The organism is Sorangium sp. So ce124 (assembly GCF_051525235.1).
GTDB classification, from domain to species: Bacteria; Myxococcota_A; Polyangia; order Polyangiales; family Polyangiaceae; genus Sorangium; species Sorangium atrum.
This window is the reverse complement of record NZ_CP150312.1, coordinates 3,415,001-3,645,686: the sequence shown is the minus strand read 5'-3', so window position 1 is coordinate 3,645,686 and position 230,686 is coordinate 3,415,001. Positions and strand designations below refer to the sequence as shown.

171 protein-coding genes and 3 pseudogenes (2 of these 174 cut by a window edge) are annotated in these 230,686 nt (G+C 70.6%); 97 read left to right on the top strand and 77 right to left on the bottom strand.

What is annotated here, in order from left to right; all coding sequences use genetic code 11:
• The 3 genes from rarD to WMF19_RS13875 all read left to right on the top strand — a co-directional run.
• On the top strand, window positions 1–719 hold the 3' portion of the coding sequence (gene rarD / locus WMF19_RS13885) for an EamA family transporter RarD (protein WP_437899556.1). The gene continues 292 nt to the left of window position 1, outside the view; only the last 719 of its 1,011 coding nucleotides appear in the window; the start codon falls outside the window, past its left edge; its stop codon occupies window positions 717–719.
• A complete protein-coding gene (locus tag WMF19_RS13880) occupies window positions 716–1,807 on the top strand; it encodes a TauD/TfdA family dioxygenase (protein ID WP_437899555.1) in 1,092 nt (363 codons plus the stop codon). The genes rarD and WMF19_RS13880 overlap by 4 nt, the downstream gene beginning before the upstream one ends.
• Window positions 1,808–2,114: 307 nt before the next feature.
• Window positions 2,115–3,182, top strand: a complete 1,068-nt coding sequence (locus tag WMF19_RS13875) for a lysylphosphatidylglycerol synthase domain-containing protein (RefSeq protein WP_437899554.1) — start codon at window positions 2,115–2,117, stop codon at window positions 3,180–3,182.
• A gap of 49 nt (window positions 3,183–3,231) precedes the next feature.
• Here the strand turns inward: WMF19_RS13875 and WMF19_RS13870 are convergent, their stop codons facing one another.
• A complete protein-coding gene (locus tag WMF19_RS13870; RefSeq protein WP_437899553.1) occupies window positions 3,232–3,531 on the bottom strand; it encodes a hypothetical protein in 300 nt (99 codons plus the stop codon).
• 826 nt (window positions 3,532–4,357) lie between these two features.
• Between WMF19_RS13870 and pepN the strand changes: the two genes are divergently transcribed.
• Entirely contained in the window at window positions 4,358–6,973 is a 2,616-nt protein-coding gene (gene pepN, locus WMF19_RS13865) for an aminopeptidase N (protein ID WP_437899552.1), read from the top strand.
• Between the two features lie 35 nt (window positions 6,974–7,008).
• On the top strand, window positions 7,009–7,656 hold the full coding sequence (locus WMF19_RS13860) for a class I SAM-dependent methyltransferase (RefSeq protein ID WP_437899551.1): 648 nt from the start codon (window positions 7,009–7,011) through the stop codon (window positions 7,654–7,656).
• Window positions 7,657–7,930: 274 nt separating this feature from the next.
• Here WMF19_RS13860 and WMF19_RS13855 read toward each other — a convergent pair whose 3' ends face one another.
• Window positions 7,931–8,530: a hypothetical protein gene (locus tag WMF19_RS13855; protein ID WP_437899550.1), complete on the bottom strand. Its 600-nt coding sequence runs from the start codon at window positions 8,528–8,530 to the stop codon at window positions 7,931–7,933.
• 788 nt (window positions 8,531–9,318) lie between these two features.
• On the opposite strand from WMF19_RS13855, the gene WMF19_RS13850 reads away from it, so the two are divergent.
• From WMF19_RS13850 to WMF19_RS13830, 5 genes are all read left to right on the top strand, one after another.
• A complete protein-coding gene (locus tag WMF19_RS13850) occupies window positions 9,319–11,124 on the top strand; it encodes a hypothetical protein (protein WP_437899549.1) in 1,806 nt (601 codons plus the stop codon).
• A 34-nt stretch (window positions 11,125–11,158) separates the two neighbouring features.
• Window positions 11,159–12,358, top strand: coding sequence for a phosphatidylserine decarboxylase (locus WMF19_RS13845; RefSeq protein ID WP_437899548.1), 1,200 nt, complete (start codon window positions 11,159–11,161; stop codon window positions 12,356–12,358).
• A gap of 238 nt (window positions 12,359–12,596) precedes the next feature.
• Window positions 12,597–13,127, top strand: a complete 531-nt coding sequence (locus WMF19_RS13840; RefSeq protein ID WP_437899547.1) for a hypothetical protein — start codon at window positions 12,597–12,599, stop codon at window positions 13,125–13,127.
• Window positions 13,128–13,208: 81 nt separating this feature from the next.
• Window positions 13,209–14,837, top strand: coding sequence for a tyrosinase family protein (locus WMF19_RS13835; RefSeq protein WP_437899546.1), 1,629 nt, complete (start codon window positions 13,209–13,211; stop codon window positions 14,835–14,837).
• A 224-nt stretch (window positions 14,838–15,061) separates the two neighbouring features.
• On the top strand, window positions 15,062–15,643 hold the full coding sequence (locus WMF19_RS13830) for an AidA/PixA family protein (RefSeq protein WP_437899545.1): 582 nt from the start codon (window positions 15,062–15,064) through the stop codon (window positions 15,641–15,643).
• Between the two features lie 475 nt (window positions 15,644–16,118).
• Here the strand turns inward: WMF19_RS13830 and WMF19_RS13825 are convergent, their stop codons facing one another.
• On the bottom strand, window positions 16,119–16,559 hold the full coding sequence (locus WMF19_RS13825) for a CBS domain-containing protein (protein WP_437899544.1): 441 nt from the start codon (window positions 16,557–16,559) through the stop codon (window positions 16,119–16,121).
• A gap of 204 nt (window positions 16,560–16,763) precedes the next feature.
• Between WMF19_RS13825 and WMF19_RS13820 the strand changes: the two genes are divergently transcribed.
• Window positions 16,764–17,297, top strand: coding sequence for an N-acetyltransferase family protein (locus WMF19_RS13820; RefSeq protein ID WP_437899543.1), 534 nt, complete (start codon window positions 16,764–16,766; stop codon window positions 17,295–17,297).
• Between the two features lie 88 nt (window positions 17,298–17,385).
• Here WMF19_RS13820 and WMF19_RS13815 read toward each other — a convergent pair whose 3' ends face one another.
• The gene (locus WMF19_RS13815; RefSeq protein ID WP_437329064.1) at window positions 17,386–17,805 is read right to left on the bottom strand and encodes a hypothetical protein; all 420 of its coding nucleotides are present in this window, start codon (window positions 17,803–17,805) and stop codon (window positions 17,386–17,388) included.
• Window positions 17,806–18,274: 469 nt separating this feature from the next.
• On the opposite strand from WMF19_RS13815, the gene WMF19_RS13810 reads away from it, so the two are divergent.
• Window positions 18,275–22,309 carry a serine/threonine-protein kinase gene (locus WMF19_RS13810; RefSeq protein WP_437899542.1) on the top strand — a complete coding sequence of 1,345 codons (4,035 nt, stop codon included), beginning with the start codon at window positions 18,275–18,277 and terminating at the stop codon, window positions 22,307–22,309.
• Window positions 22,310–22,330: 21 nt separating this feature from the next.
• On the opposite strand, the gene WMF19_RS13805 is transcribed toward WMF19_RS13810, so the two are convergent.
• Window positions 22,331–25,495 (bottom strand): PQQ-dependent sugar dehydrogenase, encoded by a 3,165-nt coding sequence (locus WMF19_RS13805; protein WP_437899541.1) that lies wholly within the window; start codon window positions 25,493–25,495, stop codon window positions 22,331–22,333.
• Window positions 25,496–26,020: 525 nt separating this feature from the next.
• Between WMF19_RS13805 and WMF19_RS13800 the strand changes: the two genes are divergently transcribed.
• Genes WMF19_RS13800 through WMF19_RS13790 form a run of 3 tightly spaced genes read left to right on the top strand, consistent with a single transcriptional unit; the run spans window position 26,021 to window position 29,380 of the window.
• On the top strand, window positions 26,021–26,545 hold the full coding sequence (locus WMF19_RS13800) for a hypothetical protein (RefSeq protein ID WP_044964684.1): 525 nt from the start codon (window positions 26,021–26,023) through the stop codon (window positions 26,543–26,545).
• Entirely contained in the window at window positions 26,526–26,903 is a 378-nt protein-coding gene (locus WMF19_RS13795) for a hypothetical protein (protein WP_437329061.1), read from the top strand. The genes WMF19_RS13800 and WMF19_RS13795 overlap by 20 nt, the downstream gene beginning before the upstream one ends.
• A 17-nt stretch (window positions 26,904–26,920) precedes the next feature.
• On the top strand, window positions 26,921–29,380 hold the full coding sequence (locus WMF19_RS13790) for a SpoIIE family protein phosphatase (RefSeq protein ID WP_437899540.1): 2,460 nt from the start codon (window positions 26,921–26,923) through the stop codon (window positions 29,378–29,380).
• 19 nt (window positions 29,381–29,399) lie between these two features.
• On the opposite strand, the gene WMF19_RS13785 is transcribed toward WMF19_RS13790, so the two are convergent.
• Window positions 29,400–31,568 (bottom strand): serine/threonine protein kinase, encoded by a 2,169-nt coding sequence (locus tag WMF19_RS13785; protein ID WP_437899539.1) that lies wholly within the window; start codon window positions 31,566–31,568, stop codon window positions 29,400–29,402.
• Between the two features lie 186 nt (window positions 31,569–31,754).
• On the opposite strand from WMF19_RS13785, the gene WMF19_RS13780 reads away from it, so the two are divergent.
• The 3 genes from WMF19_RS13780 to WMF19_RS13770 all read left to right on the top strand — a co-directional run bounded on the left by WMF19_RS13780 (window position 31,755) and on the right by WMF19_RS13770 (window position 34,497).
• Entirely contained in the window at window positions 31,755–32,675 is a 921-nt protein-coding gene (locus WMF19_RS13780) for an SIMPL domain-containing protein (RefSeq protein ID WP_437899538.1), read from the top strand.
• A gap of 148 nt (window positions 32,676–32,823) precedes the next feature.
• Window positions 32,824–33,522: a hypothetical protein gene (locus WMF19_RS13775; protein ID WP_437899537.1), complete on the top strand. Its 699-nt coding sequence runs from the start codon at window positions 32,824–32,826 to the stop codon at window positions 33,520–33,522.
• 93 nt (window positions 33,523–33,615) lie between these two features.
• Window positions 33,616–34,497 carry a tRNA1(Val) (adenine(37)-N6)-methyltransferase gene (locus WMF19_RS13770; RefSeq protein ID WP_437899536.1) on the top strand — a complete coding sequence of 294 codons (882 nt, stop codon included), beginning with the start codon at window positions 33,616–33,618 and terminating at the stop codon, window positions 34,495–34,497.
• Window positions 34,498–34,598: 101 nt separating this feature from the next.
• Here the strand turns inward: WMF19_RS13770 and WMF19_RS13765 are convergent, their stop codons facing one another.
• Complete coding sequence (locus WMF19_RS13765) at window positions 34,599–35,321, bottom strand: hypothetical protein (RefSeq protein ID WP_437899535.1); 723 nt, start codon at window positions 35,319–35,321, stop codon at window positions 34,599–34,601.
• A 184-nt stretch (window positions 35,322–35,505) separates the two neighbouring features.
• Here WMF19_RS13765 and WMF19_RS13760 point away from each other — a divergent pair, with 184 nt between their 5' ends.
• Window positions 35,506–35,943: a nucleotide triphosphate diphosphatase NUDT15 gene (locus WMF19_RS13760; protein WP_437899534.1), complete on the top strand. Its 438-nt coding sequence runs from the start codon at window positions 35,506–35,508 to the stop codon at window positions 35,941–35,943.
• Between the two features lie 111 nt (window positions 35,944–36,054).
• Here WMF19_RS13760 and WMF19_RS13755 read toward each other — a convergent pair whose 3' ends face one another.
• The 6 genes from WMF19_RS13755 to WMF19_RS13730 form a co-directional block, all read right to left on the bottom strand.
• A complete protein-coding gene (locus WMF19_RS13755) occupies window positions 36,055–37,050 on the bottom strand; it encodes a type VI immunity family protein (RefSeq protein WP_437899532.1) in 996 nt (331 codons plus the stop codon).
• On the bottom strand, window positions 37,047–39,716 hold the full coding sequence (tssI, locus tag WMF19_RS13750; protein WP_437899531.1) for a type VI secretion system tip protein TssI/VgrG: 2,670 nt from the start codon (window positions 39,714–39,716) through the stop codon (window positions 37,047–37,049). Before tssI ends, WMF19_RS13755 begins: the two co-directional genes overlap by 4 nt.
• A gap of 1 nt (window position 39,717) precedes the next feature.
• The gene (locus tag WMF19_RS13745) at window positions 39,718–40,494 is read right to left on the bottom strand and encodes a PP2C family protein-serine/threonine phosphatase (protein WP_437899530.1); all 777 of its coding nucleotides are present in this window, start codon (window positions 40,492–40,494) and stop codon (window positions 39,718–39,720) included.
• A 204-nt stretch (window positions 40,495–40,698) separates the two neighbouring features.
• The gene (locus WMF19_RS13740; RefSeq protein WP_437899529.1) at window positions 40,699–40,974 is read right to left on the bottom strand and encodes a hypothetical protein; all 276 of its coding nucleotides are present in this window, start codon (window positions 40,972–40,974) and stop codon (window positions 40,699–40,701) included.
• A 4-nt stretch (window positions 40,975–40,978) separates the two neighbouring features.
• A complete protein-coding gene (locus WMF19_RS13735; protein ID WP_437899527.1) occupies window positions 40,979–42,544 on the bottom strand; it encodes a hypothetical protein in 1,566 nt (521 codons plus the stop codon).
• 58 nt (window positions 42,545–42,602) lie between these two features.
• On the bottom strand, window positions 42,603–43,733 hold the full coding sequence (locus tag WMF19_RS13730; RefSeq protein ID WP_437899526.1) for a PEGA domain-containing protein: 1,131 nt from the start codon (window positions 43,731–43,733) through the stop codon (window positions 42,603–42,605).
• A gap of 83 nt (window positions 43,734–43,816) precedes the next feature.
• On the opposite strand from WMF19_RS13730, the gene WMF19_RS13725 reads away from it, so the two are divergent.
• On the top strand, window positions 43,817–44,425 hold the full coding sequence (locus WMF19_RS13725; RefSeq protein ID WP_437899525.1) for a hypothetical protein: 609 nt from the start codon (window positions 43,817–43,819) through the stop codon (window positions 44,423–44,425).
• A 126-nt stretch (window positions 44,426–44,551) separates the two neighbouring features.
• Here the strand turns inward: WMF19_RS13725 and WMF19_RS13720 are convergent, their stop codons facing one another.
• The 3 genes from WMF19_RS13720 to WMF19_RS13710 form a co-directional block, all read right to left on the bottom strand.
• Window positions 44,552–45,250, bottom strand: coding sequence for a sigma-70 family RNA polymerase sigma factor (locus tag WMF19_RS13720; protein ID WP_437899524.1), 699 nt, complete (start codon window positions 45,248–45,250; stop codon window positions 44,552–44,554).
• Window positions 45,247–45,540, bottom strand: a complete 294-nt coding sequence (locus WMF19_RS13715; RefSeq protein WP_437899523.1) for a hypothetical protein — start codon at window positions 45,538–45,540, stop codon at window positions 45,247–45,249. Before WMF19_RS13715 ends, WMF19_RS13720 begins: the two co-directional genes overlap by 4 nt.
• A 168-nt stretch (window positions 45,541–45,708) precedes the next feature.
• On the bottom strand, window positions 45,709–47,682 hold the full coding sequence (locus tag WMF19_RS13710) for a protein kinase domain-containing protein (protein ID WP_437899522.1): 1,974 nt from the start codon (window positions 47,680–47,682) through the stop codon (window positions 45,709–45,711).
• Between the two features lie 762 nt (window positions 47,683–48,444).
• On the opposite strand from WMF19_RS13710, the gene WMF19_RS13705 reads away from it, so the two are divergent.
• From WMF19_RS13705 to WMF19_RS13685, 5 genes are all read left to right on the top strand, one after another.
• A complete protein-coding gene (locus WMF19_RS13705) occupies window positions 48,445–49,329 on the top strand; it encodes a hypothetical protein (RefSeq protein ID WP_437899521.1) in 885 nt (294 codons plus the stop codon).
• Between the two features lie 187 nt (window positions 49,330–49,516).
• On the top strand, window positions 49,517–53,278 hold the full coding sequence (locus tag WMF19_RS13700) for an RHS repeat-associated core domain-containing protein (protein ID WP_437899520.1): 3,762 nt from the start codon (window positions 49,517–49,519) through the stop codon (window positions 53,276–53,278).
• A gap of 23 nt (window positions 53,279–53,301) precedes the next feature.
• On the top strand, window positions 53,302–53,709 hold the full coding sequence (locus tag WMF19_RS13695) for a hypothetical protein (protein ID WP_437899519.1): 408 nt from the start codon (window positions 53,302–53,304) through the stop codon (window positions 53,707–53,709).
• Between the two features lie 217 nt (window positions 53,710–53,926).
• On the top strand, window positions 53,927–54,529 hold the full coding sequence (locus WMF19_RS13690) for a hypothetical protein (RefSeq protein WP_437899518.1): 603 nt from the start codon (window positions 53,927–53,929) through the stop codon (window positions 54,527–54,529).
• A 198-nt stretch (window positions 54,530–54,727) separates the two neighbouring features.
• A complete protein-coding gene (locus tag WMF19_RS13685; RefSeq protein WP_437899517.1) occupies window positions 54,728–55,552 on the top strand; it encodes a metal-dependent hydrolase in 825 nt (274 codons plus the stop codon).
• Between the two features lie 337 nt (window positions 55,553–55,889).
• Here WMF19_RS13685 and WMF19_RS13680 read toward each other — a convergent pair whose 3' ends face one another.
• Window positions 55,890–57,158, bottom strand: a complete 1,269-nt coding sequence (locus WMF19_RS13680; protein ID WP_437899516.1) for a type II toxin-antitoxin system HipA family toxin — start codon at window positions 57,156–57,158, stop codon at window positions 55,890–55,892.
• A complete protein-coding gene (locus WMF19_RS13675; RefSeq protein ID WP_437899515.1) occupies window positions 57,155–58,759 on the bottom strand; it encodes a DUF262 domain-containing protein in 1,605 nt (534 codons plus the stop codon). Before WMF19_RS13675 ends, WMF19_RS13680 begins: the two co-directional genes overlap by 4 nt.
• Before the next feature lie 751 nt (window positions 58,760–59,510).
• On the opposite strand from WMF19_RS13675, the gene WMF19_RS13670 reads away from it, so the two are divergent.
• The 6 genes from WMF19_RS13670 to WMF19_RS13645 all read left to right on the top strand — a co-directional run bounded on the left by WMF19_RS13670 (window position 59,511) and on the right by WMF19_RS13645 (window position 70,109).
• Window positions 59,511–61,004 (top strand): protein kinase domain-containing protein, encoded by a 1,494-nt coding sequence (locus WMF19_RS13670; RefSeq protein ID WP_437899513.1) that lies wholly within the window; start codon window positions 59,511–59,513, stop codon window positions 61,002–61,004.
• Between the two features lie 124 nt (window positions 61,005–61,128).
• A complete protein-coding gene (locus WMF19_RS13665) occupies window positions 61,129–62,358 on the top strand; it encodes an ATP-binding protein (protein ID WP_437899511.1) in 1,230 nt (409 codons plus the stop codon).
• A gap of 464 nt (window positions 62,359–62,822) precedes the next feature.
• The gene (locus WMF19_RS13660; protein ID WP_437899509.1) at window positions 62,823–66,134 is read left to right on the top strand and encodes a beta-propeller domain-containing protein; all 3,312 of its coding nucleotides are present in this window, start codon (window positions 62,823–62,825) and stop codon (window positions 66,132–66,134) included.
• A gap of 418 nt (window positions 66,135–66,552) precedes the next feature.
• Entirely contained in the window at window positions 66,553–67,650 is a 1,098-nt protein-coding gene (locus tag WMF19_RS13655; RefSeq protein WP_437899508.1) for a hypothetical protein, read from the top strand.
• A gap of 329 nt (window positions 67,651–67,979) precedes the next feature.
• Complete coding sequence (locus WMF19_RS13650) at window positions 67,980–69,890, top strand: ATP-binding protein (RefSeq protein ID WP_437899506.1); 1,911 nt, start codon at window positions 67,980–67,982, stop codon at window positions 69,888–69,890.
• 81 nt (window positions 69,891–69,971) lie between these two features.
• Window positions 69,972–70,109, top strand: a complete 138-nt coding sequence (locus WMF19_RS13645) for a hypothetical protein (RefSeq protein ID WP_437899504.1) — start codon at window positions 69,972–69,974, stop codon at window positions 70,107–70,109.
• A 108-nt stretch (window positions 70,110–70,217) separates the two neighbouring features.
• Here the strand turns inward: WMF19_RS13645 and WMF19_RS13640 are convergent, their stop codons facing one another.
• The 3 genes from WMF19_RS13640 to WMF19_RS13630 form a co-directional block, all read right to left on the bottom strand.
• Window positions 70,218–71,696 carry an FAD-dependent monooxygenase gene (locus WMF19_RS13640; protein WP_437901626.1) on the bottom strand — a complete coding sequence of 493 codons (1,479 nt, stop codon included), beginning with the start codon at window positions 71,694–71,696 and terminating at the stop codon, window positions 70,218–70,220.
• A gap of 204 nt (window positions 71,697–71,900) precedes the next feature.
• Complete coding sequence (locus WMF19_RS13635; protein ID WP_437899502.1) at window positions 71,901–72,890, bottom strand: RNA polymerase subunit sigma-70; 990 nt, start codon at window positions 72,888–72,890, stop codon at window positions 71,901–71,903.
• The gene (locus WMF19_RS13630) at window positions 72,880–73,521 is read right to left on the bottom strand and encodes a glutathione S-transferase family protein (protein WP_437899500.1); all 642 of its coding nucleotides are present in this window, start codon (window positions 73,519–73,521) and stop codon (window positions 72,880–72,882) included. The genes WMF19_RS13635 and WMF19_RS13630 overlap by 11 nt, the downstream gene beginning before the upstream one ends.
• A 333-nt stretch (window positions 73,522–73,854) precedes the next feature.
• On the opposite strand from WMF19_RS13630, the gene WMF19_RS13625 reads away from it, so the two are divergent.
• From WMF19_RS13625 to WMF19_RS13610, 4 genes are all read left to right on the top strand, one after another.
• On the top strand, window positions 73,855–74,226 hold the full coding sequence (locus WMF19_RS13625) for a cupredoxin domain-containing protein (protein ID WP_437899498.1): 372 nt from the start codon (window positions 73,855–73,857) through the stop codon (window positions 74,224–74,226).
• A gap of 434 nt (window positions 74,227–74,660) precedes the next feature.
• A complete protein-coding gene (locus WMF19_RS13620; protein ID WP_437899496.1) occupies window positions 74,661–76,031 on the top strand; it encodes a sigma 54-interacting transcriptional regulator in 1,371 nt (456 codons plus the stop codon).
• 301 nt (window positions 76,032–76,332) lie between these two features.
• Entirely contained in the window at window positions 76,333–78,078 is a 1,746-nt protein-coding gene (locus tag WMF19_RS13615) for a hypothetical protein (RefSeq protein WP_437899494.1), read from the top strand.
• 288 nt (window positions 78,079–78,366) lie between these two features.
• Window positions 78,367–79,410 (top strand): hypothetical protein, encoded by a 1,044-nt coding sequence (locus tag WMF19_RS13610; protein ID WP_437899492.1) that lies wholly within the window; start codon window positions 78,367–78,369, stop codon window positions 79,408–79,410.
• On the opposite strand, the gene WMF19_RS13605 is transcribed toward WMF19_RS13610, so the two are convergent.
• On the bottom strand, window positions 79,394–80,857 hold the full coding sequence (locus WMF19_RS13605; protein WP_437899491.1) for a serine/threonine-protein kinase: 1,464 nt from the start codon (window positions 80,855–80,857) through the stop codon (window positions 79,394–79,396). The two genes, WMF19_RS13610 and WMF19_RS13605, sit on opposite strands and share 17 nt — an antisense overlap.
• Before the next feature lie 131 nt (window positions 80,858–80,988).
• Between WMF19_RS13605 and WMF19_RS13600 the strand changes: the two genes are divergently transcribed.
• The 4 genes from WMF19_RS13600 to WMF19_RS13585 all read left to right on the top strand — a co-directional run bounded on the left by WMF19_RS13600 (window position 80,989) and on the right by WMF19_RS13585 (window position 88,152).
• On the top strand, window positions 80,989–84,942 hold the full coding sequence (locus tag WMF19_RS13600) for a protein kinase domain-containing protein (RefSeq protein WP_437899490.1): 3,954 nt from the start codon (window positions 80,989–80,991) through the stop codon (window positions 84,940–84,942).
• Between the two features lie 9 nt (window positions 84,943–84,951).
• Window positions 84,952–85,440, top strand: a complete 489-nt coding sequence (smpB, locus tag WMF19_RS13595) for an SsrA-binding protein SmpB (RefSeq protein ID WP_012234932.1) — start codon at window positions 84,952–84,954, stop codon at window positions 85,438–85,440.
• Between the two features lie 163 nt (window positions 85,441–85,603).
• Window positions 85,604–87,115 (top strand): pyridoxal phosphate-dependent decarboxylase family protein, encoded by a 1,512-nt coding sequence (locus WMF19_RS13590; protein ID WP_437899489.1) that lies wholly within the window; start codon window positions 85,604–85,606, stop codon window positions 87,113–87,115.
• 161 nt (window positions 87,116–87,276) lie between these two features.
• Window positions 87,277–88,152 carry a hypothetical protein gene (locus WMF19_RS13585; protein WP_437899487.1) on the top strand — a complete coding sequence of 292 codons (876 nt, stop codon included), beginning with the start codon at window positions 87,277–87,279 and terminating at the stop codon, window positions 88,150–88,152.
• Between the two features lie 43 nt (window positions 88,153–88,195).
• Here the strand turns inward: WMF19_RS13585 and WMF19_RS13580 are convergent, their stop codons facing one another.
• The gene (locus tag WMF19_RS13580) at window positions 88,196–90,238 is read right to left on the bottom strand and encodes an amylo-alpha-1,6-glucosidase (protein ID WP_437899486.1); all 2,043 of its coding nucleotides are present in this window, start codon (window positions 90,236–90,238) and stop codon (window positions 88,196–88,198) included.
• Between the two features lie 308 nt (window positions 90,239–90,546).
• Here WMF19_RS13580 and WMF19_RS13575 point away from each other — a divergent pair, with 308 nt between their 5' ends.
• Complete coding sequence (locus tag WMF19_RS13575; protein WP_437899485.1) at window positions 90,547–91,041, top strand: SRPBCC family protein; 495 nt, start codon at window positions 90,547–90,549, stop codon at window positions 91,039–91,041.
• Entirely contained in the window at window positions 91,038–92,042 is a 1,005-nt protein-coding gene (locus WMF19_RS13570) for a zinc-dependent alcohol dehydrogenase family protein (RefSeq protein ID WP_437899484.1), read from the top strand. Before WMF19_RS13575 ends, WMF19_RS13570 begins: the two co-directional genes overlap by 4 nt.
• Window positions 92,043–92,070: 28 nt before the next feature.
• On the opposite strand, the gene WMF19_RS13565 is transcribed toward WMF19_RS13570, so the two are convergent.
• Together WMF19_RS13565 and WMF19_RS13560 are read right to left on the bottom strand one after the other, a co-directional pair.
• Window positions 92,071–93,870 (bottom strand): hypothetical protein, encoded by a 1,800-nt coding sequence (locus WMF19_RS13565; protein WP_437899483.1) that lies wholly within the window; start codon window positions 93,868–93,870, stop codon window positions 92,071–92,073.
• Window positions 93,871–94,098: 228 nt separating this feature from the next.
• The gene (locus WMF19_RS13560; protein ID WP_437899482.1) at window positions 94,099–94,683 is read right to left on the bottom strand and encodes a hypothetical protein; all 585 of its coding nucleotides are present in this window, start codon (window positions 94,681–94,683) and stop codon (window positions 94,099–94,101) included.
• 171 nt (window positions 94,684–94,854) lie between these two features.
• Here WMF19_RS13560 and WMF19_RS13555 point away from each other — a divergent pair, with 171 nt between their 5' ends.
• Window positions 94,855–95,988 (top strand): amidohydrolase family protein, encoded by a 1,134-nt coding sequence (locus WMF19_RS13555; RefSeq protein WP_437899481.1) that lies wholly within the window; start codon window positions 94,855–94,857, stop codon window positions 95,986–95,988.
• Window positions 95,989–96,105: 117 nt separating this feature from the next.
• On the opposite strand, the gene WMF19_RS13550 is transcribed toward WMF19_RS13555, so the two are convergent.
• Entirely contained in the window at window positions 96,106–96,597 is a 492-nt protein-coding gene (locus WMF19_RS13550) for a DUF6691 family protein (protein WP_437899480.1), read from the bottom strand.
• A complete protein-coding gene (locus WMF19_RS13545; RefSeq protein ID WP_437899479.1) occupies window positions 96,594–97,037 on the bottom strand; it encodes a YeeE/YedE family protein in 444 nt (147 codons plus the stop codon). Before WMF19_RS13545 ends, WMF19_RS13550 begins: the two co-directional genes overlap by 4 nt.
• 313 nt (window positions 97,038–97,350) lie before the next feature.
• Between WMF19_RS13545 and WMF19_RS13540 the strand changes: the two genes are divergently transcribed.
• Window positions 97,351–99,156: a protein kinase domain-containing protein gene (locus WMF19_RS13540; RefSeq protein ID WP_437899478.1), complete on the top strand. Its 1,806-nt coding sequence runs from the start codon at window positions 97,351–97,353 to the stop codon at window positions 99,154–99,156.
• A 55-nt stretch (window positions 99,157–99,211) separates the two neighbouring features.
• On the top strand, window positions 99,212–102,070 hold the full coding sequence (locus WMF19_RS13535; RefSeq protein WP_437899477.1) for a TonB-dependent receptor domain-containing protein: 2,859 nt from the start codon (window positions 99,212–99,214) through the stop codon (window positions 102,068–102,070).
• 13 nt (window positions 102,071–102,083) lie between these two features.
• On the opposite strand, the gene WMF19_RS13530 is transcribed toward WMF19_RS13535, so the two are convergent.
• From WMF19_RS13530 to WMF19_RS13515, 4 genes are all read right to left on the bottom strand, one after another.
• The gene (locus WMF19_RS13530; RefSeq protein ID WP_437901625.1) at window positions 102,084–102,752 is read right to left on the bottom strand and encodes a sensor histidine kinase; all 669 of its coding nucleotides are present in this window, start codon (window positions 102,750–102,752) and stop codon (window positions 102,084–102,086) included.
• A gap of 308 nt (window positions 102,753–103,060) precedes the next feature.
• Window positions 103,061–103,783 carry a response regulator gene (locus tag WMF19_RS13525; protein WP_437899476.1) on the bottom strand — a complete coding sequence of 241 codons (723 nt, stop codon included), beginning with the start codon at window positions 103,781–103,783 and terminating at the stop codon, window positions 103,061–103,063.
• Between the two features lie 122 nt (window positions 103,784–103,905).
• Complete coding sequence (locus WMF19_RS13520; protein WP_437899475.1) at window positions 103,906–104,802, bottom strand: response regulator; 897 nt, start codon at window positions 104,800–104,802, stop codon at window positions 103,906–103,908.
• Between the two features lie 131 nt (window positions 104,803–104,933).
• The gene (locus WMF19_RS13515; RefSeq protein WP_437899474.1) at window positions 104,934–105,923 is read right to left on the bottom strand and encodes a terpene synthase family protein; all 990 of its coding nucleotides are present in this window, start codon (window positions 105,921–105,923) and stop codon (window positions 104,934–104,936) included.
• A gap of 561 nt (window positions 105,924–106,484) precedes the next feature.
• On the opposite strand from WMF19_RS13515, the gene WMF19_RS13510 reads away from it, so the two are divergent.
• A complete protein-coding gene (locus tag WMF19_RS13510; protein WP_437899473.1) occupies window positions 106,485–107,672 on the top strand; it encodes a cytochrome P450 in 1,188 nt (395 codons plus the stop codon).
• A gap of 348 nt (window positions 107,673–108,020) precedes the next feature.
• Here the strand turns inward: WMF19_RS13510 and WMF19_RS13505 are convergent, their stop codons facing one another.
• From WMF19_RS13505 to WMF19_RS13485, 5 genes are all read right to left on the bottom strand, one after another.
• Window positions 108,021–108,446: a bleomycin resistance protein gene (locus WMF19_RS13505; RefSeq protein WP_437899472.1), complete on the bottom strand. Its 426-nt coding sequence runs from the start codon at window positions 108,444–108,446 to the stop codon at window positions 108,021–108,023.
• Between the two features lie 212 nt (window positions 108,447–108,658).
• Window positions 108,659–109,801, bottom strand: coding sequence for a 3,4-dihydroxy-2-butanone-4-phosphate synthase (gene ribB, locus WMF19_RS13500; RefSeq protein WP_437899471.1), 1,143 nt, complete (start codon window positions 109,799–109,801; stop codon window positions 108,659–108,661).
• Window positions 109,802–109,815: 14 nt separating this feature from the next.
• Window positions 109,816–110,754: an aldo/keto reductase gene (locus tag WMF19_RS13495; RefSeq protein WP_437899470.1), complete on the bottom strand. Its 939-nt coding sequence runs from the start codon at window positions 110,752–110,754 to the stop codon at window positions 109,816–109,818.
• 88 nt (window positions 110,755–110,842) lie between these two features.
• Window positions 110,843–111,871: an ABC transporter substrate-binding protein gene (locus tag WMF19_RS13490; protein WP_437899469.1), complete on the bottom strand. Its 1,029-nt coding sequence runs from the start codon at window positions 111,869–111,871 to the stop codon at window positions 110,843–110,845.
• Window positions 111,872–112,324: 453 nt separating this feature from the next.
• Window positions 112,325–113,566: a methyltransferase gene (locus WMF19_RS13485; protein WP_437899468.1), complete on the bottom strand. Its 1,242-nt coding sequence runs from the start codon at window positions 113,564–113,566 to the stop codon at window positions 112,325–112,327.
• A gap of 294 nt (window positions 113,567–113,860) precedes the next feature.
• Here WMF19_RS13485 and WMF19_RS13480 point away from each other — a divergent pair, with 294 nt between their 5' ends.
• The gene (locus tag WMF19_RS13480) at window positions 113,861–114,421 is read left to right on the top strand and encodes a pyridoxamine 5'-phosphate oxidase family protein (protein WP_437899467.1); all 561 of its coding nucleotides are present in this window, start codon (window positions 113,861–113,863) and stop codon (window positions 114,419–114,421) included.
• A 2-nt stretch (window positions 114,422–114,423) separates the two neighbouring features.
• On the opposite strand, the gene WMF19_RS13475 is transcribed toward WMF19_RS13480, so the two are convergent.
• Both WMF19_RS13475 and WMF19_RS13470 read right to left on the bottom strand, forming a co-directional pair.
• Window positions 114,424–115,377, bottom strand: coding sequence for an MBL fold metallo-hydrolase (locus WMF19_RS13475; protein WP_437899466.1), 954 nt, complete (start codon window positions 115,375–115,377; stop codon window positions 114,424–114,426).
• A gap of 117 nt (window positions 115,378–115,494) precedes the next feature.
• Complete coding sequence (locus tag WMF19_RS13470) at window positions 115,495–116,148, bottom strand: MEDS domain-containing protein (RefSeq protein WP_437899465.1); 654 nt, start codon at window positions 116,146–116,148, stop codon at window positions 115,495–115,497.
• Between the two features lie 512 nt (window positions 116,149–116,660).
• On the opposite strand from WMF19_RS13470, the gene WMF19_RS13465 reads away from it, so the two are divergent.
• The 6 genes from WMF19_RS13465 to WMF19_RS13440 all read left to right on the top strand — a co-directional run bounded on the left by WMF19_RS13465 (window position 116,661) and on the right by WMF19_RS13440 (window position 124,190).
• Window positions 116,661–118,112 (top strand): amidase, encoded by a 1,452-nt coding sequence (locus WMF19_RS13465; RefSeq protein WP_437899464.1) that lies wholly within the window; start codon window positions 116,661–116,663, stop codon window positions 118,110–118,112.
• A 395-nt stretch (window positions 118,113–118,507) separates the two neighbouring features.
• Complete coding sequence (locus WMF19_RS13460) at window positions 118,508–118,885, top strand: hypothetical protein (RefSeq protein WP_437328989.1); 378 nt, start codon at window positions 118,508–118,510, stop codon at window positions 118,883–118,885.
• A gap of 313 nt (window positions 118,886–119,198) precedes the next feature.
• Window positions 119,199–120,407, top strand: a complete 1,209-nt coding sequence (locus WMF19_RS13455) for a pyridoxal phosphate-dependent aminotransferase (RefSeq protein ID WP_437899463.1) — start codon at window positions 119,199–119,201, stop codon at window positions 120,405–120,407.
• 130 nt (window positions 120,408–120,537) lie between these two features.
• The gene (locus tag WMF19_RS13450; protein ID WP_437899462.1) at window positions 120,538–121,665 is read left to right on the top strand and encodes an aromatic ring-hydroxylating oxygenase subunit alpha; all 1,128 of its coding nucleotides are present in this window, start codon (window positions 120,538–120,540) and stop codon (window positions 121,663–121,665) included.
• Between the two features lie 75 nt (window positions 121,666–121,740).
• Entirely contained in the window at window positions 121,741–122,976 is a 1,236-nt protein-coding gene (locus tag WMF19_RS13445; protein ID WP_437899461.1) for a cytochrome P450, read from the top strand.
• Window positions 122,973–124,190 (top strand): cytochrome P450, encoded by a 1,218-nt coding sequence (locus WMF19_RS13440; RefSeq protein ID WP_437899460.1) that lies wholly within the window; start codon window positions 122,973–122,975, stop codon window positions 124,188–124,190. The genes WMF19_RS13445 and WMF19_RS13440 overlap by 4 nt, the downstream gene beginning before the upstream one ends.
• A 9-nt stretch (window positions 124,191–124,199) precedes the next feature.
• Here WMF19_RS13440 and WMF19_RS13435 read toward each other — a convergent pair whose 3' ends face one another.
• Entirely contained in the window at window positions 124,200–125,822 is a 1,623-nt protein-coding gene (locus WMF19_RS13435; protein WP_437899459.1) for a tyrosine-type recombinase/integrase, read from the bottom strand.
• A 1,147-nt stretch (window positions 125,823–126,969) separates the two neighbouring features.
• Between WMF19_RS13435 and WMF19_RS13430 the strand changes: the two genes are divergently transcribed.
• A complete protein-coding gene (locus tag WMF19_RS13430) occupies window positions 126,970–127,833 on the top strand; it encodes a tyrosine-type recombinase/integrase (RefSeq protein WP_437893382.1) in 864 nt (287 codons plus the stop codon).
• Between the two features lie 6 nt (window positions 127,834–127,839).
• Window positions 127,840–129,114, top strand: a complete 1,275-nt coding sequence (locus WMF19_RS13425; protein WP_437893383.1) for an IS91 family transposase — start codon at window positions 127,840–127,842, stop codon at window positions 129,112–129,114.
• A 385-nt stretch (window positions 129,115–129,499) separates the two neighbouring features.
• Here WMF19_RS13425 and WMF19_RS13420 read toward each other — a convergent pair whose 3' ends face one another.
• The 9 genes from WMF19_RS13420 to WMF19_RS13380 all read right to left on the bottom strand — a co-directional run bounded on the left by WMF19_RS13420 (window position 129,500) and on the right by WMF19_RS13380 (window position 141,107).
• Window positions 129,500–130,102: a hypothetical protein gene (locus tag WMF19_RS13420; RefSeq protein WP_437899458.1), complete on the bottom strand. Its 603-nt coding sequence runs from the start codon at window positions 130,100–130,102 to the stop codon at window positions 129,500–129,502.
• Window positions 130,008–130,376, bottom strand: coding sequence for a hypothetical protein (locus WMF19_RS13415; protein ID WP_437899457.1), 369 nt, complete (start codon window positions 130,374–130,376; stop codon window positions 130,008–130,010). The genes WMF19_RS13420 and WMF19_RS13415 overlap by 95 nt, the downstream gene beginning before the upstream one ends.
• Window positions 130,377–130,652: 276 nt before the next feature.
• A complete protein-coding gene (locus tag WMF19_RS13410; protein WP_437899456.1) occupies window positions 130,653–131,723 on the bottom strand; it encodes a hypothetical protein in 1,071 nt (356 codons plus the stop codon).
• Between the two features lie 30 nt (window positions 131,724–131,753).
• The gene (locus WMF19_RS13405) at window positions 131,754–132,812 is read right to left on the bottom strand and encodes a hypothetical protein (RefSeq protein WP_437899454.1); all 1,059 of its coding nucleotides are present in this window, start codon (window positions 132,810–132,812) and stop codon (window positions 131,754–131,756) included.
• On the bottom strand, window positions 132,809–135,016 hold the full coding sequence (locus tag WMF19_RS13400) for a hypothetical protein (protein WP_437899453.1): 2,208 nt from the start codon (window positions 135,014–135,016) through the stop codon (window positions 132,809–132,811). The genes WMF19_RS13405 and WMF19_RS13400 overlap by 4 nt, the downstream gene beginning before the upstream one ends.
• A complete protein-coding gene (locus WMF19_RS13395; RefSeq protein ID WP_437899452.1) occupies window positions 135,013–136,422 on the bottom strand; it encodes a hypothetical protein in 1,410 nt (469 codons plus the stop codon). The genes WMF19_RS13400 and WMF19_RS13395 overlap by 4 nt, the downstream gene beginning before the upstream one ends.
• Before the next feature lie 457 nt (window positions 136,423–136,879).
• Window positions 136,880–138,421, bottom strand: coding sequence for a hypothetical protein (locus WMF19_RS13390; protein ID WP_437899451.1), 1,542 nt, complete (start codon window positions 138,419–138,421; stop codon window positions 136,880–136,882).
• 38 nt (window positions 138,422–138,459) lie between these two features.
• On the bottom strand, window positions 138,460–140,085 hold the full coding sequence (locus WMF19_RS13385) for a hypothetical protein (RefSeq protein ID WP_437901624.1): 1,626 nt from the start codon (window positions 140,083–140,085) through the stop codon (window positions 138,460–138,462).
• Between the two features lie 20 nt (window positions 140,086–140,105).
• Window positions 140,106–141,107, bottom strand: a complete 1,002-nt coding sequence (locus tag WMF19_RS13380; protein WP_437899450.1) for a hypothetical protein — start codon at window positions 141,105–141,107, stop codon at window positions 140,106–140,108.
• A gap of 346 nt (window positions 141,108–141,453) precedes the next feature.
• Between WMF19_RS13380 and WMF19_RS13375 the strand changes: the two genes are divergently transcribed.
• From WMF19_RS13375 to WMF19_RS13365, 3 genes are all read left to right on the top strand, one after another.
• Window positions 141,454–142,584 carry an RNA polymerase sigma factor gene (locus WMF19_RS13375; RefSeq protein WP_437899449.1) on the top strand — a complete coding sequence of 377 codons (1,131 nt, stop codon included), beginning with the start codon at window positions 141,454–141,456 and terminating at the stop codon, window positions 142,582–142,584.
• Window positions 142,585–142,703: 119 nt separating this feature from the next.
• Window positions 142,704–143,600 (top strand): helix-turn-helix transcriptional regulator, encoded by an 897-nt coding sequence (locus tag WMF19_RS13370; RefSeq protein WP_437899448.1) that lies wholly within the window; start codon window positions 142,704–142,706, stop codon window positions 143,598–143,600.
• Window positions 143,601–143,795: 195 nt separating this feature from the next.
• On the top strand, window positions 143,796–144,380 hold the full coding sequence (locus WMF19_RS13365; RefSeq protein ID WP_437899447.1) for a sigma-70 family RNA polymerase sigma factor: 585 nt from the start codon (window positions 143,796–143,798) through the stop codon (window positions 144,378–144,380).
• A 235-nt stretch (window positions 144,381–144,615) separates the two neighbouring features.
• Here the strand turns inward: WMF19_RS13365 and WMF19_RS13360 are convergent, their stop codons facing one another.
• Window positions 144,616–145,506 (bottom strand): sigma 54-interacting transcriptional regulator, encoded by an 891-nt coding sequence (locus WMF19_RS13360; protein ID WP_437899446.1) that lies wholly within the window; start codon window positions 145,504–145,506, stop codon window positions 144,616–144,618.
• A gap of 332 nt (window positions 145,507–145,838) precedes the next feature.
• On the opposite strand from WMF19_RS13360, the gene WMF19_RS13355 reads away from it, so the two are divergent.
• The 10 genes and pseudogenes from WMF19_RS13355 (at window position 145,839) to WMF19_RS13310 (ending at window position 156,075) form a co-directional block, all read left to right on the top strand.
• Window positions 145,839–146,282: a helix-turn-helix domain-containing protein gene (locus WMF19_RS13355; protein WP_437895630.1), complete on the top strand. Its 444-nt coding sequence runs from the start codon at window positions 145,839–145,841 to the stop codon at window positions 146,280–146,282.
• A 32-nt stretch (window positions 146,283–146,314) separates the two neighbouring features.
• Window positions 146,315–146,614 (top strand): annotated as a pseudogene (locus tag WMF19_RS13350) (transposase); the annotation flags it as partial.
• Between the two features lie 331 nt (window positions 146,615–146,945).
• Window positions 146,946–147,737: a hypothetical protein gene (locus WMF19_RS13345; RefSeq protein ID WP_437901804.1), complete on the top strand. Its 792-nt coding sequence runs from the start codon at window positions 146,946–146,948 to the stop codon at window positions 147,735–147,737.
• Window positions 147,734–148,387, top strand: a complete 654-nt coding sequence (locus WMF19_RS13340; RefSeq protein WP_437899445.1) for a hypothetical protein — start codon at window positions 147,734–147,736, stop codon at window positions 148,385–148,387. The genes WMF19_RS13345 and WMF19_RS13340 overlap by 4 nt, the downstream gene beginning before the upstream one ends.
• Entirely contained in the window at window positions 148,384–151,779 is a 3,396-nt protein-coding gene (locus tag WMF19_RS13335; RefSeq protein WP_437899444.1) for a UvrD-helicase domain-containing protein, read from the top strand. The genes WMF19_RS13340 and WMF19_RS13335 overlap by 4 nt, the downstream gene beginning before the upstream one ends.
• A gap of 431 nt (window positions 151,780–152,210) precedes the next feature.
• Window positions 152,211–152,384: a hypothetical protein gene (locus tag WMF19_RS13330; protein WP_437899443.1), complete on the top strand. Its 174-nt coding sequence runs from the start codon at window positions 152,211–152,213 to the stop codon at window positions 152,382–152,384.
• 388 nt (window positions 152,385–152,772) lie between these two features.
• Entirely contained in the window at window positions 152,773–153,126 is a 354-nt protein-coding gene (locus WMF19_RS13325) for a DUF3892 domain-containing protein (protein ID WP_437899441.1), read from the top strand.
• 19 nt (window positions 153,127–153,145) lie between these two features.
• Window positions 153,146–153,376 (top strand): DUF2188 domain-containing protein, encoded by a 231-nt coding sequence (locus tag WMF19_RS13320; protein WP_437795472.1) that lies wholly within the window; start codon window positions 153,146–153,148, stop codon window positions 153,374–153,376.
• Window positions 153,377–154,020: 644 nt separating this feature from the next.
• Window positions 154,021–154,620, top strand: a complete 600-nt coding sequence (locus WMF19_RS13315) for a Pycsar system effector family protein (RefSeq protein ID WP_437899440.1) — start codon at window positions 154,021–154,023, stop codon at window positions 154,618–154,620.
• 141 nt (window positions 154,621–154,761) lie between these two features.
• On the top strand, window positions 154,762–156,075 hold the full coding sequence (locus WMF19_RS13310; protein WP_437899439.1) for a nucleotide-binding domain-containing protein: 1,314 nt from the start codon (window positions 154,762–154,764) through the stop codon (window positions 156,073–156,075).
• Between the two features lie 1,171 nt (window positions 156,076–157,246).
• Here the strand turns inward: WMF19_RS13310 and WMF19_RS13305 are convergent.
• The 3 genes from WMF19_RS13305 to WMF19_RS13295 form a co-directional block, all read right to left on the bottom strand.
• Window positions 157,247–158,284, bottom strand: a complete 1,038-nt coding sequence (locus WMF19_RS13305) for an IS3 family transposase (protein ID WP_437894351.1) — start codon at window positions 158,282–158,284, stop codon at window positions 157,247–157,249.
• Window positions 158,281–158,772, bottom strand: a complete 492-nt coding sequence (locus WMF19_RS13300) for a hypothetical protein (protein WP_437894350.1) — start codon at window positions 158,770–158,772, stop codon at window positions 158,281–158,283. Before WMF19_RS13300 ends, WMF19_RS13305 begins: the two co-directional genes overlap by 4 nt.
• A gap of 267 nt (window positions 158,773–159,039) precedes the next feature.
• Complete coding sequence (locus WMF19_RS13295; protein WP_437899438.1) at window positions 159,040–159,381, bottom strand: hypothetical protein; 342 nt, start codon at window positions 159,379–159,381, stop codon at window positions 159,040–159,042.
• Between the two features lie 108 nt (window positions 159,382–159,489).
• Between WMF19_RS13295 and WMF19_RS13290 the strand changes: the two genes are divergently transcribed.
• Window positions 159,490–160,977: a DUF4041 domain-containing protein gene (locus WMF19_RS13290; RefSeq protein WP_437899437.1), complete on the top strand. Its 1,488-nt coding sequence runs from the start codon at window positions 159,490–159,492 to the stop codon at window positions 160,975–160,977.
• A gap of 251 nt (window positions 160,978–161,228) precedes the next feature.
• Here WMF19_RS13290 and WMF19_RS13285 read toward each other — a convergent pair whose 3' ends face one another.
• Both WMF19_RS13285 and ltrA read right to left on the bottom strand, forming a co-directional pair.
• Window positions 161,229–161,408, bottom strand: coding sequence for a hypothetical protein (locus tag WMF19_RS13285; protein WP_437899436.1), 180 nt, complete (start codon window positions 161,406–161,408; stop codon window positions 161,229–161,231).
• A gap of 116 nt (window positions 161,409–161,524) precedes the next feature.
• Window positions 161,525–163,014: pseudogene (ltrA, locus tag WMF19_RS13280) on the bottom strand (group II intron reverse transcriptase/maturase); the annotation flags it as partial.
• 974 nt (window positions 163,015–163,988) lie between these two features.
• Between ltrA and WMF19_RS13275 the strand changes: the two are divergent.
• The 4 genes from WMF19_RS13275 (at window position 163,989) to WMF19_RS13260 (ending at window position 169,047) form a co-directional block, all read left to right on the top strand.
• A complete protein-coding gene (locus WMF19_RS13275; RefSeq protein WP_437899435.1) occupies window positions 163,989–164,645 on the top strand; it encodes a hypothetical protein in 657 nt (218 codons plus the stop codon).
• A gap of 3 nt (window positions 164,646–164,648) precedes the next feature.
• Window positions 164,649–165,353, top strand: a complete 705-nt coding sequence (locus WMF19_RS13270; RefSeq protein ID WP_437899433.1) for an iron-containing redox enzyme family protein — start codon at window positions 164,649–164,651, stop codon at window positions 165,351–165,353.
• A gap of 274 nt (window positions 165,354–165,627) precedes the next feature.
• Entirely contained in the window at window positions 165,628–166,860 is a 1,233-nt protein-coding gene (locus tag WMF19_RS13265) for a UbiA family prenyltransferase (protein WP_437899431.1), read from the top strand.
• A 24-nt stretch (window positions 166,861–166,884) separates the two neighbouring features.
• Window positions 166,885–169,047 (top strand): FAD-dependent oxidoreductase, encoded by a 2,163-nt coding sequence (locus tag WMF19_RS13260; RefSeq protein ID WP_437899430.1) that lies wholly within the window; start codon window positions 166,885–166,887, stop codon window positions 169,045–169,047.
• Between the two features lie 383 nt (window positions 169,048–169,430).
• Here the strand turns inward: WMF19_RS13260 and WMF19_RS13255 are convergent, their stop codons facing one another.
• Both WMF19_RS13255 and WMF19_RS13250 read right to left on the bottom strand, forming a co-directional pair.
• Window positions 169,431–169,925, bottom strand: a complete 495-nt coding sequence (locus tag WMF19_RS13255) for a hypothetical protein (RefSeq protein ID WP_437899429.1) — start codon at window positions 169,923–169,925, stop codon at window positions 169,431–169,433.
• 837 nt (window positions 169,926–170,762) lie between these two features.
• Window positions 170,763–170,939 (bottom strand): hypothetical protein, encoded by a 177-nt coding sequence (locus WMF19_RS13250; protein ID WP_437899428.1) that lies wholly within the window; start codon window positions 170,937–170,939, stop codon window positions 170,763–170,765.
• Between the two features lie 282 nt (window positions 170,940–171,221).
• Here WMF19_RS13250 and WMF19_RS13245 point away from each other — a divergent pair, with 282 nt between their 5' ends.
• From WMF19_RS13245 to WMF19_RS13225, 5 genes are all read left to right on the top strand, one after another.
• Window positions 171,222–171,377: a hypothetical protein gene (locus WMF19_RS13245; RefSeq protein ID WP_437899427.1), complete on the top strand. Its 156-nt coding sequence runs from the start codon at window positions 171,222–171,224 to the stop codon at window positions 171,375–171,377.
• Window positions 171,378–171,702: 325 nt separating this feature from the next.
• Complete coding sequence (locus tag WMF19_RS13240) at window positions 171,703–173,601, top strand: recombinase family protein (protein ID WP_437899425.1); 1,899 nt, start codon at window positions 171,703–171,705, stop codon at window positions 173,599–173,601.
• A gap of 297 nt (window positions 173,602–173,898) precedes the next feature.
• Complete coding sequence (locus WMF19_RS13235; RefSeq protein ID WP_437331109.1) at window positions 173,899–175,173, top strand: MFS transporter; 1,275 nt, start codon at window positions 173,899–173,901, stop codon at window positions 175,171–175,173.
• 279 nt (window positions 175,174–175,452) lie between these two features.
• Window positions 175,453–175,893, top strand: coding sequence for a hypothetical protein (locus WMF19_RS13230; protein ID WP_437899424.1), 441 nt, complete (start codon window positions 175,453–175,455; stop codon window positions 175,891–175,893).
• Window positions 175,894–176,204: 311 nt separating this feature from the next.
• Entirely contained in the window at window positions 176,205–176,828 is a 624-nt protein-coding gene (locus WMF19_RS13225) for a protein-glutamine glutaminase family protein (RefSeq protein ID WP_437899423.1), read from the top strand.
• Between the two features lie 1,060 nt (window positions 176,829–177,888).
• Here the strand turns inward: WMF19_RS13225 and WMF19_RS13220 are convergent.
• Window positions 177,889–178,407 (bottom strand): N-acetyltransferase family protein, encoded by a 519-nt coding sequence (locus WMF19_RS13220; protein ID WP_437899421.1) that lies wholly within the window; start codon window positions 178,405–178,407, stop codon window positions 177,889–177,891.
• A gap of 214 nt (window positions 178,408–178,621) precedes the next feature.
• On the opposite strand from WMF19_RS13220, the gene WMF19_RS13215 reads away from it, so the two are divergent.
• From WMF19_RS13215 to WMF19_RS13195, 5 genes are all read left to right on the top strand, one after another.
• The gene (locus tag WMF19_RS13215) at window positions 178,622–179,077 is read left to right on the top strand and encodes a GNAT family N-acetyltransferase (protein WP_437328983.1); all 456 of its coding nucleotides are present in this window, start codon (window positions 178,622–178,624) and stop codon (window positions 179,075–179,077) included.
• 875 nt (window positions 179,078–179,952) lie between these two features.
• Window positions 179,953–180,816, top strand: a complete 864-nt coding sequence (locus WMF19_RS13210; RefSeq protein WP_437899420.1) for a tyrosine-type recombinase/integrase — start codon at window positions 179,953–179,955, stop codon at window positions 180,814–180,816.
• A gap of 6 nt (window positions 180,817–180,822) precedes the next feature.
• A complete protein-coding gene (locus WMF19_RS13205) occupies window positions 180,823–182,097 on the top strand; it encodes an IS91 family transposase (protein ID WP_437899419.1) in 1,275 nt (424 codons plus the stop codon).
• Between the two features lie 717 nt (window positions 182,098–182,814).
• Complete coding sequence (locus WMF19_RS13200) at window positions 182,815–183,609, top strand: hypothetical protein (protein WP_437899418.1); 795 nt, start codon at window positions 182,815–182,817, stop codon at window positions 183,607–183,609.
• Window positions 183,528–183,944 carry a nuclear transport factor 2 family protein gene (locus tag WMF19_RS13195; protein ID WP_061614382.1) on the top strand — a complete coding sequence of 139 codons (417 nt, stop codon included), beginning with the start codon at window positions 183,528–183,530 and terminating at the stop codon, window positions 183,942–183,944. Before WMF19_RS13200 ends, WMF19_RS13195 begins: the two co-directional genes overlap by 82 nt.
• Window positions 183,945–184,000: 56 nt before the next feature.
• Here WMF19_RS13195 and WMF19_RS13190 read toward each other — a convergent pair whose 3' ends face one another.
• The 5 genes from WMF19_RS13190 to WMF19_RS13170 form a co-directional block, all read right to left on the bottom strand.
• Window positions 184,001–188,191 carry an ATP-binding protein gene (locus WMF19_RS13190; protein WP_437899417.1) on the bottom strand — a complete coding sequence of 1,397 codons (4,191 nt, stop codon included), beginning with the start codon at window positions 188,189–188,191 and terminating at the stop codon, window positions 184,001–184,003.
• 137 nt (window positions 188,192–188,328) lie between these two features.
• Window positions 188,329–188,727 carry a YybH family protein gene (locus WMF19_RS13185; RefSeq protein ID WP_148313982.1) on the bottom strand — a complete coding sequence of 133 codons (399 nt, stop codon included), beginning with the start codon at window positions 188,725–188,727 and terminating at the stop codon, window positions 188,329–188,331.
• Between the two features lie 112 nt (window positions 188,728–188,839).
• Window positions 188,840–194,269, bottom strand: coding sequence for a type I polyketide synthase (locus tag WMF19_RS13180; protein WP_437899416.1), 5,430 nt, complete (start codon window positions 194,267–194,269; stop codon window positions 188,840–188,842).
• The gene (locus tag WMF19_RS13175; protein ID WP_437899414.1) at window positions 194,256–199,478 is read right to left on the bottom strand and encodes an amino acid adenylation domain-containing protein; all 5,223 of its coding nucleotides are present in this window, start codon (window positions 199,476–199,478) and stop codon (window positions 194,256–194,258) included. Before WMF19_RS13175 ends, WMF19_RS13180 begins: the two co-directional genes overlap by 14 nt.
• Window positions 199,479–200,209: 731 nt before the next feature.
• The gene (locus WMF19_RS13170) at window positions 200,210–200,500 is read right to left on the bottom strand and encodes a hypothetical protein (RefSeq protein ID WP_437899412.1); all 291 of its coding nucleotides are present in this window, start codon (window positions 200,498–200,500) and stop codon (window positions 200,210–200,212) included.
• Window positions 200,501–200,547: 47 nt separating this feature from the next.
• Between WMF19_RS13170 and WMF19_RS13165 the strand changes: the two genes are divergently transcribed.
• The 3 genes and pseudogenes from WMF19_RS13165 to WMF19_RS13155 all read left to right on the top strand — a co-directional run bounded on the left by WMF19_RS13165 (window position 200,548) and on the right by WMF19_RS13155 (window position 201,449).
• Window positions 200,548–200,748, top strand: a complete 201-nt coding sequence (locus WMF19_RS13165; protein WP_437328969.1) for a hypothetical protein — start codon at window positions 200,548–200,550, stop codon at window positions 200,746–200,748.
• Window positions 200,681–200,983: pseudogene (locus WMF19_RS13160) on the top strand (transposase); the annotation flags it as partial. The gene WMF19_RS13165 and the pseudogene WMF19_RS13160, both read left to right, overlap by 68 nt.
• Before the next feature lie 109 nt (window positions 200,984–201,092).
• A complete protein-coding gene (locus WMF19_RS13155) occupies window positions 201,093–201,449 on the top strand; it encodes a hypothetical protein (protein WP_437901803.1) in 357 nt (118 codons plus the stop codon).
• Window positions 201,450–201,452: 3 nt separating this feature from the next.
• Here WMF19_RS13155 and WMF19_RS13150 read toward each other — a convergent pair whose 3' ends face one another.
• The 7 genes from WMF19_RS13150 to WMF19_RS13120 form a co-directional block, all read right to left on the bottom strand.
• On the bottom strand, window positions 201,453–201,740 hold the full coding sequence (locus WMF19_RS13150) for a hypothetical protein (protein WP_437899410.1): 288 nt from the start codon (window positions 201,738–201,740) through the stop codon (window positions 201,453–201,455).
• A 149-nt stretch (window positions 201,741–201,889) separates the two neighbouring features.
• The gene (locus WMF19_RS13145) at window positions 201,890–202,747 is read right to left on the bottom strand and encodes a class I SAM-dependent methyltransferase (protein WP_437899408.1); all 858 of its coding nucleotides are present in this window, start codon (window positions 202,745–202,747) and stop codon (window positions 201,890–201,892) included.
• On the bottom strand, window positions 202,744–204,327 hold the full coding sequence (locus WMF19_RS13140) for an aldehyde dehydrogenase family protein (protein ID WP_437899406.1): 1,584 nt from the start codon (window positions 204,325–204,327) through the stop codon (window positions 202,744–202,746). The genes WMF19_RS13145 and WMF19_RS13140 overlap by 4 nt, the downstream gene beginning before the upstream one ends.
• A 4-nt stretch (window positions 204,328–204,331) precedes the next feature.
• Entirely contained in the window at window positions 204,332–205,087 is a 756-nt protein-coding gene (locus WMF19_RS13135; protein WP_437601721.1) for a hypothetical protein, read from the bottom strand.
• Between the two features lie 130 nt (window positions 205,088–205,217).
• Window positions 205,218–205,349, bottom strand: a complete 132-nt coding sequence (locus WMF19_RS13130) for a hypothetical protein (protein WP_437899404.1) — start codon at window positions 205,347–205,349, stop codon at window positions 205,218–205,220.
• Between the two features lie 101 nt (window positions 205,350–205,450).
• Window positions 205,451–205,738, bottom strand: a complete 288-nt coding sequence (locus WMF19_RS13125) for a hypothetical protein (protein ID WP_437899402.1) — start codon at window positions 205,736–205,738, stop codon at window positions 205,451–205,453.
• A gap of 26 nt (window positions 205,739–205,764) precedes the next feature.
• On the bottom strand, window positions 205,765–205,923 hold the full coding sequence (locus WMF19_RS13120) for a hypothetical protein (protein WP_437899401.1): 159 nt from the start codon (window positions 205,921–205,923) through the stop codon (window positions 205,765–205,767).
• A gap of 126 nt (window positions 205,924–206,049) precedes the next feature.
• On the opposite strand from WMF19_RS13120, the gene WMF19_RS13115 reads away from it, so the two are divergent.
• From WMF19_RS13115 to WMF19_RS13100, 4 genes are all read left to right on the top strand, one after another.
• Complete coding sequence (locus WMF19_RS13115) at window positions 206,050–206,613, top strand: hypothetical protein (RefSeq protein ID WP_437899399.1); 564 nt, start codon at window positions 206,050–206,052, stop codon at window positions 206,611–206,613.
• 9 nt (window positions 206,614–206,622) lie between these two features.
• Complete coding sequence (locus WMF19_RS13110; RefSeq protein WP_272103074.1) at window positions 206,623–207,042, top strand: hypothetical protein; 420 nt, start codon at window positions 206,623–206,625, stop codon at window positions 207,040–207,042.
• A 410-nt stretch (window positions 207,043–207,452) separates the two neighbouring features.
• A complete protein-coding gene (locus tag WMF19_RS13105; RefSeq protein ID WP_437899398.1) occupies window positions 207,453–207,623 on the top strand; it encodes a hypothetical protein in 171 nt (56 codons plus the stop codon).
• A gap of 421 nt (window positions 207,624–208,044) precedes the next feature.
• Window positions 208,045–208,560, top strand: a complete 516-nt coding sequence (locus tag WMF19_RS13100; RefSeq protein ID WP_437328964.1) for a hypothetical protein — start codon at window positions 208,045–208,047, stop codon at window positions 208,558–208,560.
• A gap of 165 nt (window positions 208,561–208,725) precedes the next feature.
• Here the strand turns inward: WMF19_RS13100 and WMF19_RS13095 are convergent, their stop codons facing one another.
• A complete protein-coding gene (locus WMF19_RS13095; protein WP_437328963.1) occupies window positions 208,726–208,977 on the bottom strand; it encodes a MoaD/ThiS family protein in 252 nt (83 codons plus the stop codon).
• Between the two features lie 341 nt (window positions 208,978–209,318).
• On the opposite strand from WMF19_RS13095, the gene moaA reads away from it, so the two are divergent.
• Complete coding sequence (moaA, locus tag WMF19_RS13090) at window positions 209,319–210,398, top strand: GTP 3',8-cyclase MoaA (protein WP_437899396.1); 1,080 nt, start codon at window positions 209,319–209,321, stop codon at window positions 210,396–210,398.
• Window positions 210,399–210,451: 53 nt separating this feature from the next.
• Here moaA and WMF19_RS13085 read toward each other — a convergent pair whose 3' ends face one another.
• Window positions 210,452–214,438, bottom strand: coding sequence for a protein kinase domain-containing protein (locus WMF19_RS13085; protein WP_437899394.1), 3,987 nt, complete (start codon window positions 214,436–214,438; stop codon window positions 210,452–210,454).
• Window positions 214,439–214,831: 393 nt separating this feature from the next.
• On the opposite strand from WMF19_RS13085, the gene WMF19_RS13080 reads away from it, so the two are divergent.
• On the top strand, window positions 214,832–215,974 hold the full coding sequence (locus WMF19_RS13080; RefSeq protein WP_437899393.1) for an ATP-binding protein: 1,143 nt from the start codon (window positions 214,832–214,834) through the stop codon (window positions 215,972–215,974).
• 40 nt (window positions 215,975–216,014) lie between these two features.
• Here WMF19_RS13080 and WMF19_RS13075 read toward each other — a convergent pair whose 3' ends face one another.
• Entirely contained in the window at window positions 216,015–217,583 is a 1,569-nt protein-coding gene (locus tag WMF19_RS13075) for an FAD-dependent oxidoreductase (RefSeq protein WP_437899391.1), read from the bottom strand.
• A gap of 16 nt (window positions 217,584–217,599) precedes the next feature.
• The gene (locus WMF19_RS13070) at window positions 217,600–218,748 is read right to left on the bottom strand and encodes a polysaccharide pyruvyl transferase family protein (protein ID WP_437899390.1); all 1,149 of its coding nucleotides are present in this window, start codon (window positions 218,746–218,748) and stop codon (window positions 217,600–217,602) included.
• A gap of 543 nt (window positions 218,749–219,291) precedes the next feature.
• On the opposite strand from WMF19_RS13070, the gene WMF19_RS13065 reads away from it, so the two are divergent.
• From WMF19_RS13065 to WMF19_RS13040, 6 genes are all read left to right on the top strand, one after another.
• A complete protein-coding gene (locus WMF19_RS13065; protein WP_437899389.1) occupies window positions 219,292–220,128 on the top strand; it encodes a hypothetical protein in 837 nt (278 codons plus the stop codon).
• Between the two features lie 342 nt (window positions 220,129–220,470).
• Window positions 220,471–221,790: an ATP-dependent 6-phosphofructokinase gene (locus WMF19_RS13060; protein WP_437899388.1), complete on the top strand. Its 1,320-nt coding sequence runs from the start codon at window positions 220,471–220,473 to the stop codon at window positions 221,788–221,790.
• Window positions 221,791–221,926: 136 nt separating this feature from the next.
• Window positions 221,927–222,394: a hypothetical protein gene (locus WMF19_RS13055; RefSeq protein WP_437899387.1), complete on the top strand. Its 468-nt coding sequence runs from the start codon at window positions 221,927–221,929 to the stop codon at window positions 222,392–222,394.
• A gap of 299 nt (window positions 222,395–222,693) precedes the next feature.
• Window positions 222,694–224,199, top strand: a complete 1,506-nt coding sequence (locus tag WMF19_RS13050; RefSeq protein WP_437899386.1) for a hypothetical protein — start codon at window positions 222,694–222,696, stop codon at window positions 224,197–224,199.
• 7 nt (window positions 224,200–224,206) lie between these two features.
• Entirely contained in the window at window positions 224,207–225,625 is a 1,419-nt protein-coding gene (locus WMF19_RS13045) for a hypothetical protein (protein WP_437899385.1), read from the top strand.
• Window positions 225,618–226,451: a class II glutamine amidotransferase gene (locus WMF19_RS13040; protein WP_437899384.1), complete on the top strand. Its 834-nt coding sequence runs from the start codon at window positions 225,618–225,620 to the stop codon at window positions 226,449–226,451. The genes WMF19_RS13045 and WMF19_RS13040 overlap by 8 nt, the downstream gene beginning before the upstream one ends.
• A gap of 100 nt (window positions 226,452–226,551) precedes the next feature.
• Here the strand turns inward: WMF19_RS13040 and WMF19_RS13035 are convergent, their stop codons facing one another.
• The 4 genes from WMF19_RS13035 to WMF19_RS13020 all read right to left on the bottom strand — a co-directional run.
• Window positions 226,552–226,926 (bottom strand): zf-TFIIB domain-containing protein, encoded by a 375-nt coding sequence (locus tag WMF19_RS13035; protein ID WP_272103056.1) that lies wholly within the window; start codon window positions 226,924–226,926, stop codon window positions 226,552–226,554.
• Window positions 226,927–227,024: 98 nt separating this feature from the next.
• The gene (locus WMF19_RS13030) at window positions 227,025–228,956 is read right to left on the bottom strand and encodes a hypothetical protein (RefSeq protein ID WP_437899383.1); all 1,932 of its coding nucleotides are present in this window, start codon (window positions 228,954–228,956) and stop codon (window positions 227,025–227,027) included.
• 5 nt (window positions 228,957–228,961) lie between these two features.
• Window positions 228,962–230,059 carry a lysylphosphatidylglycerol synthase transmembrane domain-containing protein gene (locus WMF19_RS13025; RefSeq protein WP_437899382.1) on the bottom strand — a complete coding sequence of 366 codons (1,098 nt, stop codon included), beginning with the start codon at window positions 230,057–230,059 and terminating at the stop codon, window positions 228,962–228,964.
• On the bottom strand, window positions 230,008–230,686 hold the 3' portion of the coding sequence (locus tag WMF19_RS13020; protein WP_437899381.1) for an NAD-dependent epimerase/dehydratase family protein. Its footprint extends 359 nt past the window's final position; only the last 679 of its 1,038 coding nucleotides appear in the window; the start codon falls outside the window, past its right edge; the stop codon is at window positions 230,008–230,010. The genes WMF19_RS13025 and WMF19_RS13020 overlap by 52 nt, the downstream gene beginning before the upstream one ends.

The following is a 230,686-nucleotide window of genomic DNA, read 5'->3' as shown; positions in this document are numbered from 1 at the left end:
TCATCTACGCCGTCGCGGTGGGGCGCGTGCTCGACGCCAGCCTCGGCTACTTCATCAACCCGCTGCTCAGCGTGCTCCTCGGCATGCTCTTCCTGCGCGAGCGGCTGCGGCCCGCCCAGTGGCTCGCGCTCGGCCTCGCCGCCTCGGGCGTCGTGTACCTGGCGGTGCGCGCCGGCTCGATCCCCTGGATCGCCCTGGGCCTGGCCGGCTCGTTCGCGGTGTACGGCCTGCTGCGGAAGGTCGTCGCCGTCGGCTCGCTCCCCGGCTCCACCCTGGAGACGTCGTTCATCGCCCCGCTCGGCGCGGCCTACCTGGCCGCCCTCCACGCCGAGGGCGCCGGCGCCGCGGGCCACGCCGATCTGCGGACCCACGTCCTCCTCGCCGCGACGGGCATCATCACGGCCCTGCCGCTCGTCTGGTTCACGAACGCGGCGCGCCGCCTGTCGCTGACCACCGTCGGCTTCCTCCAGTACCTCGCGCCGAGCGGCCAGTTCCTGCTGGCCGTGCTCGTCTATGGCGAGCCGTTCACCGCGGCCCAGGCCGTGAGCTTCGCCTGCATCTGGACCGGGCTCGCGGTGTTCAGCGCCGACGCCGTGCTGCGCGCGCGCAGCGCACGAAGGGACGAGCGCCCCCTGAGCGCACGGCAGACGAGACAGGAAGAATCTGAGCCACCGAAATGCCAGGGGCGTCAGGCGAGAGGAGCCGAGGCCAGACGATGAGCTCCGAAGAGACCGCACCGAGCACCGACCTCTCGCAGATCCCGGCGCAGATCCCCGGCCCCGCGGCCTGGTACGGGCCCGCGATGGCGCAGAGCGACGGCTGGATCGAGAACATCACCCAGGCGGAGCTCGAGGAGGTCGAGGCCGCGGTCCGCCGCTTCGCCGAGGCGGGCGAAGACCCGGCGCACCTCGGCAGCGAGGCCTTCCCGCTGCCATCGCTCGCGGCGCGCCTCCGCCGCGTGCTCGCGGAGGTGCTCGACGGCCGCGGCTTCGTTCTGCTCCGCGGGCTGCGCGGCCCGTGGCTCGACCGCGGCGACCTCCGCGCGGCAGCGATCGCGTTCCTCGGCATCGGCAGCCACCTTGGGAGCGCGCGCTCGCAGAACGCGCGAGGGCACGTCCTCGGTCACGTGAAGGACCTCGGCCTGTCGAGCCAGGATCCGAGCGTGCGCATCTACCAGACGCGCGAGCGGCAGACCTTCCACACCGACTCGTGCGACGTCGTGGCGCTGCTCTGCCTCCGGACCGCGAGGGCAGGCGGGCTCTCGGCGCTCGTCAGCTCGGTCACGCTGTACAACGAGATGCGGCGGGCGCGCCCGGACCTGGCGGAGGCGCTGTTCGCGCCGATCGAGACCGATCGCCGGAGCGAGGTGCCGGCGGGCGAGCGGCCCTACTTCCGCATCCCGGTGCTGAGCTGGCACGCGGGGCTCCTGTCCGCCATCTACCAGCGGCAGTACATCGAGTCGGCCCGGCGCTTTCCCGACGTCCCGCCGCTCACCGCGCGGCAGATCGAGGCGCTCGACCTGTTCGACGCCCTCGCCAACGACCCCGCGCTCCACATGACCATGGAGCTCCGCCCGGGCGACATCCAGCTCGTGCACAACCACGCGCTGCTCCACGATCGCACGGCCTTCGAGGACTGGCCCGAGCCGGATCGCAAGCGGCACCTGCTCCGCCTCTGGCTCGCTCCGCCCGGGGCGCGGCCGCTGCCGCCGGTGTTCCGCGAGCGCTACGGCTCGCTGACCCCCGGCGACCGCGGGGGCATCGTCGTGCCCGGCACGCGGCTCCACGTCCCGCTCGATCCGGCGTGAGCGGCCGCGCCCGCGAGCGCCAGGCGCTCACCGCGGCTCGTCCGGCGGTCCCCACTGAGCTCCTGCTCGCCGAGGAGCTCGACACTCACCGCCGCGTGCGCGCGCTGCATGCCCATGGCGCGCGCTCCGCGAGGCAGCCCACCGCCGCGTGCGCGCGCTGCATGCCATGGCGCGCGCTCCGCGAGGCAGCTCACCGCCGCGTGCGCGCGCTGCATGCCATGGCGCGCGCTCCGCGAGGCAGCTCACCGCCGCGTGCGCGCGCTGCACCCACACGGCACCGGCACGCTCCTCGCAGCACCCCCTTCCCATGGCTCCCTTGCCTCCGGCCCGAGCGGCAGAGGAATGCGCCGGCGGCGATCCCGGGCCCGCGCCCAGCGGCGGGGCGCGCGTCCATGCCCCTCCGCCCGCCGCCCCGGACGCGCCCGCCGCCCGCCGCGCGCGGCGAAAGGCGCTGCTCCACGCGGCGCTCGGCGGCCTCGGCCTGGCCGCCCTGGCCGCGCTCATCCGCCACGTCGGCGCGGCGGAGATGCTCGCCGCGGTGACCCGCGCCGCGCCGTTCGTGCCTTTCCTGATCGCGCTGGAGGCGGCGCGCATCGGCTGCGAAACGCTCGCGACCGGCGTGCTCTGCGCGCCGCGGCGCGTCCCGATTGCAGAGCTCCTTCGCATCCACGTCGTCACCTACCCCGTCATCACGCTGATGCCGGCCGGCCGCCCCGCGGGCGAGGCGGTCAAGGCCGCGCTGCTCTCCCCCCACGTCGGCGCCGCGCACGCAGCCGCGATCGCCACGACGAACCAATCGCTCACGCTCCTGTGCTCGGCCCCGCTGTCGCTCCTCGCGGCCATCGCCCTCTTCCACATCGGCGGCGGCACCTCCCCGCTCGCCCTCGGCGTGCTCGCGCACGCCGCCCTCCTGGTCGCGAGCGGCCTCGGCATCGCCTTCGCCGCGCGGCAGCGCGCCGCCTCGGCGTGGATCACCCGGCGGTTCGCCCGGGCCGGCCAGCTCGCCGCCGCCTTCCAGGAGGCCGTCCACGAGCGGCCGCCGGTCCCGGCCTGGCCGTTCGTCGCCTGCCTCGCGGGCCGCGCGCTCCAGGCAGTGCAGTACGGCGTGCTGCTCGCCGTCGTCGGCGCCGAGAGCGGCCCCCTCCGCGCGCTCGCCGCGTACGGCGTGGGCGCCGCCGGCACGGCGGCCGGCGACCTCATCCCGGGCCAGGTCGGCGCCACGGATGGGGCCTTCGCGCTCGCCGCCTCGCTGCTCGGCCTCACCGAGAGCTCCGCCATCGCGATCTCGCTGCTCGTCCACCTCCTCCAGGCGGCCTTCGCGCTCGCAGGGATCGCCGCCGCGCTCGTGTGGCGCCGCAGCCCTCCGGCGCCCTGAGCCGAGCTCGGCTGGGGCCGGGGGAGTCGCGCGTGCCTTCGGCGTGCGCTCAGCCGCGCTCGCGCTTCAGGCGCTCCAGCTCAGCCAGGGCCTCGGCCAGCCGCCGCTCGGCCTCGTCGGCGCGCTGCCGCTCCGCATCGAGGCGGCGTCGCTCTTCATCGAAGCGGCGCCGCTCTTCGTCGAGGCTCATCTCGGTCTCCGAGATGCGCGCCTTGGAGATCTCGAACTTCGACGGGAGCGTGTCGAGGACGCGCTGCCGTTCCTCCGGCGTCATGCGGTCCCAGAGCTCCTGCGGAGGGGCCCGCGGATCGTCGGGATCGATCACCCAGGACGTCGGCGCGCGCTGCATGGCCTGAGCATAGCGAGCCCGCGCACGCGCCACCACGGCACGCGCCCGGCCCGGCACCCGCTCCGGCTCGGCCCGTCGGGGGCGTTCCTGGACCGCGCCGAGCAGCGCCGCCTCTCCCGCTCGCGCTGCTGGCGCCTCAGGCCGTGCCGAGCAGCGCCGCGCTCCCTGCGCGCGGCCTTGCGCCCGGCGGGGTCCGCACCCCCGCTTGCGCTCTGCACTGCGTCCCGGGAGGGGTCCGGCGCCCCGGCCAGCGCTCTGCGCTGCGGTCTGGAGGGGTCCGGCGTCCCGGCCAGCGCTCTGCATTGCGGTCTGGAGGGGTCCGGACCCCCCTTCTGGCACAAAAAGGAGAGTGATCAAGGACTCTTTGGCACAGAATTTCGTCGAAGAATGCGTTTTCTGGCACAATTTTGCCCTAAAAATCGCTCCACCGAGCGTTATCGAGGGGTCCGGACCCCGGTGTGTCGCAATGCATTGCGTTGGTGCCAGTGCCAGACCCCCTTCAACTGGCACAGAAAAGCGCCATGCTGGCACAGAACCAGGACGCGCCGCTCCCTCCGGAAGCCGCCCGCGGCGTCGGCTCCCCAACCTGGGTCGGCTCCCCAACCTGGGTCGGCTCCCCAACCTGGGTCGGCTCCCCAACCTGGGTCGGCTCCCCAACCTGGGTCGGCTCCCCAACCTGGGTCGGCTCCCTCGGTTTCCTCGCCCCCCGTCCCCTCGCCTGGCCGCCCGGCAACCGCCTCTCTCCCGCGCCTCGCGGCGGGGCGGCGCTCGCGACAGCGGCAGATCGCTGGCCACCCTCCGGCGGTTCGTCCTACGGTGTGCAGTCATGACGGAGACGACCGGCGGCCCTGGACGGGACGTGCTCACCCAGACAGAGGCCGAGGAGCGCGCCGCGCGCATCGGCAATGCGCGCTACGAGCTCTCCCTCGACCTCTCGCGCGACGCCCGCGGTTACCGCGGCGAGGCGATCGCCTACTTCGACGTCCGCGGCCACGGCGACACGTTCATCGACTTCCGCGGCCGGCGCATCGAGCGGCTCGAGATCAACGGCGTCGAGGTCGAGCCCGCGTGGTCCGACTGCCGCATCGTCCTCCCGGGGCGGCTGCTCGCCCCGGAGACGCGCGTGCGCGTCGTCTACGAGAACGACTACGATCACACCGGAGACGGCTTCCATCACTTCCGCGACCCGGAGGACGGCGAGGACTACGTCTACTCGGACCTCGAGCCGTTCAGCGCGCACCGCGTGTTCCCCTGCTTCGATCAGCCGGACATCAAGGCGAGCTACAGGCTCTCCGTCACCGCGCCCGAGGACTGGGAGGTCATCGGCAACGCCCGCGTAAGCCGCACGTTCGGCGCGGGCCTCGGCCGCATGACGCGGGTGTTCGAGGAGACGACCCGGTTCAGCACCTACGTCTTCGCGCTGATCGCCGGCCCGTACAGCGGCGTCCGCGACGAGCACCGCGGGATCCCCCTCGGGCTCTACTGCCGCAGGTCGCTCGCGAGGCACCTCGACGCCGAGGAGCTCTTCACGATCACGAAGCAGGGCTTCGACTTCTACCCGGAGTTCTTCGACTACCCCTACCCCTTCAGCAAGTACGACCAGGTCTTCGTCCCGGAGTTCAACGCCGGGGCCATGGAGAACGTCGGCGCCGTGACCCACAGCGAGCGCATGATCTTCCGGGACCCGCCGACGGACCACCAGCGCCTCACGCGCGCGGAGGTGCTCCTCCACGAGATGGCCCACATGTGGTTCGGCAACCTCGTGACCATGCGGTGGTGGAACGATCTCTGGCTGAACGAGAGCTTCGCCACGTACATGGCCTTCCTCGCGATGGACCAGGCGACCCGGTTCAAGCCGGCCGCGTGGAAGGCGTTCAACGTCATGAAGAGCTGGGCCTACCGGCAGGACCAGCTCGTGACGACGCACCCCATCGCCGGGGAGCTCGCCGACACGGAGCAGACGTTCCTCAACTTCGACGGCATCACGTACGGCAAGGGCGCCGCCGCGATGAAGCAGCTCGTCGCGGCGATCGGCCTCCCGGCCTTCCGCGAGGGGATGCGCCGGTACTTCAAGCGCTACCAGTACGGCAACGCGACGCTGCGCGAGTTCCTGTCCGCGCTGGAGGAGGGCTCCGGCCGCGACCTCGGCGCGTGGTCGCGCCTCTGGCTCGAGCGGGCGTCCCTCAACACGCTGACGGCCGAGTGGGAGCCCGAGGGCGACCGCATCGGCCGGCTCCGCGTGCTGCAGACGGCGCCGGCCGACTACCCGACCCTCCGGCCGCACCGCATCGACGTCGCGCTCGCGCGCGAGGAGGACGGCGCGCTCGTCGTCGACTCCGTCCCCGCGGAGATCGACGGCGCGGCGACCGAGGTCGCCGCCGCGCGGGGGCAGCGGGCGCCGCTCCTCGTGTTCCCCAACCACAACGATCTCACGTTCGCGAAGATCGCGCTCGACCCGGCCTCGCTCGCGTTCGTGCGCGAGCACATGGGCCGCGTGGAGGATCCGCTCCTGCGCCAGCTGCTCTGGTCGTCGCTCTGGAGCATGGTGCGCGACCAGAAGCTCGCCTCCCCCGCGTACCTCGCGCTGGTGAGGGACAAGCTGCCCGCCGAGCCGGACCTCTCGCTCGTCGACCCGGTGCTCACGAACGCGGCGACGGCGCTCGCGCGCTACGTGCCGGATCCGCTGCGCGAGGCCGAGGCGAGCGCGTTCACGGGCCTCGCCCTCGCGGCCCTGCGGGCGGCCCCCCGCGGCGACGCGCAGATCGTGTGGGCGCGGGCGCTCTTCAACGCGGCGTACTCCGCGCCGGATCTCGCGCTGGCCGCGCGCCTCGCGGACGGCGAGATCGAGGTGGATGGCCTCGAGATCGACCAGGAGATGCGCTGGACGGTCGCCGTGAAGTGGATCGCGCGCGGCATGAAGGGCGCGGAGGAGCGGCTCGCGGCCGAGCGCGAGCGCGACCCGTCCGATCGCGGGCAGCGCGCCGCGCTGCGCGCCGAGACGGCGCGGCCGGATCCGGCGGCGAAGGCCGCGGCGTGGGCGCGCTTCCACGAGGACGGGTACGGCTCGCTGCACCTCACCGGCGCGGCCATGTCGGGCTTCAACTGGTCGTTCCAGCGCGCGCTGCTCGAGCCGTACGCGCAGGCGTTCTTCGAGCGGGTGCAGCAGGTCTTCGAGGCGCGGACGCACGAGTTCGCGTCCGCGTACTTCACCCATCTGTTCCCCTCGTACCGCGTCGATCGGGACCTCCTCGCCCGCGCGGAGGCGCGGACCGCGGCGCTCGGGCGGGCCCCGGACGGCGCGCCGGCGACGCCGCGGCTGCCGATGCTGGTCCGGATGCTCCGCGAGGCGAGCGACGACCTCGTGCGGGCGCTCGCCTGCCGGGAGCTCGCGGCGGCGAGCGCCGAGGGGCACCGCCCGGGGGGCGGGGGCGCCCCCGGCTGAGCGAGGAACCCAGGAGAGCGGCGCTCGAGGCGACGATGATCGTGCAGCTCGGCAAGACGTCCCTCCCGTGGACGCGCGCGGACCTCGAGGCGAAGCTCGCCGGCCACGCGCGCGTCCTCATCGACGTCGGCACGGGCGACGGCCGCTTCGTGTACCGCTCGGCCGGCGCCCACCCCGACACGTACTGCATCGGCGTCGATCCCGCGGGGGAGCGGATGCGCGAGGTGTCGTGGCGCGCCAGCCGCAAGGTCGCCCGAGGCGGCCGGCCGAACGCGCTCTTCGTGGTCGCGTCCGTGCAAGCGCTGCCCGAGGAGCTCACCGGGCTCGCCCACACCCTCACGCTCAATTTCCCCTGGGCCTCACTGCTCTCAGCCCTCGTGCTGCCCGAGGCGCCGGTGATCGAGGCGCTGCGCCGGCTCGTCCGGCCGGGCGGGGAGCTCATCGCGCTGCTCAACCAGAGCGTCTTCGACGACCGGCCCTACGCGGCGCGCCTCGGGCTCCCCGAGCTCTCCGAAGCGTGGGTCGACGACGCGCTGCGCCCCGCCTACCGCGCCGCGGGCTTCGAGATCCGGGCGAACGAGATCGTCGAGGGGGACATGCCGCACCAGACCAGCTGGGGACAGCACCTCACGCTGGCGTCGGGCCGGAGGACGCGCCTGCTCACGGCCGAGGCGATAGGCTGAGCACCGGCAGCCGTTCACCAGCTCGAACTCGCGGAGCAGCCGCCTGCGCTCGATGAACGAGCTGGTGCGGATCTGCCCCATCGAGTCGCCGTACCCGCCGGAGCTCAGGTTGGTGCCTTGGCGGTCGATGTGGACCACCGGCCCGAGCTCCGGTGGTCCATCGAAGTAGAACGCGCGCAGCAGCTTCGCGCCTCGCCTCGTCGTCGATCGTGGTCAGGTCCGACAAGAAGCAAGGGGCGTCCTCGGGCGGCCCGGCTGACGCCGGCGCCCGTGGTCACTGCGGTGCTGCGATCGTGATCGAGGGATCGAACCAGTAGTTACCGATATACTCTCCGCCGATCGAGCAATAGAACTCGAGGCCGTACTGCAGCACGCCCGCGGTGGCGAGCGCCGGAACGAGGATGTACGGGTTGCGCTTCACAGGCGAAGTCAGGTTCGCGTCGTGGCGGGTGACCAGGTAATTGGTGTTGTCATTCTCCGGCGCCCACGGAGAGTTCGAACCGGTGACATAGTCATAACCATACGAGTTGACGCGAGTGTCCCGGAAGCTGACGTCTCCGATGACCGCATCCCCGCCGGTGAGGTCACCGAGGGTAATCGGATTGGACTGCCAGGTCATCGCGACGAAACCCACCGGGGCGCAAGCCACGCCGATGTTGGAGTTCGAGTCCTGGACGGAGATGAGGACCTCCTCATTGAAGTACACAGTCACGGGAGTGTCCCCGCTCTGGTTGGTGTAGGTATTGGGGTCGTTTCCTCTCCCGTACTTGAGAGGGGGGTGCGGCCCCGGATAATTCTGGGGATTGCCAAACTGGCCTCCAGGATTCTGCTTGAGAGCATTGCTATCGATCAGAAAAATGATGTGCATTGTCATGTTGTTCTCTTCTGTTCCTGGGGGTTTACCGCGCAGACCTGGTACGTAGGCGCGGCAGCAGCGCTCCCCTGAGCCAGGTAGCATCGCCTGCGCGCCTCGCCTCGCTGGCGCAGCGTCGAGAGCAAGACGAGCAAGCGACGTGCCACCTGGACCGGCCCTTCGGGCCCCCAGCGCAAGGGCGCTTCTTCCGCAGGAGCCACCCGCAGGCGCCTGGTCGTCCGACCTTCCGGGCACGCCTCGCCGCCGTCGTCGCGCTGCCGGCCTTACCTCCCGTAGGGAAGCGCCGCTTCATTTCGGGACGCAAGGGCTCGTCGCCCCCGCGCCGGTCCCGCCCGACGCGCCTGCCGCATGTCCACCTGGATCCATGGCGGCGTTCCACCGGTCGGATCGACCCGAGATCGCCATGAAGCCTCCCAGAGGGCCGCGTCGAGCCGTCCAACGGCGGCTGGCATCGTCATTGCAACATTCACATCACGGTGGTTGCCCTTGGCCAGGAACCGAACCTCGGCCAATCCGAACCCGAAACTTCAAATCCTCGATATGCAGGAAGCGCAGCGATCATGACAAGATTCTCTCGAATGCTCAGAGCGGCGACGGCCTTTCCATTCATCGCGGGTGGAGCGATGGCCACGATGGATTGCTCTTCGAGCGGCCTGACGAAAGACCCCCAGCAACCGCCGACGTCGGATGCAGCAGCGCAGCCGGGCGCTCACGCAGATCTGGCGAAGAACGTCCTGGCGGCGGCTCAAAATGGCCTGCCTCAGTCGCTGCCGCGGCCAAGCAGCCTGGTGTACAGCGCCCAGTTTGCCTGGCAGCAGTTCCTCGCTTTGAACCGCGTCGCTGCGCAGCCGGACGGCCAGACAATCCAGCGAGGGACCGCCCAGAGCGATGCTCTCGGACAATCGAATGATCTCCTGGTCTGGCAGACCTATGCCCACAAGACCGAGCTACGGCCCAATGGACCGCTCACGCTCCCCTGGGACAAGCTGGGCATGCCCACGTACACGAATGCTTACCAGGTGACGCTCTCGAAGGGGACCGCCGATGCACAACTGGGCCTCTGGAATAACCTCGACGAGGATAGCGAGATCGCCTCCTGCCAGATCTTCGGCCAGTACGCGCAGCAGCCGCGCCCCCGGAGGCAAGATTCGCTGATCTTGTTCGAGGCGAAGGTGAACCGGGACGAGTACGAGCACATCCGCCAGAACTACCCTGATCAGAACACGGGCAACGTCGGCGATCCCGCCAATTGCGGTGGGACCGGAGCCCACGGGAGCCTGTGCGAAGCCCAGCTCAACGCGCGGAACGACATACGGAACGGGAAGTACGACCATGCGGCTCAATGCAGCTGCCCGCCAGGTCAAGCGATCTGCCTCCCCTGCGCCGACGGCACGAACGAGGGGGCGATCGAGATCAAGGCCGCATGGCGAAAGCTGCTGCCGTCCGAGAAGGCCACCCAGTATTACACCTCCAAGGCCGTCTACTATCAAGACGAATACGATCCGGCGTCGCAGACCTACAAATACAAGTACTACAACGACACGTTCGCGCTGATAGGGCTTCATATCATCAGAAAGCTGCAGAATTACCCGGACTTCGTCTTCACCTCCTTCGAGCACGTCGGAGAGGCGAATGCAGGCGACGAGTACGTCACGCTCGACGGCGACGGAGCGGAGACGTCGGCGCCGACGCCCGCGACCCGGCAGAGCCCTGATCCCAATACGGATCGCACCAGGAACCACGCGATCCCCGCGGACATCCAGAAGGTGAACGACCTCATGCGCCAGCAGCTGCAAGGCTTCAGCTCGGTCTGGGCGAACTACCAGCTCGTCGGCGTGCAGGCCGACGTGACCGACTGCGAGATCACCGGCGCTCCTCCCCCGAAGGCGAACCCCACCGACTCGGATGCCACCAAGATGGCCGCAGGGCTGGCCTGCATCAGCGCGCAGGACGGCAGCGCGGCCAAGTGCCTGCAGGATAATGCCAATTACTACATGGCCAACCTGTTCGTCGAGACGGACCCGTTCCTCAACAACTTCAGCGGCCCAGGCTTCGGCGGCAACACGTTCGGGAACTGCGACAACACCGTGTACAACAAAACAACGTACGACATGGGAGGCTGCAAGGGATGCCACGGCGTCGCGCAGACCGCGTTCGGGACTGACTTCAGCTTCCTGCTCGACTTCGGCAACGGCAAGCCGGGTGTGGCGCCGGATACGCTCCAGCCGCCGTATGCCGAGCTCCAAGGGTTGAGGGTCTCGTCGAGCAAGGCCAGCGCCACGCCCGTACCAGGCTCCGGGCAGGTGTGTGCGTCCTTGACCGACTCCTTGACCGACCCCTCGACCGACAAGTGCCTCGACTACTGTAGACACCAGTGCGAGACGAAGGCTTGCATCGCTTATAACGCCAGCAAGGCGGGTTGCGAGCTCTTCACCCCGGACGTGCCGATGTCGTCGCTGTCGCTGGCTGACGCTCAGGGGTACTTCGCCCTCCTCGCGCCGGGGACGATCCGCCCTCCCACGATCAAGACCGGACAGCCGCAGAAGGCGGTCTTCCCCGGTGGGTATCTCCATCGCTCCAGTCGCAAACACTGAGTCTAACCTCGACAACGTTCCCAAGGAGCCAGCCATGGCGATCCAGCAGACCAATCAGCAGATTCCGCTCACGCCCGCGATGCGTGAATTGATCGACGAGCTCAAGCGCCTCATGGCCAACCCCGTGATCGAGGCGGCGTTCAACGAGGCCGTCGCGCACGTGCAGCCCTTCGTGGAGGACGGGTCGAAGAACCCGTGGGTCGGAGCGACCGCCGAGTACTTCGTGCGCTACTTCGAGCAGTGGTTCACGTTTCTGCCCGAGCCCACGGGAGGCCTGGGGAAGATCGTACCCTTCACCTACTTCTACCTCAACAACAAGTCCGCGTTCGCCTTCCTGAACACGTTCAAGAGCCGCACGACGAGCAGGGAGTACACGACCGAGATCTTCAACTGGACCGTCAAATTCATCAAGGAGCGGGGGCGGTTCATGGACTCTCGGGAGTCGCTCAAGTTCATCGAGGCCTGGCTGAAGGATCCCGGGACTCACATCGAGGACTTCATCGTCCCCGAGGGTGGCTTCAAGTCCTTCAACGAGTTCTTCACGCGCAGGCTCAACCCCGCGAGGAATCCCCGGCCCATCGCGGCGCCTGACGACGGCTCGGTGCTCGTGGCGTCCGCCGACTCGGAGATCAACTTCATCCTCTCGGACCTCACGCTGACGAAGAAGCTCGACGTGAAGTCACGTCAGCTCAACATCACGCAGCTCCTGAACGGGTCGAAGTACGCAGCGAAGTTCGAGGGCGGCACGGCCGTCTCCTGCGTCCTCATGCCCCCCAACTACCATCGCTACCACGCTCCTGCCTCCGGCCGGATCGTCGAGGGGGTGGAGGTGCCTGGAATCTACAACGGCATCATGGACGGGGATCACTGGTTCAACACCATCTTCAACGTCGGCGAGAGCACGACGGACTTCAGCATCTTCGAGGACTTTCATCGCTCCTACTTCGTCATCAAGACCGAAAAACACGGGTACATCGCCGTCATTCCGGTCGGTCTGAACACGATCAGCGCGATGTACCCGTCGCTCGTCAACAACCGGTCGACCCTGGTCCCGGTCGGAGGCGAGCCGGTCCCGGTCAAGAAGGGCGACGAGCTCGGGCACTTCGCGTACGGCGGCTCTCTGAACATCCTGCTCTTCCAGAAGGGCGTGTTCAACGCCGTTTCGGTCCTGATGGGGAGCCGCCTTGGCTCGCTGGGCACGCCGTCCACCCCGGAGGCATTCCCGAGGACCTGAGGAGTCGAGCAGGGCCGCGCTCTCACGACGGCACACGTGAGACAAACGAGCTCCAGCGCGGCCCCAGGGCGGCTTCGGGGCGGTCGATCAGGACCTCGAAGGTCGAGGGCGTCTGAGCACGTTCTTTGCGCTTTGCGGGACGCGCCGCAGCGCGCGGCGAGGCCGTTGCGCTCGACTCGCACCGGAAGGCCGCCTCGCCGCGCCGGACCATCCGCGAAGCACCACCGGGAGACCCACGATGGCGATCAAGGAGAGACCGAGCCTCACGGATTCCTCGCCCCCGGGGTGCACCTGCGGGCGCGCTGCTCCTTCGCCGCGCTCGTCCGGCGCCTCCACGCTGGCCAGGCGCGCCGGCCGGCACCTCCCGCTCTTACCGGCCATCGCGCTGGTGCTGCTCCCGAAGTGCCCTTTGTGCGTGGCGGCCTACCTCGGGATCGTGGGCTCGCTCGGCGCCAGCGCCTGGCTGCGCGACGCATGGGGGCTGCCGCTCGGCGCCGGGCTGCTGGCCTTCGCGCTCGGCGCGCTCGTGCTGCGCGCGCTGGCGAGCCAGGACTACCGCCCCATGCTCGCAGGCCTCGCGGGCGCGTCGGCCGTGCTCGGGGGCAAGTTCTGGCTCGACGCGCCGCCTCTCCTCTACGCGGGCGCTCTGCTCCTCATCGGCGCCTCGCTCTGGAGCGTACACCTCGCCTCCCGGACGACGGGGCCGTCCCCCTCACAAGACGGTGCGGCGGAGGGAGCGCAGGGCTCGTCGCTGCCTTCGCCGCCGTGAAGCACGGAGCGCGCGGAGAGCCCCGCGCCGCTCCGATACCGTACAGATTAGGCTCGCTCTGACAGAAGAAAAGGCGCTGACATGACCACAGGGATACGGCAGTCCATCTATGTCCTCCAGCAAGAGTACGCCAAGGGAAACACGAAGCCCCTTGAAGACGTGCTCTATGCCTGGAGGGGCATCCAGCAGCTCGGCCCGCGTGAATGGAACTCGTTCTTCGCCTTGGGGGGCCTCCACGGAGAGCCTTTCTTGCTGCGACGCGCGGTCGATCGACTGCCGCCGGAGGACACATACGCCTACTGGGGAGGGTACTGCAACCACGGCAACATCCTGTTCCCGACCTGGCACAGAGCATACCTTTACTGCATGGAGAAGGCGCTGCAAAGCATCGTACCGGGCGTGATGCTGCCCTTCTGGGACGAGACGGACGACTACTCTCTCCATCAGGGCGTCCCGTCCATTTTTACCCAGCCGACGGTCGACCTCCCGAGCTACGGCCTGATGGGTATCCCCAACCCGCTGCGATCGTTCACCCTGCCCATCTCGGTCTCCGACAACTACTGGGGGGACCAGAACGCAAATGCCGACGAGGCGCACCCGTACTACAAGCGGGCCGGCTACACGACCGTGCGGTACCCGCTCTCGGGGCTGGTGGGCAACTTCGGGGACTCCGAGCTGACGTACGCCCACAACCAGAAGTATCCCGACCAGAACACGAACGACACGCTGCTCAACAACAACATCATGGCCTGGCTGAACGGCCCCGAGCCCACGGTTCCACCTCCTCCCGAGGGCGCCAACCTCTACGCATCGTACAGGGCGTGTCTATTCGCGCCGAACTACGTGGTCTTCTCCAACACGACCTCGGCGGCGGCCTGGAACGCGGATATCCCCCCCCATCAGCCCATGGTGGTGCCCCTGGAGGACCCCCACAACGACCTCCACCTGGCCGTCGGCGGGTTCGACGCGCCGCAGATAGCTGCTGGTGGCACGGGGCTGGTCACCGGCTCGAACGGGGACATGGGAGAGAACAACACGTCCTCCTTCGATCCGATCTTCTTTTTTCACCACTGCAACATCGACCGCATGTTCTGGCTCTGGCAGAAGCTGCATGGCCAAACCACGGCGCTCGAAATCTCCGACGACATGACAGACTACCCGGGCACCAGCTCGAACGACCTGCAAGGGCCGACCCCCGGCGTCCCGCCCGGCACTCAGCTGACCCTCGGTGGAACCGCGCTCAAGCCGTTTAAGAGCCCGCTCACGAGCAAGCCCTACGTCAGCACGGACTGCGTGGACATCGAGAACCAGCTCGGCTACACCTATGGGCCAGGCTCATTCGACGATCTATCGCTCAATGACCAGGCCCGCGAGGCAGCGGTAAAGCCCGGGTTCAGCGCCAAGAAGCTCATGGTCAGGGGCATCGATCGCGCCCTGTTCCAGGGGTCGTTCCTGCTGACGGCGCACGCGACCGTGGCGGGCGACGGCGGCAAGACCAAGGAATACTACCTGGGCTACCACTCTGTCTTGAGCCGTTACAGCGTGAGCAACTGCGCGAACTGCCGCACTCACCTCGAGATCATCGCCCACTTCTCCCTGAAGAACATGCCGGAGGACGAGGTCGATCGCGCGATCTTCACCGTGAAGGTTCACCATCGCGGGTCGGTGCTCCCTGCCGGCTTGAAGACCGTTCTCAAGATCCGCGGCTGACGGTCGGCGCCGGCGCTCATGGTGAGGATGGGCGCCCGCGCCTGCGTCAATCCGCGGCGCCCCCGCGTCGGCGATGGCCCGCCCGCGGCGCGACGGCGAGGGCGCGCTCACGGCTCGACGATGGCGCTGTCCTGACCGCCCGCCGGGAGTCTCGACCCGGGGCGGGCAGGCAGAGGGGCGCGGGATCTCGGGTTCGCGAGGATCGAACAAGCATGGAGGACCCAGTGCGCAATCATTCTGATGACATCAACAAGGATGCTACCGAGACGGTCGATCTCACGATCGTCGTCGACACAATCTCGCTCTCCAGCGAGCCAAGCTCGACGCCAGATAACCCGGCGGGGTGCGACCATCGTTACGCGTTCATGATCACTGACACGAAGCACGCTGTGGGCGGCAACGGGACCGCCGATCTGAACCTGCAGGCAGCGACCGGCGACACGCTCCGGATCTGGGCGAGCTCCGTGAGCCACCAGGTCGAGGAGGAGGTCTTCATCTACGACTTCGTGCACTGGGATCCGGAGGGCAAGACCAGCACAGTCGGCGTCCTGAGCACGGACGGGATGAGATACCGGTCGTTCCCCAAGATCGTGAATGTGCCGCAGGATGGGCAGGACAACCACGAGCCGCCCAAGGTTTCGGCCAGATCGATAGACGTCAACTGCGCCGAGATCGACGTCAACAACTACGGCACGGAGTGGTTCATGGTGAGGTTCGTGGTGTACGGCCCGCTGCCGGACGGGGAAGGTGCTCGGCCGGTGAAAGGATACTACCAATGGGATCCTTCGATCACGGTCAATCATTGACGGTCCCCTCCAGCGAATACACCGGCTGATGGCAGGCGACGGGTGCAGCGGGCTGTGCTCGCTCGAAATGCAGGGCAGCAGCGGCCAGGGCGACTCGGGCGTCGGGGGCGCTCGCGGCAGCCATCGACGGCCAGCCGGGCAAACATCGCCCCGCAGGCGCGATCCACGCGCCGACATGAGGCTGCCGTTCTAGACGACCCTGGACGACCGGAGCGGCCCCGAGGATGAGCGGGAACGAGGCGGGCCTCGCCGCTCTCGGCGCTCGTGCTGCCCGAGGCGCCGGGGCTCGAGGCGCTGCGCCGGATCGAGGCGCGATCGGCCGCGCAGCGCCGGGGTGAAGGCACCGCGAAGCGCGCCGGCGGCGCCGCGGCACGCGCGGCCGCCGCGGCGGGCGATGCGCGGGGCGAGGGCGAGCGTCGCAGGTTCGTCGCCCGCGCCGCGCGCCGCCGCGAAGCTCGGGCTATCGCCCGGCGAGCTATCGCATGCTTCCGTGCTGCACGGCCTCGCGCTCGGTCACCCGGCGGACGGTCTGCGCGGTGTGCCTGTCGTCCTCGCTCTGCGCGATATCCGACAGGCTGATGATGCCGACCAGGCGGCCGTCCGCCTCGGTGCACAGGACGCGCGACTTGTGGTGCTGCCCCATCAGCTGCTCCGCGCGCTGCACGTCGTCGTCGGGCCGGCACGCGACCACCCCGCTCGTCATGACGTCGCCCGCCTTCGTGCTCAGCGGCCGGTTGTGGGCCAGCACCCGGATGGCGAGGTCACGGTCCGTCAGCGCCCCCAGCACCCTCCCGGCGCTGTCGCAGACAGGAAGGAAGCCGACGTTCGCGTCGCGCATCTTGCACGCGGCCGTCTGGATGGTGTCGTCGGCCAGGACGCTCTGGATGTCTTGCTTCATGATCTCCTTGCACAGCATGGTTCCCTCCTTCGGTTCCTTTTGCAGCGCCCGGTAGCGTCACAGCGCACAAAAGGACCTTAGGGGACCGTCGCGGGCGAGGGATGGAGCATCATGATGAATGCGGCGTCGGGCACCGCTTGATCGCGCCTCCGGCCGGCGAGCGCGCCGGGCGGCGCCCTGGCGGAGCGCCGCGGCGCCAGCCAAGCTGAGGTGCGAGACACCATGTCAGAGCGGATCACAGGGGCGGTCATCCGCCGGGCGCAGCCGGCAGACGCGGCCGTCATCGCGCGCATCGAGGTCGACTCCTGGCAGGCGGCCTACCTGGGCCTGATCCCGGCGGCCGATCTCAACGCCCTCTCCGTGCCGGCGCGCGAGGCGAGCTGGCGGCGCATCCTCAGCCGCGACCCCGCGACCGGGACGCGGACCTGGATGCTCTGCGCCGAGGGCGCCGGGCTCGGCTTCGCGAGCGCCGGGCCGACGCGCGACGACGACGGCCCAGGTGACGTCGGCGAGCTCTACACGATCTACCTCCTGCCCGCCGCGTGGGGGCGCGGGCTCGGCGCCGCGCTGCTCGACACGGCGCAGGCCGACCTGGCCCGGCGCCGCCACAGGACCATGACGATCTGGGTCCTCGAGGGGAACACCCGCGCGCGCCGCTTCTACGAGCTCTCCGGCTTCACCCGCGACGGCGCGCGGCGGTGGGCGCGGGTCGGCGCCGGCAGCCTCCCGGAGATCCGCTACCGGCGAGCGCTGTAGCGCGCCCCGGATGCCGGATGCCACGCCGAGGGCGGCGCCGGCGCGTGGGCCAGCGACCAGCGACGCCCTGGGCCCCAGCGCGCCGGCGCTAGCCGAAGCGCACGACGATGCTGCTGTAGCCGCCCCGCGGGTCGTACTGGGAGGTGATCTTTCCCCAGGGATACTCGTACGGCGGCGCGCCGAGGATCGACGCCAGCCAGGCGTCGTGGCTGGCCTTGCGCTCCGCCTCCTCCTTCTCGGACCAGTCGTTCCAGAACGCCTTCGACTCGGCGCCGACCTCGAACAGCTCGACCCACGCGATCTTGCCGCTGCAGAAGTGCAGCGTGATGCGGAAGGTCCGGAAGCCGATGCGCTGGCGCGACGTCCGGTATCCGCTCCACGGCTGCGTCTCGCTCAGGGCGTTGGCCATCCGCGCGAGCGGCGACGACAAGAACTGCGCTTCCGAGTACGAGGGTCCGATGCGAAGCCCGGATGTGAGCTCGATCTCGCCCGTCTGTCGATGGATCATCCAGCCCTCCGACCGCTCGGAGCAGCATACACCACGGCTCGCGGATCGGCGCGGCTCAGCCGAGCCCCGCCGACGTCCGCGCGTGACAGTCACGCGAAGACCCGATTCCACGTCTCCGAAGGTGGGTGTTCGACGGAGGTTCACCCCCCGCCGTTCGCGCGCCCGGCTTCTCGGAGGACAAGAGCCGCGGTCCCTCCCACGGAGCGCGACGGGGGCCGCCGCTGTCCTCCTGTGTCGACACGACGCCCACGATGTCGCGGGTGACCGAGAAGACCGAGAAGACCGAGAAGACCGAGAAGACCGAGCACGCACTTTCGCTATGGGCATAAGGCGGTGTGGCGCAATGCGGTTTTCCTGCTCGTGACAACCCCGATAACCGGTAATATCGGTCACGGATCGCGCCGGGCCCCACCCGAGGTCATCCGAGGTCTTCTTGCCGCGTTGCCCTTCCTGCCATCGCCGACTCGCAGTGCTCACCTCCTGCCCGACGGACGGAGCCACGGCGCCGTCCCGCCCAGCGCCGGTCGATCTCGGCGCCGAGACGCCGCCGTCCGTCGCGGGTTTCCTCGTCGGCCCGCCGCTCGCGGCGGGCGCCTTCTCGGTCATCTGGGCCGCGACGCGCGCGGAGGACGGCGCCCCCGCCGTGCTCAAGGTCAGCAGGGCCCACTCGCTGCTCGCGCGCGAGCGGTTCCGCAGCGAGGCGTGGGCGCTCGAGCAGCTCGGTCCCCCGGCCTCGCCTCGCCTCCTCCAGAACGGCGTGCTCGAGGACGGCCGCGCGTACATCGCGATGGAGCGGCTCCGCGGCGAGACGCTGGCGGCCCGCCTCGAGGGCCTGCCCGCCGCGCCCGACCTGCGCTCCGCCCTCGACGTCGCGCTCGGCGTGCTGAGCTGCCTCCAGGTGGTGCACGAGCGCGGCCTGGTCCACCTGGATCTCGCGCCCGAGAACGTCTTCCTCGATCCCGACGGCGGCGTGCGGCTCCTCGACTTCGGCCTCACGCAGCGCGAGCGCGGCGTCGTCTGCCACCCGGCGGACAGCGCGCTCACCACGCTGGGCGCCATGCTCGGGGCGCCCGAGGCCGCGTCGCCCGAGGGGCTCCGGGGCGAGCCGCTCGACGCGCGCGCGGACCTCTACGCCTTCGGCGCGCTCCTCTTCGAGCTGCTCACGCTGCACCCTCCGTTCGCGGGCGATCGCGCGAACGTCGCGCAGGGGCACCTCGGCCGGCTCCCCCCGAGGCCGAGCGAGATCGCCCCGGTCCCTCCTTCCATCGAGGCCCTCGTCCTCGCCTGCCTCGCCAAGGAGCGCGCGCTCCGCCCGGCCGACGCCGCGGGCCTGCGGGCCGCGCTCGCGTCGGCGGGCGCCGAGGCGCTCGCCCTGGCCGGCGGCGCCGCCGGGGCCGCGGCGACCGCGGGAGACGACGTCGCCACGGGCTCCACGGACCGGCACGACACGGTGGTGCTCGCCCTGGAGGCCCGCGGCGCCGAGGCCGAGGTCCGCGCCGCCGTGGCCCGCCACGACGGGCACCTCGCGCGGCAGCGCGGCTACCGCTTCGTCGCGATCTTCCCCGGCCCGAAAGAGGCGGCCGCGGAGCGCGCGCTCCTCGCGGGGCGGGAGATCGTCGCTTCGGTCGGCGCGCCCCTCGCGATCCACATCGCGCCGTTGAAGCTCCGCCGCGACGCCGAGAGCGTGCACGCCGCCGGGATCGCCGTGGAGCGGCCCGAGTCGTGGCTCCCCGCGGATTCGTGGCGGGGCATCGCGCTCAGCGCCGAGCTCGTCACAGCGCATCCCGGGTTCGACGTCGTCGCGGCGAGCGAGGACGGCCGCTACTTCTTCGCCCCGGACGGGCCCCCGCCCTCGGGCCATCGCGGCGCCGCGCGCGCCGCGCCGCCGCTCGTCGGGCGCGGCGACGCCCAGGGCGCCGTCGAGGAGAGCCGCGAGCGCGCGCTCGCGGGCCTGGGGCCCGGCCTCTGCGCGCTGATCGGCGAGCGCGGCGTCGGCAAGTCGCGGCTCGCCGAGGAGATCGCCGAGAGCAGCCGCCGCGCGCACCCGGGCGCGCTCGTGATCTCGCTGCGCGCCGAGCCGGAGCTCGGCGCGCGCCCCGGGGGCGGCTTCGGCCGGACCGCGGCCGCCTTGCTCGCCGAGGTGCTCGGCGCGAGGGACGGCGCCCCCGCGGCGCCCGACGACGCGCGCGCGTTCTGCGTCGAGCGGCTGGGAGAGCCGCTCGGCGGCGAGGTGTGGCCCGCCGTGGCCGCGATCCTCGGCTGGACGGGCGGCTCCGCAGGCCGGCCGCCGCCGCGCCGCGGGAGCGTGATCCGGGCGCTCGCGGAGGCGCTCCGCCGCCGGGCGATGGAGCGGCCCGTCGTCGTGATCGTCGACGACGCGCACCTCGCCGACGGCGCCACGCTCGACGCGCTCGACCTCGCGGCGCGGCGCGAGGCGTCGGTCGCGCTCTGGGTGCTGCTCGCCGGCGCGCCGGCGCGCTGCTCGCCGACGCCGCGGCGCCACGCGCTGAGCGCCCGCGGCCACGCGCGCGATCACGTCGCGCTCCCGCCGCTCGACGACGCCGCCGGGCTCCTGCTCTGCGCGGAGCTCCTCCGGCCCGCGGAGCCTCCGCCGAGCGCGACGCTCCGGCGCATCTGCGCGTGGGCCGGCTACAACCCCCGCGGCCTCGTGGAGCTCACGCGGGCGATCAAGCGGGCGGGCCTCGTGCGGCTGCGGGCGAGATCGAGCGGCCACCAGCTCGCGACCGCCGAGCTGGAGAGGCTCCCGCCGTCGCCCGCGTGGCAGTGGTTCGCCGCGCGGCAGATCGAGGCGCTCCCGCCGGAGCTCGCCGCCTGCGCGAGGCTCTGCGCGGTGCTCGGCTTCGAGGTCTCGGAGGACGTGGCGGCGAGCGTGCAACGCGCGTTCGAACGCGAGGGCGAGCGCGAGGGCGCGGCGGCGTACGTCGACCACGTCGACGTCCCGAGCGCCCTGCGCGCGCTGGTGGCGCGGGGGCTCCTCGTGCCCCGCGGCGCGCACGACGCCGCGCCGCGCGAGGGCGCCCTGTGCGGCGACGCCAGCTACGCCTTCCGGAGCGCGCTCTTGCAGGAGGCCATCTACGCGCTGCTCCCGGAGGAGGAGCGCGCGGCGATGCACCGGCACGCGCTCGCCGTCTGGGAGCTCAGGGCCGAGGCCCGGCCGAGGGCGCCGGAGCTGCTCGAGCCGATCGCGCGCCACGCCGCGGCCGCCGGGGCGCGCGCGCGCGCGGCGCACGCGTACCTGCTCCTCGGCGATCTCCAGCGCGACCGGCACAACAACGCGGTGGCAGAGGGCCACTACGCGTCCGCGCTCCTCTGGGCCGACGGCGACGATCAGCGCCAGCGGTACCTCGCGCTCCTCGGCCGCGCGCGCGTGCGCTACCGCGTCCTGCGCACCGGCGAGGCGCTCGACGATCTCCGCTCCGCGGGGGCGCTGGCCCGGACGATGAAGGACCCGCGGATGATCGCGGAGGCGCTGCTCGAGGAGGCGACCGCGCTCGACTGGGCCGGCTCCTGGGAGGAGTCGGCGGCGCGCGTCGAGGAGGTGATCCCGCTGCTCGACGTCCGCGAGGGCCGCGCCGACGCCGCGCTCGCCGCGCGCTTCGAGGTCGCGGCAGGCCGCTCGGCGTTCCGCAAGGGCAACCTGGACGACGCGCTCGAGCGGCTCACGCAGGGCGTTGAGCGCGTCCGCGAGGCCGAGCACGACACGCACGTGACGGGGCTCACGCTGCTGGCCTGCGTGCTCGCGCGGTCCGGCCAGCTCGAGGAGGCGGAGCGGCGCTTCGAAGACGCCGTGCGCAGCTGCGAGGAGCGCGGCGACCGGGGCCACCTCTGCGCGGCGCTCGTCCGCCGCGCGGAGCTCTGGCCGGCGCTCGACGCCCCGGATCGCGCGATGGCGGATCTCCGGCGCGCGGTCCAGCTGGCCCGCGAGGAGGCGAGCGCCCTGGCGGAGCGCGACGCGACGATCAAGCTCGCGGAGCTGCTCTACCTCTGGGGGCACGAGGACGAGGCGCTGCCCCTGGTGCGGCATGCGCGCTCGCTCGACGAGCAGCTCAAGGACAAGCCGGCTTACAGGAGCGCGCTCCTGCTCGCGCGGATCCATGCGATGCGCGACGAGCACGCGGACGCGAGCCGGCAGCTCCGGTGGCTGAGGGCGCAGGGGACGGTCGCGGATCTGCCGCCGTACGCCCAGGCCCTCCTCGGCGTCATGCAGCTCGCCGTGAAGGACCCGAGGTCCGGCATGGAGAGCCCGCGCACGCGGGCGACGGTGCGCGAGGAGGGGGAGCCGCCCGGCGAGCTGGGCGGCGGCCTCAGCGCCGATCAGCGGGTCGAGCTCCTCTACTGGCGGGCGCGCGCCCTGCTCGACGCCGGCCGCCCCGAGGATCTGGCACTGCTCCTCGCGCGCACCGCGCCGCTCCTCGCCGAGAGCCGGGCCTGGCGCCCGCGCTTCGCGAAGCTCCGGGCGGGCGACGGGCAGCTCGCGGGGTAGCGCCGCTGGGGCGCGGGGCCTTCACCTCGGATCGACGCGGAACACCTCGCCGGTCAGCATGACGACATAGAGCTCGCCGGCGGCGTCCTCGCCGAACGAGGCCGCGGGCAGGCGCGACTCGAGGTCCGCCGTGATCTCGACGTGATCCCGCACCCGCGAGCCGTCCCACCGCAGCGTCCAGAAGCGGTGCGTCCCGTAGTCGCCGTAAACGTACCTTCCCCGGAGGCACGGAATCGCCGAGCCGCGGTAGACGTAGCCGCCCGTGATCGAGCCGCCCTCCCCGCTCGAGTGGCTGTGCTCCACGGCGGGCGCGACGCCGACGCGGGAGCACCCGGCGGCGACGCAGTGGTCGCCCTCCATCGCCGGCCACCCGTAATTGCGCCGCCCGGTGCGCGCGGGCTCGATGTCGAGCTCTTCCCAGGCGTTCTGTCCCACGTCGGCGATGTAGAGATCCCCGGTGCTCCTGTCGAAGCTGATGCGCCATGGATTGCGCAGGCCATAGTCCCAGACGAGCGGGTTCACGGCCGCGCCCGAGAGGTTACCTGACGGGCCGAGCCCGGTGTCCACGTCGATCCGCAGGATCTTGCCGAGCGGAGACGAGAGATCCTTGGCCGGAGAGGCCGAATACGGCGTGACAGCCGAGTCGCCCACGGACGCGTAGAGGTAGCCGTCGGGGCCGAACGCGAGCGTGCCGCCCACGTGGTTCCAGCCGCCGTGATTCGCGTCAAGGAGCTTCCGGACAGGCACGCTCCCCGCCGACGTGTCCGCGACATCGGGGTTCGAGGCCGAGCGGCGAAACTCGGCGATCGTGACGTTGCCCCTGGGCGCGGCGGTGTAGAAGAGCCAGAACCTGCCGTTGCTCGCGTAGCCCGGGTGAAACGCCATCCCGAGCAGCCCGCCTTCCGCGGTCGGGCTGGGCGCGCACACGAGCGGGTTCGCGCTCGCCGGCCGCGCCGGCGGGCACGAGGCGCCGCCCCGGAGTTCGAGGAACGGGGTGGACCGGAGGACACCGTCCTTGATCAGGCGGACGATGCCGTCCTTTTCGAGGACGAACATCCTCGATCGGTCGCCCGGCGGGCTGGCGAGGAAGACGGGTGTCGCCAGGCCGGCCGCGACCTGCGTGAGCTTCAGGCGCGGCACCCCGGCGCACGCGGCGCCGGAGCCGCTGCTGGCGCCGGCGCCGCTGCTGGCACCGGAGCCGCTGCCGGCGCCGGAGCCGCTGCTGGCGCCGGAGCCGCTGCCGGCGCCGGAGCCGCCGCTGCTGGCGCCCGAGCCGCCGCCAGAGCCGCTGCCGGAGCTCGCGCTCGTGCTGCTGACGCCGACGCTCGCGCCGCCGGAGCCGCCGCCGCTCCCTGCCCCGGGCGGCGGCCCGAGGCCCTCGATCCAGGAGCGGACAGCCGCGAGGCCCGCCGCGTCGGCGGCGTCCGACGCGATCGGGGGCATCTGGGCCCTGGAGCCGCGGTTCTCCATCCGGCGCACGACGGCGCTCGACTCGGGATCTCCCGGCGTGATCCGGTAGAGCGCGCCGGGCTCCCAGAAGCTGGGCGTCACGCGCACGCCGGTCGTGTATGTATCGGTGCTCTCCACCGTGGTGTTCGCCGCGAGGAGGCGTGTCCGCAGGGTCGCGACGCCCGTGCTGTTGTGGCAATTGCCGCAGTTCGCATGGAGATAGCCGAGCGCGGCGGCCGCCCGGGCGTCGCCCGGCGGGCGCACCCCTCTCCGCATCGGGACGGTGAGCCACCCGGCGTCGCTCAGGGACGCGATCGTCTCGCCCGGTCCATCGTGGCTCAGCTGCAGCGCGCTGAAGCCGAGGACGCGCTCCGGGAGCTTGCCGTGGCACTCCCAGCAGTCCGCGGTCCGGGGGATGTCGTGCGCGGTCCCGCGCGCGTCCTCGACGCCCTCCTCGACGAGGAACGCGTCGTTCCTCGCAGGCTCCCACGCGTACGCGGCGAACAGCCAGTCATCGATGCCCGGCCCGAACCGGTGGATGAACCGCGTCTCCACGGCCACGCCCTCCGCGCGGAACTCCTTCCAGAAGCGCGCGCCGATCGGCAGCGACCAGTGATCCATGTCGCTCGTGTCGACGGTGGAGCAGGGCGGCAGGTACACGAAGCGCCGCTTCGCCGCCCCGTCCGACCAGAGCTCGTAAGCAGGACGAAACTCGCGCGTGCCCGCCGCCCGCGATCGCGTCGTGATGTCGGCGTAGAGCCCGGTCTCGGAGAGCCGCGCGGGCGGCAGCGGATCGGGCGGCAGCGCGGCCCCGTCGGCGCACGGATCATCCCCCGCCGCGCTCGACGCGCCGGTCGAGGTCGACGCGGCGGTCGAGGTCGACGCGGCGGCGCTCGACACGGCGGCGCTCAACGCGGCGGCGCTCGACACGGCGGCGCTCGACGTGCCGACCGTCGCGCCCGTGCAGGGAGCGCAGCGCGGCCCTCCGCAGTCGAGGCCCACCTCGAGGCCGTTCATCACCCCGTCCGAGCAGGTCACGTAACAGACGTCGAGCCTGGGGCGCTCCTGCGTGCTGCCGATCTCGCTGCTCCTCAGGTAGGTCGTGTGGGCGCGCTCCTCATCGCCCTCGGCGAGCAGCACGCCGTCGTTCCGCGCCGTCCCGAGCGCCCACGACTGCACGAGCGCCGACACGTCCGCCGCCCGAGCGCCGACGCCCGCCTCGGCCGCGATGGTCGCCGCGCTCTCGCGTTCAAAGCCGCTGTCCCCGATGCTCGACCAGGTGACGGTGCGCTCGTCCCACGGGATCGTGACGCGGTGTACGCTCACAGCGCTGCTCTCCACCGCGTACGTCTGATGGAAGACCAGCGAGGCAGAGAGGACCGTCGCGCCGACCGGCACGGGAGAGAGCCCGAAGTACACGATAGACCGGCGGCGGCCGGCGCCCGCGGCCCACCCCGTCGAGAGGTTCGGAGATGCGGAGTCGTTCCACCCCGGAGCGTTTTGCCACAGTGTCGCATCGCTCACCGTGCCAAGAGTTCCACGCTGGATGGTGACGCACACCGCACCATCGCTCGAGAGCGCTGCTGGGGCCGCTCCGAGCGCCGCCGAATCGCCCTCTTCGACACCGTGACTCGCGCCGGGCTCGCCCTCCGTCCCGGGCGCGGTGCTGCAGCCGATCGCCGCCACGGCGGCGCCGGCCAGGACGCCGCGCATCGCGAGAAAAGGGAGGCCCGTCATCGCCGCCAAGCGACGTCGGCGGCGGCGCGACAGCCCGAGTGGCCAGGGCGGCCCGAGCGAAAAGCGTCGTTGTTTCATACAGCAATACCCTCCTTGCAGGGTCGCCCGGCGGGATCTTTACCTCAGGTGAAGGCGTATGTGCGCGAGGCGCGCGGTGGCCGCACCGGATCCATGGACACACCTGGGCACCGATGGACGCCACGTTCGTCATCAACGAGCATGCCACTCCGCCGCGGACAACGCGTCGCGTTATGCCCTGGAGCAAAGGGCGTCGCCGCGCGAAGTGCGAAGCGCATCACATTCCGAGGTGAGAAGCGCGTCCCATCGGAAGCTCCATAGCGATGGCGATGGCGATGGCGGAGCTCGCTCCGGGCGCCCTCTCTGTTCCGCGCTCGCCCTCACGCTCTCACGGGAACCACGAGAGCCACGGGAGCCACGGGAGCCACGGGAGCCACGGGAAGAAGCCGCGCCGCCCGCGGAACTAGTGGTTGGATCCTGCGCCAGGGCGGCGTAACATAACAGATTGTGTCATCCCCCGAACCGACGCAGAGCGCCTCGCTATTCCTCTGCATCACCTTCTTTCCGAGCGAGCGCCTGGCGACGGCGGTGCTGCGGCTGGTGTCCAGCTTCTGCGGCGCCGTGCTGGACGACGCGAATGTGAGCTCGCGGTTCTACATGGCCGCGCACGAGCTCGCCGAGAACATCACGAAATACTCCACCGGCCCTCGCGTCAGCCTCGAGCTCGCGCTGGAGGAGGACGAGAGGTCGCACATCATGAAGATCCGCGCGCGCAACGAGGCGTCGCCGGAGCGGCTGCGAGAGGTCGAGAAGCGGCTGCTCGACCTGAAGACGGCGAGCGACCCGCTGAAGCACTACGACGACCTCATCACGGAGACAGCGATGGTCGAGGGCGTCTCCGGCCTGGGCCTCGCGCGCGTCCGCGCCGAGGGAGGGCTCGACGTCGACTACAAGATCGAGGGCAACGAGCTCACGATCATCGCGCACGCGCCGCTCGAGCGGTGGAGGATGAATGGACAGCCTAAGGGTTGATCGCGTCACCACGGACAGCTTCGGCATCGAGCCGGCGCTGCTCGGCGATCGCCTGAGTATCAAGCTCACCGGGACGGGCGACATGGCGGCGGCCGCGCCGCTCGGCGCCTATTGCAAGGAGGTCCAGCACGAGGTGCGGCGCCTCTCGCTCGCAGCCGTGGAGTTCGACATACGCGCGCTGTACTTCCTGAACTCGAGCTGCCTGAAGGCGTTCATCGCCTTCATCGCCGGCGTCACCGGCGAGGGCCCCAGGTGCAAGGTTCGGTTCGTCACGGACGCGAGGCTCGGGTGGCAGCGGCGGAGCCTGGCGGCCCTGGAGCGCATGTCCCCCGGCCTCGTCTCCATCCACGACAAGTGAACGGGGAGCGATAGATCATGGCGGCGAAGCGCCACACGATCGCCCTCCTGACCGACTATCTTTGCGGCGAGTACCAGTCCGAGGCGCGCTTCGGGGTCGAGCGCGCGGCCGAGGCGCACGACGTCAACCTCATCGTGGCCTTCGGCGAGACGCGCGCCCGCCAGGGCTACACGCTGGACGCCCGGGGCGGGATCTATTCGCTCATCGGCGCGACGACGGTCGATGGGGCGGTGATCATGTCGTCGGCGCTCACCAACTACGTCGGCTCCGAGGGAGCGCACGAGTTCTGCCGAGCGTTCGCGCCCTTGCCCGTGTGCAGCGTGGGGCTCGCGCTGGACGGCATCCCGAGCGTCATCGTCGACAACGCGGTCGGGGGGGAGGCGGCGGTCGCGCACGTGCTCGACGATCACGCGTGCAAGCGCGTCGCCTACATCAGCGGGCCGGCCAACAACGAGGAGGCGAAGCTGCGCGCCGGGGCGTACCGGAGGGCCCTCGAGGCGCGCGCGCTCCCCTATGACGAGCGCCTCTTCGTGTACGGCGATTTTCTGATCGACGGCGGCCGCCGCGCGATGCGCGAGCTCCTCGGGCGCAGGGTCGAGTTCGATGCCGTCGTCGCCGGCAACGACAACATGGCCCTCGGCGCGATGGACACGCTGAAGGCGCACGGCGTCGACATCCCTGGCGACGTCCTCGTGTGCGGGTTCGACGACGTCGCCGTCTCGCGCGTCACCAGGCCGTCGTTGACGACCGTCCGCCATCCGATCAAGGAGCTCGGGGCGCTCGCCGTCGAGACGGTCGTGCGCCAGCTCCGCGGCGAGCGTGTGCCGGAGTGCAGCCTCCTTCCCGTCGAGCTCACGCGGCGCGAGTCGTGCGGCTGCGGCTACTATTCTGCCCTCCCGCGCCCGACCGGGGCGCCTCCGCGCCGCGAGCCGCCCTCCGTCGCCGCGCAGCAGGAGCCCCTGGAGCGCGCGCTCGCGCGGTGCGTGACCGTCCCGGCGGCGTCGCTTCAGGCCTGGCCCCGAGAGCTGCTGTCGGCGCTCGAGGAGGAGCTGACAGGGCGGGAGGACCGCTTCCTGACGGCGCTCCAGGACGTCCTCGACGCGGCGGCGCGCGAGGGCGTCGCCCTCGACCAGTTCCAGGGCGCGATCACGCTGCTCCGCGCGAAGATCGGCCGGGCGCCCGGCCGCGCCTCCGACGACCGCCTCGAGCGGCTCTGGCACACGTGCCGCGTCCTGATCAGCAACGCCTCCGTGCGCGCCGAGGGCGAGAAGCGGCTGTATCTGGAGCGCGCGTCGGTCAACCTCAGCTGGACCGGCATGTTCTTCTCGACCTGCCTGGGCATGCCCACCCTCCGGCGCACGCTCGCGGCGGAGCTGCCGAAGCTGGATCTCACGCACGTCGCCATATCGCTCTTCGACGACCCCCAGCGCGCCACCTTGCAGTCGCTCTTTCTGATGGAGAACAGCCGCGAGGTGGAGCCGCCGCCCGGGACCTTCGCGTCCGCGTGCCTCGCGCCGCCCGGATTCCTGAGCTCGTCGGAGCGCTGGAGCGTCGTCGCGATGCCGCTCACGTTCGGGGAGACGGAGCACTACGGCATCGCGCTCGTCAACAGCGGCGCGAACGAGACGGTCTACGACGCGGTGCGCCTCCAGATCGGCTCCGCGATGAAGGCGGTGTCGATGCACCGGGAGATCGTCCGGCACGTGGAGATCCGCGAGCGGCTGGAGCAGGAGAGGGTCGACCAGGAGACCCTCGTCGCGAAGCACATCCAGACCACGCTCGTCCCGGCGCACCTCGTGGTGGACGGGCTCGAGCTCTCCGCGATGATGCGGCCGGCCGCGGAGGTCGGCGGCGACTACTACGACGTGCTCCCGACGCGGGATGGCGGGTGGCTCGGGATCGGCGACGTCGCGGGGCACGGGCTCGTGGCGGGCCTCGTCATGTTGATGATCCAGAGCATGGTCGCGGCCATGACGCGCAGGGATCCGAGCGCCCGCCCGAGCGAGGTCGTCTCGGCGCTCAACCGGGCGATCTACGACAACATCCGCGACCGGCTGAAGCGCGACGAGCACGCGACCCTGCTGCTGCTGCGCTACGAGCGCGGCGGGCGGGTGACGTTCGCGGGCGCGCACGACGACATCATCGTGTGCCGCGCGAGGACGCGGAGGAGCGAGTGCATCCCGAGCTCCGGCGTGTGGGTCGGCGTCCTGCCGTCCATCGACGCGATGACCAGGGACGCCGAGCTCCTCCTCGAGGACGGCGACCTGCTCGTGCTCTACAGCGACGGGGTGACGGAGGCGCGCAACGCGCACCGGGAGCAGTTCGGGCTCTCGCGGCTCTGCTCCACCGTCGAAGCCGCCCAGGACACGCCTGTCGACGACATCCGCGACCGGATCCTGCGGGAGGTCGACGGCTGGTGCCCGAGCCCGGACGACGACATCACGCTCGTCGTGGCCAGGTACCGCGCGCCGCGGTGATGGCGGCTCGCCGGGCTCGTCAGCCCGTGACGCGGCCCTCGATGATCCCGCCGTCCGCGGTGATGGCGACGACCACCTCGCCGTCGACGAACAGCGACACGACCGGGCCGACCCACGCGTCGTTCTCCCAGACGCACTCCCACACCCCCGCCATGGGCGGGATGCCGCCGCGCCGCACCCAGATGCGCCCCGCGCTGCCGGCCCAGGCGCGCCCCTCCGCGTCGATCGTCGCGGCCGACAGGGCGCGCCGCGGCTCGATGTTCTCCGTGAAGACGCTCTGCCCGTACCGCCAGACGACGCTCCCCTCCGCGCCGACGGCGATGCCCACGCCGAGATCGGGCCGCCCGGCGCACGCGACGAACGCCCGCGCGGGCGGCGCCGGGATGCGCTCCAGGTGCCAGTCGAGCGGCGCGTAGAGCGCGACGAGCCCCTCGCCCTTGCTCGACCGGCCGACGACCAGCCACCGCTCGTCCTCTACGCGCGCGACCGCGGCGAGGAGCGCGACGCCGTCGGCCGGCATCGGCCGCAGCCAGCGCTTGGCGATGAACGCGTGGAGGAGCGGCCGCGGATCGTTCGGGGTCGTCGAGACGAGGATGCCCATGTCCTCGAGGTCGCCGCTCAGCGCGACGTGGCTCTGCGGCTCTCCCGGCAGCTGGAAGACGCCCGTCACGCCGCCCGTCGTGTACACAGCGAGCGTCGAGGCGTCGCCGCCGATCAGCCACCGGCCGGGCCCGATCCGGTGCACGAAGCGCACGCCCTGCGGGCTCGGGAGTCCGCCGGACGACGCCTCGCTCCAGCTCGTCCCGTTCCAGAAGAGCAGCCCCCCCGTGGCCGCGGCGAGGCACCGGCCGTAGCCGTCCCAGGCCACGCTCCGGATGACCGAATCGAGGCTCGGGTGGTGGAGCACGCTCCACGTCCAGCGCTCGACGATCGCCGACAGGCGCGGCGCGGGCTCCCGCGAGGCGCGCGGGGGCACAGTGATGATCTCGGCCTCGAGCGGGCGGTCCTGGCTCGGGCGCTCGGCGGCCTTGGCGTTTCGCGGCGACAGCAGCGTCTGGCCGAGCTCCCCCTTGAGCACCACCGGCGCCTTCAGGTGCGTGGACGGGACGGTCATCGGACCGACCTCCTCGGCGGCGCGCACGCGCTGCTCGCCGGCGCTCGCCACGATCCGCTGCTCCAGCGCGGAGATCGGCGAGGCGGGGCGGAGGTACGGCGAGAGCATCGCGGCCACGGCCACCGCCTCCTGGAGGCGCTCCTGCGCCTCGCCGGTGGACGCCCAGCGGAGCGCGAAGTCGATCGACTTGCACGCCTGCTCGTTGGCGCGCAGCGCGGGGTGGAGCCACCGCGTCTCGACGATGCTCCGGCGCGCGCGCGCCATGGCGGCCATGAGCGCCTGCGCCTGCGACTCCGCGATGATGTACTCCTCGCCCGTGAGCAGGAAGAAGATGACGGACGCGAGGTTGAAGATGTCGGTCCACGGGCCGATCGTGCTCGGATCCGCGGACAGCATCTCCGGCGGCGCGACCCCGGCGTTGCCGACGACGCCGGCCATGATCGTCTCGCGGATGCCGCGCGGCCGCGCCATGCCGAAGTCGCTGATCTTGAACAGCTCGTCGTCGCCGGAGCCGCAGCAGAGGATGCTCTCCGGCGTGAGCTGCCGATGGACGACGCCGACGTCGTGCACCGCCGACAGCCCGCTCGTGATGCACTCGATGGCGCGCGTCGCGCGCGCAGGATCGAACGCGTGGCCCGTGGCCTGGATGGTCCCCTGCACCCGCTGCCGGAGCGTCACGCCCTGCACGCCGCCGTGCACGTACTCGATGGTGATCCAGGGGAGATTGAGCGCCTTCGTGCCGCGGCGGACCTCGAACGTGCCGGTGTCGATGAGCCGGACCACGAAGGGGGTCGGAGGGACCTGCTCGTTGAGGCGGCCGAGGGACACCGCCTCTTTCTTCACGATGACGGCCGCTGACGGACCCATCTGCCTGAAGAGCGACGGCCGGAGGATCTTGACGACCACGGGCGTCTCGCCTTCGGGCGCGGTGCGGACCGCGTAGAACGAGACGAACATCGCCCCGGCCCCGGCGCGCGACACGATGCGGTAGCCGATGCTTGACGAGAGGTCGCTGGCGATCGTGGCACCCTGCAGACCTCCGAGGGCCTCTTCATCGCTGGGTATTGTGAGCACGTGAACGACCATAGCGCACCCGGCGCGGCGTGGAACAACTTGCCGAGGGGGAGCAACGCCCCCGCCTCGGGCATCGCCGGAGCGCCTCGGGGAGCGGCCCGTCGGTCTGCTCGCGGCGGCGAGCGCGCGGGCGCCGAAGCGCGCGCCCCCCTGTAAGCCGCCGTGGGCGGCGCGCGTTGCACGGGCATGAAGAACCAGCGCTCCCTGTCCCGCACGTGCCTCGCCGGGCTCCTGCTCTCGGTCACACCGCTCCTCGCCGCGTGCGCGGCGCAGGCGTCGCCGCCCCTGGCCAACGCTCCCGAGGTCAACACCATCACGGTCGTCGGCCGCGGCGACGTCAGCGCGAGGCCTGACGTCGCCCGGGCCCAGATGGGCATCGAGGTGATAGCGCCGACGGTGCACGAGGCGACGAGGATGGCCGCGGCCCGCATGACCGAGATCCTCGGCGCGCTCAAGAACGCCGGCCTGGCCGAGAAGGACATCCAGACCAGCAACTACTCCATCCAGCTCGTGCGGCAGTCCGACGTGCCGCCCTGGATGGCCATGGGCTACGCGCCGCCCGCGCCCGCGCCCGCGCCCGCGCCCGCGCAGGCGGCGCCGGCCGCGGCGCCCGCGGGGCGCGGACCGAAGCCGACGCCGACGCCCGCGCCGAAGCCGCCGCCCGCCGACCTGGCGCCGGCAGCGCCGCCTCCGCCGACGCATTTCTATCAGGTGAGCAACACGGTGATGGTCGTGATCCGCAAGCTCGATCAGGTCGGGGCGGTGCTCGACGCGGCCGTGGCCGCCGGCGCGAACAACGTCTGGGGCGTCTCGTTCGGCCTCGACGAGACCGACCCGCTCGAGGCGCGCGCGCGGGAGAAGGCGATCGCGGACGCGCGGGCTCGCGCCGAGGCGCTCGCCAGGCTCCAGGGCGTCTCGCTCGGCCACGTCGTCTCGATCAGCGAGGTCGTCGAGCACGGCCCGATCTACGCCCCCCGCCCCATGGCCGCCTCCGGCGGGTACTCCGCGGACATCGGCACGCCCGTGTCGTCCGGCGAGGTCCCGTTCGGCACGCAGGTGAAGGTCGTCTACGCGCTGGAGAGCGCGCCGGCGACCCCGCGCAAGTGACCTCGCGGCGCGCGTGGCGGGGCCGCATGGGCCCCGCCCTGCGCGGCGGCCGCCAGATTCCAGCTAGATCAACCGCACATCGCCCCAGCAGGTAGAGTCCCAGAATCCAGCACGGCCCCAACCCCATCGGTCCCTGCACAGCGCCACCATGATCGCTCCGTCCCGCCCTTTCCTTCGCCGCGCCGCCGTCCTCGCGGCGCGCTCGCGCTGCCCCGCCGCGCTCGTTCGCTCGCTCGCGGCGGCAGCGCTCGCCGTCTCGACCACGGGCTGCCTCGTGATCTCGCCGCCGTCGTACGAGCATCCCGAGCAGACCGCGCCCGTGCTCACGGCGGTCTTTCCTCCCCCGCACAGGCCCATCCACATCACTCCGGAGGACAAATCCAACGACAAACCCAAGGAGTTCGTCGCGACGGTGCTGTCCGAGGACAACGGTGATCCCGTGCAGATCGCCCTGTACGTCGACTATGGGAGCCGCACATCGGAAGACTACCCGTACCCATATCGGAGGTTCGCGGGATCGCCCTCGTTTCCGGCCGGGACCATCGCCGACGGACAGCGTCTCATCACGGCCAAGTTGAACTTCGGCCTCGTGACTCTCCCGAACGACGGAGCGGCGCCGGGGCGCGAGTGTCATACGGTCACCATGGTGGCAACACACGCCTTGAACGCGAACAAGTGCAATTGTCCGGACGACCCGGGCGACATGGGCTCGCTCACCTGGCAGATCATCGACTGCGACCCGAGCGAGCCGACATGCCCCACGTCGTGCCCTCCGCTGGATTGCGAGACCATCCCGTGCCTCTTCTGCGATGATCCCTCGCTCGAGGATCGCTGCGCGAACCTCTGACGCCGCGGGGCCGCCGCGCTCCACGCGGGGCCGCGCGCTCGAGGGGGGATGGCGCGCGCCCCTGGCGCCGCAGGGGCGTGGTACATGGGGTCGATGATCGCTCCCCCTGATGTCCAGCCGTCCGTCGCGCCGCGCGGCGGGGTCGTGCGCCCTGCGCGCCGGCCGCCCGGGTGGGTCGCCCCCGGGCCGCAGCCGGCGACGCCGGATCGCCCGGAGGTCTGGCCCGGCCCCGGCGAGGACCTCTGCTATCTGTCGGGCGACTTCCGGATCCTGCAGCGGCTCGACGGGCACCGCTGGTCGGCCGACGACCTCGTGACCGCCTGGTTCGCGGCCGAGCGGGTGGCGCACGCGCCCCCGCGCCGCACGGTCGACCTGGGCTGCGGCATCGGCACGGTGCTCCTGTTCACCGCGTGGCGCTTCCCGGACGCGCGCTGCGCGGGCGTGGAGGCGCAGGAGGTGAGCGCCTCGATGGCGCGGCGCTCGGTCGCGTGGAACGGCGTCGACGCGCGCGGCGAGGTCCGGCGGGGGGACCTGCGCGATCCGGCGGTGCTCGACGGGCTCGCGCCTGCGGATCTCGTGACGGGGACGCCGCCGTACCTGCCGGTCGGCACCGGCATCGAGTCCGGTCGGGTCCAGTGCGGGCCGTGCCGCTTCGAGCACCGCGGCGGCGTGGAGGACTACTGCCTCGCGGCCGCGCGGCTGCTCGCTCCCGGCGCGCCGTTCGTGGCCTGCGCGGCGGCGCGGCAGCGGCCTCGCGTCGAGGCGGCGGCGGCAGCGGCGGGGCTCGCGCTCGAGGCGTGGCGCGACGTCGTCCCCAAGGACGGCAAGGCGGCCCTGTTCTCGGTCTATGCCCTGCGCCGCGCCGAGGCCGTGACGTCGTGCCAGGACGAGGCGCCGCTCGTGTTGAGGGGCGGGAACGGGCGCTTCACCGAGGATTTCGACGCGCTCCGCCGGACGATGGGAATGCCGGTGTAGCCCGGGCTCTTGCGCGGGTGTCGCGCCGGCGGCTCACCGCTGTTGGACAGCACTCGTTACCGGCAGATCCGCACCGGCAGATCCGCCTCTTTCGGCGGCGGTCAGCTCGGCTGCGACACGAGCGGAAGGGTCATGGTCTGCGCGCGGAACAACGGCCGTCCGTCGCGCGACGCGGGCGCGTCCTTCGCCTGCTGGCCCTGGGCCGGGCGCGGGCGCGCCGGGCGCGCCGGCTTGTCTCCAGGCTCTGGCGCAGGCGCAGGCCCAGGCGCAGCGGAAACGCTCTCGACCGAGGCCTCCCAGGCGTGTCGGGTCCCGCCGGCCTCGTTGGCCTGGAAGAACACGGCGCGGAGCGCCCTCCCCTCGACGTCCGTCTCGACGGCCATCATCCAGAACCACGGGCCGTCCGGCTCGGTTTCTTCCCCCATGAACGAGAAGGCCATCTGTCGCGACTCCGCGCGGCGACCGTGCTCGCTGCGCGCGGCCTCGAGGTGCCGCTGCGAGGGTTTGTCGGCCGGACCGCGGTACACGCGCACGGCGACGCCCTCGATGTGCGGCATGAAGTACAGCCCATCTCGATGGACGGACAGCCAGGGGTGTTTTCCGCTCTCTTCCAGCTTGCAGAGGGAATGACCGAACCGCTCGTGCGCCTTGCAGCCGATGCCCCAGCTGGTATCGCCCTCCTCGCGGTTCGCCTCGCTGAACGCCTTGTTGCGGACATCGACCGCCGTCTGCGCCAGAAGGACGAGCCGACTCTGCTGGAGGACGGGGTTCAGCTCCCAGGGCAAGGACGCATCCATCGGGTCTGGCACGGTACGCGTGTTCACTGAAAAGTCAATCGGTACCGGCGCTTGCACGTGCGCGAGGGGGCTCCGTGCGCCGCGCGGGCGGCGCGGCTCGCGCAGCGGGGGCGGCGGGTCGACCGGACGCCTTCCGAGCGGCGCTGCTGGGGCGTGGCGCCGTGCTAGAGCGCGCGCCACGCACGGCGGGTGTCGCGCGCGGGAGGTGTCCTTGGGAGAGGCGATCGTCGGAGGGAACGCCGCGGAGCGACCGCTGGTCGGCGTGGGCGTCATGCTGGTGCGCGACGGGCGCGTGCTGCTCGCGCGGCGGCGCGGCAGCCACGGCGACGGCAGCTACTCGTGGTGCGGCGGCCACCTCGAGCTCGGCGAGTCGTTCGAGGACTGCGCCATCCGCGAGGTGCGCGAGGAGAGCGGCCTCATCGTCAGGAAGCTCTCCTTCCTGTGCCTCAGCAACATCCTCGCCTACGGCAAGCACTACGTGGACATCCAGCTCCTAGCGGAGGAGTTCGACGGCGAGCCCGAGGAGCGTGAGCCCCACAAGATCGCCGGCTGGGGCTGGTACCCGCTCGACGCGCTGCCCAGCCCGCTGTTCCGCCCGGTGGAGCTGGCCATCGCGAGCTACCGCAGCGGCCGCCGCTACAATCCCTGATCCCGGCCGCCGTGCGCAGGGCGGCGCCGCCCCGCGCCGGCGCCTGGCATCGCCCTGGAGAGGCGCGAAGACTGCGCGGTCGTGGTCCTCATCTGGATCTCTCCTTCGCGCTCAGCGGTCGTCGAAACGGCGGAGCCACGCCTCGCTGCGGTCCAGATCGAAGCGGAGCCCCGGGCCTCCATACTGGAAGGGCCGGTGCTCCGTGATGCGAATCGGCTTGAGGTACTTCGACAGCTTGACGTACAGCTCCGGCCAGACGTTACGGCCAGCGTCGCCAAGCTGCGGACGCGGGCCCGCCTGGATCAGGATGCCTCCCTCGAACCGCAGGACAACGAATCGCCGATCCAACGCGCCCAAGTCAGCCTCGATCTTGTCCACACCCCCCATCTCCACGACCCACCGCTCCCCCAGCACCGTGAGCCAATTGACACCTTTGATCCCTGCCTCCCCGCCTCTGCCCTGAAGAAGCCAGATGGAGTGACTTGTAGGGTAGTCCGCCTCAAGGCCAGGAAACCGCTGGGCCCAGTTATAGACAACAGGTGCGTGCCTGCTCTTAATGGTGCTATCAGCAGACTCGACCACGCCGATGCCTCCATAACCGCTCACCGGCTTCAGCTTCCGGCACAACTCAAGCATCACCCGCGGAAACGATTCCGACGAATCCGCAAACCAGAGCAACGGGAATGCTATCCGGAAGAATCCGAGCTCGACGAATGGCCGCTTCTCGTTGCCCAGCGCATGCGCAAGGAAAGAGCTCGCGCCTCGGTCGTACTCCGCTCCGTGATAAATGAGCGAGAAGCTCTCGTCTTCACCGAACCCCAAGAGCCACGCGCGAGGGTACGACCCTTTCCCCTTGCCATACGGTTCCATCAACCGCTTTTCCGGGTGCAGCGCCCAGCGGAGATGAGGACCACAGCGCCGGAAGTAGTCTTCACAACACGAGACAACCGCCTCGCGCACCTCCCGCTTGTACGCGTCCTCGAAGTACAGCGTCGCCAGGAGCGCGACTTGCAGAACCGGGCGCCCCTCGTCGTCCTTGACCACCAGGTGCTCATCCAGCACCTCCATCATCTCTTTCGTTTCGTCCGACATCATCTCCTCCATCATGGAACAACCACAGGACCCCGGAGAAGCGGCGCGAGCTTGCCGAGGATCCGGGCGACCGCAGGCGGAATGGCCACGTCATCGGCCTGCGCCCCTGGCACGGCATCATCCAGCACCAGCGCTATCACGAGCAGCGTCAGCGCCGCCACTTCCGCCACGTCACCGGCCGTCATCTCCTGCGGCTGCGGCTTCTGGCGCGGACAGCCGCACCGATCGGGTCCGAGCACTTCAAACCGGGCTTTGCCGGCTATCGCCTCATATGCCAATTCCTGCTCTTCCTTGAGCTCATCCGGAGGGAACTTGATCTCGATCACCTCCTTGATGTTGTCCTGGGTCGGCGGCTTCGTACCGTCCTTCACCACCACCACGTCCGGTATCCTGCTCCCCTTCGGGCTGCTCCGCGTCGCTCGCCGCGGGTCGTTCTTACTCATGATGGGCTCTGGCGGCCGCTTGCTCATGTCGTAGGGCACCTCGGCCTTGAGCGGGCTCGTGTGCGCTGAGGCATCCTCGAGCGCCCGGATGTGCTGGGTCACGCATCGCTGCCGCAGCCGCTCCTCCTTGCACCGGCAGATAAAGCCACACACCGCGCCCTCCTCCGGCGTGAGCGGTCCGCCCCCGCCGCCGAGGCCCCCCGCTTGCATCGGCGGCAGGCCGCCCGCGAAGCCGAGCAGCGGCAGCCGCACAGGATCCGCCCGTACCGGAGCGCCCGGCGGCAGCACGGGCAGCGCCGGCCGCGCCGCTGGCGCTCCGCCGGGCGCGCCTCCCTGCTGGATCTTCACAGCACTGCCGTCGATGGACACCCCGCTGGCGTCGATCCGCACGAAGCCCCCTGGACCGCGCAGCGTCACATCGCCCGCCTCGATCACGATCGCGCCGCCAGCCTTCAGGTGGATCGTCCCGCCCGCCTCCAGCGCCGCCACCCCGCCGACCCGCTCCTGCCGGTCACCGTCCACCGTGAGCGACCGCACACCGCCGATCCGCTCGCGAAGCTCCCCCTCCACAGTGACGTGTGCGTCCTTGCCCACATACGCCACGGCGCGCCCTTCGGTCCGCGCGCTCTCGTCGCCGCCGACGTTCTTCGCGCGGCTCCCCCGGACCACGAGCGCCTCGTCGCGCCCCACCTCCGTGCGCAGCTGCCGCTCAGCGCGCAGCGACACCAGCTCGGCGCCCTTCCGGTCCTCGAAGCGCAGCTCGTTGAAGCCTCCGCCGCCCGGCGACGACGCGCTGCGCCACAGGCTCTGCGTCCGCTCCTCCGGCAGCTTCAGCGGCACCGGATTGAGCGCATTCGAGACGCGCCCCACCACCACCGGCTGGTCGGGGTCGCCCTCCAAGAAGGCGACCAGCACCTCTTGCCCCACGCGCGGCAGCGCGAAGAGCCCGTAACCCGCGCCCGCCCAGCCCTGGCCCACACGCAGCCAGCACGAGCTGTGCTCATCGTGCCCGCCGATGCGGTCCCACGGGAATTGCACCCGCACCCGCCCGTGCGCGTCGGTGTGGATCTCCTCGCCGGGCGGGCCGACCACCACGCCACTTTGCATCCCGTGCACCGTCGGCTTCGGCATGCCCCGCGCCGGCCGGTACGGCGCCGACGCCGGCACCGCCGTCCCGCTCACCGACCAGCCGCCGCGCAGGCTGCCCTCGATCGACAGCAACGTCACCAGCAGCCCCACCCGCGGGTCGAGCTCCGGCCTCGGGTGGCCCTCCACCGCGAAGACCGTGCCAGATCGCAGGTCGAGCACATTGCTCTGGAACGAGATCGAGCACGCCCCCGTATGCTCCGCCTCCAGCGCCCGCGCCGCGAGCCTCGCCGCGTGACGGTCGTCGTGCGATGCCGCGCCGTCGCGCTCGACGGCGCAGGCGCCCGGCTGGTAGCGGTACCGCTCGGTGCGCGCGTCGGTGCAGCCCGCGCTCCGTGCCTGCCCGACCAGCGCCCACGTCGGGCGCGCGAAATCGTGGTCGCGCAGCGTCACCGCGTCGGCCCGCGCGTACCGCTCCACCGCCACGCGCGTCACCCAGGCGTGCTCGCGCACATCGAGCGGCTGGTCGATGTACGCGAGCGGTGCGTCCCGCCGCAGCGCGCTCTGGCGCAACGCGTCGGCCAGCACCAGCCGCGAGCGCTCCCCATCGTCCAGCAGCGCGTACGCAATCCCCGCCTCCTCCAGCAGCCGATGGAAGAAGTCGAGGTCCGTCTCACCGTACTGCACCTTGTACGGAAGCCGCGGGTGCTCATCCTTGTCGATCCGCCACGCCGCGTCGAGCCCCCACGCGTCGAGCATCTCGGCGGCGATCTCCGGCACCGACTGGTGCTGGTAGATCCGGTGGTCGCTGCGCAGCGACATCCGCCACAGCGCCGGCACGATCGTCAGCGCGTACGTCGAGACGCCGAGCTCGCCGCCGCGCAGCTCGAGCGCGTGCACCTGCCGCACGTGGCTGCACACGCCCGACCAGATCCGCTCCCCGGAGAGCCCGCTCCCCTCGCCGGCCTCGATCCGCAGCGCCGCCGGCTGCCCGACGATCCCCTCGAGATCGACACACGGCTCCGGCGACACCGCCTCCACCTCCACCGCGAAGAGCGACGACACCGCCTCGCGGATCGCCACCCGCTCGACGCGCAGCCTCTCGCCGCACGCCAGCGTCAGCTCCAGCCGCAGCACGTCGCCGCCGCGCACGTCACCCGCCTCCCAGCCGCGCCAGCACGCACGTCACGTTGTCCGGCCCGCCGTGCTCGTTCGCGATGTCGACCAGCAGGCTCGCCGCAAGGCTCAGGTCCCGGTGCCTCCCAAGCACCCCCTCGATCCGCGCCTCCGGCACAGGACCCCACAGCCCGTCCGAGCACACGAGGAACACGTCGCCCGGCTTCGTCGCCTCCACCCGCGACTCGATCTCAACGCTCTTGTCGCACCCCAGCGCCCGCGTCACCGCGTCCGCACGGCCGCTCAGCGCCTCCAGTGCTGCGAGCGCGCCTTCGCCCTCGCTCAGCAGCTCCTCCAGCAGGGTATGGTCCCGAGTCAGCCGCTCCAGCTTCCCCTCGCGCATCCGGTAGACGCGCGAATCGCCCACGTGCGCGATGTACGCCATGCCGCCGCCGAGCAGCACCCCCGCGAAGGTCGTCGCCATGCCGCGCACCTCGTCCCGCCGCTGGCTCGCCTCGTAGATCGCCCGGTTCGCGCGCCGCACGCTCAGCACCAGCCGCACTTCATCGCGGTCGTGAGAACTCCCCGTGCCATAGGGCCATGTGTCCTCGAGGTCCTCGTCCTCCTCGAAGCAGCTCTTGACCACCTCGATGGCCATCCGCGACGCCACCTCTCCGGCCGCGTTGCCACCCAGGCCGTCGGCCACCATGAAGAGCCCCAGGCACGGCAGCGCCGCGAAGCTGTCCTCGTTGCGGCTCCGGCGCCGCCCCACGTCCGAGTGCGCCGCCGCCTCGATGGCGAGCTGTGGATACACGATCGTCCTCCTCGCGCGCTCGTCGACAAGACGAGCCGAGCCAAAGGCGCGCCGCGCACGGCGGCGCGCGTTTCCCTGGTTGGTGAGGCCGCGCCGCGCGCGGCCCTTTCGCTACGTTGCTACGTCGCTGCTTCGCTGCTTCGCTGCGTCAGCGCAGCCACACGACCGCGAGCGCCGCGCCGCACAGCAGCGCCAGCGCCAAGATCACCGCGCCGATCCGCGTGCTCGACCAGCGCTTCTCACCATCGCCGCGCTCATCCACGCCTCGCGCACCTCTCGCTCGACGGCCTCCATCGCCTCCGCCTGGGCGTTGAGCTGCGCAATCTCCTTCCGCACGTCCTCGCCCCGCGCTATCCGGAACAGCAGCGAGCCGCGCGCTTGCGCCCTTCTCAGGAGCCGCAGCAGCTCCTCCCGCGCCTCCGGCGTGTCCGAGTTCCACACCGGGTCGGCCCAAGGCGGCAGCTCTTTCGGCGACGTCATCGCTTCACCCTCCACAAGGCGACTGCCCCGCGAAGTCCCAGCAGCTCCCTTCGCTCCCCGGCGCTCCGGCGTTCTCCGGTGCTCCGCCGGGACCGGCGTTGCCGCCAGTACCAGGTGTGCCGGCCGTGAATTGCGCCGCCGGCGCTTCGTTGGGTGTCACCGCATACGCAACGCCTACGGCATAGCCGCCCCGGCCGCCACCACCAGCACCACCGGGACCGCCTGCACCACCCTTTCCGCCGTCGCAGCCGGCTTTGCTGGGCGGCGTGTCCGAAGCCAGCCCCCCAGCTGCCCCATTGCCTCCAGCGGCGCCGTTTTGCCCCGCCGCACCGGCGCCTCCGTTGCCGCCCTTGCCCACCACGATCGTCACCCCGGTCAGCTTCAGCCGGTTGCCCAGGCTCATGATCCCGATGCTCGAGCCGCCCGCCTGCCCGCCTCCGCCTCCCTTGCCTCCGCAGCCACCAGCCCCGCCGCCTCCGCCGCTGGCCCCGACGCCGTCAACGATGTCCGTTCCGACCTTGCAGAACAGCCCGGATTTCGCTCCGCCGCCTCCGCCTCCGCCTTGACCCCGGCCGCCGATAGTGCCCGGAGCGCCGTCGCCGCCGCTCAGGCCCTTCAGCGCCAGTCTCGCGCCGGTCCCTCCGACGCCGGGAGGGCCAGCGGCGCCGCTCTTGCCGTCATTTCCTCTCTCGCAATCCTGAGACGCCGTTTCCCCGACGCCGCCGAGGCCTTTACCGGTCGGATTCTCCTCCGGCACCGGCCCGCCATCCTTCCCCACCTGCCCGTTGCCCTCGTCCGCCGCCGTGATCCCGCCCAGCCCGCCGCTCCCCCCGGCCGTCTCGCCGTCCTCGCAGCTCGTCACGGCCCCGGCGCCGCCCAGCACCGCGTTGTCCGCCACGCACGCGTTCGACGCGCTCCTCGCCTCCGCGCTCGCTCCCGCCACCGGCGCCTCTTCCGGCGTCGTCCCTCGGGCCCCGTCCTTCCCGTCGCCCGCGGTCACCTCCACCTCCGCGAGCTCCGCCTCCACGTCCGCCACCACCACCCCGATCGACGACCCGCCCGGCTCCGTCGCGTTCGCCGCGCGCACCGCGAAGCTCCGCACCTTCGCCCCGCTCGCGCCCTCCGACAGCACCAGCGCGATCTCGTCCGCGGGCGCCTCGATCGCGCTCCGCGCCTCGGCGCTCCACGTCCACTCCGCCCCGCAGTCGAAGCCGCCGATCACGTCGACCTCGGCGCCGATGGTCACGCTCTCCGCGAACGCCCCGCTCGCGCACGCAAGCACCCGCTTGCCGTTCGCGTTAGCGACCGCTTCCGCCAGCGACGCGTACGGCCTCGCCTTCGTCCCGTCGCCGTCAGGCTCCGCGCTCGCGCTCGCGAACACCGCGCACTCGTCCGTCACCGTGCTCGCGTCCTCCGTCGGGTCCGCTTCGCACGCCGGGGTCACGTCGCCACCGCCGCCTCCACCCCCGGAAACGCAGTCCGTGTACGTGTTCTCGCAGTTGTAGTTCAAAGGGAACGGGAAGCACCCGGCCAGGTAGATCCCCGAGCCCATCGCTACTGCGACCAGCATCCATGCACACCACGAAGCACGACGCATGTTCTTCTCTCCTCGCACCATCGCGCCTGATTCAGAGCGTGCCGCTCACGGCGAGGCCCACATTGCTCGGTCCAACCAGCGGCGTCAGCCGCACGCGCGCCTGCTGCGTCGATGAGGGCCGCGTCATCAGCCCGTAGAGCAGGGTTCCCACGCCGACGGTTCCAGCGCCGACGAAGCTGAAGAACGCGGCGTTGGTGAAGTTGACGCGAGCGTCGTACGCTCTTCGCAGCTCGACGCACTCAGGTGCTCCGCCGGTGCGAGGACATGAATCGGCGTTCGTGCGAGCCAGTGCATCCCGCCGCTCTTCCGCGTCGCTGGCGTTCGCGTTCGCGAGCACGGTGAACACCACCCCCGCGATCACGCCCGCGCCAGCGACCGCCCCGCCCGCGATCAGCACGTCCGGGCGCGGCCCGCCCGCGTCCGCCCCCTCGCGCGGCGCAGGCGCCGGCGCCTCGGCGCGCGGCGGCAATGGCGCCGGCGGCGCGGGCGGCTCCCGCGGCGGCAGCAGGACGAGGTTCGCGGTGTTCGTCTCGCCGGCAGGGACCTCCAGCGTCACCCGCGACGGTTCGTGCCCGGCGAGCCGCGCCTCCACCGCGATCGTCCCCGGCTTCACGAACACCTCGTGCCGGAGCGGCGTGCGCCCCACCGCCGTCCCGTTGAAGGAGACCTCGGCCCCGTCCACGTTCGCCTGGACGACGATCGACCCCACCTCCTTGCGCACGGCCCGGAACTGCGCCCGGATCTGCTCGTGCTGCGCCGAGTTGCCGGTGGCCGGGAAGCTCCGCAGACAGAACGCGAGGTGCTCCGCCGCCTCGACCTTCATCCCGCGCTGGAGCTCCGTGTTCGCGAGGTTCGCCGCGATGTCGTAGCTCTGCTTCAGCGACCACGCCGTCCGGTACGCCTCGTACGCCGCGTCGAGCTTCCCGAGCCGGTACAGCTCCTTGCCCCGCGCGAACGCCGCGTCCGCGTCGCGGGACGCCTGCGCGTCCGCGCTCGCGGGCGCTGCTTGTGCGCCCGCCGGCGCTCCCTGCGCGCCCGCCGCCGCTGGCTGCGCGCCATCAGGCGCTCCCTGCGCGCGCGCTGCCGGCGGCGCCGCGACCGCCGCCCCCGCGACCAGCACCAGCCATCCCGCCGCGCGGGCCCTCCTCGCTCTCGCCTTCATCTCAGAACACCTCCGGTGGCAAGGGACCCGGGCCCGCGCTGCTGTCCGGTCGCGGCGCCCCTGCGGGCGCGGAGCTTACTCCGGTGGGCGCGGCCTGGGGCACTGCGACATGGGCCGGCGGGCGAGGCGCGGCGGCATCCGCCGTTCGCTTCGGGGGCGCCGGCGCCGCGGGCGCCGACGCCGGCGCGCTCGACGGCGCAAGCGCACCGCTGCTCGCGCCGCGCCCTTCGCCCTCGCTGGCGGCCGCGGGCGCGCTCGACGGGCGAGGCGCCTCGCCGCTCGCGCGTCGCTCGGTCCCCTCGCTCCCCGCCGCCCTCGGCGCGGAACCCGACCCCGCGGCCATCGGCTCGAGCACGGATGCGGCGGCGCTCGGCGCGCTGCTCGCCGCTGTCGGTCGCGGCGCCGGCAGCGCGCCGGCCGCCGCGCCCGCGGACGGAGCGCGCGCCGGCGCCGACGCCGACGCACCGCCGCGCGGCGCGCGCGCCGCCGACCACAGCGCGATCGCGCCGCCGACGGCCACGATGGCCGCGAGCAGGAGCGCCGCCCCCCACAGCCGCCGGCGCGGCGAGCCCGCGGGCGCGGCGGCCGGCGTCGCGGCGACGCCGCCCTTCCCCTCCCCGCTCGCCGCGGCCGCCGCGGGCCGGACCGCGTTGCGCGCGGCCTTGCCGAACCACCGCCGCGCGACCGGATAGAACGGATCGCCGCCCTGCCCGTCGTGCCGAAGGTCCTCGATCATCCTGTCGAGCCTGGGATCGTCGCCGGGCTTCACCACCGGCCGCTTCGGGTCGTCCGTGCGCATCGCTTCCCTCGCCCTGCGCTCATTCGCGCGGCGGCATCTCCGTCACGCCGCCCTCGAGGAGCGCCGCGGCCATGCGGTCGAGCAGCGCGTCGTGACGGCGCCGCGCCGTCGACAGCGACACGCCGAGCCCCTTCGCGACGTCGTCCATCGGCAGCCGCTCCACATAGCGCAGCGCGTACAGCCGGCGATCCTCCTCGCCCAGCGCGGCGTATACCCCGCGGACGATCTCGATCGCCCGCCGCCGATCCTCCACGTCTACCGCCGTGTCGTCGAGGGTGTCCCCGGCCTCGACCACCCCGAGGACCATCGCCTTGACGAGGCGCATCGCGTACCTCGCGAGCCGGGCGCTGTTCGTCGCCTCGTCGTCCCAGGCCACGTCGAACCGATCGGGGGTCTCCGCGACGAACGAGCGCGCCGCCCAGCTCGCCGCGACGTGCAGCCGGCGGTGCTTTCGCTCCCAGAGGAGACCATCGCGGATCTCGCCGTCGATCCACGAGTACGCGTAGCTCGTGAAGCGGACCCCGCGCGCCGGATCGAAGTGCGACGCCGCCAGCACCGCGCCGGTGTACCCGTACGCGAGGAGCTCCTCCCGCTGCTCGGGCCGCGCGTGCGGCGCGAGCGCCGCCGCCCGGGCCCGGACCAGGCCGATCGCCTCCTTCACCAGCGCCTGCTGCTCCGGGGTCAGCGGTCCCGGTGGCACCGTGCCGCTCCGGCTCATCGCTTGCTCCCGCCGCGGCGCCGCCCCTTGCCCCGAGGATCGCCGCGCTCCGCGCCCTCCGCCGCGGCAGGCGCGCCGCCCCGCGCGAGCTCGTGGCTCTCGTCGGGCGGCGGCCGCTGCTGAAGGGCCTGGAGCAGCGCGACGGGATAGGGGTGCACCGACATGAGCGCCAGCGCCTCCTGGCGCATGTGCTCGATGAGCTCCGGGGACAGCTTTCCCCGGTACGGCGCGAGCGCGCGCTCCACCGCCTCCACCAGCACGGGATCGAATTCGCGCGACGTCGTGTTCATCGTGAGCCTCTCTCGGACCATCCAGGGTGTTGGCAACCTCTCCGCCGGGACGCGCCGTCACGCGTCTCCTCCAGTTATCCAGCGATCCTCTCCGGATCGCTCATGAAGGCCGGGCCGGGGGCCTCGCTCGCGGCGTTTCCCGGCCGGCCTCGGCGCCCGGCCGGATCGCTACTCCAGGAAATCGTCATAGAAATGGGGGTCTCGAACGACCCGCCTCCTTGGCTTCGGCTTGGCGGCCGGCGGCGCCGCGGCCGGCGCGGCCGTCGAGGTGACGGATGCCGGCATCGCGGAGGCTGACGCCGGCGTCGAGACGGCCGGCGCCGGCGTCGTGGCCATCCCCCGTTCGCTCCCCCGAGCTCCGGCGGGGACTGCCGCCGGTGGCTCGTCGGCGCCCGCGCTCGCGTTCGCGGAGGGGACCGCGTCGGGAAGGGCGGCGCTCGCGCCCTCCACGGTTCCCGTCGCCGCGGGCGGCTGCGGTGCCGCGGCCCCCGCGATGCCGGCGGGCGGCCGTTCCGGCGCCGGCGCCGAGGCGGGCGCGTCGACCGTCCTCGCCGGCTCGGACGCCGCCGGCGGGGCGCCCTGGAGCCGGAGGATGACATCGAGGAGGAGCAAGCTCACCACCGCCCCCAGCGAGAGCCCGATCGCCGCCATGCGCAGGGTGACGCGCGCCCGGGGCCGCGCTCCGGCCGGGCCGCGCGCGCTCGCGACCTCCGGGGGCGCTGCGATCGGCCCCGCCGCCGCGGCGGTCCGTCCCGCGCCCGCACGCGAGTCGCCGCCAGGCGGCGCCGCGACCGTGCGAGGGGTCCCGGCGCCTGTCGCCACGCGCGCGAGCGGCACGGTGTTCTCCACCGGGACCCACGCGGTCGCGGCCTGCTCCGGCGGCGGGTCGGGCGCTCGCTGCGGGAGCGCGGCGACGCAGCTGGGATCGCGCAAGCGCTCCGGCAGGCGCTCGGTCATGGCCCACCCGACGCCCGCCTGGCCCGGATCGGTATCGCCGCCGGCCTCATGGCGGCCGTCCTGCGCGTCGCGCGGCGTCGCGCGGGTCCTTGCGCCTCCCGGCGGTCCCGCCGGCGCGGCCGCGGGGACGCCGGCCCCCTCGACGCGCCCCCGAGCCGCTCGCACCGGCGCTGCGGGCCCCGTGGTTGCGGCGATCTTCTCGTTGCCCCACCGCAGGACCTCCGAGATCTCCGGCTCGCCCGGATTCGTGTCGCGCGCGCTCGCCACGTCGCGGGTGGCGAGGAACGCGTCCCACAGCGCCTCGGCGAACGCCAGCCCGTCCCGGTGCCGCTCGCGCGGGACCTTGGCGATCGCCCGCGCGATCACCTCCGAGATCGGCTCCGGCACGCCGATCCGTGACAGCGACGGCGGGACGTCGTTGAGGTGCCTGGCGAACAGGGCGTCGATCCGGCCCGCGGCGCGGGCATCGCCGAACGGGTGGAACCCGGCGATGGCCTCGTAGGCGATGAGGCCGAGCGCGTACACGTCGGTCGCCGGCGTCGGCACTTCGTCCCGGATCTGCTCTGGCGCCATGAAGAGCGGCGAGCCGTGGGTCTGCGCGTCGAGCGTGTCCGGGGTGCCGCTTAGCCGCGCGAGCCCGAAGTCGAGGACCTTCACGTCGCGCGGATCGCGCAGGATGAAGAGGTTCTCCGGCTTCATGTCGCGGTGGACGCCGCCGAACGAGTGCAGGTGGCCGGCGCCGAGCGCCGCGGCGCGCAGCGTGGCGCACGCGAGCGGCAGCGACAGCGCCCCCCTCCGGCGGAGCTCCTCGCGGAGCGTCACGCCGTCGAGCAGCTCCATCCGGTACCAGGCAGTGAGGTCGTCCGCGAGGCCGACCTCGTGGACTTGGACCACGTTCGGGTGCCGCATCCGCGAGAGCACGTCGCCCTCCCGCAGCAGCCGGCGGCGCTGGTCCGGGTCGTCGAGGAACTCGGATCGCACGATCTTGAGCGCCCACATCTGCCCCTTGTCCTTGACGGCGTACACCGCCCCCATGCCGCCCTGGCCGAGGAGCCGCTCGACGAGGAAGCGCCGCACGAACCAGGTGCCCGGCGCGAGCAGCGGGGGACGGTTCCGGTCGGTCGTCGGCGGGGGCGCCTCGCCGCGACGCGCCTTGTCGTGATCGTCCTGTGACCTCCGCTTCACCGTGTACCTCCGCGCCCGCGCCGGACGCCGAAAGGCCTGCCCGGCGCCGCGAGCCATGCCCTCGCTCGGTCCCGCGTCGCTTCCATGCGAGTTATCCGGAAACGGTTGGCGAGGTGCTCACGCGGCGGAGAGCCCGCGCGAGGCTCCGGGACGGCGCTCCAGCGCGTCCAGGCATCGGGTCACCGGCGCGGCGTGGGCCGCCATGGGTCCTGGGAGGCCACCGGCGCATCCATTCCGGTCCCGGCCGGGCAGCTGGCTGCCTCCGGCGCATCGATCCCGATCCTGGGGAGGCAGCTGGCTGCCTCCGGCGCATCGATCCCGACCTCGGGCAGGCAGCTGGCTCCCCCCGGTGCATCGATCCCGATCCTGGAGAGACAGCCGGCTGCCTCCGGGACATCGATCCCGGTCCCATCCAGGCAGCCGGCTGCCTCCGGTGCATCGATCCCGATCCTGCAGAGGCAGCTGGCTGCCTCCAGCACATCGATCCCGCTCTCGACCACGCAGCCGGCTGCCTCCGGCGCGCCGATCCTGGTCCCGGGAACGCACCTGGCTGGCTTCGAGCACCGCGCGCGCCGGGGAACGTGGAACGAACGATCCAGAAGAGCAAGCCAGCGACGTTGACGACATGACCAGGATGATTATCCCAGGCTGAACGCCCAGCGCGCGCCGGGCGTTCTTATCGAATCCAGCGCGGGGGGACAAAGAGCGCAACAGGGTGCTCTCCGCTCTCCGCGTCGGACATCAACGAGAGGTGTTCCCCTCATGGCCAAGCCTTCTGCTCCGCTCAAGAAAAAGCCAGCACCCAAGAAACCCGCGACACCTCCCCAGGCGGCGGCGGCGTTCGACAAGGTCGCTCCCGAGATCGACGCGCTGGAGCGGGACGCGCTCCTCCCGATCAACCTCGATATCCCCCGCGCGGTCTCGCAGGTGCTCGGGGTGTTGCCCGGCCTGCTCGCGCTGCGTCCCCTCATCGCCGAGCGGCTACCGACACACGATATCGGGCTGGTCGATCGGCTGGAGACCTACGCGCTCGCCGCCTGGTATGCACACCTGGCGTGGCTGTCCAGCGGAGGAGCGCAGAACGGGCTGAAGCAGCTCGTCGAGGAGGCGGTGCCGCTGCGCGCGAATCTCCTCGGCGACGCAGAGGCCCTGGCCCGCCGCGGCCTGGTCGACGCAGAGACGGTCGCCGACATCCGGACGGGGAACGGTCACATGGACACGGCCAACGACCTCGTCGCGCTCTCGGCGCTGTTCAGCGGCAGCTGGCCCGAGATCGCGGGGAAGACCGCCGCGACCGAGGAAGAGGTGAGGCGCGCCGGCGAGCTCGGGCCTGAGCTCCTCGCCGCCCTCGGCGTGAGGGAGCACGGCGCCGCCCCGGGCCCGAGCGAGGCCGCGGACAAGCGGGCGCGCGCGTTCACCCTGTTCGTGGACGCGTACGACCAGACCCGCCGCGCCGTCACCTATCTGCGCTGGAAAGAGGACGACGTCGACGCGATCGCGCCGTCCCTCTACAAGGGCCGCGGTGGCCGCGGGGCGTCGTCGAACGACACCGACGCCACGCCGCAGGTCGCTCCACCTGCGCAGCCGGACACCGCGCCGCCCGGCGCGGCCGCTCCGGCGCCGCCCCCGGCTGCACCGCCCGGCTGAGCCATTTCCCCAGCGCCGCCGCCCGGCGGAGCAGCCACCGCCGCTCCGCGCCGCGCTCCCGTCGCCCCCCGCGCCGCCGGCGGGCGAACCTCCGCCGGCCCTCGATGACACGCCCCCTCCTCGTCGCTCGACGCCCTGACGCCGAAGACCATTAAAGCGCCCTGGAGGGGCAGATACCGCTTCTCCCATGGCCCGCACTGCGCCCGTACCCAACATCCCGGCGATCCCCGGCATGAACCCCGGCGTCTTCATCCTGGGAGGAGGCGGCGGGGGCGGCGGCAGCGGCGGTCCTGGCGGGGGCGGCGGCAGCGGCCGCCAGGGCGCTGGCGGGGGCGGCGGGGGAAGCAGCGCGGGCGGCGGGGGCAAGAGCGCGCCGGATCCGAACAGGTATCCGGAGTGCGGCACGGTCTCGCACCCGATCGATGTCGTGACCGGCCGGGTCTTCACGCACGGGATCCCCATCTGTACGCTGCCGGGGCCGCTGCCGCTCGTCTGGGAGCGGTCGTACAGCTCTGCGATGGCGGACCGCGACGCCGGGCTCGGTCACGGCTGGGGCCACAGCCTGGGCTGGGAGATCGAGATGCGGAGCCATCGGGTCAGGGTGTGGACCGGGCTGGGCACGGCGGTGGATCTGCCGAAGCCCGCCGAGGGCGAGGAGGTGCTCGGCAAGTGGGGTTACCGGCTGCGGCGTGACGAGGACGGGTGGCAGCTCGACGTCGGCGACGGGGTGAAGCGGCGGTTCGCGTGCGCGCAGGACGGCGGCCGGAGCGCGCGGCTCACGGCGGTGGAGGACCGCAACGGCAACCGCATCGCGCTGGCTTATGACGAGAAGGACGGCCGACTGGTCGAGGTGACGGACAGCGCCGGGCGGCGGCTGCGGCTCCGTGACAGGAGCTCGGGCGAGCTACGGATCACCACGATCGAGGTGCACGTCAACGAGGGAGCCGGCGAGTGGCTCGCGCTGGGCACGTTGACCTGTGATGGCGGCGGCGACCTCGTGACGGCGACCGACGCGGACGGCCATGGGTGGCGACATGCTTATGACGAGGGGCATCTGCTCGTCGAGGACACCGACCGCAACGGGCTGACGTGGCGCTTCGTCTATGACAGCCAGCGCCGCGGCGTCGAGGCCTGGGGCGACTACCGCGGCGAGGTGGATCCGAGCCTGGTCGGCGAGCGGCCGAAGTACCTTTACGATCAGGAGACGCGGTGGAAGGGGATCCACCACTGCAAGGTCAACTACTGGGATATCGGCTTCACCGAGGTCGTCGACTTCAGCCAGGCGCGGCGCTTCCACGGCAACGAGCACGGCACCCTGGACAAGCAGGTGATCGGCGGCGCGGTGGTAGCGGCGACCTACCGCGAGGACGGCTGGATGACCTCGCGGCGCAACGAGCGCGGCGGAACCGAGGTGTTCGAACGCAATGAGCGCGGGAGTGTCGTCCGGTACACAGGCCCGCTCGGGCACGTCACGGCAATCAAGCGCGACGCGAACGACCTGCCGATCGAGATCGTCGACGCGGCGGGCGGCATCCACCGGTTCGAGCGCGACGCGCGAGGAAACGTCACGCTGTATGTCGACCCCACGGGCGCGGCGACGTGGAGGCGCTACGACGCACGGGGGCTCGTGGTCGAGGAGATCTCGCCGAACGGCGAACGCACGGCGTTCTCCTACGACGCGCAAGGCAACTGCGCCGAGGTGACGCTGGCCAGCGGCGCGACCTGGCGCTTCCGGCACGACCGGCTCGGCCGGCGTACCGCCGAGATCGACCCCTTCGGCGCGGAGACGCGGTACCGGTGGTCGGCGCGAGGCGACCTCGTCGCGGTGATCGACCCGAGCGGCGCCATGACGCGCTACGGCTGCGACGGCGAGCAGCACGTGACGGAGATCGTCGATACGAACGGCGGCGTCACGTCGCTCGTATGGGGCGGTTACCACAAGCTCTGCGTGCGCCGCGACGCGAACGGCCACGAGGTGCGCCTCGGCTACAGCCCCGAAGGCGAGCTGGTCGAGGTGAGCAACGAGAAGGGCGAGGTCCACACGCTCCGGCGCGACGGCAGCGGCAAGGTGCTCGAGGAGGTGACGTTCGACGGGCGAGCGATCCGCTACAAGTACGACGCGGCGGGCGACCTGATCCGGCGGTCGCACGGCGAGCGGGATCGGGTGCTCCTCGAGTACGACCTCGCCGGCAGGCTGATCCGCCGGGAGTACGAGGACGGCTCGGCCGAGCGCCTGGAATACGACGAGCTGGGCGAGTTGATCGGCGTGACGTGGCCGGGGGGCGAGATCCGGCTCGACCGCGACGCGGCTGGACGCGTGGTGCGGGAGATCCAGATCGTCGACGGCATGGAGCACCGGATCGAGAGCGCCTATGATCGGGAGGGCGAGCGCGTCCTGCGCACAACATCACTCGGCCACAGCGAGGCGGTCGAGCGGGGGCTGTTCGGCGCGCGGCGGCGGACGGTGCTCGACGGGCGCGTCGTCGTCGACCACGCGAGCGACGTGCTCGGGCGAGAGGTCACGCGGGCGCTGCCGGGCGGCGGGCGCGTCGAGAGCGCTTATGACCTCCTGGGCCGGCTCGAGCGGCGGCGCGCGGTGGGCCTGTCTCGCGAGGTGCACGTGCGGCCTGGAGAGCCGGCGTGGGTCGGGCCGCGGCCGGACAACGTCACGGTGGACATGGCATACCGCTATGATCCCGTGGGCGAGCTCGGCGCCTCGTGGGATCAGCGGCGGGGGTGGACTTCGTATCAGTACGACCCTGTCGGGCAGTTGCTCGCGCGCATGCCGGAGCAGGCGCGGGCCGAGGTGTTCCGCTATGACCCAGCGGGGAATAGCCACGAGGCCGAGCAGGGAGGGGCGCCGAGGGAGTACGAGCGCGGCAATCGGCTCGTCCGCAAGGGGAATGCGCTCTACCGGTGGGACACGGAGGGGCGGCTCGCGGAGAAGCGGGTGGACGACCCCGAGACCGGTGCGTGGCAGGCCTGGCGCTACACATGGAGCGTCGCGGGCCTCCTGGAGAGCGTGACCACGCCGGAGGGCGAGCGGGTCGAGTTCCGGTACGATCCGTTCGGCCGGCGGGTCGAGAAGCGGGTGGGCAAGGCGCCGGCGAGCTCGCTACAGGCCTTCAGGCCGCGCTCGGTGACGCGGTTCGTGTGGGACGGCGACGCGCTCGTCCACGAGATCGCCCGCCGGGCGCAGGCCGAGGGGGACCCGGTGGTGGAGGTCAAGACCTACTGCTTCGAGGACGACGGGTTCGCGCCGGTCGCGCACCGCGACGGAGGCGGGTGGTTCCACTACGTCAACGACCCGATCGGGACGCCGGAGCGGCTCGTCGACGAGCGCGGCGAGGTGGCCTGCGAGCTCCGGCGCGAGGCGTGGGGGCGGACGGAAGCGGCGCCGGGGGCCAGGACCACCACCGCGATCCGGTTCCCGGGGCAGTACGAGGATGCGGAGACGGGGCTCTGCTACAACAGGTTCAGGTACTACGACCCGGACGCGGGGAGGTTCATCAGCAGCGATCCGATCGGGCTGCTCGGCGGATTCAATATTTATGCCTACGTTCGGAATCCACTGCGCTGGCTCGATCCCCTGGGCCTCGCCGACCCCGGGCTTCCCGAGCTGCTAGCTGCGTTTGAAAAGACGTATCCAGGTAGACCATACAGCTCCGGCCATGTGCGAAAACACTCTGACGGGCGAGATCTGGAGATCGACTTCGAGACCGACAATGCGATCATTGAGGTAAAGGGCGGCGCAGGCAAGGGGCTGGGACGTCAGGTCAAGGATCGGCGCGACTGCAAGATAAATCCGCAAGGCAAGCCAGTCATCGGATACTCCGCATCTAGCCTGGGCAAGCACTCTCGATCGGAAATCGAAAGACAAGGCGGCATCGCAGCGGACAGAAAAGACCTCGACGTGCTCATGGCAGCGATCGCACCGGATCCCAAATGAACCAATGAGCAAAGGATAGCAACATGAGATCTTTTTATGTGTTCACCCAGACGCCAGACGAGACACTTTTCACATGGCTCGACTCGACAGCACAACGCACGGTTGGCGCCAGGCAATGGATCTATCCGAACGCAGCCAAGAAAGTTCTCTACATCGAGCTCGCGGACGATCTCTATGACGAGCTGGAGCCCGAGACCGCGCAAGCACTGCTCGATCATTTCGGGGGAGAGCGGCCCCAAAGCATCTGTGTCGACGTATCACGTCATTACACAGCAGAGCACGACGTCAAGGCGTTCGCGACAGCCATACTTCGTCGGTTTGGTGGAGTTGCCATGGATGACGAGAGCGATCGCCTTTGGACGGCCGAGACAATCGAAGCCGGCGACACGCACCATGGCCATCGCTTCTTCGGCATGCCCGGAGCGGCATGAGCCATGCCACGCTCACGACGACGGCGCGCTGCGTGGCCGAATCGTCGGCGTAGGCAGCTCCCGGCTCAGCGCTCCATCATTGAATGCCCTTCACCCCATCTGAGTCCACCAACGGTGGCCGACCAATCCGAATACAGTCGAGCACGGTCACGGTGATCACGGACAGGTTACCCGGTCCGGGCGAACAGCTGCACATTCAAACCGCGTTTGGTAGCCCATGAACGAGCCGCATCGCGCCGGAGAGATATCACTCATCGAAAACAGCGACGGCGAGCACGCAGTACGATCGTACGTGCGCTCCTTCGCGCGCGATCGCGCGTACGTCGCAGATCGATTTATTTTCCACTGGCACTTATATGAGACACCGCAACCGCTGTCGACACAACAAATCCTTTCTGAGTACCTCGCTCACCTAGGCTACCAGTCAAGCTGCGCCGGCGCGCTTCGCGAGCTTACACCTGCGAGGGCCTATGACATTCTTGAAGACATGCTTCATTACGACCTCGCGCGCCGGGAGGAGCTGGTGACCGGGGTCGATGCCCGCCTGTCGGCCGATCGCCTTCGTGAGGAGACAGAATGGGCCATCCTCGCATTCACCAACCTCAAGCGTTTCGAGCCGTCCACGTCCCCACTCGCCTATTACGGATTTGCACACATGATCGCATGCGAGAACGCTGAAGGGGGCGTCCTCCTGGTAGGAGAGCAGGACATTGCCATGATCTGGTTTGTCGATGACGATGGCCCATCGAGGAGCGTCGTGGACATCCGTGCTCGCCGCGGCTTGCGGCGAGGCGGTCGCGGCGGCCCAGCTGCTCGGTGACGCGGCGGCGGGCTTCGCGTCCGCCGACATGGCCCGCTACGCCGCGGCGGTGCGGCGAGCTGCTCCAGGGCGATGAGGGCCGCGCCGCCGAGGATCAATAACTGGTATGATCACGGACCGGCACCCGGGCCGGGCTCTTCCGGCACCACGTCGGCGCTGGAGGACACCTCCGGAGAAATGGGGACGAAGGAGAGCTCGATGACCACCGACCAGTCGCCCCTCAGGCCGCGCAAGCCGCCCGTAGCGTTCGAGCAGGGCCTCACCCGCCACTGGCTCGGGGGCCAGGCGCTGCCGACCCACATCGCCAACGCCGTCAACCTGCTGTTCCCCGCGGGCGAGCGCTTTTTCATCCGGAGCGTCGCGCGTTATGCCGACCGCGTGGAGCACCCGGCGCTGCGCGCCCAGGTGAAGGCGTTCTTCGGGCAGGAGGGCCACCACGCGAAGGCGCACGAGCGGTTCTTCGACCTGCTCCGCGGGCAGGGCTACGAGATCGACCGGTTCCTCCGCGCCTACGAGCGGATCGCCTACGACGGCATCGAGCGCCTCTGCTCTCCCGAGCTGCGGCTCTCGGCCACCGCGGCGCTCGAGCACTACACCGCGATGCTGGCGGAGGAAGCGCTCCAGCCGGGGACGCTCGACCTCGCGCACCCGACCGCGAGGGCGCTCCTGCTCTGGCACGCCGCCGAGGAGATCGAGCACAAGGCCGTCGCCTTCGACGTGCTGAAGGCGGTCAACCCGAGCTATCGCCTGCGCCTGCGTGGCTTCGCGCTCGCCACGGCCACGCTCGCGATGTTCTGGCTCGCCGCCCTGCTCGTGCTGCTCGTCCAGGAGCTCCCCCGCCGCGGCGAGCGCGGAGCGCGCGAAACGTCGACTGAGCAGCTCCCGCCCGTGCGGCGCAGGTTCATCGTGAGGGGCGTGTTCCTCCGGGGCGCCCGCGAGTACGTGCGCCGCGACTTCCACCCCTCCCAGAACGACAATCTCCACCTCGCAAGAGCGTACCTCGCCGAGATCGGCGTCCTCTGAGCGCTGGACGAGTGTCATAAGCGGAATGTGCGGAGATGAGCATGAGGCACGCGATCCTCGGCGCCGGATCCTCGGGGCTCGGCGTCGGCTGAAGCGCTGGCCCCGCGCACGCGGCTCCAGGATCCTCTCCAGAGGCTCCGCGCGGTCCACGTCGGCGAGCGGCTGCTGCCGACGCTGCCGCGGCTGGAGCCGCCCCTCGGCGAGGCGCCTGGCCGGCTGGCGAGCGCGACCGTCAACGACGGGGTTGCCCAGCTCGTCGGCCGAGCGCTTGACTTCCTGGATGACCGCCGCGCCATCCCACAGGAACCTGGTTGTCGGGCGGAGCGCGCCCCGCGCGTCAGCGGGCGCGTCCCGACGCGAGCGGGAGGCTGTCGAGATGCGTATCCAGGGCTTCGCGAGCGACCGACGGCAACGGCCAGTGCGCGCGATCGCTCGCGTAGCAAGCACGCATGCGCTCCACGTCCTCGTCGATCCATGCAACGACGGTGTCGAAGCGTTCACCGAGATTTGCCGCGATGGCGGCAAAGCTCTGGCGCGTGACCTGGCGAGCGTCGTGCTCTCCGGCGATTCGCAGCGCGAGCCGCGGCGACGAATTGCCCTGGTAGGCGATGGTGCAGAGCAGGTCATAGGCGGGCGAGAGGCGGGCGCGCACGCCCTCGTCGTCATACAGGAGTGCCCAGTTCTTGAGGTGAGCGTCCTCGTTCCCGCTCAAGATCATGAACACGAGGCGGCGGACGAACTCGCGCGAGCAGCCGGGGTCGACCGCGTGCAGTAGCGCAGCGACGCTCTCGAAATGATGCGCGCGCTTACGGCGGACCGCACTGCGCTCGGCATATTTGTCGTCGGGGTCGACGCCGAAGACCTGAGCAAAGTCCTCCTGATGAATCCGGCGCTCGCCGTCGCGGTCAAAGCGCGTCACCACTAGCGCCCGGGTACCGTTCAAAGCCGGAAGCTCGTCGTAGGCAAGCTGGACGTTGGTGAGCGGCTCGAGCCGCGCCGCGGGGACGTCGAGCCCGGACCGGCGCGCCCACTCCAGCATCGACCACTCCGACTCTGGGAGATCGTGGTGATTCACGTTGGGCCGGACGACGTCGGGCAGCTTGACGATGTAGCGGCCGGTCGCGGTCCGAGACGGCAGCGTCAGCCGCCCCTCCACGTCGCTCATCGAGAACTTGATCTGGAAGCCGGCCAGCGAGAAGTAATGCCAATCGTCGACCGGTGGACGCAGCTTTTGTCGCCGGCGCTCGCGCTCAGCGCGCCGGCTGATCTCGTTCAGCGAAGCGAAATCCACCCGGACGGCGCCGGGGAGATCGCGACCGAGCGCGCCGAGGAGGTAGAAATCCTGCCGTTCGCGGAGGCCGAGCCGCCCCGAAAGGTATTTCCGCAATTGCCCCTGCGGCAGCAGGTTGGCGAAGAAGTCCGGGAGCGCCTCCCGCCCGATAAAAGGGCTATCGAGATCCTTGTCTTCAAACCATTGACCAAGCACCGGCCTTGTCGGCAAGTCGAGGTAGGCACCGGAGAAGCGGAAGATCCGCTCCCCCGACGAAGACAGCTCAAGCGTCCCCGCGGCGACAGGACCGAGATGGACGTTGAGAACCGTGTTCACTCAGCCGCTCCCTCGAGGATCGCATCGATCGAAGGCCGATCATTCTGCTGCCACTCGGCCCGCGCATCGAGCACGGCCCCGACCTTCTCCGCAAGCAGCGTCGCACGCCGCTCGAGCGCCTCGTCATTGTGGCCGCGCGCGAGGGCGTCGAGGATCGAGGCGTCGATCGCATGGCTCTTCCACGCGCTCTCGGGAAGCTCGGCCAGCTCGGCGAGGAGCTCGCCGGCTTCGACGGGCGGATGCAACAACCGGTTGGCCAGGCTCTGGCCGAGCGGACCTTTCACGTCCGGGGCGAGGACCGCGAAAGGCTCTTCTTCTTCGCGGAAGAGGCGACTCACATCGAGCGGCGTACCGTCCCGAACGTCGACAGGATCGAGGCGCGCCATGGCGGCACAGAGAATGCGCGGGGCGGCATAGTCGAGCCGGGCCGGATTTCGAACACCTTCACCCCCGACGATAGGCTTTGTCTCAGCGGCCTGCCGCGCCAACTCCGCCGCCGCCTCGCTCTCAGCGAGGTCCCGGATAGCCCGCAGCGCGGCGCGAAGCGGCGACCGTTCGCCGCGATGCTGGGCGTTGAGTGCGCCGCGCCAGATCCAGCGCCGAAGGAGCGTGCGCGTCCGTGGCTGCACCTCGGGAAACCTGTGAAAGAAGGCGGCAAGCATCACGAATGTCAGGGTGTAAGGCACGATGTGGACATGCATAAAGCCGGCCCCTCGCATCATCTCGACCGCGCGCTCCAGCGCTGCGCGAGCCTGTGGGAGCACCCTCTTGACGTCGTTCTTGTCGAGATCGGTGGCCGTGGCGCGGAGCGGATCTTTACCCAGGATGGTGAGCACGGAGCGCCGAATGGTCTCGACGTCGATCGCACCGAAGCCCGTCTTGGCGATCGCGCGTCCGACGCCGGCCAGACTGAGCTGACCCTGCGCCCCGCGCGTGGCGAAGAAGGCATCGAAGACCTCGCTTTCCGTGAGATCGCGTCCTCTCTGGTTCGTGCGACGGAAGACCTCGCGCGCGATCGCGATGTCATCCGTCTCGAGGATATAGCTCGGGACGTCGTACTCTCGCAGGCGCTTTCCAACAGCGATGGCCTCGGTGCGCTGCTTCTTGGGGAGGCCGACGTCTACGAGCCAGTCCACGAGCTTGGCCGAGTCGATTGCGGTGGCCACCATCAACCAGTGATCGGGGTGGTTCCTCCGGCTCCTCGGGACCACTCCGAAGGTGAACGTCTCCAGATCATAATAGATCGGCCGCAGCTCGCCGTCGTTCGGCAATAGCGCAGCGGCCGCTAGGGTATGTACCCGCTGCTGCCCATCCACGATCTCGAAGACGTTGCCGTCCTGAGGCGCCGACAGCTCCAGCGAACCAAGGCGTGCGGGTTTGCCGTCGGCGGGACGCTGACGCAAGAGGAGCGTACCGATGGGAAATCCGCGTCGAATGCTATCGAACAGCGCGACGCGATCGGCGTCGTCCCATTTGAGCGGCCGCTGAAAAAACGGCGTGGTGAGCCGTCCCTTGGCGATTTCCTTGATGAGATCCTCGACTTTCCAGGTTCGCGAGGTGAGGCTGGTGTCGAGGGCGAGCGGCGCGGCGCGACGGACCATGCCGCGACTATACCGACCCGATAGATCGGGGTCGAGCCGACCGTGCGCGCGAGGTGCTTGCGGTCCAGGCGAAGCCGCGAGAACGCGGTTTCGATGGGCATCTTCACGATCCGGGCGACCTGGCTGACCTGCTCGTCCTCGTCCACCAAGACGAGGCGCTTCGGGGGCGCGGTCAGCCGGAGCTGGTTCACGCCTCAACGCGCCCGTGGGGCGGGAGCGGCACGCGCCCCTCGGCCATGTGGCGCGGATCCGCGAAGGTCACCGCCCGGCGACGGTCGGCTTCAGCGTACGGGCGCGAGCGCGCTCGCCCCTCCAGTGCCGCCCAGCAGGCCGCCGCCGCCTCCTCCTCCTCGTCCACAACCGCGACGGCACACGGAACCAGCGCGGCCGCGAAGCGGGCGCCGGGGTTCGGCGCGGAGCCCCGAGGAAACAAAGCGAGGGCCGCCCGCGCGAAGCCACTGCGAAGCGGCGCAGAAGTCCGGCCATCGCTGGCCGGACTTCTGGCGGGCGGAACTGCCCCGGCAAGCGACCGCGGCGCAAAGCCACGCTCGCCGCGCAGCGTGGCATCCTGCCACAGCCTCGACATCCCGCCTGACGCGGCGCCGGCGCGCGCCCGGCGGTGGTGCACGCGGTGGTGGACCATGACGCGTCCGCGACACGTCGTCAGCGCGTCGCGTGCACCGCGCTTCGCAGCAGCAGCGCGTGTCGCTCTTCGTTGATAGGCATGCGCAGGGCACGTATCATGCGCACCATGGCAGACGCGGCGGACGGCTCGCCCGGCTTCAGCACTGGAAGCGCGAACGGCGGCGATCCCCCCGCGCCGCTCGTGCCCGACGTCGCGGATACGCTGCAGGGCGTCGACACCGTGGTACGCGACCGTCCTCCCGCGCGGGCGGAGCCGCCGGCCGAGCGGGACGGCGACGGCTCCACGCTGAGCGACGAGGACCTCTGGAAGGCCGCGGCGCGCTCGAGCATGCACGAGGGAGGCAGCGCGGTTCAGGTGCCGCCCGAGGGCACTTTGCTTGGAGGGGTCTACCGCGTCCTCGGTCGCCTCGGAGAAGGGGCGATGGGCGTCATCCTCCTGGCGCGCGACGAGCAGCTCCAGCGGGACGTCGCCATCAAGCTGCTCCGGCCCGAGCAGCTCGACAACGCGCAGATGCAGGCCCGCCTGCTGGCGGAGGCGCGGGCGATGGCCCGCGTCCACCACCCGAACGTCGTCGAGATCTATGCGTTCGGCGAGTACGAGAACGCGCCGTATTTCGTCATGCAGTACGTGCCCGGGGTCACGCTCGACACGCATGTCCACAGCAAGGGAGGCCGGCTCGGCCTCGACGAGGCGCTGAGCGTCCTCGACCAGGCCTGCCTCGGCGTCTCGGCGATCCACGCCTCGGGCATCGCCCACCGCGACGTCAAGCCGAGCAACATCCTCGTCGGCCAGGCCCTCCGCGTGGTGGTGGCCGATCTCGGGCTCGCGAAGCGGATCCCCCGCGGCGATCGGATCGAGCTCGCCTTCTCCGGCACCCCGGCGTACCTGGCGCCGGAGGTGGCGCTGGGCCGGCAGCTCGATCCCGCGCTGCTGCCGCGCATCGACGTCTACGCGCTCGGGGTGGTCGCGTACTACCTGCTCGCCGGCCGCCTGCCGTTCCAGAGCACGAGCACCGTCGATCTGGTCATGCAGCACGCGTATCAGCCCCCGATCCCGCCGAGCGAGCTCTGCACGGATCTGCCGGCGTCGTTCGACGCGCCGGTGCTCGCGGCGCTGGCCAAGGAGCCCGACCAGCGCACGGCGAGCGCGGAGGCGCTGCGCGAGGCGCTGCTCGACGCGCGCGGCGCCATGCCGGCGTACGCGCGCACGACGCGCGTCATGGTCGCCGACGACAGCCCGTCGTTCCGCAGCTTCCTCACCAGCGTCCTCGCGGAGGCGCTGCCCGGCGCGGCCATCGAGACGGCGCCCGACGGCGCCGCGGCGCTCGCGGCCATCGAGGCGAACCGCCCTTCCCTCGGCGTGTTCGACCTCGACATGCCCGGCCTGGATGGGATCGCGCTCACGGCGGCGGTGCGCAAGCTCCCACAAGGGGATTTCCCGATCATCGTGGCGACGGGGACCGGGGGCGCGGCCGACTGGCAGTGCCTGTCGCGCCTCGGCGCGTCGGCGTTCCTCGTCAAGCCGTTCGACGCGGGGCAGCTCATCACCCTGGCGCGCGCGCTCGTGGGCGTCGCCGAAGAGCAGAAGCGCCGGCAATGAAGGTCGGGGCGAAGACCCTGGCCCCCGCCACGGTGGGGGTGGAGCAGGCGGCGTGGCGCGAAGCTTGCCGGCGGGAGAGCGCCGATGTCCGGCGTGGGCGAGGCCCCCGATGAACGACAGCGAGATGAAGGTCCTGCTTGTGGATGACGACGAGGTCGACCACCTCGTCACGCGGAGGCTCCTCCGCGACGCTCCCCGCACCCGGTACGACGTGACGTGGCTGAGCAGCTCGGACGAGGCGATCCGGGCGCTGCGCGCCGGCGGCTACGACGTCTGCCTCCTCGACTTCCGGCTCGACGCGCGGACGGGCCTCGACGTCGTGCGCGAGGCCAACCACCTCGGCTGCGCGATCCCCATCATCATGCTGACGGGGGTCGGCGACGACGAGATCGACATGGCCGCGATGAGCGCGGGCGTCGCCGATTACCTGGTGAAGGGGAGGTTCGACGCGCAGATCCTCGAGCGCACGATCCGCTATGCCATCGAGCACAAGCGGAGCCAGCTCAAGCTCAAGCAGTACGCCGACACGCTGGAGGAGAGCAACCGGCAGCTCGTCCAGATGCACGAGGAGCTCGCGGCGAAGAACGCGGAGCTGGTCCGGCTGAACGAGGAGAAGAACCGCTTCGTCGGCATGGCGGCCCACGACCTCAGGAACCCGCTCGGCGTCATCCTGGGCTACAGCGATTTCATGCTGATGAGCCACCGGCGCGGGGAGCCGTCGTCGCTGCTCAAGGAGGGTGGCGTCGAGATCGTCAACATGATCAGGAGCTCGAGCAAATTCATGCTCTCGCTCATCAACGATCTGCTCGACGTGTCGATGATCGAGCTCGGCAAGCTGAACCTCGACAGGAAGAGCACGGATATCGTCCAGCTCGTCGAGTCGAACGTGGCGCTCAACATGGTGCTGGCGGGGCAGAAGAACATGAAGCTCGTCGTCGAGAGCGACGAGGGCGTCCCGCGGGTCGAGGTCGACGTCCACAAGCTGGAGCAGGTGCTCAACAACCTCATCAGCAACGCCATCCACTACTCGCCTCCGGGCACGACCATCCGCGTCCGGGTCGAGGGGGGCCGCGGGGGGGATGCCGGCGGAGGGGACGAGGTGATCCTGTCGGTGAGGGACGAGGGGCCCGGGATCGCGGCGGAGGACCTCGGAAAGCTCTTCCGGCCGTTCGGGCGGGCGAGGACGGTCAGCACCGGCGGCGAGCGCTCGACGGGGCTGGGGCTCGCGATCGCGCAGCGGGTCGTCGAGGGCCATGGCGGGCGGATCTGGGTGGAGAGCGTGGTCTCCAAGGGGTCGACGTTCTTCGTGGCGCTGCCGGTGGCGCGATTGGAAGAGAAGGAAGAGGCGGCCTGATCGGCGAGCGAGAACGCGAGTCCCGCGCCGCTCGATGTCACGATAGAGGGCGTTGAGCGCCCCGCTGGCCGGCACGAGCCGAGGTCAACCAGCGCCGCGTCGCGTGGGCAGACGCCGCCACATGTAAGCGTTCGGCGCTCCGCTCCACCCAAGACACCCTGCTGCGGCACGCCGAGCAATCCGCTCTGCCGCCGTTCCGTCGCAGCATTCCACGTTGAGCGGCTCCTCCAGAAGGTGGATACTCCACTGGATGCAAGCTTACGGTCCGCCGTAGCACGAAGGCGCGAAGACCGGCTCGATCGCGGGCTGCGCCGTGCCGGACGCGCCCTCGACCGCTCGTCGGGACTCGCCGCAACGCCGCCCTCGGGCCGCGACGTTCCGACCACGTTGAACCGTGGTCGAGCCATCGATGTGTGCAGTCTCCGTACCTCGAGCGAGGTACCAGGGAGGAGTGAGCCGTGGTGATGAGAAGAGCACTGTTCAGAGGCGTGCTGTCGGCGCAGGCCAGCGTGATGGCCGCGCTCCTCTTGATGCTCGGACAGGGATGCGGGCGCGACGGCACCAACCCCGTGCCCCAGGAGCAGACCCCGCCGGAGCCGGAGGAAGAAGAGAACGAGAACCCTCCGCCCGAAGAGGAGGAGCCTGACCCCGATCCTCCCAAGGAAGAGCCCGAGGAGCCAGAGCCCGAGACCCCACAGGGGCCCACCGATTTCGTGTCGGCCGATGATCCGTTCACCGAGGGGTACCTCGGCGAGGAGGAAGAAGAGGAAGAAGAGGAGGAGGAAGAGGAAGAGAGCCGCGAGCTCGAGGAAGGCGACATCTACCGCGTCCTCGGCGGCGGGCAGCTCCTCAACCTCAACACCTTCCGCGGCCTGCAGGTCATCGACATCCAGGACCCGTCGGACCCGAAGTTCCTGGGCCAGATGCAGATCGCCGGCACCCCTGTCGAGATGTACGTCGTCGGCGACCGCGCGGTCGTGCTCCTGAACGACTGGGCCGGCTACCAGCTCAAGGCCGATGGCCTCACCGTGGAGCGGCGGACCGGCGGGACGGTGCTGTTCATCGACATCGCCGACCGCGCCGCGCCGAAGCTCCTGTCGCAATACCCGGTCACGGGCGCCATCATGACGAGCCGCCTCGCGCGCGGCGAGAGCGCGAGCTCGCTCTACATCGCCTCGAACGGCTCGGAGCTCGAGGAGATCAACCCCGGGCAGTTCCAGTGGGTCAACAAGACCCTCGTCCGGAGCTTCGATGTCGGCGTCGACGCGCTCGTCGAGAGGAGCGAGATCGAGCTCGGCGACACGGTGACCGCCATCCACGCGGAGGCGGACGTGCTCCTCGTGGCGCGCAACAGCGGCAGCTGGTCGCAGGATCCCAGCGAGATCTCGATCATCGACATCTCGAACCGCGACGGGTCCATGGTGCTGCGCGACAGCGTGAGCGCGGCCGGCTACGTGCGCTCCCAGTTCCACATGGACTTCCGCGACAACATGCTGCGGGTCTTCTCCGGTCCGCAGTGGGCCGACGGGTCGCCCAGCTACCTCGAGACGTGGAACGCGGCCGATCCCGACAACATCGTGCCGATCGACAGCGAGGATTTCGGCGCCGAACAGTCGCTCTACGGCGCCATCTTCCTGGACGACAGGGCGTTCGCGGTCACCTACCGGCGTCAGGATCCGTTCCACGCCTTCTCCATCGATCCGAGCGGGAACATCACCGAGGAGAGCGAGTTCATCGTGTCCGGGTGGAACAACTTCTTCCGCCCGGTCTTCGGCGCGACCCGCCTGATCGGCATCGGCGTGAACGATCAGAACGGCCGGAAGCTCGCGGCCAGCCTCTATGACATCACCGATCTGACCAGCCAGGATCCGCTGGTGGCGCGCGCCGAGATCGACGGCGGCGCTCAGGGCTGGAGCTGGTCCGAGGCCGACTGGGACCACCGCGCGTTCACCGTGCTCGACGACGCGGTGGACGCCGTGGCGCCGGGCGGGGAGCCAGAGACGGGCCTCGTGCTGCTCCCGTTCTCCGCGAGCAGGACCGTGGACAACTACCGGCGGCCGTTCTCCGGCGTGCAGATCTTCACCTTCTCGGACACCACGCTGACCCGCCGCGGCGTGATGGAGCACGGGACGCCCGCGCGCCGCACGTTCCGCGCCGAGGACATCGCCACCGCGAACGTCTCCGATGAGGAGCTCACCCTCTATGCGCAGGACAAGCTCGACACGCCCGAGAAGCTCGGACACCTCGATCTCGCCCCGGATTATGTGAAGGTCTTCGCGTTCGGCGAGCACCGCGTCCGCGTGAAGATGCCTTACGATCTCTACTGGACCCCCGCCGAGAACCGGAAGATCAAGGCGGAGGTCGTGCCGAGCGCCGGGCTCACCCAGCTCGCGCAGCCGATCGCCACCTTCGATCTGCCGGCCGACGCGCAGCTCCATCAGGTGGGCGACCTGCTCGTGTCGCTGACCACCACCTTCGAGAACTGGGTGGGCAAGGTGACCCACCTCGAGGTGATCGACCTGTCCGATCCGACCGCGCCGCGGCGGGCGGGCACGCTCGACACGAGCGATCTCCCCGCCACGGGCGGCTACTACGGCGGGGCGAGCTCGTTCTCGACCGTGCACCCCGGGCGCGATGCCCTCGCCTTCCTGCGCGTCATCGGCCACTCCGAGGACCTCGGGGTCGGCTGGGCGTGCCGGACCAACTCGGTCGAGAATCCGGGCTGCTTCGGGCAGGAAGGCTGCACGTACATGGCCGGAGAGCGCACGTGCCGCAACATCGGCGGCGAGGAGTACTGCAACGGCGGGTTCGCGGAGTGCACGGACCACCCCGGCGCGGACACGAGCTGCACGCCGGTCGAGGTCGACCGGAACGACATCGTGGGGATCACGTCGACGTATTGTTACGAGTACGTCCCGCGCCGCAGCTGGGCACAGATCGAGGTCCACGTGGTCGACCTCTCCGACCCGGACCACCCGACGGTGGCGCCGGCCGTCGCGCTGCCGGACGACAACGAGACCGTGAATGTCCTCAACGACGACGGGGAGCTCTACTTCAACATCAAGCGCTCGATGAGCGGGCTCGCGCCGGACGATCCGCGCCCGCGCACGCAGTACTTCCTCACGCACCTCGATCTGACCAACCCGTCGCAGCCCGCGCTCGATCCGGGGATCAACGTGCCCGGCGAGGTCCTCGCGATCCAGGGGGCGTCGATCTACGCGAGGGACAGGGTGTGGGGCCAGCAGTTCATCGAGACGGCGATCGCGCGGCTCGAGGTGCACGAGGGGCTCGCGTACCTGCAGGAGTACCAGAAGTTCCCCGACCGCCAGGTCAACGCGATCTCCATCGACGGCCGCGGGCTGCCCGTCCTGTCCCACAGCCTGATCTGGCGTCCGGGCAACGGGTGGTACGGTGGATGGGATCCGAACCAGAAGCTGACCACGCTCTCGCCGGCGGGTGAGGCGCCGCCGCCCGAGCCGGAGAACGAGAACCCCGCGATCCCCGAGTTCGACGTGCTCTCCACCGTCCGACTCGCCTCGTGGGCGTCGCTCCGCCATACGGCCGACATGCGGGCGCTCTTCGAGGTGCCCGGCGGCGCCCTGGCGATCTCGCTCGAGGAGCCCGAGGCGCCGAAGGCACAGGCGTTCTTCCCCCTCTGGGGCTGGCCCGAGAGGTTCGTGACCAGCGGCGAAGAGGTCCTGTTCGCCGCCGGCCGCTTCGGGATTCACCAGCTCGACCGCGAGACCGTCAACCTCGTCCCCTACCTGGGCGAGTAGCCGGGCCGCAAGGCAAGCCGGCCGGGGCCGAGCGCCCCGGGCCGGCTTGCGGCGACGGCGCGCGGCGCACAGCTCCGCACGGCGCGGCCGCATCATCCCTCTCTTCGCTCTTCGAACGACACACATCGCGCAGGCTACGCGCCGCGGCCCTGCCGACCTGATCCGGCGTCGGCTTGCGCCTGGAGCGAACGCCTCGCACCGCGCCGGCGACGCGCCGCGGCGGGTAGACGCACCTTCGCGGCGCCCGGCCGCGGGTTCGCGCGCGTCGAGCCACGGACACCGAAGGCGAGCGCAGGTGACCCTCGATGGGCTCGCGCGGTCCTTGGCACACGTGGGCGGCGGGCCGCGCCCCGCCCACGCGTGCGAGGCGGTGAGATCCGGTTTCGCGGAGCGCCCGACAACGCTATGGAGGAGCCCCATGGTCGAGCAAAGCACAGCGGAAAACGGGGAGGGGCAACCGGAGAGCGCGGGGCCCGTCGAGGAGCGCGCGACGGAAGCCGCCGGAGGGGCGGCGGAGGCGGGCGTGGAGGCCTCTTCCGGCGGCACGACGACGACCACGACGGCGGGCGCAGCGAGCGCAGCAGACGCCGTGGTCGTGCCGGCCGCCGCTGCGCCCCCCGCCGCGGCGTCCGCTCGATCGCGGCCGCCGCGGGTCATCGACATGCGCCGGCCGCGCACGCCAGCGCCCGCGCAGGAGCCGCCGCCGCGGCGCTCGGCGCGGCCGGCAGAGCGTGGACCTGACGACCGTGGAGCGCGCGAGCGCGGGCCGGCGGAGCGCGCAGGACGCGACGGCGGCGCGGCCGAGCGCGGGGCGCGCGACGGCGGCGCGGCCGAGCGGCGCCCGCCGGACAAGGCCAGGCGACCGCGGGATGGGGCGACGCCGCGCGGCCGGACAGGCGCCGGGGGCGCTGCCCAGACCCGCGCGCCCGCGGCCCATCCAGCGCCGGGCGCCGCCACGCGAGAGCAACGAGCGGCAGCCGACGCGGATCCCGCGCAGAACGAGGCGGAGCGCAACGCCGCGCTCGCCGACGCGAAGCGCGCGCCCGCCGCCGGAGAGGCCAACGCTTCCCGCAAGTCGTCGCGGCAGTCGCAGCCCGCCGAGACGCGCGGCGCGGCGCCGGCTCCGGCGCCGGAGACGACGGCGACTCCCGAGCCGCGCCGGGACGCCGCGTGGGTGCCTCCCCCCAGCGCCGCATTCCCGCGGAAGAAGAAGCCCGCGCTCACCGCCAAGGAGGCAATGAAGGCCAGAGTCCAGGCGCGGGCCGAAAAGAACGCAGGGAAGCAGGCACCGAGCCGCGCGGCCGAGCGCACCGCGGACAAGAGCGTAGAGGCCGCCCGTGAGGAGCCCGGAGCACCTCCTGCTGCAGCAAAGCCCCGTGACGCCGCTGTGGCAAAGCCCCGCGACGCGGCGCCAAGGTCAGCTCGCCGCGACCAGGCGGAGCCGGTGGCGGCCGCGCCGACCGCGAAACCGGGGCTGCTCAAGCGATTGATGAGCTTGTTCCGGCGATCCGGCTAGCACCGCGGGACAGAAACCCCGCCATCCGCTGACCGCTGAACCATCGTCTCTCAAAAAGCTTCGAATACGCCCGTCTCAGGCGAATTCTCCAACCTCGCCCCTGGTCACGATTTCCCGAGCTCTATAGGCCGGACTGCCGGGCTGAGGAGTCGACATCTTCCCTGACGTACAGGGCCCTCGCCCCGGCAGCCATGCGAGAGAACACAACCATGCGGCCAAGCAACCGCACGACGCCGACCACGCTCCGCAGCATGGTGACGTGAACGGCGAGCTATCGGGTCAGCAGGCTCGTGCTTTGGCGCAGCTCTCGTGTTACGAGGTTGATGTCCATGGGGGATGCTGGAACGCCGGGCGCCACGGTCGCGAATGAACGGTTCCGCACGTGGAACGACTTCGTCCGCGAGCTGGATCTCGCCGACCCGCTGCACCGCCTCGTACTCGACTCATGGGAACGCAGTCGGGCGGCGGCGGTCGACCCCGTTCGTCCGCCCTTCCGGCGGATCGACGACGAGGAGCTCGCGAGAAGGTTGGAACGAAGCGCCGACCTGGTCCGCGCCGCCATCCCTCACCTGCACTGGGCCGCCGCGCTGCTACGGGCGTCGGAGCCGGCCGTCTACCTCGTCGATGGGGACGGCATCGTCCTTCACTCGGTCGGCACGTCTCGTTCGATGATGGAGACATTCGGACTCCTGCCCGGATTCGACTGGTCGGAGCGGACGATGGGGACCAACGGCGCCGGCACCGCCATTGCAACCAATCGCCCGGTCGCGATCGTCGGGCCGGAGCATTTCGCGAGCGCATTCGACGATTGCACGTGCACCGGCGCGCCGATCCACGCGCCCGACGGTACGATCATCGGCGCGATCGACGTCAGCACGTCCGCCGCGACCGGCAGCCCCGAGCGGCTCGCGCTGGTGGCGCACATCGCCTACACGATCGAGCGCGAGCTGCAGGCGTCATGGGAAAGCCGCCGCCGCGAGGCCGAGGAGGCGGGCCGGATCCAGGCAGAGGAGGCGCGCGAGCAGCTCGCCCGCCTGCAGGCCGTCACGGCCGCGCTCGCCCGCACGTGCAGCGCCGGAGAGTCCGCCGGCGTCGCGATCCGCGCGATCGGCGCGATCCTTCAGGCCCAGGGCGCGCGGGCCTACCTGCGAACGGACGACCCAGGGGGGCTGCGCCTCGTGGCCTCGACCGGCGACAACGGGACGTCGCCCTTCCCGTCGATTCCGTCCGATCCGGAGCAGCCGGTCGTCCTGGCCCTGTGCCGCGGCGAGCTGGTCATCCTGCCGGACCCCGACGAGGTCGAGGGGGCCGCCACGCGCTTCGCCCCGCGCCCCACCATGTCCGCCATGGCCTCGCCACGCCTCGTGGCGCTGCCGCTCCGGATCCACGGTCGGGATCTCGGCGGCCTGGTGTTCATCATCGAGGGTTCGTGCCGCCTCGATCCGGCGATGCGTAAGCTGGTCGCCACGATGGCGGATCAGTGCGCTCAGGCGGTCGAGCGGAATGCCCTCTTCGAGTCGGAGATGCGCGCCCGCGCCGAGGCACAGGATGCGGTCCGGAAGCGCGAGCAGATGCTCGGCATCGTGGCCCACGATCTCCGCAACCCCCTCAGCGCGATCGTGCTCCGGGCGGCCCTGCTGAAGCGGGAGCTGGCGTCCCGCGTCGACGAGGAGAAGTTGCGGGACGGCGTACGGACGATCGAGCGCGCAGCGCGCCACAGCAACCGCCTCATCGCCGACCTGCTCGACGTGGCGAGCATCGACGCTCGCCGACTGTCGATCCTGCCCGCCCCCCACGAGGTCTCCGACCTCGTGGCGGATGCGACGGAAACAGCGCGCTTCGGCGAGACCGGCCGCTCGTTGTCGGTGCACGTGAAGGTTCCGACGGATCTGCCGCCGGTGCTCGCCGATCGCGACCGGATCGTCCAGGTCCTCTCCAACCTGCTCAGGAATGCCCACAAGTTCACGCCCGACGGCGGGGCGATCTACGTGCGTGCCGAGGCGCTCGACGGCGAGGTGGGGATCCACGTCCGGGATTCCGGTGTCGGAATCGCGGCCGAACACCTCCCACTCATCTTCGACCCGTACTGGACGCGCCCGAACAACGGGCAGCGCGGCACTGGCCTCGGTCTGGCCATTGCGCGGGGGATCGTCCAGGCGCACGGTGGGCGAATCTGGGTGGAGAGCCGGGTTGGCGACGGGAGCACCTTCTCGTTTACCTTGCCGCTCGCCGATCGCTGAAGCGCACCTCGCGCCCGCACCGGGCCGACGCCGAGCGGGAACGTTCGCACCGCGTCGGTCTGGCGCTACCTGGACGACGACATGGTCGCGCCCGCGAACGTCGTCGCAGACGGCAGCGATTCCCTGAGCGCGCCCGCGGATCGCGGCAGCCACGCCCCACGGTTCTTCCACGACGACGTCTCCTTGGTGGAAGACGAACTCTTCATCGTCGTGGAGTGATCAACCGCGGCGGGCTGGCTGCATGGTCATGTGCTCCTCGTCGTGGGACTCTTGAACCAGCTCGCTGTCGGCGTCGAGCGCGTTCGTGCGCTTCGCTGCCGGGGCATTCTACGCGGTGGCGCTCCGCTGCGTGGGCGGTCCGAACCAGGTGGTGAGGGCGTCGCGAAGGCCGTGGTCCGTCCCCTCTCCGACCCACGCGACGTGTCCGTCCGGTCGGATCAAGACAGCAGTCGGCGCAGGTACCGCGCCGAGCACCGGGAGCTCCCACACCCCAGCGGGGCGAGCTTCGAGCAGCCGAACACGAGCGGCCCAGGGACCGATGTCGAAGGCCCCCGGCTCACCGAGGTTGAGCAAGACCGGCCTTGCCTCGTGCAGCAGCGTGAATACGCGCAGCGGTCCGCCCTCGGTGACCAGGTCGAGATCGGGCATGCGACGTCCGAGCAGCGGGTGTCCTTCACCGAGGTCGTAGCGAATGTCGAGACCCGACATCATCGCGGCGTAGCGCTTGCGAGGCTCGTCCATCTTGAGCAGCTCGGTCACGGTCTCGCGCAGGGCCTCCGTTCGATCGTCGCCGCGACCGAGCGCGGTTTGTGCCATGGTCAGGCGCAGCACGCGGGCAGCGATGGGGTGCCGCTCGGCGTGATAGGTATCGAGCAGGCTGTCGGGCGATGTGCCGCTCACCACCTGGGCGAGCTTCCATCCCAGGTTCACGGCGTCCTGGACGCCGATGTTGAGCCCCTGTCCACCTGCCGGCGCGTGCACGTGCGCCGCGTCGCCCGCCAGGAGGACACGCCGGTCTCGGTAGGACACCGCTTGCCGAGCCATGTCGCTGAATCGGGATAGCCAGGTCGGGTTACGAACACCGAAATCGGTGCCGTAGACCGCGACGAGCGCGTCGCGCAGGTCCTGTAGCGTCGGCTTGTCGGCTTTGCCGACGTGCGGCTCCACGAGCACGACGCCGACACGCTTTCCGTCCTCCAGCTTGCCCAGCGCGTTGACGCCCTTCTCGCCGCGGCGGACGCCCCACGCGGGCTCGTCCACCATGTCCACCTCCGCGATCAGGTAGCTCGTCGACGCGTCCCATCCGGCGAAGTCGATGCCCGCCTTCTTGCGGACCAGGCTGCGACCGCCGTCGCACCCGACGAGATACTTCGCTCGTAGCGTCACGCCGTCGGACAGCTCGACGTCGACGCCCGTGTCGTCCTGCGCAAACCCCGTCACGTCACGCCCGCGATAGAGCTTCACCGGCAGCTCGGAGACCCAGTCGGCCAGGATGCGCTCGATCCGGTTCTGGCGGAGCGCGAGCCCGTAGTGGTGACGAACGGGGAAGTCGCTGATGTCGAGAGGGATGAACGAGAAGCCGGCGACCTGCATCACCTGCCCTTGTGAGAGGAAGCGCTCCGCGACGCCACGCTGATCGAAGACCTCGATCGTGCGCGCGTGCAGGCCGCCCGCGCGCGAGCCGGCGAGGTCCTGGTTTTCGCGCCGCTCGACGACGGCCACGTCGATCCGCGCCAGCGCTAGCTCGGCCGCCAACATGAGTCCCGTCGGACCTCCACCAGCGATCACCACGGCATGATTCGGCATCTTCATGGTGCAGCATGGTGCGGCATGCATGGGGGCTTCCGGCAAGCCCCCATGTCTGGTATACGCTGGAGCTGGAGACGGACGGGGGGCGCGCTCGTTTCCTCGCTGCACGCGCGCTTCGCGGCACACGGCGGCGCGCCGAATTTTGCGATCGTCCGGCGTTCGTGGGTGATCGTGGCGACGGGCCCCTCCCAATGGACTCGCTCATGAGGTGGGCAGCTCCGACGGCACGCCGAACAGGGGGTACACCTCGGGCAGCATGAAATGGTCGACGGTCGCGATCGCGCCGTCGCGCGTGGTGACGAGCTGAATCGCCGACAGGGTGTGTGGCGCGCCAGCGGCTCGGGGACGATAGAAGGCCAGCGCCGGTTGTCCGTTCGCGGCGATGCGCAAGTGCAGGAATTGCCGAGGGACGATGCTGCCGAACATCCGCCGGTAGAAGCGCTCGTTGGCGGCGCGCCCGGAGACCCAGGTTGGCGCCGGCGGCATGGTGGTGCGCATCTCTTCGTGGAACAGCGCGACCAGGGCGTCCAGGTTCGCCTCCTCGAAGGCGCGCACGTACTGTTCGAGCAGACGCGTATCCACTTGCGTGGTCGCCGCGATGTCGACCGGCTCCGCCCCGCCGAGCTTGCTGCCGATCGCGGTGCGGGCGCGGAACAACGCGCTGTTCGCGGCCTCCACGCTCGTGGCGAGCGCTTGCGCCGTCTCCGCCGCCGACAGTCCGACCACGTCGCGGAGCAGCAGCGTCGCGCGCTGCAGCGGGGACAGGCATTGTAGGGCCGCCACGAAGGCCAAGGCGACGCTCTCCTTGAGCGCGTAGCGCGCCTGGGGGTCGCGCTCCTCGACGCCTTCCAGCCAGGCGCCGGGCATGGGCTCCAGCCAGACGGGCTCTTCGATGCGCGGCAGCGGCGGCTCGGCGTCCTCCGTCGCGGGGAATGCGTCCGTCGGAAACAAGCGCCGCGGCCGGCGCTTCAGCTCGTCCAGGCAGACGTTGGTCGCGATGCGGAAGAGCCACGGCTTGACAAGCGCCTCGTCCTCCAACGAATCCTTGGCGCGCCAGGCGCGCAGCCAGGTCTCCTGCACCACGTCGTCGCCGTCGTGCGCGGAGCCGAGCATGCGGTAGCAATGCAGGCGGATCGCGCCGCGCAGGGGCTCGACCGATCGCAGGAACGTGGCGTCGTCTCTAGGCGGCATGGGGCATCATGGCGGCCTGGGCGTCGGCGAGGGCGCGGCGCATGCTATCGCGGCCGAGCACGCGCGTGAGCCACGACTCGAGGCGCGGAAACCCGGCCAGCGAAAGCCCGCACAGGGGCGCCAGGCTGTAGTGCGACGCGAGCGCGAAGTCGGCGAGCGAGAGCGATCCGGCCAGGTAGTCGCGCCCGGACAGCGCCGCATCGAGCACGTTGCTGAGCTGCGCGAAGTCGGCGCTGCTGGTGGCGATGACCGCCTCGTTGGGCGCCCCCTGGCCGGTCAGGCGCTTCACGATGCGCTCGAACGCGACCGCTGTCATGGCCGGTCCCAGGTGCGCTAGCTGCCAGGCCAGCCAGCGATCCAGCTCGGCCTGGGCGCGCGCCGTGGCCGGCACCAGTCCGCCGCCGCATTTTGCGGCCAGGTAGCGCATGATGGCTGTCGACTCCCAGAGCACCAGGTCGTCGTCCACCAGCACCGGGACGCGCCCGTTCGGGTTCAGCTCGAGAAACTCGGGCGCGCGGGAAGCTCGTTGAAAGAGGTCGACGTGGACCGGCTCGAACGAGACGCCGAGCTCGTAGGCGACGGCACGGACCTTGCGACAGTTGGGAGAAAACGCAAAATCATAAAGTTTCATGGCAGTTTTGGCCTCTCCTCTCCAAGACTGCCGCCGGGGCCGAAACTGTTCGGGGGCTCCGAAGTTTTTTCAACCGCGGCCGGCCGAAGCGCCCGCGCCCGGTCGGGCCAGGAGCTCGTGCACCTGCTCCTGCTGCCCATCCCGGGGACGAGCTCGCTCGCGCACGTGGAAGAGAGCTGGGCGGCGCGACGCATCGCGCTGGAGCCGGGCGAGATAGCGGCTCTCGCCCCCTCCGGCTCCGCCGTTTCCGGCGCGCGGGCTGAAATCCGCGTTCGACCGTAATGCGGCGGAGGCCCGCGCGTCTTCCACGCAGAACCTCAAGGAGATCCTCGCATGAAGATCAGACACGCAATCTTCTCGATCGCGCTCGGCATCACCACGGTCGCCTCCGCGCTCGGCTGCTCGCAGCCCGCGAGCGCCGAGCCACAGAAGGCGCCGCGCGTGGTCGAGATCATGGTCCACGGCGCCTTCGTGCCCGACAAGATCGCCGCGGTCGAGGGGGAGCGGCTGGAGCTCAGGCTCGTCCGCCACGACAGCGGCGACTGCACCAAGGAGGTCGTCTTCCCGAGCCTCGGTATCCGCAAGGAGCTACCGACCGGACAGCCGGTGACCATCGACCTCCCCGAGCTCAAGGCAGGGGAGCTCAAATTCGAGTGCGGCATGGGGATGATCAAGGGCACCATCGCCGTCGCGCCGAGGAAGTGAGCAGCAGACGGGAGCGCTCCCTGAGTCACCGCGAGCGAGCCCTCCGGCTGGCGGATCGGTCGACAGGTGGGGGCTGCGAGGGCAACGAGAACCGCTTCGAGTCGCTCGCGGCGTGCCTGGAGGCCTGTCAGGGCACCACGACGGACATGGATGCATGCGCGGCGCCGGGGGATTGCGTCCTCGCGCCGCCGCGCTGCTGCGCTCCGCGCCCGTGTATCCGGAAGAAATGGCGGCGGTGTGCTCGGAGGGCAGGTGTAAACCGCAGCTCTCCGAGGCGCCCTGACCGACGGGTATTCGTTCCTCTCCTTCGCGCTCGTCCAGGCCGGGAGACGGCGGCGCCGATCTCGAACGATCTCCGCGAGCGGGTGGTCGCGGCGTACAAGGCGGATCCGCCGCGGAGAGCCGCCGCTCGGCGCCGTGGTAGCCTCGACCCGATGTCGCACGGCCAGCCATCGCCCTCCTCGCCCGACGAGACCCGCGCGCTCGTGTCCCGCTCCACGGAGCTCGTGTTCAGGCGCTTCCGGCTCAAGGTCCTGGAGGGCCCGGAGCGCGGCCTCACGCGGGACTCTGACGAGCCGGAGCTCGTGATCGGCTCCGCGCCGGGGACGCACCTCACGCTCACCGATCCGACCGTCTCCCGCCATCACTGCGCCATCACCGCCACGGCCGAGGGGTTCCTGCTCCGCGATCTCGACAGCAAGAACGGCACGACCATGGCCGGGTACCGCGTCCGCTCCGCCTACCTCAAGGCCGGGACCGTGCTCGGCGTCGGCGAGACCTCGCTGCGCTTCGAGCACCTCGACGAGGAGGTCCGCCAGCCGCTCAGCCACGAGGAGCGCTACGGCCGCGCCCTCGGGCAGAGCGCCGCGATGCGCCGCCTGTTCGCTCTCCTGCCCCGGATCGCCGGGAGCGCCTCCACCGTGCTGGTCGAGGGCGAGACCGGCACCGGCAAGGGCCTCGTCGCCGAGGCCATCCACCAGAGCAGCCCGCGCGCGGGCGGGCCCTTCGTCGTCGTCGACTGCTCCGCGATCCCGCCGAACCTCATCGAGGCCGAGCTCTTCGGGCACGTGAAGGGCGCCTTCACCGGCGCGGTCGCGTCGCGCCCGGGCGCCTTCGAGGCGGCGCGCGGCGGCACCGTCTTCCTCGACGAGATCGGCGAGCTGCCGCTCGACATGCAGCCCAAGCTGCTCCGCGCGCTCGAGGAGCGCGTCGTCAAGCGCGTGGGTAGCCTCGATCCGGTGCCGCTCGACATGCGCGTCGTCGCGGCGACCCACCGCGACCTCCGGAAGGAGGTCAACCGCGGCCGCTTCCGGGCCGATCTCTTCTACCGCCTCAACGTGGTCCGGATCCGCATCCCGCCGCTGCGCGAGCGGATCGAGGACATCCCGCTGCTCGTCGCCCATTTCTACGAGCAGCTGGTCACGGACGGCGATCCGAGCCCGCCCGCCGAGCTCCTCCAGGCGCTCGCGCAGCAGGACTGGCCCGGCAACGTGCGCGAGCTGCGGGCCGCCGTGGAGCGCGCGGTCCTCCTCGGCGACGCGGCGCCGTGGCGCGACGGCGCGGACGACGATGGGCGCGCGCCGGACAGCGCCGCGCCGCCCGCGGCCGAGGACGCCTTCGACCCGGCGCTCTCGTTCCGCGCCGCCAAGGAGAAGGCCACGTCGCGCTGGGAGCGCGCGTACCTCCGGGGGCTGCTCCGCGCGCACGGCGGCAACCTCTCGGCGGCCGCGCGCGCGGCGCGCATGGACAGGAGCCACCTCTACGAGCTGCTCCGCCGGCACGACCTGTCGGCCCGCGAGGAGTAGCCGCGTAGGCGCGCGCCTACACCTGTGGGCGCGCGCCTACGGGGACAGGGGCGCGCCGCGCGGAAAGCGCCGCCGGAAGGAGGACGGCAGCGCCGGCGATCCGCGAGATCCGCCGCCCGCCACGGGCAAGCACGAGCGCTGCGCGCCCGGCACGAGCGCTGCGCGCCCGGCACGAGCGCTGCGCGCCCGGCACGAGCGCTGCGCGCCCGGCACGAGCGCTGCGCGCCCGGCACGAGCGCTGCGCGCCCGGCACGAGCGCTGCGCGCCCGGCACGGGCGCTGCATTAAAGAGCCGCGACACCATGACAACGCAAGGCACTCCCCGATACCTGCTCCTCGCACTCCTCGCATCGAGCCCCGCCGCGCTCGGCTGTGTCGCGGCGACGGACGACGCCCCCGCCGCGCTCGGCGAAGCGGCGCAAGCCGTGCTCAGCGGCGATGAGCCGCCGGAGCCCGAGCCGGTGCCGGTGCCGGGCGGCGACCCGGGGCCTACGGTCATCTCGTTGAACGGCATCGACGCCGATTTCACGCGGGACCCCGGCGTCCTCAACTTCCTCCGCGAACTCGCGGCTGCCTCCCTCGCCAGCAAGTCCGAGAGGATCTTCAAGCGGGTGACCGGCGAGGGGAACGGGCTGCGCCGCAAAGCGATGGCGTACATGATGTCGTGCGCCCTGAGCCAGGGACAAAAGCTCGTCGTAGAGAATCCGCAACGGGTCGTAGGGGATCCGCGACCGACAGATTTCGTTCAGTTCAACGGCCTCCACGGCCTTGCCCCGTCCTGGAGTGACAAGCAGCTCACCGACCAAGAGCAGCGCTGGGTGAGCGCGTGCCTGCTCGCGCACGCGAACAAGCTCGGCGAGCCGGTCAACATCTCGCTGCGCGCGCCGCGCATGACCCTCACCCCCGAGGAAGGGATGGACTACACCGCTCAAGAGGCCACGTACTTCGGCAACCTCTTCGACCTGGAGCCGAAGAAGTTCGCGTGTATCGGCGCGACGAGCAGCATAAAGGCGATGGGCCGAGGGCGGACTTGCCACACGTCAGTCGAGCAGTGCGGGTTCCAGGTCCTCGGCCCCTGCGCCGAGCATTGCTCCAGAGACGGCGACATCTTCGGGCAGTGCGGGGGCGGCGGCGTCACGTACCCGGAGGTCATCACGGTCTACAACCGATCGAGCCACGATCTCGCCCCGACCACGCCTGGTGCCACCGGCGTCGGGATCTTTCGTGCAGGCGCCTGGGCGCTCGATCGCAACGCCAATGGCTACGACGACGATGCGCCGATCCAGCTCTCCGTCACCGGCAGCACGCCTGTCGTGGGCGACTGGACCGGCGACGGTCACTCGAAGCCCGGCGTGTTCCGGAACGCCGACGGGATGTGGTTCCTCGATCTCGACGGCAACGGCTGGTCGCCCGGCGTCGATCGGCAGATCCAGTTCGGGCTGCCCGGCGACGTGCCCGTGGTCGGCGACTGGACCGGCTCCGGCAAGACGCGCGTCGGCGTCTTCCGGGCCGGCGTCTGGGTCTTCGATCTCGACGGCAACGGCTACGACTCGTCCGATCGCGTCGTCCACTGGGGCAGTCCGGGGGACACCCCGGTCGTGGGGAGCTGGGACGGCAGCGGGAAGGCGCGCCCCGGCGTCGTCCGCGTGCTGCCCGATGGATTGATGTACTGGTACCTCGACATGAGCGGCAATGGGACGGACGGCGGCGCCTACCGCGTCCTCCAGTTCGGCCTGCGCGGCGACGTGCCCCTCGTCGGCGACTGGACCGGCACCGGCCAGACGCGCGTCGGCGTCTTCCGGAACGGGGAGTTTCACCTCGATCTCAACGGCAACGGATACGACGGCGAGGTGCCCATCCGCCTCGGCCAGGCAGGCGATATCCCCGTGGTCGGGCGCTGGAGCGGCACCGCCCGGAGCCTCGTCGGCGCCTGGCGGCCGCAGACCGGAACATGGCTTCTCGATATGAACGGCAACGGCTGGGACGGCGCCGACCGCGCCCTCCATTTCGGCCTCCCCGGTGACGTCCCCCTCACCGGCTCCTGGTAGAGCGGCGGGCACCCGCTTCGGATACGGGCCCATCTCGACGTTTTCGGTGCTCGGCGTACCGGAGTACGCCTGCGCGCCGAAAACGCCGATCTGGACCCGTCTCCTGTGCGGGTGACCGCCGCTCTGTGACGCAGGGGGCCTGGGCCGGGAGATTGGAACGACTGATTTGGGACAGCTGATCTCGGGCCGCGCTGACGCGGGGCGATCGCTGTTCGCAGATAGGCGTGTGTCGTCATGCCGGCGATCCGCGCCATGACCGATGGACCATTGAAGATGAGGATGAAATCCATGAATTCGATGTCGACAAAGTCCACTACGCTGCTTCTTCTGATCGCCGCTGTCACCGCCGCGGCGGGCTGCGGAGAAGCTTCGATCGACGGCGGCGACGCGATCGAGGGCTCGCTCGGCGAGGCGGACGGCGCGCTCGAGGGCGAGATCGAGGACGGCAGCGACAGCCCGATCTCGCCGCCCGTGGCGCGGGTTCCGACCGGCGTCGGGGTCTTCCGTGGGCCGAGCAGCTTCGTGTTCGATCGCAACCGCAACGGGTGGGACGGCGACGCCGGGATCAGCTTCTCCGTCACCGGCAACACAACGCCTGTCGTGGGCGACTGGACCGGCGACGGCCACGCGAAGCCCGGCGTGTTCCGCGACGCCGACGGGATGTGGTTCCTCGATCTCGACGGCAATGGGTGGTCGCCCGGCGTCGATCGGCAGATCCAGTTCGGGCTGCCCGGCGACGTGCCCGTGGTCGGCGACTGGACCGGCTCCGGCAAGACGCGCGTCGGCGTCTTCCGGGCCGGCGTCTGGTACCTCGATCTCGACGGCGACGGCTACGACTCGTCCGATCGCGTCCTCCAATGGGGCAGTCCCGGGGATACGCCGGTCGTGGGGAGCTGGGACGGCAGCGGCAAGACGCGCCCCGGCGTCGTCCGCGTGCTGCCCGATGGCATGATGTACTGGCTCCTTAACCTGAGCAGCGATGGGCTGGACGGCTCCTACCGCGTGCTCCAGTTCGGCCTGCGCGGCGACGTGCCCCTCGTCGGCGACTGGACCGGCACCGGCAAGACGCGCGTCGGCGTCTTCCGGAACGGAGAGTTCCACCTCGATCTCAACGGCAACGGGTACGACGGCGAGGTGCCCATCCTGCTCGGCCAGGCAGGCGATATCCCCGTGGTCGGGCGCTGGAGCGGCACCGCACGGAGCCTCGTCGGCGCCTGGCGGCCGGCGAACGGGATGTGGCTCCTCGACATGAACGGCAACGGCTGGGACGGCGCTGACCGCGCCCTCCAGTTCGGCCTCGCCGGCGACGTCCCGATCACCGGCGCATGGTGATCGCTGGGAGGGCGCGCGCGTAGAGCCGCGCCACGGCCCCGGCCGGCGCCGCCTCGAGCCCGAGCCCGTCGAGCAGCGCCGGCGTCGCGAGGTCGAGCAGCGCCGGCGTCGCGAAGAGGCCGGCGGGCAGGCCCTCCGGGAGCCACGCCGCGACGTCGAGCAGCTGGCCCCCAGCCGGCGCGCCGCCGTCGAAGCGCGCCGGGGCGGCGTGGAGGCACAGCGCGACGTGCACCCGCGGATCGCGCGCGGCCCGCGCCTCAAGCGCGCCGAGGAGCGCGCGCGCCGCGTCGATCGCCGACCGCCGCGCGGCGTGCTCGCCGCCGGGGAACCCGCCCGGATCGACGACGTAGAGCGCGGCGTGGCCGGCCTCGACCGCGGCGCGGAAGCCGCGCTCGGCGAGCCACGCCTGGGCGGCGGGCAGGATCGCCTCCAGGTCGTCGAGCAGACCCGGCTCCGCGTCCTCCAGCGCCGCCGCGTCGGCGCGCGCCTCGACGTGGAGGGCGACCGCGAGCCGCTCGGCGCCGGACGGGAGGCCAGCGCGGCCCGCCGCCTCCCGGAGCTCGGCGAGCAGCGCCGCCGCGCCCTGCTGGCGCCGCCCCGGGTCCTTGCTGAGCGCCCGCAGCACCACCTCGTCGATCGCAGGCTCGACCGGCGCGCGCGCGCTCGGGCGCGGCGGGCGGGCGTGGAGATGCAGCTGCGGGAGCAGCGCCGACGTCGCCGGGAAGGGCGGCTCGCCGGTGAGCAGGGCATAGAGGAGCGCGCCGAGCGCGTAGACGTCGGTGCGCTGATCCGTCGGCAGGCCGCGGATCTGCTCGGGCGCCATGAACGCCGGCGTGCCGACCATCTGCCGCGAGCCGGTGATCGCCGGCCCCGGGTCGTCGAGCAGCTTGGCCACGCCGAAGTCGAGGAGCACGACGCGCCGCGCGCCGCCTTCGTCCGCCAGGAAGACGTTCGAGGGCTTGATGTCGCGGTGCACGATCGCCTGCGCGTGCGCGGCCGAGAGCGCTGCCGCGAGCGGATCGAGGATCGAGAGCGTCTCGTCGAGCGACAGGCGCCCGGCCGCCGCGAGGTGCGCCCGGAGATCCACGCCGTCGAGCAGCTCCATCGCGAAGTACGGGTTCCCGTCCGGAAGCTCGCCGACCTCGTGGACGGCGATGACGTTGGGGTGCCGGATGCGGCCGATCGCGCGCACCTCGCGCGCGAAGCGGAGCGCCGCCTCGTGGCTCGAGACGAGATCGGCGTGGAGCACCTTGAGCGCGCGCGCCGCGCCGCCCCGCTCCGCGGGGACCACGCGGTACACAGCGCCCGCGCCGCCGTGGCCGAGCAGCGATGCGACGACGTAGTCGCCGACGCGATCCCCAGGCGAGAGCACGCGCCGGTCCCCGGAAGAGCATCCCCGCGCCACGACCGTGGTGAGCGGCACAGGGTCGGTCGCGTCGCACTTCACAAGACATACAGCGTAGCATGCGGGGCGCGCGGAGCGCCGCCGGGCGCGCTCCGGATCTCAGCTTTTCGTACTCATTCCCTCGCCCTCGCCCTCGCCCTCGCCGCACCGGACGCCGCCGCCCGAGAGGTCCTTTGCCTCGCTGCCCACGTTGCCACATCCGGGTCTCCGCCTCGCGCCCGTGTCCCCGCGACGGCTTCACGGCGCCCGCGGTCACGGAGGCGGGCGCCGGGGCGCCGTCGCGCATCGAGGGCTTCGCCGTGGGCGGCGAGCTCGGCCGCGGCGGGTTCTCGGTGGTCTGGGAGGCCACGCGCCGCGACGACGGCGCGGCCGCGGCCATCAAGGTCGCGCGCGCCAGCACCGGGCTCGCGTGGGCGCGCTTCGCGCGGGAGGCAGCGGCGATGTCGCGCGCCGGCGCGCCGCCCGCGCCCGCGCTCCACGCGCGCGGGCACCTCGACGACGGGCGGCCGTACCTCGCGATGGAGCGGGTGCGGGCGCCGACGCTCGCCCGATGGATCGAGGACCGCGCCGCGGGCGCAGGCGCGGCGGCCGCCCCCGACGGCGCGCTCGCTGTGGCCGCGGCGGTGCTCGAGGCGCTCGGCGCCGTCCACGCGCGCGGCGTCGTGCACCGCGATCTCACGCCCGACAACGTGGCGATCGACGCGACCGGACCCGCCGTGCGCGCGACGCTGCTCGACTTCGGGCGGGCTTGCACGCTCGGCGGCGGCGCCGCCTCCGCGACGGGCGACGGCGCGGCGTGGGCCGGCGCCGAGCGGACCGGCGCGGGCTTCGCGCTGGGGACGCCCGAGTACATGGCGCCCGAGCAGATCCGCGGCGAGGCGGCGGCGGACGTGCGGACGGACCTCTATGCGTTCGGCGTGATCCTCCACGAGCTCTTCGCGCTGAGGCCGCCCTTCGTCGGCGATCGCAGCGCGATCGAGCACGGCCACCTCTACCTGCGCCCGCCGCGCCTGCCGGAGGAGGCAGGCGCCCCCGACGCGGTGCAGGAGCTCATCCTCGCCTGCATGGCCAAGGACCCGGCCGAGCGCCCGCCGAGCGCCGACGCCCTCCGGCGCGCGCTGGACGACGCGCTCCCGCGCACGCTGGACGATGCGCGCCGCCGCGCGCCGTGCGCCCTGCCCGTGGCCGCCGCCGCGCCCGCGGCGGCCGAGACGCCCGCGGCGGCCGAGACGCCCGCTGCGGCCGAGACGCCCGCTGCGGCCGCAGCAAAGGCGCCGGCCGCGGCGCTCATCGCGGAGGGCCGCCGGCTGATGGCGCTCGTCGCCGTCGAGACCACGGCCAACGCCGCGCAGGTGAGCGCCGCCGTCGCGCGGCGCGCGGGCTTCGTGGCGCGGCGCCGCGGCCGGCGCTTCGTCGCGGTCTTCTCGGGCGCCGACGTCGAGGCGCCGCTCGCGGCCGCGCTCGCCGCCGCCGAGGACCTCACCCGCGGCGGGGAAGCGCGCGCCGCTGTCCACCTCGCCCCGCTCCGCAGCCGCCCGCGCAGCGACGGCCCGCCCGCCGTCTACGGCGCGGCGGTGGAGCAGCCCGCGACCTGGATCCCCGAGGGCGCGGCGGATCCCGTGGTGCTCACCGAGGCCGCCGCCCGCGCGCTCCCGGCGGCGCGCGCCGGCGCCGGCGCGGAGACGGACCTCCTGCGGCAGCGCGCGGGACCGCCGCTCGTCGGCCGAGACGACGTCCTCGACGCGCTCGCCGCCAGCGCCGGCGCCTGCTTCGCGCGCGGCGCGCCTGGGCTGTTCACGCTCCTCGGCGAGCGCGGCCTCGGCAAGTCCCGCCTCCTCACGGAGGCGGCCGCGCTGGTGCAGCGCCTCTGGCCCGGCGCGGCGGTGATCGCCGCCGCCGCGGAGCCGCCCGCGGCGGGGGATCCGGCGCGGCCGATGCAGGAGCTCCTGCGCCAGGCGCTCGCCGGAGCGCCGCCGGGCGACGAGCACGGCCCGCGCGCGCTCGCCTCCGCGCTGCGCGCGCGGGCGCGCAGCGGGCCGATCGCGGTCGTCCTCGACGACGCGCACTGGGCGCCCGACGGCCTCCTCGACGCGCTCGAGGTCGCCACCCTGGACGGCGAGCGCGGGCCCTGCTGGGTGCTCGTCGCCGCGGATCCGCGGCTCGCCGCCGCGCGCCGGGGGTTCGGCGCGCGCGCCGCCCGGAGCGACGCGCTCACCCTGGCCCCGCTCGACGCGGCCGCCGGGGTCCGGCTCGCCGCCGCGCTCCTCGCGCCCGCCGAGTACCCGCCCGCGGCCGCGCTCGAGCGGCTGCACGGCTGGGCCGCCGGCAACCCCGCGGCGCTCGTGGAGCTCGCCGCCGCGCTCAAGGAGGCCGGCATGGTGCGCCGGCGCGCGCGGACGGGCAGCTTCTACCTCGCCACCGCGGCGCTCGACCGCATCCCGCCCTCCCCCGCGTGGCAGTGGCTCGCCACGCGCCAGCTCGACCTCCTGCCGCGGGAGATCTCGGCGTGCGCCCGCCTGTGCGCGGTCCTCGGCGTCACCTTCAGCGCCGCCGAGGTCGAGCGCGTCCAGGGCGCGCTCGAGCGCGGCGGCGGCGCGACCACGCCCGTCGACGCGCGCGCCGGCCTGCGCGCGCTCCGCGACCACGGCCTGCTCGAGCAGCGCGCGCCCGATCGCTTCGCCTTCCGGAGCGCCGCGCTCCGCGACGCGCTGTACGGGATGCTCGACCCGTCGCACCGCCGTCGCGTCCACCAGGCTGCGCTCGAGGTGTGGCGTGACGCCGGGGATCCGGGCGCGGACGCGCTCGAGCGCCTCGCCCTCCACGCCGCGGCGGCGGGCGCGCGCGCGGAGGCCGCGGCGGCGTCGATCCGGCTCGCCGAGGCCGCGCTCGCGGCGCACGAGCACGTGGCCGCCGACGCCCATGCAACGCGCGCGATCGAGGTGATCGACGTAATCGACGTGGGCGACGTGATCGACGCGCCGGCCGAGGCTCCGGGAGGTGTGCCTGGCGAGGCGCTCGGCGGCGCCGACGGCCTGGCCAGGGCGCGCGCGCTCACGCTGCGGGGCGCGGCGCGCTACCGGATGTCGCGCACGCGCGAGGCGCTCGAGGACCTCACCGCGGCGGCCGCCTCCGCGCGCGCGTCGGGCGCGGACGCGCTGCTCTGCGACGCCCTGCTCGAGGAGGCCGCGGCGCTCGATTGGGACAACGACTTCGCCGGCTCGGCGGCGCGCGTGGAGGAGGCGCGGCCGATCGTCGCGCGCCTCGGCGACCGCCGGCTCTCGCGCCGCTTCCTCGTGGCCGAGGGGCGCTGCGCGTGGCGCCACGCGCGCGTGCCCGAGGCGGTCGAGCAGCTCGGCCGCGGCGCGGCGATGGCCGAGGCGGACGGAGATCACGAGGCGCGCGTCGTCGCGCTCCTGCTGCTCGCGTGCGCGCTGGTGGTGGCCGGTCGGCTCGCGGAGGCCGAGGCCCGCTTCGACGAGGTGATCGCGCTCGCGGCCGGGGCGAAGGACAGCGTCCACCTCTGCGTCGCGTACTGCAACCGGTTCTTCCTGTGGACCGCGATGGAGGCGCTGGACCGCGCGATCGACGATCTCCGGCGCGCGGTCGATCTGGCGCGCGAGGTGGGCAACCCGTGGCCCGAGCGCGCGGCGACCGGCAACCTCGCCGAGCAGCTCTTCTGGAACGGGAGCGACGACGAGGCGCTCGAGCTCGCCCGCCGAGGCCGCGCTCTCGAGGAGCGCTTCATGGAGCGCCCGGTGGTCGAGCTCTCGCTGATGCTCGCCCGGCTCCACGCCGCGCGCGGCGAGGGCGCCGAGGCCGCGGCGGCGGTCGCGTGGATCCGCGCGAGCTGCCCGCCCGGCCCGGGGGCGCCGAACGCGCAGGCCCTGCTGGACGCCGTGGCGCTCGCGATCGACGCGCCCGGCGGCGCGAGCTGGGAGGAGACGCTCGCGCGGTCGCGCGGCCTGCTCCCGATCGAGCGGCTCGAGGCGCTCTACTTCCTGGCGCGCGCCGCCCGCCGCGCCGGCCGGGAGGCCGACGCACGCGCGGCCTTCGCCGAGGCCCGCCCGCTGCTCCCGTCGGGCCTCTCGTTCGCCCGGCGCTTCGCCGCGCTGGGGATCGACGGATAAGATCCCCTGATGCCGAAGGAGAAGGCCAGGCCGGGCGAGACGCTCATCGCGCGCAACAAGCGCGCGGGCTTCAATTACGACCTCGGAGACCGGTTCGAGGCGGGGATCGTCCTCAAGGGGAGCGAGGTGAAGATGCTTCGCGCCGGCAAGGCCGACTTGACCGACTCGTTCTGCACGGTCCTCCGGGGCGAGGTGTTCCTGCACGGCGTGAGCATCGCCGCGATGGCCAGCGCCGCCTTCGGCCACGTGCCGAAGGGCGCGCGCAAGCTCCTCCTTCACCGGCGCGAGATCGAGCGCATCGATCTCTCGATCGCCCGCGAGGGCATGACCGCCGTCGCCACCCGGCTCTACTTCAAGAGCGGTCTTGCCAAGGTCGAGATCGCGCTGGCGCGGGGGAAGAAGAGCCACGACAAGCGCGAGACCATCAAGGAGCAAGACGCCGAGCGCGAGATGCGCGCCGTGGTGGTGCACGGACAGCGAGGGTACGGACGCGCGTGACGCTCCGGCGAGCTCGCGGAGGACCCGGCTCGGCGTCGATCGCAGGCCGGCGCCCCCGTGACGAGGCGGCCCGTCTCGCTGGACGTCTCTGGCCGTTTTCGCGACGTTTTTCGCCCGGAACGCCGCGCGCCGTGGAGCGCGCGATGACGTAGGATGCCGCGCGTTGGCCCGCCCGAAACGCCCGCCGTCAGGCCCCCACCCGCTCGAGCTGCCGGGCGACGCCATGCGCGAGATGGTCGAGCTCGCGATGGACCGCATCGTCCAGCACATCGAGAGCCTGCCGGAGCAGCCGATGCACGCGACGCGGGGAGGTAAGCGGGTCGCGCGCTCGCTCCGCGAGCCGCTGCCGGAGCGCGGCGTGCCTTATGAAAAGCTCCTCCGGAAGCTCTTCGGCAAGCTCATCCCGATGAGCCTGAACACGGCGTCCCCCGGTTACATGGGGTACATCCCGGGCGGCGGGCTCTTTCACGCGGCCGTGGCCGATCTGATCGCGGACGCGGTGAACAGGTATGTGGGCGTCTTCCAGGCCGCCCCCCTGCTCGTGCAGATCGAGGCGAACGTGATCGCCTGGTTCTGCGCCATGCTCGGCCTGCCCGAGGGTTCGGGGGGGATCCTCACGACGGGCGGCTCGCTCGCGAACCTGGTCGCGGTGATCACCGCGCGCCGCGAGCGCCTCCCGCCGGACTTCCTGCGAGGGACCCTCTATGCCTCGGAGGAGGCGCACCACTCGGTGACGAAGGCCGCGCTCCTCGCCGGCTTTCCGCCGGAGGCCGTGCGCGAGATCCCGGTGGACGGGCGCTTCCGCATGCGGCCCGGCGCGGCGGCGGAGGCTGTCGCGCGCGACCGGGCGCGCGGCCTCTCCCCTTTCCTCCTCGTCGCCTCGGCGGGCACGACGGGCACCGGCGCGATCGACGATCTGCCCGCCCTCGCCGATCTCGCCGAGGCCGAGCGCCTCTGGCTGCACGTCGACGCGGCGTACGGCGGCTTCTTCGCGCTCACCGAGCGAGGGCGCGCGGCGATGCGGGGGATCGAGCGCGCCGACTCGGTGACGCTGGACCCGCACAAGAGCCTCTTCTTGCCGTACGGGACGGGCTGCCTCGCGGTGCGCGATCGCGAGGCGCTGCGGCGCGCGCACGCGCTCTCCGCGTCGTACATGCCGCCGATGCAGGCAGAGGACGACCTCGTGGATTTCTGCGCGATCAGCCCCGAGCTGTCGCGCGACGCGCGCGGGATGCGGGTGTGGCTGCCGCTCAAGATGCATGGGGCCTCCGTCTTCCGGGCCGAGCTCGACGAGAAGCTCACGCTCGCCCGCGGCGCGGCCGACGCGCTCCGGCAGATGGCGCACATCGAGGTCGTGGCGGAGCCCGAGCTGTCGCTCCTCGCCTTCAGGGCGCGCCCGCCCGGCGTCGACGACGGGCCGGCGCTCGACGCGTTGAACCGGCGCCTCCTCGCGCGGGTGAACGCGAAGCAGCGGGTGCTGCTCACGGGGGTGGTGGCCGGGGGGCGGTTCCTGCTGCGGATGTGCATCCTGAGCTTCAGGACACACGCGGACCGCGTGAACGCGGCGCTCGCCGACGTCGCGACGAGCCTCGCGGAGGTGCTGGAAGAGCTCCGCGATGGGCGGCTTTCGCCCGCGCGCGGAAGCGAGCGGCACGGAGGAGCGGACGACGACTGAAGGGGCGCAACAGCCCAGCTCGCCCGGCGCTGGCTCGGCTCGGTCTCGTGGAACGGCCAGCCGTCTCGACCCCCACCGGCGAGGAGATCCCGAAGCTCGTCATGATGCTCACGGTGGTTTGGCTCCGGCGATCCATCTACGATCGAACCGAGGAGGTTCTCATGCGCATACAGCGACCTGTCTTGTTCGCGACGCTCCTGTCGGCCGTCCCCGTCGCGATGTCCGCCGTGCCCGGATGCGGGGATGACGAGGCGCGGGCAGGCAGCGATTTCCTCTCCAGCTATGCGAAGGCCCTCTGCGACCGCACCTTCGCGTGCTGCGACGCGGCGACCCGCGCTGCGCACGACCTGGACGCGAGCTCCGCCGACGCGTGCGCCTCGGAGCTCGAGGCGATCCTCGTTGCCGTCAGCGACGGAGGCGAGGTGAAGGGCACCTTCGTCCCGGAGAAGGCGGAGGCGTGCCTCGCCGAGGTGGACGCGGCCCCCTGCGCCGAAATTCAAATCGTGAGCGTGCTCTTGGGGGTGAACGCCAAGTTCACGCCGTCCTGCCCCGATGCGTGGGACGGCTCCGTGCCCGAGGGCGGGACGTGCGGCAACAACTGGGACTGCGCCCGGGACCGCTGCTTGCACACCGTCGACGCGAGCGGACAGTCGACGTCGGCGTGCAGAGCGAAGGCGGTGGCCGGAGAGCCATGCTCGTCGAGGTTCGACTGCGACGACGGGCTCCGGTGCGACCAGCCCTCGGCGCCCGACGCGGGGACGTGCGCGCCACGGCTCGCCATGGGCGAATCGTGCAAGGGAAGCCTCGACTGCCAGGACGAGCTTCGCTGCGGCGAGGACGGGACGTGCCAGGCGCGCGAGCAGGCGGGCGGTGCATGCGCGTCGGACGACGACTGCGCGGCCGGCGCGGCGTGCGATGGCGCCACGTGTACGCCGCTCGGCGCCGCCGGCGCGCCCTGCTCCGCCGATTCGGACTGCGCGTCCTTCGCGTGTGCTGATGCGACGGGCACCTGCGCCGACGTGTGCAAGGGCGGCTGATCTGGATCTCACCGGCGTCGAGCCCCGCGCCGGCGTCGTCGCGTCAAGCGGGCGCCTTGACGGGCGACGCCGCCTGGTCGAGGAGCGTGAAGGCGCGGAGCGCCTCGCCGACGCTCCACGCCTGGGCGATGCAGCCGCGCGGCACGAAGGGGGCGTCACCATCGAAGATCTCGCTGATCGAGCCGAGGCCGGCGGCGTTGATGTGATCGCCCATCGGCGCGAGCAGCCGGCGGGCTGCGTCGGGATCGCGGTAGACGCGGAGGTGCGCCTCGATGAACGGGCCGATGAGCCACGCCCATACAGTGCCCTGGTGGTAAGCGGCGTCGCGGCGCTCCTGATCGCCGAAGCAGACCCCCTGATAGGCCGGCTCCGACGGGGCGAGCGAGCGCAGCCCGTACGAGGTCAGGAGCGCCCGCGCGCACGCGTCGACAACGGCGCGCTGTCGCTCGGGGGAGAGCGGGCTCTCGGGGAGCGACACGGCGAAGAGCTGGTTCGGCCGGAGCGCCGCCTCGGCGCCGGAGGGCCCGTCGAGGACGTCGTAGCAGTAGTCCGCGGCGGCGTTCCAGAAGCGCTCGAAGGACGCGAGGGCCCTCGCCGCCATCCCCTGATAGGGCTCGGCGGGCTCGCCGAGGCGGGCGGCGAAGGCGACCATCGCCCGCAGCGCGTTGTACCAGAGGGCGTTGATCTCGACCGGCTTGCCGATGCGCGGCGTGATCACGCGATCACCGACCTTGGCGTCCATCCAGGTGAGCTGGACGCCTTCCTGCCCGCCGCGGAGCAGACCATCGCCCGGGTCGACCTGGATCCCATAACGCGTGCCCTTGATATGCCAGTCGACGATGTCCCGCAGCACCGGGAACAGATCGCGCAGGAGCCCGTCGTCGCCGGTCGCCTCGTGACAGGCGCGGATGGCCTGGAAGTACCAGAGGGTGGCGTCCATCGTGTTGTATTCAGGGACCGTGGCGGCGTCGGGGAACCGGTTGGGCAGCATCCCCTGATCCACGAAGGCGGCGAACGTGCGGAGGATCGGCGCGGCGATGCTCGCCTGTCCTGTCGAGAGCGCGAGCCCGGGGAGGCTGATCATCGTGTCGCGGCCCCAGTCCTCGAACCAGGGATACCCGGCGATGATGCTCTTGCCGGGGCTGCCGCCGGGGCTCTTACCGGGGCTGCCGCCGGGGCTCTTACCGGGGCTCTGCGCGCGGTCCACGACGAACTGGTCGGCGGCGAGGACGAGCTGTGAGATCCACTCCGGGGCGGCGGCCGCGCCCGACGGCCTCGCCCCGCTCCACGCAGCGAGGAGGGCACGATCGCGCGCGCGGCGGCGCGCGAGGGCCTCCGGATCGACAGCGGTGGTGCCGTCTCCGGCGGCGGCGAGGAACACCACCGTCTCCCCGGGCAGGAGGGTCGTCTCGAAGGTCGCGACGTGGATGTGGTCGTCGCGATCGAGGAGCCCGCGCGCCGTCTCGGACGGGAGCGCGAAGCCGCGGTAGAGCTCCGTCGCGGGGGTGGCCGCGCCGCCTTCCAGCTTGAGGAACAGCGGCAGCGCGTCGCCGGCCGTGACGACGCGGACGCCGCCCGAAGCGGCGCTGACCCCGGCCGGCCACGCGACGGTGCCGGTGTTGTGGAAGACGCGGTTGTTGGCGATGGCGCGCGCGGTGAAGCGCAACGGCTCGCGGGCCCGGAGCGCGGTGTAAGCGATGTAGGTGGTGTTCTGGCCGTGCTCCATCCAGATGCGCTTTTCGAGCAGCGCGTCGGCGCAGGCGTAGCGCCAGCAAGGGATCGAGCCGTCGAGCGCGAAGTGCTCGATGTTGACGAAGCCGCTCGGCGCGACGGCGCCGCTCGCCCAGCGGTTGGTCGCGAGGTCCCAGGCCGCGCCGCCGTACGTGACGGTCTCGTCGAGCTTGACCAGCATCAGCCGCCGATCGACGGGCGGCCGGAGGGCAGCGACGAGGAGCCCATGGTAGCCGCGCGTGAGCGAGCCGGCCACCGTCCCGGAGCCATAGCCGCCGATGCCGTTGGTGACGAGCCACTCGCGCTCTTCGGCGATCCCCAGATCGCCGCAGATCTCCCTCCCCATCCCGACCATGCGCTCCTCCTCCGGGACATCTATAGCTGACCGAGCCGGCTCGACGCGACCCCCGAAATCGCCGAGACGTCCTCGGTCGGCCTCGCCATCGGCCGGTCCCTCCCGACACCACGTTGCCCCCCCCGCGACGCGCCATCGCTCGCCGACGACGGGCGGCGACCGCTTTGTCACGCCATCCGCAATTGCGCCATGCCGGGAGGCCGGCTCCACCCTTCGCGGATTCACGACACACTTGTTACTCTCCGCTTTCGCGGCTGCCTGCTAGAGACCTCTCCTACCTCGTTGACCACCAACCCATGGAGAGAGCCATGACTGACCGCAACTACACGACCACTTTCACGGTCCCCCAGAAGCCAGCCGAGGTATTCGCCGCCATCAACAATGTGCGCGCGTGGTGGTCTGAAGGCATCGAAGGCGAAGCCCATAGAATCGGAGCCCGATTCACGCACCGCGTGCTGAACCTGCACCGGTGCGATATCGAGGTCAAGGGCCTCGTCGCGGGCGAGAAGGTCGTCTGGACCGTTCTCGACAATCACTTCAGCTTCACCAAAGACGAAACGGAGTGGAAGGGCACCGACATGGTGTTCGAGATCGCCAGGAGAGGCAACAAGACCGAAGTGAAGTTCACCCACGTTGGGCTGGTGCCCGAGTACGAGTGCTACGAGGTCTGCAAGGACGGGTGGCGCACCTACATCAACAGCCTGTACGCCTTGATCACTACCGGAAAAGGACAGCCCAACGTCGGCGAAGCCAAGACGGAGAGCGAGCAGGCGCTCGCCCGTTCGGCAAAAGGTGTTTCGTGAGATCGATCCGGTTGCGAGCGCCAGGAGGCTTACACCAGCTCCACCTGGTCGAAGAAGATCGTCCCGAGCCGGGGCCGGGCGAATTGCTGATCAGGGTCCGGGCGAGCTCGCTGAACTTCCATGATCACATGGTGGTGCTGGGAAAGATCCCATGCGCCGATGACCGCATCCCGATGACCGATGGCGCTGGAGAGGTGATCGAGGTCGGCGCCGGTGTCGATGAATTCCATCCCGGGCAAACGGTCGTCAGCACCTTCTATCCGCACTGGCTGGCAGGCGAACCGACGCCGACGGCCAAGCGGGACATACCGGGAGAGATGGTGGACGGCTATGCCCGCGAGTATGCGTGCATGCCGGCGCACGCCTTCACGAAAGCACCGACCGGCTACACGCCTGTCGAAGCGGCGACGCTCCCCTGCGCGGGTGTCACTGCCTGGCGAGGCCTGGTGGTGGCCGGCCGGGTGAGGCCCGGGGACACCGTGCTGGTCCTTGGCACGGGCGCGGTGTCGCTCTTCGCGCTGCAGTTCGCGAAAGCCGCAGGCGCACTGGTCATCGCGACCTCTTCGTCCGAGGAGAAGCTGGAGAAGCTCAAACGACTCGGGGCCGATGCGGTCATCAACCACAAGGCCATGCCGGACTGGGGTCGGCAGGCCAGGGACTGGACCGACGGACGCGGTGTCGATCATGTGATCGAGGTCGGCGGGCCCGCCACCCTGGCGCAGTCGATCGCAGCCTGCAGGACAGGCGGGCACATCGCCTTGATCGGCCTCTTGACCGGGTTTGTGGCAGAGGTGTCGATCCCGACCCTGTTTTCAAACCAGATTCGCATCAGCGGGATCTCCATTGGCAGCAGGGCAGACCAGGAGGACATGATCCGGGCGATAGAGGCCAATCGTTTGAAGCCCGCGATCGACCGCTCATTTCCGCTGCATGGAATCGCCGACGCCTTCAGATACTACGAATTCCAAAGGCGCTTCGGGAAGGTTTGCCTCGAACTTTGAGCTGTCCCGCGGACATCCCGCCGCAGATTCAACGACTTTGTGGTCCACTTGGTGAACCACCGGCCCGCAGCTCGACGAGCAGCTCGTCGCAAACGGCGATCCGCGGATCGGCCGGATTGCACACCCACCCGCCTATCACTGGCAGCGCGATCTTGGTGCCGCTCGGCCCGTGGGTGAACACCGACATCGTGCCGACTTCCAGCGCCCAATCGGCGGGCTCCGGCGCCGCGAAGTCGGCGACCTCCTCCAGGCTGCCCTCGACGCGCTCCTCCTCACCGCTCGCGAGCGTCCAGATCCGCCACTCCTTGGCGCCCACGCGCGCGGCGACGCGCCTGCCGTCGAGCGAGAACCGCGGCGCCGGCTCGGAGAACCGCGGCCGCCGGCCCGATGCCGTCGCCCGGCCGCAGCGCCGCACCATCGCGCCGTCTTCGGTGCGGACCTCGATCTGCCCGCCCTGCTGCACCGCGAGCAGGCTCGCGTCCTCGGCCATCCCCAGCGCCCAGCCGGCGAGCTCGAACGCCACCGTGCGGATGCAACGCCCGTGCGGGAGCTCGTGCAGCGCCACCGTCGTCTCTTCCTGGCGCAGCGCCGCCAGGCGCGACCCCTCGCGGTCGTACGCCAGCGTGTACCAGTGCGGAAAGCCGAGCGGCTCCTCCATCACCAGCGGCTCCCCGCTGCGCGCGTCCCACAGCTGCAATCCGCCGTGCGTGCAAATCAGGTGACGTGTCCCGAAGTGCAGCCACGGCTGCGCCGGCCCGCCCTCCAGATACGGTTCCAGCTCTGGACTGAGCCGCGCGATCCGCCGCCCGGTGCGACCGTCGAGCAGCTCCCGGTCGCACAGCAGCCGCTCGCCGCTCGGATCGAAGCGCGGCGGGAACCCTGGCAGCGGCGGCCGCGTCCTCTGACGCACGAGCTCCGCCAGTGACCAGATCCGCAGCGCCGCCCCGACCGTGGCCACGTGTTTGCCACTCGGCGACAGGCAGATCGCATGGCCGCCGATCGGCAGCACGTGTGCGCGGCCGTCGATCCACCCGATCGTCCCGCTGCGGTACGTCGATACCACCATCTGCCCGCCGCTATCGGTGACATCGGAGACCGGCGAATCGGTTGCGAGCTGCCGCTCGACGGCCAGCGTCTCGGGATCGACGACGTACACGAATCCTCCGGCGTATTCGTCGAGCGTCCCGTACACGATCAGGCGCGAGCCGTCGGCCGAGAGCTGCGCGTGCGCGCTGCCCTCCTCCGGGCACGGCAATGCCACCCGCAGCGCGCCTTCCGACCGGACCAGATACGCCGGCCCCCACCCGTCCGTCACGAACCGCGGATACGCCGGCGCGGCCGCGTCGTCCGGCGGCTCCGGCTCGATCACGGCGCGGCTCTCGGTCCAGCGCCAGCGCAGACGCTCCCGCCGGCGCTCCTCGGGCGGCTGCGCGTTCGGGTGCAGCCGCCTCGCCGTCAGCACCACCTCGTCCTCCGACGCGAAGCGCGGCACCTGCAGCCCGGCGAGCGACAGCTTCTCGTCAGGGTACAGCTCGGCGAGCAGACCGTCGTGCATCGGCAGTCCGCGCAGCGGGCGAATCCACGGCCGCCCGCGCGCCGCGAGCTCCTTCGCCCACGCTTGGTGTAGCGATGCCAGCGCCTTGACGCCGAACGTCCGCGCCAACAGGCAGCTCCCCAGCGAATCGGGGTACTGCGTCCACAGCCTGCGATCGGCGTCCAGCGCGCGACGGATCTGCGATCGAACCGCCTCGTCGCGCAGCTCCGCCAACCACGCCTCGAGGGAGCCGGTGGCGAGGGCGGACTCGAGCGCAGCGAGGGCGGCGGGCATGCCTCGCTTATCGCACGGACCCGCCCACGTGAGCAGTCGTTCTCGGGCCTCCTCGGCACCTCCGCAGGCGCCAGCGAGGAGCGCCGTGAGGAGCAGGCAGGGGGGCCTTCATGGTACGACAAGCGCACCGTGCCCCAACCGACAGGGGCAGGCGAGTTCGCGACATGCTCGAACGCGCTTCACACGCGCGCTGGGCCTCTGGTAACCGGCGCGATTCGAGCGGTCAACTCATCGACACGTGCAGTCGATCGAGATGGTGTAGCTGCCTTCGGCCCCGGCGTAGCCGTCCACCACCAGGTAGGATGTCTGGCCTGGCGCGCTCGTCCAGCTCACGGTCTCGACGGTCTGTAGATCCTGCGGGGTCGAGGAAGCCATCTCGTTCGACCGGATGGGGTCGCAGGCGGAAAGCAGCAGCAGGTCCAGATCCGTCGCGAGGTTCTCGAGCTTTGCGATCACCATGCACTCGGTCGTCGAGGAGAAGGCATAGACCGTCTCACGCCCGGACTCGGCACGAGCGGTCCGGCCGTAGCCCGTCCACACATTCGCGCGCCCCTGGCTCGTCGTGCTGTGATTCAAACGATCGCCACACGTGATCGGCAACGCTCCCCCACACGGGTCGGCCGCACCATCCCCGCCCCCGCCCCCGACACCGCCCCCGGTGCCGCCCGGGTCGCCGCCGGCGCCGGTGCCGCCGTGGCCGCCCTCGCCGCTGTTCGCGACGGATCCGCCGGCACCGGCAGCGCCAGAGCCATTGCCGGCAGCACCCCCCGGCGCGCCCGCCTCGTGCACATCGTTGCCGCACGCTGCAACCATGAAAACCGCGCAACCAAGAGCCAGGTGAAGTCGAAGCACATTGCCTCCTTCCGTTCCGCCTGCGCCCCGCAGCCTATCATGCCAATTCGGTGATCTGCCCCGAGGCGTTCCTCGACGAGCGCGGCCTCCTGCGCGCTATGCTCGGTCATGCTCGCGTCCAGAGGTCACCTCATGTCCCGCGCGCATATCGCAGCGGTCCTCCTCGTTCTCCTCCTGCCAGCCGCGTGCGCTCACGGCCCGGCGCCGTCGCAGCCCGCCGACATCGCGGCGCTGCGGCTCGCGGACTGGCAGCCCACACCGCTTCTGGCGCTCGAGCGCACCGCGATCACCCACCTGGCCGTGCCCGCCATCGATGTCCACACGCACCTGCGCCGGGTCGTGGACGTGGCGGCCGAGGTCGCGCGCATGGACGCGTTTCACGTCGAGACCATCGTCAACCTCGATGGCTTCTCGGGCAAGCGCCTGGTGCGCGAGCTCGAGCGCTTCGACCGCGCATATCCAGGGCGCTTCCTGACCTTTGCCAACCTCGACCTCACGCTCGTGGGCGCGCCGGGGTGGGGCGAGCGCGTGGCCGCTCAGCTCGCGACCGACTTCGAGGCCGGGGCCAAGGGGCTCAAGATCTTCAAGGAGCTCGGGCTCACGGTGCGCACGCCCGAGGGCCGGCGCGTCGCGCTCGACAGCCCGGAGCTCGAGCCGGTCTGGCGCACGTGCGCGCGCTACCGCAGGCCCGTGCTCTGGCACGTGGCCGACCCGGCGGCGTTCTTCGTCCCGCTGGACGCGAAGAACGAGCGCTGGCACGAGCTGCGCGAGTTCCCGGGCTGGTCGTTCGCAGACCGGACGCGCTTTCCCACGCGGGCGCAGCTCTTCGAGGAGCGCAACCGCGTGCTCGAACGCCACCCCGACGTCACCTTCGTGGGCGCGCACATGGGCAGCTCGTCCGAAGACCTGAAGCAGCTCGCGGGCTGGCTCGATCGCTTCCCCAATTTCAACGTCGACATGTCGGCCAGCATCAGCGAGCTGGGCCGGCAGCCGCGCGCGGCACACCGCTTCTTCGTCCGCTACCAGGACCGCGTGCTCTTCGGCACCGACCTCAAGAGCGCAAAGACCGCAGGCTACGAGGTCTACGCGCGCTTCCTCGAGACCGAGGACGACTACTTCGACACCGAGGCAGCGAACGGCCGCCAGGGGTTCTGGAGGATCTACGGCATCCAGTTGCCCGCGCCCGCGCTGCAGAAGATCTACCGCGACAACGCCCGCCGCCTGCTCTGGCCCGCAGAGGCCGATCGGCCCGCGGCACGCCCGTGATGCTCGGCGCCGGGCGCAACATACGATGTTCCGTCCGGCGCGACACGCGATGTTTCGTCCGGCGTTCCGCGCGGTGTGCGTCGCTCCGCCCGTCACGCGCGTTGTTTCACTTGCCGTTCATTCCATCGTCTGCTCGCTCGTTTCGCCCCTCGCCCTGGCCGTGGCGAAACGCTCGATCGCCATGCCGGCGGCCATCGCCGCGACGAACGCGAGGACGGCGCTCGATCCGGTCGCCAGCGAGACGAGCGCCGGCCCCGGGCAGTACCCGGCGAGACCCCAGCCGACACCGAAGAGCCCGGCACCGGCGACGAGTCGCGCGTCGATGTCGGCGCGGGTCGGGACGGCCGCCCGATCGGCCAGGAGGGGAAACCTCGGCGCGCGGGCAAGGCCGGGCGCATCGGCGCTGCCCCCGCGCCGCCGCCGGCGAAGGACGCGGTAGGCCAGGAAGTGGACGGATACCGCGCCGGCCATCACGAACGCGAGGCTCGGGTCCCAGTCGCCGGCCACGTCGAGGAAGGCGATGACCCTGGACGGCTGCGTCATGCCGGAGACGCCGAGCCCCACGGCGAACAGCAAGCCGGCCAGGAATGCGGCCGCGCCCTGCCTCATCGCGCTGCCCCGAGCAGGTGCCGGCTGACGTACACCGTGATGGCCGCGGTCGCCATGAACGTCACCGTGGCGACGAGAGACCGGACCGAAAGGCGGCTGAGGCCGCAGACTCCATGGCCGCTCGTGCACCCGCTGCCGAGCCGCGCGCCGCACCCGACGAGCAAGCCGGCGACGATCACGAGGCCGAGCGAGCCGCCGCCGCCCGCCGGAGGGAAGGCGCGCGGGTGCGCGGCGACGAGCGCGAGACCGCCGAGGAGGAGGCCCCCGACGAACGCCGCGCGCCAGGCGGTATCGCCAGGCTTCCGGAAGAGGAGCCCTCCGAAGACGCCGCTGATGCCAGCGACCCTCCCGTTGAAGAGCAGGAGGAGAGACGCGCCCAGGCCGATGAGCACGCCGCCGAGGAGGGGGCCTATCGCGCCTATCGCAGTGAATTCATTCACGATGAGACCTCGCTGAGGGATCGGTGGCCAGCATAGCAATGCGCGTCATCCACGGAAGACGAACCACCACGCAGTGCGCAACGTCGGAGCCCGCTCGGCGGTTGTCGGCCGGCCCCGCCGGCTCGCGCGCCCCTCGCCCCCCGTCCACCACCGCTCGCCGCGCAGCCGCTGCTGAGAGCGCGCGACGCCACACCCCGCCACGATCGCCGCCCGACAGAGCGGGTGGGGCTGGAAGCGGGCGTATCGCACACGGCGCCGGCAGGCGGCCGAGATTCTGCCGGGTCCCAGAGGTGCTGGTGTATACTGACGGCCGATGGCCCACGCAGGCTCGGACGCGGCGGAATCGGCTTCATGGCGCAGGATTCCGCGCGTCGGGGATGTCGTCGGCGGCAAGTACCGCGTCGAGCGGGTGCTCGGCCGCGGCGGCATGGGGATCGTCGTCGCGGCGCACCACCTCTCGCTGCGCCATCGCGTCGCGCTGAAGTTCCTGCTGCCCGAGGGGCGCACGACGCCCGGCGCCACGGAGCGCTTCTTCCGAGAGGCGCAGGCCGCGGCGGCGATCGCCAGCGAGCACATCGCCCGCGTCATCGACGTGGGGCAGACCGACGACGATCTGCCCTATTTCGTGATGGAGTACCTGAATGGCATCGATCTGGAGGCGCTGCTCGAATCGCGGGGCCCGCTGCCCGTGGAGCACGCGGTCAGCTACGTGATCGAGGCCTGCGAGGCGCTCGCCGAGGCGCACTCGCTCGGGATCGTCCACCGCGACCTCAAGCCGGGCAACCTCTTCCTCGCGAGCCGCAAGGACGGCTCGACCCTGATCAAGGTGCTCGACTTCGGCATCTCGAAGGCGTCCGAGGAGGGCGTGCTCGGCTTGAACGCCCAGCTGACCGCATCCGCCGTGGTGCTCGGCTCTCCCCGCTACATGTCGCCGGAGCACATCCGCAGCACCCGCACGGTGGACGCCCGCAGCGACATCTGGGCGCTCGGCATGACGCTCTATCAGCTCCTGACAGGGCGGCTGCCGTTCGAGACCGAGTCCGTCTCGGCGCTGTTCGTCAGCATCGTGACCGACGTGCCCGTGCCGCCGCGCAGCCACCGGCCGGAGATCCCGCTCGCGCTCGAGTGGATCATCCTGATGTGCCTCGAGAAGGATCCGGCGCGCCGTCCCCAGACGATCGCCGAGCTCGCCACGCTGCTCGAGCCGCTCGGGTCGGAGTCCGCGCGCCAGACGGTGGCGCGCATCCTGCGCAGGGCGATGGGGAACGAGGCCGTCGACGCGCCGCCTCCGCCGGATCGCCCGCGGGCCATCGACGAGGAAGCCGAGACCCTGACCGGGCCGATCGGCCCCACGCGTGGGTCCCGGCACAGCTTGAGCGAGCAGGCGAAGGAGCGCGCCCCCTCGATGCCGCCCACGCAGGCGTCCGTCGCTCCACCCGCCCCCGCGATGGCGGCCTCGCCCTCGATGCCGCCTGCGCGGGTGTCCGTCGCTCCTCTCAAGCTCACCGCGACGGCCTCGCCGTCGGTGCCGCCCGCGCGGGCGTCCGTCGCTCCTCTCACGCTCACGGCGGCGGCCTCACCGTCGATGCCGCCGGCGCAGACGTCGGCTGCCGGACCTCCCTCCGTGCACGCGTTGCCCCCGGACGAGTCGCTGGCGCCGACGGCTGCGCCGTCCAGGCGGGGCGAGCGCGTCGCCGCAGGGGATCCACAGGAGCGGCGCCGGCGAAGCATGGTCGCGCCCATCGCGGCGGCGGCGCTCGTCGCGCTCCTCGGGGGCGTGGCGGCGACCGCGTGGCTCGGGCGCGGCGCGGCGCCGGCCGCGGGCGCGCCGCCTGCCGGCGAGGCGCCCTCGCAGGTCGCGCCGGCGCAGGGCGAGCCTTCTGCGCCCTCGAGCGAGGATCCCGGGCCCTCGTCCCTCCCGCCGTCCGAGGCCGCCTCGCCGCCCACGACCGCGGCGGCCGCCGCGGCGAGCGGGTTCGCCACGGCCGGGGCCGCGCTCACGCCGCTCGGCTCGGCGAGGGCGGGCCGCCCGCGCGCGGTGCTCGCGCCGTCGTCGCCGTACCCGGCCAGCAGCGAGCCGGCGCCGACGAAGGCGACGCGCCTGCGCGAGCACCGCTAGCGGCATGCGTCGAGCGCCCTCGAGCACGCGCGCTCGCCGGTGGAGGCTCGCCGCGGTGCCCCTCCTCGCGGGCGCCCTGCTCCAGGCCGCCGCCGCCCGCGCCGACGGCGAGGGCCAGGCCGACGAGGCCGACCTCCACTTCGACCTGGGCCGCGATCTCTACAAGCAGGGGCGGTTCCAGGCCGCCCTCGAGCACTTCCTCGCGTCGAACCGGCTCGTGCCGAACCGCAACGTGGTCTTCAACATCGCGCTCACCTACGAGGAGCTGGGCCGCTTCGCCGACGCGCACCGGTACTACGACGACGCGCTCGAGGGCGAGACCGATCCGGAGGTCGTCGCCGAGCTCCAGGCCGCGCTCCAGCGGATCGCGCCGCGCGTGGCCGTGCTCCAGATCGTCACGTCGCCGCCGGGCGCCAGGATCTACGTCGATCGCAAGGACCTCGGCGCGCGCGGCACGGCGCCGCGCCGGCTCGCCATGTCCGAGGGGCGCTACCGGATCCTCGTCGAGCTCGCGGGCTACGAGCCCGTGGCCGTGGACGACGTCCCGGTGAAGCTCGGGCAGAGCAAGGAGGTCCTCATCGTGCTCCGCCGCATCGTCGGCACCGTGCGGGTGGACGTGCGCGGCGCGAGCGAGGCCACGGTGCACGTCGACCACGAGGGCGCGCCGCCCGCCTGCACCGCCCCGTGCGATCTCGATCTGCCGCCGGGCCGCCACGTGCTCCATTTCTCGCGCCCGGGCTTCGAGGCGGCGCCGCAGCCGCTGACGCTCGCCGCGCACGAGACGGTGCCGATCACGGCGACGCTCAGCCCGCTCACCGGCTCGATCCTCGTGCGCGCCGACGAGCCCGCCGCCCTCGTCGAGATCGACGGCCGCCCCATGGGCTTCACGCCGTCGGTGATCCAGGGCGTCCCCGTGGGCCGGCGCCGCGTCCGCGTCAGCCTGCGGGGCTTCACGTCCGTCGAGCGGACGATCGAGGTGGCGGCCGGCCAGCAGGCGGAGCTGCGCGACGTCACGCTGGCGCCGCTCCGGGAGGTGTCGTCGGCCTCACGCGTCCTCGAGCGCCTGGAGGACGCGCCCGCATCCATCAGCGTCATCGACCAGCAGGAGCTGCGCGCCTTCGGGTACCCGACCATCGCCGAGGCGCTGCGCGGCACGCGCGGCGTCTACCTCTCGAACGATCACGTGGTCTACTCGGCCGGGATCCGCGGGCTCGGCGAGCCGCTCGACTACGGCAACCGGCTGCTCGTCCTCTCCGACGGCCACTCGACGAACGACAACGTGCTGAACGCCTCGTTCGTGGGCTCCGACGCGCGCGACGACCTCCACGACGTGGATCACATCGAGGTCGTCCGCGGCCCTGGCTCGCTGCTCTACGGCACGGGCGCGCTCTCCGGCATCGTCAACCTCGTCCCGCGCGGGCGCGACGAGCCCACGGCCGCGCACGTGGCGGCCGGCACCTACTACGACGGCGTGGGCCACGCGCGCGCCGGGTTCCACTACAACGCCCGCAAGGACGCGGGCGTGCGGGCGAGCGTCACCGGGGCGCGCTCCGACGGGTTCGACGTCCCGGTGTCGCTGCGGGAACCCGGCGAGGGGCCGCGCGCGCAGATCGCCGAGCGCGCCGAGACGTTCCGGGCCGGCGGCACGTCCGGGCGCGCCTGGTACGGGCCGTTCACGGCGCAGTGGATGTACCACACGCGCGAGCAGCTCGTCCCGACCGGCTACGTGGGCACGCGGCTCAACGACCTCGGGACGAGCTACGAGGACGCGCACATGATGGCCGAGCTGCGCTTCGAGCCGCGGCTCGCGCCCGACCTGCAGCTCATGGCGCGCGCCCACGTGAACCGCTTCGTCTGGCGCGGCGTCTACGCGTTCGAGGAGGAGACGATCTTCGAGCAGCAGCACGGCACCTGGCTGGGCGGCGAGCTCAGGGCGGCGTGGACGCCGCTCCCCTGGCTGAGGGTCACCGGCGGCGGCGAGGTGCAGGCGCACCCCGAGGCGACGCTGGGCAGCGTGCTCGGGGACGGCCGCGTGACCACGAAGCCCGAGCCGTACCGCTTCGGCGCCGGTTACCTCATCCTCGACAGCTCGCCCGCCCCGTGGGTCCGCCTCTCGTGGGGCGCGCGCCTCGACGTCTACAGCACGTTCGCGCCGATCGTCGTGCCGCGCGCCGCGATCATCCTCCGGCCCGCGCCGGGAGGGGTCCTGAAGATCATGGCCGGGCGCGCCTTCCGCGCTCCGAGCATCTCCGAGCAGTTCTACACCGACGGCAAGACGCAGGTGCCCGCCGTCGACCCCGCCCGGGGCCTCGTGCTCAAGCCGGAGTCCATCGCCTCGGCCGAGATCGAGTACTCGCAGCGCCTCGGCGACGACTGGACCGCGCTCGGCGCCGTCCACGCGAGCAAGCTGTCGGCCCGGATCATCTCCGCCGAGGACAGGCCCGGGGTGCCCGGCGTGGTGCGCTACGTGAACAGCCGTCCAGACGCGTTCGTGGCGGGGGGTGACGTCGAGCTCCGCCGCGAGTGGCGGCAAGGCTGGATGCTCGCGGCGACGTACGGCTACCAGCGCGGCGAGCTCAGGCGCGGAGAGCGGCTGATCAACGCGCCGGAGCACCTGGCGTCGTTTCGCGGCGTCGTGCCGGTGGTGGAGCGGCTCGCCGCCGCCGGGCTCCGGATCAACCTGGAGGCGCCCCGGCGCATCGCCCGCAGCTCGGCCGACGAGACCGCGGGCGCGATCGTCGCAGACCTCACGGTGTCCGGGGAGCTCCAGCGCTTCCACAGCCGCTATGTGATCGGCATCTACAACGCGATGGACACGCGGTACGACTACCCGGCCGCGGAGAGCTACCTCTCGGCCACGAGCCGGCAGAACGGCAGGACGTTCCTCGCCGAGATCACCGTCAGTTATCCCTAGTCGAGCCCGCCGCTCAAGCCTCGGACGAGGCCTCGTCGTCGCGCGGCGGGACCACCGCGGGCAACTCGATGACGAAACGCGAGCCGCCGCCCTCGGGGTCTTCCAGCCCGATGCGCCCCCGCAGCACGTTGACGACGATGTTGTGGACGATGGCCAGCCCGAGCCCCGTGCCCCCCTGGCCGATGCCGGTGGTGACGAAGGGCTGAAAGAGCCGCTTGCGCACCGCCGGAGCCACGCCAGGCCCATGGTCGCGCACGGCGATCCGCAGGAAGACCCCCCGGGTGTCCACGACGCGCTCGACGCGAACGTCGATCTTGCCCCCCTGGACGTCGGGGTAGGCGTAGCGCACGGAGTTCTGGAACAGGTTGATCAACACCTGCGACAGGTGCCCGGGGAAGCCGTCCCAGGTGAGCTCCTCGCCGGCCGTCGCGGTGATCGTCACCTCGATCTTCTTGGCCCGGAGCTCGGGCGACAGGCTGTCGATGCAATCGCGCACGACGGAGGTCACGTCGACCTGCACGCGGCGGTCGGTCAGCTGCCCCACCGAGAGCTGTTTGAAACTCTTGATGAGGTCGTGGGCCCGGAGAATGTTCTTCGAGAGCAGCGCGCAGGCCTCGTTGAGATCTGCGTCGAGGCTCTCGGCCTCGGCGCCCTCGGCCGAGCGCAGCTGTCTCACCAGCATCTGGATCATCGAGTTGGCGGCGGTGGCGACGCCGAGGGGCGTGTTGATCTCGTGCGACATGCTCGCGACCATGTGCGCGATGCCCTCGAGCCGCTCCAGGTACATCTTCTCGCGGAGCATCCGCTCGGCGGCCACCTGCTGCTGCAGCCGCAGGGCGCTGTGGGCGATCACCCAGTTCTCGAGGAAGATGCGCGCGTCGCTGGCGATGTCGATCGACGCCGCGGGCGAGAGCGCGCCCGCGTTCATCGCCATGCAGAGCCCGCCCTCCACCGCCGGCATCTCGTCCTGGGCCGGCAGGTTGAAGGCCATCAGCGCGGTGTTCGGCGGCAGGTCGAGCGCGTCGCCCCGCTGCAGCGTGAACAAGGGCGCCCCGCGCGCGAACAACGCCTCCATCGCGGCGAGCACCGGGGGCGGCGCGGCGCCGTGCCGCAGCGGCGTGCCCTCGCCCTGCTGCTCCGCCGCCCGGATGTCGTGTACGAACACGATGCTGGCGTCGTGCTTCGCTCGAGAAAGCCCAGCGCTTCGTCCATGAACACGAGCAGGTCGCGCACCGACGTGACGCTCTGCAGCGCCCGGGTGAAGTTGCGCAGCTGCCGGCCGAACGCCATCAACGTGGAGATGTCCTGCGAGCTGCGCAGGCAGGCCCGGATCACGGCGAAGAGCTTCTCGGCCGTGACCTCGGGCTTGGACAGGTAGTAGTCGATGTCGTATTCGTCGAGCACCGAACCTTCGAAACCCGAGCCGGGCTGGCCCGTGCGCAGCACGATTCGCAGCGAGCTCGGGCAGCTCGCCCGGATGTGGCGGCACAGCTCGAGCCCAGCGGTAGGGGTCTCCATCACCACGTCGATCAGGGCCACATTGAAGGATGGGCAGCCGGGCGAGCGCAGCGTCTCGAGCGCCTGCGCGGCGCTCCGCGCGCTCGTCACGTGGAAGGGCCTCTGGCGCCAGAGCCTGCGCCTGAGCGCTATCCGCGTGACGGTGTGCACGTCCTCTTCATCATCGACGACAAGGATGTTCCAACCAGTGCTCATGGCCATCCTTCCGCTCCGCGAAGGGCCGCGGGGGCTCGTTTCAACCTCGATTCAACCTCGAGAGCCGACCGAGCCCACGAACCCGCCGTCGGGGCTCATCGGCCGGCGCGCCGGCGCGGGGCTCAGCGCCTCGCGTCGGCCGCGAGCCGCCTCTCGGCCACGGCGATCAGGTCGCAGATGCACTGAGCGAAGGTGGCCCACATGCGCAACGTGTAGTCGGGCATCGGGTCGTAGTTGGTCTCGCCGACCAGGTCGAAGGCCGGCGTGCTGCCGGTCCCGGCGTGCGAGATGAGCACGTGGTTGCCAGCCCGCGTGAACCGGTCGCCGCCGGCGTTGATCACCTGAGAGGGCCCCCTGGACAGCCGGTCGCGCACGGCGCGCGCCTCGTCCTCGTGGCCGGCGAACTTGCCGACGGCGATCGCGTCGCGATCGGTCAAGAGGCAGAAGTGGCACGCATAGTATTCCAGGGGCGAGCCGTCGCGCCGGCGCAGGACCGCGCTCACGACCTCCGGGATGCCGCGTACGATGCTCTCGCGGGTCTCGCTCACCGGGATGAACTGGGACATGAACACGAAGAAGCCCTCGTTGAAGCGCACGTACTCGTGGTGGCGCACGGCGTTGACCACCGTCGCGTACAGCTTCTCGTTGGTGGCCTCGACCTTGGTCAAGTACGTCGAGATGTCGTAACGCTCGATCACCTCGCGCTCGGGCGCCTTGCCCGCCTGGCCCGTGCGCACCACGATCGGGGTGACGCGGTTGTTCAGGTCCTCGCGGATGAACTTGCAGACGTCGAGGCCCGCGTGCTCGGTCTCCATCACCACGTCGATGATCGCGACCGACAGGTCCGAGAGCTCGGCGGTCGCCTGCAGGAACCTGATGGCGTCGGCCTTGTTCGTACACTCGTGAATCTTGAGCGGTATGCCGTAGACCCGGACGTGCTTGAGGGCCAGGCGCGAGATTGCCAGCATGTCGGGGTCGTCGTCGACGATCAACACGTCCCAGTGCGTTCTTACCATCATGGGTGACTCTCCGTAAAAAACGTCATGGTTGCGGGTTGGGGGACGTCAGGTCCTCGTCCTCGCCGGGCCCCTCGCCGGGCGCCTCCGGCGTCGCCGAGGGCCTTGCGCGGCGCTCGCCGACCTGGCGGGGGTCAGGTCGGCGCGGCGGGTGAGGCGAGCATCCCAGCGCTCACCGCGCGCGCTTGGCGGTAGCGCAGGGCCGTCGACGACCAGTCCAGGTTGGCGCGCATCCAGCAGCGGAGGCAATCGACGTAGCGGCTCAGCTCCGCGTCCGCCTCGGGGCCGGAGCCCTCCAGCGCAGCCGCCTGCTCGACGAACGCGCGGACGGCCTGGTCGTGCACGGCCACCGCCTCGCGCACGGCCTCGTCGTTGCTCAGGCGACGCTCGTGTTGCAGGACGATCACCAGGTTGTGCACGTCCCGGTGCCCCGACTCCTTGTTCACCGAGAAGATGTCATTGCACCAGCAGATGACGCTGTTCGCCAGCAGCATCAGCCGCTGCACGCCGGCGTGCTGGCGCACCTCGGCCGGGAGCGTGATGCGGTCGGTGAGCTGGATGAGCTCGAAGCAGGCGAAGACGGCCCCCGAGTGCATTCGCATCGCCTGATAGTCAGACACGCTCGGGATGACGCCGTGCTGGCGGTTCCTCGCCTCCCAGCGGCTCGCCGCGAAGTACTCCTCGACGGCGCCCGCGAAGCGGGACAGCCACGCCGGAGACTCGCACTCGATCATCCGCGTGGCCAGATCGTGCAGCGAGCGCACGAGTCGATGATCGGCCGCGGCCGGCGACGCGCCTCGAAGGACGGCGAGCAGCCGCTCGTGAATGCGCATCAGCAGCTCGGGGTCGTTGCCGATGCCTGTCTCGTCGCACTCATCGTCCATCAGGAACAGCCAGCTCAGCCAGTCAGCCGCGATCTGGAGGCGCTCCCTCTCCGCTCTGGGGTACGCGCGAGCGGCCAGCAGCCCGAACTCGATGGGCCGCGCGGCGCCCCGCGATCCGCTCCGATTGTTCAGATCGAATTTCTTTATCCAGTCCAGCGACCCGCGGTGCACGGCGGAGGCGTGCGGGCTGTTCTCGGGGCGAAACGGGTACCAGAGCTCCTGAGTGTTGCAGCTGTACATCACTACGCTCCTGAGTGCTTCGACGCACGGGGTGAGAGTCATGATCACGGGAGCACGCCGCGAGGAGCGCCGGCAGCCGGATCGAGCGGCGCGATCCGTCTATAGTTCACCAATTCGAATTCGCAGCGCACGAATTGAAACAACTCGAAGACACCTCTCGCCGCTGTCTCAAGGCCCCGGAGCGCGCGCCCGGAGAACACCCGATCGAAACACGGAGTTCATCACAGCGCTGCCCCAGCCGCAGTGTTTGCTGCACGACAAACTCCGCCCCATTCACCCGATACAGATTGCGCCAGCGCCTGCGCAGGGCTACTGTCGCCCTGTCTCGGACCGCCTGGGCCGAGGTTCAGTCGCCGTGCCCTGATCCTCGAGGCGGGCAGCGGACGCCATTGTGTCGTCCCGAGCCTCATCCCTTCGCTCGCTGCGCTGCCGCGTCAGGGCAGCGCGGACACGGCCCGGCGCGCGCGGCGTGGCGGGACGGCGGCACGCAGCGGAGCAGGCAGCCGCGCGATCAAGGCATGGGCCGTGGCGCGACGAGACGTCACCCACCGGAGTCCACGCATGTCGAACCGATACAATCTCCTCTCGCCCGAGGCGCGGAACGATCCATACCCCATTTACGCGGAGATGCGCCGGAGCGCGCCGGTGTGCCAGATAGAGCCGGGCGGCATGTGGGCGGTCAGCCGGTACGACGATGTCGCCGCCGTCCTGAGCGACAGCGCGGTGTTCTCGTCTGCGGGGCTGCGCGAGGCGACGAGGCCTTCATGGCTCGAGCACAACCCCGTGGCCGACTCGCTCGCGCTCCTGGATCCGCCGGCGCACACGGCGCTCCGCGCCGTGGTGAACAAGGCGTTCTCGAGCCGCGTCGTCCCCCGCGTCGAGCCGCTGGTCCGGGCCGCCGCCCGGCGCTTCGCCGACAGCATCGTTACGGGCCGGCCCGTCGAGGTGCAGGAGCACTTCAGCACGGAGCTGCCGGGGGTCGCCATCGCCGAGCTGCTCGGCCTGGAGCCGTCGCTGCGCCGGCTCTTCGCCTCGTGGTCGGAGGCCCTCTTCATGATTCACCCCGCCACGCCGCCGGAGCACCACGCGCACATCCGCGCCGCCATCGCGGATATCGAGGCCTACCTGAGGGACGTGGTGGCCGACCGGCGGCGGCGCCGGCGCGACGACCTGGTGAGTGACCTGCTGGACGCCGAGGTCGATGGCGAGCGGCTCAGCGAGGCGGAGCTCATCAGCTTCCTCGCGATCGTCCTCCAGGGCGGCCACGACACGACGGCGAGCCTGCTCGCCTCTTCGCTCCGCTGCCTCGCCGGACGCCCGGATCTGCTCGCCCACCTGCGCGCCGAGCCGACGGCGATCCGGTCGTTCGTCGAGGAGATCCTGCGCTTCGATCCGCCGCTGCAAGCGTCGACGCGCCTGGCCGTCGCCGACACGGAGCTCTCCGGCGTGCCGCTGCCCCGGGGCTCGATCGCCGTCGCCTTGATCGGCTCCGCCAACCGCGACGAGCGCCGCATCAACGACCCCGACCGCATCGACCTGAATCGCAAGCGGAACGCTGGCCTGACCTTCGGCGCCGGCGCCCACTTCTGCGTCGGCGCCGCGCTGTCGCTGGCGGAGGGGCGCCTCGGCCTCGAGGAGCTGCTCCCACGCATCCAGGGGCTCCGCATCGGCGAGCGGGGCTTTGCGTGGAGCGCGTCGCTGTTCTCGCGCAATCAAGCCTTCCTCTGGATGGAGTTCGAGCGCGCGTAGACGATCGGTGGACGCGCTCGACCGCCGTCCTGGCCGATCCCCGGGACCGCGACCTCCTCCGGCTCGGCCTGGCTCCGGCGGGCGAGGACGCAGCCGGCGGAGAGGGCCTCGCCGAGATCACCGTCAGCTATCCTTGGTTTCGCCCGTCACAGTACGGAGAGAGATTTCAACGCAAAGACGCAAAGACGCAAAGGCGCAAAAAGAGCAGATTATTTGTTTTTGCGTCTTTGCGCCCTTGGTGCCTTTGCGTCAAAATCTCTCTTCGCTCGCGCAGATCCCTGGCTGGATTTCTGACAGGCGAAATCAGCTCCGCCAGTCGAACTGGCGACCTGCGAGCAGGGAGAGCGATCAAGAGCGCAGAGGGCGCTGGCCCAGGTCCGTGAAGAACCGCAGGAGATAGCCGTCGGGGTCGGCGACGACGAACTGGCGGTTACCGAGCTCCGTGTCGCCGTCGCGGTACCATCTATCCTCGAAGTGGATCACGATCTGGAAGCCGCCTGCGCGCACGCGCTCGTACAGCGGCGTGACGTCGGCGACCTCGATCTGAAAATTGACACCGCGCCCGTAAGGATGCTCCAGCGGTGCGGTGCGGAACCTGCGGCCCGGCCCCGCCGCCTCCTGCAGCATGAGCTGCGCGCCCTCGATGTCGATGAAGGCAAATCTCTCCTCCGGCCTCTCGTACCGCAGCGTGCAGCCGATGACGCCAACGTAAAAGCGGAGCGAGGCGCCGAGATCCGCCACGTCGAGCTCCGGTATGAGCTTCTGCCCTTTCATTGTCCGTGCCCATCGAGATCGACCGATGGCTCGATCCGAGCCGCGGTTCGTCAGGCAGAGCCTAGCTCACCGCTGGGACATCCAGGCTAGGTTGGATCGCATGCGACGTGCTGCCATGACCGGAATCCGCAGGGGGAACTGGCCAGGCCGACGAGCTGCACCGGCGGCGACGAGCGACGGCGCTCCACGCGCGTCGCAGCGGCGCGCTCGCCTCAGCTCTGCAGGGCGGGAGACCCCGAGAGGCCATCCGCCGTCCGCCCCCGCCGGGGCAGCAGCGCGCCGTGGCCCCCCACCTGCGTCACGGGCTCGCCCGTCTCGAGGTCGATCTCCTTCTTTGGCCCCTCGGGCCAGGGCGCCCTCGAGTCGAGGAGCGTCACCCGGCGAACCCCGAGCGCCACGAGCTCGCGCGCAGCCACGGCGAGCTCGAGCCCGATCGTGACGTCCGCTCCCGCAGCCGTCGGCTCGGCCGGCGGGGGCACATAGACCACCGCGCCGGCGCCCGCGGCCTCGATGTCTCGCAGGGCGTCGAACAGATGGGCGTCGCCGAGGAGGTCCGAGACGAGCGCGGCGCGGTGGGTGTACACGAGGGCCGGGTCGCCGGCGTGCGCCGGCGCGCCGTGCGTCAGGAGGAGCAGCTGCCTCTCGCGACGCAGCGTGTACGTGTGCGCCCGCCACTCGCCGCTCGGGCTTCCTGCAGGCCGGAACGGGGCGCTCCGGACGCGCGCGGCGACGTCCTCGGACCGCACCCGGTAGCGGATGAGGTCATCGATGGAGACGAGCGGCAGCCCCTGTCGCGCCGCGAAGCGCGCGAGGTCCCGGCGGCGCGCCATCGTCCCGTCGTCATTCAGGATCTCGCAGATCACGGCGGCCGGCAGCGCCCCGGCGAGCCGCGCCAGGTCGACGGCGCCCTCGGTGTGCCCCTCGCGCTCGAACACCCCGTCCCGGCGCGCCCGCAGCGGGAACACGTGCCCTGGCGACACGACGTCTCGCGGCGACGCGTCCCGCGCGATCGCGGCCGCGATCGTGCGCGCCCGGTCGCGGGCGCTGATGCCGGTCGTGACGCCCTCGCGCGCCTCGATGCTCACCGTGAACGCCGTCGACCGGCGGGCGCCGGGCCGGGTCGCCATGAGCGGCAGCGCGAGGCGGTCCACCTGGTCCTCGGTGAGGGCGAGGCAGATCAGCCCCCGGCCATGGGTCGCCATGAAATTGATGGTGGCCGGCGTCGCGTGCTCCGCAAGGACGACGAGATCTCCCTCGTCCTCGCGCGCCTCGTCGTCGACGAGGATCACCATACCGCCGGACTGAAGCTGCTCGACGGCAGCCTGAACACGCAACGTGGATGTCGAAACGGCCATGGATTCCTCTTCGCTCAGCGGGCCGGGAGCGGCGCCAGTCGATCGATCTCTTCCAGATCGGCCCCGGTCAGCCGGAAGCCCACGGCGGCGGCGTTCGCGCGCACCTGCTCCGGCGACGTCGCGCCGGCGATCACGGAGGCCACCGCAGGCCTGCTGGCGAGCCACGAGAAGGCCAGCTCCAGCAGCGTGTGGCCCCGGGACGCCGCGTAGGCGCCGAGCGCCGCGGCGGTCTGCCGGTTCCGCTCGGTCAGGAAGCGCGCGGAGAGCGCCGTGTCCTGCGACGAGAGCCGCGCGCCGACGGGCGCCGGGGCGTCGGGCCGGTACTTGCCGGAGAGCAGCCCGCTCGCCAGCGGGAAATAGGGCAGAAAGGCGATCCCGAGGCGCTTGCTGTCCGAGAGCACCTCGCGCTCGGGCTCGCGCTGGAGCAGGCTGTACTCGTTCTGGACGCTCACGAAGCGCGCTTGCCCCGGGCGGGTGGCCTCCTCGGCGACGCGGATCTGCGCGGCCGAGAAGTTGGAGCTGCCGATCTCGCGCACCTTGCCGGCGCGGACCAGCGCGTCGAGCGCCTCCAGCGTGTCCTCGATCGGCGTCTCGGGATCGGGGCGGTGCAGCTGGTACAGGTCGATCCAGTCGGTGCCCAGCCGGCGCAGGCTGTCCTCCACGGCGCGCTGGATGTACGCCGGTTGCGCGCCGCCCCTGCGCTTGTCGTCGAGCGGGACGCCGAACTTGGTCGCGATGATCACCGAGCTCCGCCGGCTCCCGAGGGCCTTGCCGAGCAGCTCCTCGCTCTTCGTGCCGCCGTAGACGTCCGCCGTGTCGAAGAAGTTGATGCCGACGTCGAGCGCCGCGCCGACGACCGCCGCCGTCCTTTGCTCGTCGATTCGACCGCCGAAATTGTTGCACCCCAGGCCCACGACCGACACGTCGAGCGAGCCAATCCGCCTCTTCTCCATCAGGTCATTCCTTGCAGCAAGTTGGGATCGAGCGAGTCGCCGGCGCTGGCGGCGCAGGCCGCGCGTCGCGGCCCGCGCCCGCGTGCCGTCAGCCCTTCGGCTTGCCGTTCGCGTCCCACTCCGCCCAGAAGCGCTCGAGTCCGGTGTCCTTCAGCGCCCGGTTGAGGAAGCGCCGATCGGTCCAGGGCTCGACCTCGAACGTGCTCCTGATCAGGCCGTACTTCTTCGAGTCGGCGACCGCCGACTTGTACCGGGCGATGGCGTACTCGTCGAGCAGCGGGCTGGCGTTCTGCTTCATGTCCTCGCCCTGCTGCGCTTCCTTGTAGTTCGCGAAGGGCGTGCCGGACTTCGACCAGAGCTGGAAGGCCTGCGTGCGGTTCTTCTCGTCCGAGACCCACGCCGCCGACTTCACCGCGAGCGTGATGATCTTCTGCACGACGTCGGGGTACTCGTTGATGAAGTCCTCCCGCGCGATGATGCCTGAATTGCTCGGGTAGGTAGGGGAATCCCCCTTGGTCGTGTAGACGATCTTCCCGATCCCCTGGTCGCGCAGCGAGAGGTAGTCCGTGCCGCCGAACACCGCGTCGATGTCCTTCGTGGCGATCGCCGCCTTCGCGGTGGAGGCATCCATGCTGATGGACCGGATGTCCTTCTCGGTCAGCCCGTGGCCCTCGAGGATCCGGTTCGCGGACAGCTGCGAGGCCGTGCCCTTTTGGAAGGCCACCTTCTTGCCGCGCAGATCCTTGACGCCGGTGATCGGCGAATCGGCGGGCACCACCAGGTAGGCGTGTCCGCGCCGGCTGGCGCTGGCCAGGAGCCGCGTCTTGAGGCCGCTCGCCCGGCCGACCACGGAAGGCAGGTGACCGTGGGTCCAGATGTCGAGCAGGTTGTTCGCGACCGCCTCGTTCACGGCCGGGCCGGCGCCGCGGAAGAAGTTCCACTTTACCTCGATGCCGTCCTTCTTGAACTCCTCGGCCAGGGTCCCCTGGAGGTGCAAGAGGGAGAAGAAGCTGCCTCCGGTGACAGGGCGATTGCCCACGCCGACACCGGGCACCCCGACGCGGATCACGCTGGGCGCGGCGGCCCGGGCCCTGCCCGCCAGAAGCGCTGCCGACACCGCTGCAGCGGCGCCTCCCAAGAACTGACGTCTTTGCATGGCGCCGTGATGTGCACCGTGCGTGCCATTCGATGAAACCCTTGGAATCAAGGGTCTGCCGCGCGGCACTGTTGCCAGGGAAGCACCCGATCCGCAGGGCTGCTGGCCCAGCGGTCACCACCGTGAACGTGGTCGTGGTCGTGGTCGTGGTCGTGGTCGTGGTCGTGGTCGTGAACGTGGTCGTGGTCGTGGCCGTGGCCGTGGCCGTCGACGACACGATCGTAGACGTGAACGTTCCGCCGGTACCTTGGTCGACGAGTGTCGCTGCCCCCGGCGACTTCCGGGGACGTTCACGTTCACGACAAGCCGTTGACGACCACGACCACGACCACGTTCACGACCACGTTGGTGACCGGGGGGGCGGGCTTGGGGCTCCACGGCACTCCCGCGCATCGGGTGAGCCGCGAGGCCGCTTCAGCCGCCGAGCCCTCCCGGCCGGGCGCTCGCGAAGATCGCGACGTTCCTCGGCGTCACCTCGGGCTCGAACACGAGGGCCGCCTCGACCTCGTGCCCTCGCTCGCCGAGGGCCATCGCGCGATCCAGCGCGACCGCGACCTCCGTGAGCCGGGCCAGGAGCGCGCGCGGCAGCGTGAGCCGGCGCATCTGGCCGAACGCCGCGCGCGCCGCGACCTCGCGCTCGCGGAGCTCGGCCTCGGTCGCCGGGCCGAGACCCCGCAGCGCGAGCGCCCGCGCCGCGAGCTCGCGCAGCCCGCCGTGCGCGCGCCGCCGGTTGATCCCGCGCATCTCCTCACCCAGCGCGACGTCGAGCCCGCGGCCGCGGAGCAGCGACAGCAGCGCGTGCCGCCGCTCGCGGGCCGCCAGCTCCTCGTCCAGGCTGGCCTCGACCCCCGCCGGGCGCGCCGTCAGGTTGGTGAGCCCCAGCGCCTCGCGCTTCAGGACGAGCCCCGCCGCCCTGGCCGCGGCCGAGAGCGGGGCGCGGGCCGGCGCGCCGATCTTCTGAAGGCAGCACGAGACGAGCGCCAGGTCGCAGGGCGCCTCGGCCGCCGCCCTCGCCGTGCGGTCCCCTAGCTCGCCGCAGGCGTGCAGGCCGACCGCCAGGTCGTCCGGAGCGAACGCCAGCGCCTGCTCGAAGGCGTCGAACGCCACGAAGCGCGCCCGGCCCCCAGCGGCCAGCGCGGAGGCTGTGGCCACGCGGTCGGGCTCGCGCTCGAGGCCGATCGCTTCCCGATCGAAGCGCGCGGCGGCCAGGCGGGTGAAGTGGCCGTGCCCCGCGCCCACGTCGACGAGGCGGCGGGCGCGGGCGGCCATGGGCGCCACGGCGCCGAGCAGGGCCTCGAGCTGGAGCCGCTTGCGCGCTGGCACCGCCCGGAGCTCGTCCAGCGACGCTGGCGGGAGCGGCTGGACCGGCCGCCGCGGCAGCCTCGCGGCCTCGTCCGCGGCCCGCGCCAGGGCCACGAGGCTCGGGGGCGGGCGGTCGAGGCCGTCGATGCACGCCGCGAGCCCCTCGGCCTCGCAGCGGGCGAGCTCGGCGTCGGAGAGCGACAGGAGGAAGCCCGTCCAGCCCCGCGCCTCGCACCAGGCCGGCGGCGCGCCCTCGTCGACGCGGGCCTCGACGATGTCGAGCGCCGGCACGAGCACCTCGAGGGCGCGCGCGAGGCGCTGGGCGACGGAGGGAGGCGTGGGCGACGGGGGCATGCGAGAGCCGGAGGCCGGGCGAGGACTACCGGATCCGCGCCGCGCCAGGAAGGCGCCTCTGGCGCGTCGCTGGGGGAGATCGCCGAGGCCCGAGCTCGGCTCAGATCGAGATTTGCCCGTGCACGGAGCTGCCGCAGCAGGCGCTGGATCCCTCGGCTTTCCCCCCCTCCCCTCACCGCCGCGCCGCCCCTACACCACCGCGAGGCGCGGTTCTCCACGCGGCGGCGCTGCGCCGTCGCGTGGAGAACCGCGCCCTCGAGCGCCCCGGCGCGTGCCCGCCGCCCACGAGGATCCATGGGACGAACCTTCTCCGAGCTGGACGACGACCTCATCGGCTTCCTCGCCGAGCAGCGCCTCTTCTTCGTGGCCTCCGCCCCCTCGGGCAGCGGCGGGCACGTCAACCTGTCGCCGAAGGGGCACGACACCTTCCGCGTGCTCGACCCGCGGACCGTGGCCTACCTCGACCTGACCGGCAGCGGCGTCGAGACCATCGCGCACCTGCGCGACAACGGCCGCATCACGCTGATGTTCTGCGCGTTCGACGGCCCGCCCCGCATCCTGCGCCTCCAGGGCCGCGGCGAGCCCGTCTTCCCCAGCGACCCGCGCTTCGGCGCGCTGGCGGACCTCTTCCCGCCGTTCCAGGGCGTCCGCTCGGTGATCCGCGTCGAGCTCGAGCGCGTCGCCACGTCGTGCGGCTACGCCGTGCCGCGCATGGCCTACGAGGGCGAGCGGGACACGCTGTCGAAGTGGGCGGAGCGCAAGGGGCCTGAGGGCCTCTCGCGCTATCGGCTGCAGAAGAACACGACGAGCATCGACGGCCTGCCGGGCCTGCCGCCGCCGTCGGAAGACGCGTGATCTCAGAGCCTGCGGGTCTCGCCGACGTCGAGGATCCAGAGGCGCTCCATGTCGCCGCGGCCCTTCAGGAAGGCCTCGCGCGCGAGGACCGGCGGCTCGCCGATCGGCTCGTCGGTGAGCTTGTACGTGCCCCAGTGCATCGCGACGAAGGTGCGCGCGCCGAGCAGCGTGGACGCCTGCACGGCCTCCTCCGGGCCCATGTGCTGCGGCTCCATGAACCAGCGCGGGGCGTAGGCGCCGATGGGCAACATGGCCCAGTCGATGGATCCGCCGTTGCGCTCGCCGATCTCGGCGAAGCCGTCGAAGAAGCCGGTGTCGCCCGAGTGGTATGCGGTGCCCTCGGGGCCGCGGATCACGAAGCCGCCCCAGAGCGCCTCGTTCCTGTCCCAGGGCATGCGCATCGACCAGTGCCGCGCGGGCACGAGCGTGATCTCGACCTGGCCGACGTGGACAGACTGCCACCACGCGAGTTCGTCGATCGCGCCCGCGCCCAGCTTCGCGAGGAGCGCGCCGTTGCCCTGCGGCACCACGAAGCGGGGCCGGAGCGGCGCGTTCTTCTTGCCGAGCTTGCCCGGGTGCACGGCGTGCGCCGCGAGGATGCGCGACAGCGTGGGCGTGTCTAGGTGATCGCGGTGGTTGTGCGTGATCAGCACCAGATCGATCTCGGTGAGGTCCTCGAGCGGGATGCCCGCCGGGGCGAGCCGCTTCGCGGTGCCGAGGCCCGTCGCGAGGATGGGATCGATCAGGATGCGCAAGCCGCCCAGCACGAGCAGGAACGACGCGTGGCCAATCCACGTGAGCGAGGCGCGGCCGCTGTCGACGAGCGAGCGATCGTAGGTGCGGTGCGGCGTGACGAACCCGTCAGCGACGGCCTTCTCGCGGGCGCCGAGCTTCCACTTGAGGACGTCGGCCGCGCCGCGCGCGGGCGTGGTGGCAAGATGATCGAAGCGTCCCACGCCCGGCGGTATACCACGCGGAGCGAGGCGGCGGTCGTGCCGGCCCGGCGCGGAAGCCGAGCGCCCCGGCGCCCCGGGCGCCTGCCGCGGGACGCGAGCCAGCCGAAGGCGTGAGGGTCAGCCCTGGTTCGCGAGAGCCACCGGCGCCCGCCGCAGCGCGAGCTTCTTCAGGAACGTCACCGGGTCGAGGTAGTACGGATTCTCGTGCACGTGGCCGCCGATGACCACGTGCGAGTGCGTGGCGAGCACATCGGCGATCACCCGGCCGCTGAAGCGATTGACGTCGTAGCAGCAAAGAAGCGTGCAATCGTGCTTGGGCGCCAGCGTGTTCAGCTTTGCTTCGTAGACCATCAGGTCCTCGGTGCCCGGCAGGTTCTTCAGCGCCCATTCCATGTCGCCGCAGGTGCGAACGGACTTGAACTCGCCTTCGGCTGCGCCCTTGAGCACGCCCTCGACGGTCGAGTACATGCGGTCCGCGACGAACACGTTGTCCTGGATGTACGTCTGCTCGGAAGGGACGACCTTGAGCTGGCCACGCTGGATCGCGTCCTGCACGGGCACGCCGCCCTCTTGCATCCGATTCACATGGTCGTCATGCACGCTCGACTCGAGGATGGTCACCACCTCGTCGCCGATATCGATTCCTTCCTGGAAGTATGGATTGAGGACGTCGTACATTTCCTTGCGCGAATCGAAGAACGCGCAGATGTGCTGCAGGCCATGCAGCTCCTTGCCGCAGAGACTCACTTTTCGCGTACGTGATGGCGCCATGTTGCACTCCTGGGGCTCGTACGCCTACCACCTCTCCGCATCCGCGTCGACCCATATCTCGGCGGCGTTCAGCCAGCTCGCGTGCTTCGGCGTGTGGTGGAATTCGAAACGCGAGGCAAGCGCGCGGCCCCGCTCGGCAAGGCCGAGACGAGCATCGCGAGCTCTGCCATGCATTCGGCCTCAGCCGCGCTGCAACGGCACAAGCTGGGGTGGATGCGCGAACCCAGCTTCGCCACGAACATGGATGGAAAGCCCGGTGCATGACGAAAGGTGCACGCCGGCTTTGGACGGGGCGGCCAAAGACCGATCCGACGCAAGCCGGGCACGGCGCCGGCCGTCCACCGAACTACGAATGCGACAGCCGCGCCCTCTCGCCGGAAACGCCATCCTGTGCCCGGCGTCGCAGTCGGCTGTGATGCACGACAGATCTACACGACAAGGACCATGGCGGGAACACCTAGGCGAACGCGCATATCCGTTGCGAAGGACAGTTCATCCGTTATAGTGGACACATGCCGCCCACCTCGCTCGTGCAAGCCACCGCCGTCGAGCTCCTCGCGCTCTACCGATCCCGCAGCGCTTCCCCCGTCGAGGCGCTCCGCGCCGTCCTCGCCCATGTGGAGCGCCACGGAGCCCCGCTAAACGCGTTCGCGCTCCTCGACGAGGAGCGGGCCCTGGAGGCCGCGCGGGCGTCCGAGGCGCGCTGGGCTCGAGGCGAGCCGGTGGGGCGCCTGGACGGGGTGCCTGTCGCTGTGAAGGACCTCCTGCTCACGCGCGGCTGGCCGACCCGGCGGGGCTCGCGCACCGTGGACGCGGCTGGCCCCTGGACGGAGGACGCGCCCGCCGTCGCCCGCCTGCGGGAGCACGGGGCGGTGCTCTTCGGGAAGACGACGACCTCCGAGTTCGGCCTGAAGGGCCTCGGCGACAGCCCGCTGACCGGGATCACGCGCAACGCGTGGGACCCGCGGCGCACGCCGGGCGGCAGCAGCGCCGGCGCCGTCACGGCGGTGGCGGCCGGCTTCGGGCCGCTCGCCGTCGGAACGGACGGCGGCGGCTCGATCCGCGTGCCGAGCGCGTTCTCCGGGGTGGTGGGGTGCAAGCCGACCTTCGGTCGCGTGCCCGCGCACCCGGCGAGCGTGGTGGGGGTGCCCCCGCACGTGGGGCCGATCGCGCGCACCGTCGGCGACGCGGCGCTGCTCCTCTCGGTCCTCTCCGGTCCTGACGACCGCGATCCGTTCCGGGCCCCGTCGCTGCGCGAGGACGCGCTGTACCTGGGCGCGCTCGTCGCGGTCGACGCCTCCGACGCCCCTGACGCGTCCGACACGCGCGGCGCGTCCGACGCGCTCAATGCAAGGTTCCTGCGCCGCGTGCGGGTCGGCGTGAGCGCCACGCTCGGGTACGTCGATCTGCCGGGCGAGACGCGGGCCCGCTTCGACGCGGCGGTCGCGCTCCTCCAGCGGCTCGGCGCCGAGGTGGAGGAGGTGGCGCCGCCGTTCGCTGACCCGGGGGGCGTGCTACGGACGCTGTTCGCGGCGCGCGCCGCGCACACGGTGCGGGAGCTCGGACCGGAGCAGCGCGCGCTGCTCGATCCGGCGGTCCAGAGCGCGGCAGCCCAGGGAGAGGCGCTGAGCGCGGTGGCGTACCTGGAGGCGGAGCGGCAGCGCGCGGAGCTGGCGCTGACCATGGCCGCGTTCCACCGCCGCTTCGATCTGCTGGTGACGCCGACGTCGGCCGGGGCCGCGCCCCTGATCGACGGCGGCGCGCTCCCCCCCTCCTTCGCCGCGCCCTTCAGCCTGACACGCCAGCCGGCGATCAGCGTGCCGATGGGCCTCACCAGCGCCGGCCTGCCGCTCGGGCTGCAGATCGTGGGGCGCCATTTCGAGGAAGCGCTTGTCCTGCGCGCCGCGCTCGCGCTCGAGCGCGAGAGCGCCCCGCTGCAGGCGCCGCCGCTCCGCGCGAGCTGAACGGTCGCGCGAGGCCGCGACCCGATGGGCGCGGCGGTCCGCTTCGTGTCGATTCCATCCTCCTTCCCACTGACCCTGAGCCAACGCTCGAACCCGTGCGGCACGAGGCGGGCACGCTCGTGCTGGCCCCCCCGAAGCTCGGGTCCTTCAAGCAACGCGGCCTGCCGCGGGGCCCGAGCTCGCGACCGCAGCCCGGGACCGGCGGAGCGCCCGCGATGCGCGACTACGCGCGCACGTGAGCGAGGTTTCGCTCAACTACGCGCGCAAGTGAGCGAGGTTTCTCTCAACATGCCCACGCACGCCTCCAAGGAATAGCCCGAAGAAGCGGGGGGTTTGATGCGCGGGCACCTGCCTTGCTCTGAGGGAACAGCGAACCCTCACAAGGAGCTGCTCACATGAAGAATACCATTCGCGCCGCGCTCGCCGTCCTGTCGCTTGCCTCCGGCCTCCTGGCCGGCTGCGTCGTAGCCCCCGAAGAAACGACCACTCCGGAGGAGACGACGGCCGTGACAGAGGAGCTCGTGAACAACGGTGGGGGCACGGGTTCGCTCAGTTGGTGGTGCAGCGAAGACGGAAGCTGCACGTGCGAGGGTGGAACGCTGTCGTCAGACTGCTGGGGGCTCTCTCCGTACTGCATCGACAGGTTCGAGTGTCGCATCAACCCGCCGTACCTGTGCTATTGCCACTGGAAGGCCGTGCGGCAAAACCCGGGCGTCAAGGCGACGACAGGGACAGTCGGGAACGCGACAGTCGGGACAGCGATCAGTCCGTGAGTGCCCGCGCGGCGGTGCGCGGCGGTGAAGGAGACCAGCCGAGCGGCGCGGGGGCGCGCGCGGGCTCCACACGGGACGACGAAGGCGTCGACAGGTGCCCCACGAGCGCCTGCGGGGGGGGGACAACGACCGCTCCGTAAGCCGAGCTCGCACCGCGGCCCATCCTCACCCTGGTCGCACGCCTCCACACACAAGCTCTTGGGCCGCGCCTCTCGCTCTTCCTTCTTGCAACTGGCCAGCGAAGGTGGCCTCCTGAATCCTGGGGACGACTAGCCTGGTTGATGCTGGTTGAACACCACGGGAGGAGCGCGCCATGCAGCCTCGAACGACAGCGAGCAACGCACCCATCGCCCCGGTTCGCCGGTCCGGCGCGCCGCCCATCGACATGGCGCTGAACCACGGCACGTACTGTTCCGAGCGGTGCGCGGACGTCCTGCGGCGACACGCCGGCAACATCTCCCTGCGGAGCTACCCGGCCGGAGACAACGGAGATCTCCGGCGCGCGCTCGCCGCGGACGCGGGCGTCAGGCCGGAGAACGTGCTGGTCGCCAACGGGAGCGGCCCGCTGCTCAAGACCTGCATCCCGTTCCTGATCGAGCGCGAGATCAAGCGTTCGGCCATGCGAACGCTGCGCTTCTTGCTGAAGCGCACGGCGTATCCCATCATCACCACGCGGCTCACCTACTCCAAGGTGCCTGCCTCCGGCGTCCGCGTGGGGCTGCGATGCGAGCTGCTCCCGCTCTGCCCGGAGAACGGCTTCGCGCTCGACATGAACATGCTCGAGTCGCGCCTCTCGCGGCAGGACGGCCTGGTTTACCTCTGCAACCCCAACAACCCCACGGGCAACGTCCTCATCACGAGGCAGGAGCTCGGTCCGCTGCTCACCCGGTTCCCGAGATCCCTCTTCTTCATCGACGAAGCCTACGTGCACTACCTCGAGGAGAGCCCGAACACCCGGATGGCGGACCTGGTGCTGCGCCATCCCAACCTGATGGTGCTGCGCAGCTTCTCCTTCGCCTACGGGCTCGCGTCGGTGCGCGTGGGGTACGCCATGGGGAACGCGAAGGTGGTGGCGCAGATGGAGGCCAAGATGACGCCGCACCGGGTCGGGCAGCTGGCAGCGGAGCTCGCGATGGCGTCGCTCCAGGACAGCGGACACCTCGGATTCGTCCGGCACCAGACGGCGAGGGAGCGAGCCAGGCTGATGGCAGCCATCGGAGCTCATCGCGCTCTGGAGGCCTATCCGTCACAGACCAACTTCATCCTGTGCCGCGCGCGCGGGGCGTGGTCCGGGGCGAAGATCCACGACGCGCTGCTCGCCCGAGGCGTGAAGGTGAAGGCCTTCGAGCCGTTCGGCGACGAGCGATACGACGAATACTTCCGCGTGACCGTCGGCCTGCCGGCGGAGAACACCTGCTTCATCGAGCAGCTCGACGCCCTGATGAGCCCGCGCCGCAGGGAGGAGCCCTCCATGACGACGGCCCCGGCGGTGCGCCAGGTCGAGCTCTCGGAGCTTGCTTAGCCGAGAATTTGCTCAAGGTTCCGGGAATGGAGCCCCGAGGACCGAAACCCGTCCCTGCCTGCCTGACCGACACGCAGCGGGAGATCGTGGAATCCCTGGTATCAGCGCCTGAGCCCGCTCTCCAGCCTGTATGAAGCATGCGGAGCAGGTGACGCTGATACGGCGCACGCTCGATCTGATCCAGCGGCGGACCACGGACATGGACGCGGAGCCGGACCAGAGGCCGGTGGACATCTACACGTCACCGGCGCGGCTCGAGAGGGAGCGAGGACAGCTGTTCCAGCGCTACCCCATCGTCCTGACGAGCGCGGCGCTCCTGCAAAGGCCGGGCGATTGCGTCACCCACGACGAGCTGGGCGTGCCGATTCTGCTCTCCGTCGACAAGGAGGGCCAGATCAGGGGGTTCTTGAACGTCTGTCGCCACCGAGGTGCCCGGCTCCTGGACGGCCCCACGGGCGTCGCCCGGAGCTCCTTCACGTGCCCTTTCCACGGATGGACCTATGGGCTCGATGGCAAGCTGCTGCACGTCCCGCACGCCTACGGCTTTGCCGAGGGGCATTGCGAACATACCGCGCTCACCCCGTTCCCAGTGCGGGTGAAGTTCGGCATGGTGTGGACCGATCCTGGGCCAGATCTGGACGCGTTTCTGGGTCCCCTCGCGCAAGAGCTCGCCGGCTGGAACCTCTCGCGCCTCCAGCCGGCATATCAGCTCACCTTCTCGCCCAACGCGAACTGGAAGCTCCTCATGGAAGTGGCATTCGAGGTCTATCACTTCCGGAAGACGCACGCGCAGACGATCGCCCCCTGGTTGCACGACAACATCGCCCTGCATGACGACTTCTATCCCCACCAGCGCATGGTCGTCCCCAGAAACAGGATCAACGCGTGCCTGGACCGCGATCCAGCGAGCTGGGATCTCCTCTCCGTCGCGAATGTCGTCTATCTGATCTTTCCAAATACCGTCCTCATGCTGCGAGAAGGTCCGACCATTCTCCAGACGGTGTTTCCGAGCAGCCTGGATCGGACGCTCTGGCGCACGTGGGCGAGCGCCGCCCGCGTCCCGCAGACGGAGCGCGAGGTGCGCCATACAAGAGCAGACAGAGAGAGCTTCGAGACGACACTGGACGAAGACTTCAGGAGGGTGACGTCGATCCAGAGCGGGCTGCGCTCCGGCGCGAACCAGGTCGTCACGTTCGGCCGCTTCGAGCTCGGGCCCATCCGGTTTCACCGCGCGCTCGACGACTTCCTCGCGAGGTGAACGCGCGTGTCCACCGGCGCGCAACGGCTCCGGAGCTCGGTCGCCGGTGGATCAGGAGGAATCAGGAGCAAGACGATGACATCCGCGGTCACGCACAAGGAATGGTCAGCGGACAGCTTCGACGCGCTGGATCCCGCCTTCGTGGCGGACCCCTACCCGTTCTATGCGCGCCTCCGGGCGGAAGCGCCGGTCCATTTCGTCGCCTCGGTAGGGGAATGGTGGATCACGAAGTATTCCTACGCGAAGCTCGCCCTGGCCGACAAGCGCTTGACGACACAACGCGAAAAGGTCATGGCCGTCCCCCCGCGCAGCGGCTCCGGATCCTGCCCATGGACCCCGAACATGATGGAGCTGGATCCACCCGAGCATGACCGGGTGCGCGCCCTCGTGGGCAAGGGGTTCACGCGCGAGGTCATCCAGCGCCTCCGGTCGAGGGTCGAGGAGATCGCGCACGAGCTCGTGGACCTCGTCGAGGGGGGCGGGCAGATGGACGTCGTGGCCGACTACGCGTATCCCTTGCCGACCTCCGTGCTCTGTGAGCTGATGGGCTTGCCGGCATCGGAGCGGGAGCAATTTCGCGCGTGGACGACCCGGATCCACCTGAAGTTCGACCAGGCTCAACCGCCGGAGGTGCGGCAGCAGGGCGAAGAGGCCTATGACGCCGCGCGAGAGTACCTGAGCAGCGTGATCTCCGAGCGGCAGGTACGCCCGGGGGCCGATCTGATCAGCGCGCTGCTCTTCGCCGAGGACCACGGCGAGCGGCTCGCGCTCCCGGAGCTCTTGTCGAACCTCACGTTCTTCCTCTACGCCGGCTTCGAGACGACGGCCCGGATGATCTCGGCGGGTGTGTACACCTTGCTCTCGCATCCCGATCAGCTGGCGCTGCTTCGAGGCCACCCGGAGCTCACGCAGACGGCCGTCGAGGAGCTGCTGCGCTACACGTCGCCTGGACAGCGAGGGATGGAGCGCTGGGCGCTCACGGATCTCGAGCTCGGGGGCAAGCTGATCCAGAAGGGGGAGCGGCTCTCCGTCGTGCTGGGCGCCGCCAACCGCGACCCCGAGGTGTTTGCGGAGCCCGACCGGCTGGACATCGCGCGGAAGCACAACCCGCACCTGGTGTTCGCCCGGGGCACGCACGCGTGTCTCGGCTCCTTCCTCGCCATCACCGAGCTCGAGATCGCCTTCTCGGTGCTGCTGCGCCGGCTGCCGCGGCTCGAGCTCGCGACCCCGGAGCCGAGATGGGAGCCCAACACCAAGCTCCGCGGGATGGCGGCGTTGCACGTCCGTTTCCAGGGCGGAGGAAGAAGATGACATCCGCGATCACGTACAAGGAATGGTCAGTCGACGGCTTCGAAGCGCTGGATCCCGCCTTCGTGGCGGATCCCTACCCGCTCTATGCACGCCTCCGGGCGGAAGCGCCGGTTCATTTCGTCGCTTCGATAGGGGAATGGTGGATCACGAAATATTCCTACGCGAAGCTCGTCCTGGCCGACAGGCGCTTGACCACACAACGTGAAAAGGTCACGGCCGTTTCCCCGCGCCCCCCCACCGGATCATGCCCGTGGGCCCACAACATGATAGAGCTGGATCCACCCGAGCATGACCGGGTGCGCTCCCTCGTCGGCAAGGTGCTCACGCGCGAGGCGATCCAGCGCCTCCGGTCGAGGATCGAGCAGGTCGCGCATGGGCTCGTGGACCGCGCCGAGGGGGACGGGCGCATGGACATCATGGCCGACTACGCGTATCCCCTGCCGACGAACGTGCTCTGTGAGCTGATGGGCCTGCCGGCATCGGACCGAGAGCAACTCCGCGCGTGGATGCCCGGAATTCATCTGCAGTTCGATCAGGCTCAGCCGCCGGAGGTGCGACAGCAGGGCGAAGCCGCCGATGGCGCCGCGAGAGAGTACCTGAGCCGATGGATCGCCGAGCGGCAGGCGCGCCCGGGCGCCGATCTGATCACCGCGCTGCTCTCGGCCGAGGACCACGGCGACCGGCTCGCGTTTCCGGAGCTCTTGTCGAACCTCAGCTTGCTCCTCTACGCCGGCTTCGAGACGACGGCCCGGATGCTCTCGGCTGGCGTGTACACCTTGCTCTCGCATCCCGATCAGCTGGCGCTGCTCCGAGGCCGCCCGGAGCTGATGCAGAGCGCCGTCGAGGAGCTGCTGCGCTACGCGTCGCCTGTACAGCGAGGGGTGGAGCGCTGGGCGCTCACGGATCTCGAGCTCGGGGGCAAGCTGATCCAGAAGGGGGATCGGCTCTCCGTCGTGCTGAGCGCCGTCAACCGCGATCCCGAGGTGTTCACGGAGCCCGACCAGCTGGACATCACGCGGAAGCACAACCCGCACCTGGTGTTCGCCCGGGGCACGCACGCGTGCCTCGGGTCCTTCTTTGCCACCAGCGAGCTCGAGATCGCCTTCTCGGTGCTGCTGCGCCGGCTTCCGCGGCTCGAGCTCGCGACCCCGGAGCCGACATGGGGGCCCAACACCAAGCTCCGCGGGATGACGGCGCTCCACGTCCGCTTCTAGCTCCGCGTGTCAGAAATCCCGCCAGGATTTCTGAGACGTCGGGGCGGAGGCGGACGAAATATCAATGATTTCAATCTTTTCTGTCTGATTCGCGGCCGAGTCACTCTCCGGCGTGGCCCAACGCGGGCCCAACGGGCCTCCTGCAGCCACCGGGGCGCCCGCTGCGGGCTGGCCGGCGTGGTCATCGACCGCGCCCGGCGTTCGGTGGTGCAGCGCGCGGACAAGGGACGCGCCGCTGCTCGGCGACGGCGAGCCCGCCTCCGGGCCCGCGGACATGGGATCACTTCCACCTAAACGGCCGCCCCTGCCGTTCAGCTCGGGGATCGCTTCGTCCAGAGGAGCGAAGTCCCCCAAGCCGAGCTCAGCGACCTTGCGCGCCGCGCGCTTGTAGTGGTGAATCTGACGGCTCGACTTATGCCCGGTCCGATCGGAGATCCACGTCTCCGTGCGGCCGTTCGCGAGCTTGATCGAGATGAAGGTCGCACGGGTGTCGTGCAAGCGTATATTCAGCCGTGACTGCGTGGTCTCGAACAACTCGGGCCGATCGATGCCAGCACGGCGCAGGTGATTTCGAAAGTTGTGCGCCCCACTGCGCCCCGGCAGGGGCCCGCTCGGCCCAATGAAGACACGCTCCTTCGGGGGACATATAGCGAAATAGGTCCGAAGCGCGCGCACGACGTCGGGTGAGAGTGCCCAGGCGCGTGGGTCATCCGTCTTGTTCTCGTCGAGCACCACGGCGCCGCGGTCGAGATCGAGATCGGACGGCTCCAGCCTTCCGGCCTCGTCTGCCCGCATTCCCTCGCGAATCAGGAAGCCATAATAGATCCGATAGGACAGCGGAATATCCAGCGCCGCCATGAGGCGCCTATCCTCGTCGGGATAGAGGGAGCCTTTGGCCTTGTTGTCCTCCGCCTTGGGGATCCATCCACGCGGCAGCGGATTGCTGGCGATGATGCGCGCCGGATAGGTCGCGAGCGCGAGTATTCGATGAATCACTTTTGCGATGCCTTGACGCGAGGAGTCCTCAAGATGTCCTGGCAGCATGGAGATCGCTCGATCTGCATGATCGAGCGTCAAACGAGAGAGTGGAACGGGGCCGAGTACCCCTAGAACATGATTGAGCTTATGCCGGTATTGCTCCGGATGGCGAAGCGCTTTCACATGCAGTGGGTATTGCTCGGCGAGCCTCCCAGAAACAACCAACTCGGCGAACTCAGCGAAGGTTGTTTCCCCGGACGCGCGGGCACGCGCTTCGCCCCTGCAGAGCTGCTCGATGGCAAGCCGGACGTCGCGGAGCGCGTTCCCCTCGCGCGCCGCAGCCCGCTCCAAGAGCGGCAAGCCGAGGACGATCTGGCCGGCTGCGAGCAGGCGCCCGGCGAGCTCGGACAGCACCTCCAGGCGCGCGTTGGCTTCCTGCTCGGTCCGGCACGTCGGCAAGCTGAACGTGGATCGACCGGCCTCGCCAAGGCTGAGGCGCGCGGTCCACGTCTTCCCGCGCAGCCGGACGGACCCGGAGCCGTTGGCGCGCTTGTCTCCTGCGGGCCTGCCGGGTGCGCGAGTCGCCAGCTTCGGGTGCTCCGTCGTGCTCGCCGAGCCCGGCGAGTCTGCGGCGGCCGCCGCTGCTTCCGCCACCGGAGTGGCACGTCCGGCGGAGCGGCTCGAACGCAAACGCCGATCGGTCGACGCCGGTGCAGGGAGGGATGTGGTGGGGGACGACGCCGAGCGCTTGGCGCGCGCCCGTCGGTGGGGTACGTCAGTCATGGGTCGGTCTCCGGTGATGCGGGGGTCGATCAAGGGCCCGTCCGGCGTTCGCTGCGCCGAGCGGGCCCGCTCTACTTTGGCGGCAGCCTAGCACGGCTTGTTCCTGCGCGAGGAACGCTCGCCCGGTCGGTGTTTGGGCATGGGACAGATTGAAGGCCGACAGAGGCCAGCACCGCGGCAACCCGTGTGCGCTCATCCACCTCTGCGTCACAGCGCGATGCTGGGTCACCAGCCAGCGCCTGGAGGTAGGCGACGAACGCTTCGCGCTGGACGAGGCGCAGCTTGCCAAGCCTCGTGACCGGGAGCGGGAAACCCGGTCCGCGGATCGTGTCGAGGTAGACGCGTGCCGGGATCCCGGTGACCGACTCGACATTTTTCTGCGAGAGCATCTCCGGCTGCGGCGCTGTGAGTGTGAGCCCCTCCAGCGGGATCGCGAGCGTCGCCGTTGCTGTGACGGGATGGGCAAGCCCCCTCGGGGGGCACGATCCTCGGGCAGGCACGTCCGGGAATGTCCTCTCCACCACGCGTGTGCCGTGTTCCACCTGACGAAGCGCAAGGGGTGCCGATACACGGGCGAGAGCCGCTCGTGTCATGATGTACCTCCATCCGTGTTGGGTTCGTTCGCAACCGTGACCGACGCCGCCGGAAGGGGCACTTGGACCAAGCCGCTTCGCGGCAGCTCCTGTGCCTGCTGAGGTCGACCGCGATGACTGCTGCGACCGCGAGCGCGATGCGGACGAGGTGCAGGAGCTCGGCGTGAGGCTCAAGAAGCTGCTGCGGGCCCTGCTCCGTTAAGCATTGCGGATACCGAGCCGCGGTTTCCTGCCGCGGCTCGGATCCTTGTCTTCGCTGCGGTTGTCACGGCAGGCATTGCTGCCGCAGCGCGGATTTTGCCAGTATTTATTGCGAAAAAAGAGCCCGGCGCCGCGCAGGACTGGCCGCCCGCCGCCTCATTCCCTGCCCACCCTGCCGTTCGCGACGCCCCTGCCCGGGCGCCGCGTCCACCAGGAGGGCAGCGATGGGACAGCTCCGCGATCGAATGGCCGAAGACCTGAAGCTGCGGCGATACAAGCCGTCGACGTGCGACAATTACCTCCGCTGCGCACGGGCCTTCGTAGCCTACCACCGCAAGCCGCCGCAGCAGATGGGTCTCGACGAGGTGCGCGCGTTTTTGCTCTACCTCGCCGAGCAGCGAAAGATCGCGGAGGCGACCCAGCACCAGTACGTGGCGGCGATCAAGTTCCTCTACGCCACCACGCTCGGGCGTCCGGAGGTCGCCGTCGCGATCCCCTGGCCGAAGGTACCCCAGAAGCTGCCGCCGGTCCTCAGCGGCACCGAGGTCGAGGCGCTGCTCAACGCGATCGGCTCGGTCAAGCAGCGCACGATCGTCCTGACGGCGTACGGCGCCGGTCTGCGGATCGATGAGGTCTGCTCGCTGCGGGTCGAGGACGTCGACAGCAAGCGCAACCTCATCCACGTCCGCAATGGCAAGCTCGGGCGTGATCGGTACGTGATGCTCAGCGCCCCCGTGCTGACCGCGCTGCGCATCTACTGGCGGGCGGAGAGACCCGCTGGACCGGAGCTGTTCCCGGGTCGCAAGCAGGGCTCGGTCATCTCGCACGAGGCGGTGCGCAACGCGCTGCGCGAGGCGGCGAGGCGCTGCAAGCTGCACAAGCGCGTCACCCCGCACGTGCTGCGGCACAGCTTCGCCACCCACCTGCTCGAGCTCGGCACCGACATCCGCGTCATCCAGGCCCTGCTCGGCCATCGCTCCATCCGCACCACCGTCCGCTACGTCCGCGTCAGCCAGGCTCACGTCGGTCGCACCCGCAGCCCGGTCGAGGTGCTCGGCACCCAGGAGGCCAAGAAGAAGCTCGGCTGAGGTCGCGTGCACCCGCATCGCCTGGCGCCGCGGCCCGCGGCGACGGGTAGGCCTCGTCTCGAGGTCGCGGATATCGTCCGCGCCCACGGCGAGGCCTACCTGCGCGCCCACGCCGTCTCCGCCGCCCAGCGCAAGGTCCTACGCGACATCGCCGCGTGCAGGACCGCGGTGCTGGGCGGCCATGTCGACGTGTGCACGAGCTGCGGCCACGAGCAGCCCTCGTACAACTCCTGCCGCAACCGCCACTGTCCCAAGTGCCAGAGCCTCAGCCAGGCCAGGTGGATCGCCGAGCGGCAGCAGCGCATCCTGCCGACGCACTACTTCCACGTCGTCTTCACGCTCCCGGCTGAGCTGCGCCCGCTGGCGCTCGTCAACCCGCAGACGGTCTTCGATCTGCTCTTCCAGTGCGGCTCGCAGACCCTGCTCACGCTCGGCCGCGATCCCAGGCGGCTCGGCGCCGACATCGGTGTCACCGCCGTGCTGCACACCTGGAGCCGCAATCTCAGCTTCCATCCGCACCTGCACTGCATCGTCACGGGCGGTGGGCTCTCGCTCGACGGCTCGCGCTGGATCGAGGGGCGGCGCGGCTACCTCTTCCCTGTGCAGGTCCTCGGCAAGCTCTTCCGTGGCAAGTTGCTCGCCGCGCTCCGGCAGGCCTATGATCAAGGAGAGCTCGACCTGACCGGCGAGGCCGCCGCGCTGGCCAACCCCGCTGCCTTCGCTGCGCTGCTCGGCGCGCTCTACCGCAAACCCTGGGTGGTGTACGCCAAGCCGCCCTTCGCTGGGCCCGAGCAGGTCTTTGCTTACCTCGGTCGCTATACCCACCGTGTCGGGCTGTCCAATCACCGGCTGCGGTGGATGGATGAGCGCGGCGTGTGCTTCCGGACCCGCGGAGACAAGACCGTGACGCTCTCCGCAGAGGAGTTTCTGCGTCGCTTCCTGCTGCACGTGCTGCCTCATCGCTTCGTGAAGATCCGACACTTCGGCTTGATGGCTGCGTGTCACGCCACCACCACGCTCGAGGTGGCACGCACGAGGATCCTGGCGGCGCGAGACGCAGGGCAGTGCGCTGTCGGGGGAGATGAGCACCGGGAAGCCAGCTCTCACGAGCACGAGCCCTCTGCGCGCCACGTCGTCAAGGTCGACTGGTGCACGCTGCTCGCCGAGCTCACGGGGATCGACCTGTCCATCTGTCCTCGCTGCGGTCAGGCTGCGATGGCTCGCCGCCCGCTGCCGTCGTGCGTCGTCGCCTCTTCCGCTGCCCCTCCGGACACGTCATGAGCATTGCTGGCCTGGGCAGGAGCAACAACACCACCTCCGTTGCGCGGCGGTCAGGGATCGATCCGCCTTCTGCGCCGTCCACGTCGGCGGCGTGCGTGCTTCTGGGCCTCCGTCGGCGCCGCGCTCTGCCTCGGCACGTCTGCGCCCAACGTCGTGGCGGCGGGATGCACCACGCGTGCGAGCCCCGCCACGCCCGCCCTCTGCTGCCTTCTCGGGCAGGATCTCCATAGGCCTCGCGACCGCCTCGCCCGGCCGCGAACCGGCCCGGTCCAACCCGACGTTTGCGGGACTGCGCCGGGACCTCGCCGCCGCTGCTGCTCAGGCGCAGTCCCGCAAACGCCTATTCAGAAACGGTAGTTCTGCGCTCCCGGTAGTTCGCCGCGAACTACCGGGATACGCGCTCGGAAAGAACATCGAGCCGTATCGCGGGGTTAGGTGTTCTGGGAAGCGTCGCTGAGGGGCCGAAAAACGGGAAAAATGAAGGGCTCGATTTGGTAGTTCTGCGCGCCCCCTCAGCGACGCGCGCGGAGGTGACACCGAGGGGGGCCCCCAAGGTAGGCACACCGCGCAGAACGCGACCCACGCGCACCGGGCGAGCGGGTTCGGTCGGTCCGCCGTCGCCTCCGAAGCCCCACGCCCCCGTGCCGGCCACCGTGTCAATGATGCCGTCGGGCGCCACACCACGGACGCTGTGATTGCCCCTATCGGCGATGTAGACGCTGCCGTCGAGCCCTACCGCGATGCTGGACGGACTCGTCGATGTGGCCAGCGCGGCGGGGCCGCCGTCCCCGCTGTACCCGGCCGCGCCTGTACCGGCCACGGTCGCGATCGTCCCGTCGGGTGTACCCCGCCACACGCGATTGCCGCCCTGCTCGGCAATGCGCAGGCGGCCATCAGGCCCGAGCGCGAGCCCGCGCGGCACGTCGAGCTTGGCGGCGACCGCAGGCCCGCCGTCGCCGCGATCCCCCTCGTTGCCTGTGCCGGCCACGGGCCTCAATCACACCGTCTGTGCCCACGCGGTGCACCCGGTGGTGGAACGTATCGGCGACGTAAATGCCGCCGTCCGTCGCCGCGGCCACGGCCGAGGGCGCATAGAGCGGCACCGCCGTTGCCCGCTCGCCATCCCTCAGCACGCAGTTTGCGCAACCGTGGTCCGCCACGGTGGTCAATACGTTGCCGAGCGCACCGGCGCGGCGACGCCGCCCGTCATCCAGGTGAAGCACCCGCCCGCTGGGCTCGTAGGCGTGGTGCTCGCTCAGCATCCAGCCGCCAAGCCCCTGGGAGCGAGCGCTGAGCATACCGGCGCCCCGCGCCAGACCTTCCACAGCGTGACGTCGTCGCGTGTCCTAGTGCCGACGCTCGGGGTGTTCCTTCGAGGGGGCGCCCGAAGGCGTCCTTGCCGTCCCACGAGACCGTCGTCTCGCTGTTCGGCTCGCAGGGGCAGGCGAATCGCTCCTCGAAGCGCCGGCCGGCGATCTCGACGACCAGGTCGATGCGCTCGAGCGAGGCGGGCACGCCGCGGCGGCTGGGCGGGATCGTTAGGGCATCAGGCCGAGCGCGAAGAGGGCATCCGACCAGAGCGGCCAGAGCGTGCGGTACGGGTGCGTCGCCAGCACCACGCCGCCGCTCGGGAGGCGCCGGACGTAGAACCGGGCGTGGTCGACAAGGAACTCGAAGTGGTCGAGGGTGATCTCGACCTCCGACAGGGCCGAGCCGCTGCCTGTCTCCGCGCCCCCTCCATCGCTCTCCCTGCGCTGCCGCGTCCGCTCGTAGATCTCGCGCGCGCGCGGCTCCGCGGCGCGCCACGCGCCGTCTGGTGTCTCCGCCGCGGCTTCGAGCGCTTCGAGCAGGGCGGAGGGCGGTATTGCCATCGCCTTGAGGACGGTTTCGCGGGAGAGCGAGCTCGAATGCGCACCCGCATGTCGTAGCGCGACGCACGCGCCGGGCGGCGCGGCTTCCACCCGCGCGCGGAGCGCATCCAGCGACAGGCCAGCGGTGCGCGACACCCTGTCCTTGTCGTGGAGGCAGATCCACGAGAGGGCGAGGTCGCGCGCGAGGTCACGAGCGTCCGCGTTGTACGTCGCGCACAGGGTGACCGGCGCGAGCCAGGTGCGCGCCGTCGTGCAGCCACCGGTCGGGACGCGGCCGCTCGCGTCCGGCGCGCAGAGGCGGAGCAGGACGTCCTCGATGTTTTCAAGCGCCATGTGCCACGCGAGCACGGCCTCGGCCTGCACGGAGCGCGGGCCGCGATCCAAAGCGAGGTCCATCCGCGTGAGGGGAAAGTCCTCGATGTGGCGGGGGTGCACCTGGATGGGACCCTTCGGCTTGAGACGCTCGCTCTTGTCGGTGAAACAGCGAAGGATGCAATGGACGAAGTGCTCCTGGCTCAACGATGCGACGAAGTAGGTCTCCGCGTCGGTGCGTCCGAAGTGGGCTCGGAGCATCGCGACCACTTCATCCACGGAGATCGTATTGCATTCCGTGTCATGGTCCATGATCGCGCGCATGCTGTACTGTGGCTCCTTGATGAGGGCTGACAGCGCCGCGCCGAACGCATCGACCCTCTGTGCCTCGTCACACCAGGCGAAGAAAAACGGACCTTCTCTCATCGATCGATCATCCTCGTGAGGTAGCCTGCGTCAGGACATGAGGCCGAGCACGAAGAGCGCGTCGGCCCAGAGCGGCCAGAGCGTGCGGTAGGGGTGGGTGGCCAGCACCACGCCGCCGCTCGGGAGGCGGCGGACGTGGAAGGGGGCGTGCTCTTCCAGGAAGCGGGTGTGCTCGCGGGTCGTGATGTCTACCCAGAACGCAGGTGGGACCTCCCCGGCGGCTTCATCGTCGAGCTGGCAGCGTAGCTCCAGGAGCTCGCGCGCCTTCGGCTCGGCCGCGCGCCACGCGTCGTCGGGCAACGCCGCGGCCTCGAGCGCTTCGAGTAGCGTGGCCGGCGGCGTCGCGAGCGCCTTGAGCACGGTCTCGCGCGAGAGCGAGCCCGTGAGCTCGCTCGTGCCTCTCATGGGCACGTGTGCGCCGCGCGGCGCGGCGTCTACCCGCGCGCGAAGCGCCTCCAATGACGTGCCCGCGATGCGCGAGACGCTCTCCTTGTCGTGGAGGCTCACCCACGACAGGGCGAGGTCGCGCGCGAGTTCCGCGGCGTTCGCGTTGTAGGTCGCACACATGTCGACGGGGGCGATCCAGTTTTCCTTGTCGGTGCAAGCGCCGGTCGGCACGCGCCCGCTCGCGTCCGGCGCACAGAGGCGGAGCAGGAGGTCCTCGATGTCGCCCTGGACCAGGTGGTAGGCGACCGCGGCCTCGGCCTCCACGGAGCGGGGGCCCCTGCCCACGGGAATCTCGTCGGGGTAAAAATCCCACTTGCGTTCGCCCGCAGTCAAGCAGAGCGGGCCCCAAGAACAGAGACGTTCGCTTTCGTCGGTGTAGCATTTGAGGCCGAACAGCATGCCGCCCTTGGAATCGTTCAGGCTCACGCCGGAGAGGAGGTGAGCGTTGTTCGTTCCTCCAAAGTGGGCGCGGATCATCGCGAGCACTTCGTCCACCGAGCGTGTCTTGCACCCTTGCTGGTGGCTCATCATCAGGCTGATGAGAGCCCCCGGGCTGACGAGGGCCGACAGGGCCGCGGCGAACGCCTCGATCCGTTCTGCCTCGTCGCACCATGCATAGAAGCAAGGTTCTGATTCGCTCATAGCCGGATCACCATGATAAACATGTTGAAGCCTTCCAGCGTCACGGTCTCGCCCTTCTTCCAGTTGAACAGGTAGCCGTCCTTGACGGTGAAGTTCGGGTCCTTGAACTCCGCCCCATGCTCCATGATGAGCTCGACCCGATCCACGTCTCCATCGAGCCCCTTGTCCTTCAGCGCCTTCATCGCGTTCGTGAGTTGTTCGCGAACCTTGCCGACATCGATCTTCCCGCCCTTGGCCTCGCTCACGATCAATTTGTGGCCGCTGGATATTGACACGAAGTCGGGCGCCGCCCCCTCGCTGCCCCCGGCGCTTGATTCCTTCGGAATCTTCAGCACGTCGCGCACGGCGTCGTCGCCGACCCCGACAAGCGATCGGCCATCGTCCACCAGGAACTTGGCCGCCTTCTTCTCGAAGATGTCCACCTTCTTCCGCTTCGTGACCGCCCCGCGGAGGTTCTTGTACCCCCGGACGCGGTTCGTTTTCACGATCTTGGCGAACGCCTCCTCGATGTCCGCGATGTTCCCGGCGACCCGGATTGCCGCCGGCCGCAGCCCGCTGCTGATCTTGACCGCGCGCCACATCGGCCCTATCGCCCCGAGCCCGAACCCCATCCCCGAGAAGATCCGCTCCTGGTCGCTCAGCTCCTCGCCCGACGGCAGGCACCACGCCTTGCCCGTCACGGCCTCGCACAGGTCCAGCGCCGGCCCGACCACCGGCACGAACCCGACCCCAATGCGCGTCGTGGCGTGGACGAGCGTCTGCATCACCTCCGCGTACGCCTCGAACCCTTCGGCGACCGTCGACATCGCCCCCGCGAACGCGCTGATCGTCTGGTAGAGCTCCGTCTGCTCCAGGTCGAGCCCGTCCCCCGTCCACAGGTTGAGGTTGTCCCTCATCTGGTCCGCGAGCGCATCGAACCGTGGCTTCAGCACCCTGTCCACTTGCGCCCGCAGGTCGGCAGGCACGGGCGAGTCCTCGAACCAGTCCGACGCATCCATGAACTGCCGCACGAACCCGGTGATCCGGTTCTGCGCGTTCAGGAACGCGTTGGTCTCCGCCAGCGACACCCCCATCCGGTCGCGCAGCGCGATCTCCAGCGCCGCGCTGTTGGCCCGCCACGCCCGCACGTTCGCCACGAAGTCCGCCCGGAGGACCACCACCCGGCCGCTGACGTCCGCCTCCAGCGCCGCGAGCACCGCGTCCGCGTACGCCGCGTAGGGATCCCGGCCCTCCTCGAACGCCCCGTCGACCCCTGCGACGTCCGGCACCTCGACCCACGGCACCTCGCTCTCCCCGAGCGCGTACGTTTGCGGGTCGTCCGGATCCCACCCCTCGGCGCGCGCGTCTTCCGTCGCCAGGTCCGCCACCTCGTCCGCCTGCGCGCCGAACTCGTCCATCAGCCGCGCGACCTCGTCCTCGAGATCGCTGACGCTCTTCTTCAGGTCGTCGACGAGCTGCTCCATCGCCGCGCGCGTCTCCGGCGCGACCGCGTCCTTGTACCGATCCAGGATCGCCTCGAGGTCGGTCCGCGAGATCTCGTCCAGCGGCCGGCTGACCAGGTCCTTCAGCTCGGTGTCCAGCTGCTGGAGCAGGTCCATCTTCTCCGCCAGCAGGCCCACCGCCCGTGCGTTCGCCACGAGCGCCGCGCGCTCCTTGGCGATCTCGGCCAGCAGGATCTCGATGTCGCGCGCCAGCGCCGGGTTGATCTCCGCGAGGCTCAGGTCGAGGGTCGTGGCGCCGGAGAACGCCACCCCGCGGTGCCGGACGTCGAAGAGCGGCTTGTTCAGCCCGAGCGGTTCCGAGACGAGGTGCACCACCTCGCGCGCGTCGACGCACGTGTTGTCGCCGCCCTTCCTGGTGACGTGGAAATGGAAGTCGTTCATGCCCATCACGAGCAGCACCGAATCGAACGCCGCCTCCATCCGGTTGCTCTCCGAGCCGTCGGCGTTGAACACGAACTCGCCCGGGACCTCGTAGGTGGGGAGCGGCGTCTGGTTCACGTGGAAGTAAGGCGCTCCGGGGTCGTCGAGCTCGGGCGTCAAGCACCTCGTGTTGAACGAGGTGGTGACCCAGTCGAGGCTGTACGGCGTACCGGCCCACGCGAACGACGGCGCCAGCACCGCCAGCGCCGTGACCAGCGCGACGAGCCTCTGGAACACCGCGGCGCTCCGGCCGCGCAGCGCAACGTCCTTGGAGCCTCTCATGTCCCCTCCGCGCCGCGCACGGCGGCGTCATACGCGATCGCGGCGCCCTTCACGTCCCCCGCGTCGAGCCTCGCCTGAGCCGCGTCGAGCTCCGCCGCGGCCATGCCCTTCTCCCGCAGCGCCGCGAGGCCCGCCGCGATCTTCTGCGGCACCCCCGTCCTGAGCTCGGCCTCCGCGGCGTCGAACCTTCCTCGAAGCTCCGCGCACCCGGCCTCGCGCCAGGACGACCCCGCCGCCTCGCAGAGCGGTCGCAGCTGCGCCAGCGCCAGGAGCTCCCCGCACCGCTCGGCCAAGAGCGGCAGCCCGAGCTTCTCGCTCACCGGCGGCGCCGCCGACAGCGCCGCGATCTGCGCGCGCGCACGCTCCCCGAACGCCTCCGACGCCTTGCGCGTCCGCGCCCCTGCGACGGCCTCGCGCGCCCCCTCGTCCATCTGCAGCACGCGGAGCGCCTCCCGGCGCAGCGCGATGCCGCCGAGCAGCGCCGCCGCGGTCGCGTCGCTCCGGGCGACGCGACCCTTCACGTAACCCAGCATCGCGTTCAGCGAGCGCAGCGCACCCGACGTCATGTCCGGCAGCACCGCGCCGTGCGTCGCGAGCAGTTCCCTGTGCGGCACCATCGCCTCATCGAAGGAGGCCGCGAAGACCTGGAGCGTCGCCGACCACCTCAGGATCTCCGCGGTGAGCTCGCCGGGCGAGCGGCTCGCCTCGCGCGCCGTCGCGAGCACCGCCTGCTCCACGCCGTCGAGGCCGTCGATGTCCGACCGCGACGCCTGCGCCGAGAGCTCCGCGTACGCCGCCGTCTCCGCCGCCTCGGTCGCGCGGTACGCGGCGAAGCGCGCCGCGACGCCCGCGTATTTCGATCGCAGCGGCGCGACGTCGCTCCGGGCCTGGTCGAAGACCGCCTGCACGGCCGCCATGGCCTGCCTGTCGGCCGCGAGCGCGGCGGCGAGCGGCTCCCGCTCGGCGCTGGCCTTGTCGATCATTGCTTTCTTGAAGTTGCCCGGGGCGTCGACCGGCGCCTCCGCGAGCAGCACCCTCTGGCGGTCCCTCGCCTCGTCGAGCAGCCACGCGAGCTTGCCCGCGAGCGTCGCCCGCAGGGACTCGGCGTTCCTCGCGTCGTCGCGCACGTACGCGATAGCCTCGTCGATGTGGCCGAACCAGACGCCGAGCGAGTAATCGCTTGCGACGATCTCCTCCGGCGTCTTGTTGTTCGGCCAGGTGGCCCACAGCTCGATGGGCAGAGCGCCGTCCGTCTCGGCCTGGGCCCACGCGGCGCCCGGACCCTGATTCTCGCCCACGCAGTGCTCCTCGCCGCCCACCGCCGCCGCACAGAAGCTCCCGAACGTGTCGTCCCCGAACTTCCACAAGCACCCGGCCCCTGCCGCCCCGAGCGCCAGGGCGGCCACAGCGACCGCAAGGATCGTCCTCCGTCGCCTCGGTCTGGATCTTTCGCCCATGCTCATTGCCTCCACCCCGCGATGTTTCTCTCTCTCGCACGCTCGCCCGCACGTTCTCCAGAAGCAAGCGTCCCCACCAAAGCGCTAGGACATTGCTCGGCCCTGGATCGCGCCCCGAGCGCCAGGTTGTCCGTCCCCAATGCGCGGACAGTCGCGGAACCGGAGAGGTGTGCTTGGGGGTGCGTGGCGCCACGGCCTGCGGACCGGCCGCGGGGTCGAGGCGGAGGCCGCTGAGCTCGTGACCCTCGCCGGCGAGCTCCGCGAGCGAGGTCTCGGCGTCGTGCTCCTGGGGCGCCGCGCGGCTGTCCACGTCGCCACCAGCAGGCCCGCGGGCGCCCTCGTGGAGCTCCGAGCGTGCCACCGTCGGCGCCCTGTCACTACAGGGTTCGCCTGAAGTGTCGTGATCCTATTCAGGGAAACGCAGCGTCTCGACCCGGGTGCCGTCCTCCCCCCGGATCTCTTCGCCAGACCAATCCCAGCTCACGCCGCCCTTTCCCGGCGGTCCCAGCTCGTAGGTCACGCCCTCCAGCGTAAGCTGGTCCTCGTCGAGGTAGGCGATGCCGATCGAGTCGCCGCCACGCCCGGGGCCGCCGTAGCCGCCCTCACCCCCTCGGCCGCCGTTGCCACCCTGGCAGGACCACGTGCCGTCCCCCACGGCGCCGCCCGATGCTCCTCGACCGCCTTTGCCCCCTTGCTCGGGTGGCCCGCCGTCGCCACCCGGCCCCGCGGCCAGCGTCTCGATCACGGTGTCGCGCACCGTCAGGTTGGCGTGGAGCGCGACGATCCCGATCGTCGGATGGCCGTTCTCACCCCCTCGACCGCCTCGCCCGCCGCAGCCACCGGCGCCGCCAGAGCCACCGCCGGCGCCTCCTTTCGAGGCCACGCCGCACGCGGCGAGGCCGCCTCGACGGCCGCCGCCCCCGCCACCGCCTTGACCCGGCATGCCCCTATCGCCGTCGCCTGCCCAGTCGGCCTCCCATCCTGTCTCGGTGATGCGCCCGATCCCCTGACCCGCGGCGCCGACGGCACCCCACATGCCGCTTTTCCCGGTGAAGCCGCTGCTGCAACCACCGTCTGCCCGGTTGCCAAGTCCTCCTTGCCCATCGTGGCCGGGGTCCGGCTTGGCTACGGGCTCGCCGTCCTCCCCATCTCCAGCGCCGTCGGCGAGCCCGTCGCCTCCCTTGCCACCGGCGCTCGGGATTCCGCCGTCGCACGGATTCATCACCGCCGGGCCGCCGGGGACGGTGTCTGCCGAGCACGCATCGCCGCCGTACAGACCATCCGGTCCGGCCGCTGCCTGATTTAGCCCGCCCCATTTCTCGCCATCGTGGCCTGCGTATCCGTAGTATGTGCGGATCTCGCTCCGGATGAGCTCCACGGCAGTGTTGGAGTGAACAAGCATCGTGATCGGGCCCCACGCTCTCAAAGCCATGTCGACGATCGTCGATACCCCGTCCGCGGCACCCCTATCGCCATCGCTCGCCGGCACAACGGTCAGGACGATATCTGGCTTATCCGAAATCTGAATCAGGGAGCGCGTGTCAGCCTGGCGCCTCCAGCTCACGCAGCCGAACCCCCCGATGAGATCCACGCCGGAAGGGAGCGTCACAGGCCCGAAGAAGCCGTCGGCGCACGCGAAGACGCGCCCCCGGCCCGTACGCGCGAGCTCCACTCCGCGCTGCAGCGTGCGCACCGGCTTGTCTTTCGTGCCGGGGTTCGCATCGTCGCCGCTGCCCCAGACGCCGCCCACGAACACGCCGCATCCATCCTCCCACACATCGGCGGCGAGACGCTCGAGACAGAAGGACTCCGGCGGCGGCTCGCCTTGACACGGCGACGTGCCGTCGCACGCCGCTCCGCCAGGCTCATTGGGGCCCGGCGCGGTGCCGCAGCCGGCCACCGCGAGCAGCAGCGCGGGGGACAGATGGATCGCTCTTGTAATTCGCATCGTTCTGCCTCGATGTCGTGTCGTAGCGAAGAGGACAATCAGTGGGGCGGCACGGGATTGGGCACGTCGAATTGACGGTAAGGCATGGAGTCGCCCGCCTGCCCCTGCCCCACCGCGTCATCAGGTGCTGCATTGCCTGCGAGACCGCCATCGCCAGGTTTTCCAAGCTGTATAGTGGCGTCCGGCCCGATGCCCACGTAGGCGCTGTGAGCAGCGACGCCGTAGGAGGATCCTCCGAGGCCGCCGCCGGCGTCGCCCCCGCGACCGCCGTCGCCACCAAAGCCGCCGGAGCACGCGCGCCACATCTGACTGCCGGGAGCGCCCAGTCCACCGTCGCCGCCTGGTGAACCCCCGCCGCCTGGTTGGCCCGTGCCGCCGACCCCGCCGTTGCCGCCGTTGCCCGTCATCACGCGAGTCGCCTCGAGCGTCACCGCGCTCCCCTGCAGCGCAACAACGCCGATGCTCGACCCGCCGTAACCACCGCCTTTGCCGCCAAGGCCACCGCAGCCGCCGCCGCCGCCTGAACCGCCAGCCGCACCGCCCTGCGGGCGGCCAGCTGGACACGCCACCATCGGGCCGCGCGACCTGCTGCCGCCCCCGCCGCCACCTCCTTGACCGACCCCGCCCTTCTTCCCATCATCACCGCGGATTCCCATCCAGCCGTCTTCGGTCAGGTAGCCTGCGCCAACAGCACCGTCCGCGCGACCGGCGTCAAGGCCGCCCATCCCGTTTGCGCCATCACTGCAACGCGCGCTCCCCGCGCCAGTGCCTCCAAGGCCGTTGCCATCTGGATTCTCCGCGGGCATCGGCTGCCCCGGAGCGCCATCGCCCCCCGACTCGAGCCCACCGTCGCCCCCGTAGCCTCCAGTGGACTCGATGCCATCCTCGCACACGGTCACGACTTCCAGCGCGCCCGTCGGGGAGTCCGCGGTGCAGGCGTCCACGCCGTGGTTCCCTACCACGCCGACGTTCGCGCGGAAGCTCGGCGCGTCCTCCCCCGGCTCCCCATCCTTGCCGTTGCCCGCGACGATCACGCTGTCCTGCACGAGCGCCCTGGCCCCCGAGCTCAAGATCATGGCGATCGACGACTTGCCATCGTCCGCGGACGAATCCGCCGCCTCGACACGCACGCCGAAGACCGTTGACGTCGCGTGCTCTTTGTCATCCGCGATCACCCTCAGCGGGATCCCCACCGGCGGAGCGATGATCGTTGGGTGATTCGGCCCGCCGAACGACCCGTCATACGACCAATCGCCGCCGTCACACAGGCGCCCGCCCCAGAGGTCGACCCCCGAGGGAAGCGTGATCTTCTCCTCGAACGACCCGCCGCACGCGTACACGCGCCGGGTCGCTGCCTCACCGTGGCCTCGCCCGTACGCGGCGAGCCCGATCGCGTGCTGAAGGGTCTTCACCGGAGCGTCCTTCGTTCCGGCGCTGTTGTCGTCGCCCTGCTCGCTGACGAACACCCCGCACTCGTCGAGCGCTATTGTGGTCGCTGGGTCGCCATCACAGAAGGTCGGCTCAGGCGCAGGGGCGCACTCCATCACTTCCCAGCAATCGTCACGGTACGAAGTGCAAGCTAGCAGCGTGCTGCTCGCTCCCCACGCACAGACCACGACAGCAACGGCGGCGGCCAACGCTCTTCGGTCTTCCCGTGGCCGCATCCCCTCGGTACCCGGCATGGTCACCACACCCCCTCGATGCTCACGCCCGTCTCGTGCCCGGTCACGACGGGCGATATCTGGACCTGATCCTGCGCTGGCGTGCGTCCCAGGACGGAGAAGTCCGTGAAGAAGGACGCGGCGGTGGCCGCGCCGATCACACCGCCCGTGATGACCAGGGCCATGCCCACCCGGTCGGACAGGTTGCGCGCGTCGCGCAGGCGCCGCAGCTCGCCGCATGGCGAGCGATCTGGCGCTTGCCAGCACATGGACGAGCTCGATCTCGGGTTGCTCTCGAGCTGGTCACGCCGCGCGCTCATGTCCTGATCGAGCTTGCTGGCGCTGATCATGAGGATGGCGCCTGCCGATACGGTGCCCGTGGCGAGCGAGATTCCCACGACACGCAGCGTACCCGGCCAGGAAGCCCACGGACTGGGGGCCTGCGCGCGCGGAGGGGGCAAAGCGCGCACGGGAGTCGGCGTCGCGGTCGCGGTCCCCTTGGCGCTGCTCGCCTCCTTGGTGCCGCTCGCCGCCGCACACAGCAACGGCATCGTGAACTCGTGCTCCGCGCCTGCCACGGCGCGCAAGGAATGAAGCGCGTCCTTACAGCCCGGTGCACGGCCCCGCACCATGTGTTGGCCTGGCTCGAAGAACAGCATGTAGGTCCGCGCGGTCCGGCCGATGCGCTTGCCGTCGACGAGCACCTCGGCGTCGGGCGGATCGACGCCGAGAACGAGCCGCGCAACGTGCGGCGCTGCCTTGCGCTGCCCTGCCTCGAATCGCTGCTGGAGCGCTTCTGGCAACGCTTCGCGCTGTTCTAGGCTCCTGGCCAGGTGCTCGGCCGCGTCGCGGTACTTGTGCAGCGCGAGCTCGCAAAGGCCGAGCTCGCCGGCGAGCTCCGCGCGCTCCACCTCGGTGCTGGTCGCCGCGTCCGCGGCCTCCAAAGCTGCCTTGTATTCAGCGGTTGCCTCGGTCCACAGCCCGGCCTTGCGCGCTTTCTGACCACGGCGAACATGCTCCTTCACCGTCGCTCGGTCGCTCGGTCCCGCCTTCGGATGGATATCGTCCGCGCTGGCCGAGTTCGGGAAGCCTGTTGCGGCCCCGAGCGCAAGAAAAAGCGAGAGCGAATGCGCAATGCAACGCATGCCGCGACGGTACCGACGCCGGCTGCTAGGCGTCAACCGGCAGAAACCGCCACGTCTCGGCGGCTTCGGTGGGAATTGGCGGTCGGATGAGGGAATGCGTTCAACCATCCGTCAGACATGGCCAAGCGTAGCCTAAGAAACTACATGGCGGCACATTGTCCGACCGAAGTTGCTCCTCGACTCATTTCTCTGAACCTTTTGGGCCGCCTCGCGTGTGCTGCTTACCGTGGCCAAGCCAGCGACCGTCTCCCCCGGCTTCGAGCTCTTCCGGCGCCTGGCCAGGCGCCACGGTGTACCGGCGCGAAACGCCGAGGATATCGCCCAGGAAGCGCTGCTGCGGGGGCTCGACGCCGACCAACGGATCGAGCCGGGCGGCGACCCGGGGCCGTACCGCGTCACGATCGCCGTCAACCAGGCGCGCAATCACGTCCGGGACGCGCGCTGCCGCGGCGAGGTGCTCACGTCGTTCGATGAGCGCGAGATCCGAGATGAGCTCCCCACGCCGGAAGAGCTGCTCCGCAGACGGCAGCGGGAAAAGCTCACCCGGCAGCTGATCGACCAACTCGAGCCCAAGTACCGGGATCTCGTGATCAAGCACGACCTCGAGGAGGTCCCGCTCGCCGAGATCGCCGCCGAGCAGGGGCTCCCGCTGGACACGGTGAAGACGCGACACCGGCGGGCGCACAAGGAGCTCGAGGTGCATGGGGGACGGTGGCAGGCGCAGGAGCGCTCTCAGGGAAGGGACGGGAGCATCTGCGTGCCGCTTGCACTGGGCTTCGGCCGTCGTGCGTCGTGGCTGGCCTCGCTGCGCCGGCTGGGCATGAGGATCGTCGTTCAGGCCGCGCTCGTCGTGATGACCGGCGCGCTCGTCTCCGCCGTGCCGCCCTTGCCCGACCTGGAACCGTGGATGAGGGCGGCGGCGCTCCGCGCCCCTGCTACCGCGCCCGCGGAGCAGGACGCCGTGGCGCCCCCCGCGCGAGATGGCGCCCAGCGCGCCGCGGGGCCCGCCAGCGGAGATTGGGCCCCCGACGCAGCGGCGCCCGCCGCGGCGACCGCGCACGAAATCTCGTCGTCGACGGAACACGGAAGCGCGCGCGGCGAAGCGATGGCGACCGGCACGCCCGCTCCCTCGAACGCGAAGACGAGAAGTCACCGGGCCGCGCCTCCGGCGAGTGCCGTTCGACCGACCGCCGGCGAGGTCGAGAGGAGCCTGGTCAACCAGGCGCGGAGGGCCATCGAGGCCAACGACGTCATGGCCGACGTCGAGGCTCGGCGGCTGCTCGATGCCCACGCGCGGCAGTTCCCGCGAGGGCGGCTCGCCGCAGAGCGCGAAGAGCTGCTCAGGCAGCTTCGCTGAATCGTCGGCTATCCATCAACAGCTAGGCAGGCGGGATAGCGGTGCTGCCTTCGCGCAGCGCAACGCCGAGATCCGCCTTGTTTCGGACAACAACGCTCACGTCCAGGAGGCGAAAGTTCATGGAAGACATGTTGGGGGCGATGTGGCTGGTGTCGCCGCTCGGGCTCGCGATGATCGCGTGCGTCGCGATCGGCTTCGCGGTCACCGCGCGCGAAGCGCTGGGACGCGAGCGCGGGCTTCGCGAGGCGCGCGAGCACGCGCATGATGACGAGGAGGCAGCCCTCACCGATGCGAAGGAGCAGGCCGCGGGGGAGCGGGACCGATATCGGCGCCTTCTGGACTGTCATGTCGACGCGGTGCTTGCAGAGCTGACAGACGCCCGAGCGCGCCCCGTTCCGCGGCCGGGGAGGGTCCTGGAGTCGTTCTGTGCGACGACGCCTTCGTGGAGGAGAAAGCTGGGCGACAGCACGGGGTTGGAACCAAGGGAGGTGGAGCGGTTGCTGAGGAGCGACCTCCCCATGACGCCCGGCCTTGCCCGGCAGCTGGAGTCCTTCACCGGCGCGCCGGCGCGGTACTGGGAGCGCCTGTGGCGGCTGCACGACGACCACCGAACGGACGCGGAGACGACGGTGGTCATGCAGATCGGTGCGCCCAGCACCAAGCCTGAGAGCTCGGCGCTTCCCGGGGCGTCGTCGGAGCCGAGCTCGGCGCCACCGGCCCCGCCGACGATACCGCCCCGCGCGCTCGACGTTCCTCCGCCCGTGGTGCCGTCTCCCGAGCTTGCGGCCAGGAGTCCGCGGGCGAAGCTTCCGCCGCCTCCGCTGCCGCGGCTTCGGTCGCCGCTCCCTGTCCGCACCGCCGCGGGGGCGGAGCTCGCCCAGCGCGCCGCCACGCTGACGAGCTTCCCGCTACAGCGTGACGAAGCGGGGACGAGCTCCGCCAACGCGTCCGACTGGGAGGACGCAGCGCGCTCTCCGCTGAACACGACACTTCCGGGCGTAGGGAGCCATGGATGAGCGCCGCCGCGCTTCGCAGCTACACGCCATCAGGAGCCTGCTGGCGAGCATGCTGGCGCTACGGGAACTCTGAGCAGCTACGGCTAACGTCTTCCTTTGGTAGTGGACGGGGAAGAGCGCGAACCGGTGCCGCACGAGTGCGGACACGCAGCATCATCAGATTACGGGCGTTTGCCCGAGGGGGAGGGTAAAACCATGGATCGTCCGTCGAATGAAGACGAGCGAGCCGCCGCGCACGCGCGCCTGTTTTGCCCGGCCGTGGTCCGCGCCGTGCTGCGCTGGCTGCGGAGGCTGGGGGTCCCACTGTGCCATCGTGCCGACGTCGCAGGCCAAATCTGGCTCAACGCCTGGGAGAGCTGGCCCAGGTTCGATCCGAAGCGGGGCAGGCCTGAACGCTGGTTGAACGCGATCACCGTACATGTTGTCTCGCACTATCGCGAGCGTATGCAGCACCGCAGGGAGGAGCTCGTCGATCTTATCGATGTAGCCGATCCAGCACCGGATGCCGCGGTTGCGATGGAGTACGACAGCATCAGATCGGGCACCATCAACGCGGTGAAAGAACTCGATCCGCAGCTGCGATTTGTTCTCGTGGCACACGATCTGGATGGGATCCCGATGGCCCAGGTGGCAGAAGACGCGGGGCTACCTCTCTCTACGCTCTACAAGCGACGCACAAGGGCCCTCGGTGCACTGCGCGACATCATGGGGCTTCGGGTAACCATGGAGGACTTCGCCGGGAGAGTGGGGCCGCAAGGAGCATCAACGAAGGCATCCTAACGTATAGCTGTACCCTACTGACGACCGGGCCGAACCGCCGACAAGGGAGGGGGGCGGTGTGGTGCGTAACGGCGTGGCTCAGGGTGCTGGCAAGCGAGGCGACGACGCCGGCCCGAGGCGACGGGTCGTTCGGCGCGAGCTCTCCGATCCCGGGGCTCGCAGGTTGGGTCCGCGCTGGGGCCATCCCGTCCGAGGAGGCGCAATCGGCGGTGGTTACGTGCTCCCCCAATTGCGATCAAAGGGACGGTTCGGCATCGCGCATTGGTTCCCCAAGTTCTCCCGCGCAGGGCGGGAAAGCGCCTATCCGCGCTGCGAGTTCTGCATCCCTGGGGTCGACGGAGCGGTCGGAACTGGTGCGAGTTCGCGACGGAGCGCTCGCGTCGGGCGCGGAACGCGGCACGGAGCACGGGGTCGAGGCAGTGGCGGGCGCTGCGTCGAGCGGGTGCGGGGTGCGCCGGGCGTGCGCTTGAGAGCGCGGAGGGCGCAGCGGCGCTCTCGGGGGAACTCGAGCCCCGACCGCGAGCCCAAGAGCCCTGGGCGGCGCGTGCGCGGGCGCGTGGCGGCCCTGGCGCGCTCTGCTTCGACCCGGTGCGATTCGGAGGCGAGCGCGCTCCTCACGCCGGCACCTGGACGGGCTCGCCGGGCCCCGACTAGCGCGCTGCGAGGTCGGCGCCCATGGGGTCGGCTGAGCGCTGGGCACGGGTTTGGGCGAAACGCTCGCCGGTGTCGGCTCCCAACCAGAGAGGTTCCCGTAGGGCGCGTGCCGCGACCCCGCCGTTGGAAGGACGACCCCCCGATCCTGCTGGGCGACGTGGGTCAGCGGGTCGGCTAGGGGAACCTGCCGGAGGAGCCTGTTCCGGATGAGCTTCTGCGGGAAGGCTCCGCTGTTGACGCACACCATCTGCTGCGGGCGCCACGGCCCCTGCTCGTGGATCGCCCATGCGACGGCCCCCTTGCCCGTTCTCATTTCCCCCTGAAGGAGTAGCGGGATCGGGGACAGCGCGACCTTCGCCGAAGTGTCGAAGACGACGCATATCGTCTGGCTCGCAATGATGGGCTCGCCGTCGGCCTCGCAGGACCCAAGCTCGCCGTTCCAGCTCAGGACAACGAGCGGCTCGGCCTGCACCGGGCGCTCTAGCGGAGTCTGACGCGCCGCGCTAGAACGAGGGCGCGACGGGTTTTCGAGCACCTAGGGCTACCGGCGGCTCAGGGAACGGCGCGCACGCTCCCACAGGCGGCCGACTCGTTCTGGGGTGTGGGCACGCGGCTGGCGGGTAACGCCTGGGAATTTCTGGATAGATCTTCTGCGGCCTCCGTCGATTTTGCTTCCGACTCGCTCGCGCTCCCCCGATTATCAGCCGGGAGTGCGGACGAACTAGAGCGATTTGCGGTTGAGCTTGGTACAAGCTGAGCACGGTCGGGCGGGACGGTGGCATCGCTGATGCTGTTGCCTACCGCATGGGCCCGTACAGCATCGACCTGCGGCAGCGGATCATCGACGCCTACCAGAACCGTGAAGGAAGTATCCGGGAGCTGGCCGAGCGGTTCGAGGTCGCCCCGAACACGGTGCAGAACTATCTCACGCAGCTGCGCGCCACGGGCGACCTCGCGCCGAGCCCGCACGGCGGCGGCATGCCACGGAAGCTCGACGACACAGACGAGCGGGCACTGATCGCGCTGCTGGAAGAGAAGAACGACCGGACGTTGGCAGAACTGATCGAGCAGATGGAGCAGCGTCACCATGTGCACGTCAGCGTCTCGACGATGAGCCGCACACTGCACCGGATGGGGATCACCCGAAAAAAAGGACGTTGGGTGCCAGCGAGCAAGACCGCCCGGACGTTCAACAGGCCCGCGCGAGTTTTCAAGATTGGGCGGGGACCGCAGATGCGCGCCGCTTGATCTTCGTCGACGAGTTCGGTGCCAACCTGGGCATGACCCGGCTCTATGGCTACGCCCCCAGCGGGCAGCGGGCCTACGGCAAGGCGCCGGCGAACGCGGACCCGAACCTCACGCTGGTGCTCGGGCTGGGGCTGCAGGGGGTGGTGGCGCCGGTGGTCTTCGAAGGCGCCATGAATCGTCCTCGATTTGAGACGTACGCCCAGGAATATCTGGCTCCGGTGCTGCGGCCTGGCGACATCGTGCTCGTGGATCGACTCAAGCCACATCTATACCCCGAGGTCCGCGCGGCCATCGAGGCGACGGGTGCCGACTACCACCCGCTGCCGCCTTACTCGCCTGATTTCTCGCCGGTGGAAGAGTGCGGCAGCAAGATCAAGCAGACCCTCCGCACCGCTGGGCAGCGGACCGTGGTGGGCGTGCTCGACGCGATGGACAGGGCCCTCCACCAGGTGACGCCGAAGGACGCCGAAGGCTGGTTCCGCCATGCGGGCTACCTCGACCGACCCCCTCGTCCCAGACCGCAGCGCAGGGGCACGCCTCGGAGGCGTGCGCCGCGGATTCGCACGCCTCGCAAGCGTCGCGCTCGGGATCCGCCACGCCCCGCCCGAGGGGCGCGGTCTGTACCAAAGCCAATCGCGAACCGCTCTAGGAGGGCTTCCCGCCTTGACGAAACTTCAGCAACCAGATGTGGGGGACGCCCCTGCCGTGCGGCCGCTCACCCGGTGCAACGCCGAGGGACGGCTGTACCAGCGCTCCCCAGCGGTCCAGCGCGAGATCGAGACCGTGCTGGGCCTTGAGTCCGACGAGTTGCTCGCTTCGACCGACGGCCTAAGCGATGAGACGCTGGTGTACCTGATCCGCGAACGACGGCGCGTGCGGGACTGGTCGGTCGCGACGAAGCTGTCGAACGTGCTCGTTGAGCGCTGCAGGGGAGTGCTCCTCAGCACCCTGGGCTCGTTGCCGCAGGACGTGCGCGACGAGGCGATTCGCACGGTGCTCGAGCAGCTCTCGGCGCGCATCTTCGCGCTCGACGACGACCGTGGCGATTTCTACCAGGTCCGCTTCGGCCTCGCGCTTAAGCGCCTTGGTACGTCTGCGTTCAGGCAGTGCGTCCTCACGATCGAGCGGCATCGGCGCGCGGAGCACGACGCCGAGACGGAGCACGACGCCGAGCCTGAGTGGGCGAATTCACGGAACGCGTCGTTCGACCCACGTCAGTGGCCCGAGGATGCCGTGCACTTTTTCAAGGATGCGCAGAACGGGCTACAAGCGATCGGGAATGACGACCATCGCATGGCGTTCGCTCTTCATGCGATGCGCGATATGCCGATCGAGAGCGACGACCCTGAGACGGCGACCATCAGTCGATTCTTCGGGGTGTCGCCGCGCACCATCAGGAACTGGCTGGACCAGGCCGAGGCGGATCTCGCTCGGTGGCGGAGAGGAAAGTCATGAGCAAGGCCAATGAGCGACCGGCGCTCGAGGACGTGCTCGACACGTATCTCGTGGCTGTGGAGGAACCCGACCTGGACTCGGCTCGGGAGTGGGGTCGGCGTTTTCCAGAGCACGCCGAGGCCATCCGTGACTTTGTCACGAGCTGGAGGCTCGCGGCGAGGCTCCCCGCCAACCCGAGCGCAGCTCCGATCGACACCGCGACGTTCGTACAACGAGGTATGACGGTTGTCGCAGGCGTGCTCCGCGGCGAGCAGGAGAAGGACTTGGCGGCCGTCACCCGGGCACCGATCGAAAGTCTACTCGCCGAGGCGAAAGCGCGGGGCATCTCGACAGCCGACCTCGCGGCCAAGCTCGGCGTGAGCGTCACGCTGCTCGCAAAGCTGAATCGACGACTACTCGACCACGCGTCGATCCCGCGCGAGTTGATCCAAGCCATCGCGGTGACTCTCGCGCGCTCGGCGGACGCGGTCGCGCTTTACTTCGCGCAGCCGCCAACGTTCGCGGCGGGTGCATTCCATCGGGCGGCGGGGAAGCCAGCCATTGCTGACCGGGAGGACTTCTTCGGCGCAGTCCGCTCAGACCTGGCTCTCACCGACGAACACCGCGCCCGCTGGCTCTCGTTGTCGCCCGGCGGGAAGCCGTTGCCGTGACTGGAGGCTGGGGGGAGATCCGCCGACGGGCTCGCGAGTGGCACGCCAAGGCGCTCACCGCGGCGGAGGGCAACCCATCGGCGGCGGCCCTCATCGCCGCGGCCTCCGCGCTGATGGACGTCCCGTGCTTCGGCGTCCCAAGCTCGGATCCGCTTCTCGACGGCGGAGATGCCGCGCTCGATACCGAGACTGGGGCGATCTGGTTCCGCAACGACATCGACCCTGGCCTCGCACTCTATTACCAGGCCCACGAGTTCGCGCACCTTTGGCTCGATGACCGCCAGGGCGCGTGCGATGCGAGCGATCTTGCCGCAGATGCTGGTGCGAGCGCTCCGGCCGTCGGCGTGCATCGCGTCGAGGGCTACGGGCCGCGCGAGCGGCGCGAGCGACGCGCGAACGTCTTCGCGGGTGAGTTTCTGCTCCCGGCGCCGTTCCTTCGGCGATGGTTCAAGGGGGGCGAGGACGCCCGCGTGATCGCGCGGCGAATGGGCCTGCCCGAGGGGCTGGTGCTTCATCACCTGGCGAGGGCATTGCTGATTCCGGAGGGCTTAGGTCCAACGACACAGGAGGAGACCGAGGCGCGCCCCAACCTGGACCCAAGTCAAAAGCGCGCCGCCTGTGCAGAGCGTGGACCGCTGTTGGTCGACGCCGGTCCCGGCACCGGGAAAACCCGCACTCTCACCGCGCGCATCGAGCACCTCCTCGCGTCGGGCTGCGCCGCTACCTCGATCCTTGCCCTGACTTTCTCGAACCGTGCCGCGGAGGAAATGCGCCAGCGCGTCGCGCGAACCGCGCCGGCGGTGGCCCCGGACATCTGGATGGGGACGTTCCACGCCTTCGGCCTTGAGCTGCTACGCAAGTATGGGCAGCACGTTGGCCTATCACCACACTTTGCGGTGCTGGATCCGACCGACGCCCTCGCGCTGCTCGAGGGGGCCCTCCCGGAGCTGAAACTCGATTATTACCAGAACCTCTACGAACCGACGATCCAGCTGCGAGACATCCTCAGTGCGATCTCGCGGGCCAAGGACGAGCACGTCGGGCCTCAAGCGTATGGTGAGCTCGCCCGCGGGATGGATGCGCGAGCTACGACCGACGAAGAACATGTACAGGCGGCGAAGGCGATGGAGGTGGCACACGTCTACGCGGTCTATGAGGAGCATCTCAGGAGTCGAGGTGCTGTGGACTATGGCGATCTGATTGGCCGGAGCATCGACCTCCTGCGGGAACATACCCACGTCGCGCGCGACGTGCGCGCCCGGTACGAGCACGTGCTCGTCGACGAGTACCAGGACATTAACCGCGCTAGCAGCCTCCTACTGCGCGAGCTTGCCCATGACGGCCGCGGACTTTGGGTCGTCGGCGACTCCCGTCAGGCGATCTACCGCTTCCGCGGGGCGGCCCCCGCAAACATGGCGCTCTTCGCGCGCGATCTCCCAGGTGCGACAACGCTCGCGCTTGAGATAAACTACCGCTCGCAGCCGGCCGTCGTCGCCGCCATATCCGAACTGGCCCCCCGCATGCGTACTTCTCGCAAGCATGCGGCGTTCAGCACGTGGCATTGCAAGCGCGAGGATGCGCGCGGCGCGGTTCGCATGGAGATCGCGACGAACCTCGACGCGGAGTGCGTGGGGATAGCCGCGGAGATCCAACACCAGCATGCATCGGGGGTCCGGTACCGCGACCAGGCCGTATTGTGTCGGTCGCACACGCAACTCGCACGCGTTGCCGCCCGCCTCGAGACGGCTGGCGTGCCGGTCTTTTATCTGGGCAATGTCTTCGAGCGGCCGGAGGTTCGCGACCTGCTCTGCGTCATCGCGCTCGCATGCGAGCCCTCGGGCGCCGCGCTTCACCGCGTCGGCCGGTTCCCCGAGTACGATGTCACACCGAGCGACGTCCAGGCGCTCCTCGCGTTCGCGCGCAACGAGAAGTGCCGGTTTCCGGAGGCGCTACGGCTCGCGGCTCAGGCCGTCGGGCTTTCGGAGGAAGGACGAAGGAAGCTGACGCTCGTGGCGAGCCACCTCGACGGCATCCACTTTGGCACTACGCCATGGAGCCTGCTCTCCGAGTACCTGTTCGTGCGGAGCCGGTATCTCGCATCCGCGCTGGATGGTGGCTCGCTTACGGGGCAGCAGCGGGGGCTCGCGATTTACCAGTTGCTGCAGTTCGCCTATGAGGCAAGGCGCAGGAAGCGGCTTCCAACGGAGGACCCCAAGCGCGCGTTCCTTGAGCACGTGCGGCGGCTCGAGACGTTAGGCGACGAGAAGGCGCTGCGCGAGATCCCCGAGGATGCCGCTCATCTCGATGCTGTGCGGCTCTTAACTGTGCACGCAAGCAAGGGCCTCGAATTCCGCGCGGTGTACTTACCATACCTCGGACAGGGACAGTTCCCCGCACGACGCAGGTCACCCGCCTGCCCACCACCAGACGGGATGTTGGAACACGGCATCGTCGACGTACACGACGAGGAGGAGGAATGCCTGTTCTTCGTCGGCCTATCTCGTGCGCGAGATACCTTGTGCCTCTCTCGCGCGGAGCGCTACGGCGAAGTGAAGAGCAACGCCTCGTCACTGCTGGGGCTCATCACTCCCCATCTGTCGCGACCAGCATCGAGCGCGCCCACATGGACCCTCGCCGCAGTCACGGCGGAGCAGCCCGCCCCACCGGCACCTCCAGCCGGCGAACGCATCGTCCACCGCGCCGAAGACCTCGAAGTCTACATCGCATGTCCGCGCGAGTACTTCTACCGTCACGTCCTCTTGCTCGAAGGGCGCACGAAGTCGGCATACATGCGGTTCCACCAGAGCGTGTTCGATGTGCTCCACTGGCTGCGGCATCGAGGCGAGACGGACGCGCCAACGGATCTCTCCAGCGCGCTGGTGCGTCTGTCCGAAGTCTGGCAGGAGCGCGGTCTAGATGCGCACGTTCACGCGGCCTTCTACCGCGAGCAGGCAGAGCGAATGGTCGCGCAGATGCTGGCAACGGTGTTGAGCGGCGGGATCGCCGCTCCGCCGCGTTCGCAGCAGGTCGAGCTCCAACATGGACGGATCGTGTTCATCCCCGATCACATTGGGCGACTCGCGAGTGGGGAGGAGGAGGTTGTGCGCTTCCGCACCGGCCGCGTGAGCAAACGCGAGGGCGAGAAGCCGGTCTATGCGCTGCTGCGGGTGGGCGAAGGCGCCGGTGGCCCACCATCACGCCGGCGGGTTCGGATCGTCTCCCTGTCTACCGGCGAGTCGATCGAGGCGACAACGGGCGCAGCGGCGAGCACCAAGGCGCTCGCCGCGTACGATGACGCGATGCGCAACATCGCGGCAGGCCACTTCCCGGCGACCGCCGACGAGCGCCGGTGCCCGAACTGCGCCTACTACTTCATCTGTCCCGCGCCGTAGCCCGCGGGGCGAATCGAGACGCCAGCGACGATTTCGTTTCCGACTCTGGCACGTCGGCTCGATTGGTCCTGCGAGACGACGGGACACCGACAAGGAAGGGGGCGACGAGCCTCTTCTAGAGGCGTCCCGCGCCGATGCAGCGCATCCACTACGGGGAGAAATTTTCGCAACAGGCGCAGCGGCGAGCTCCAAGGCGCTCGCCGCGTACGATGAGGCGATGCGCGACATCGCGGCAGGCCACTTCCCGGTGACCGCCGACGAGCGCCGGTGCCCGAACTGCGCCTACCCGCGCCGTAGCCCGCTGGGCGAATTGAGACGCCAGCGTCGATTTCGTTTCCGACTCTGGCACGCCGGCTCGATTGGTCCTGCGAGACGACGGGACATCGACAAGGAAGGGTGCGACGAGCCTCTTCTGGAAGCGTCCCGCGCCAATGCAACACGTCCACCGTGAGGAGAAATTTCTGCGCCGGGCGCAGTGGCGAGCTAAGGCGCTCGCCGCGTACGATGAGGCGATGCGCGACATCGCGGCAGGCCACTTCCCGGCGACCGCCGACGAGCGCCGGTGCCCGAACTGCGCCTGCTACTCGATCTGCCCCGCGCCGTAGCCCGCGGGGCGAATCGAGACGCCAGCGACGATTTCGTTTCCGACTCTGGCACGTCGGCTCGATTGGTCCTGCGAGACGACGGGACACCGACAAGGAAGGGGGCGACGAGCCTCTTCTGGAGGAGGCGTCCCGCGCCGATGCAGCGCATCCACTGCGAGGGAAAATTTCTGCAACGGGCGCAGCGGCGAGCTCCAAGGCGCTCGCCGCGTACGATGAGGCGATGCGCGACATCGCGGCAGGCCACTTCCCGGCGACCGCCGACGAGCGCCGGTGCCCGAACTGCGCCTACTACTCGATCTGCCCCGCGCCGTAGCCCGCTGGGCGAATCGAGACGCCAGCGTCGATTTCCTTTCCGACTCTGGTACGCCGACTCGATTGGTCCTGTGAGATGACGGGACACCGACAAGAAAGGGTGCGACGAGCCTCTTCTGGAGGCGTCCCGCGCCGATGCAACACGTCCACTTCGACGAGAAATTTGATAGCTGCGCGAAGGTTCGTTGCGACCGGGAAGAGCAGAGATGGCGAAATTACGAAACTCTTCAACGCAGGAGAGCTGTGGTTGCCCCGGTCAAAGGCGGACGTTATCGCCGACATCGAGAACAAGGTCCACATGTACTACGTGCTCTGGCCGGGAGACGGGCGGACCGCAGTCCGCCTGGAGAACGGTTCGCCGGGCAAGTACCTGCGGACCGATCGCGACAGCACGACGCGTAGCAATCTCCTCGATCTGCCGGACTGTTGACGTAATCGGAGGCATCAATATGGCGAAGAAGAATGTTCATACGACGCCTAATCCGCAGGGAGAGGGCTGGGTCAACCAGGTCGGTGGTGAGGTTGTCAGCCGACATCATCGGAAGGAGACCGCTGTGCAGCGCGGTAAGGAAATCGCTCAGGACAATCATTCCGAGCACGTCATCCACCGGAAGGACGGCACGATCGGCGAGAAGAACAGCTACGGCAACGACCCGAACCCGCCCAAGGACAAGAGGTAGGCAGATGCAGCCGCAACGCCCTGGCATCGTGCCGCCCCGACCCGCGATCCCCGTGAAAACTCCGCAGCGGCTGCCGCCCGAGATTCCCCACCGGCATATGCCCCCCGAGGTTCCTCTCCGGCCCACCCGCGGATGCCCGTTGCCTCCGGCCTCGTGATGGAACTCGCCTACTATGACTGCGGACTGTCCACCCTGACCTGGCGGACCGGGGCATGATGGCGGCTGGGCGACACCGGGGAGGCGTGATGCCTCGCTGCAGGCATCCCTCGTGGCAGGCAGGGTTTCCGGGCACCTACGCACAGCCGCAACGGAACGACCCAGGAGTCGCTCGCCGGGAGCGTAGCCGACCGGGCACCTTCCCTGCCGGAGGCACGGGAGGTAGTGGCAACGGAAGGCATACCCCTCCTGAGGCGGGATGGGATCTCCGCTGGCCTCGCAGAGGGTGGTGGCCATAGCGGTATCTGACGGGGCGATGAGGCACGCGAGCGCTATCGCGGCACGCCCGCGCGAAAGATCGTCGAGGGCTCGCTCGCGCCTTCGTCTGGCGTGGAGCCCGCACACGCCTGCGCTGGTCACCTCGACAAGGCGGGGTAGCCGTCGGCTAAGGTATCTTCCCACAGGGCGCTTGAACTGTCAGAGAAACTATGAGTGAAAACAACATACGCGTGGCGGATTTTTCCAGCAAAACCAACGCCTATCTCACTGAATATATCAAGTTTGCAGACGCAAAGGCCGGGGCAATTCTGGTATTCATGACCCTCGTAGGAGCCGTGGTATCCGCAACTTCGGAACGCATGCTTTCAACCGCGTACACAGCTGCCTGGGGCGCATTTGTGCTGGGCGCGATTGCCGCAGGGACCATCCTAGTTTCTGTAACGATGACGCTGTGGCACACAGTTGCAGCATTGTTGCCTAGAACGAGCAACGCGAATCAATCGCTTCATTCGTTTCCTGACATCGTCAAGATGCAACCTGAATATTATGCGAGCTCAGTACTCGCACTCACGCCGGAATCCATTGCAAAAAACTACTCCTTTCACAACCACGCTCTCGCCAAAATCGCGATGGCCAAGTATGAATCCGTTGAGCGAGCGATGCGCGCGTTGCGCGTCGCCCTTCTGGCCGCGTTCGTGGTGGCACTTCTTTTTGCAGTGGCGAGCGCAAAATCAGCTTCCGCCAAGGCGGCGGTCGACACAAGCAAGGCACAATTCGGCATTAGCATGAAGCCGGTCCCAAACCCATGACGACATGGCGATAGCTTGAGATCGAATGCGGAGCCACAAAGCTTGATCAACAAATGTTTTGAACACATCCCGCGCGATGCGCTCCGAATACACCAGGTGAGTGACGGAGCTAACTCGACGCATCTCTGGCATGGGTGAGGAATGACTATCCTGAAGGCCGTCAACAAGGCTTACGACCGCTACTACGGCGAAAACGATAGCCACGTGGTCCTCAAGACTGCGCGTGCGAGAAATGGCTTCGGGTCGGCGCCCGGAGTGATTCTCGACGAATCTAAAGATGGCTTCGGTGTGCTCGCGCGTCATTATGAGATTCAAGAGGCACTGCGCCCCCTGTTCGGCAAGGGCTCCCCCGTTGAGCCAAGCATCGGGGATCACCCTGACTTCGAGCATCTCAGGGCGCCCCGCACGACCGAATATTCGCCAATTACGACGCTGTTCATGGACATGGAGGGGTCTACACGACTAGGCCTGATCTACGATCCAGAGAAGGTGTTTCGAATCAAGAACGCAGTGATCCGTGCCGCCATCGACATCATCAAGTCTTTTGATGGTCACGTGCATCGGATCATGGGCGATGCGGTAATGGCGTACTTTGGTAGCAGGGGGCAGTCTGTTGAGAATGGCGCCATCGACGCCCTTAACTGCGCAGCTACATTGCGCGCGCTTTTCGTCCACCTTGTGGATTCTCAGTTGCCAGAGATGGCGAACGATCAACTCGGCATTCGCGTCGGTGTGGACTACGGTCCTAAAGAGAAGGTGCTGTGGGGCCCATATGGCTATCCGGGCATGGAAGAGGTTACGGCAACCTCGTTCCACGTGGACGTCGCCTCGAAGCTACAGCACGCCGCGGGGCGAAACCAGATTATGATTGGGCACTCGCTGCGGAGTCTGCTGGATGTGCCCGATCTCCTGCTGGAGAAGAAGACCGTCGTTAAGAACGGTGAGACGCGAGAGGAGCCCTACGTTCTGCCGAACTACCTCGGCGCAGATGGCATGCCTGTCAATTATCGGAAGTACCTGCTAAAATGGGAGGCCTATCTTGCCACTACAAAGCTTGCGAGCGCAGCGCCGACCTTGGTGGGTCTGAGCGGGGAGCAGCTTCGAGTCAACATAGGTGTCGTTGACGTGCATTCGGACGCATCTATCTCTCAGACGTACCAGCCGTCCGCCCGCATGCTGCCGAAAAGAAAGCAATTGATGTTCGACGTCCAAATTCCATGCCAGCTCCGCCTCCCGATCGCTATCGACTTTCGTGTAGAAAACCATGGTACCGAGGCTGGTAGGGTTGAAAACAACGGCGATCACTCGGACCGACAAGAGAAGACGAGGAACGGCGACCTCAGGTGTGTCCATTGGGAGAGCACGCTCTATCGGGGACTCCACTACTTGAACATCATGGTCAGCTCTCAGGGCAAGCGGGTCCTCGCGAGTCGCTTGGGAATCTGGGTCGAATAGGTGGCTTCGGGGTGTGGACCACCAGCGAAGCTAGGCACCGAGATGCCCCCACGGGGCGCGCAGACGGCGACGAGTTCGCCTTGACTGTGCTCACGGTAGGCCACCTGAACCCGCTCGCCACATTATGGATGCCACCGATAGTGCACCTCGCGACGCAGGTCGACATGGGCAGAGTGATCGGGTCTTCGCACTCGGTCGAAATGACTGGATTTTGTGGGCAGCGACGACGGGGCGGAGTGGAACGCCACCGTCGTGTCGCTGATCGTCTCCCGCGCCTTGCACCAGCTCGACCCCTGGGCCTACTCGCGCGACGTGCTGAGCCTGCTGCCGAACTGGCCGCGCGATCGGGTCTCGAGATCGCTCCGAAGTCCTGGACGCAGACCCTCGAGAACACCGATGCCCTGCCGCGGCTCGCTGCCAGCCCGTGGACGGCGCGGGACACGCCGGCCGCGTGGGCGCTTCGAAGCCTCCTCTGCACTACGGGTAGCGTTCGGCGACGCCGCGCTGGGCGTAGGCGCCGCTCGCCGGCGTTGCCGCGGCGGCGCGGCCTCTGCGCCATCGATCGCCGCAGACCCGCACGACTTGCCAGGGCGCCGTCTCCGCACGCCAGCGTCACTGGCCTCACGCTTTTTGACGCTCAGGCTGATTGATGGCGTCGCGTGCCCGCTGGCTGATGGCCATCACCGGTCTGCGCGGGCGAGGTCGAGGAGGGCGATGGCCATCACCGGTCTGCGCGGGTAGCCCCCACAGAGCGATGGACATCTCCGGCGCGCGGGGCCATCAACACGTGATGGCCATCGCGTCGGATGAGCCGCAGGCGCCGACAGCACGATGGCGGCCGGCGCCCGCCACGGTCGCGGTAGGACGGCCCTTCGTCGCCATGCTGGCCGACTCGGGCCGCGGGGGGTTCACGCTGGCGCCGGCGTAGGGCGTCGTGCGTGCTGGCGCCACATGGCATGGCCCTGATGTCGTGAGGAGTGTTGAGGGATGCTCCCGCGATCGACAAAGATGAGCCGCCATCAGATTCGTGCCCGGATGCGCGACACGACGGTCGCGTACGCTGGAAGCGCGGCGTACTGCCGTCCGCAGGAGGAGCATCGTGGAGCTCGCTCTCATCGTCCTTTTCGTGGTTTCCGGTGACCGTCAAGGTAGTTGTCGCATCGGCCTCCACTCACGCTGTGAGCGCCTCCTTGTTTGAAAGTCCCCTGAGCTCGTCGGGTTTGCGCGGCCCCAGGCGGACAGCGCCAACCGGCGTCCAGTTGCGCGTCTCGCCCGACCAGCGCTCGGGGTGGCGCCGCCGGGCTCGCTCGTAGACGCGCGCGCGGGCCGCGAGCAGGGCAGCGTCACGCCCGCGATGGCGGTCGTCGGGGGTGACGAAGCGCAGCGCGCTGTGGCGATGGGTGCCGTTATACCAGGTCACGAAGGCGCCGACCCAGGCGCGCGCCTGCGCGAGCGAGTCGAAGGGGGCGGGATAGTCCGGCCGGTACTTCACGGTGCGGAACAGCGCCTCGGAGAAGGCGTTGTCGGCGCTGACGCCGGGACGGCTGAAGGAAGCGCGCACGCCGAGCTGGTCCAGCGTGGCGAGCAGGGTCGAGCCGCGCATGGGGCCACCGTTGTCGGAGCGGAACACCAGGCCCTTGGGGTCGAGCTGACTGGCGGCGCAGGTGGCACGGAAGAGCGCGGCCGCGTGCTCGCCCGACTCTTCTTCGTGCACCGCCCAGCCCATGATGCGCCGGCTGTAGATGTCGACGATGAGGTACAGGAAGTAGAAGCGGCCGCGGACGGTGGTCTTGAGGTAGCTGATGTCCCAGCTCCACAGCTGGTTGGGGCCGGTCGCGATGTGCTCCTCCACCTCGGTGCGCACCGGTGCCTTGGCACGGCCGCGGTGCGTCAGTTGCCCCTCATGGCGCAGGATGCGCAACACGGTCGACTCAGAGCCGATGTAGCGGCCCTCGTCGGCCAGGCGCGGCACGATCTGGCTGGGCGACAAGTCGCGGAACCGGGGCGCATTGACCGTGGCGAGGAGGACCTTGCGCTCGTGGTCGCTGAGCTGGTTGCGCGGCCTGCTCTTGGGCCCCAGCCGCCGGTCGTCACCGGTGTCTTGCTCGCGCCAGCGCTGCAGGGTGCGAGCGCTGAGCCCGAGCAGCGCGGCGGCCTGGGTCTCGGGCGCCCCTTGGGCGACGGCGTCGCTGACCATGCCGAGGATCACTTCTCGCTCCTGTCGTCGGTGCCGTCTTCCCCGTCCCCCCAGAGCGATTCGGCTTTTTTTGCGAGCACCAACAGCGCCGCCGTCTCGGCCAAGGCGCGGTCCTTGCGGCCCAGCTCCTTTTCCAGCTCGCGGATGCGACGCTGGTCGGCGGGCCTGGGCCCGCCGCCCTGCGCAGGGCGAGCGCCGAGCGCCTGGAGCATGGCGGCGCGCCAGACCTCCAGCTCGCTGTCGTGCACGCCCTGGCGTCGCAGGAAGGCGCCCCGCTCGTCGGGCGCGAGCTGCTCGGCAGCGAGCACCAGGCGCATCTTGTCTTCGGCTGTCTTCGGCTGGCCGCTGGGAACCGGTGGCTCCGGCGCCTTGGTCTTGGTGGTCATCGCGGCACGATGGGCCTCGCGCAGCCACTTCGACAGGGTCGGCTGCGTGACGCCGATCTGCTTGGCCAGCTGCGTGGCGGTCAGGGCGCCGGGCCCGACCATCCGCTGAACCATCTTCTCTCGAAAAGACTTCGAATACGGCGGTCTCAAGCGAGTTCTCCAACCTCGCCCTGGTCACGATCTCCCGAGCACCTCGGGCCGGACTGCCGGCCTGAGGAGGCGACATCTTCCCTGACGTATAGGGTTTCACTCGCGATCGCGGCGTTCTTCGCGTTCAAGGAGCACAAGACCAGCGTCTCGCTCCGGCAAGCGGAGGGCTCGCTCCGGCAAGCGGAGGGCTCGCTCCGGCAAACGGAGGACTCGCTCCGGCAAATGGAGAGCTCACGCCAGCAGGTAAGCAGCGAGCTCAAGCGGGCGCTCGATACGAACGGAGGTCTTTGCCAGCACGTCGCGAGCCTGCAGGAGCAACTTCAGCGTCTGGGCCGCTATCAGACGATCGTCGACGCCGAAGCCGCCGCCGCCGGAGTACGAGCGCAAACCGAGACGTGGGCAGCGCAGCTCAGGGCGCACGCAGAGGCCGCTGCGGCGGAGCTCGCCAGCGGCGCTCGACGGGAGGCCGATCGCCTCCTCGCCGACGCGCGCACCACGGACGCCCAAGCGCTCGCCGCGGCCAACGCGTTGAAGGCGCAGACCGAGACGTGGGCAGCGCAGCTCAGGGCGCACGCGGAGGCCACTGCGGCGGAGCTCGCCAGCGGCGCTCGACGGGAGGCCGATCGCCTCCTCGCCGACGCGCGCACCACGGACGCCCAAGCGCTCGCCGCGGCCAACGCGTTGAAGGCGCAAACCGAGACGTGGGCAGCGCAGCTCAGGGCGCACGCGGAGGCCGCTGCGGCGGAGCTCGCCAGCGGCGCTCGACGGGAGGCTGAGCACCTCCTCGCCGACGCGCGCGCGACGCACGCGCAGGCGCACGCCGCGGCCGACGCCCTGAAGGCGCAGGGCGCGGCAGAGGCGCAGGCCGCCCAGGCGGCGGCGCGCGCCTCGGTTCAAGCGACGCTGGGCCAGGCTTCTGCCGACGCGGCGCGTATCGTTGACAACGCGAACCGGCGCGCCGAGGAGATCGCCGGCGCTGCGCTTACCGCACAACGGGAAGCGAAGCGCCTGGAGCAGACCGCGCAGGCGATGAAGAACGTGATCGAGGGCTACGGCGATCGCTACGTCATGCCGACGGCGGGTCTCCTGGACGAGCTCGCCGAGGAGTTCGGTTTCGCCGAGGCAGGACAGCGCCTCAAGGCGGCGCGCGGCAAGTGCCGCGACATGATCAGTCACGGCGCGGCGGCGACGTGCGAGTACGCGGAGGCGAACCGGCGCACGACGGCCATCGCCTTCGTGCTCGATGCGTTCAATGGCAAGGTCGACACGATTCTCGCCGATGTTCGGCACGACAACTTTGGGACCTTGCAGCAAAAGATCCGAGATGCGTTCATGCTGGTGAACCAGAACGGGCGCGCCTTCCGCGAGGCGCGGATCCTGCCCGAGTACCTCGACGCCCGGCTCGAGGAGCTCCGATGGGCCGTGATCGCGCAGGAGCTAAAGCTGAAGGAGCGCGAGGAGCAGCGGCAGATCAAGGAGCGAATCCGGGAGGAAGAGCGAGCCCAGCGCGAGTTTGAGAGGGCGAAGAAGGAGGCCGAGAAGGAGGAGGAAACGCTTAGGAAGGCGATGGAAAAGGCACGTCGTGACGTGGAGAAGGCGAACGGCGAAGAGCGCGCCAAGTACGAGCAGAAGCTCCTCGAACTCTCCGAGCGGCTCCGCGCGGCGGAGGAGAAAAACCAGCGCGCCGTCTCGATGGCGCAGCAGACGAAGGCCGGGCACGTCTACATCATCTCGAACGTCGGTTCGTTCGGAGAGCACGTCTACAAGATCGGGATGACGCGGCGGCTCGAGCCCCTGGACCGAGTCCGTGAGCTGGGCGATGCGAGCGTGCCGTTCGAGTTCGACGTGCATGCGATGATCTCTAGCCAGGATGCTCCAGCCCTCGAACGGGCGATCCATCAGCGTTTTGTCCGCAACCAGGTGAACAAGGTGAACCCCCGCAAGGAGTTCTTCCGTGTGCCGCTCCACGACATCCGCCAGGAGATCGGGCAGATGTCGCTGGAGGTAACGTGGACGCTAGCGGCAGAAGCGCGGGAGTTCCGAGAGACGCAGGCGATTGAGCGTGCGATGGCGAATAAAACCTTCGACGAAGCCGCCTGGCTGGAGGCGCAAGCGAAGGCGGAAGCCTCGCCGGCGTTCGAGCGCGATCTCGCAGAGGCCACCGCCTGACACCGACGCGTGTCAGGGCCAGCGGCGTCGTCAGGCATCATCGCGGCGAAAGGTTGATCGCCCGCGCATGCCTTCGTGCTTGCCCCCCGGCACAGGCCTACTGCTTGCCGACAACGCGTTGCCGGAGACCTCCGGGGCGCTTCGGCACGCAACCACTGCGCGCGGGCGATCTCAGCAGAGCCCTGGCGAGCGGCAAGGCTCCGACAGCGAGTCGACGCGAGCGGCGGGCTCGACGTTCGGCCCAGGCCTGCTCACCCCTCCGGTGCCACCGGCAGCCCGAGCAGCCGACCGATCGCCTCGTGAACGACCCGGGCCCACACCTCATCCCCGAGGGTGACGGCGCGGCTCAGGGTGCTGGCGAGCGAGGCGACCACCGCCGCCCGAGGCGACGGATTGGTCGCGGCGAGCCCCCAAGCCGGGGCTTGGCCCATGGGCCCGGGTTGGGCCCATGCCTCCGGGGGGGGCGATCCGTCGATTGCGGTAGGGACGGCCCTTCACCTTGTGGGCTCGGGCCGCCCCCCGCGCGGATCCCAGCGAGCGGCACTACCGCACTGGGCTCTTGCCTCGGGTTCTGACGCGGAAGCGCTCGTCCGGCCAGGGATGCAGAATGCGTACAGGGGGGATCCAGCGCTGACCGAGTCGCTGCATTCGTGCCCAGGTGGTGCGGTCACGCTGACTTCGGCGGCGGAGCGCGCGATGCCAGTGACGGGTCACCTGGGTACGGAACCACTGCAACGATTGCCCGTTGGACGGAACGGCGTAATACAAGAAATGTCCTTGCACTACACTTCGCAGCCATTTCCCCTGCTCGGGGATGAGGAGATGTCGGCGCCGCTGCAACTCGGCCTTGACCTCGTGCAGCTTCTTCCGCATCCGCTCCCGCATGGTTCGCCGTACGACGAGAAATTTCCCCATCCAAGTCTTTCCGCAAATATGCGTGAAACCCAGGAAGTTGAAGCTCTCCGGCTTTCCCTGACCTTTCTCCTGTCGATTGGACGCCGCGAAGCGTCCAAATTCGAGGATGCGGGTCTTGTCGGGGTGTAACTCCAGCGCGAATTTCCGCAATCTCTCGCGTAGATCTTGCAGGAACCGCTCGGCGTCCGTGCGGTACTGGAATCCAACGACGAAGTCGTCCGCAAAACGCGTGATGATGACGCTCCCGCGCGCATGCCGATTCCTCCATTGCTGGACCCATAGGTCGAGTACATAGTGGAGATAGATGTTCGCCAGCAAGGGTGAAACCGTTGCTCCTTGCGGAGTGCCATCCTCCCCCCTCGTCCACTCCTCACCCTCTATCACTCCTGCGTTCAACCACTTCTGAAGGAGACGCAGCATCCTCTTGTCCGCGATTCGGTGCTCGAGGAATTTCACCATCCACCCGTGATCGATGGCATCGAAACAACCACGGATGTCGGCATCGAGCACCCAGCTCACCTTACATCGACGAATCCCGACGGCGAGAGCATCCAGCGCATGGTGCTGGTTGCGCCGCGGCCGAAATCCGTACGAGAAGCCGAGAAAATCCGCTTCGTAGATGGTATTCAGCACTTCGACGACGGCTCGCTGGACGATCTTGTCCTCCAACGAGGCTATGCCGAGCGGCCGCTGCCGCCCGTCTGCCTTCGGAATGTACACCCTCCGCGACGGTTTTGCTCGATACGCCCCACTGCGCAATCGAGCGTGCAGATCCAGGAGGTTGTCCTCCAGGTTGCCCGCGTATTGCTCCCACGTCACCCCGTCGACTCCGGGTGCCGCATTCCGTTGCAGGGCAATGAATGCGGCTCGTAGTCGGTCGATGGTGAGATGGTGGAAGAGCGCCGTGAACTTCGTTTTCCTGTCCCGTCTTGCGACTTCCCGTACGCGATCCAGCGCACTGGGCACGCTTGTCCGGCGCTGCGTCCGGGGCGTGTTTTGCTGGTTCGCGTTCCCCTTGGCCAGACCCCTTCCCTCCACGGCCTCCGCGTCCGGTTGCCCGGCCTTGTTCGGCAGCTTCGTCGGTACTATGGGCCTGTCTGACCTCCCCTGGCCGTTCATCATCGGCTCACGGCCTTGGCCTTTCCTTTGCGTCCCACCTCGCCATCGAGGGCGGGAGGCCAGGGGATCTCCCGGTTCTCGCACACGGAGAGTCCGCACATGCTCGGGGTCTTCGACCGCGCGGGGTCGCCCAGGAGCTCGCGCTGGCGCTCCTGGTCGTGTGGCCTTCCGCTTGCGTGAACAGCGTCGGCACCCCGATCGAGGGTATTTCGCGGCTCAGTGTCCCTGCCTGCGCGTACCCCTGCCAACGCTTCGCCGACCTCCTCACGGATGCCTGCGCATGACTCGGGGCCATCATGGCTCGCTACGCCTTTGATGTAGGTCTCTTGCATACCCATCTCCGTGCCGGTTTATCCCGGCGCACTCACGCCCCCCCGAAATCCCGGTGGATCCGACGGATCGCGACGGTTCGCCCCCGCGGAAGAGTCCCGCCAGAACAACCGTTCGAGGGCGAACGGTCGCCGGAAACAGTAGCGTGGCGATTCGCCCCCGACATCCTTGAACCGACCCAGGTTGCGGCGCGAGGCCGTGCGGCGCGAGGCCAGAGCTCCCGCGCGGCGCGCGAAGCTGCTCACCTGGGCCCTGATGTCACGCGCAGGTCGACGGTGCGCCCGCGGTCCTGCAGGTGCGGCATCCGCCGACCACCTCGATCGGGGCGGCGCCGGGTCGAGCGCGGGTTCGGCTCGCGTCCTGCTGCACGTAAAGGCGGCGTCCTCGGGGAGCGAGCGATAAGAAGGCGGCATGCGATGTCAGCCGCGGCAGGCGCCGCGCATAAGCCTCCATCGAAAGCGAGAGGCGCTCGTGACCATGGGCGTTCCACCATGCTGCCATTCGAGTCCAAGATATCGGACAGGAAATCGATGATGGTACACGCAAGGAAATACGAGAAGCACACCGGAGCTCCAGCGTTCGCGCCGAGCCGGTCCACGTCGCCACGGTCCCGACTCTGGGGCAGCGCGTTGATCGCGGTCGTTGGCTTGTGCTCGGCTTGCGTCGGCCAGGCGGATCTGACTCCGGCCGACCCGGACGCTACGCGCGTCGAGGGGCAGTTCACGCAGGAGGGCGTCTCGCTCTACTACGATGCACAGAAGAGCGAGGAATCCGTGCAGCTGGAGCTCCGCGCGGAGGACGGGCGGGTGCTGGTCAAGGCAGTGCGTTCGGGCGACCGCAGCGTGAGCAGCCTGCTCGAAGGATCGCTCGTCGTGGCTGGCCCTGCGGAGCTGCTCGATGCGCGGCAGTCGCTCTCGGAGGACGAGCTGTCGCGCCTCGCCGAGATCTCCGGGGCGGCCTCGCGCCGGGCGCCCCGTGCCCGGCGGGGTGAGGGCCCCGGTCGCGTGAAGAAAGGCCCCGGGGCTGGCCCCCCGGGCCGACGACCCGGCCCCGCCGTCGGCCGGCCCCCCCCGTGCACCGGCGCACAGGGTCTGGCGAAAATAACCAATCGACCGCCGGGGCCGCGGCAGGCAAGCTCGTCGCACGAGGTCGCCGAGAGCGCCTCGTGGGGCGACAAGGCCGTCGCGCTCGGCGGCCGTGGTGCGCCGTCGTGGGCTCGGCCCGCGCGAGGGCGCCCCGGCGCGCGGGGGCACCGCGCGCCGGCCGGGCGGCCTCGGCGCCGCGCTTCGAACGTCACGGAGTGAACCATGGAAATTGCGACGAACATCGAGCCGCGGCCGGGCGCCGTGGTCAGTGAGGTTGAGCAGCGGCTCGGGCATCTGATGATGCGCCACCACCCGTTCTTTCAGCGCGCCGACGCCAAAGACCCTCGGTTCTTGCGCACTATGTTGCAGCTCGGCTTCGAGTTCAGCGAGGTGCTGGGCCGCTACCTCACTCTGCTGGCGCACCGGCTGTGGGACAGCAACAAGCCCGTGGTCAGCATTCTCGTGAGCCAGGTGCACGACGAGCTCGGCCGGGGCAAGTTCACCGACGACGGCCACCCCAACCTGTACCGCGACATGGTCAAGGGGCTCGAGGCTTGGGCCGACGGCGCGGCGATGGAGTTCATGCGCGAGCCGCAGAAGCGGCTGATTCAAGAGCTGAAGCAGTGCCTCGGCTCGGACGACGTCGACCAGAGCCTCGGCGCCTACGTCGGCACCGAGATCATCGCTTCGGACATCATCGTTCATATCAGCCAGGTGATGAGGCGGCTCGGGCTGTCGGAGGGGGCCATGCGCTGGTCGCAGTGCCACGACGTCGTCGAGCTCGAGCACGTCCAGGGCATCTACGAGGTGCCCCGCCACCTGCCTCAAGACCCCGAGCGGCTGCGCCAATTCTGGGGCGCGGCCGAAAAGATGATGCGCGCCATGTGGCGGTACTTCGACGCGCTGAACCGCCTCTCGTTCGCCTGAGGCCTCGGCCGGCGGGGCCGGCGAAGTGCGACGGGCCGCGCACCTGCGCGAGCGACTGCGCGCGCGAGTGCTCTGCGCTCGCGCGGGCGTGACGCCGCTCGCCTCCGCGACCAGGCGAGTCGGGTGCCCTCGCCGCGCCTCGTTCTGACGGGGTAGCCGCCGATGCGCCCCGGCCGCGCGCGCACGGGCATTGCCCTCTCGACCGGCGTCGCGGGGGCGCGACCCCGGCACGCGACTCGATTGCCTCGCGCATGAACTAAGGATCCGGTCCGAAATGACTTTTCAGTTTCGTCAAGTGCAGCATCAACATCGTACTGCACAATATCGGCCACGCGCGACAATCGCGATTGATCGCATCCAGTTGAGTATGAAAATGAAAGGTTATTTTGGACCGGATCCTAACGACCTTGCGAGCAAAACCGGCTTCGACCGTTCGGGTGCGACGACCTCGACCTCGTCGGCGTTCCGAACGACCATTGCACAAAGCCCAGCCCGCCGGCGCGCGCCTGGCAGGACCACCATGCCGACGTCCTCGCTCCATTCGCCGCCTTCCATTACCGTTTCGCGCCCCACGAGCGCCGCGCGCCCGCCCCCTGCCTTTCTCGGGCTGTGGCGCGCGGCGCGTTGGAAGAAAAACCTGCCGCTCACCCTTCTCCTCTTCGGCGGCATGCTGGTCTCGCCCGCGCCCGTCGACGCCGGCGCCGCCGCCGTCGCGCTGCTCACGTTGCTCGCGAGCTCCGCGTTCATGACCCACGTCAACGTCCTCACCGACGCCGAGCTCGACGCGAGCGCCAAGCCCGAGCTCTACCGCTGGCTGTCGGTGAGCCGCACCTTCACCGTCCGCGCCCTGGCGGCCGAGCTCTTGGCGAGCGCGGCCGGTATCGGCTGGCTGCTGGCCCGGGGGCGCGCCTTGGCCGGCCTCGGGCTCGGCGCGTTTCTCGCGCTTACGGTGCTTTACTCCTACAATTACCTGTCACCCGGCACCGCGGCCGCCAGGCGCTTGAAGGCGTACTGGTGGGGGCACCTTCTGACCTGCCTGGTCAGCTACTTCGCCCTCTGGGGCGCGGGCCTTGGCCTGCACACCTCGGGCGACGCGCGCGCGCTGGCCGCGTGGGGCCCGGCCTTCTTCTTCGTCTCGCTGTCCGAGTACGCGGTGTTCCTCTCCGAGAGCGCCGTCGACGCCGCCGAAGAGCGGAGGGCGGGCCTCAAGACGCTCGCCGCGCTGCTCGGGCGCAGGGGCAGCAGCCTCGCCGCGGCCTTGCTCTGGCTCGCCGCCGCGGCGGGGCTCTCGCTCGCCGGCGCCCTCGCCGGCCCCGAGCAGCGCAGGCTCTTGCTCGTCTGCTTCGCGCCCGCCGTTCTCTGGCGGGGTAGCGTCGTCGCGCTGCTCGCGGCGCCGCTCGATCAACACCGAGACCGCGTGCTGCGCTTGGCGGTACCCGACGTGACCTTCTTCGGGAGCCGGCTGCTGACCGTCGTCAGCCTCGTGGTGCTCGACGCCGCCTCGTAGGCGCCAACCTTGCGGGAGAATGACGTGACACTCTTCGAACACGAGAACACGGGCCCCTATGACGTGGCCATCATCGGGGCCGGCCTGGCGGGCCTGGCGGCCGCGCACGCGCTGCGCGACCGGAACATCATCGTCCTCGAGAAAGAGCCGCGCCCGGGGGGCCGCGTCTACACGAAGTCGGCGGGCGAGAGCTTCTACGACCTCGGCGCGGTGTTCGCCTACGACCCCGCGGCGGCGCCGATCGCCCTGCGGACGCCCGCGCTGCACCCCGAGAGCGAGCGCATCGGGCTCTTCGCCCAGGGCAACGTTCACTACGGCACCTCGGTGAGAGAGTGCCTGCGCCAGCTCGACCTGGCGCCGCACGAGCTCGACACGCTCGACGCGTTCGAAACCGACCCCGAGAAGGACGCGAGCACCCTCTTGCCGGGCGCGTACCGGCACCTCAACAGCTTCTTTCGCCTCATTCACCCGGGCGACATGAGAGAGTACCTGCCGCAGCGGCAGCACGACGCCTTCATCAAGTTTCCCACGCGGCACTACGAGACGGCGAACGGCTCGCTCGTCGAGGGGCTGGCGCGGCCGCTCGAGGGCCGGCTCGAGACCGGCGTCGAGGTGCTCTCGCTGACCGAGAAGGGCGGCTCGGTCGAGGTGGTCTTCCGGCGCGGCGAAGAGACCCACACCCTCGCCGCCCGCGCCGTGGTGTGCACGGCGCCGGCGCCGGTGGCGAGGCGGCTCGTCACCACCCTCACCAACGATCGGTGCCGGGTCTTCCTCGATTCGCTCCGGTACGGCGAAGGCACCGTGGTGGTGCTCGGCCTCGAGGGCGCCGACCTCGCCGACTTCAGCTACATCGTCACCCCCGACCTGCCGTTCAACACCGTCATCAAGCATCGGGGGCGAGACGGCAAGCCCGACACCCTCTTCGTGTACTACGTGGGCGAAGCGTCCGAGGCGCTGAGCGGCCTGCCGCACGAAGAGATCGTCCGCCGGACGCTCGAGCACGCCCGCGCGCTGAAGGTCGGCGCGCTCTCCGAGAAGACGCTCCGCTTCGCGGACGTGCACCGCTGGCCCACGGTAGGCCCTCGCATCTCGCCCGCGAGTTACGCCGATTGGACCGACTGGGAGGCCCGCGCCTGCGAACGCATCTTCTTGGCCGGCGACTACGTCTTCGTCGAGCCAGACAACGTTCTGCCCTTTGGCACGACCCAGGCCTTGCAGTCTGGCAAGAGGGCGGCCGAGAGCGTGCGGGCGTACCTCGACGTGCCGGCCGAGGTCGAGGCGTTTCGCTCGCAGACGTTGATCGAGACGACCATCTACCGACTGGCGGGCGAGCGGCCCGCGTTCGTTCAGACCAAGAGCGAGTGCAACATTTCTTACTACGGGCTACTGCTGCAGGCGAACCCGAGCCGGCCGCTCACCGAATATCTGCTGCAAAGCGCGCGCGAATCGCTGTGGGAGTATCAGGTTGGCTTCGGCGTGACGGCCGACGACAGCCTGCTCGTCTTGGAGGGCCTGCTCGCGGCGGGCGTGGGCCGCGACGTACTTCAGCCGAAGCTAGACCGCCTGGTCGAGCTCTTTTACTCTCGGCCGCAAGGCGCGTTTCACAGCCTGTCGGAGCGCCGGGCCGAGATCAAAGGGTGCGCGCAGGGGCTCGCCGACTACTGGCTCGGGCCCTCCGTGTACGTGTCGGCCCACGCCGGCCACCTCTTGCACCGCGTCGCGCCAGAGCGCTACCCGCAAGAAGTCGGCGCCTGCACGCAGTACGTCGCGGGGCTGCAAGAGCCGGAAGGCTACTGGAGCAGCATCTGGTTCTCTTCGAAGTTCGTGACGACGCTGCACGCCGCTAAGCTCTTGGGCATTCACGGCGAGAGGTACCGCCCCCAGCTATGGCGGGCGACCGCCTTCATTCTCGCGACCCAGGGCCACGACGGCAGCTGGGCCGAGACGGTGCTCGAGACCTCGGCGGCGGTGCTCGCGCTCGAAGCCCTGGGCGAAGCGGGCACGGCCGCCCTCCGGAAGGCAAAATCGTGGCTTCGCGCGCGCAAAAAGCCCGACGGCTGGGAGGGCGAGCCCATGCTCTATTACTGGTTCGAGACGGGGCCCGCCGAGAAGATGTTCTTTCACTGCCGAGACAAGGGGGCCGTCACCTCCGCCTGGGCCACTCTCGCGCTGGCGAACCCGGCGTAACGCCGCACGTCACGCGCGGGGGCGCGCGCGACGCCGCGTTCGACGACCCGAGAGCGAGGCGCCCCCGGCCAGCGTGGTGTAGACAACATTACGCAGCCGAGTGAACTCGTTGGATCTGTTGGTTTTTGTAGGCGGATCAGTGGATCCGTACTTAGAGGCTTATGTCAACTGATCCAGTCGAGCCTGGAGGATCTGCATTTTCTTGAAATCCACAAAAGCTTTAGGACTTCCTACCCGCTCAGCTCCTCCAGCCTCGGTTGACAGAACCCCCTGTATGCGATCCCGCTCGCGCGATGACATTCCAGCAACTTCAATAGGTTAGTCGGCGTCGTCGTGACCGACGTTACTACCGTGAGCCACGGTGAGCTCACGCCGAACGCCGGTTACGACGTCGCGAGGCAGCCTTCCGGCGGCGGGGTGCAGATCGCGGTGCGGCCGGGATCGGGGGCAAAGTCCGACGAGGGTGGGGTGCTGGTGTTTTGACGGGCGCCCTCAAGTGGGTGCCGGCGGGCCCTGAGGTCGGGCTTGGCCGTGAAACGGAATGGCATGCTGCCTGGCGCGTCCAGCCTGATCTCCGCCCGCACGCCTGGCGTCGCCAGGATATGAGGCGTGATGAGCACGCCCACGTCCGGCTCGCGCAAGAGCTCTTGAATCGACGCGCTCCGCAGATCACGCGGAGGCTGGGCGGGAACCTCGAGGATTAGGACCTCGATGAAGACGTTCGGTACGCCGGCAGCCCTATACGTCAGGGAAGTTGTCGCCTCCGGTGCCACCGGCAGCCCGAGCAGCCGGCCGATCGCCTCGTAGACGACGCGGGCCGCCTTCTCATCCCCCATGGCGACGGCGCGGCTCAGGGTGCTGGCGAGCGAGGCGACCACGGCGGCTCGAGGCGACGGATCGACCGTCGCGATCTCCGCGGGCCCAGGGCTTGGCGGTCGGGCCCGGGTTGGGCCCGTGCCTCCCGAGGGGGTGCGATCCGCCGTCTCGCTCTCCCAAAACCCCGGACCATCCGACGGATCGCACCGGTTCGCCCCCGCGGAAGAGTCCCGCCAGAAACACCGGTGGATGGCGAGCGGTTGCTGGAAACAGTAGCGATTCTCATGGCTTCCGCCTGTTTCGCCGCCGAGGGCGGCTCTGGTGTGGCCCAACGGGGCGCCCTCCGCCGTCGCGTCACCCGCGGTTAAGGGCCCGCGGCATCACCGATCGGGGTCGGCGCCTGGCCTGGCGGCGCAGCGCCGCGGGATTCTCCTTCGCTCGCCGCCCTGTTGTCGGGCCCCTCGATGCGCTGCCGCCTGTTTCGGGATCGTGCCTGAGTGCCCGCACTCTGCCAGCCCAACGTTGAATTGACCTGCGGCGCGAAGCGCCGTCAGGTCCAATTCTGTGTTGGGCGGTGCCTGGTCGCGCATCATGGGATCAGACATCCGAGAGCCGCCTCTTGCCGGGCTGAGAGCCGCCGCTCGCCGCAGCAGCGGTCGTGGTCGCGCCGTACCTCTCCGCCATGGCGCCGCCAGGTCCCGCCGGCTTTCGTCCCGTTGAATTCCCCGCGGAGCACGAGCGGCCCGTGTTTCGCTTGCAGCCGCCGGGATTCTCACCCAAGCGGAGTCTCGGCCGCTGTCGGCGCGTCCAAGGACCTTGCGGCCAGCGCCGCACGCGTGCGCGCCTCGCGAACCGCATCAGACCGTGTTGTATGGCCTTGTTCAGGAGCACCTCGCGACCTACGTCGCGCACGCAGCGCGCACGTACGCGGCCCCGCTCTCGAAGTGCGTTGTCGCCGCCTTCTCATGCAAGCTCCGCGGCCCCTGCCCCAGCTGCGCCTCGCGCCGGATGTGCGATGAGGCGGCGACGCTCGTCGATCGTATCTTGCCCAACGTGCCCGTCAGGCAGTGGGTCATGTCGCTTCCGTTTGAGCTGCGTGCGCTTGCGGCCAAAAGGTCCGACGTCCTCGCGGCGATGGAGCGCATCTTCGCGGAGGAGATCGCCCGCGTGACCACGCGGCTCGCGAGCATCGCCGGCGCACGGACGGGCTCGGTCGGGTTCCCTCAGAGATTCGGCCCCGCGCCGCGAAGTCTGAGCCGTGCGCGGGGCACGCGCCTCTGCCCGCCGCGCCCGCGCCCGCATCGCCGTGCGCTCCGCCGGCGCTCTCAGCGAGGTCGCTCGCGCATGCCGAGCCCACGGTGCGAGTCGAGCCGACCCTGATCTCGGTCTTGCACTGGGGGCGGCTGCTCGAAGGGGAGTTGTTCGCAACGTCGCGCTACGTCGAGTGGGCCGTGCTCATGAAGCGTTCGTTCGGCTTCGACATCCTGCGAACGCAAAGCATGAAAACCTGCTGAGGCTGGTGCTGTACCGGCGTGTTTTCAAGATCCGCAGGAATTCCGGGAAGGGTGGGAATGAGGCTGCAGATGGGTCGCTCCCGTCAACGGAGTGGGGTCGTGAGGGGGTCCCCGAAAGGAAGGCGGGGATCCATGACCCAGCGTGCGTGGAGGATCGAGTGGAGAGCGCGGCCCCAGCCCGACGGTTCATCTCGGCTCAGCCTGGCGGTCGGCCTCGTGATCGACGCCGCGGCAAGCCCCCCGATCGGGTTGCGCAGGAGCGGGGACGACGGCGCCAAGAGGAGCAACGAACCCAACGCAAGCAACAGCAACGAAAGGAGAGACCATGAGCCAACGAGCCGCCCTCTATGCGCGCGTCTCGACGGCGCGGCAGGAACAGGAGCAAACGGTGGCGTCGCAGCTCGAAGCGCTCGAGAACGCAGCGACCGCCATGGGACTCACGGTGCCGGCAGAGCGACGGTACATCGATGACGGCATCAGTGGCGCTCGCCTCGATCGGCCGGGATTGGACGCGTTGCGCGACGCAGCGGCCGATGGGCTGATCGACGTGGTGCTCGTACACGCTCCCGATCGGCTCGCGCGCAATTACGTGCATCAGGTTGTGCTGGTCGAGGAGCTGACGAACCGCGGAGTCCACGTACACTTCGTCGAATGCCCCGCGACCGAGCGTGCCGAGGACCGCCTGCTCGTGCAGATGCAGGGCATCATCGCCGAGTATGAGCGCGCGAAGATCATGGAACGCACGCGTCGCGGTCGTATTCACAAACTGCGTGCCGGGCAGATGCTCCCTTACAGCTCTGTCGCACGCTATGGCTATGCCATCGAACGCTCTGCCGATGGGCTGCGGCGCACGGTCGTCATCGACGAGGTCGAAGCCCAGCATGTACGGGCGATGTACCGGTGGGTGCGCGAGGAGGATCTCAGCTCACGCGCCGTCGCCAGGCGACTGAACGCACAGGGGATACGTCCCCGCAGGGCGGCGCGGTGGACCGAGGGCCGCGTCTATGGGGTGCTGACCGACCCCACCTATACTGGCATGGCGACCTACGGTCGTCGGATGTCGGTCGAACCGGCACGACCGAAAAAGCCGGGTTCCTACCGAAAGCACCTCAAGAGCTCCAGCCGCTTCCGTCCCAAGCAGGAGTGGCTCATCATTCCGGTCCCTCCGATCGTTGACGAAAAGGAGCAAGCCGAGGTCCGCGCGATCCTCGCGAAGCACCGGTGGCAGGCGCCGCGGCACCTCAAGTACGACTACCTTCTCCGGTCGCTCGTCGTCTGCGGTGAATGCGGGTGGCGCATGGAGGGCCATCGACAGGCCCCGCGGTCCGGCGTGCCCTACGAGTACTTCTATTATGGATGCCGACGCCGCCTCGCCGAAGTGCGCGGCCATGACAAGCGGTGCAAAGCCAAGTACATCCGTCGCGACGAGCTCGATGCGGTTGTATGGGACGCGCTGGTATCGTGGATTCAGTCCCCGCAGATGCTGCTGCAAGAGGTTGAGGCATGGCGTTCGAGCCGCGCAGGAGAGGACCAGAATCGCCGTGACCGTGCCCGTCTCGAGAGCGCCGAGCGCAAGCTCCAGACTCACGTCGAACGGCTGGTCGACGCCTATCAGGCCGGCGCGATATCCGTCGAGGAGCTCAAGGCGCGGCGCGATCGCCTCGATGCCGAGCAGCGCGCGGTGCGCGTTCGCATCGAGGAGATCGCGGCCCAGGACCAGGACCGAACTCGGCTCAATCAGCTGGCCGACGACCTGACGGCCTTTGCGGTGACGTTGCGGGAAGGACTGGACAAGCTGGACTTTGCAGGGCGGCAACGCCTCGTCCGGCTGCTGATCGAGCGTGTCGTCGTGACAGGCGACCACGTCGCTATCGAGCACGCGATCCCGCTCTCCGGCCGGTTTTCGGCTTTACGTTCGCAGGATCGATGCGCTCCGCTGCCCGAAATGCGAACGGAGGATGCGCGTGCTTTCCACGATCACCGACTCAGCGGTGGTGCGCCGCATCCTCGATCATCTGAACTTGCCCTCGCAGCCCCGAACGGCAGCGCCCGCGCGCGATCCAACGTGGGAACCGATGGCGTTCGGGTTCGACGCGGCGTAGGTGGGCACCCGGCCCGAGCCCGTCATGGCGAACGCACGTCGCGGTCCGTCGAGCCAGAGCTGCACCCAATGCACCGCGCGCGGGCCCTGCGACGGGGCGAGCGGGTGTTTGATGCGCGATAGACGGCTCGCCAGGCGCCGTTCCCGCGGGGCTTGACACGGGCGAGAGCTCTATCGTTTCCTATCCGCTTAGATGGCTGTTCCGCAGGAGTAGCCGCTCCGCGGAGCGGCGACACGGCAACCCACAGCCAAGCGCATGTCAACCATCGCATGCAGCGTGGCTGTACGATTGGACGGCCGCTACGAGAGGAGCTTGACTTTCGGATCGAGTTTGGATTTCTTAGCCTATCGAGAGGATTGGAGGATGGCATGCAGCACGCAGGGGGCGCGGCCCCAGACATGGGCCCCGCGGCCCCGGACATGGGCGTCGCGACCCCGGACATCGGCGCCGCGACCCTGAAGCGGATCACCCGTGGCCTGATGCCGCTCTTCTGCCTGATGTACCTGATCGCGTACATCGACCGGCAGAACGTCTCCTATGCCAAGCTGGAGATGGTGGGCGCCCTGGGCCTCACCGAAGCCGCATACGGCCTCGGCGCCTCGCTGTTCTTCCTCGGCTACTTCCTGTTCGAGGCGCCGGCCAACCTGATCCTCGTCCGCGTCGGCGCCGGGGTCTGGTTCAGCCGGATCATGGGCACCTGGGGCCTCGTCACCATCGCGCTGGGGTTCACCCAGAGCCCGGCCATGTTCTTCGTCCTGCGCTTCCTGCTGGGCGTGACGGAGGCCGGCTTCTTCCCGGGCGTGCTCTACGTCCTGACCCTCTGGTACCCGCATGCGCACCGCGCCCGCATGATCGGCGCCTTCATGATGGCCAGCGCCGTGGCCAACGCGGTGGGCTCGGTCGTCGGCGGCGCGCTGCTCGATCTCAACGGCCTCCTGGGACTGGCTGGCTGGCAGTGGGTGTTCGTGGCCACCGGCGCTCCCGCCGTCCTGCTCGCGCCCTACGTCCTCTGGCGCCTGCCGAGCCACCCCGAGCAGGCCCGCTTCCTCACCCCCGACCAGAAGGCCTGGCTCGCCAGGACCCTCGCCGCGGAGCCCCGCCAACAGGCGGAAGGCTCCCCCTGGCGGGCCTTGCTGGACATACGAGTGATGGCGCTCGCCGGCCTGTATGTCGGCTTGCCGCTCGGCGCTTACGGCCTCAGCTACTGGCTGCCCACCCTCGTGAAGGGCTTCGGCGCCTCGAACATCCAGAACGGCTTCATCAACGTCATCCCCTGGGTCTTCGTCGCCTTGGCGCTCTGGTGGGTGCCGCGCCATGCCGCCCGCAACGGCGTCAGCGCCTGGCACATCTCCGGCCCCATGCTGCTGGGCGCCGTCACCCTGGTGCTGAGCGTGGTCGTGCCGGGCGCAGCGCCCAAGTTCGCCCTGCTGTGCGTCGCCGCCGCCGCCATCTTCGCCGGCCAGCCGGTGTTCTGGAGCGTGCCCCAGAAGCTCCTCGCGGGCCCGCACGCCGCCGCTGGCATCGCCGCCATCAACTCGGTGGGCAACCTCGGCGGCTTCGTGGCCCAGAACGTGGTGCCGCGCATCTACGACGCGACCGGCAGCCAGCTCGCCCCCATGCTGTTTCTGGCCGGCTGCCTGCTCATCGCCGGCGTCAGCATCCGGGTGCTCGTCCCCCGGCTGGCAGGCTGGTAGGGCGCCGGCGGATCAGGCCTGGCGGCCGCAGGCCGCCGCCAGCATCCGCAACTTCTACCCAGCGTCCGCAAGGCCAGCGAGCGAATGTCGCGTGGCAGTGCAGTGGGCTCCGTCCGCGTGGCGGAGAGAGCGCTGACCTCGCCCGCGTCGCGCGGACGGTTCATGACGCAGTGATGGTGGTGCCGTGCGGCCTGGGCAGGCCAAGCCGATAACCACGGTCCTGCACCGCAAACTCGCCCGGAAGGAGCCTCGACCAACACGCGCCCTGCGCGGACGCGCGTGGCGAGGTGTCGCCTGGCCCTTTCCCGTTCGCTTCACGCGGTGCAGGACTTCTACGCACACCCGAACTGGGTCGAGCTCGGCGACGGCGTCCTCGTGGACCATTCGCTCACCGTCACGAGGAGCTCAACAAAGACAAGAGCACATTGCCCGGTCGCACGGCGCAGCATCGAGCGGAGAAGCCGCTCGCGATCCGACAGACACGCCATGAGTGGTGCCGACTCGATCAGCTCGCTCACGATGCGTGGGCGATGCCGGAGCTCGTGTCCGCGCAGGATCCGGAGCAGAAGGTCTGCCCATCATCGCAAGCGGGCAAGCCGCCGCCCCCGCCGGACGTCCCCGTGCTCGTGGCGTCGGAGCTCGCTGGATCGAAGTCCGGGTTCTCGGGGCTGCACGCGACAGGCAGACACAGCGTGTCTCATCAGGAAAAGCTCTTCATGATGAGCATTGTACACCGAGGCACTGCGCCCCTGCAGAGGGAAGTCCTCGCGTCGCGGTGCGTGGTTGCGCACAGCAGGAAAACGGCGCGATCCGATGCGGTTCGAGCGAAGGACGACCGGGGTTGCCGGCATCCACCCGGTAACCGTCGAGCGGCGGCGCAGGAGCCAGCCGAGCCTCGAGAATCGCCGATGTCCGCCGTGCGGGGACCGCGAGCGGTGCTATGGTGCGCCGCACCCCGTGGTCCCCGACATGCTCCGAGCGTGACGGCTCCTCTCGGGGCGCTTCATGTCTTACGTAGGGAGATCAGATTCATGCGACAGCCCGACGGTCCGCGCTCGTTCGACGAGCTCAAGGGCCCGCCCGGAAGCCTGGCAGCCGATTGCGTTCCCACGTGGACCGGGGAGCAGCTGAGCTCCGGGTTCGCCGCGATCCGCGACAGCCGGCTGCTCACCGTGCCGGAGCAAGCCGAGTTTCTGCGGCGGATTCCCTGGCTCGCGGCCGACAACGGCTGCGAGGAGCGGGCCGAGGCAGCGGTCTACTTCTTCCACCAATGGGACTATCCGACGCCCTACTTTGCCAGAGTCAGGGCAAAGCCGCGCAAGCGGCTGGTCTTCCAGACAACCAACGAGCCGTCCGGAACCGTGACGTGGTCCCACCACGTCGCGCCCGCGGTCCGGGTCGGTGGACAGCTCATGATCCTGGACGTCGCCATCGATCCGTCGCGGCCCCTCCCGATCGCGGAGTGGCTCTCTCGGTTCAGCGTCGCCGACGACATCGACGTCGCTTTGTGCCGCGACCACGCTTCCACGATCACCGACTCAGCGGTGGTGCGCCGCATCCTCGATCATCTGAACTTGCCCTCGCAGCCCCGAACGGCAGCACCCGCGCGCGATCCAACGTGGGAACCGATGGCGTTCGGGTTCGACGCGGCGTAGGTGGGCACCCGGCCCGAGCCCGTCATGGCGAACGCACGTCGCGGTCGTCGAGCCAGAGCTGCACCCAATGCACCGCGCGCGGGCCCTGCGACGGGTAAGGAGGGACACCGCCCCGTCGCCGCGACGCTGAGGATTACGTCCGGAGTATGCGAAGATGGCCGGAACGATGCCAGGGGGCGTTCTGGAACGGCGGCGTTCGAGGAACGGAGCATTGAGTTCACTCATTCGTGTGAGATTGTCCACCCCCACGCTGGCGACAAGACCATGGATAACGACAAGCCCCAAACCCCCACGCCTTCCCTCACGGATCTGATGGGCGCGATGGCGGCGGCCCAGGCCGCGCAGGAGCCGTTCTTCCTCGGCCGCCTCCGCGGGCACTTCGGCGCCGACCCCTGCACCCTCCCCGTTGTCGCCGAGGAGTTCCCGGCCTTGGACCACGTGCTGGCACCAGGCCGAGCAGCCGACCGATCGCCTCGTGAACGATCCGCGCCGCCTCCTCATCCCCAAGGACGACGGCGCTCCTTGAAAAGTGACGCTGTATCAACAAATTATCCATGCATCGACGATGAGGCAGCCTTCACTCCACAGCCTGCGGGGAGTCGTCGCACTGGTCTAATCTGAAGGTCAGTGCGCGGCGCCGCGCATTCGTCATCGATCGCGACATCGCCGCCCACGTGCTGGCTGAGCACGGGTGTCCCGACGAGGACTGAACCAACGCTGCGACCGAGCTGGCCCCGCGTTACACACGCCACTTCCGGTCGTGGTCGTCGTCGGTCCCCTCATCGGTATCACTGGAACCGGTCAGCTATTGGATAGGTCATCATCGGCGACCCGCTTCCTCCGTATCTCAACGGTTTGGCAGCCTGGAGCCGACACAAAAATCACCTATCGATTTTGGCGATCGAGCACTGCGTAGAATTGCTTGGCAGCGAGACTGGTAGTTGCATCGCCGCACTCAGAACCACGCAACGTCAACGTTGGCGATTCGCAGTGGCCGGTACCTTCCCATACAAGCCAAAACGCAAGAGTATCGTTCTAGAGAGCGCGCAAGGTTCGCGCTTTACGGACCAACCCACAGAGCCATGTAAACGTCGTCAAGATACTCGTTCGGACCGATCTTCAGCCGCCTCGTCTTACGCCCCTCTTCGACGAACCCGAGTGATCGATAAAGCGCGATCGCGGGCTCGTTCGACGAGCGCACCTGAAGCTCGACTTTTTCAACGCGCGGGTTTGACCGCGCCCAGCGCAAGAGCGAGTGCATGAGGGCTCTGCCAACGCCTTGGCGTTGATGGCCTTCGTGAACGGCGATCATCAGCCTGACGACGTGCGACGTCGCGGCAAGTGAGAGCGGTTCCAAGAACGCATGCCCGACGACCGTGCCCGCGTGTTCGGCGACGAGATAGATGCCGCCGCAGCGATCGTCGAGCTCGACTATCTTCTTTCGAAGGTCGTCGTCGACGATTTCGTCGGGCATCGAGGCGAGCTTCCCCGGAACGCTCGCGATCGCGCGCTCGGCTGCCGCGAGCAGCGGCGCGTCCTCCGGCCGTGCTTCTCGGATCAAAGGCACATCGAACCCCATGACGTTCTCTTATCACTCGACGGGGCCGGTTGCAGACGCCGTCACGCGGAGAGCTCGTCCGCTCGCAGCACATCGCGAGGTCAGGAGCCCGTCGCTAGAATGCCGAAGCCATGCATGCCGAAGCCATGCCCTTGCGCCAGCAGACACCGCCCGGCGGAGACCGGCGCGCCGCCGTCCCCGGCGCGCCCGGTCGGCTCGCCTGCCTGAGGTCCCCGTGATCCGGGCCGCTCGCCCCGAGGAGGCTGAGCTCCTCGGCGCGCTCGCCCTCCGTTCCAAGGTGCACTGGGGCTACACGCGCGAGTTCATGGAGGCGTGCCGCGCGGAGCTCTCGATCTCGCCGGCGTACGTGGCGCGGCATCCGACCTTCGTCCTGGTGCGCGGAGACGAGGCGCTCGGGTTTTACACGCTCGAGGCCCTGAGCTCGACCCGGGTGGAGCTCGGCCACCTCTTCGTCGAGCCGGAGGAGATCGGGCGCGGTCATGGCCGCGCGCTCCTGGCGCACGCGCGCGACGAAGCGCGGCGACGCGGGTACCGCGTCCTCGTGATCCAGGGCGATCCGAACGCCGGGCGGTTCTACGAGGCCTGCGGCGCGCGGCGCGTGGGCGAGAAGGGCTCTGCCAGCATCCCTGGCCGGCTGCTCCCGCTCTTCGAGCTCGACCTGTCGCGCTGACGCGCCGCCGCTCGCGCTGGCCGAGCCTCCACGATATCGGCAACGTGAATCGATCTCCGGATCCTGTTCGTCCTCGATGGCGTGTCGTACTGAATGTTCGGTCGGCCCGGGGCTTGGTCTCCGTGAACACGGAGAGCAGGCGTCGGACACGAGGCGACCCAAGGGCTCAGCTCGTTCACTCGATCGGGCGCGAACAGCTGTCCTGTGCCACATCGGCCGCCATCTCCGACAGTGCCGGCCAAAGCCAAGACATTTCGGTTTCCGCGGATCTCCGCACCTGTCCTATCCGGGCGCCTCGTCAATGCGGCTTGCTACCGTCGGCGCGACCTTTCTCTCCCCTCCGGTGCTGGCACCAGGCCGAGCAGCCGACCGATCGCCTCGTGAACGATCCGCGCCGCCTCCTCATCCCCAAGGGCGACGGCGCGGTTCAGGGGGCCGGCGAGCGAGGCAACCACGAGGGCCCGAGGCGACGCGTCGGCCGACGCGAGCTTCCCAGGATCGAGGCTCGCCGGTTGGACCAAGCCGCTTCGCGGCAGCTCCTGTGCCTGCTGAGGTCGACCGCGATGACTGCTGCGACCGCGAGCGCGATGCGGACGAGGTGCAGGAGCTCGGCGTGAGGCTCAAGAAGCTGCTGCGGGCCCTGCTCCGTTAAGCATTGCGGATACCGAGCCGCGGTTTCCTGCCGCGGCTCGGATCCTTGTCTTCGCTGCGGTTGTCACGGCAGGCATTGCTGCCGCAGCGCGGATTTTGCCAGTATTTATTGCGAAAAAAGAGCCCGGCGCCGCGCAGGACTGGCCGCCCGCCGCCTCATTCCCTGCCCACCCTGCCGTTCGCGACGCCCCTGCCCGGGCGCCGCGTCCACCAGGAGGGCAGCGATGGGACAGCTCCGCGATCGAATGGCCGAAGACCTGAAGCTGCGGCGATACAAGCCGTCGACGTGCGACAATTACCTCCGCTGCGCACGGGCCTTCGTAGCCTATCACCGCAGGCCGCCGCAGCAGATGGGTCTCGACGAGGTGCGCGCGTTTTTGCTCTATCTCGCCGAGCAGCGAAAGATCGCGGAGGCGACGCAGCACCAGTACGTGGCGGCGATCAAGTTCCTCTACGCCACCACGCTCGGGCGTCCGGAGGTCGCCGTCGCGATCCCCTGGCCGAAGGTACCCCAGAAGCTGCCGCCGGTCCTCAGCGGCACCGAGGTCGAGGCGCTGCTCAACGCGAGCGGCTCGGTCAAGCAACGCACGATCGTACTGACGGCGTACGGCGCCGGTCTGCGAATCGATGAGGTCTGCTCGCTGCGGGTCGAGGACATCGACAGCAAGCGCAACCTCATCCACGTCCGCAATTGCAAGCACGGGCGTGATCGGTACGTGATGCTCAGCGCCCCCGTGCTGACCGCGCTGCGCATCTACTGGCGGGCGGAGAGACCCGCTGGACCGGAGCTGTTCCCGGGTCGCAAGCAGGGCTCGGTCATCTCGCACGAGGCGGTGCGCAACGCGCTGCGCGAGGCGGCGAGGCGCTGCAAGCTGCACAAGCGCGTCACCCCGCACGTGCTGCGGCACAGCTTCGCTACCCACCTGCTCGAGCTCGGCACCGACATCCGCGTCATCCAGGCCCTGCTCGGCCATCGCTCCATCCGCACCACCGTCCGCTACGTCCGCGTCAGCCAGGCTCACGTCGGTCGCACCCGCAGCCCGGTCGAGGTGCTCGGCACCCAGGAGGCCAAGAAGAAGCTCGGCTGAGGTCGCGTGCACCCGCATCCCCCGGCGCCGCGGCCCACGGCAACGGGTAGGCCTCGGCTCGAGGTCGCGGATATCGTCCGCGCCCACGGCGAGGCCTACCTGCGCGCCCACGCCGTCTCCACCGCCCAGCGCAAGGTCCTGCGCGACATCGCTGCGTGCAGGACCGCGGTGCTGGGCGGCCATGTCGACGTGTGCACGAGCTGCGGCCACGAGCAGCCCTCGTACAACTCCTGCCGCAACCGCCACTGTCCCAAGTGCCAGAGCCTCAGCCAGGCCAGGTGGATCGCCGAGCGGCAGCAGCGCATCCTGCCGACGCACTACTTCCACGTCGTCTTCACGCTCCCGGCCGAGCTGCGCCCGCTGGCGCTCGTCAACCCGCAGACGGTCTTCGATCTGCTCTTCCAGTGCGGCTCGCAGACCCTGCTCACGCTCGGCCGCGATCCCAGGCGGCTCGGCGCCGACATCGGTGTCACCGCCGTGCTGCACACCTGGAGCCGCAATCTCAGCTTCCATCCGCACCTGCACTGCATCGTCACGGGCGGTGGGCTCTCGCTCGACGGCTCGCGCTGGATCGAGGGGCGGCGCGGCTACCTCTTCCCTGTGCAGGTCCTCGGCAAGCTCTTCCGTGGCAAGTTGCTCGCCGCGCTCCGGCAGGCCTATGATCAAGGAGAGCTCGACCTGACCGGCGAGGCCGCCGCGCTGGCCAACCCCGCTGCCTTCGCTGCGCTGCTCGGCGCGCTCTACCGCAAACCCTGGGTGGTGTACGCCAAGCCGCCCTTCGCTGGGCCCGAGCAGGTCTTTGCTTACCTCGGTCGCTATACCCACCGTGTCGGGCTGTCCAATCACCGGCTGCGGTGGATGGATGAGCGCGGCGTGTGCTTCCGGACCCGCGGAGACAAGACCGTGACGCTCTCCGCAGAGGAGTTTCTGCGTCGCTTCCTGCTGCACGTGCTGCCTCATCGCTTCGTGAAGATCCGACACTTCGGCTTGATGGCTGCGTGTCACGCCACCACCACGCTCGAGGTGGCACGCACGAGGATCCTGGCGGCGCGAGACGCAGGGCAGTGCGCTGTCGGGGGAGATGAGCACCGGGAAGCCAGCTCTCACGAGCACGAGCCCTCTGCGCGCCACGTCGTCAAGGTCGACTGGTGCACGCTGCTCGCCGAGCTCACGGGGATCGACCTGTCCATCTGTCCTCGCTGCGGTCAGGCTGCGATGGCTCGCCGCCCGCTGCCGTCGTGCGTCGTCGCCTCTTCCGCTGCCCCTCCGGACACGTCATGAGCATTGCTGGCCTGGGCAGGAGCAACAACACCACCTCCGTTGCGCGGCGGTCAGGGATCGATCCGCCTTCTGCGCCGTCCACGTCGGCGGCGTGCGTGCTTCTGGGCCTCCGTCGGCGCCGCGCTCTGCCTCGGCACGTCTGCGCCCAACGTCGTGGCGGCGGGATGCACCACGCGTGCGAGCCCCGCCACGCCCGCCCTCTGCTGCCTTCTCGGGCAGGATCTCCATAGGCCTCGCGACCGCCTCGCCCGGCCGCGAACCGGCCCGGTCCAACCCGACGTTTGCGGGACTGCGCCGGGACCTCGCCGCCGCTGCTGCTCAGGCGCAGTCCCGCAAACGCCTATTCATTGGGCCCGGGTTGGGCCCAACCCCACCGACGGGCAGCGATCCGTCGTCACGCCTCCCTGAAATTCGGGGCAAAGCACCGGATCGCGACGGTTCGCCCCCGCGGAATCGTCCCGCCAGGGATTTCTGCGACAGCGAGAAGGGGCCGGAAGATAGCTCGGCATTTCCAACACTTTCCGTCTGTCTTTCCGCCGAGCGGGGCTCGGCCGTGGCCCAACGCGGCGGTCGCGGCGGTCGCGGTGGAGCGCGCCGATCTCCCGCTGTTCTGCGCGGCGGTCTGCGGCGTCGGTCTGCAAGGCGCGTTCGTGCAGCAGTATCGCTTCGCGATCCTCGAGGGGCAGCCGAGCAGCAAGGGCGCCGGGCCTGCTGACCATGATCCAGCTCGCCAGCGCCGCTGGCATCGTCCCCGGCATCTCGCTCTTCGGCCTGCTGGAGGGGCGGACGTCCAGGTACATGCCCGCTGCCCTGCTGATGCTCGCGGCGCTCCAGCTCATGGCGGCGCTCTCGTTCGCGGCGTACGGGCCGCAGGAGGCGCGCGCCGCCGAGGCCTCCGCCGCGCCGGACGCGCGCGCCCGCGCGCTGTACTGGCCCATGGTGGCCATGGGCGCGGGCGCCTTCCTGGTGATGAGCCTCCTCATGGTGCCGACGCCGCTCCAGATGTGCGGCGTCGAGCAGCGCTCGGTCCAGCAGGCGAGCTGGGTGATCCAGGTGCACCTCCTGAGCATGTACCTGCCCTCGCTCTCGGTCGGCGCCCTCCTGAAGCGGATGTCGATCGCGCAGCTGCAGGGCGTGGGGCTGCTGTTCCTGCTCGTGGGGTATCTGGTCAGCTGGGTTCCGGGGTTCGAGGGGGCACCTGGTCGGCTGGCGCTGGTCGGGGTCGTGTGGTGTTACGTGTTCGTGACCGCGACGACCCTTGTCGCGCGCAGCCGCCCGGGCTCCGAGCGCTTTCGCGCGCAGGGCGTCGCGCGTCGCCTCCGGGGTGCTGTATGCTCGGCCGAGATCAGGCTCGGATCGGTACGGGAGCAGCGGAGCGCATGGAGTCCTCGGGGAGAAAGCCGGCAAGTCCAGAAGATTCGGTTCGCCAGATGCTCGTCGAGTTCGCGCGCGCCTTCGAGCGAGGCGACGTGGACGCGTTATGCGACATGTTCGTACGTGACGATGCCCTGATCTTCTACGGCACACACGACAAGCTGCACTTCACGCGCTGGGCCGAGATCGAGGCCTCGTTCCGGCGGCAGAGCGAGATCCTGAAGGACCTCGTGTGCAGGATCACCGGCGATGTCCAGGTGCGTCTGCTGGCCGGGGGAGCGGCCGCCTGCGCCGGGACGGCCGGCTTCGGTATCCACGCCACCATGGGCGGCGTGCGCTTCGACCTGCCCGCGCTCCGACTGACCTGCACGGTGGAGCGCCACGGGGATCACTGGCGGTTCGTGCAGCTCCACCTCTCCGTGTCGGACAGGCCGTTCCTCGACAGCGTGGGCCACGTGCTCGAGAGCGCCTGAGAGCGCCTGAACGCCGCACCGCCACACCACGCCGGTGCGGCGGCGCGGCCCGCGCCTCACGTGGGGACGTCGCTCGACTCCGCCAGATCCCGGAGCGCCCTCTCGCTCCGGCGCAGCGCCTCCTCGGTCCGCTGGACCTTCAGCGCCTCCTGCTCCAGCTCGCCGCGGAGCACGGTGTTCTGCAGCGACAGCGCGGCCAGGAACTCGAGGAGCGGCAGCCGGCGCAGGATGAACGCGCCGTGGACCAGCCGGTTCTCCAGGTAGAGGAGGCCGCCCACCTCGCCGGGGTTCTTCATGAGCGGCATGCACAGCACCGACTTCGGCCGCTCGCGCACGAGGTACTCGTCCCCGGCGAAGGCGCCGCTCGCCCCGACGTCGCTGAGCACCACCCGCTCCCGCGTCCGCTCGACATAGTTGACGATCGACGCCGGGACGCGGGTCGCGAGCGGCGCCGTGCTCCGCTCGTACACGCGGATGCTGATGCCGTCGCGGTCCACCACGGCCTCGGCGGCGAGCCGCAGGCCGTCCCCGGTGAGCAGGAGACAGCACCGCTCCGCCCCCTCGTGCTCGACGACGAGCCGCATGAGCGACTCCATCATCTCCTTCGGCGTCATGTCGCTCGAGAGCGACCGCGAGACCTTCACCGCGGTCTGCGCGTCGATGGCCTCCGCCGCCATCGTCATGACGCCGCTGCTCGTCGCGCGGCGCTGCTCCTGGTTCAGGACGAGCGCATGCCGCTGCTCGAGCTGCCTCACCTTCTCGCTCGCGCCCCAGCGCGAGTACGACGCCACCGCCTCCCGCAGGTAGAGCCCCGGCAGGCCGCTGTAGCCGCGATCCAGGTAGAACCGGGCGGCGAGCTCGCTCGCGAGCGCCTCCTGGTGGATGAACCGGGACTCGCGGAAGGCCACGATCGCCTTATCGTAGAGCGCCGCGGCCTCGTCGTGCCTGCCGTCGACGCGCGCGCGCTCCGCCGCTACGAGCGCGTGTTTGCCGGCGAAGTTGTCGGGGCAACTCTCGGCCCAGACGCGCAGCTGCTCCTCGTGGCCGGCGAGCGACCGCCGGAGCCCGGCCTGCTCCTCGGCCGGGGCCCCGGAGAAGCGGGCCGCCCGGGCGAGGGCGCCGAAGTAGTGGTACTCGGCCGAGAACAACATCCCGTTGCCCCCCGAGATGTTGCGCTCCGCCTTCTCCGCGGCCAGGGCCGCCTCGTCGGGGTTGGAGGCCAGGAGGTGCTGCGCGGTCTTCATCACGTAATGGACGAGCCGCACGCTCGGGAAGCTCTCCTTCTCGAGGCGGTCCTCGAACGCCTGCTCGTCGAAGTCGTCCGCGCTCATCGTGCCGAGGTGGCGCGTGGCGCCCCTCATCGCCTGGACCAGGCGCAGCATGCTCGTCACGGCGTCCGCGGCGAACGTGATCTTCGCCTTCGTCGCGTAGTCGAGCGCGCTCACCGCGACCTTGTACGCCTCCTCGATCGGGTCGCCCCGCACGATCACGTTCAGGGTGAGCTGGATGTTGCTGAAGCTCCCCCACGTCAGGTTCCCGACCTCGTTCGCGGCCTGGATGCTCACGCGCTGGCAGGCGATCCCGGTGTCGATGTGGCGCGTCCAGACCGAGATCAGACAGCCATAGAGGTTGGCCACCTCGGGCTTGTAGACGAGCGCGTTCATCTTCTCGGTCAGCTCGTAGCCCACCCTGCCGATCCGGTCGCCGTCCTGGTACGCGCCGAGCTTCTGGCAGAGCGCCTTGCCGAGGCACGTGTACCCGATGCCGGTCGGCTCCGCGTTGCCGTGGAGCAGGCTGAGCCGGACCATCTGGCAGACCAGGAGGTCGTTGAGGTTCGGATCGGTGTAGAAGGTCGAGGCGTACATCACGGCCATCACGCCCATCGCCGCGAGCATCGGCGGCGCCGTCATCCTCGGCTGGCCGAGGATCTCGTCGGCCGTGCGATCGCGGAGCGCGTCGCGCAGCGCCGTGATCTCCGCGACGACCTCCTCGTCGGCCGGCTGCCTCCCGAGCTTGATGCCGAGCAGCGCGAGGCACTCCAGCCCGACGCCGATGCACGCGTCGTGCTCGGACCGGGCCATGTGGTTCTGCATCAGGACGCGGTAGGCCGCCGCCTTGTCGAGCTGCGTGCGCGCGCGCTCGAGGAGCACCGAGCAGAGGTCGATGGACCGATCGAACTCCCCGTTCACGCACGCGCTCTCGGCGAGATCGAGGTGCAGCGCGAAGGCGAGCAGATCGTCGGCTCCCGCCCAGTCGTCCTCCCCGATCAGCGCGCAGCCCGCGGCGAAGTAGGCCACCGCGGAGCCGTAGGCCCCGGAGGCCCTCGCCTTCCTGCCGGCGCGGAGGTTCAGCTCGGCCGTCCTGCGCCGCTCGCCCGGATCGGTGATGAAGGAGGCGCCGATGTTCAGCTGGTTCGTGATCTCGAACAGCCGGTCCTCCAGCGCCTCCTCCGGCGTCTGGACGAGCAGCAGGCGCCCGATGCGCAGGTGCGTCGAGGCGTGGTTGCCCTCGCGGATGAGCAGGTACGCGGCCTGCTGCACGCGGTCGTGGAGGAACTTGTACGTGCTGCCTCGGCGCGCCACGAGCCCCTCGCGGATGGCCGGGGAGATGGCGGCGTGCGTCGTCTCGGTCGACTCGCCGTACATGGCCGAGAGGACCTCGGCGTCGAAGCGGGCGCCGAGGCACGCGGCGAGGGAGAGGACCCGCTGCGTCTCGCCGTCCAGCCGCCTGAGGCGGCCCAGCACCAGGTCGACGACGTTGTCGGTCAGGTTCTGCGCGGCGATGGCCCCGATGTTCCAGCACCAGACGGCGCTCACGGGATCGACCCAGACCAGCTTCTGGCGATAGAGCTCCGTCAGGAACTGGCCCACGAAGAACGGGTTGCCGCCCGTCCTCTGGACGAGGAGCCTGGTGAGCTGAGCCCCCAGCTCGTCCTCGCAGCGGAAGGTGTCCGTGACGAGCTCGAGGACGTTCTCGTGCGGGAGCGGGTCGAGGCTGAGCGTCGAGACGCGCGCGCCCGTGGCGTGGATCTGCCGGAGCACCTCCATGAGCGGGTGCGACGGGGTCACCTCGTTGTCGCGGTACGCCCCGATCACGAGCAGGTGCCGCTTCTCGGGCGCCGCGACGACGTCGCGGATGAGCCGCAGGCTGGCGGGATCTGCCCACTGCAGGTCGTCCACGAACAGCACGAGCGGGTGCCGCTTGCGCGCGACCACGCCGAGGAACGCATGGAACACGCGGACGAAGCGGCTGCGCGCCTCGTTCGGCGCGAGCGGCGGCACCGGCGGCTGCTCGCCGAGGATCAGCGAGAGCTGCGGGATGATGTCGATGATGACCCGCCCCTCCTCGCCGAGCGCGTCGCTCAACCGGTGCTTCCACCCCGCGAGCGACTGCGGGCTCTCCGTCAGGATCTGCCGGACGAGCTCCCCGAACGCCTGGGCGATCGTGCGGTAGGGGATGTCGCGCTGGAGCTGATCGAACTTCCCGGAGATGAACGCCCCGCGCTCGCGGACGATGGGCGCCTGCACCTCCTTCACGAGCGAGGTCTTCCCGACGCCCGAGTACCCGGCGACGAGCACGAGCTCGGCCGTGCCCGTGGCGACCACACGCTCGAACGCATCGAGCAGGATCGCGCGCTCGCGCCTCCTGCCGTAGATCTTCGTCGGGAGCTGCAGCCGGTCCGGGATGTCGGCCGTCCCGAGCGGGAACGAGTCGATCATCCCGAGCTCCTCCAGCTCGGTCTGGCACATGAGGAGATCCGACCAGAGCCCGCGGGCGGTCTGATAACGCTCCTCCGGAGACTTCGCGAGGAGCTTCATCACGATCTCGGAGACGATCCGGGGCACGTCATGCACCAGCTCCGCGAGCGGCACAGGGGCCCTCGCGATGTGGGCGTGCGCCCACGCGGGCGCGTCCTCGGCGTCGAGCGGCAGCTTGCCGGAGAGCAGCTCGTACAGCGTGACGCCGAGCGAGTAGAGATCGGCGCGCTCGTCGATCGGCCAGTCGACGCGGCCCGTCCGCTCCGGCGCGATGTAGGGCAGCGACTCCGGGTTGATCTTCGTCTCGTCGGAGAGGCCGAGATCGCCGCGCACCACGGCCAGCCCACCGTCGAGCGACACCTCCCCGCTCTCCGGGTGCACGGAGAGGTTCGCGGGGCGGATGTCCAGGTGAAGCGTGCCTGACTTATGAAGTTTCGACAGTGCAGATGCGATCTGCACCGCGTGCGTGAGGAACCGGCGAAGATCCATGAGAACCCTGGTGATCGTCGATAGGACGATCCTGAGTGTACGGTACTCGAAGCAGGATCCCTGTCAACGTTTCCTCCGGCCTCGCCGGCGAGGCGCCGGCCGCCGGAGCGCTTCGACCCGCTCGGCGCGGACGTCGATCACGACGCGTCAGGGATCCTCGTCGTGTGGTGCACGAGGGCTTTCCATTCACCGCCCTTGAGCTCCCAGACCGCGGTGAAGGCGATGGTGTTATCGAGCTTGACACCGCCCTTGAGCTCGGCGCGCGAGCGGTAGACGCCGCTCACGATAGCGACGTCCCCGCCGACGATACGCACGTCGCACTGCCGGAGCTCCTGCGTGTACGTCAACATGCTGTCGACGAGCTTCAGGTACTCGTCCTTGCCGCGCTGCACTCCGTTGTAATCGACGTACCGCCAGCCTTCGGCCAGGTGGCGATCGAGGAAGCCGTAGTCCTTGACGGCCCCCACCGCCTTCGTCCACGCCTTGAGGAGCGCGACGTGCTCCTCTCTCGCCTGCTCCGCGGTGATCTTCGACATTCTCCACCTCCGCCGCGCGCCCTGGCCGAACTCGAGCCCGCGCGACCGCGCGGGGGCGTCGCCGTCGCCGCTCCACACCCATGGTAAAGAGCCCGCCGGCCGGGCGTCAACATCAGCCCTGATGTCCCGCCGCCTCGAGGGCCGCGCGCAGATGATCGGCCATGACTTGCACGTTCGGCGGCAAATTCATGGTGATGTGATTGCCAGGGACCTCGTGGACAGTGAGCTGGCCCTGGATCAAATCGAGCCATCCCCGCGCCGGGTTGTTCACGGTCATGGCGTCGCGCTCGCTCGCCTCGAAGAAGAGCACGTCACCCGGGTAGGGGCGGGGGACATAGCGCAGCATCGCCTGCAGGTTGGCGGTGACGATCTTGCGGAACGTGGCGAGCTCCTGGAGCGCCAGCTTCGGGAACATCCGGGAGACACCCTTCTTGCGCTGGAGCACGTGGAGCAGCTGCTCGTCCGGGGAGAGGTGCCGGATCTCCTCCGCGGGGACGGGGAGACTCGCATCGCCGCTGATCAGGTAGGCGAGGCGCTCGGGGGTGTCGAGATCCTCGGGGAACACCGCCGAGGGCGCGGGCGTGTCGATCATCATGAGAAGCGCGACGCGCTCGCCCCCGGAGATGAGCTGGTGCGCCATCTCGAAGGCGACGACCCCGCCGAAGGACGACCCGCCGAGCACGTAGGGGCCCTCCGGCTGGATGTGCCGCCGTACCGCCTCGAGGTAGCGCGCGGCCATCTCCTCGACGCGGGTCAAGGGCGGCGCCTTGCCTTCGATGCCCTGCGCCTGCAGCCCGTACACGGGCTGCGCCGGGTCCAGGCAGGTGGCGAGATCGTGGTAGAAGTAAACGTGCCCTCCGACCGGGTGCATCAGGAAGAGCGGCCGCCCGGTGCCGGGCTTGATCCGCACGAGCGACGCGGGCAAGAGGCGCGCGGGAGAGCGCCTCGACAGCGAGGTGGATGAGGGCGAGTCGGACTGCGCGATGAGCTCGGCCAGGGCCGCCACGGTCGGCGCGTTGAGCAGGCTGTGGCCGGGGAGATCCATGTTCACGACGCTGCGCAGCCGGGAGATGAGCTGGACGGCGAGCAGCGAGTCGCCGCCGAGCGCGAAGAAGTCGTCGTGGACGCCGATCCGCTCGATGCCGAACAGCTTCTCCCACGTCTCGGCGACGGCGCGCTCCAGCGGATCGCGCGGCGCCACGTAGGCCGTGCCGAGGTCGGGCCGCGGGTGGACCGATCTCGGGATGCCCTCGGACTCGACGTCCCGCGAGGGCGGCGCGATCGAGCTGGCCGAGGGGCGCTGCTTAGCCTGCGCTTCCCGCTTCAGGACCAGGACGTGGGGCGTGGGGCTCGTAAGGACGCGCATCCAGGCGTCGAGCGCCTCGTCGCGCGAGATCCCCTCCTCCGCGGCGGCCGCGCCGCCCTCGCTCGAGTCGGCCGCGGGCTCGGGATCCTTGCCGCGCGAGGCGTCCTGCCGCTGCCACGGGTCCCACTCGATCGCGATCGTGAGCGGGCCGTCACCGGCGGCCCGCCGCTGCGCGAAGGCGCCGAGGAAGGCGGTCGCGGCGCACTGGCCCGCGAGGCCCGCCCCGCGGGCGCCCGCGGTCCGCGCGGCGCACAGCGCGACGAAATCGGGCCGGAGGCCCCGGAGCGACTCGTCGAGGACGAGCGCGCCGTCGAGCTTCGGGGCGAGGAGCGCCTCGCCCTCCTCGCGCGTCATGCGCTGGAGGGGCACGGCGCGACGGGCGCCCGCCGCGTGGATCACGCCGTCGATCCGCCCGAAGCGCTGGAGCCCCTCGGCCACCGCGCGCTGCATGTCGTCGAGCCGCGTGACGTCGGCCGTCACGAGCAGCACCTCGGCGCCCAGCCGCTCCATCTCGAGCACCGCGCCGATCTTGCGGCGTAGCGCGTCGAAGGCGCCCGCGCCGGCGAGGCCGTCCCAGGCCTCCCGGGGCGGGAGCGCCGTCCGGCCGGCGAGCACGAGCTTCGCGCGCGCGACCTTCGCGAGGTGCTCCGCGAGGGCGGAGCCGACGGCCCCGAGCCCGCCGGCGATCAGGTAGACGCCGCCCTCCCGGAGGCGCGGCGGCAGGCCCTCGGCGCGGTCCATGCGCGCGGGCTCGAAGATCCGGACCCAGCGCTCCCCGTTCCGGTAGGCGATGACGGGCTCGGTCTGCTCCAGCGTGACCTCGGCGAGGAGCTGGTCGATGAGCCTCGCCTCCTGCAGCGTCCGCGGCTCCGGCAGGTCGATGTCGACGCTGATGCACGAGACGTTCGGGTACGCCCTGGGGATGGCCTCGCACGGGCCGAGCAGCGTGGCCTTCTCGGGGCAGAGCACGGCCGCGTCGGTCACCTTCTGCATGTGGCTCGTCACGACGCCGAGCCGCACCTCGTCGCGAATCCCCGCGTCGCCGATCCCCTGGGCCAGCGCGACGAGGCTGGCGAACCCGAGCCGCTGGGCCTCCGCGAGGCGGCCGGCGTCGAGCGGCGCGCGCGCGGGCTTGGTCACGCCCCACAGGAACATGATGCGCGAGGGGGACACGCCCGCCGCGCGCAGCGCGCCGAAGAGGGACGCGTGGTCCGCGCGGCTCGCGGGGGCGACGGTGAACTCGCCCTCGCCCGTCTCGGCGAAGCCCTCGCCCGGCCGCACGGTGATGACCTTGTAGCCGTCCCGGCGGAGCCGCATCTCCATCCGGGCGCCCAGCCCGTAGCTGTCCGCGAAGACGACGCAGCACTGCGCCCTGGCCGGCCGGGCCGACGCCTTCATCGACCCCGACAGCACCGAGCGCTTCCAGGCCAGGAGGTGGATCAGGCCGGCCGGCTCCGGCGCGCTGCGCGCCGGCCGGCGCGCGGCGCTCGAGGGCGGGTCGATCCAGTACCGCTTCCGCTCGAACGGGTAGGTCGGCAGGGGCACGCGCCGGCGGGGCTCGTGGGTGTAGAAGCCCGACCAGTCGACGCGGACGCCGGAGAGCCAGAGCTGGCCCAGCGTCTCCAGCAGGAACCCGATGTCGGACTGGCGGTGGTGGACGTGCCGGATCGACGAGAGCATCACCCGGCGGGCGCCCCGCGCGGGGTGCTGCTTGGCCAGGGTCGCGAGCACCCGGCCCGGGCCGACCTCGAGCAGGGCGCGCGTCGGATCGGCGAGCACCTCGCCGAGCCCCGCCATGAAGCGCACCGGCTCGCGCACGTGCCTCGCCCAGTACCCGGGGTCCTGCGCGTCGGCCGCGGACAGCCAGGTGCCGGTGACGTTCGACGCGATCGGGATCTTCGGGGCGCTCGGGCGCGCGCGGGCCACGATCGCGGTGAACGACGCGAGCATCGGCTCCATCATCCGGGAGTGGAACGCGTGCGACGTCTGGAGGCGCGTGCACTCCAGCTCGCGCTCGGCGAAGAGCCGGTCGGAGAGCGCCTCGACGGCGTCCTCGGGCCCGGCCACGACGCAGGCGGCCGGCCCGTTGACGGCCGCGAGCGAGAGCGCGCCGCCCCCCTCGTCGAGCAGCGGCTGCACCTCGGCCTCGGGCAGCGGGACCGCGAGCATCGCGCCCGGCGGCATCTCCTGCATCAGCTTGCCCCGCCGGGCGACGATCTTCAGCGCGTCCTCCAGCGAGAAGACGCCCGCGAGGCAGGCCGCGACGTACTCGCCGAGGCTGTGGCCGATCATCGCCGCGGGCCGGATGCCCCACTCCATCCAGAGCGTGGCGAGCGCGTACTCGATCACGAAGAGCGCGGGCTGGGCGAAGCGCGTCTGCTTGAGCAGCTCCGCGGCCGCCGCCTCCCGCCCCGGGGGCGGGTAGATCACCTCGCGGAGATCGAACCCGAGCTCGGGCTGGAGCATGGCCGCGCAGAGATCGACGCCGGCGCAGAACGTGGGCTCCCGCTCGTACAGCTCCCGCGCCATGCCGGCGTACTGCGTGCCCTGCCCCGGGAACATGAGGACGACCGGGCGATCGATGGCCTCCTCGACGTGCGCGAGGACCCGCCGCTCCCCGAGCGTCGACAGCAGGTTCACCGCCTCGTCTGCGTCGTTGCAGACGAGCATGCGCCGGTGCGGGAACGTCTTGCGGCCGACCTGGAGCGTGAACGCGACGTCCGGCAGGCTGACGTCCGGGTGCGCCTTGAGGTACCCGACGAGGTTCTCGGTGATCGTGTCGAGCGCGGTCCTCGTGCGGGCGGAGAGCAGGAGGAGCTGCCAGGACCGCCCGCCGGGCGCCGCCGCCGCGTGGGGCGCCTCCTCGAGGATGGCGTGGGCGTTGGTGCCGCCGATGCCGAACGAGCTCACGCCGGCGCGGCGGGGCCCGTCGCCGGGCTCCCAGTCCGCGAGCGCCGCGTTGACGTAGAACGGGCTGTTCGCGAAGTCGATCTCCGGGTTCGGCGTCTTGAAGTGCAGGCTGGCCGGGATCTGCCGGTGGCGGAGCGCCTGCACGACCTTGATCACGCCGGTGATGCCGGCGGCGACGTCGAGGTGCCCGACGTTCGGCTTGACCGAGCCGAGCGCGCACCAGCCCTTGCGCTGGCCGCGGGACCGGGCGCGGAACGCCCGGGTGAGCGCCGCGACCTCGATGGGATCCCCGAGGCGCGTGCCGGTGCCGTGGGCCTCCACGTAGCTGATCGTCTCGGGATCGGTGTTCGCCATCGCCAGGGCCTGCGCGATGACCTGCGCCTGCCCCTCCACGCCCGGCGCGGTGAACCCGATCTTGCCCGAGCCGTCGTTGTTGACGGCCGAGCCCCGGATCACCGCCTCGATGTGATCGCCGCTGTCGAGGGCGTCCTCGAGCCGGCGCAGCACGATGACGCCCGCGCCGTTGCCGACCACCGTCCCCTGCGCCTCGGCGTCGAACGCGCGGCAGCGCCCGTCGGGCGAGAGGATCATGCCGTGCCGGTACAGGTAACCCGACCGCGTGGGGACGTTGATGGCCACGCCGCCGGCCAGCGCCATGTCGCACTGGTAGGTGAGCAGCGCCTGGCAGGCCATGTGGACGGCCACGAGCGAGGTGGAACAGGCGGTCTGGACCGCGACGCTCGGCCCGCGGAGGTTCAGCTTGTACGAGGTCCGCGTGGGCAGGAAGTCCTTGTCGTTGGCGACGTAGACTTGATAGTCCATCGCCTTCCTGAGCTCGTGGTTCGGGTAAAGGTTGCTCAGGAAATACGTGTCGTGGCCGCTCGCGCCCGCGTAGACGCCGATGGTCCCCTTGAACGCCTCGGGGTTGTACCCGGCGTGCTCGAGCGCCTCCCACGCGCACTCCAGGAAGAAGCGGTGCTGCGGATCCAGGATCTCGGCCTCTCGCGGGGTCATCCCGAAGAAGGCCGCGTCGAACCACTCCACCTCGTCGAGCACGGCCCGCGCGCGGACGTAGCTCGGGTCCGAGGCCACCTCCGGGGGCACGCCCGCCGCGGCGAGATCCTGATCCGAGAGCGCCGCGATCGACTCGACCCCATCGCGCAGGTTCTGCCAGAAGGCGTCGACGCTCCTCGCGCCCGGGAAGCGGCCGGCCATCCCGATGATCGCGATTTGGTCCTCCGGGACGGGTTGATCAAGCGGATCCATTCTGTCTGCTCTTGGCTGCCTGCTTCTTTCGTTTCAGGATCTCTCGCTGCTTCAGCGCCCGGGCGTCGGCCTCCGAGAGGTCGCTCCCGCCGCCGCTGCCGCTCGCGAGGAACGCGGCGAGATCGGTGACCGTCGGGCGCGCGAACAGATCGACGATGGAGAGATCGCTGCCGAACGACTCCCGGACGCGCTCGTGGAGGCGCATCAGGAGCAGCGAGTGGCCGCCCAGATCGAAGAAGTTGTCCTGCACGCTCACGCGCTCGATGCCGAGGACGTCCTGCCATATCGCGGTGAGCCGCTCCTCGAGCGAGCTCCGCGGCGCCACCATGGGCGCGCTCTCGGGGCGGAGCTCGACGGGGGCCGGCAGGGCGCGGCGGTCCACCTTGCCGTTGCCCGTGAGGGGCAGCGCGTCGAGCAGCACGATGGCCGAGGGGTGCATGTAGTCGGGCAGCCGCCGCTGCGCGTGATCGCGGATCGCACGCTCGAGCCCGCCGGTCGGATCCGCCATGAACGGGCGCGCGCGGGCCCCGGCTTGCGCGGGCGGCGCTGCGGCCCTGCCGCCGTGCGGGACGACGTACGCCACGAGGCGCCGGTCGCCCGAGCGCGCCGGCTGCGCCACCACGACCACCTCGCGCACGGCCGGGTGCTCGCCGAGGACCACCTCGATCTCGCCGAGCTCGATCCGGTAACCGCGGACCTTGACCTGCTGATCCATGCGGCCGAGGAACTCGAGCTGCCCGTCCGGCATCAGGCGGACGCGATCGCCGGTCCGGTACAGCCGCCCTCCCGGCTCGCCGCCGATGGGATCGTGGATGAACCGCTCCGCGGTGAGCTCCGGCAGATCGAGGTAGCCGCGCGCGAGGCCCTCTCCGCCGATGCAGAGCTCCCCGGGGACGCCGGCCGGGACCTCGTTGAGATCCCGGTCGAGCACGTGCACCCTCGTGCCGGGGATCGGGCTTCCGATGGGCACCGTGTGGCCGACCGGGCGCTCCACCGCGGCGCAGCAGGCGAACGTCGCGGCCTCCGTGGGCCCGTAGCCGTTGATCATCCGGCACCCCGGGAGCTCGGCGAGGACCCGGTTGACGTGCTGCGGGGACAGGACGTCCCCCCCGGCCACGATCTGGCGCAGGCCGCGCAGCGCCGTGATCCGCTCGTCCACGAGGAGGTGGAAGACGCCGGCGGTGAGCCACACCGTGGTCACCCCGTGCTGCCGGATCACGCGATCCAGGTCGTCGAGCGACGCGGGCGCGGGGGGCATGACGACCAGCCGGCCGCCGTTGAGGAGCGCGCCCCAGATCTCGAACTGCGACGTGTCGAAGGAGATCGACGCGAGCTGCAGGAAGACCTCGTCCGGCGCGAAGCGCGCGTACGTCGTGCCCTTGACGAGCCGGGCCACGCCCCGGTGCGGCACGGCCACGCCCTTGGGCCGGCCGGTGGAGCCCGACGTGTACATGACATAGGCGAGTTGGTCCGGCGTCGCCAGCTCCGTCGGGTTGTCGTCGCGCGCCCGGCCGATCTCCTCGGGATCCGCGTCCAGGCAGAGGACGCGCGCGCGGCACCCCGGCAGCACCGCGCCGACGCGCACCTGGGTGAGCATCACGCGGACCCGGGCCTGCTCCAGCATGAACGCGAGGCGCTCGGTGGGGTAGGTCGGATCCAGGGGCACGAAGGCGAGGCCCGCCTTCAGCACGCCGAGGAGCGCGACGATCATCTCGATCGACCGGTACATGCACACGGCCACGCGGTCTTCGGGCGCGAGGGCGCCCTCGTCGGTGCGCGCGAGGGCCCCCTCGTCGGGGCCGGGCGCGGCCCCGGGCCCCGGCGCCCCCGGCGCGCGGAGGCCGAGCAGGGTGTGCGCGAGCTGGTTGGCCCGCCGGTTCAGCTCCCGGTAGGTGAGCGACGTGACGTTGCCCGCGCCGTCGTCGAAGACGACCGCGACGGCCTCGGGAGAGCGCTCGACCTGGGCCTCGAAGAGGCGGTGAATGCACGCGTCCGACCCGGGGCCGGCCGGGGCGGTGCCCCACGCGCGGAGCGCGCTCCGCTCCTCGGGCGTGAGCAGCGGCAGCGCCGAGAGGCGCAGATCGACGTCGCGCGACGCGCCCTCGAGCAGGGCCTCGTAGTGGCCCGCCATCCGCTCGATGGTGCGGGCGTCGAACAGCGCGGTGCTGTACTCGATGCGCCCGATGATGCCGTCCTCGCGCTCGTCGAGCTCCAGCATCAGGTCGAACTTGGACGCGCCCGTGTCCACGTCGAGCTGGCTCAGGGTCCAGCCCGGATCGAGCGCCGGCACGGGCGGCTCCAGCACGAAGGCGACCTGGAACAGCGGGTTCTGGCCGGGGACCCGCTTCGGCTGGAGCGCCTGCACGACGCTGGCGAACGGCACGTCCTGGTGCGAGAGCGCGGCCTGGCTCACCGCCCGCACGCGCCCGAGCAGCTGCCGGAACGTCGGGTCGCCGCGCAGGTCGGTGCGCAGCACGAGCGTGTTCAGGAAGAAGCCGAGGAGGTCCTCGGTCTCCGGCGGGTGGCGGCACGACGCGGACGTGCCCACGACGACCTCGTCCTGCCGCGCGTACCGGTAGAGCATCGCCTTGAAGGCCGAGAGCAGGACCACGAAGAGCGTGACGCCCTGCTCCCTGGCCAGCGCCTTCAGCCGGAGCGTGAGCTCCCGCGACAGGGCGACGCAGTGGCGGGCCCCCGCGAGGCTCGGGGCGGCCGGGCGCGGCCTGTCGGTCGGCAGCTCCAGGGTGGGCAGGTCGGCGAGCTGTCGCCTCCAGTAATCGAGCTGCGGCTGGAGGGCGCCGCTCAGCTGCTGCTCCCGCTGCCAGACCGCGTAATCGGCGTAGTGGATCGCGCGCTCGGGCAGCGGCGACGGCCTGCCCGCGGCGAACGCCTGGTAGAGCGCGTGGAGCTCCCTCGGGAGCGCGTCGAAGATGGAGACTCCATCCATCAGGATGTGGTGCACCACCACGAACAGCACGTGGTCGGCCTCGTCGAGCCGGACCAGCGTGGCCCGGAGCAGCGGGCCGCGGGCGAGATCGAACGGGCGCCGGGCCTCGTCTGTGGCGAGCGCGACGGCGCGCCCCCACCGCGCCTCGGCCGGCAGCGCGGTCAGCTCGACGACCGGCAGATCGAGCGGCGCCGGGGGCAGGATCTGCTGCACGGGCTCGCCGCCGACGACCGCGACGACGCTCCTCAGGATCTCGTGGCGCCTGAGGAGCTCGTCGAGGGCGCGCCCCAGGACCGGGACGTCGAGGGGCCCGCGGAGGCGCAGGGAGAACGGCTCGTTGTAGAACAGCGCGCCCGGGTGGAGCGAGGCGTGGAGCCAGATCTGCCGCTGCCCGTGCGAGAGGGGGATGGGCCGGTCGCGCGGCGCAGGCCGGATGGCCGCGGCGGCCGGGCGCTGCTTCGGCCGGGGGAGCGACTCCACGAGCTCGGCCAGCGCGGCGACCGTGGGGGCGTCGCACAGGCTCTGCAGGGAGAGCTCGACGCCGAGCGCGCGGCGTAGCCGCGACAGCACCCGCGCGGCGAGCAGCGAGTGCGCCCCGAGGTCGAAGACGTCGTCGTGGACGCCGAGGTGCTCGATCCCGAGCGCCTCGGCCCACGCCGCGGCGATCGCCGCCTCGATCTGGTTGCGCGGCGCGAGGGGCTCGCCGTCGCCGCGATCGGGCCGGGCGGCGTCCGGCGGCGGCAGGGCCGCGCGGTCCACCTTCCCGCTGGGGCCGAGCGGCAGCGCGTCGAGCAGCACGAACGTCGACGGGATCATGACCTCGGGGAGGCTCTCGCGGAGGAAGCTGCGCAGCGCGGGCACGACGGCCCGGGGGGCGGCCGGGGGCGCGTCCGGCGCGTCCGGGCGCGCGACGACGTAGGCGACGAGGCGGCCCTCGCTGGCGACGGCCACCGCCGCGCGGACGGCGGGGTGGCGCCCAAGCGCGGCCTCGACCTCGCCGAGCTCGACGCGGTGGCCGCGGATCTTCACCTGCTGGTCGACGCGCCCGAGGAAGGCGAGATCGCCGCCGGGCAGGCGGCGCACCACGTCCCCCGTGCGGTAGAGCCGGGCCTCCGGGGTGGAGCTGAACGGATCGGGGACGAACCGCGCCGCCGTGAGCTCGGGCCGTCCCAGGTAGCTCCGGGCCAGCCCGGGTCCACCGAGGTAGAGCTCGCCGGCCTCGCCGTCCGGGACCGGGCGCATGGCATGGTCGAGCACGTAGCAGCGCGCGTTCCTGATCGGCCGGCCGATGGAGAGGGGCTCGCCGGGGTCCCGAACCGGGTCGAGCCCGTCGGCCATCGTGGCGCACACGGTGAACTCGGTGGGACCGTAGGCGTTGATGAACCTGCGCCCCCGCGCCCAGCGCGCGGCGAGGTCGGCCGGGCAGGTCTCGCCGGCGACGATGAGGGTCCGGAGCGCGGGCAGCGAGCGCTCCGCGCCCTCGGGGAAGGCGGCGAGCGCGGAGGGGGGGAAGGTCGCGATCGACACCTCCTCCGCGCGCATCCGATCGAGCAGCGCGGGCCCGGGGATCATCTCGGCCTGCGCCCCCATCACCAGGGTGCCTCCCCGGGCGAGCGTCATCGCGATCTCCCAGACCGACGCATCGAAGCTGAGGGACGCGAACTGGAGCACGCGGCAGCCCGGCGCCACGTCGAATCGCTCGGCCAGCGCGCGGGTGAGGTTGGTGAGGCCGCGGTGCGTCAGCAGCGTGCCCTTGGGCCTGCCGGTCGAGCCCGACGTGTAGATGACGTAGGCGAGGTCGTCGGGGCCCGTGGTGTCCGGCGGGTCCTCGCCGCTGAAGCCCGCGGTCAGATCGCGATCGCCGTCCAGGAGGACCACGCGCGCCCCGTGGCGCGGCAGCGACGGGAGCAGCCGCGCCTGGGTGAGCAGGACGGGCGCCCCGGCGTCCTCGAGCATGAAGGCGACCCGCTCCCGCGGGTACGCGGGGTCGACAGGGACATAGGCGCCGCCGGCCTTGAGCGCCGCGAGCAGCCCGATGAGCGCCTCCAGGGAGCGCTCGGCGCAGAGCGCGACGAGGACGTCGCGGCCGACGCCCAGGCTCCTCAGGTGGTGCGCGAGCTGGTTCGCGCGGCGATTCAGCTCCTGATAGGTGAGCCGGTCAGGGCCGAAGGATGCGGCCACGACGCCGGGCGTGCGCCCGGCCTGGAGCTCGAACGAGCGGTGAATGCTGGCGTCCTCGGAGCTGAAGTCGTGATAGGTCATGTCGTGTGTGGTGGCAGGAGTCTCTTCAGGGGCAGAACATCAGCCGCCGTGTGCGAGCCCGAGCAGCGACGCGAGGGCGTCACGCATCTCGTTCAGAACCGTCCCAGGAGCACCGGAGTGAGCTCCAGGGCGGCAGCCGGTGACACGGGCGCGCCCCCGACGTTTCAGGGGCGCGGTCGGCACGGATACCATGCTGCATCACGCTGGTACTCACGCTTCGATGGGCGAGTCCATCGACGCCGTGGCAGGGTGACGGTCCACAATTCAAGGCTATTCGCAGCGCAGCCGATTACACACAACCGCGGAATGAAGGTCAAGCGGGACGTACGGCTTTTTTCGGCGTGGAGGGGCATGTGGTCGCGGCGCTGCGTCATGAGGCGATCGCTCCCGGCCGGCAGTCGTGGCCCGCGTGGCCCGCGTGGCCCGCGACGACCGCGCCGGGCTCGCACACCGCGACGGAGCCCGCCGCGAACGAGGCGTCGGGAGCACTCGTAATCAGGTGGTGATCGACGATGTCCCGATTGCCGATCGTACGGGTTTCATGAATCGAACATCGCCGATCTTCAGAGGTCGCCGAGAGGGGCTGTCGAGCGTCCGCCCCGGCCCCGACCGCACCGAGACATCCCTCGCGCGGAGCCCTGCCGCGGGGCGGGCCCGCGGCGCGTCCATCGCCGGCGCCGCCTCACCGCGCCTCCGCGGCGGACGCGCCGCGACCCGGACCGGCGCCGCGCTCACCCGATACCCACGCGCTCCTCGTTGAAGCCCTCCGTCCGCGTCATCGCCGACTGGAAGAGGCTCGCCAGCACTTTGACCGGCCACGACAGGCTGTCCATCGACCGGCACCACTCGAGCGCCAGGAAGCCCGCGGCCCCGATCGCGAGCAGCACCGCGGTCGTGATCAGCACGACCCGGCTGTGCAGCGACAGCCGCGGCGGGCGCTCGCCCCGGAGCCGCAGCCTGGCCCGGCGCAGGAGCTCGTCGTGCACCGGGAAGCCGAGGCCGCCGAGGATCACGAGCGTCATCACGACGATGCAGGCCGCGGGCGTCGCGGTGGACTATGGAATACATCATGGACGCCGCTGCGGAGGAGCGGCTTCAGCAGTACATTGACGGCATTGGCACGGTCCTCGGTCATCCCAAGCGCCGGGAGGCGTTTGCGAGCTACACGCTGGGGCTTCTCAGCGATCTGGAACGCAAGAGCGTTGAGCCGATCGCCGCGTTGGGAGTGTGCCAACGATCCAAGTCGCCGGCGCGAAGCGCAGATCCCTGACGGCATTCAGTTCAAGAGCAAGGTGGATCTGGCACTCGACGCGATCGAGCGCGCTGCGGCCGACAACGTGCCGGGTCAGCTCGTGCTTGCGGACGCCGTCTACGGTCGCTCGGCAAAGTTTCGCGACACCGTGCGCCTGCTCGGCTTCGACTACCCCGTCGGTGTGGACTCGACGACGATGGTCGTCGCCCTCGGTCCCGGCGGGCGCTGGAACAAGACGCCCATGACAGCCGACGAGCTCGCGCGCAAGCTTGGCAAAAAGGCGTTTCGTCGGATCACATGGCGCGAAGGTACGGGCAAGAAGCTCGCGTCGCGGTTCGCCTTGCGCCACGTTCGGCTCGCCAATGACGATGGACGATGGCATCCCGGTCGAGGAGCACGAACCGCTGTGGCTGCTCATCGAGTGGCCGTTCGGCGAAAGCGATCCCTCGAAGTTCGCGGTCACGACGCTGGGGACCGAGATGTCCAAGAAGCAGATCGTACGCCAGTACAAGGAGCGCTACCGAACTGAGCAGGCCTACGAAGAGATGAAGGGCGAGCTGGGGCTCGATCACTTCGAAGGGCGGCGATTCCGAGGCTGGCACCACCATGTTTCCGTCGTCCTGTGCTGTTACGCCTTCATCGTGGCCGAGCGTGATCGGTCTTTTTTTCCCTCGGCAGACGCCGAAGGTCACGCCCACCCGCTCCGCTTCGCGGCCTGAGCGTCACTTCGCCGACTCGCTCGCGACCGTTCGCCGCGCGATCGCTCGCGCCTTGATCGCGTGGCTGCCTCGTTGCCCTGCGTGCCACCGCCCGCCGTTACGCCGCAGCGCGCATTGGTTCGTGTCCGCGCCGCGCTGACACAGTAGTGGTAGGCCCGCGATCGGCGCCGCGAGCAGGCGATCGGCGATGATGAAATAGGCATTGGTCCCGTCGGATACGACGTAATCGGGCGCCGTGCCCGGCTCCGACGCGATGATGGCCGGCGACCCGCCCGTCTTGGGGACAGCCATGACCGTCCCACCGATGGTGTTCGTCCAGAGGACGCGCGTCGCGTCGACCGCGATGTGCCCGGGGCGCTCCTGGAAGCTGGCGAGTTGGTGGATGGCGCCTCCGCCGACCGGGACGCTGTTGATGGTCCCGTACGGCGTCGCCGCCGCTGCTACCGTACGGCGTCGCCGCCGCTCCGCGCGGGCGCGAGCTCCGCGATGACGAACAGGTCGAGCAGCGGCGGCGCGATGCCAGCCCGGACCGCAAGGTCGCGCGCCGTGTGCGCGGCGCGGAGCTCGAAGCCCTCCGACGACACGAGCGCGCGCAGGTGCTCGAGGTCGTCGAGTCCCCGGCGCAGCATCGAGCGGAGCGCGCGCTTGCGCAGCCGTGCCTCCCCAGGCACCCCGGTGTCGCGCGCCGGCGTGGCCGCGGCGCCGTCGCGCAGGTAGAAGTCCATGAGCACCACGCACGAGCTCAGGCGGCTCGCCACGCGGCGCACCTGCCGCAGCAGCCCGCGCAGCGCGGGCTCGTCGAGGTAGCCGGTCAGCCCCTCGGAGACGACCGCCGTGCGGCGGTCGCGCAGCGCCGCGCCGAGCGCCTCGCCGAGGTCGGCCTCGCGCAGATCCGCCGCGACGAGGACGAGCTCGCCGCGCGGCTGCGCGGGCTCGAGCAGACGCCGCTTCGCGTCGATCACGGCGGCCTGGTCGACCTCGATGTACACGACCGGACGAGCCTTTGCCCACTCCGCCCCGCGCGGCGACAGCCCCGCGGCGAGCTCGATCACCTGCTCGGGGGCGATCTCATCGAGCAGCGCGCCGAGGCCGAGGTGGCGCGCGGCGAGCAGGAGGCTCGTGACGCTGTGGTCGCCGCGCAGGCCGAGCATGCTCCCGCCCCAGCGCGCGACCTGGTGGAGGACGCGCCCCCTCAGGGTGTCGAAGCGCGCTGCGCCCGGGACGCCCAGCGATGCCCACACCGCGGCGGTGAAATAGGCGCTCCAGGCGAGCGCCGCGTTCTCTCGCGCTCCGCTCAAGAGCGCTCCTCCCCGGAGCGCGACGCCGCGAGCCACCGCCTGGCCGCGCCGCGGACCATCTGGCCCGCCGACGAGAGCCGCTCGAGCTTCGATCCTCTGCCCAGCGAGCGCACCATCCCGCGCGCCAGATCGAAGAACGCGCGGTCGTAGGGGAACCACCAGAGCTCGCGCGGCGCGGTGTTCTCGTCGACCGCGAGCAGCCGCGGCCTCGTCATCGCCTGCACGACCGCCGGGCCGTTCTGCACGCCGTAGCCCGAGATCCCGCGCCCGGTCCACACGGCTTGCGGCGCCGCGGCCGTGAACATGTGGTTGTTGACCGTCGCCACCCCGACCCGGAGCTCTCGCGCGAGCGCCGCTCCCCGCGCGACGTCGCGCGTCCACACGCTCCCCGTGAGGCCGTAGGCGCTCTCGTTGGCCGCGCGGATCGCCGCGTCCGCGTCCGGAACGGCGACGACGGGGATCACGGGCCCGAAGGTCTCCTCGCGCAGCAGGTCGAGCGACGGGTCGACGCCGGTGAGCACCGTCGGAAGGTAGCAGTTGCCACGCCGCGCACCGCCGCAGCGCACCTGCGCCCCGGCCGCGACCGCCTGGCTGACGTGCGCCTCGACGCGCGAGAGCTGCGCCGGCGTGGCCATCGGCCCGATCTCGACCGTGCCCGGCGCGGTGCCGTCGTCGCCCACGCGGAGCCGCTCGGCGACGGCGACGAGGCGCCCGACGAACACGTCGAAGACCTCGGACTCGACGTAGACGCGCTCGACCCCCGCGCAGCTCTGCCCGGCGTTGACGAAGCCGGCCCAGGCGATCCCGTGCGCTGCCCGATCGAGATCCGCGTCGCGGAGCACGATGGCCGCGTCCTTGCCGCCGAGCTCGATCTGCGCCGGGATCAGGCGCTCCGCCGCGGCGCGCGCCACCGCCCGCCCGCCCACGACGCCGCCGACGAAGACGATCTGGTCGACCTCCTCGACGAGCGCCGCGCCGGCCTCGGCGCCGCCCTGCACGAGGCCGAGCAGCGCCTCGGGCAGCGCGTCCGACAGGGCGCCGACGAGCGCCGCGCTGGTCCGGGCGGCGTGCTCGGACGGCTTGAGCACAACGGCGTTGCCCGCGAGGAGCGCCGGGACGAGGTTGTGCACCGGGATGGAGACCGGGTAGTTCCACGGCATGATGAGGCCGACCACCCCGTGCGGTAGGCGCTCGACCCGCGCCTTCTTCCGCGGGAACATCACCGGGTTGAACGCGACGTCCTCGGCCGGGAGGAAGTCCTCGGCGCGCGTCGTGTAGTAGCGAAAGACCTCGGGGGTCGATCCGAGATCGACCCCGTACGCGTCGGCCATCGGCTTGCCCAGCTCGCGATGGAGCTCCGCCGCGATCTCGTCGGCCTTCCCCATCAAGCAGCGCCCGGCCTCGGCGAGGAGGCGCGCCCGCTCCGCGATCGGCCGCGCTGCCCACGCCGCCTGCGCCTGCCGGGCGCGGCGGACCACGCCCCGGATCCCGTCGGCCGTCGTCACCCGCACGGGACACAGCGGGGCGCCGCCCAGCGGTGAGGCGCCGTGAATCCACCCATCGTGGATGATCTCGCCCATGGGACTACGCAGCTTGCCCGCTGAGAAGCGCGGGCATCAGGCGACGGCAGCCCGGCATCCCCGACTCCTGGATGTGCGCGGCGAGCGCCTTCCGGAAGGAGCCGCGGGGCAGCGGCTTGTGGCGATCGAGCGCCCGGAGCAGCGGCACGACCGTGGCGAGCACGCCCGCCGTGTGCCACCAGTAGCGCGCGGTCGCGCGCAGGTGCGCGGACCGGCTCGACCGGGCGAAGAAGCCCTCGAGGTAGGCGAGGTCGTACGCGGTGTGCGCCTCCTCGTCGCTGGCGAGGCGCCGGAACACCGGCTCGAGCGGAGGGTACGACAGGCGCGGCGCGGCGACCTTGTAGAAGGCGCTCATCACCACCTCGAAGGCGAGGCAATCGACGGCGAACTCGAGCACGCCGTGCGGGACGGCGACCTTGCGGAGCATCATCTTCATCAGCCAGCCCGGCAGGCGCGCGCGCTTAACCACGTCGGGGTAGGCGCGGCTGAAATCGAGGAGCGCCTTGCACCAGAGGTTGGCGTGCATTTGCTCGTCCTTGAGGTGCCGGATACCGTGCGCGAAGAACGACTCGAGATAGCCGAGATCGTCGCGCTCCCGCGCCAGGTCGAGCGCCGGGAGGACGGGGAGGACGCCGAGCGCTGCCGATTCGACGATCGCAAACCATGTGATCAGGAGACACGTGGCGTCCGCTTCGGCCTCGCTCTCGAACGCGAACGACATCGGCTCACGGATCGAGACGGTCTCTTCGGCAGCTCCCATTTCCGGATCGTCGCTTTCCCTCTTCGTCGAAGAGAGCATCGGAGTTGAGCTGCCCGCAAGGTACTCGACCAACCATCCTGCCGCAAGCCAACTTGCCGGAGGACATGCGCCGGCCGTCGTCGACATAGCTTCACCGCAAGCGCTGGCGCTCCATGCGCAGCGCTTTGGACACCGCGCGCCGCTCGCACGCCGTCATGGCGCCGGGCTGAACAAGCGCCGCCGCCCGCTCCAGCAGCACCCGGTCCATCTCGTGCGCGACCATCCGCTCCCGGGACGCTTGCGGCGCGCCCCGCGAGAGCGCGGGCGTGGCGGCACCCAGGCTGCCGCTCCCGGCGGTTGACGCCGTTCAGCCGGACGCACTCTTCACGCCACGGTGGTGCGATGAAAGCTCGCCATCGTCGCAGAACGTCGTGAACGAGCCGCCTGCAGGCGGAGAAGGGAGCGAGATGCATAGTTGAGAACGGCATATCCTTCTGGCACACAGCCGGCCTGGTCCTCCGGACCGTCGCGCTCTACGTGCTCGCCACCGGGCTCTGCGATCTCGTCCATTGCCTGCTCCACCGCTACATGCACGCGCACGCGCCGCTGCTCCGCACGTTCGGCGCCTTCCAGGTGCACCACGAGTTCCTGGATCGCAATCTCCGTTTCCACGATGAGCTGAGCCGGGACAACCTCCTCTACCACCGCGCCCCGGAGTATCTCGTGCAGGTGCTCGCCGTGATCGCGCTCTCTCCGATGTTCGGGGCCGCCCGGTCGTCGTCCGCGCTCCCCTTGTTCTCGGTCCTCTTCGCCTGGGTGACGTTCAGGCGCTGGCGCGACTCGAACCACGTGGACACGGCGGTGGTCCCGGCGCCGGGGGCGCTCCTCGTCGCACGACCTCAGCGTGGTGTAGACAACATACACAGCCGAGTGAACTCGTTGGAGCTGATGGATTTTGCAGGCGGAGCAGTGGATCGTACTTTATGTACGTTACGTCGACTGCTGGTCGTTGGCTGGAAATTCTTGACAGGTCGGAATGGCTTTGCGCCGGCTATCCTCTCATCGTCTGGCTCGCTTTCGGCCTGCTGGCGCTGGTTCTCGCCTGCTCCGGTCCTGTGCCACCTCGGCCGCCATCTCCGACAGTGCTGGCCAAGGTTAAGACGGTTCGGCCTCCGCGGATCTCCGCACCTGTCCTATCCAGGCGCGTTGCCAATGCGGCTTGCTACCGTCGGCGCGACCTTTCTCGCCCCTCCGGTGCCTGGCACCAGGCCGAGCAGCCGACCGATCGCCTCGTGAACGACCCGGGCCGCCGCCTCATCCCCGAGGGCGACGGCGACGGTTCGCGACGGTTCGCCCCCGCGGAACAGTCCCGCCAGAAGCACCGCGCGATGACGAGCGGTCGCCGGAAACTCGGGCTCGGTATGCTCGCGAACCTCCCCCTGCTCGATGGAGAGTGGTTGAACAGCGTCTTCTTCGCAGCCGGCGGCCGATGGGAGCACCTGTCATGCTGGTGGATCGAGTTGCCGCCGGCAGACTGGCGCGTGTAGCATTTGACAATGCGAGCGGTGCTCTCGATCTGCCTCTGGACCGTCTTGGTCGTGCTCTCCAGCGCCGGCTGCAAGCGCCTCAAGACAGGCGCCCGCGAAGACTTCGCGGAGAGGTATAGCTGCCCGGAGGACAGGGTCGAGGTGCGCGAGCGTGACGACGTCAAGTGGAGCACGGTCGTGCTCGGCGACGCGCCGCGGGAGGCCCCGCCGGCCGAGGTGAAGAACGACCCGGGACGGCTCGCCAAGTGGCACGCAGACCGCGCCGAGCAGGACGCGGAGACGAGGGAGACGCTCGACGATCTCGACGTGTTCCAGGTGCGCGGGTGCGGGCACGACGAGCTCGTCGCCTGCAGCCACCCGGCGGACGGCGATGGCGTCGCGACCGACAGGGTGGTGTGCTTCCAGGGGCCGAAGCGACCCAACCCCTGACCGGACAGGCCGTGTCAGCGTGAGCCAGGCAGCCGGCGTCGAGCCGAGGTCGATCATGGGCGCGCCGAGAGGCGCGGTGCGGCGCCACGCCAGCTCGCGCTGAGACTGGTCCGCGCGGTCCACGGCATCGGGGAGGGCCACCCAGCGTGTTCTCACAGGCCCGCTCGGGCTTGCAAGCGCGCGAATTGTTGCGCTTGCCGATCCGACCCGTGAACGGATATCCAATGTGCTGATGGGTAGAGCCACCAGCTGGAGGCCGTCGCCTCCATCCAACGCTTGACGGACGCACACGCCCTCGTCCCCAGGACCACATTTTCCCGGAAATCGACGTGGATCGACGCGACAATCACCGGTCGACCCGCGCCGGCATGGTTGTTGCCGAAGCACGATACGTAAGACGGAGAGCCATCATGAACAAATCACTCGCAGTGATCATTGTCGCCGCCTCCTATTCCATCGCCGGATGCGTCCTCGATGCCCCCAATGGCCCCGACACGCACCTCGGAGCCGAGCTTACGAACGAGCACGCTGAAGCACTTACGAACGGCGAATCCCCTGTTGCCAACAAAGCCCCCTGGTAAACCGCGTGCCTATAGAGGCCCAAACGCTCCGCGCCTTCGCTGTAGAAGCCGAAGGCGAGCCGCCCCTCTTCGGGGGTCTCTCGCGGCACTCGCGCGAGGGCGTTTACGAGACCGGGGCCTTCGAAGAGGCGAGGAGCGGGGCATCGTCCCCGTCGGACCAGAGTTCGTGCCGCTTGGGTGCCTCGCCCTCGAGTGGTGAATGGGAGTCCTCCTGACAGGGGAAGTTCTTCGGTCGCCTCCGGGGTTCCCCCGCTGCGTCAGGGAAGATGTCGCCGAAGGACCACGCGCAGCGAAATCTCGCAAGGTCTCCAGCTCGCCTCCAGCAGGTGGATATCGCTTTCCCTTGCGTCCCTTACGCTCTTGCGGTGTCCTCTCCATGGATCACGTCGTTGGTGGCGCGGGATCGCATCGGAGGACGAGCATGGAGAGCTTCTTGCGGTGGACGATGGGGGTGTCTGGGCTCGGGCTGGTCGTGGCCCTGACGGGAGCCGCCGGCTGCCTCGGCACGGCCGAGGGGGAGGACGCAGCGCTGGCCGAGCCGAGCGCGGCGGGGGCGCAAGCGCTGACCGGGTGGCAGTGCGCGGCGTGCGTCAGCGGCGAATACACGCACTCCGTTTCGCTGAGCCAGGGCAGCGCGCTCGGCTGCGCGAACGGCGAGGCGTACCGCTGCGAGCTCATCCCCTGGGCCACGCGGGCGTCCTTCGCGCATTGCGACGCCTCCGTCGCCTGTCCGCCCGGCTGGTACGTGAGCAGCTCGCAGAGCGGGCCGAGCTACTGCGCCGGGATCTACGATCGGATCTCGTGCGGTGCGGTGCCGTACCCGAGCGGGGCTTACGCGACGTGCGACCCGATCTGTTACCCTGGCTTCACCCAGACGGTGGTGAATGCCGGCGTGCCGAGCTGTGATTTCCAGGACAAGCGCACCTGCGTGAAGTGAGCGGCGGCGCCACCTCCCGCCGCGACCCCGGCTCCCTCCGGCGAGCGCGCACACGAGCCGCGGCGACAGCATCGATCCCGCCCGTCGTCGACGGCCGGGCGCTGGCGGGCAGCACGGCTGGCGCGGCTCCCGCTGCGCTTCCGCGCCGCGGGGCCGTGAGCCGGCCTAGCCGCCGGCGACCGGCGGGATGAGCGCGACATCGTCGCCGCAGCGGATCTTCTCGTCCGCATGGGCGTAGGTCCCATTGACAGCGAGGCGGATCGAGCGCCGATGCGGCGTGAGCGCCGGATAGCGCCGGCACACCTCGCCCATGAACTCCTCCACCGTGCAGGGGCCGCTCAGCTCGAAGCGCACCTCCGAGGCCCCGACGATGTCGCGCGCGCCTCCGAAGGCGAGCAAGTTGACGGTGTTTTCCATGGCCGAAACGTACCATCCCACGCAGCTCGACGCCGCGACGCCCGATCGATCATCCCCCTCCCCGCTGAGGCAGCGGACACGCTCGAGCTCGAGCGCCGAGCGGCTGAGCTCCGCGGAGATCATCGCGAGCGACCGGCCGACGTCGGGGGCCAAGTCGATCGCGGTACTATCGAGTCGAACAGGCCCAGGAGGCGATGGCTTTCCATCGAGTCTCGCCTTTCATGAGCTGGAAACGCGGCCGCCGTCCCTTGCGGGTCCGCGCCTGGAACACCATCAGCGTTGCATGCTCGGCGCTGCGGTTGATGTGTAAGCCGGCCAGGTGGGCGCAGGAGGAAGGTGGCATGCTCGCGACAATGCCGCTCCCAGGTGCCGCCGGTGCCCGGCGATCGGAGGGCCAGACGTCGACGGTCGACGTGCACGGCCGGCCGATCGGCGATCTGCGAATCTCGGTCACGGACCGGTGCAACCTCCGCTGCTCCTATTGCATGCCGGAGGAACAGTACGCCTGGCTCCCCCACGAGGACATCCTCCGGTTCGAGGAGATCAGCTTCCTTGTCGACGTCTTCGCGGCGCTGGGCGCCGCCAAGGTGCGCCTGACGGGCGGCGAGCCGCTGCTGCGCCGCGATCTCAGGACGCTCGTGCGGTTCATCGCCGACAAGCCCGGGATACACGACATCGCGATGACGACGAACGGCGTGCTCCTCGCCGAGCACGCCCACGCGCTGCGTGCGGCCGGCCTGCAGCGGGTCACCGTCAGCCTCGACACGCTCCACCCCGAGCGCTTCAAGGCGCTCACCCGCCGCACGACCCACGCCCAGGTCCTCGATGGCCTGCGCTCCGTGCCCGCCGCCGGGTTCGCCGACACCAAGATCGACGCCGTGGTGATCCGCGGCGTGAACGACGACGAGCTCGCGGATCTCATCGAGTTCGGCAGGACCATTCCCGCCCAGGTCCGCTTCATCGAGTACATGGACGTCGGGGGCGCGACCCAGTGGTCGTGCGACAAGGTCGTCTCGCGCGCCGAGATCCTCAGGTCGCTCTCGCGCCGCTACGGCCGCGTGGAGGCGATCCCGAGCGAGGGCGCCGCGCCGGCCGCCCAGTTCGCGCTCCCCGATGGGACGACGTTCGGCATCATCTCCTCGACCACGCAGCCGTTCTGCGGCGCTTGCAATCGCAGCCGGCTGACGGCCGACGGGATGTGGTATCTGTGCCTCTACGCCCCGCGCGGCACCAACCTGCGCGAGCCGCTCCGGCAGGGCGCCTCGCTGGAGGAGATGAAGGCCCTCGTCGCCCGCGTGTGGGGCGCTCGCTCCGACCGCGGCGCCGAGGCCCGCCTCGCCGACCGATCACGCGGCGCGCTGCTCCCGGCCATCCAGCTGAAGCGCGACGCGCACCTGGAGATGCACACCCGCGGCGGGTAGGTGTGATCCGCTCGAGCGAGGCTGATCCACAGGGCACCTGGGTGACGCGGCGCTCAGGCGACAGCCCCCTGACGCTCCAGAGCCCACGCCTCGGCGAGCGCGAGCGCCCGGGCGTTCTCGGGGATGCTCTCCAGGAAGCTCTGCCGCAACGCCGGCCTGCCGATCTTCGCGGCGCGCTCGAGGAGCCGCGAGCGCGCCGCCTCGATCATCTGCGCGGCGCGCTCGCGCTCGCCGGCGGCGCGCAGGGCCTCGGCGTAGGTCAGGCGGATCAGCGACTCTCCCTCCTCGGCCATCCCCGCGTCCTCGATGAGGCGGAACGCCTCCTGCGCGTCGAGGAGCGCCTCGGCCGCCCCCTCGGGCTCCCCTCCCATCCGGGCGCGCGCGAGGAGGGCCAGCGCCACCGCGCGCAGGAGCGGCGCCACGTCGAGCAGCGCCGCCGCCGCGCCGGCCTCGCGCGCGGCGGCGTCGCGGTCGCCCGAGAGGAGCGCCGCCCGGGCGAGGTACGCGCGCGAGAGCCCCTCCATGCGCCGGTTGCCCTGCCGGCGCGACGCGTCGATGGCCTGCTCGAGGAGCGCGCGGGCCTCGTCGATCTGGCCCGCCTGGAGGAGGACGTTCCCGAGGTTCTGCCGCGCGGTCGGGAGCACCTCGTGCAGATCCATCTGTGTCGCCTGGGCGACGGCCGCGCGCAGCAGCTGCTCGGCGCGCTCGAGCGCGCCGAGCTCCGTGAGGATGAAGCCCATGTTCAGCTGGACAGAGCAGGCCTGCCGGCGGTCGCCGGCGCGCCCGAACGCCCCGACCGCCACCTCCAAGGCGTCCACCGCGGCGGCGTGATCACCCGCGAGCGCGGCGCGGAACCCGACGGTCTGGTGCAGCCCGCCGAGCGCCTCGTCGTCGACCGTCGGAGGATCGCCCGCGAGGCGCAGGCACTGCTCGAGCAGCGCGTCGGCGGTCGCGTGCTGGTTGGCAAGCATGAGCTCCGCCGCGCACCCGGAGAGGCAGAGCACCACCACGCTCAGCGCCTCCTCGGCGGGCGCCGTCGCCGCGAGCCTCTCGGCCCACGCCCCGGCGCGATCGACGGCGCCCTGCTTGCTGGCGCCGAGCAGGGCCGCGGTGAGCGCGCGGTACCATGCGCCCGACCCCGGCTCGAGCAGCGCGACCGCCTCCGTCGCGCGCGCCTCGGTGGCCGAGAGCTCGCCGCGCCACAGGTGCGCCTCGGCCTGGACCAGGCGCAGCGCGCCGAGCTCTCGCCCGCTGGCCCCGGAGGCCACGCCCCGCTCCGCGCGCGCGAGCGCGGCCGCGAGGTCGTTGCCGCGGAGCGCCTCCTCCGCCGCGGCGCAGAGCCACCGCACGGCCCGCTCGGGCTCGCCGCCGCGCTCGCAGTGCCCGGCCAGGACCAGCGCGTCCCGCTCCCCTGCGTGCTCCAGCCACTCGGAGGTGAGTCTGTGCCCGAGCCGCTGATCCGCCTCGGTGAGCATCATGTACGCCGCGTCGCGCACGAGCCCGTGCCGGAACGCGTACTCCACCTCGCCCGGGAACCGGGACGCGGGCCGCCGCGCGATCCACTCCTGCTGCTCCAGCGCGAGGAGGCGGCCCGCGAGCGCGGCGTCGTCCCGGTCCACCCCGAGCAGCCGGGCGATCGCGCCCCACCAGAACACCTCGCCCAGCAGGCTCCCGGCGCGCAGCGCCCGGCGCGCCTCCAGATCGAGCCCCTCGAGGCGCGCCTGCACCATGGCGAGCGCGGTCTCGGGCGCCTCGCCCGCGTCGCGGCCCTCGGCGCCCTCGGCGCCCTCGGCCGCCACGCGCAGCATCTCCTCCAGCAGGAACGGGTGCCCCGCCGCGCGCCGGACGAGCCCCTCCACCTGCGCCGCGGGCGCCTGCTCCCCAAGCGCCGCGCGCACCAGCCGCTCGCAGGCGAGGGCCGGCAGCGCCCCGAGCCGCATCGCTGTCGCTCCCCGCTCGGCCCACAGCCCCGGGAACACCTCGTCCAGGTCGGGCCGCCCGAGCCCCAGCACGAGGAGCGGGCTCGACCGGAGCTGCCCGAGCGCCGCGTCCACGAGCTGCACGGTCGGCAGGTCGCCCCAGTGCAGGTCCTCGAGCACGAGGAGCACCGGCCCGGCGCGGCACTCCGCCTCCAGGAAGGTGAGCCAGGCGCGCCGCACCTGGTCGGCCATGAGCATCGGGTTCTGGCGCGCGGCGCGCAGCTCGCGCCGATCCGCGTCCGGGAACGGCGCGCCGATCACCTCGCCAAGAAACTCCGTCACCCGCGCCTGCTCCGCCGCGTCGACGGATCGCGCGACGCGCGCGGCGAGCTTCTCCCGGCCGCGCTCCCGGGGCTCGCCCTCCGCGATCTGAGCCGCGCGCCGCACCACCTGGGCGAGCAGCCCGAGCGGGGCCCCGGCCCGCACCGCGTCGCCCTGCGCGGTCCAGATCTGCGGCGGCGCCTCGCGGCCGCGCATCCTGCGCGCGAGCTCGATGCGGAGCCGCGATTTGCCCACGCCGGCCGCGCCGATCACGAGCGCCGCCTGGGCGCACGGCTCCGAGGCGCACTGGTCGAAGAGGAGCTCGAGCCAGCGCAGCTCGCTGCTCCGCCCCACGAACGGCGTCGGCTTGCCGAGCAGCGCGCGCGCCTCCTCCAGCGGCTCCTGCTCGCCGAGCAGCGCCGCCCCGCGCTCGCCGTGCGCCACCTCGAAGCGCGGGCCGAGGAGGGACGCGGTCATCGCGTCGATCGCGATCGGCCGGAGCGCCTCCTCCGCGCCCCGCTCCGCGGCCGTGAGGTTCGCGACGGCGCGGTCGATCACGGGCCCGAGCGGCTGGGTCCCGTCCACGACCTCCCAGCCCGTCGCCAGCGCCACGTCCGAGGCCTGGAGCAGCGCCTTGAGCGAGAGGGCGCACCGGGCGGCGCTCGCCGCGAGATCCGTGGGCGCCTCGGCCCCCGTGAGCAGGGCCGCGATCGATCCGTCCCGGAGCAGCTCCACGCGCGCGCCGTGCAGGTCGGCGGTCCTCCGGACCTCGCGGAGGAGGGCGAGCGGCCAGCGGCGCTGATGGGTCAGGCCGCGCGCCGGTGCCGTGCTCTCCTCGCTGGCCACGCCCTGCGCCGGCTGCGGCGGCCGCGCCGGCTCGGCCCGCCGCGCCGCCAGCACCACGCTGACCAGCCGCCGCTCGGCCGTCGTGAGGCCGACCGACGGCGAGAGGGGCGCCACGCCCGCCTCCCGGATCTCGGGTGAGCGCAGCTCCGCCGCGACCGCGAGCGCGTCCCCGGGCCGCAGCCGCCGATCCTTGCTCAGGAGGCGCGAGAGCAGCGCGTCGAGCGCCGGGGGCGCGCCGGGCCACAGCTCGCGGAGGCGGGGCGCCTGCTCGAAGAGCACCTTGGTGAGCAGCGCGACGACGTGCACCCCCCCGAACGGCGGCCGCCCGGTGAGGCACTCGAACAGCACGCACCCGAGCGCGTACAGGTCGGCGCGCGCGTCGATGTCGGGCTCTCCGCGGACCTGCTCCGGCGCCATGTAGGCCGGCGTCCCGACGGGGGTGTCGGGGTTGGTCAGGGTGTACGTGACGTCGGAGGCCCGCGCGATCCCGAAGTCGAGGATCTTCACCGCCGCGGCGTCGCCACCCGGCAGGAAGAGGTTCGCCGGCTTGACGTCGCGGTGGACCACCCCGCGCAGGTGCACGGCGCCGAGCGCCTCGGCGGCGCGCGCGACGAGCGCGAGGCTCTCGTCGAGGCCCAGCGGCCCCCGCCGGAGCCGCGCCGCGAGATCCTCGCCGTCGAGCCACTCCATGGCCAGGTACTGCCGGCCCTCGGCGGTGACGCCGTGGGCGACGTGCCGCGCGATGGCGGGGTGGTGGAGCCCCGCGAGGACCCGCGCCTCCCGGCGGAACCGCTCGATCTGCTCGACCTCCGCATGTTCCCCGTGCAGCCCCACCTTGAGGGCGACCGGCTCCCCGGTCTCGCGGTCGATGGCCCGATAGACCGCGCCCATTCCCCCGGATCCCGCGACGCGATCGAGCTCGAAGCGACCTGCGAGCAGGTCCCCGGGGCGCATGCGCGGAGTATCGGGCAAGCGCGCGGCGCGTGCCAGGGCGGCGCGCGCGGGCAGGACCGACGCAGCGCCCTCTGGCTACTTGCCTGAAATCTTCCTGCCTTGGAGCAACTGGCTCGGGGACGCGCACAGCACGAGCACACCACCAGGCGAGGGAGGACGGCGAAGCGCCAGTCGTTCGGTTGACGAACGCCCCCCCACCACGGTGGCGGCCTGCTTCGCTCAACCGTTCGGCGCCCCATCGGCGGTGCTGCCCCTCCGGTCCTCGCTCACCTCGGCTCTCTGGCTCGGTCCGGGTTCCTGCTTCTCCTGAGGGGCGTTGCGGGATCCATGACAATGGCGGACTGCGGCGCGCCGAATGACGAGACGCATCTGCATCGATGGGGGAGAGCGCAGGTGAGCCACAACTTGTCGCGCATCACGGTCCTGCTCCGTGAGCGAAGCGAGGACATCATAAGCCAGTGGATGGTGCGCGTGCGGAGCGCACCGAAGATCGCCCGAGCCCGCGAGCTCACCGATGAGGACTTGAGAGATTACACTCCGAAGCTCCTCGACGACCTCATCGACTCACTCGCGCAGAGCGCGCAGCCGGACACGCCGGCCGGAGCCAGCGGCCCGGAGATCGGCAGCTCGGAGGCCGCCAAGGTGCACGTCTCGCATCGCATCGCCGAGGGCTACACCCTCGCGGAGGAGCTGCGCGAGCTCGGCGTCCTTCGCTCCGTGATCGTGGACCTGTGCGCGCAGGAAGGGGTGGTGCTTGGCGGCGAGGAGGCCCAGCTCGTGCATTCGGCGCTCGACGAGGTGATGATCACCGCGGCCGTCGAATACGAGCAGGCGAGCTCAGCCGATCTGCGCCGTGACGTCGCTCTCCACGAGCTGCTCATCGCGGTCCTCGGGCATGACCTGCGCAACCCGCTCTCGGCCATCCGGTTCGCCACCGCTGCCCTGCTCAAGCGCGAGGACGTCACGACCGCCGTGGCGAGGCTCGCCCAGCGTATCGCAGCGAGCAACGACAGGGCGGTGCGGATGGTCGAGGAGCTGCTCGACCTGACGCGCATCCGCTCCCACCGGGGTCTTCCGGTCGAGCCGGAGCCCGTCGACCTCCGCGCGATTTGCCAGCGTGTGGCCGAGGAGTTCGAGCTCGCCCACCCGGAGCACACCATCCGCTTCACGGCCCACGGCGACGGGCGGGGCACGTGGGACCCGGGCCGGATGGGGCAGCTCCTGTCGAACCTGATCGGCAACGCCGTCGACTACAGCCCGCCGGAGGAGCCGGTGCAGGTGGAGCTGCGCGGGCACAAGAATGCCGTCGTGATCGAGGTGATGAACCGCGGGACCCCGATCCCGCCCGAGCTGCTGCCCGTCCTCTTCGATCCGTTCCGCCGGGGCGAGCAGAGCCAGCGGGTCGTACAACGCTCGAAAGGGCTCGGGCTCTTCATCGTCAAATCGATCGTCGACGCGCACGGAGGCTCCATCCAGGTCACGAGCACGCTGGAGGAGGGCACCACGTTCCGCGTCAAGCTCCCCCGTTCGTCGTAGCGCGGTCGCTTCGCCGACACAGCCGTGGCGCGGCGCTGGCTCATACCGGCCTCAGCGCCGGCCAGGCCAGCTCGATGCCCTCGCCGACCAGGAGCGCCTGGAGTTCTTCGCGGAGCGAGCGCCGGGCGCGCACCTGCCGCGGCAGCACGCGGCGCTCCAGGCAGAACGTCGCGAGCAGCCCTGCCGCCTCGCCGACGCTCCACTCCACGGGGTGGACCCGGTAGGCGCCGTTCGTGATGTGCGTGACGCCGAGGTTCTTCCCGCCCGGCAAGAGGTTCTCCACCCGCACCGGGATGAGCGACCCCAGCGGTATCTGGAACGGCCAGCAGCCGAGATCGAGGTACCCGGCGCCCCCGACGCGCGGGTGCAGATCGATGCGATAACACCCGATCCCGACGCTCTCCTCGAACGTCGCGGGGCCGTCGGGCCGGAGCGGATACGCGATGTGCTGCTCGAGCACCGTGAGCTCGGCCCGGATCCGGCGGGACTCGCGGATGTAGGGCGCCGGCGCGAGGCCGTCGACCGTGCCGCCAACCACGTCCCCGCGGAGGCGCAAGCCTGGATAACCGACCCCGCCATCTGGACGAGGCGCTTCGGTCTGCATCCAGTACAGAAGGCTCAGGCTGAGGTTCCGCGCTTCCTCCAGGTGCCGCGCCGCCTGCGCCTCGTCGACGCCGCAGACGGGCCCGAACCAATAGTCGTTCTGTGGCCAGTTCACGATGGTGATGTCGCTCGGCGCGAACCCCGCTTCGAAGACCGTCCTGTCGAGGATCCGCCGGAAGCTCCACCAGGGATGCCGGTCTTCCGCGGCGAACAGACCTCGAGTCAGAGGCTCGAGTGTATCGGGTCGAACCGCGGTCCAGTCCAGCAGTCGGCCCGGCCAGCCGGGCGGCTCGAGGGAGCGCCAGCGCTCGTACTGAGAGGGCCTGTCGATGGTATGGTCCTCTCCCGGGTGGTGCTCGATCGCAAAGCAGACGGTGATCGCCTGCTGGGCCCTCGGATCGGCGCGCTCGGGGGCGTGCGGCTCTCCGGTCTCCGCGCGCGACTCCGCCCCGAGCGCGTGCTCCACGCCCGCGAGCGAGAGGAGCTCGCCGTGAGGCGTGGCATCGATGAAGAGGTCGGCCACGAGGAGGACATCGCGCCCCGATTCGAGCCCTCGGACCACGACGCCGGTCACTCGATCGCCGTGCGTCGACGCCGAGATGGGCCGGTGAGCACGGAGCGCGAGGAGGCGCCCGTTGAGCCGGTACGGCGCGGTCATCTCGTGCAGGACCGCCACCGCGACCCGCGGATCGTGGCACAGGCGGCTGACCCAGCCGTTGCCGGGGTTGAGCTCGCGGAGCGCCCTGGCCGACGCGGTGAGCGGCAGATGCCTGCGGTAATACTCGCGGATCCCCTGGCGCAGCGCGCGGTAGCTCCGGGTCGCCCCGATGTCCTCGATCCACGGGTGCTCGTCCGGAGGGACCGCCTGGTTCGTCAGCTGGCCCCCGAGCCAGTGAGTCGCCTCCGTCAGGACGACGCGGCGGCCCGTCCGCGCCGCCGCGAGCGCAGCCGCGCAGCCGCCGAGCTCTCCGCCGATGACGGCGACGTCGGTCCGGATCACGTCCATCGCCAGCTCCCCGCGCTCACGCGCTCTTCCGCACGGGCTGCGCCGCCGGAGCTCGCCGCGCGAGGAGCTCGGTGACGAGCTGGTTGGTCTCCCTCGCCCTGGCCTTCAGGCCAGGGAGCAGCCGGCGGATCTTCGCGCGGATCTCGTGACGCGTGTCCCACGAGCGATCGAGCCTGGCGATGAGCTGCCCGGAGCTGATGCTCCCGAGGGGCGGGGTCTCCATCTCGAGATCCTCGATGAACCCCGCGACCTTGGACGCGTAGGGCAGCGCCACGAACGGGGTCTCGCGGAGCGCCGAGAAGATCAGGAAGTGGAGGCGCATGCCCACCACGAACTCGAGGTGCCCGACGAGGCTGAGGATCTGCTGCGGCGTGTACCGGCGCCTCAAGACCTCTGCCCGCTCGGCGTTCTTCATGTGGGCGACGACCGCGTGGCTGTGCTGCACGTCCGTCCGTTCCATGGACACGAACACGACGTCCGCGTCGAGGCGCTCGACGACGAAGTCCGCGGCGTTGGCGAGCAGGCCATAGTACTCGTCAGGGTCGATGTCGGGCGCCGCCGGGCCCGGCTCCCTGACGGAGAAGCCGACGAGGTGCCGCTCGAACTCGACCCCCTCGGCCCGGATGGCCTCGATCGGCAGCGCCTCCTCGCGCAGCAGCAGGGCCGGATCGGCCGTGAGGCGGATCTCGCGATTCACCCCCACCTCCTCGAGCAGGCGACGTCCCTGCTTGTCTCGTACGGTCACGATGTCCGCGGCGTTCAGCGCCGCCCGTACGGCTTGCTTCGCGCCCGGGTCCGACAGCGGCCCGGCGCTCACGGCGTAGATCACGACGGGGACGCCGCGCTCCTCCGCGATGAACGCCTCTCTCAGATAGACCGGCGCGTCCCGATCGTACAGGATGCCTCCCCCGCCGAGGACGAAGAGATCGAGGCGCTCGATCTCGGCGGTCGACTCCATTCGTGTGAGGTCACGAACGGGGACGACGCGCTCCACCTGGTGGCGCGCCTTCGTGTCCTCCGGGCACAGCGAGAACACGGTGATCTCCGCTGGCATCGACTCCCGGAGCTGCGTGACGATGCCATCGAGGATGGCCTCGTCGCCTAGGTTCATGCCGCCGTAGGACCCTGAAATCCCGATTCGGAACGGTCGGTTCGCCTTGTCCATCGTGGGCTCCTCCCGCGAGCGCCTCCGCTCGATCGCCGCGCCGTCACGTCGCGTCGAGCGCGGCCCTCCGCCAGCTGCGACCTGCTCGGTCGTCCTCGTCAGCGCAGCGCAGGACCTTGCCACGGAGGCGGCGAGGCGCAATGTCCGCCGGCGGAGGACGCACCATGGGACACGCGCAGGCGCGGACGACCTGGAGTGGCTTGGGAGAGCCAGGCGACGAAGCGCGCCCGGCCAAGGAGCAGCGCGCGGGGCGAGCTGCGGCGCGGGTCGCGCCGGCCGTGCCCGTGGCTGATGTCGTGGAAGAGGCCTGTCAGCAATCCTTTCCTGCGAGCGACCCACCCGCCTGGACGCCTGCGAGAGCCGGCATGCCGCGCGACGACCGGTAAGCCGGACAGCGGACACCTCGGGTTCGAGGGCCCGGACGCGAGGCTCAGTCGGGTGTCGCTACCACCACGTGCGTCAGGCCGACGCCGACGGCAACGGGCCGGCGCGCCCTCGTCGACGCGCGCCTCGAGAGAACGGTCATGATACCGTGATCGGCCGATGCTTCCTCGCACCCTCGCCGTGCTCGCCCTGTGGACCTGCGGCTGCGCCCCGGCGCTCTCCACGTTCCAGCCAGCCCATGTGGCCAAGAAAGGCCATGTCCAGGCCGAGCTCGGGCTCGACGTCTCGATCCCGACCGGCGCGCTCGCGTCGATGGTGGACGCCGGCGTCGTGCTGGCGGACGTCGCGGAGTCACGGGAGCTGTCCGAGGCCGAGCGTCAGGCGCTCTTCGAGGCGGGCGGCGCGCTCGCGTTGAACCCGCCCTCGGTCACGCCGCACATCGGCATCGCCTACACCGCGCTCGACCGCTGGGAGCTCAACCTCCGTTATACCGGCAGCGCGTTCCGCCTGGGCACCCGCTACCAGCTCCTGAAGAGCGACGAGCACGGCGTCGATCTGACGGCCGGCGCCGGCATCGGGCGCTACGTGATGGAGTTCCCTGTCGGGAGCATCCTTGGCATCGTCGAGCTGGAGGACTTCACGCGATGGCAGGTCGACCTGCCCATCCAGATCGGGAAGGCGGGCACATGGTACCGGGTCTGGGGCGGCCCGCGCCTGATGTTCACGACCTTCGGCACGTCGCTCGTCCTGGACCTGCCCGCCTTCACCGGCTATCCGGGCGAGCGGGAGCTCGCGTCGTTCTCCGGCACCGGCTTCTACGTGGGCGGCCAGGCCGGCGTCGCGCTCGGCTATAAACACGTATTCTTCGGCTTCGAGCTGACGATGGCGGAGATCTTCTCGAGCGGTGAGCTCACGGTGCTCGGTCAGCGGACGGTCGCGCTCGATCTCGACAGCTTCATCGTCTACCCGTCGATAGGGCTGATGGCTGAATTCTAGATCCAGAGCACCGGACGACCGACGCGCGCACCTCAGCGGAGCGCTCGGCGCCCCGTCGCTGGTCGCCCGGCGGCACGGCGCCCCTCGGCGATTGCGCGAGCCCCGCGGCGGCGCGCTCGTCCCGAAGACCCGCGTCTTTCTGGACAGGGGGGCGGCCTGGTTCACGAGGAACGGGAGCTGCCCGTAGCGCGCTGCTCCTCGCGCGGGAACGGAACCGCGCGGCGTTACGATAGCTTATCGCTCCTGAAAAGCGGTCGAAACAGGCGCCGTCGGACGATGGAAGCGTCCCCGCGGCGGTGCTCGCCGGAGGGGCGCTGTTCTCCTCACCTGGAGGCATTGCGCGTGGTGACCCCTGCCGACCTCGCCATCAAGGATCTCGGCCCTTGCCGGCACCCCTCGCCCGTCGCCGAGAAGCTCGGCGAGAAGGCCACGGTGTACGTCGGCGAGGCCGACAAGGTGCTGTTCAACGATCGCCTGTCCGCCGTCCTCGCGGACGCCTCCGGCGAGCGGCCGCCTGCGTTCGAGCTGGCCGGGCCGCGCAACCGCGTCTTCTGGGATCCGAAGGAGGTGCGCGCCGGCATCGTGACGTGCGGCGGGCTCTGCCCCGGCGTCAACAACGTCATCCGCGGCCTCGTGCTCACGATGGCGCAGAGCTATGGCGTGCCGGAGATCTTCGGCTTCCGCTACGGCTACGAGGGGCTCGTCGCCCGCTTCGGGCACGCCCCGATGCGCCTGGATCCCCGGAGCGTCGAGGAGATCCACCGCATGGGCGGCACCGTGCTCGGCACCTCCCGCGGCAACCAGGACCCGCACCAGATGGTGGACACGCTCGAGGCCCTCGGCATCAACGTCCTCTTCGTCGTCGGCGGCGACGGCACCATCCGCGGCGCGATGTCGATCGTCCGGGCCATCGAGGAGCGCCGCCTGTCGATCGGGGTCGTCGGCGTGCCGAAGACCATCGACAACGACATCAAGTTCATCGACCGCAGCTTCGGCTTCGAGAGCGCCTTCGCCGCCGCCGTGGACGTCATCCGCAGCGCGCACGTGGAGGCCTCGGGGGCGAAGAACGGCATCGGCCTCGTCAAGCTGATGGGCCGGCACTCGGGCTTCATCGCCTGCGCGGCGGCGCTCGCGTCGGCGGACGTGGACGTGGTCCTCATCCCCGAGGTCCACGCCGAGCTCGACGGCCCCTGCGGCCTGCTCGCGCACCTCGAGCGCCGGCTCGCCCGCCACGGCAACGCCGTGATCGTCGTCGCCGAGGGCGCCATGCAAGAACACTGCACCTCCAGCGCGGAGCCCATGGCGACGGACCTCAGCGGCAACCTCAAGCTGAAGGACATCGGCCTCTTCCTGCGCGACCGCATCAACGCGCACTTCCGGGCGCGCGGCGTCGAGGCGACGCTGAAGTACCTGGACCCGAGCTATCATATCCGCAGCGTCCCCGCGTCCCCGTCGGACAGCGTGTATTGCTGGAACATGGCCCGAAACGCGGTCCACGCGGCCATGGCGGGCAACACCGAGATGCTGATCGGCCGGTGGCACGGCCGCTTCGTGCACGTGCCGATGCCCCTGGCCGTCCGCATGCGCAAGCAGGTGGACCCGACGGACGACCTGTGGATGGCCGTCGTGGAGGCCACGGGGCAGCCGCTCTCGTTCTACTAGCTGCTAGCAGGGGTCCGACCAGGGATCCGGAGAGAGATTTCAACGCAAGGTCGCAAAGTCGCAAGATCGCAAAAGAACGATTGGATCGGCCATCGTCCCGCGCGCCGCGGGCTCTCCCCGTGCCATCATGGCCGGCATGACGATCTCGCTGCCCTCTCGCTCGCTCGTGCTCGCCGGCCTCGCCTGTCTCGCCGGCTGTACCAAGGAACCCGCGCCGCAGGCCCCGTCGGGGGCCCAGGTCCCGTCGGGGGCCGAGGCCTCACCCGCGTCGCAGGCCCCGCCGGCGGCCGAGACCTCGCCGGCGGCGCAGCCCCCGCCGGCGGCCGGCGAACCGCGCGCCGCGGCGTCCGAGGCTCGGTGCGAGGCCGACGCCGACTGCGTGGTGTCCTGCGCGCAGGCCGGGCAGTGCTGCGACCAGCTGTGCCCGCCGTGCAACCAGGCGTTCCACCGCGACGCGCTCGCGGAGCTCCAGAAGTGGCGCGCCGCGAGCTGCGCCGCCGCGAGCTGCCCGGTCGCCAAGTGCATGGCGCCGAAGGAGGACTCGGTCGCTCGCTGCAAGGCGGGCGCATGTGTGGTCGAGCGCGTCCCGCACGTCGACCGATGAGCCGGCGCCCAGGGTGAAACCTGCCCGACACCTTCGCGAAACGCAGGGAACACCCTCGCACAGCGCCCACGGCGCGTTTTGCCACAGGCTGCATCGACGCCACACCGATCGAGCTCGACGCCGGCGGGCGGCCGTCTCCGGCTTCCTTCATGCCGAGACCGCCGTCCGTGGCCCTGCGCTTGCATTGCGCAGCGCGTAGGGCGCGGGAACATCGCGCTCCCGGCTGCGAGCTCTCCTGAAGCCCACGGCGCTCGCCGTGCTGGCGGACGGGCCCTCGCCGGGATCGCAGGGGAGGTCCCTTGGGCATCGAGATCCAGCAAGACCATTTCAAGACCGTGGATTATCGGCTCTTCAAGACCCGGCTCCAGCAGAACCTCGCGGCGCTGGAGATGGTGCTCGCGCGGCCGGGGTTCGGCCATGGGGAAGCGACGATCGGCACCGAGCTCGAGATGTTCCTCGTCGATCGCGAGGCGCGCCCCGTGCCGATCGGCGCGGAGATCGCGCGCGCCGCGGCGAGCCCGATGATCACGCCGGAGATGGGCGCGTTCGACATCGAGCTCAGCACGCAGCCGGTGCCGCTCGCCGGCAGGCCGCTCTCGGCGCTGCGCGAGCAGATGCGCGCGACCGTCGAGGCGATTCGCGAGCGCGCGGCCGCGCGGGGCGCGCGCGTGGTCCCGGTCAGCATCCTGCCGACCTTCCAGCGGCGCGACTTCAGCCCTGCGACGATCACCAACCTGCCCCGGTATCGCGCGCTCGCCGCGGGGCTCTGCCGGCTGCGCAAGGCGCCCTTCCATATCCGGATCGACGGCGCCGAGCCGCTCGAGCTCACGTCGGACGACCCCGCGATGGAGGCGGCGAACACCGCCTTTCAGATCCACCTCCGGGCCACGCCCGACGCCTTCGCGCGGCTGTTCAACGCCGCGATGATGATGACCGCGCCCGCGCTCGCGGCCGCGTGCAACTCGCCCACCTTCCTCGGCCACCGGCTGTGGCACGAGACGCGCGTGGCGGTGTTCAAGCAGGCCGGCGACGATCGCCCGCCGGCGCCCGGCGCGGACTGGAAGATGCCGGCCCGCATCGGCTTCGGGACCGGCTGGGTGCGCGACGGCGCGGCGGAGCTCTTCATGGAGAGCGTCGCGCTGCACGAGCCCATCCTCCCCGTGTGCGGCGACGAGGACGTCGTGGGCTGCGCGCGGGCCGGGGGGATACCGCAGCTCCACGAGCTCCGCCTGCACCACGGCACGGTCTGGAACTGGAATCGACCGGTGTACGATCCGGACGGCGACGGCCACCTGCGGATCGAGCTGCGCGCCTTGCCGTCCGGGCCCACGCTCGATGACATGCTCGCGAACGGGAGCTTCCTGCTCGGAGGCATCCTCGCCCTCGCGCCCTCCATCGGAGAGCTCCTGCCGTCGTTCCCGTTCGAGCTCGCCGTGAGGAACTTTTACCATGCGGCGCACTACGGCCTCGACGCCGAGCTCATCTGGCCGGCCGTACCGGGGGCCGCGCCGAGGTGCGTCCGGGCGCGCGATCTCCTCCTCTCGCTCTTGCCGCGGGTCGAGGAGGGACTCGTGACCGCGGGGGTCGACGGGGACGAGGCCCGCCATTATCTCCGGATCTTCGAGGCGCGGGTCGCCAAAGGCATCACGGGCGCCACATGGCAGCTCCGCGCGCTGTCGGCGCTGGAGACGGGCTCCGCGTCGCGCGAGGAGGCGCTGAGGAGGATGCTGGAGCGGTACATGGCGGAGGTCGACTCCGGCGCGCCCGTGCACGCCTGGGGGACCCCGCGCGCGGGCGCGACATGAGGTCGCCATGAGCCAGGACGCCACCAGATCCCTCGCGGAGCAGCTCGACGCCCGGCTCGCCGCGCCGGGGGCGATGGATGCGGCGCGGTTCGAGGCGTTCCTCGACGCCCAGCGGAGGCTCGGGCTGGTCCACGGCGCGCGCCCGCTGTGCCGCCACCTGCGGCCGTACCTCATCGCCGAGCACGACCTCGCCGCGATCGCCCGCGCGGCCGAGCAGATCGCCTCCGCGCTGGAGAGGGTCGCGCAGCGCGCGATCTGGGACGACTTCCTGGCCGAGGAGATCGGGCTCTCCGCGGACGAGCGCGCCCTCGCGGCCATCGTGCCGGGCGCGGGGCCGCTCCACACGGTCGGGCGCCTCGACATGCTGATCACCGACGGCGGCTTCTCCTTCATCGAGTACAACGCCGACTCCCCCGCGGGCCTCACCGACCAGCTCCTCGTCGAGCGGACGCTGATGGCGCTCCCCCACCTCGCGCCGCTCCGGGACGGGCATGGCCTGCGCACGCCGGCGCCGCACCGGGCGCTCCTCGGCGCCCTGCGCGAGGGCTACGCCGCGTGGGGCGGGCGCGAGGCCCGGCCCGCGATGGCCATCGTCGACTGGGCCGCGGTCGACACCTCGGCCGAGCTCGAGGTGCTCGCCGACCTGTTCTCGGCCGAGGGGCACCGGACAAGGATCGTCGATCCGGACGAGCTCACGTACGACGGCCGCCGCCTCGAAGCGCGCGGGGAGCGGATCGATCTCGTCTACAGGCGCGTGATCACGCAGGAGCTCATCGCGCGGCGCGGCCTCGATCACCCCCTCATCCGCGCCTACCGCGACCGCGCCGCGTACGTCGCGAACTCGTTCCGGATCAGGCCCCTCAACAAGAAGGCGGCGTTCGCCGTGCTGAGCAACCCCATGTTCTCGGGCATGTTCTCGCCCGAGCAGCGCGCGGCCATCGCGGAGCACATCCCCTGGACGCGCCGGGTGACCGCCGGCCGCGCCGCGTGGCGGGGCCGCGAGGTGGATCTCGTCGAGCTCCTCCTCGGAGAGCAGGAGAGCTTCGTGCTCAAGCCGAACGACGAGTACGGCGGCAGAGGCGTGCTGCTCGGGTGGACGGCGACGCCGGCGGCGTGGAGGGAGGCAGTCCGGGCCGCCGCGGATCAGCCCTGGATCGCGCAGGAGCGGCGCCGCCCGCGCACGGCGCGCATGCCGACGTTCCGCGGCGGCGCCGTGGAGGAAGAGCAGGTCTATTTCGACCTTTGCCCCTTCGTCTTCGCCCGCGGCGCGGAGGGCCCGCTCCCCACCTTCGTCACGCGCATGGAGGGCGCCATGGTGCGGCTCTCCGCCTCGGAGGTCAGCAACGTCTCCGCCGGAGGCGGGGTCACGGGGCTCGTGATCGTCGATGGCGCGCGCGCGCCACGGGAGGGTGCCCGCCATGTGTGAGCTCCTTGGTATGGTGTCGAACGTGCCGACGGACATCGTGTTCTCGTTCACGGGGCTCGCGCTCCGCGGCGGGCAGACGGGGCCGCACGCGGACGGCTGGGGTGTCTCGCTGTACGATGGGCTGTTCGCGCGGACGTTCCTCGAGCCTCACCCGGCCTTCTCGAGCCCGCTCGCGCGGTTCATCCGCGAGAACCCGATCCACACGGCCCTCGCCATCGCGCACGTGCGCAAGATGACGCGCGGGGGAGCGGCCCTGAAGAACACGCACCCTTTCATGCGGGTCCTCCACCGCCGGCACATCGTGTTCGCGCACAACGGCACCTTGCCCACGGTCCGGGATCGGAAGCTCCACGTCGAGACGCCGGTCGGCGATACCGACAGCGAGCACGCGTTCTGCGTCCTCCTCGAGGCGATCCGGAGCGCGTACGGCGCGAGCTACCCGGCCGACGGGCGGGAGCTCGGGCGCACGCTGTACGAGCTCGGGAACGAGCTCGGCGCCGACGGCGTCTTCAACTTCCTGTTCGCGGACGGCGAGCACCTCTTCGCCCGCTGCGGCGACCACCTGTCCTGCATCCTGCGCCAGGCCCCGTTCGGCGAGGCCACGCTCGTGGACGCGGATCTCAAGGTGAATTTCAACGACCTCCACGGCGTGGGCCCCGACGCGCGGATGGCGGTCGTGGCCACCGAGCCGCTCACGCGCGACGAGCTCTGGCGCAAGGCGACGCCCGGCACGCTGTGGGTCTTCCGCGCCGGCGAGCTCCTGGCGACATTCCCCGAGCCCCGCGAGGGCTCAGGCGCCGAGGAGTCTGCCCCCGAGGTCCCCTGATCGAGCGCGCCCCCGGGGGGGGCAGCCGGGCGGGCTGCTCGAGGCTGAGCTGTACGGCGGAGGAGAGCCCGTGTCCGCAGCTCCCGGCGCCGGCGCGCCGTCAGCTGCGCGGGCGCGCGAACAGGTCCCGGAAGAAGTCGCTCAGCGTGTGCTCCTTATAATCGCGGAACTCGCCGGCATCGAAGTAGACGCCGCCGCAGACGCTGCAGTTCTCGTACCAGATGTGCGACTGCTCCGGGTCGACCATGCGCACCATCGGCGTCGTGCAGCGGGGGCACGGCACCCGCCGGATCTGGTTGTTCTTCCGCCCGACCGACGGGTCGCCGGTGTCGATCTGCTGGGAGCCCGCCATGGCCTTGAGGGACTCTTTCTCCCGGCTATCGAACCAGATCCCGCCGCACGCCGTACACCGGTCGACGTCGATCCCGCCGAAGGTGACGACATCCATCGAGGCGGTGCATTTCGGACAGTTCACGTCATGCTCCAGTGCGGCAGGCGCCGCGGTCGGGAGCGATGGTATCAGACGCCCCGGATCGCGTGAAGGGCCGAGCGTTCGTGGAGGCACCGGCAGCGTCAGCGCGCCGGCGCCGCTTCGTCGAAGAGCTCGACCTCGTCGATCGCGATGTGGCCCCAGCCCTTCTTCTCCTCGTCGATCACCGCGAGCTGCGCCGTCTTGCCGCGGAAACTCCGCACGTCCCACGTCACCTCGGTGAGAATGTCGCTCTCGATCCCCACCTCGCTCAAGACCTTCTTTCCGTCGACGCGCAGCTCGACGCGCGTCGTCGAGGACTTGCCGCCGCCGATCAAGAAGCCGAGGCGATCGCGGTCGACGACGAACACGGGAGAGATCGCCTGGCCCACCGCCTCGTCGTAGAGCTTGGGAGCAAAGCTCGTGAGCAGCTTGTGCCGTGAGGCGCCCACGACGCCCGGAGTGAACGCGTCCCCCGACGTCGTCCAGCCGCCGAGCCCAGCCTCGAAGTCGAAGAGCACGCGCCGTTCCTTCTTGTTGACCGGCTCCCGCAGCCGCAAGAGGTTCCGCGGCGCCGAGGGGTAGCCCATCAACGGGTTGACGCGCGCCCGCTTGGGAAGCTGCTTGTTCGGCTTGTAGAGCTGGTGGATCCAGCCGCGGATCGACGGCCCCTCGAGGCCCGACAGGATCACCCACGTCGCCTGGGTGCGCTTCAGGAAGCCGGGCAGATCGATGCCGGGCATCCGCCCCACCATGGCATCCCAGTAGGGCATGTCATGGAACTGGGGTGTCGTTTGCCCGTTGCGGACGGCGAGGAACGGGTGGCTCGGGATGAGCACGCCGCCCTCCAGCGAGGCCACGTACTTGTTCAGCTCGATCGCCCTCTTCCAGAGGTCCTCGGAGGGGATGTAGCGCGCCTTGTCGTACCGTTGGTGGACGAAGAAGGCGGCGGCCAGCGCGAGGGCGCCGATCTCCGCGGCGGCGCGCGCGCGGGGCGATGACCAGAGACCTTGGAGGACGTCCCCCACGAGCAGCGCGAACACCGGGCCGGACAGGAGCGCCACCGGGATCAGGTTGTTCAGGAAGCCGCCAGCCTTCGCGTACGGCAGGATCGCCGCCGGGAAGGCCGCGATGAGCATGCCTATCCAGAGCGCGGTGCGGGGCCGCAGCCAGCGACGTCGGCGCGCGAGGATCGCGATCAGCGGGAGGAGCGCGAGGAACGCCGCGAACTCGAAGAGGATCCGCAGCCCGTCCAGCGCCTGTGACCCGCGCACCTGATGGTGCGAGAGGTTCTTGACCGTGTAGATCCAGAAGCGGCCCTGCGTGGCGATCTGGAGCCCCGCGAGCAGGGCGCCCGACAGGACCGCCATCGACAGGCCGAACACGATCGCGCGCGGGAAGCGGCGCACGAGCAGGAACAGGCCGACCCAGGCGGCGAAGAAGATCCCCGTCTGCTTCGTGAACAGCGCGGCGGTGAACACGGCGGCCGAGGCGATCAGCTGCTTGCGAGAAGGGTTCTCGCCGCTGACGAGCGCGGCGCCGAGGAGCGGGAGCGCGATGGCGAGCGAGTCGTTGCGCACGACATCGTACCAGCCGCCCACCACGGGAAAGCTGGCCGCGGCCGCCGCGACCGCGGTGAGGCCCAGGGCGACGCCGAAGCCGCGGCGACGGCCCGAGGCGCGCATGGCCTCCACGAAGAGCACGGCGCACGCGAGCGCGAAGGCGGCGATGGAAACGGCGCGGCCCGTCGCGTAATCGAGCCCGGCGAACGTGGCGGCAAGCCCGACGGCCGTGAAGTGGACCGGCGGGTAAGGGTACGGCAGGAACCCCTGGGACGGCGGCCCGTAGATCGCCTCTCCCGCCAGCAGGCGATGGGTGTGGAGGAGAGCCCCGCCCTCCATCCACTCGATATCCATCGGGTAGTCGATGCGGGCCGCGAAGATCTGCGCGAGCGTCGCCACGTGCCAGAGCGCCGGCACGAGCAGGGCAAGCCCGAGGACGAGGAGCAGCGCGCGCGCAAGGAGCGCCCTGACCATGGGCGTCAGCCTCGCTCGACCGGCGCGGGCCCGTCCGCGCCGCGTTGCGCGCCGGGCGCCCCGAAGAGCGACCACGCGCCCCAGAGACAGAGCGGCGGCAGCACCGAAGCGGCCCGATCCACGACGACGGCCACCGTCGCGGCGCCGGCGTCGATCCCCGTGAGCGACGTGAGCAGCGCGACGCCCGTCAGCCCCATCACCCCCTCGGAGATCGGGAGCAGGGTCAGGATCCCGGCGATGATCGAGATCGGGTACACGAAGAAGACGACGCCGAGCTCGGCCTCGAAGCCGAGCAGCACCATCACGAGGTACAGCTTCGAGAACTCGATCGCCCAGGCGACCGCCGACAGCAGCGCGTAGCCGGCGAGCCGCGCCGGCGAGCCGAAGCTGCGATCCCACGCGGCGAACAGCCCCTCCAGGAGCTCCAGCGCGCGGCCCTTCTTGCCCGATCCCATGACGCGCCCGGCGAGGTGCGAGAAGGCCGCGAGCAGCGGCGTCCGCGCGCGGCGCACCGAGATCACCGCGACGCCGGCGGCGAGCCCTGCGAGCAGCGCGAGGCTCGCGCCCCGCCACGCGTCGGCCGCCGCGCGCCCGGACAGGAGCGCGCCCGTGACCGCGATGGACGCGGCGATGACGAGGAGGTCCAGCGCCCGCTCCACCAGGACCAGGCCGACCCCCGCGCTGCCCGAGACGCCATGCCGGCGGACGAGCTCCGCCTTGATGAGATCGCCCGCTCTGGCCGGAGTGACCGCGGCGACGCTCAGCCCCGCGAGGAAGATCCGCGCGCCGTCGACCCAGCGGTAGTCCCGCGGCCGTTCGCGCACGAGGAGGGCGTGGTAACGGAGCGCCCGCGCCGCGATGTGGGCGAGCGAGACGGCGACGATGAGCAGCAGGTGGACAGGCCGGAGGCGGGAGAGGCCCTCGATGACGCGATCGCGGTCCAGGTTGCGCCACGCGAGGGCGGCGATCGCCGCATAACCGAGCGCCGCGACAAGGAGCCGCAGCGTCCGCGAGCGGGCCGGCGCAGGCGTCGCCCTTGCGGCGTCCGCGCTCACGACGCGCCCGGCGCTGCGCCCGTCTTGTTCCTGTGCTCGATGTACCACGCGAAGGTCTGAAGCGCGGCGTCGACGTCGTTGTATTGAGGCACCCAGCCGAGTCGCGCCCGGGCAGCTGTGGTGTCGACGATGTAGTCGAGATCGGCGATGAGGTACTGGTCCTTGCGGAGCGGCGAGAGGCGCACCGCTTCGAGGGCGGCGAGCGCGGGCTTCACGATCGCTCCCGGCAGGTTCACGACGCGCGATCGGGAGCCCGCGCGGCGCGCGACCTCCTCGACCCAGCGGCGCATGGGTGGCACGTCGGACGACCCGCAGTTGTACGCGGCGAAGCCGCGGTCGAGGCCGGCCAGGAGGACGAGCCGCGCGACGTCTTCGACCGCGACCATCTGGTACCGGTTCCGCCCGCCGCCGATGAGGGCCACCGGCCGATCGCGCAGGATCCACTCGAGGACACGGGTCAGGACGCCGGTGCGCCCCGGCCCCACGATGAGGCAGGGGCGGATGACGGCGGCGTCGATGCGCCCCGCGTCGTGAGCCTCCCGGATCAGCCCCTCGGCCTCCAGCTTGCCGCGTCCATAAGGTCCGAACGGCTCCTTCGGGTGATCTTCCCGGATGGGCAGCGCCTGGGGAAGCCCGTAGACCATGTTCGTCGACACGAAGACGAGGCGGGCGGCG

Bases quoted from the DNA above. Each gene is read 5' to 3' on its own strand.
- WMF19_RS13880 (WP_437899555.1), top strand. From the start codon at position 716: ATGAGCTCCGAAGAGACCGCACCGAGCACCGACCTCTCGCAGATCCCG.
- WMF19_RS13875 (WP_437899554.1), top strand. From the start codon at position 2,115: ATGGCTCCCTTGCCTCCGGCCCGAGCGGCAGAGGAATGCGCCGGCGGC.
- WMF19_RS13870 (WP_437899553.1), bottom strand. From the start codon at position 3,531: ATGCAGCGCGCGCCGACGTCCTGGGTGATCGATCCCGACGATCCGCGG.
- pepN (WP_437899552.1), top strand. From the start codon at position 4,358: ATGACGGAGACGACCGGCGGCCCTGGACGGGACGTGCTCACCCAGACA.
- WMF19_RS13860 (WP_437899551.1), top strand. From the start codon at position 7,009: ATGATCGTGCAGCTCGGCAAGACGTCCCTCCCGTGGACGCGCGCGGAC.
- WMF19_RS13855 (WP_437899550.1), bottom strand. From the start codon at position 8,530: ATGACAATGCACATCATTTTTCTGATCGATAGCAATGCTCTCAAGCAG.
- WMF19_RS13845 (WP_437899548.1), top strand. From the start codon at position 11,159: ATGGCGATCCAGCAGACCAATCAGCAGATTCCGCTCACGCCCGCGATG.
- WMF19_RS13840 (WP_437899547.1), top strand. From the start codon at position 12,597: ATGGCGATCAAGGAGAGACCGAGCCTCACGGATTCCTCGCCCCCGGGG.
- WMF19_RS13835 (WP_437899546.1), top strand. From the start codon at position 13,209: ATGACCACAGGGATACGGCAGTCCATCTATGTCCTCCAGCAAGAGTAC.
- WMF19_RS13825 (WP_437899544.1), bottom strand. From the start codon at position 16,559: ATGCTGTGCAAGGAGATCATGAAGCAAGACATCCAGAGCGTCCTGGCC.
- WMF19_RS13820 (WP_437899543.1), top strand. From the start codon at position 16,764: ATGTCAGAGCGGATCACAGGGGCGGTCATCCGCCGGGCGCAGCCGGCA.
- WMF19_RS13815 (WP_437329064.1), bottom strand. From the start codon at position 17,805: ATGATCCATCGACAGACGGGCGAGATCGAGCTCACATCCGGGCTTCGC.
- WMF19_RS13805 (WP_437899541.1), bottom strand. From the start codon at position 25,495: ATGACGGGCCTCCCTTTTCTCGCGATGCGCGGCGTCCTGGCCGGCGCC.
- WMF19_RS13795 (WP_437329061.1), top strand. From the start codon at position 26,526: ATGGACAGCCTAAGGGTTGATCGCGTCACCACGGACAGCTTCGGCATC.
- WMF19_RS13790 (WP_437899540.1), top strand. From the start codon at position 26,921: ATGGCGGCGAAGCGCCACACGATCGCCCTCCTGACCGACTATCTTTGC.
- WMF19_RS13780 (WP_437899538.1), top strand. From the start codon at position 31,755: ATGAAGAACCAGCGCTCCCTGTCCCGCACGTGCCTCGCCGGGCTCCTG.
- WMF19_RS13775 (WP_437899537.1), top strand. From the start codon at position 32,824: ATGATCGCTCCGTCCCGCCCTTTCCTTCGCCGCGCCGCCGTCCTCGCG.
- WMF19_RS13770 (WP_437899536.1), top strand. From the start codon at position 33,616: ATGATCGCTCCCCCTGATGTCCAGCCGTCCGTCGCGCCGCGCGGCGGG.
- WMF19_RS13755 (WP_437899532.1), bottom strand. From the start codon at position 37,050: ATGATGGAGGAGATGATGTCGGACGAAACGAAAGAGATGATGGAGGTG.
- WMF19_RS13740 (WP_437899529.1), bottom strand. From the start codon at position 40,974: ATGACGTCGCCGAAAGAGCTGCCGCCTTGGGCCGACCCGGTGTGGAAC.
- WMF19_RS13735 (WP_437899527.1), bottom strand. From the start codon at position 42,544: ATGCTGGTCGCAGTAGCGATGGGCTCGGGGATCTACCTGGCCGGGTGC.
- WMF19_RS13730 (WP_437899526.1), bottom strand. From the start codon at position 43,733: ATGAAGGCGAGAGCGAGGAGGGCCCGCGCGGCGGGATGGCTGGTGCTG.
- WMF19_RS13720 (WP_437899524.1), bottom strand. From the start codon at position 45,250: ATGAGCCGGAGCGGCACGGTGCCACCGGGACCGCTGACCCCGGAGCAG.
- WMF19_RS13715 (WP_437899523.1), bottom strand. From the start codon at position 45,540: ATGAACACGACGTCGCGCGAATTCGATCCCGTGCTGGTGGAGGCGGTG.
- WMF19_RS13705 (WP_437899521.1), top strand. From the start codon at position 48,445: ATGGCCAAGCCTTCTGCTCCGCTCAAGAAAAAGCCAGCACCCAAGAAA.
- WMF19_RS13700 (WP_437899520.1), top strand. From the start codon at position 49,517: ATGGCCCGCACTGCGCCCGTACCCAACATCCCGGCGATCCCCGGCATG.
- WMF19_RS13695 (WP_437899519.1), top strand. From the start codon at position 53,302: ATGAGATCTTTTTATGTGTTCACCCAGACGCCAGACGAGACACTTTTC.
- WMF19_RS13690 (WP_437899518.1), top strand. From the start codon at position 53,927: ATGAACGAGCCGCATCGCGCCGGAGAGATATCACTCATCGAAAACAGC.
- WMF19_RS13685 (WP_437899517.1), top strand. From the start codon at position 54,728: ATGACCACCGACCAGTCGCCCCTCAGGCCGCGCAAGCCGCCCGTAGCG.
- WMF19_RS13675 (WP_437899515.1), bottom strand. From the start codon at position 58,759: ATGGTCCGTCGCGCCGCGCCGCTCGCCCTCGACACCAGCCTCACCTCG.
- WMF19_RS13670 (WP_437899513.1), top strand. From the start codon at position 59,511: ATGGCAGACGCGGCGGACGGCTCGCCCGGCTTCAGCACTGGAAGCGCG.
- WMF19_RS13665 (WP_437899511.1), top strand. From the start codon at position 61,129: ATGAAGGTCCTGCTTGTGGATGACGACGAGGTCGACCACCTCGTCACG.
- WMF19_RS13660 (WP_437899509.1), top strand. From the start codon at position 62,823: ATGAGAAGAGCACTGTTCAGAGGCGTGCTGTCGGCGCAGGCCAGCGTG.
- WMF19_RS13655 (WP_437899508.1), top strand. From the start codon at position 66,553: ATGGTCGAGCAAAGCACAGCGGAAAACGGGGAGGGGCAACCGGAGAGC.
- WMF19_RS13650 (WP_437899506.1), top strand. From the start codon at position 67,980: ATGGGGGATGCTGGAACGCCGGGCGCCACGGTCGCGAATGAACGGTTC.
- WMF19_RS13645 (WP_437899504.1), top strand. From the start codon at position 69,972: ATGGTCGCGCCCGCGAACGTCGTCGCAGACGGCAGCGATTCCCTGAGC.
- WMF19_RS13640 (WP_437901626.1), bottom strand. From the start codon at position 71,696: ATGCCGAATCATGCCGTGGTGATCGCTGGTGGAGGTCCGACGGGACTC.
- WMF19_RS13635 (WP_437899502.1), bottom strand. From the start codon at position 72,890: ATGCCGCCTAGAGACGACGCCACGTTCCTGCGATCGGTCGAGCCCCTG.
- WMF19_RS13630 (WP_437899500.1), bottom strand. From the start codon at position 73,521: ATGAAACTTTATGATTTTGCGTTTTCTCCCAACTGTCGCAAGGTCCGT.
- WMF19_RS13625 (WP_437899498.1), top strand. From the start codon at position 73,855: ATGAAGATCAGACACGCAATCTTCTCGATCGCGCTCGGCATCACCACG.
- WMF19_RS13620 (WP_437899496.1), top strand. From the start codon at position 74,661: ATGTCGCACGGCCAGCCATCGCCCTCCTCGCCCGACGAGACCCGCGCG.
- WMF19_RS13615 (WP_437899494.1), top strand. From the start codon at position 76,333: ATGACAACGCAAGGCACTCCCCGATACCTGCTCCTCGCACTCCTCGCA.
- WMF19_RS13610 (WP_437899492.1), top strand. From the start codon at position 78,367: ATGAATTCGATGTCGACAAAGTCCACTACGCTGCTTCTTCTGATCGCC.
- smpB (WP_012234932.1), top strand. From the start codon at position 84,952: ATGCCGAAGGAGAAGGCCAGGCCGGGCGAGACGCTCATCGCGCGCAAC.
- WMF19_RS13585 (WP_437899487.1), top strand. From the start codon at position 87,277: ATGCGCATACAGCGACCTGTCTTGTTCGCGACGCTCCTGTCGGCCGTC.
- WMF19_RS13580 (WP_437899486.1), bottom strand. From the start codon at position 90,238: ATGGTCGGGATGGGGAGGGAGATCTGCGGCGATCTGGGGATCGCCGAA.
- WMF19_RS13575 (WP_437899485.1), top strand. From the start codon at position 90,547: ATGACTGACCGCAACTACACGACCACTTTCACGGTCCCCCAGAAGCCA.
- WMF19_RS13565 (WP_437899483.1), bottom strand. From the start codon at position 93,870: ATGCCCGCCGCCCTCGCTGCGCTCGAGTCCGCCCTCGCCACCGGCTCC.
- WMF19_RS13560 (WP_437899482.1), bottom strand. From the start codon at position 94,683: ATGGTTGCAGCGTGCGGCAACGATGTGCACGAGGCGGGCGCGCCGGGG.
- WMF19_RS13555 (WP_437899481.1), top strand. From the start codon at position 94,855: ATGTCCCGCGCGCATATCGCAGCGGTCCTCCTCGTTCTCCTCCTGCCA.
- WMF19_RS13550 (WP_437899480.1), bottom strand. From the start codon at position 96,597: ATGAGGCAGGGCGCGGCCGCATTCCTGGCCGGCTTGCTGTTCGCCGTG.
- WMF19_RS13540 (WP_437899478.1), top strand. From the start codon at position 97,351: ATGGCCCACGCAGGCTCGGACGCGGCGGAATCGGCTTCATGGCGCAGG.
- WMF19_RS13530 (WP_437901625.1), bottom strand. From the start codon at position 102,752: ATGCTGGTGAGACAGCTGCGCTCGGCCGAGGGCGCCGAGGCCGAGAGC.
- WMF19_RS13525 (WP_437899476.1), bottom strand. From the start codon at position 103,783: ATGAGCACTGGTTGGAACATCCTTGTCGTCGATGATGAAGAGGACGTG.
- WMF19_RS13520 (WP_437899475.1), bottom strand. From the start codon at position 104,802: ATGATGGTAAGAACGCACTGGGACGTGTTGATCGTCGACGACGACCCC.
- WMF19_RS13515 (WP_437899474.1), bottom strand. From the start codon at position 105,923: ATGTACAGCTGCAACACTCAGGAGCTCTGGTACCCGTTTCGCCCCGAG.
- WMF19_RS13510 (WP_437899473.1), top strand. From the start codon at position 106,485: ATGTCGAACCGATACAATCTCCTCTCGCCCGAGGCGCGGAACGATCCA.
- WMF19_RS13505 (WP_437899472.1), bottom strand. From the start codon at position 108,446: ATGAAAGGGCAGAAGCTCATACCGGAGCTCGACGTGGCGGATCTCGGC.
- ribB (WP_437899471.1), bottom strand. From the start codon at position 109,801: ATGGCCGTTTCGACATCCACGTTGCGTGTTCAGGCTGCCGTCGAGCAG.
- WMF19_RS13495 (WP_437899470.1), bottom strand. From the start codon at position 110,754: ATGGAGAAGAGGCGGATTGGCTCGCTCGACGTGTCGGTCGTGGGCCTG.
- WMF19_RS13485 (WP_437899468.1), bottom strand. From the start codon at position 113,566: ATGCCCCCGTCGCCCACGCCTCCCTCCGTCGCCCAGCGCCTCGCGCGC.
- WMF19_RS13480 (WP_437899467.1), top strand. From the start codon at position 113,861: ATGGGACGAACCTTCTCCGAGCTGGACGACGACCTCATCGGCTTCCTC.
- WMF19_RS13470 (WP_437899465.1), bottom strand. From the start codon at position 116,148: ATGGCGCCATCACGTACGCGAAAAGTGAGTCTCTGCGGCAAGGAGCTG.
- WMF19_RS13465 (WP_437899464.1), top strand. From the start codon at position 116,661: ATGCCGCCCACCTCGCTCGTGCAAGCCACCGCCGTCGAGCTCCTCGCG.
- WMF19_RS13460 (WP_437328989.1), top strand. From the start codon at position 118,508: ATGAAGAATACCATTCGCGCCGCGCTCGCCGTCCTGTCGCTTGCCTCC.
- WMF19_RS13455 (WP_437899463.1), top strand. From the start codon at position 119,199: ATGCAGCCTCGAACGACAGCGAGCAACGCACCCATCGCCCCGGTTCGC.
- WMF19_RS13450 (WP_437899462.1), top strand. From the start codon at position 120,538: ATGAAGCATGCGGAGCAGGTGACGCTGATACGGCGCACGCTCGATCTG.
- WMF19_RS13445 (WP_437899461.1), top strand. From the start codon at position 121,741: ATGACATCCGCGGTCACGCACAAGGAATGGTCAGCGGACAGCTTCGAC.
- WMF19_RS13440 (WP_437899460.1), top strand. From the start codon at position 122,973: ATGACATCCGCGATCACGTACAAGGAATGGTCAGTCGACGGCTTCGAA.
- WMF19_RS13430 (WP_437893382.1), top strand. From the start codon at position 126,970: ATGGGACAGCTCCGCGATCGAATGGCCGAAGACCTGAAGCTGCGGCGA.
- WMF19_RS13415 (WP_437899457.1), bottom strand. From the start codon at position 130,376: ATGCTGAGCGAGCACCACGCCTACGAGCCCAGCGGGCGGGTGCTTCAC.
- WMF19_RS13410 (WP_437899456.1), bottom strand. From the start codon at position 131,723: ATGAGAGAAGGTCCGTTTTTCTTCGCCTGGTGTGACGAGGCACAGAGG.
- WMF19_RS13405 (WP_437899454.1), bottom strand. From the start codon at position 132,812: ATGAGCGAATCAGAACCTTGCTTCTATGCATGGTGCGACGAGGCAGAA.
- WMF19_RS13400 (WP_437899453.1), bottom strand. From the start codon at position 135,016: ATGAGAGGCTCCAAGGACGTTGCGCTGCGCGGCCGGAGCGCCGCGGTG.
- WMF19_RS13390 (WP_437899451.1), bottom strand. From the start codon at position 138,421: ATGCGAATTACAAGAGCGATCCATCTGTCCCCCGCGCTGCTGCTCGCG.
- WMF19_RS13385 (WP_437901624.1), bottom strand. From the start codon at position 140,085: ATGCGGCCACGGGAAGACCGAAGAGCGTTGGCCGCCGCCGTTGCTGTC.
- WMF19_RS13370 (WP_437899448.1), top strand. From the start codon at position 142,704: ATGGAAGACATGTTGGGGGCGATGTGGCTGGTGTCGCCGCTCGGGCTC.
- WMF19_RS13365 (WP_437899447.1), top strand. From the start codon at position 143,796: ATGGATCGTCCGTCGAATGAAGACGAGCGAGCCGCCGCGCACGCGCGC.
- WMF19_RS13355 (WP_437895630.1), top strand. From the start codon at position 145,839: ATGGGCCCGTACAGCATCGACCTGCGGCAGCGGATCATCGACGCCTAC.
- WMF19_RS13340 (WP_437899445.1), top strand. From the start codon at position 147,734: ATGAGCAAGGCCAATGAGCGACCGGCGCTCGAGGACGTGCTCGACACG.
- WMF19_RS13330 (WP_437899443.1), top strand. From the start codon at position 152,211: ATGCAACACGTCCACCGTGAGGAGAAATTTCTGCGCCGGGCGCAGTGG.
- WMF19_RS13325 (WP_437899441.1), top strand. From the start codon at position 152,773: ATGACGGGACACCGACAAGAAAGGGTGCGACGAGCCTCTTCTGGAGGC.
- WMF19_RS13320 (WP_437795472.1), top strand. From the start codon at position 153,146: ATGGCGAAGAAGAATGTTCATACGACGCCTAATCCGCAGGGAGAGGGC.
- WMF19_RS13315 (WP_437899440.1), top strand. From the start codon at position 154,021: ATGAGTGAAAACAACATACGCGTGGCGGATTTTTCCAGCAAAACCAAC.
- WMF19_RS13310 (WP_437899439.1), top strand. From the start codon at position 154,762: ATGACTATCCTGAAGGCCGTCAACAAGGCTTACGACCGCTACTACGGC.
- WMF19_RS13300 (WP_437894350.1), bottom strand. From the start codon at position 158,772: ATGGTTCAGCGGATGGTCGGGCCCGGCGCCCTGACCGCCACGCAGCTG.
- WMF19_RS13285 (WP_437899436.1), bottom strand. From the start codon at position 161,408: ATGGGCCAAGCCCCGGCTTGGGGGCTCGCCGCGACCAATCCGTCGCCT.
- WMF19_RS13270 (WP_437899433.1), top strand. From the start codon at position 164,649: ATGGAAATTGCGACGAACATCGAGCCGCGGCCGGGCGCCGTGGTCAGT.
- WMF19_RS13265 (WP_437899431.1), top strand. From the start codon at position 165,628: ATGACTTTTCAGTTTCGTCAAGTGCAGCATCAACATCGTACTGCACAA.
- WMF19_RS13250 (WP_437899428.1), bottom strand. From the start codon at position 170,939: ATGACCCACTGCCTGACGGGCACGTTGGGCAAGATACGATCGACGAGC.
- WMF19_RS13240 (WP_437899425.1), top strand. From the start codon at position 171,703: ATGAGCCAACGAGCCGCCCTCTATGCGCGCGTCTCGACGGCGCGGCAG.
- WMF19_RS13235 (WP_437331109.1), top strand. From the start codon at position 173,899: ATGGGCGTCGCGACCCCGGACATCGGCGCCGCGACCCTGAAGCGGATC.
- WMF19_RS13225 (WP_437899423.1), top strand. From the start codon at position 176,205: ATGCGACAGCCCGACGGTCCGCGCTCGTTCGACGAGCTCAAGGGCCCG.
- WMF19_RS13220 (WP_437899421.1), bottom strand. From the start codon at position 178,407: ATGGGGTTCGATGTGCCTTTGATCCGAGAAGCACGGCCGGAGGACGCG.
- WMF19_RS13210 (WP_437899420.1), top strand. From the start codon at position 179,953: ATGGGACAGCTCCGCGATCGAATGGCCGAAGACCTGAAGCTGCGGCGA.
- WMF19_RS13200 (WP_437899418.1), top strand. From the start codon at position 182,815: ATGATCCAGCTCGCCAGCGCCGCTGGCATCGTCCCCGGCATCTCGCTC.
- WMF19_RS13195 (WP_061614382.1), top strand. From the start codon at position 183,528: ATGCTCGTCGAGTTCGCGCGCGCCTTCGAGCGAGGCGACGTGGACGCG.
- WMF19_RS13190 (WP_437899417.1), bottom strand. From the start codon at position 188,191: ATGGATCTTCGCCGGTTCCTCACGCACGCGGTGCAGATCGCATCTGCA.
- WMF19_RS13185 (WP_148313982.1), bottom strand. From the start codon at position 188,727: ATGTCGAAGATCACCGCGGAGCAGGCGAGAGAGGAGCACGTCGCGCTC.
- WMF19_RS13180 (WP_437899416.1), bottom strand. From the start codon at position 194,269: ATGGATCCGCTTGATCAACCCGTCCCGGAGGACCAAATCGCGATCATC.
- WMF19_RS13175 (WP_437899414.1), bottom strand. From the start codon at position 199,478: ATGACCTATCACGACTTCAGCTCCGAGGACGCCAGCATTCACCGCTCG.
- WMF19_RS13170 (WP_437899412.1), bottom strand. From the start codon at position 200,500: ATGACGCTCGTGATCCTCGGCGGCCTCGGCTTCCCGGTGCACGACGAG.
- WMF19_RS13165 (WP_437328969.1), top strand. From the start codon at position 200,548: ATGGACGCCGCTGCGGAGGAGCGGCTTCAGCAGTACATTGACGGCATT.
- WMF19_RS13155 (WP_437901803.1), top strand. From the start codon at position 201,093: ATGACGATGGACGATGGCATCCCGGTCGAGGAGCACGAACCGCTGTGG.
- WMF19_RS13150 (WP_437899410.1), bottom strand. From the start codon at position 201,740: ATGGCTGTCCCCAAGACGGGCGGGTCGCCGGCCATCATCGCGTCGGAG.
- WMF19_RS13140 (WP_437899406.1), bottom strand. From the start codon at position 204,327: ATGGGCGAGATCATCCACGATGGGTGGATTCACGGCGCCTCACCGCTG.
- WMF19_RS13135 (WP_437601721.1), bottom strand. From the start codon at position 205,087: ATGGGAGCTGCCGAAGAGACCGTCTCGATCCGTGAGCCGATGTCGTTC.
- WMF19_RS13130 (WP_437899404.1), bottom strand. From the start codon at position 205,349: ATGGTCGCGCACGAGATGGACCGGGTGCTGCTGGAGCGGGCGGCGGCG.
- WMF19_RS13115 (WP_437899399.1), top strand. From the start codon at position 206,050: ATGTACGTTACGTCGACTGCTGGTCGTTGGCTGGAAATTCTTGACAGG.
- WMF19_RS13110 (WP_272103074.1), top strand. From the start codon at position 206,623: ATGCGAGCGGTGCTCTCGATCTGCCTCTGGACCGTCTTGGTCGTGCTC.
- WMF19_RS13105 (WP_437899398.1), top strand. From the start codon at position 207,453: ATGAACAAATCACTCGCAGTGATCATTGTCGCCGCCTCCTATTCCATC.
- WMF19_RS13100 (WP_437328964.1), top strand. From the start codon at position 208,045: ATGGAGAGCTTCTTGCGGTGGACGATGGGGGTGTCTGGGCTCGGGCTG.
- WMF19_RS13095 (WP_437328963.1), bottom strand. From the start codon at position 208,977: ATGGAAAACACCGTCAACTTGCTCGCCTTCGGAGGCGCGCGCGACATC.
- moaA (WP_437899396.1), top strand. From the start codon at position 209,319: ATGCTCGCGACAATGCCGCTCCCAGGTGCCGCCGGTGCCCGGCGATCG.
- WMF19_RS13085 (WP_437899394.1), bottom strand. From the start codon at position 214,438: ATGCGCCCCGGGGACCTGCTCGCAGGTCGCTTCGAGCTCGATCGCGTC.
- WMF19_RS13075 (WP_437899391.1), bottom strand. From the start codon at position 217,583: ATGGACGTGATCCGGACCGACGTCGCCGTCATCGGCGGAGAGCTCGGC.
- WMF19_RS13070 (WP_437899390.1), bottom strand. From the start codon at position 218,748: ATGGACAAGGCGAACCGACCGTTCCGAATCGGGATTTCAGGGTCCTAC.
- WMF19_RS13065 (WP_437899389.1), top strand. From the start codon at position 219,292: ATGCTTCCTCGCACCCTCGCCGTGCTCGCCCTGTGGACCTGCGGCTGC.
- WMF19_RS13055 (WP_437899387.1), top strand. From the start codon at position 221,927: ATGACGATCTCGCTGCCCTCTCGCTCGCTCGTGCTCGCCGGCCTCGCC.
- WMF19_RS13045 (WP_437899385.1), top strand. From the start codon at position 224,207: ATGAGCCAGGACGCCACCAGATCCCTCGCGGAGCAGCTCGACGCCCGG.
- WMF19_RS13040 (WP_437899384.1), top strand. From the start codon at position 225,618: ATGTGTGAGCTCCTTGGTATGGTGTCGAACGTGCCGACGGACATCGTG.
- WMF19_RS13030 (WP_437899383.1), bottom strand. From the start codon at position 228,956: ATGGTCAGGGCGCTCCTTGCGCGCGCGCTGCTCCTCGTCCTCGGGCTT.